Source organism: Pseudomonas sp. B21-012 (genome assembly GCF_024749305.1).
Taxonomy (GTDB): Bacteria; Pseudomonadota; Gammaproteobacteria; order Pseudomonadales; family Pseudomonadaceae; genus Aquipseudomonas.
Genome location: NZ_CP087197.1, coordinates 817,059 through 1,041,769, shown reverse-complemented (window position 1 = coordinate 1,041,769; position 224,711 = coordinate 817,059). Strand labels below are relative to the sequence as shown.

The 224,711-nt window shown below is 61.8% G+C and carries 225 protein-coding genes, 3 tRNA genes, 7 pseudogenes and 1 riboswitch (2 of these 236 cut by a window edge); of the genes and pseudogenes, 91 read left to right on the top strand and 144 right to left on the bottom strand.

Features of this window, described 5'->3' with window-relative positions; genetic code table 11:
• The 4 genes from LOY37_RS04735 to LOY37_RS04720 all read left to right on the top strand — a co-directional run.
• Positions 1-266, top strand: partial view of an FAD-binding oxidoreductase gene (locus tag LOY37_RS04735; RefSeq protein ID WP_258716386.1) — the end only. Its footprint begins 1,141 nt before the window's first position; the window shows 266 of its 1,407 coding nt (coding positions 1,142-1,407); its start codon lies beyond the left edge, outside the window; its stop codon occupies positions 264-266.
• A 32-nt stretch (positions 267-298) separates the two neighbouring features.
• Positions 299-640 carry a cupin domain-containing protein gene (locus tag LOY37_RS04730; RefSeq protein WP_045196265.1) on the top strand — a complete coding sequence of 114 codons (342 nt, stop codon included), beginning with the start codon at positions 299-301 and terminating at the stop codon, positions 638-640.
• Positions 641-695: 55 nt separating this feature from the next.
• Positions 696-1,775 carry a polyamine ABC transporter substrate-binding protein gene (locus LOY37_RS04725; RefSeq protein ID WP_258716385.1) on the top strand — a complete coding sequence of 360 codons (1,080 nt, stop codon included), beginning with the start codon at positions 696-698 and terminating at the stop codon, positions 1,773-1,775.
• Positions 1,776-1,870: 95 nt separating this feature from the next.
• Positions 1,871-5,308: a M35 family metallopeptidase gene (locus tag LOY37_RS04720; RefSeq protein WP_258716384.1), complete on the top strand. Its 3,438-nt coding sequence runs from the start codon at positions 1,871-1,873 to the stop codon at positions 5,306-5,308.
• Between the two features lie 42 nt (positions 5,309-5,350).
• On the opposite strand, the gene LOY37_RS04715 is transcribed toward LOY37_RS04720, so the two are convergent.
• From LOY37_RS04715 to LOY37_RS04705, 3 genes are all read right to left on the bottom strand, one after another.
• Complete coding sequence (locus tag LOY37_RS04715; protein ID WP_093388118.1) at positions 5,351-6,934, bottom strand: peptide chain release factor 3; 1,584 nt, start codon at positions 6,932-6,934, stop codon at positions 5,351-5,353.
• Between the two features lie 105 nt (positions 6,935-7,039).
• Entirely contained in the window at positions 7,040-7,369 is a 330-nt protein-coding gene (locus tag LOY37_RS04710; protein WP_258716383.1) for a helix-turn-helix domain-containing protein, read from the bottom strand.
• Entirely contained in the window at positions 7,362-7,514 is a 153-nt protein-coding gene (locus LOY37_RS04705) for a type II toxin-antitoxin system RelE/ParE family toxin (RefSeq protein ID WP_258717173.1), read from the bottom strand. The genes LOY37_RS04710 and LOY37_RS04705 overlap by 8 nt, the downstream gene beginning before the upstream one ends.
• A gap of 448 nt (positions 7,515-7,962) precedes the next feature.
• Here LOY37_RS04705 and LOY37_RS04700 point away from each other — a divergent pair, with 448 nt between their 5' ends.
• Genes LOY37_RS04700 through LOY37_RS04685 form a run of 4 tightly spaced genes read left to right on the top strand, consistent with a single transcriptional unit; the run spans position 7,963 to position 11,399 of the window.
• The gene (locus tag LOY37_RS04700) at positions 7,963-8,676 is read left to right on the top strand and encodes an ABC transporter permease (RefSeq protein ID WP_045196256.1); all 714 of its coding nucleotides are present in this window, start codon (positions 7,963-7,965) and stop codon (positions 8,674-8,676) included.
• Positions 8,677-8,690: 14 nt separating this feature from the next.
• Positions 8,691-9,599, top strand: a complete 909-nt coding sequence (locus LOY37_RS04695) for a glycine betaine ABC transporter substrate-binding protein (RefSeq protein WP_258716382.1) — start codon at positions 8,691-8,693, stop codon at positions 9,597-9,599.
• Position 9,600: 1 nt separating this feature from the next.
• A complete protein-coding gene (locus LOY37_RS04690) occupies positions 9,601-10,248 on the top strand; it encodes an ABC transporter permease (RefSeq protein ID WP_045196252.1) in 648 nt (215 codons plus the stop codon).
• Complete coding sequence (locus tag LOY37_RS04685; RefSeq protein ID WP_195885715.1) at positions 10,245-11,399, top strand: betaine/proline/choline family ABC transporter ATP-binding protein; 1,155 nt, start codon at positions 10,245-10,247, stop codon at positions 11,397-11,399. Before LOY37_RS04690 ends, LOY37_RS04685 begins: the two co-directional genes overlap by 4 nt.
• Before the next feature lie 97 nt (positions 11,400-11,496).
• Here the strand turns inward: LOY37_RS04685 and LOY37_RS04680 are convergent, their stop codons facing one another.
• The 3 genes from LOY37_RS04680 to LOY37_RS04670 all read right to left on the bottom strand — a co-directional run bounded on the left by LOY37_RS04680 (position 11,497) and on the right by LOY37_RS04670 (position 15,524).
• Positions 11,497-13,935, bottom strand: coding sequence for a TonB-dependent receptor (locus tag LOY37_RS04680; RefSeq protein ID WP_045196248.1), 2,439 nt, complete (start codon positions 13,933-13,935; stop codon positions 11,497-11,499).
• A gap of 108 nt (positions 13,936-14,043) precedes the next feature.
• On the bottom strand, positions 14,044-15,018 hold the full coding sequence (locus tag LOY37_RS04675; protein ID WP_258716381.1) for a FecR family protein: 975 nt from the start codon (positions 15,016-15,018) through the stop codon (positions 14,044-14,046).
• 17 nt (positions 15,019-15,035) lie between these two features.
• Positions 15,036-15,524, bottom strand: coding sequence for an RNA polymerase sigma factor (locus LOY37_RS04670; RefSeq protein ID WP_045196243.1), 489 nt, complete (start codon positions 15,522-15,524; stop codon positions 15,036-15,038).
• Between the two features lie 648 nt (positions 15,525-16,172).
• On the opposite strand from LOY37_RS04670, the gene LOY37_RS04665 reads away from it, so the two are divergent.
• Positions 16,173-17,336, top strand: coding sequence for a type III PLP-dependent enzyme (locus LOY37_RS04665; RefSeq protein WP_036993923.1), 1,164 nt, complete (start codon positions 16,173-16,175; stop codon positions 17,334-17,336).
• A gap of 83 nt (positions 17,337-17,419) precedes the next feature.
• Here the strand turns inward: LOY37_RS04665 and LOY37_RS04660 are convergent, their stop codons facing one another.
• The 3 genes from LOY37_RS04660 to LOY37_RS04650 are packed head-to-tail and all read right to left on the bottom strand — an operon-like array spanning position 17,420 to position 19,453.
• Positions 17,420-17,980: a hypothetical protein gene (locus LOY37_RS04660; protein WP_258716380.1), complete on the bottom strand. Its 561-nt coding sequence runs from the start codon at positions 17,978-17,980 to the stop codon at positions 17,420-17,422.
• Between the two features lie 30 nt (positions 17,981-18,010).
• Positions 18,011-18,769 (bottom strand): tetratricopeptide repeat protein, encoded by a 759-nt coding sequence (locus LOY37_RS04655; protein ID WP_195885711.1) that lies wholly within the window; start codon positions 18,767-18,769, stop codon positions 18,011-18,013.
• A gap of 3 nt (positions 18,770-18,772) precedes the next feature.
• On the bottom strand, positions 18,773-19,453 hold the full coding sequence (locus tag LOY37_RS04650; protein WP_258716379.1) for a Fe2+-dependent dioxygenase: 681 nt from the start codon (positions 19,451-19,453) through the stop codon (positions 18,773-18,775).
• 216 nt (positions 19,454-19,669) lie between these two features.
• Between LOY37_RS04650 and LOY37_RS04645 the strand changes: the two genes are divergently transcribed.
• Together LOY37_RS04645 and LOY37_RS04640 are read left to right on the top strand one after the other, a co-directional pair.
• Positions 19,670-21,961, top strand: coding sequence for a TonB-dependent siderophore receptor (locus LOY37_RS04645; RefSeq protein WP_045196234.1), 2,292 nt, complete (start codon positions 19,670-19,672; stop codon positions 21,959-21,961).
• Between the two features lie 104 nt (positions 21,962-22,065).
• Positions 22,066-24,621, top strand: coding sequence for a sulfite reductase flavoprotein subunit alpha (locus LOY37_RS04640; protein ID WP_258716378.1), 2,556 nt, complete (start codon positions 22,066-22,068; stop codon positions 24,619-24,621).
• A gap of 75 nt (positions 24,622-24,696) precedes the next feature.
• Here LOY37_RS04640 and LOY37_RS04635 read toward each other — a convergent pair whose 3' ends face one another.
• From LOY37_RS04635 to trmJ, 21 genes are all read right to left on the bottom strand, one after another.
• Positions 24,697-25,488: an amidohydrolase gene (locus tag LOY37_RS04635; RefSeq protein WP_213602364.1), complete on the bottom strand. Its 792-nt coding sequence runs from the start codon at positions 25,486-25,488 to the stop codon at positions 24,697-24,699.
• Positions 25,476-26,624: a pyridoxal phosphate-dependent aminotransferase gene (locus LOY37_RS04630; RefSeq protein WP_258716377.1), complete on the bottom strand. Its 1,149-nt coding sequence runs from the start codon at positions 26,622-26,624 to the stop codon at positions 25,476-25,478. Before LOY37_RS04630 ends, LOY37_RS04635 begins: the two co-directional genes overlap by 13 nt.
• 154 nt (positions 26,625-26,778) lie before the next feature.
• The gene (gene der / locus LOY37_RS04625; protein ID WP_045196227.1) at positions 26,779-28,242 is read right to left on the bottom strand and encodes a ribosome biogenesis GTPase Der; all 1,464 of its coding nucleotides are present in this window, start codon (positions 28,240-28,242) and stop codon (positions 26,779-26,781) included.
• A gap of 116 nt (positions 28,243-28,358) precedes the next feature.
• The gene (gene bamB / locus LOY37_RS04620; protein ID WP_045196225.1) at positions 28,359-29,510 is read right to left on the bottom strand and encodes an outer membrane protein assembly factor BamB; all 1,152 of its coding nucleotides are present in this window, start codon (positions 29,508-29,510) and stop codon (positions 28,359-28,361) included.
• Positions 29,503-30,144 (bottom strand): tetratricopeptide repeat protein, encoded by a 642-nt coding sequence (locus LOY37_RS04615; RefSeq protein WP_258716376.1) that lies wholly within the window; start codon positions 30,142-30,144, stop codon positions 29,503-29,505. The genes bamB and LOY37_RS04615 overlap by 8 nt, the downstream gene beginning before the upstream one ends.
• A gap of 39 nt (positions 30,145-30,183) precedes the next feature.
• A complete protein-coding gene (gene hisS, locus LOY37_RS04610; RefSeq protein ID WP_258596523.1) occupies positions 30,184-31,473 on the bottom strand; it encodes a histidine--tRNA ligase in 1,290 nt (429 codons plus the stop codon).
• Positions 31,474-31,501: 28 nt separating this feature from the next.
• Positions 31,502-32,611, bottom strand: a complete 1,110-nt coding sequence (gene ispG, locus LOY37_RS04605; RefSeq protein ID WP_038997015.1) for a flavodoxin-dependent (E)-4-hydroxy-3-methylbut-2-enyl-diphosphate synthase — start codon at positions 32,609-32,611, stop codon at positions 31,502-31,504.
• A gap of 3 nt (positions 32,612-32,614) precedes the next feature.
• On the bottom strand, positions 32,615-33,634 hold the full coding sequence (locus LOY37_RS04600; RefSeq protein WP_045196219.1) for a RodZ family helix-turn-helix domain-containing protein: 1,020 nt from the start codon (positions 33,632-33,634) through the stop codon (positions 32,615-32,617).
• Positions 33,634-34,392 carry a type IV pilus biogenesis/stability protein PilW gene (gene pilW / locus LOY37_RS04595; RefSeq protein WP_045196217.1) on the bottom strand — a complete coding sequence of 253 codons (759 nt, stop codon included), beginning with the start codon at positions 34,390-34,392 and terminating at the stop codon, positions 33,634-33,636. The genes LOY37_RS04600 and pilW overlap by 1 nt, the downstream gene beginning before the upstream one ends.
• 13 nt (positions 34,393-34,405) lie before the next feature.
• The gene (gene rlmN / locus LOY37_RS04590) at positions 34,406-35,551 is read right to left on the bottom strand and encodes a 23S rRNA (adenine(2503)-C(2))-methyltransferase RlmN (RefSeq protein ID WP_045196215.1); all 1,146 of its coding nucleotides are present in this window, start codon (positions 35,549-35,551) and stop codon (positions 34,406-34,408) included.
• Between the two features lie 28 nt (positions 35,552-35,579).
• Positions 35,580-36,005, bottom strand: a complete 426-nt coding sequence (ndk, locus tag LOY37_RS04585) for a nucleoside-diphosphate kinase (protein ID WP_007964426.1) — start codon at positions 36,003-36,005, stop codon at positions 35,580-35,582.
• Between the two features lie 91 nt (positions 36,006-36,096).
• The gene (iscX, locus tag LOY37_RS04580) at positions 36,097-36,297 is read right to left on the bottom strand and encodes a Fe-S cluster assembly protein IscX (RefSeq protein WP_045196212.1); all 201 of its coding nucleotides are present in this window, start codon (positions 36,295-36,297) and stop codon (positions 36,097-36,099) included.
• 13 nt (positions 36,298-36,310) lie between these two features.
• On the bottom strand, positions 36,311-36,652 hold the full coding sequence (fdx, locus tag LOY37_RS04575; RefSeq protein ID WP_045196210.1) for an ISC system 2Fe-2S type ferredoxin: 342 nt from the start codon (positions 36,650-36,652) through the stop codon (positions 36,311-36,313).
• Between the two features lie 3 nt (positions 36,653-36,655).
• Positions 36,656-38,518: a Fe-S protein assembly chaperone HscA gene (hscA, locus tag LOY37_RS04570; protein ID WP_195885705.1), complete on the bottom strand. Its 1,863-nt coding sequence runs from the start codon at positions 38,516-38,518 to the stop codon at positions 36,656-36,658.
• Positions 38,519-38,560: 42 nt separating this feature from the next.
• The gene (gene hscB, locus LOY37_RS04565) at positions 38,561-39,082 is read right to left on the bottom strand and encodes a co-chaperone HscB (protein ID WP_045196206.1); all 522 of its coding nucleotides are present in this window, start codon (positions 39,080-39,082) and stop codon (positions 38,561-38,563) included.
• Between the two features lie 8 nt (positions 39,083-39,090).
• Positions 39,091-39,414 carry an iron-sulfur cluster assembly protein IscA gene (gene iscA / locus LOY37_RS04560; protein ID WP_045196204.1) on the bottom strand — a complete coding sequence of 108 codons (324 nt, stop codon included), beginning with the start codon at positions 39,412-39,414 and terminating at the stop codon, positions 39,091-39,093.
• A gap of 28 nt (positions 39,415-39,442) precedes the next feature.
• Positions 39,443-39,829 (bottom strand): Fe-S cluster assembly scaffold IscU, encoded by a 387-nt coding sequence (gene iscU, locus LOY37_RS04555; RefSeq protein ID WP_002552476.1) that lies wholly within the window; start codon positions 39,827-39,829, stop codon positions 39,443-39,445.
• Between the two features lie 46 nt (positions 39,830-39,875).
• The gene (locus tag LOY37_RS04550) at positions 39,876-41,090 is read right to left on the bottom strand and encodes an IscS subfamily cysteine desulfurase (RefSeq protein ID WP_045196198.1); all 1,215 of its coding nucleotides are present in this window, start codon (positions 41,088-41,090) and stop codon (positions 39,876-39,878) included.
• A 42-nt stretch (positions 41,091-41,132) separates the two neighbouring features.
• The gene (gene iscR / locus LOY37_RS04545) at positions 41,133-41,624 is read right to left on the bottom strand and encodes a Fe-S cluster assembly transcriptional regulator IscR (RefSeq protein WP_036993915.1); all 492 of its coding nucleotides are present in this window, start codon (positions 41,622-41,624) and stop codon (positions 41,133-41,135) included.
• Positions 41,625-41,777: 153 nt separating this feature from the next.
• Positions 41,778-42,560 carry a serine O-acetyltransferase gene (cysE, locus tag LOY37_RS04540; RefSeq protein ID WP_115088644.1) on the bottom strand — a complete coding sequence of 261 codons (783 nt, stop codon included), beginning with the start codon at positions 42,558-42,560 and terminating at the stop codon, positions 41,778-41,780.
• Entirely contained in the window at positions 42,561-43,319 is a 759-nt protein-coding gene (trmJ, locus tag LOY37_RS04535) for a tRNA (cytosine(32)/uridine(32)-2'-O)-methyltransferase TrmJ (RefSeq protein ID WP_093388088.1), read from the bottom strand.
• Between the two features lie 145 nt (positions 43,320-43,464).
• Between trmJ and suhB the strand changes: the two genes are divergently transcribed.
• Positions 43,465-44,283 carry an inositol-phosphate phosphatase gene (suhB, locus tag LOY37_RS04530; RefSeq protein ID WP_010223469.1) on the top strand — a complete coding sequence of 273 codons (819 nt, stop codon included), beginning with the start codon at positions 43,465-43,467 and terminating at the stop codon, positions 44,281-44,283.
• A gap of 126 nt (positions 44,284-44,409) precedes the next feature.
• On the opposite strand, the gene LOY37_RS04525 is transcribed toward suhB, so the two are convergent.
• From LOY37_RS04525 to queA, 6 genes are all read right to left on the bottom strand, one after another.
• Positions 44,410-44,958 carry a glycine zipper 2TM domain-containing protein gene (locus tag LOY37_RS04525; protein WP_045196190.1) on the bottom strand — a complete coding sequence of 183 codons (549 nt, stop codon included), beginning with the start codon at positions 44,956-44,958 and terminating at the stop codon, positions 44,410-44,412.
• A gap of 120 nt (positions 44,959-45,078) precedes the next feature.
• Positions 45,079-45,990, bottom strand: coding sequence for a protein translocase subunit SecF (secF, locus tag LOY37_RS04520; protein ID WP_258716375.1), 912 nt, complete (start codon positions 45,988-45,990; stop codon positions 45,079-45,081).
• Positions 45,991-45,999: 9 nt separating this feature from the next.
• Positions 46,000-47,865 (bottom strand): protein translocase subunit SecD, encoded by a 1,866-nt coding sequence (gene secD / locus LOY37_RS04515; protein ID WP_045196186.1) that lies wholly within the window; start codon positions 47,863-47,865, stop codon positions 46,000-46,002.
• A 63-nt stretch (positions 47,866-47,928) separates the two neighbouring features.
• Positions 47,929-48,264 carry a preprotein translocase subunit YajC gene (gene yajC / locus LOY37_RS04510; protein ID WP_010223473.1) on the bottom strand — a complete coding sequence of 112 codons (336 nt, stop codon included), beginning with the start codon at positions 48,262-48,264 and terminating at the stop codon, positions 47,929-47,931.
• Positions 48,265-48,311: 47 nt separating this feature from the next.
• The gene (gene tgt, locus LOY37_RS04505) at positions 48,312-49,427 is read right to left on the bottom strand and encodes a tRNA guanosine(34) transglycosylase Tgt (protein ID WP_162195925.1); all 1,116 of its coding nucleotides are present in this window, start codon (positions 49,425-49,427) and stop codon (positions 48,312-48,314) included.
• A 14-nt stretch (positions 49,428-49,441) separates the two neighbouring features.
• Positions 49,442-50,491 (bottom strand): tRNA preQ1(34) S-adenosylmethionine ribosyltransferase-isomerase QueA, encoded by a 1,050-nt coding sequence (gene queA / locus LOY37_RS04500; protein ID WP_045196183.1) that lies wholly within the window; start codon positions 50,489-50,491, stop codon positions 49,442-49,444.
• A 108-nt stretch (positions 50,492-50,599) separates the two neighbouring features.
• Between queA and LOY37_RS04495 the strand changes: the two genes are divergently transcribed.
• The 10 genes and pseudogenes from LOY37_RS04495 (at position 50,600) to LOY37_RS04450 (ending at position 59,308) form a co-directional block, all read left to right on the top strand.
• Positions 50,600-50,684 (top strand) — tRNA-Leu (locus tag LOY37_RS04495).
• A 164-nt stretch (positions 50,685-50,848) separates the two neighbouring features.
• Positions 50,849-52,090, top strand: coding sequence for a tyrosine-type recombinase/integrase (locus LOY37_RS04490; protein ID WP_258596503.1), 1,242 nt, complete (start codon positions 50,849-50,851; stop codon positions 52,088-52,090).
• A gap of 244 nt (positions 52,091-52,334) precedes the next feature.
• A complete protein-coding gene (locus LOY37_RS04485) occupies positions 52,335-53,255 on the top strand; it encodes a hypothetical protein (protein WP_258716374.1) in 921 nt (306 codons plus the stop codon).
• 78 nt (positions 53,256-53,333) lie between these two features.
• Entirely contained in the window at positions 53,334-53,600 is a 267-nt protein-coding gene (locus LOY37_RS04480; protein ID WP_258716373.1) for an AlpA family transcriptional regulator, read from the top strand.
• Complete coding sequence (locus LOY37_RS04475; RefSeq protein ID WP_258716372.1) at positions 53,597-53,902, top strand: hypothetical protein; 306 nt, start codon at positions 53,597-53,599, stop codon at positions 53,900-53,902. The genes LOY37_RS04480 and LOY37_RS04475 overlap by 4 nt, the downstream gene beginning before the upstream one ends.
• A gap of 531 nt (positions 53,903-54,433) precedes the next feature.
• Positions 54,434-54,718: a hypothetical protein gene (locus tag LOY37_RS04470; RefSeq protein ID WP_053153623.1), complete on the top strand. Its 285-nt coding sequence runs from the start codon at positions 54,434-54,436 to the stop codon at positions 54,716-54,718.
• On the top strand, positions 54,715-54,999 hold the full coding sequence (locus LOY37_RS04465) for a DUF3077 domain-containing protein (protein WP_258716371.1): 285 nt from the start codon (positions 54,715-54,717) through the stop codon (positions 54,997-54,999). The genes LOY37_RS04470 and LOY37_RS04465 overlap by 4 nt, the downstream gene beginning before the upstream one ends.
• Positions 54,996-57,905 carry a DUF927 domain-containing protein gene (locus LOY37_RS04460; protein ID WP_258716370.1) on the top strand — a complete coding sequence of 970 codons (2,910 nt, stop codon included), beginning with the start codon at positions 54,996-54,998 and terminating at the stop codon, positions 57,903-57,905. The genes LOY37_RS04465 and LOY37_RS04460 overlap by 4 nt, the downstream gene beginning before the upstream one ends.
• 114 nt (positions 57,906-58,019) lie before the next feature.
• Positions 58,020-58,773, top strand: a pseudogene (gene tnpC, locus LOY37_RS04455) (IS66 family transposase); the annotation flags it as partial.
• Positions 58,774-58,828: 55 nt separating this feature from the next.
• Entirely contained in the window at positions 58,829-59,308 is a 480-nt protein-coding gene (locus LOY37_RS04450) for a GNAT family N-acetyltransferase (protein ID WP_221102310.1), read from the top strand.
• Between the two features lie 121 nt (positions 59,309-59,429).
• Here LOY37_RS04450 and LOY37_RS04445 read toward each other — a convergent pair whose 3' ends face one another.
• The 9 genes from LOY37_RS04445 to sodC all read right to left on the bottom strand — a co-directional run bounded on the left by LOY37_RS04445 (position 59,430) and on the right by sodC (position 65,985).
• Positions 59,430-59,675 (bottom strand): RHS repeat domain-containing protein, encoded by a 246-nt coding sequence (locus LOY37_RS04445; protein WP_258596499.1) that lies wholly within the window; start codon positions 59,673-59,675, stop codon positions 59,430-59,432.
• Positions 59,676-60,086: 411 nt separating this feature from the next.
• Positions 60,087-60,446, bottom strand: coding sequence for a hypothetical protein (locus LOY37_RS04440; RefSeq protein ID WP_095190026.1), 360 nt, complete (start codon positions 60,444-60,446; stop codon positions 60,087-60,089).
• A complete protein-coding gene (locus tag LOY37_RS04435) occupies positions 60,443-60,664 on the bottom strand; it encodes a hypothetical protein (protein ID WP_258609456.1) in 222 nt (73 codons plus the stop codon). The genes LOY37_RS04440 and LOY37_RS04435 overlap by 4 nt, the downstream gene beginning before the upstream one ends.
• A 102-nt stretch (positions 60,665-60,766) precedes the next feature.
• Positions 60,767-61,393 (bottom strand): hypothetical protein, encoded by a 627-nt coding sequence (locus tag LOY37_RS04430; RefSeq protein WP_258596496.1) that lies wholly within the window; start codon positions 61,391-61,393, stop codon positions 60,767-60,769.
• A 185-nt stretch (positions 61,394-61,578) separates the two neighbouring features.
• Positions 61,579-61,986, bottom strand: a complete 408-nt coding sequence (locus LOY37_RS04425) for a hypothetical protein (protein ID WP_258596494.1) — start codon at positions 61,984-61,986, stop codon at positions 61,579-61,581.
• Positions 61,987-62,182: 196 nt separating this feature from the next.
• Positions 62,183-62,416 carry a hypothetical protein gene (locus LOY37_RS04420; protein ID WP_258596492.1) on the bottom strand — a complete coding sequence of 78 codons (234 nt, stop codon included), beginning with the start codon at positions 62,414-62,416 and terminating at the stop codon, positions 62,183-62,185.
• Positions 62,417-63,256: 840 nt separating this feature from the next.
• Positions 63,257-63,931 (bottom strand): site-specific integrase, encoded by a 675-nt coding sequence (locus LOY37_RS04415; protein ID WP_258596490.1) that lies wholly within the window; start codon positions 63,929-63,931, stop codon positions 63,257-63,259.
• 1,163 nt (positions 63,932-65,094) lie between these two features.
• The gene (locus LOY37_RS04410) at positions 65,095-65,400 is read right to left on the bottom strand and encodes a HigA family addiction module antitoxin (RefSeq protein ID WP_045196588.1); all 306 of its coding nucleotides are present in this window, start codon (positions 65,398-65,400) and stop codon (positions 65,095-65,097) included.
• Positions 65,401-65,472: 72 nt separating this feature from the next.
• Positions 65,473-65,985: a superoxide dismutase family protein gene (gene sodC / locus LOY37_RS04405; RefSeq protein ID WP_093388085.1), complete on the bottom strand. Its 513-nt coding sequence runs from the start codon at positions 65,983-65,985 to the stop codon at positions 65,473-65,475.
• 137 nt (positions 65,986-66,122) lie between these two features.
• Between sodC and LOY37_RS04400 the strand changes: the two genes are divergently transcribed.
• Positions 66,123-66,599 (top strand): GNAT family N-acetyltransferase, encoded by a 477-nt coding sequence (locus LOY37_RS04400; RefSeq protein ID WP_258716369.1) that lies wholly within the window; start codon positions 66,123-66,125, stop codon positions 66,597-66,599.
• 135 nt (positions 66,600-66,734) lie between these two features.
• Here LOY37_RS04400 and LOY37_RS04395 read toward each other — a convergent pair whose 3' ends face one another.
• Together LOY37_RS04395 and LOY37_RS04390 are read right to left on the bottom strand one after the other, a co-directional pair.
• Positions 66,735-67,034: an addiction module antidote protein gene (locus tag LOY37_RS04395; RefSeq protein WP_045196178.1), complete on the bottom strand. Its 300-nt coding sequence runs from the start codon at positions 67,032-67,034 to the stop codon at positions 66,735-66,737.
• Position 67,035: 1 nt separating this feature from the next.
• Complete coding sequence (locus LOY37_RS04390; protein WP_045196177.1) at positions 67,036-67,329, bottom strand: type II toxin-antitoxin system RelE/ParE family toxin; 294 nt, start codon at positions 67,327-67,329, stop codon at positions 67,036-67,038.
• A gap of 304 nt (positions 67,330-67,633) precedes the next feature.
• Here LOY37_RS04390 and LOY37_RS04385 point away from each other — a divergent pair, with 304 nt between their 5' ends.
• Positions 67,634-68,299, top strand: a complete 666-nt coding sequence (locus tag LOY37_RS04385) for a hypothetical protein (RefSeq protein WP_093388073.1) — start codon at positions 67,634-67,636, stop codon at positions 68,297-68,299.
• Between the two features lie 14 nt (positions 68,300-68,313).
• Here the strand turns inward: LOY37_RS04385 and phnE are convergent, their stop codons facing one another.
• The 4 genes from phnE to LOY37_RS04365 are packed head-to-tail and all read right to left on the bottom strand — an operon-like array spanning position 68,314 to position 71,544.
• Entirely contained in the window at positions 68,314-69,081 is a 768-nt protein-coding gene (gene phnE, locus LOY37_RS04380) for a phosphonate ABC transporter, permease protein PhnE (RefSeq protein WP_045196173.1), read from the bottom strand.
• Positions 69,078-69,905, bottom strand: coding sequence for an ABC transporter permease (locus LOY37_RS04375; RefSeq protein ID WP_213602383.1), 828 nt, complete (start codon positions 69,903-69,905; stop codon positions 69,078-69,080). Before LOY37_RS04375 ends, phnE begins: the two co-directional genes overlap by 4 nt.
• Positions 69,899-70,693: a phosphonate ABC transporter ATP-binding protein gene (locus LOY37_RS04370; RefSeq protein WP_093388064.1), complete on the bottom strand. Its 795-nt coding sequence runs from the start codon at positions 70,691-70,693 to the stop codon at positions 69,899-69,901. The genes LOY37_RS04375 and LOY37_RS04370 overlap by 7 nt, the downstream gene beginning before the upstream one ends.
• A complete protein-coding gene (locus tag LOY37_RS04365; protein WP_258716368.1) occupies positions 70,690-71,544 on the bottom strand; it encodes a putative selenate ABC transporter substrate-binding protein in 855 nt (284 codons plus the stop codon). The genes LOY37_RS04370 and LOY37_RS04365 overlap by 4 nt, the downstream gene beginning before the upstream one ends.
• A 121-nt stretch (positions 71,545-71,665) precedes the next feature.
• On the opposite strand from LOY37_RS04365, the gene selD reads away from it, so the two are divergent.
• Both selD and mnmH read left to right on the top strand, forming a co-directional pair.
• The gene (gene selD / locus LOY37_RS04360) at positions 71,666-72,700 is read left to right on the top strand and encodes a selenide, water dikinase SelD (RefSeq protein ID WP_045196165.1); all 1,035 of its coding nucleotides are present in this window, start codon (positions 71,666-71,668) and stop codon (positions 72,698-72,700) included.
• Positions 72,700-73,803, top strand: a complete 1,104-nt coding sequence (gene mnmH / locus LOY37_RS04355) for a tRNA 2-selenouridine(34) synthase MnmH (protein WP_258716367.1) — start codon at positions 72,700-72,702, stop codon at positions 73,801-73,803. Before selD ends, mnmH begins: the two co-directional genes overlap by 1 nt.
• A 2-nt stretch (positions 73,804-73,805) precedes the next feature.
• Here the strand turns inward: mnmH and LOY37_RS04350 are convergent, their stop codons facing one another.
• Positions 73,806-74,189 carry a lysozyme inhibitor LprI family protein gene (locus LOY37_RS04350; RefSeq protein ID WP_093388055.1) on the bottom strand — a complete coding sequence of 128 codons (384 nt, stop codon included), beginning with the start codon at positions 74,187-74,189 and terminating at the stop codon, positions 73,806-73,808.
• Positions 74,186-75,157, bottom strand: coding sequence for a LysR family transcriptional regulator (locus LOY37_RS04345; protein WP_258596480.1), 972 nt, complete (start codon positions 75,155-75,157; stop codon positions 74,186-74,188). Before LOY37_RS04345 ends, LOY37_RS04350 begins: the two co-directional genes overlap by 4 nt.
• An 88-nt stretch (positions 75,158-75,245) precedes the next feature.
• Here LOY37_RS04345 and LOY37_RS04340 point away from each other — a divergent pair, with 88 nt between their 5' ends.
• A complete protein-coding gene (locus LOY37_RS04340; protein WP_045196159.1) occupies positions 75,246-75,728 on the top strand; it encodes a DMT family transporter in 483 nt (160 codons plus the stop codon).
• Here the strand turns inward: LOY37_RS04340 and LOY37_RS04335 are convergent.
• From LOY37_RS04335 to LOY37_RS04250, 18 genes are all read right to left on the bottom strand, one after another.
• The gene (locus LOY37_RS04335; RefSeq protein WP_258716366.1) at positions 75,725-76,279 is read right to left on the bottom strand and encodes a hypothetical protein; all 555 of its coding nucleotides are present in this window, start codon (positions 76,277-76,279) and stop codon (positions 75,725-75,727) included. The genes LOY37_RS04340 and LOY37_RS04335 overlap by 4 nt on opposite strands.
• The gene (locus LOY37_RS04330) at positions 76,279-76,806 is read right to left on the bottom strand and encodes a hypothetical protein (RefSeq protein ID WP_052676506.1); all 528 of its coding nucleotides are present in this window, start codon (positions 76,804-76,806) and stop codon (positions 76,279-76,281) included. The genes LOY37_RS04335 and LOY37_RS04330 overlap by 1 nt, the downstream gene beginning before the upstream one ends.
• 73 nt (positions 76,807-76,879) lie before the next feature.
• Entirely contained in the window at positions 76,880-79,399 is a 2,520-nt protein-coding gene (locus tag LOY37_RS04325) for a TonB-dependent receptor (RefSeq protein ID WP_258664310.1), read from the bottom strand.
• Between the two features lie 80 nt (positions 79,400-79,479).
• Positions 79,480-80,454 (bottom strand): FecR domain-containing protein, encoded by a 975-nt coding sequence (locus LOY37_RS04320; RefSeq protein ID WP_258716365.1) that lies wholly within the window; start codon positions 80,452-80,454, stop codon positions 79,480-79,482.
• A 6-nt stretch (positions 80,455-80,460) separates the two neighbouring features.
• The gene (locus tag LOY37_RS04315) at positions 80,461-80,979 is read right to left on the bottom strand and encodes a sigma-70 family RNA polymerase sigma factor (RefSeq protein WP_045196152.1); all 519 of its coding nucleotides are present in this window, start codon (positions 80,977-80,979) and stop codon (positions 80,461-80,463) included.
• Positions 80,980-81,067: 88 nt separating this feature from the next.
• The gene (locus LOY37_RS04310; RefSeq protein ID WP_045196150.1) at positions 81,068-81,637 is read right to left on the bottom strand and encodes a GNAT family N-acetyltransferase; all 570 of its coding nucleotides are present in this window, start codon (positions 81,635-81,637) and stop codon (positions 81,068-81,070) included.
• Positions 81,638-81,691: 54 nt separating this feature from the next.
• A complete protein-coding gene (locus LOY37_RS04305) occupies positions 81,692-82,066 on the bottom strand; it encodes a YkgJ family cysteine cluster protein (RefSeq protein ID WP_045196148.1) in 375 nt (124 codons plus the stop codon).
• 180 nt (positions 82,067-82,246) lie between these two features.
• Complete coding sequence (gene alaC / locus LOY37_RS04300) at positions 82,247-83,467, bottom strand: alanine transaminase (RefSeq protein ID WP_115088667.1); 1,221 nt, start codon at positions 83,465-83,467, stop codon at positions 82,247-82,249.
• 112 nt (positions 83,468-83,579) lie between these two features.
• Positions 83,580-84,713, bottom strand: a complete 1,134-nt coding sequence (locus LOY37_RS04295; RefSeq protein ID WP_258716364.1) for a hypothetical protein — start codon at positions 84,711-84,713, stop codon at positions 83,580-83,582.
• Positions 84,714-84,827: 114 nt separating this feature from the next.
• Positions 84,828-86,588 carry an L-tyrosine/L-tryptophan isonitrile synthase family protein gene (locus LOY37_RS04290; protein WP_045196142.1) on the bottom strand — a complete coding sequence of 587 codons (1,761 nt, stop codon included), beginning with the start codon at positions 86,586-86,588 and terminating at the stop codon, positions 84,828-84,830.
• 27 nt (positions 86,589-86,615) lie between these two features.
• The gene (locus LOY37_RS04285) at positions 86,616-87,320 is read right to left on the bottom strand and encodes an HAD-IA family hydrolase (RefSeq protein WP_309475542.1); all 705 of its coding nucleotides are present in this window, start codon (positions 87,318-87,320) and stop codon (positions 86,616-86,618) included.
• Positions 87,320-88,315, bottom strand: coding sequence for an isocyanide synthase family protein (locus tag LOY37_RS04280; RefSeq protein ID WP_093388028.1), 996 nt, complete (start codon positions 88,313-88,315; stop codon positions 87,320-87,322). Before LOY37_RS04280 ends, LOY37_RS04285 begins: the two co-directional genes overlap by 1 nt.
• Before the next feature lie 194 nt (positions 88,316-88,509).
• Positions 88,510-89,397 (bottom strand): heme o synthase, encoded by an 888-nt coding sequence (cyoE, locus tag LOY37_RS04275; RefSeq protein WP_038997062.1) that lies wholly within the window; start codon positions 89,395-89,397, stop codon positions 88,510-88,512.
• 11 nt (positions 89,398-89,408) lie between these two features.
• The gene (gene cyoD, locus LOY37_RS04270) at positions 89,409-89,741 is read right to left on the bottom strand and encodes a cytochrome o ubiquinol oxidase subunit IV (RefSeq protein ID WP_038997063.1); all 333 of its coding nucleotides are present in this window, start codon (positions 89,739-89,741) and stop codon (positions 89,409-89,411) included.
• The gene (locus LOY37_RS04265; protein WP_026001353.1) at positions 89,742-90,371 is read right to left on the bottom strand and encodes a cytochrome o ubiquinol oxidase subunit III; all 630 of its coding nucleotides are present in this window, start codon (positions 90,369-90,371) and stop codon (positions 89,742-89,744) included. It lies immediately after the preceding gene.
• Between the two features lie 3 nt (positions 90,372-90,374).
• Entirely contained in the window at positions 90,375-92,393 is a 2,019-nt protein-coding gene (gene cyoB, locus LOY37_RS04260) for a cytochrome o ubiquinol oxidase subunit I (RefSeq protein ID WP_045196135.1), read from the bottom strand.
• Between the two features lie 3 nt (positions 92,394-92,396).
• Entirely contained in the window at positions 92,397-93,341 is a 945-nt protein-coding gene (cyoA, locus tag LOY37_RS04255; RefSeq protein ID WP_045196132.1) for a ubiquinol oxidase subunit II, read from the bottom strand.
• Positions 93,342-93,906: 565 nt separating this feature from the next.
• Complete coding sequence (locus tag LOY37_RS04250) at positions 93,907-94,413, bottom strand: disulfide bond formation protein B (RefSeq protein WP_045196130.1); 507 nt, start codon at positions 94,411-94,413, stop codon at positions 93,907-93,909.
• 226 nt (positions 94,414-94,639) lie between these two features.
• Between LOY37_RS04250 and LOY37_RS04245 the strand changes: the two genes are divergently transcribed.
• Positions 94,640-94,903 carry a YebG family protein gene (locus LOY37_RS04245; protein WP_045196128.1) on the top strand — a complete coding sequence of 88 codons (264 nt, stop codon included), beginning with the start codon at positions 94,640-94,642 and terminating at the stop codon, positions 94,901-94,903.
• Positions 94,904-94,910: 7 nt separating this feature from the next.
• Here the strand turns inward: LOY37_RS04245 and LOY37_RS04240 are convergent, their stop codons facing one another.
• Positions 94,911-95,930 carry a Glu/Leu/Phe/Val dehydrogenase dimerization domain-containing protein gene (locus LOY37_RS04240; RefSeq protein ID WP_045196126.1) on the bottom strand — a complete coding sequence of 340 codons (1,020 nt, stop codon included), beginning with the start codon at positions 95,928-95,930 and terminating at the stop codon, positions 94,911-94,913.
• Between the two features lie 125 nt (positions 95,931-96,055).
• Between LOY37_RS04240 and LOY37_RS04235 the strand changes: the two genes are divergently transcribed.
• On the top strand, positions 96,056-96,862 hold the full coding sequence (locus LOY37_RS04235) for a SirB1 family protein (RefSeq protein WP_213602399.1): 807 nt from the start codon (positions 96,056-96,058) through the stop codon (positions 96,860-96,862).
• Positions 96,863-96,890: 28 nt separating this feature from the next.
• On the opposite strand, the gene maiA is transcribed toward LOY37_RS04235, so the two are convergent.
• The 3 genes from maiA to hmgA are packed head-to-tail and all read right to left on the bottom strand — an operon-like array spanning position 96,891 to position 100,127.
• Positions 96,891-97,517: a maleylacetoacetate isomerase gene (gene maiA / locus LOY37_RS04230; protein WP_093388023.1), complete on the bottom strand. Its 627-nt coding sequence runs from the start codon at positions 97,515-97,517 to the stop codon at positions 96,891-96,893.
• Between the two features lie 12 nt (positions 97,518-97,529).
• Positions 97,530-98,822, bottom strand: coding sequence for a fumarylacetoacetase (gene fahA / locus LOY37_RS04225; protein ID WP_093388021.1), 1,293 nt, complete (start codon positions 98,820-98,822; stop codon positions 97,530-97,532).
• A gap of 3 nt (positions 98,823-98,825) precedes the next feature.
• The gene (gene hmgA / locus LOY37_RS04220) at positions 98,826-100,127 is read right to left on the bottom strand and encodes a homogentisate 1,2-dioxygenase (RefSeq protein WP_258716363.1); all 1,302 of its coding nucleotides are present in this window, start codon (positions 100,125-100,127) and stop codon (positions 98,826-98,828) included.
• Positions 100,128-100,300: 173 nt separating this feature from the next.
• Between hmgA and LOY37_RS04215 the strand changes: the two genes are divergently transcribed.
• Entirely contained in the window at positions 100,301-101,080 is a 780-nt protein-coding gene (locus tag LOY37_RS04215) for an IclR family transcriptional regulator (protein WP_258716362.1), read from the top strand.
• A gap of 10 nt (positions 101,081-101,090) precedes the next feature.
• On the opposite strand, the gene LOY37_RS04210 is transcribed toward LOY37_RS04215, so the two are convergent.
• The 6 genes from LOY37_RS04210 to LOY37_RS04185 form a co-directional block, all read right to left on the bottom strand.
• Positions 101,091-104,147 (bottom strand): hypothetical protein, encoded by a 3,057-nt coding sequence (locus LOY37_RS04210; RefSeq protein ID WP_258716361.1) that lies wholly within the window; start codon positions 104,145-104,147, stop codon positions 101,091-101,093.
• 503 nt (positions 104,148-104,650) lie between these two features.
• Complete coding sequence (locus tag LOY37_RS04205) at positions 104,651-105,004, bottom strand: hypothetical protein (protein WP_045196112.1); 354 nt, start codon at positions 105,002-105,004, stop codon at positions 104,651-104,653.
• A 75-nt stretch (positions 105,005-105,079) separates the two neighbouring features.
• On the bottom strand, positions 105,080-105,988 hold the full coding sequence (locus LOY37_RS04200; RefSeq protein WP_408980687.1) for an SDR family oxidoreductase: 909 nt from the start codon (positions 105,986-105,988) through the stop codon (positions 105,080-105,082).
• 129 nt (positions 105,989-106,117) lie between these two features.
• Positions 106,118-107,023: an alpha/beta fold hydrolase gene (locus tag LOY37_RS04195; RefSeq protein ID WP_258716360.1), complete on the bottom strand. Its 906-nt coding sequence runs from the start codon at positions 107,021-107,023 to the stop codon at positions 106,118-106,120.
• A gap of 186 nt (positions 107,024-107,209) precedes the next feature.
• Complete coding sequence (locus tag LOY37_RS04190) at positions 107,210-107,896, bottom strand: LrgB family protein (RefSeq protein WP_258716359.1); 687 nt, start codon at positions 107,894-107,896, stop codon at positions 107,210-107,212.
• A complete protein-coding gene (locus LOY37_RS04185; RefSeq protein ID WP_093388007.1) occupies positions 107,886-108,272 on the bottom strand; it encodes a CidA/LrgA family protein in 387 nt (128 codons plus the stop codon). The genes LOY37_RS04190 and LOY37_RS04185 overlap by 11 nt, the downstream gene beginning before the upstream one ends.
• A gap of 96 nt (positions 108,273-108,368) precedes the next feature.
• Here LOY37_RS04185 and LOY37_RS04180 point away from each other — a divergent pair, with 96 nt between their 5' ends.
• Positions 108,369-109,256 (top strand): LysR family transcriptional regulator, encoded by an 888-nt coding sequence (locus LOY37_RS04180; protein WP_123564426.1) that lies wholly within the window; start codon positions 108,369-108,371, stop codon positions 109,254-109,256.
• Here the strand turns inward: LOY37_RS04180 and LOY37_RS04175 are convergent, their stop codons facing one another.
• On the bottom strand, positions 109,257-109,712 hold the full coding sequence (locus LOY37_RS04175; RefSeq protein ID WP_258716358.1) for a flavodoxin: 456 nt from the start codon (positions 109,710-109,712) through the stop codon (positions 109,257-109,259).
• Positions 109,713-109,854: 142 nt separating this feature from the next.
• Between LOY37_RS04175 and LOY37_RS04170 the strand changes: the two genes are divergently transcribed.
• Together LOY37_RS04170 and LOY37_RS04165 are read left to right on the top strand one after the other, a co-directional pair.
• Positions 109,855-110,316 (top strand): PAS domain S-box protein, encoded by a 462-nt coding sequence (locus tag LOY37_RS04170; protein WP_258716357.1) that lies wholly within the window; start codon positions 109,855-109,857, stop codon positions 110,314-110,316.
• Between the two features lie 68 nt (positions 110,317-110,384).
• Positions 110,385-111,002, top strand: a complete 618-nt coding sequence (locus LOY37_RS04165) for a hypothetical protein (protein WP_093387998.1) — start codon at positions 110,385-110,387, stop codon at positions 111,000-111,002.
• Here the strand turns inward: LOY37_RS04165 and LOY37_RS04160 are convergent.
• Entirely contained in the window at positions 110,987-111,937 is a 951-nt protein-coding gene (locus LOY37_RS04160; protein WP_258716356.1) for a MerR family transcriptional regulator, read from the bottom strand. The genes LOY37_RS04165 and LOY37_RS04160 overlap by 16 nt on opposite strands.
• Before the next feature lie 238 nt (positions 111,938-112,175).
• Here LOY37_RS04160 and LOY37_RS04155 point away from each other — a divergent pair, with 238 nt between their 5' ends.
• Genes LOY37_RS04155 through LOY37_RS04140 form a run of 4 tightly spaced genes read left to right on the top strand, consistent with a single transcriptional unit; the run spans position 112,176 to position 114,154 of the window.
• Positions 112,176-112,745 (top strand): antibiotic biosynthesis monooxygenase, encoded by a 570-nt coding sequence (locus tag LOY37_RS04155; RefSeq protein WP_045196096.1) that lies wholly within the window; start codon positions 112,176-112,178, stop codon positions 112,743-112,745.
• Between the two features lie 55 nt (positions 112,746-112,800).
• Complete coding sequence (gene folM, locus LOY37_RS04150) at positions 112,801-113,499, top strand: dihydromonapterin reductase (protein ID WP_258716355.1); 699 nt, start codon at positions 112,801-112,803, stop codon at positions 113,497-113,499.
• A 24-nt stretch (positions 113,500-113,523) separates the two neighbouring features.
• The gene (locus LOY37_RS04145; protein ID WP_045196092.1) at positions 113,524-113,820 is read left to right on the top strand and encodes a DUF1244 domain-containing protein; all 297 of its coding nucleotides are present in this window, start codon (positions 113,524-113,526) and stop codon (positions 113,818-113,820) included.
• Complete coding sequence (locus tag LOY37_RS04140) at positions 113,813-114,154, top strand: HopJ type III effector protein (RefSeq protein WP_258716354.1); 342 nt, start codon at positions 113,813-113,815, stop codon at positions 114,152-114,154. The genes LOY37_RS04145 and LOY37_RS04140 overlap by 8 nt, the downstream gene beginning before the upstream one ends.
• Here the strand turns inward: LOY37_RS04140 and LOY37_RS04135 are convergent.
• From LOY37_RS04135 to LOY37_RS04105, 8 genes and pseudogenes are all read right to left on the bottom strand, one after another.
• A complete protein-coding gene (locus LOY37_RS04135; RefSeq protein ID WP_258716353.1) occupies positions 114,138-115,082 on the bottom strand; it encodes an alpha/beta fold hydrolase in 945 nt (314 codons plus the stop codon). The two genes, LOY37_RS04140 and LOY37_RS04135, sit on opposite strands and share 17 nt — an antisense overlap.
• Before the next feature lie 9 nt (positions 115,083-115,091).
• Complete coding sequence (locus LOY37_RS04130) at positions 115,092-115,778, bottom strand: GNAT family N-acetyltransferase (protein WP_045196087.1); 687 nt, start codon at positions 115,776-115,778, stop codon at positions 115,092-115,094.
• 181 nt (positions 115,779-115,959) lie between these two features.
• Positions 115,960-117,174: an enoyl-ACP reductase FabV gene (fabV, locus tag LOY37_RS04125; RefSeq protein WP_123564434.1), complete on the bottom strand. Its 1,215-nt coding sequence runs from the start codon at positions 117,172-117,174 to the stop codon at positions 115,960-115,962.
• Between the two features lie 171 nt (positions 117,175-117,345).
• Complete coding sequence (locus LOY37_RS27515) at positions 117,346-118,050, bottom strand: methyl-accepting chemotaxis protein (RefSeq protein ID WP_408980721.1); 705 nt, start codon at positions 118,048-118,050, stop codon at positions 117,346-117,348.
• A gap of 150 nt (positions 118,051-118,200) precedes the next feature.
• Positions 118,201-118,407, bottom strand: a pseudogene (locus LOY37_RS27510) (HAMP domain-containing protein); the annotation flags it as partial.
• Between the two features lie 1,122 nt (positions 118,408-119,529).
• Positions 119,530-120,363, bottom strand: coding sequence for a regulatory signaling modulator protein AmpE (gene ampE / locus LOY37_RS04115; protein WP_045196081.1), 834 nt, complete (start codon positions 120,361-120,363; stop codon positions 119,530-119,532).
• Positions 120,360-120,926, bottom strand: coding sequence for a 1,6-anhydro-N-acetylmuramyl-L-alanine amidase AmpD (ampD, locus tag LOY37_RS04110; RefSeq protein WP_258716351.1), 567 nt, complete (start codon positions 120,924-120,926; stop codon positions 120,360-120,362). Before ampD ends, ampE begins: the two co-directional genes overlap by 4 nt.
• A gap of 79 nt (positions 120,927-121,005) precedes the next feature.
• The gene (locus LOY37_RS04105; RefSeq protein WP_258716350.1) at positions 121,006-123,204 is read right to left on the bottom strand and encodes a DUF1631 domain-containing protein; all 2,199 of its coding nucleotides are present in this window, start codon (positions 123,202-123,204) and stop codon (positions 121,006-121,008) included.
• A gap of 253 nt (positions 123,205-123,457) precedes the next feature.
• On the opposite strand from LOY37_RS04105, the gene nadC reads away from it, so the two are divergent.
• On the top strand, positions 123,458-124,306 hold the full coding sequence (gene nadC / locus LOY37_RS04100; RefSeq protein WP_258716349.1) for a carboxylating nicotinate-nucleotide diphosphorylase: 849 nt from the start codon (positions 123,458-123,460) through the stop codon (positions 124,304-124,306).
• A gap of 62 nt (positions 124,307-124,368) precedes the next feature.
• Here nadC and trxB read toward each other — a convergent pair whose 3' ends face one another.
• Both trxB and LOY37_RS04090 read right to left on the bottom strand, forming a co-directional pair.
• The gene (trxB, locus tag LOY37_RS04095; RefSeq protein ID WP_045196073.1) at positions 124,369-125,331 is read right to left on the bottom strand and encodes a thioredoxin-disulfide reductase; all 963 of its coding nucleotides are present in this window, start codon (positions 125,329-125,331) and stop codon (positions 124,369-124,371) included.
• A gap of 135 nt (positions 125,332-125,466) precedes the next feature.
• Complete coding sequence (locus LOY37_RS04090; protein WP_038993853.1) at positions 125,467-126,066, bottom strand: peroxiredoxin; 600 nt, start codon at positions 126,064-126,066, stop codon at positions 125,467-125,469.
• 271 nt (positions 126,067-126,337) lie between these two features.
• Between LOY37_RS04090 and cysZ the strand changes: the two genes are divergently transcribed.
• From cysZ to LOY37_RS04075, 3 genes are all read left to right on the top strand, one after another.
• Positions 126,338-127,105 carry a sulfate transporter CysZ gene (gene cysZ / locus LOY37_RS04085; protein WP_258716348.1) on the top strand — a complete coding sequence of 256 codons (768 nt, stop codon included), beginning with the start codon at positions 126,338-126,340 and terminating at the stop codon, positions 127,103-127,105.
• A 51-nt stretch (positions 127,106-127,156) separates the two neighbouring features.
• Positions 127,157-127,897 (top strand): DUF6538 domain-containing protein, encoded by a 741-nt coding sequence (locus LOY37_RS04080; RefSeq protein WP_258716347.1) that lies wholly within the window; start codon positions 127,157-127,159, stop codon positions 127,895-127,897.
• Between the two features lie 59 nt (positions 127,898-127,956).
• Positions 127,957-129,119, top strand: a protein-coding gene (locus tag LOY37_RS04075; RefSeq protein ID WP_258716346.1) for an IS3 family transposase whose coding sequence is annotated in 2 segments (ribosomal slippage) — positions 127,957-128,209 and positions 128,209-129,119 — 1,164 coding nt in all. Because the reading frame shifts where the segments join, the coding sequence is not laid out codon by codon here.
• Between the two features lie 50 nt (positions 129,120-129,169).
• Here LOY37_RS04075 and LOY37_RS04070 read toward each other — a convergent pair.
• On the bottom strand, positions 129,170-129,904 hold the full coding sequence (locus LOY37_RS04070; protein WP_258716345.1) for a hypothetical protein: 735 nt from the start codon (positions 129,902-129,904) through the stop codon (positions 129,170-129,172).
• Between the two features lie 516 nt (positions 129,905-130,420).
• On the opposite strand from LOY37_RS04070, the gene LOY37_RS04060 reads away from it, so the two are divergent.
• Positions 130,421-131,224, top strand: coding sequence for a hypothetical protein (locus LOY37_RS04060; RefSeq protein WP_258716343.1), 804 nt, complete (start codon positions 130,421-130,423; stop codon positions 131,222-131,224).
• Between the two features lie 193 nt (positions 131,225-131,417).
• On the opposite strand, the gene LOY37_RS04055 is transcribed toward LOY37_RS04060, so the two are convergent.
• Positions 131,418-131,894 carry a hypothetical protein gene (locus LOY37_RS04055; RefSeq protein ID WP_258716342.1) on the bottom strand — a complete coding sequence of 159 codons (477 nt, stop codon included), beginning with the start codon at positions 131,892-131,894 and terminating at the stop codon, positions 131,418-131,420.
• A 605-nt stretch (positions 131,895-132,499) separates the two neighbouring features.
• Here LOY37_RS04055 and LOY37_RS04050 point away from each other — a divergent pair.
• Positions 132,500-132,697, top strand: a pseudogene (locus LOY37_RS04050) (EI24 domain-containing protein); the annotation flags it as partial.
• Between the two features lie 39 nt (positions 132,698-132,736).
• Here the strand turns inward: LOY37_RS04050 and LOY37_RS27505 are convergent.
• Positions 132,737-133,096 (bottom strand): annotated as a pseudogene (locus LOY37_RS27505) (methyl-accepting chemotaxis protein); the annotation flags it as partial.
• Between the two features lie 231 nt (positions 133,097-133,327).
• Positions 133,328-133,963: pseudogene (locus tag LOY37_RS27500) on the bottom strand (PAS domain-containing protein); the annotation flags it as partial.
• 267 nt (positions 133,964-134,230) lie between these two features.
• Here LOY37_RS27500 and LOY37_RS04040 point away from each other — a divergent pair.
• On the top strand, positions 134,231-135,448 hold the full coding sequence (locus tag LOY37_RS04040) for a glycosyltransferase family 1 protein (protein ID WP_258716341.1): 1,218 nt from the start codon (positions 134,231-134,233) through the stop codon (positions 135,446-135,448).
• On the opposite strand, the gene LOY37_RS04035 is transcribed toward LOY37_RS04040, so the two are convergent.
• From LOY37_RS04035 to LOY37_RS04025, 3 genes are all read right to left on the bottom strand, one after another.
• Positions 135,417-136,520 (bottom strand): NADH:flavin oxidoreductase, encoded by a 1,104-nt coding sequence (locus tag LOY37_RS04035; protein ID WP_258716340.1) that lies wholly within the window; start codon positions 136,518-136,520, stop codon positions 135,417-135,419. The two genes, LOY37_RS04040 and LOY37_RS04035, sit on opposite strands and share 32 nt — an antisense overlap.
• 117 nt (positions 136,521-136,637) lie before the next feature.
• Positions 136,638-137,120 carry a glutathione peroxidase gene (locus LOY37_RS04030; RefSeq protein ID WP_045196062.1) on the bottom strand — a complete coding sequence of 161 codons (483 nt, stop codon included), beginning with the start codon at positions 137,118-137,120 and terminating at the stop codon, positions 136,638-136,640.
• A gap of 155 nt (positions 137,121-137,275) precedes the next feature.
• Entirely contained in the window at positions 137,276-137,761 is a 486-nt protein-coding gene (locus LOY37_RS04025; RefSeq protein WP_045196060.1) for a peptidylprolyl isomerase, read from the bottom strand.
• Between LOY37_RS04025 and LOY37_RS04020 the strand changes: the two genes are divergently transcribed.
• From LOY37_RS04020 to LOY37_RS04005, 4 genes are all read left to right on the top strand, one after another.
• Positions 137,730-138,068 (top strand): DUF3565 domain-containing protein, encoded by a 339-nt coding sequence (locus tag LOY37_RS04020; protein ID WP_082075423.1) that lies wholly within the window; start codon positions 137,730-137,732, stop codon positions 138,066-138,068. The genes LOY37_RS04025 and LOY37_RS04020 overlap by 32 nt on opposite strands.
• 31 nt (positions 138,069-138,099) lie before the next feature.
• Positions 138,100-140,196, top strand: a complete 2,097-nt coding sequence (gene pta / locus LOY37_RS04015; protein WP_045196057.1) for a phosphate acetyltransferase — start codon at positions 138,100-138,102, stop codon at positions 140,194-140,196.
• Between the two features lie 2 nt (positions 140,197-140,198).
• On the top strand, positions 140,199-141,101 hold the full coding sequence (locus LOY37_RS04010; protein ID WP_045196055.1) for an acyltransferase: 903 nt from the start codon (positions 140,199-140,201) through the stop codon (positions 141,099-141,101).
• Between the two features lie 68 nt (positions 141,102-141,169).
• The gene (locus LOY37_RS04005) at positions 141,170-141,754 is read left to right on the top strand and encodes a hypothetical protein (RefSeq protein ID WP_258717171.1); all 585 of its coding nucleotides are present in this window, start codon (positions 141,170-141,172) and stop codon (positions 141,752-141,754) included.
• Between the two features lie 56 nt (positions 141,755-141,810).
• On the opposite strand, the gene LOY37_RS04000 is transcribed toward LOY37_RS04005, so the two are convergent.
• Both LOY37_RS04000 and LOY37_RS03995 read right to left on the bottom strand, forming a co-directional pair.
• Positions 141,811-142,506 carry an OmpA family protein gene (locus LOY37_RS04000; protein WP_045196051.1) on the bottom strand — a complete coding sequence of 232 codons (696 nt, stop codon included), beginning with the start codon at positions 142,504-142,506 and terminating at the stop codon, positions 141,811-141,813.
• A gap of 95 nt (positions 142,507-142,601) precedes the next feature.
• Positions 142,602-143,246, bottom strand: a complete 645-nt coding sequence (locus LOY37_RS03995; protein ID WP_093387972.1) for an MBL fold metallo-hydrolase — start codon at positions 143,244-143,246, stop codon at positions 142,602-142,604.
• A 233-nt stretch (positions 143,247-143,479) separates the two neighbouring features.
• Here LOY37_RS03995 and dctP point away from each other — a divergent pair, with 233 nt between their 5' ends.
• The 3 genes from dctP (at position 143,480) to dctM (ending at position 146,447) form a co-directional block, all read left to right on the top strand.
• Positions 143,480-144,475, top strand: coding sequence for a C4-dicarboxylate TRAP substrate-binding protein DctP (dctP, locus tag LOY37_RS03990; RefSeq protein WP_258716339.1), 996 nt, complete (start codon positions 143,480-143,482; stop codon positions 144,473-144,475).
• A gap of 62 nt (positions 144,476-144,537) precedes the next feature.
• A complete protein-coding gene (locus tag LOY37_RS03985) occupies positions 144,538-145,170 on the top strand; it encodes a TRAP transporter small permease (protein WP_093387966.1) in 633 nt (210 codons plus the stop codon).
• Positions 145,167-146,447 carry a C4-dicarboxylate TRAP transporter large permease protein DctM gene (gene dctM / locus LOY37_RS03980; RefSeq protein ID WP_258716338.1) on the top strand — a complete coding sequence of 427 codons (1,281 nt, stop codon included), beginning with the start codon at positions 145,167-145,169 and terminating at the stop codon, positions 146,445-146,447. Before LOY37_RS03985 ends, dctM begins: the two co-directional genes overlap by 4 nt.
• A gap of 68 nt (positions 146,448-146,515) precedes the next feature.
• Here the strand turns inward: dctM and LOY37_RS03975 are convergent, their stop codons facing one another.
• The 7 genes from LOY37_RS03975 to LOY37_RS03945 all read right to left on the bottom strand — a co-directional run bounded on the left by LOY37_RS03975 (position 146,516) and on the right by LOY37_RS03945 (position 158,039).
• A complete protein-coding gene (locus LOY37_RS03975) occupies positions 146,516-147,208 on the bottom strand; it encodes a sensor histidine kinase KdpD (RefSeq protein ID WP_045196047.1) in 693 nt (230 codons plus the stop codon).
• Positions 147,205-148,812, bottom strand: a complete 1,608-nt coding sequence (locus LOY37_RS03970) for a tetratricopeptide repeat-containing response regulator (protein WP_093387961.1) — start codon at positions 148,810-148,812, stop codon at positions 147,205-147,207. Before LOY37_RS03970 ends, LOY37_RS03975 begins: the two co-directional genes overlap by 4 nt.
• A 234-nt stretch (positions 148,813-149,046) precedes the next feature.
• The gene (locus LOY37_RS03965) at positions 149,047-151,767 is read right to left on the bottom strand and encodes a LuxR C-terminal-related transcriptional regulator (RefSeq protein ID WP_213602428.1); all 2,721 of its coding nucleotides are present in this window, start codon (positions 151,765-151,767) and stop codon (positions 149,047-149,049) included.
• A gap of 205 nt (positions 151,768-151,972) precedes the next feature.
• Complete coding sequence (locus tag LOY37_RS03960) at positions 151,973-153,337, bottom strand: DUF1329 domain-containing protein (protein WP_258717170.1); 1,365 nt, start codon at positions 153,335-153,337, stop codon at positions 151,973-151,975.
• A 27-nt stretch (positions 153,338-153,364) separates the two neighbouring features.
• Positions 153,365-155,263 (bottom strand): DUF1302 domain-containing protein, encoded by a 1,899-nt coding sequence (locus tag LOY37_RS03955; RefSeq protein ID WP_258716337.1) that lies wholly within the window; start codon positions 155,261-155,263, stop codon positions 153,365-153,367.
• A gap of 334 nt (positions 155,264-155,597) precedes the next feature.
• Positions 155,598-157,280, bottom strand: coding sequence for a fatty acid--CoA ligase (locus LOY37_RS03950; protein WP_258716336.1), 1,683 nt, complete (start codon positions 157,278-157,280; stop codon positions 155,598-155,600).
• Between the two features lie 129 nt (positions 157,281-157,409).
• Positions 157,410-158,039, bottom strand: a complete 630-nt coding sequence (locus tag LOY37_RS03945; protein WP_045196037.1) for a LysE family translocator — start codon at positions 158,037-158,039, stop codon at positions 157,410-157,412.
• Between the two features lie 147 nt (positions 158,040-158,186).
• On the opposite strand from LOY37_RS03945, the gene LOY37_RS03940 reads away from it, so the two are divergent.
• The 5 genes from LOY37_RS03940 to LOY37_RS03920 all read left to right on the top strand — a co-directional run bounded on the left by LOY37_RS03940 (position 158,187) and on the right by LOY37_RS03920 (position 162,014).
• Positions 158,187-158,765: an NAD(P)H-dependent oxidoreductase gene (locus LOY37_RS03940; RefSeq protein WP_258716335.1), complete on the top strand. Its 579-nt coding sequence runs from the start codon at positions 158,187-158,189 to the stop codon at positions 158,763-158,765.
• A gap of 12 nt (positions 158,766-158,777) precedes the next feature.
• Positions 158,778-159,146, top strand: coding sequence for a MerR family transcriptional regulator (locus tag LOY37_RS03935; RefSeq protein ID WP_045196033.1), 369 nt, complete (start codon positions 158,778-158,780; stop codon positions 159,144-159,146).
• Positions 159,147-159,166: 20 nt separating this feature from the next.
• A complete protein-coding gene (locus LOY37_RS03930; RefSeq protein WP_045196031.1) occupies positions 159,167-160,129 on the top strand; it encodes a 2-hydroxyacid dehydrogenase in 963 nt (320 codons plus the stop codon).
• 51 nt (positions 160,130-160,180) lie between these two features.
• Positions 160,181-161,179, top strand: a complete 999-nt coding sequence (locus LOY37_RS03925; RefSeq protein ID WP_258716334.1) for a class I SAM-dependent methyltransferase — start codon at positions 160,181-160,183, stop codon at positions 161,177-161,179.
• 39 nt (positions 161,180-161,218) lie between these two features.
• A riboswitch (yybP-ykoY riboswitch) is annotated at positions 161,219-161,338 on the top strand.
• 88 nt (positions 161,339-161,426) lie between these two features.
• A complete protein-coding gene (locus LOY37_RS03920; protein WP_045196027.1) occupies positions 161,427-162,014 on the top strand; it encodes a TMEM165/GDT1 family protein in 588 nt (195 codons plus the stop codon).
• A gap of 63 nt (positions 162,015-162,077) precedes the next feature.
• Here the strand turns inward: LOY37_RS03920 and LOY37_RS03915 are convergent, their stop codons facing one another.
• Complete coding sequence (locus LOY37_RS03915) at positions 162,078-162,893, bottom strand: M48 family metallopeptidase (RefSeq protein WP_045196578.1); 816 nt, start codon at positions 162,891-162,893, stop codon at positions 162,078-162,080.
• Positions 162,894-163,048: 155 nt separating this feature from the next.
• Between LOY37_RS03915 and LOY37_RS27495 the strand changes: the two are divergent.
• Positions 163,049-164,335, top strand: a pseudogene (locus LOY37_RS27495) (HAMP domain-containing protein); the annotation flags it as partial.
• A gap of 12 nt (positions 164,336-164,347) precedes the next feature.
• Positions 164,348-165,190, top strand: a complete 843-nt coding sequence (locus LOY37_RS27490; protein ID WP_371128693.1) for a methyl-accepting chemotaxis protein — start codon at positions 164,348-164,350, stop codon at positions 165,188-165,190.
• A 58-nt stretch (positions 165,191-165,248) separates the two neighbouring features.
• Here the strand turns inward: LOY37_RS27490 and LOY37_RS03905 are convergent, their stop codons facing one another.
• From LOY37_RS03905 to LOY37_RS03895, 3 genes are read right to left on the bottom strand one after another with little or no spacing between them, the layout of a single operon-like run.
• Positions 165,249-165,872 carry an SOS response-associated peptidase gene (locus LOY37_RS03905; protein ID WP_045196024.1) on the bottom strand — a complete coding sequence of 208 codons (624 nt, stop codon included), beginning with the start codon at positions 165,870-165,872 and terminating at the stop codon, positions 165,249-165,251.
• Between the two features lie 12 nt (positions 165,873-165,884).
• A complete protein-coding gene (locus LOY37_RS03900; RefSeq protein WP_038997143.1) occupies positions 165,885-166,145 on the bottom strand; it encodes a putative signal transducing protein in 261 nt (86 codons plus the stop codon).
• Positions 166,145-166,327, bottom strand: coding sequence for a CPXCG motif-containing cysteine-rich protein (locus LOY37_RS03895; protein ID WP_045196022.1), 183 nt, complete (start codon positions 166,325-166,327; stop codon positions 166,145-166,147). The genes LOY37_RS03900 and LOY37_RS03895 overlap by 1 nt, the downstream gene beginning before the upstream one ends.
• A gap of 124 nt (positions 166,328-166,451) precedes the next feature.
• Here LOY37_RS03895 and LOY37_RS03890 point away from each other — a divergent pair, with 124 nt between their 5' ends.
• Positions 166,452-167,615 (top strand): 1-acyl-sn-glycerol-3-phosphate acyltransferase, encoded by a 1,164-nt coding sequence (locus LOY37_RS03890; protein ID WP_045196020.1) that lies wholly within the window; start codon positions 166,452-166,454, stop codon positions 167,613-167,615.
• A gap of 48 nt (positions 167,616-167,663) precedes the next feature.
• On the opposite strand, the gene LOY37_RS03885 is transcribed toward LOY37_RS03890, so the two are convergent.
• Complete coding sequence (locus LOY37_RS03885; RefSeq protein ID WP_045196018.1) at positions 167,664-167,924, bottom strand: hypothetical protein; 261 nt, start codon at positions 167,922-167,924, stop codon at positions 167,664-167,666.
• A 169-nt stretch (positions 167,925-168,093) separates the two neighbouring features.
• On the opposite strand from LOY37_RS03885, the gene LOY37_RS03880 reads away from it, so the two are divergent.
• Positions 168,094-168,300 carry a hypothetical protein gene (locus LOY37_RS03880; protein WP_045196016.1) on the top strand — a complete coding sequence of 69 codons (207 nt, stop codon included), beginning with the start codon at positions 168,094-168,096 and terminating at the stop codon, positions 168,298-168,300.
• 63 nt (positions 168,301-168,363) lie between these two features.
• On the opposite strand, the gene LOY37_RS03875 is transcribed toward LOY37_RS03880, so the two are convergent.
• Positions 168,364-168,948 carry a YajG family lipoprotein gene (locus LOY37_RS03875; protein ID WP_038997150.1) on the bottom strand — a complete coding sequence of 195 codons (585 nt, stop codon included), beginning with the start codon at positions 168,946-168,948 and terminating at the stop codon, positions 168,364-168,366.
• A gap of 174 nt (positions 168,949-169,122) precedes the next feature.
• Between LOY37_RS03875 and LOY37_RS03870 the strand changes: the two genes are divergently transcribed.
• Both LOY37_RS03870 and mqo read left to right on the top strand, forming a co-directional pair.
• Positions 169,123-169,356, top strand: coding sequence for a hypothetical protein (locus tag LOY37_RS03870; RefSeq protein ID WP_045196014.1), 234 nt, complete (start codon positions 169,123-169,125; stop codon positions 169,354-169,356).
• Positions 169,357-169,961: 605 nt separating this feature from the next.
• Entirely contained in the window at positions 169,962-171,467 is a 1,506-nt protein-coding gene (gene mqo, locus LOY37_RS03865; RefSeq protein WP_045196012.1) for a malate dehydrogenase (quinone), read from the top strand.
• Positions 171,468-171,519: 52 nt separating this feature from the next.
• On the opposite strand, the gene LOY37_RS03860 is transcribed toward mqo, so the two are convergent.
• The 3 genes from LOY37_RS03860 to LOY37_RS03850 form a co-directional block, all read right to left on the bottom strand.
• On the bottom strand, positions 171,520-171,810 hold the full coding sequence (locus LOY37_RS03860) for a PA4642 family protein (RefSeq protein ID WP_045196010.1): 291 nt from the start codon (positions 171,808-171,810) through the stop codon (positions 171,520-171,522).
• A gap of 70 nt (positions 171,811-171,880) precedes the next feature.
• Complete coding sequence (locus LOY37_RS03855) at positions 171,881-172,348, bottom strand: hypothetical protein (protein ID WP_045196008.1); 468 nt, start codon at positions 172,346-172,348, stop codon at positions 171,881-171,883.
• A gap of 86 nt (positions 172,349-172,434) precedes the next feature.
• Entirely contained in the window at positions 172,435-172,992 is a 558-nt protein-coding gene (locus LOY37_RS03850) for a hypoxanthine-guanine phosphoribosyltransferase (protein ID WP_010225758.1), read from the bottom strand.
• Positions 172,993-173,156: 164 nt separating this feature from the next.
• Between LOY37_RS03850 and upp the strand changes: the two genes are divergently transcribed.
• Both upp and LOY37_RS03840 read left to right on the top strand, forming a co-directional pair.
• Positions 173,157-173,795, top strand: coding sequence for a uracil phosphoribosyltransferase (gene upp / locus LOY37_RS03845; protein ID WP_045196006.1), 639 nt, complete (start codon positions 173,157-173,159; stop codon positions 173,793-173,795).
• A gap of 2 nt (positions 173,796-173,797) precedes the next feature.
• A complete protein-coding gene (locus LOY37_RS03840; RefSeq protein WP_093387948.1) occupies positions 173,798-175,072 on the top strand; it encodes a uracil-xanthine permease family protein in 1,275 nt (424 codons plus the stop codon).
• Between the two features lie 62 nt (positions 175,073-175,134).
• Here LOY37_RS03840 and hemH read toward each other — a convergent pair whose 3' ends face one another.
• Together hemH and LOY37_RS03830 are read right to left on the bottom strand one after the other, a co-directional pair.
• Positions 175,135-176,148: a ferrochelatase gene (gene hemH / locus LOY37_RS03835; RefSeq protein WP_045196002.1), complete on the bottom strand. Its 1,014-nt coding sequence runs from the start codon at positions 176,146-176,148 to the stop codon at positions 175,135-175,137.
• Positions 176,149-176,161: 13 nt separating this feature from the next.
• Positions 176,162-177,067 (bottom strand): TIGR01777 family oxidoreductase, encoded by a 906-nt coding sequence (locus LOY37_RS03830; protein WP_093387946.1) that lies wholly within the window; start codon positions 177,065-177,067, stop codon positions 176,162-176,164.
• A gap of 186 nt (positions 177,068-177,253) precedes the next feature.
• On the opposite strand from LOY37_RS03830, the gene LOY37_RS03825 reads away from it, so the two are divergent.
• From LOY37_RS03825 to LOY37_RS03805, 5 genes are all read left to right on the top strand, one after another.
• Positions 177,254-178,240, top strand: a complete 987-nt coding sequence (locus LOY37_RS03825) for an NAD(P)/FAD-dependent oxidoreductase (RefSeq protein ID WP_045195999.1) — start codon at positions 177,254-177,256, stop codon at positions 178,238-178,240.
• 155 nt (positions 178,241-178,395) lie between these two features.
• Positions 178,396-179,364, top strand: a complete 969-nt coding sequence (locus LOY37_RS03820) for a DUF523 and DUF1722 domain-containing protein (RefSeq protein WP_045195997.1) — start codon at positions 178,396-178,398, stop codon at positions 179,362-179,364.
• Positions 179,354-180,259 carry a MerR family transcriptional regulator gene (locus LOY37_RS03815; RefSeq protein WP_258716332.1) on the top strand — a complete coding sequence of 302 codons (906 nt, stop codon included), beginning with the start codon at positions 179,354-179,356 and terminating at the stop codon, positions 180,257-180,259. The genes LOY37_RS03820 and LOY37_RS03815 overlap by 11 nt, the downstream gene beginning before the upstream one ends.
• A gap of 9 nt (positions 180,260-180,268) precedes the next feature.
• Positions 180,269-181,711, top strand: coding sequence for a deoxyribodipyrimidine photo-lyase (gene phrB / locus LOY37_RS03810; RefSeq protein ID WP_258716331.1), 1,443 nt, complete (start codon positions 180,269-180,271; stop codon positions 181,709-181,711).
• Complete coding sequence (locus LOY37_RS03805) at positions 181,708-182,430, top strand: SDR family oxidoreductase (RefSeq protein WP_045195990.1); 723 nt, start codon at positions 181,708-181,710, stop codon at positions 182,428-182,430. Before phrB ends, LOY37_RS03805 begins: the two co-directional genes overlap by 4 nt.
• A 24-nt stretch (positions 182,431-182,454) precedes the next feature.
• Here LOY37_RS03805 and LOY37_RS03800 read toward each other — a convergent pair whose 3' ends face one another.
• The 6 genes from LOY37_RS03800 to hemA all read right to left on the bottom strand — a co-directional run bounded on the left by LOY37_RS03800 (position 182,455) and on the right by hemA (position 187,818).
• Positions 182,455-182,973, bottom strand: a complete 519-nt coding sequence (locus LOY37_RS03800; RefSeq protein ID WP_258716330.1) for an acyloxyacyl hydrolase — start codon at positions 182,971-182,973, stop codon at positions 182,455-182,457.
• A 115-nt stretch (positions 182,974-183,088) separates the two neighbouring features.
• Positions 183,089-183,889 carry a glutamate racemase gene (gene murI / locus LOY37_RS03795; RefSeq protein WP_258716329.1) on the bottom strand — a complete coding sequence of 267 codons (801 nt, stop codon included), beginning with the start codon at positions 183,887-183,889 and terminating at the stop codon, positions 183,089-183,091.
• Positions 183,882-184,637 (bottom strand): molybdopterin-synthase adenylyltransferase MoeB, encoded by a 756-nt coding sequence (locus LOY37_RS03790; protein WP_195885663.1) that lies wholly within the window; start codon positions 184,635-184,637, stop codon positions 183,882-183,884. The genes murI and LOY37_RS03790 overlap by 8 nt, the downstream gene beginning before the upstream one ends.
• On the bottom strand, positions 184,631-185,461 hold the full coding sequence (gene prmC / locus LOY37_RS03785; RefSeq protein WP_045195982.1) for a peptide chain release factor N(5)-glutamine methyltransferase: 831 nt from the start codon (positions 185,459-185,461) through the stop codon (positions 184,631-184,633). Before prmC ends, LOY37_RS03790 begins: the two co-directional genes overlap by 7 nt.
• On the bottom strand, positions 185,462-186,544 hold the full coding sequence (gene prfA / locus LOY37_RS03780; protein WP_258716328.1) for a peptide chain release factor 1: 1,083 nt from the start codon (positions 186,542-186,544) through the stop codon (positions 185,462-185,464).
• Positions 186,541-187,818 carry a glutamyl-tRNA reductase gene (hemA, locus tag LOY37_RS03775; RefSeq protein ID WP_045195978.1) on the bottom strand — a complete coding sequence of 426 codons (1,278 nt, stop codon included), beginning with the start codon at positions 187,816-187,818 and terminating at the stop codon, positions 186,541-186,543. The genes prfA and hemA overlap by 4 nt, the downstream gene beginning before the upstream one ends.
• 176 nt (positions 187,819-187,994) lie before the next feature.
• Between hemA and LOY37_RS03770 the strand changes: the two genes are divergently transcribed.
• From LOY37_RS03770 to ppk2, 9 genes are all read left to right on the top strand, one after another.
• Positions 187,995-189,719, top strand: coding sequence for a tetratricopeptide repeat protein (locus tag LOY37_RS03770; protein ID WP_045195976.1), 1,725 nt, complete (start codon positions 187,995-187,997; stop codon positions 189,717-189,719).
• Between the two features lie 4 nt (positions 189,720-189,723).
• Positions 189,724-190,341, top strand: coding sequence for a lipoprotein insertase outer membrane protein LolB (gene lolB / locus LOY37_RS03765; protein ID WP_045195974.1), 618 nt, complete (start codon positions 189,724-189,726; stop codon positions 190,339-190,341).
• A 3-nt stretch (positions 190,342-190,344) separates the two neighbouring features.
• Complete coding sequence (gene ispE / locus LOY37_RS03760; protein WP_045195972.1) at positions 190,345-191,196, top strand: 4-(cytidine 5'-diphospho)-2-C-methyl-D-erythritol kinase; 852 nt, start codon at positions 190,345-190,347, stop codon at positions 191,194-191,196.
• 34 nt (positions 191,197-191,230) lie between these two features.
• Positions 191,231-191,305 (top strand) — tRNA-Gln (locus LOY37_RS03755).
• Between the two features lie 48 nt (positions 191,306-191,353).
• Positions 191,354-192,295 carry a ribose-phosphate pyrophosphokinase gene (locus LOY37_RS03750; RefSeq protein ID WP_010225730.1) on the top strand — a complete coding sequence of 314 codons (942 nt, stop codon included), beginning with the start codon at positions 191,354-191,356 and terminating at the stop codon, positions 192,293-192,295.
• Positions 192,296-192,432: 137 nt separating this feature from the next.
• Positions 192,433-193,032, top strand: coding sequence for a 50S ribosomal protein L25/general stress protein Ctc (locus tag LOY37_RS03745; RefSeq protein ID WP_045195970.1), 600 nt, complete (start codon positions 192,433-192,435; stop codon positions 193,030-193,032).
• Between the two features lie 77 nt (positions 193,033-193,109).
• Positions 193,110-193,694 carry an aminoacyl-tRNA hydrolase gene (pth, locus tag LOY37_RS03740; RefSeq protein WP_038997179.1) on the top strand — a complete coding sequence of 195 codons (585 nt, stop codon included), beginning with the start codon at positions 193,110-193,112 and terminating at the stop codon, positions 193,692-193,694.
• 21 nt (positions 193,695-193,715) lie between these two features.
• Positions 193,716-194,816: a redox-regulated ATPase YchF gene (gene ychF, locus LOY37_RS03735; RefSeq protein ID WP_045195968.1), complete on the top strand. Its 1,101-nt coding sequence runs from the start codon at positions 193,716-193,718 to the stop codon at positions 194,814-194,816.
• Between the two features lie 146 nt (positions 194,817-194,962).
• Positions 194,963-195,772 carry a polyphosphate kinase 2 gene (gene ppk2 / locus LOY37_RS03730; protein ID WP_123564477.1) on the top strand — a complete coding sequence of 270 codons (810 nt, stop codon included), beginning with the start codon at positions 194,963-194,965 and terminating at the stop codon, positions 195,770-195,772.
• A 13-nt stretch (positions 195,773-195,785) separates the two neighbouring features.
• Here ppk2 and LOY37_RS03725 read toward each other — a convergent pair whose 3' ends face one another.
• The 3 genes from LOY37_RS03725 to LOY37_RS03715 all read right to left on the bottom strand — a co-directional run bounded on the left by LOY37_RS03725 (position 195,786) and on the right by LOY37_RS03715 (position 199,489).
• Complete coding sequence (locus LOY37_RS03725; protein ID WP_093387925.1) at positions 195,786-196,955, bottom strand: MFS transporter; 1,170 nt, start codon at positions 196,953-196,955, stop codon at positions 195,786-195,788.
• A gap of 345 nt (positions 196,956-197,300) precedes the next feature.
• Entirely contained in the window at positions 197,301-198,518 is a 1,218-nt protein-coding gene (locus LOY37_RS03720; RefSeq protein ID WP_258596387.1) for an MFS transporter, read from the bottom strand.
• A 98-nt stretch (positions 198,519-198,616) separates the two neighbouring features.
• On the bottom strand, positions 198,617-199,489 hold the full coding sequence (locus tag LOY37_RS03715) for a hypothetical protein (protein ID WP_258716327.1): 873 nt from the start codon (positions 199,487-199,489) through the stop codon (positions 198,617-198,619).
• Between the two features lie 203 nt (positions 199,490-199,692).
• Here LOY37_RS03715 and LOY37_RS03710 point away from each other — a divergent pair, with 203 nt between their 5' ends.
• The 4 genes from LOY37_RS03710 to LOY37_RS03695 all read left to right on the top strand — a co-directional run bounded on the left by LOY37_RS03710 (position 199,693) and on the right by LOY37_RS03695 (position 203,840).
• A complete protein-coding gene (locus tag LOY37_RS03710) occupies positions 199,693-200,214 on the top strand; it encodes an RNA polymerase sigma factor (RefSeq protein WP_045195961.1) in 522 nt (173 codons plus the stop codon).
• Positions 200,211-201,152, top strand: a complete 942-nt coding sequence (locus LOY37_RS03705) for a FecR family protein (RefSeq protein ID WP_258716326.1) — start codon at positions 200,211-200,213, stop codon at positions 201,150-201,152. Before LOY37_RS03710 ends, LOY37_RS03705 begins: the two co-directional genes overlap by 4 nt.
• Before the next feature lie 103 nt (positions 201,153-201,255).
• Complete coding sequence (locus LOY37_RS03700; protein WP_258716325.1) at positions 201,256-203,670, top strand: TonB-dependent siderophore receptor; 2,415 nt, start codon at positions 201,256-201,258, stop codon at positions 203,668-203,670.
• 93 nt (positions 203,671-203,763) lie between these two features.
• Positions 203,764-203,840: transfer RNA gene (locus LOY37_RS03695), tRNA-Met, on the top strand.
• Positions 203,841-203,906: 66 nt separating this feature from the next.
• On the opposite strand, the gene LOY37_RS03690 is transcribed toward LOY37_RS03695, so the two are convergent.
• Positions 203,907-204,521, bottom strand: coding sequence for a LysE family translocator (locus LOY37_RS03690; protein ID WP_258716324.1), 615 nt, complete (start codon positions 204,519-204,521; stop codon positions 203,907-203,909).
• A 123-nt stretch (positions 204,522-204,644) separates the two neighbouring features.
• Between LOY37_RS03690 and LOY37_RS03685 the strand changes: the two genes are divergently transcribed.
• Positions 204,645-205,523: a LysR substrate-binding domain-containing protein gene (locus tag LOY37_RS03685; RefSeq protein ID WP_258716323.1), complete on the top strand. Its 879-nt coding sequence runs from the start codon at positions 204,645-204,647 to the stop codon at positions 205,521-205,523.
• Here the strand turns inward: LOY37_RS03685 and LOY37_RS03680 are convergent.
• A complete protein-coding gene (locus LOY37_RS03680) occupies positions 205,511-206,128 on the bottom strand; it encodes a D-Ala-D-Ala carboxypeptidase family metallohydrolase (RefSeq protein WP_045195956.1) in 618 nt (205 codons plus the stop codon). The two genes, LOY37_RS03685 and LOY37_RS03680, sit on opposite strands and share 13 nt — an antisense overlap.
• Before the next feature lie 88 nt (positions 206,129-206,216).
• On the opposite strand from LOY37_RS03680, the gene LOY37_RS03675 reads away from it, so the two are divergent.
• Positions 206,217-207,356, top strand: a complete 1,140-nt coding sequence (locus LOY37_RS03675; RefSeq protein ID WP_258716322.1) for a hypothetical protein — start codon at positions 206,217-206,219, stop codon at positions 207,354-207,356.
• A gap of 42 nt (positions 207,357-207,398) precedes the next feature.
• Here LOY37_RS03675 and can read toward each other — a convergent pair whose 3' ends face one another.
• Positions 207,399-208,037 (bottom strand): carbonate dehydratase, encoded by a 639-nt coding sequence (can, locus tag LOY37_RS03670; protein WP_258716321.1) that lies wholly within the window; start codon positions 208,035-208,037, stop codon positions 207,399-207,401.
• 120 nt (positions 208,038-208,157) lie between these two features.
• On the opposite strand from can, the pseudogene LOY37_RS03665 reads away from it, so the two are divergent.
• A pseudogene (locus tag LOY37_RS03665) lies at positions 208,158-208,481 on the top strand (serine kinase/phosphatase).
• Positions 208,482-208,485: 4 nt separating this feature from the next.
• Here LOY37_RS03665 and rimI read toward each other — a convergent pair.
• Both rimI and LOY37_RS03655 read right to left on the bottom strand, forming a co-directional pair.
• Positions 208,486-208,938: a ribosomal protein S18-alanine N-acetyltransferase gene (gene rimI / locus LOY37_RS03660; RefSeq protein WP_258716320.1), complete on the bottom strand. Its 453-nt coding sequence runs from the start codon at positions 208,936-208,938 to the stop codon at positions 208,486-208,488.
• Positions 208,931-209,725, bottom strand: coding sequence for a hypothetical protein (locus LOY37_RS03655; RefSeq protein WP_045195949.1), 795 nt, complete (start codon positions 209,723-209,725; stop codon positions 208,931-208,933). Before LOY37_RS03655 ends, rimI begins: the two co-directional genes overlap by 8 nt.
• A gap of 180 nt (positions 209,726-209,905) precedes the next feature.
• On the opposite strand from LOY37_RS03655, the gene mksB reads away from it, so the two are divergent.
• From mksB to mksF, 3 genes are read left to right on the top strand one after another with little or no spacing between them, the layout of a single operon-like run.
• Positions 209,906-211,183 (top strand): Mks condensin complex protein MksB, encoded by a 1,278-nt coding sequence (mksB, locus tag LOY37_RS03650; protein WP_045195947.1) that lies wholly within the window; start codon positions 209,906-209,908, stop codon positions 211,181-211,183.
• On the top strand, positions 211,173-211,874 hold the full coding sequence (mksE, locus tag LOY37_RS03645; protein WP_010225708.1) for an Mks condensin complex protein MksE: 702 nt from the start codon (positions 211,173-211,175) through the stop codon (positions 211,872-211,874). Before mksB ends, mksE begins: the two co-directional genes overlap by 11 nt.
• Entirely contained in the window at positions 211,871-214,705 is a 2,835-nt protein-coding gene (gene mksF / locus LOY37_RS03640; RefSeq protein WP_258609322.1) for an Mks condensin complex protein MksF, read from the top strand. Before mksE ends, mksF begins: the two co-directional genes overlap by 4 nt.
• A gap of 105 nt (positions 214,706-214,810) precedes the next feature.
• On the opposite strand, the gene LOY37_RS03635 is transcribed toward mksF, so the two are convergent.
• The 5 genes from LOY37_RS03635 to rplU all read right to left on the bottom strand — a co-directional run bounded on the left by LOY37_RS03635 (position 214,811) and on the right by rplU (position 218,491).
• Complete coding sequence (locus tag LOY37_RS03635) at positions 214,811-215,257, bottom strand: CreA family protein (RefSeq protein WP_258717169.1); 447 nt, start codon at positions 215,255-215,257, stop codon at positions 214,811-214,813.
• Positions 215,258-215,279: 22 nt separating this feature from the next.
• Positions 215,280-216,398 (bottom strand): glutamate 5-kinase, encoded by a 1,119-nt coding sequence (gene proB, locus LOY37_RS03630; RefSeq protein WP_045195944.1) that lies wholly within the window; start codon positions 216,396-216,398, stop codon positions 215,280-215,282.
• A gap of 75 nt (positions 216,399-216,473) precedes the next feature.
• Positions 216,474-217,697: an Obg family GTPase CgtA gene (gene cgtA / locus LOY37_RS03625; RefSeq protein ID WP_093387895.1), complete on the bottom strand. Its 1,224-nt coding sequence runs from the start codon at positions 217,695-217,697 to the stop codon at positions 216,474-216,476.
• 192 nt (positions 217,698-217,889) lie between these two features.
• Positions 217,890-218,147 (bottom strand): 50S ribosomal protein L27, encoded by a 258-nt coding sequence (rpmA, locus tag LOY37_RS03620; RefSeq protein ID WP_010225698.1) that lies wholly within the window; start codon positions 218,145-218,147, stop codon positions 217,890-217,892.
• Positions 218,148-218,179: 32 nt separating this feature from the next.
• A complete protein-coding gene (gene rplU / locus LOY37_RS03615; protein ID WP_010225695.1) occupies positions 218,180-218,491 on the bottom strand; it encodes a 50S ribosomal protein L21 in 312 nt (103 codons plus the stop codon).
• Positions 218,492-218,743: 252 nt separating this feature from the next.
• Here rplU and LOY37_RS03610 point away from each other — a divergent pair, with 252 nt between their 5' ends.
• The 3 genes from LOY37_RS03610 to LOY37_RS03600 all read left to right on the top strand — a co-directional run bounded on the left by LOY37_RS03610 (position 218,744) and on the right by LOY37_RS03600 (position 220,530).
• A complete protein-coding gene (locus tag LOY37_RS03610; protein WP_038997216.1) occupies positions 218,744-219,712 on the top strand; it encodes a polyprenyl synthetase family protein in 969 nt (322 codons plus the stop codon).
• A 102-nt stretch (positions 219,713-219,814) separates the two neighbouring features.
• Positions 219,815-220,156: a zinc ribbon domain-containing protein YjdM gene (locus tag LOY37_RS03605; RefSeq protein WP_045195941.1), complete on the top strand. Its 342-nt coding sequence runs from the start codon at positions 219,815-219,817 to the stop codon at positions 220,154-220,156.
• Between the two features lie 125 nt (positions 220,157-220,281).
• On the top strand, positions 220,282-220,530 hold the full coding sequence (locus tag LOY37_RS03600) for a hypothetical protein (protein ID WP_038997219.1): 249 nt from the start codon (positions 220,282-220,284) through the stop codon (positions 220,528-220,530).
• Positions 220,531-220,597: 67 nt separating this feature from the next.
• Here the strand turns inward: LOY37_RS03600 and LOY37_RS03595 are convergent, their stop codons facing one another.
• The 5 genes from LOY37_RS03595 to LOY37_RS03575 all read right to left on the bottom strand — a co-directional run.
• A complete protein-coding gene (locus tag LOY37_RS03595; RefSeq protein WP_045195939.1) occupies positions 220,598-221,215 on the bottom strand; it encodes an FKBP-type peptidyl-prolyl cis-trans isomerase in 618 nt (205 codons plus the stop codon).
• An 86-nt stretch (positions 221,216-221,301) separates the two neighbouring features.
• Positions 221,302-221,607, bottom strand: a complete 306-nt coding sequence (locus LOY37_RS03590) for a DUF6482 family protein (protein ID WP_258716319.1) — start codon at positions 221,605-221,607, stop codon at positions 221,302-221,304.
• A 133-nt stretch (positions 221,608-221,740) separates the two neighbouring features.
• Complete coding sequence (locus LOY37_RS03585) at positions 221,741-222,229, bottom strand: TIGR00645 family protein (protein WP_038997223.1); 489 nt, start codon at positions 222,227-222,229, stop codon at positions 221,741-221,743.
• Positions 222,230-222,329: 100 nt separating this feature from the next.
• A complete protein-coding gene (locus LOY37_RS03580; protein WP_010226382.1) occupies positions 222,330-222,671 on the bottom strand; it encodes a hypothetical protein in 342 nt (113 codons plus the stop codon).
• Positions 222,672-222,843: 172 nt separating this feature from the next.
• Positions 222,844-224,711, bottom strand: partial view of a Lon protease family protein gene (locus tag LOY37_RS03575; protein WP_258716318.1) — the 3' portion only. It continues 571 nt past the right edge of the window; the window shows 1,868 of its 2,439 coding nt (coding positions 572-2,439); the start codon falls outside the window, past its right edge — the gene reads right to left on this strand; the stop codon is at positions 222,844-222,846.

The window sequence follows — 224,711 nt, the reverse complement described above, 5'->3', positions numbered from 1 at the left end:
GCGCCAGCAACCTCGGCGGGCGGACCCTGGCCGAGCTGATCCTCGAGCGGCGCAGCCCGCTCACCGAGCAGCCCTGGGCCAGCCACGACCGCGCCCTGCACAGCCTGCCCGGCTGGGAGCCGGAACCCTGCCGCTGGCTGGGCTACAACGCGATCATCAAGAGTTTCGTCCATGAAGACCAGACCCTCGCCAACCCGGCCAGCGCCCCCTGGCGCCGACGCCTGGCCAGCGGCGTGGCGGACTTCATGGAAGGTTTCATGCGCTGACTTTTTGAACCCCCTGCACAGGATCCACCGCTATGAGCATTACCCAGTTCAAGAACACCGACAGTGTCACCCTGGCCGAATCCAACCCGGTGGCGGTGCCACTCGGCGAGCCGGTCTCGATCGCCTCGGTCACCAGCGTCGAGCGCAGCGACGGCGTCGAAACCGGCATCTGGGAATGCACCCCGGGTCGCTGGCGCCGGCAGATCGTCCAGCAGGAGTTCTGCCACTTCATCAAGGGCCGCTGCACCTTCACCCCGGATGGCGGCGAGCCGCTGACTATCGAAGCCGGCGACGCGATCATGCTGCCGGCCAACAGCACCGGCACCTGGGACATCCAGGAGACCGTGCGCAAAACCTATGTGCTGATTTTCTGATCATTTGATCGCCTGCCTCCTTCGATAAAAAACAGACCAAGCAAGGAATCCAGACATGCGCCCATTGCTCTTCGCACCTGTGTTGCTGGCCGCCTCCGTCGCCCAGGCGGCCGACTCGGTAAAGATCTACAACTGGTCCAGCTACATCGCCCCCGACACCCTGAAGAACTTCCAGCAGGCCAGCGGCATCGTGCCGACCTACGACGTGTTCGACAGCAACGAAACCCTCGACGGCAAGCTGATGACCGGCAACTCCGGGTACGACGTGGTGTTCCCCTCCAACCACTTCATGGCCCGGCAGATCCAGGGCAAGGCGCTCAAGCAACTGGACAAGACCCAGCTGCCCAACTGGAAGAACCTCAACCCGGTGCTGCTCAAGGCCCTGGAGGTCAACGACCCGGGCAACCAGTACGGCTTCCCTTACCTGTGGGGCAGCACCGGGATCGGCTACAACATCGACAAGGTCAAGGCGGTGCTCGGCGACAATGCCCCGCTGGACTCCTGGGACCTGATCTTCAAGCCCGAGTACATCAGCAAGCTGAAAAGCTGCGGCGTGGCGGTGCTCGACAACGGCCCGGAGCTGTTGCCGATCGCCCTCAACTACCTGGGCCTGCCACACCACAGCCAGAAGCCCGAGGATTACGACAAGGCCAAGCAACTGCTGATGAAGGTGCGCCCGTACATCAGCTACTTCCACTCCTCCAAGTACACCGGCGACCTGGCCAATGGCGATATCTGCGTGGTGGTGGGCTTCTCCGGCGACGTGCTGCAAGCCAGGAACCGCGCCGAAGAAGCCAACAACGGCGTGAAGGTCGGCTACTCGATTCCCAAGGAAGGCGCACCGATGTGGTTCGACATGGTCGCCATGCCGGCTGATGCCCCGAACGAAAAAGCCGGTTACGCCTACATGAACTACCTGTTGCAGCCCGAGGTGATGGCCAGCATCAGCAACCATGTGCAGTACGCCAACGGCAACCTCAAGGCCGATACCCTGGTCGACCCGGCGCTCAAGGCCAATACCATGATTTACCCGAGCGACGAGATGCTCGGCAAGCTCTACGCACTGGAGGCGATGCCTGCGAAAATCGACCGTATCCGCACGCGGATCTGGACCAGCATCAAGGCCGGCAATTGATATAAGTAACGCCCCGGCCCTGCTTACCCCCGGCAATCTCCAGTGATTGCCGCGGGGATCGGCCCCCGGCTGCCTTGTACCGCCGGGACACTTTCATGCCGTTGGCCAACCTGCCCTACTTTCATCCTGATGCCCTGCGCGCAGGTTTTTTACGTCACATCGAGCACCTCGACGCCAGGCAACCGCTGAGCGCCGCGCAACGACAATCCCTGCAACGACTGGGCGACGACCCGGCGCTGCGCGTCGACCGCCTGGATGCGGTCACTGGCGATGGCCAGGCCATAGCCCTGGACACCACCTTTCTGCTGAGCCGCGCCGACTGGCCCGAAGTGTTCATCTACAACCCCGACATCGGCCTGCAACGCTTTGCCGATCGGCGCCAGGCCAAGCAGACGCTGCTGGGCCTGCAGGATCATTCTGCGCTGATGGCTACAGTGCTGCGTTACGCACCACCGGCGCAACAGCAGTTACTGCAGCGCCAACCTGCTGTGGATTTTCAGGTCAATCTGCTGGCTGCGCCGCTGTTCGACAGCCTGATGTTGACGATCAATGATCGCCTTGCCGACCAGGCCGCCCCCCTGCACACCCAGCAAGCAGCGCCCTCGACCGCCACATTGCAGCAACTTGCCCGCACCCTCGGCAACGCCAGCCTGGCTGCGCAATCGATGCAAACCCAGATCGGACAATTGGCCCAGGAGTACCAGGCCATGCTCGCCCAGCGCCCGAGCCTCAGTTCAGTCACCCGGGCACTGCTCAAGCACGAACTGTCCAGCTTTCTGCACAAAGCCCCTCCCCTGCACGCCATCAGCGTGCAGCCGGAAGGCCGCAGTACCCCGGTCCTGTCGCTGCTCGAACTGATCTGGCACCCCGCCGATAACAGCCAATGGCGTGCCAGCGCCACCACCGCGGCTGAACTGCCGACCCCCTTGCCGTTGCTCCCGCCGGCCTTGCTCGACCATAGCGCCAGACGCTTGCGCCAGCACCTTCGCGGGCAACTGCAAGCAGTATTGAAGCGCGACGGGCAACTGAGCCAAGACTACCAGGAGCAACTGCTGGCCCTGCTCAGCACGCTGGCCGAACGCCTGGGCGTTGCCTTTGCGCCTGCTGCGCTGCCCTCTCGGCGGTCGCGGATTCTGGCCCTGTACGACCGGGCCATCGCTGCGCGCCTGCCGGGCAACGTGGTCAAGGCCTTCAACCGCTATATCAGCGAAACCGATGCCATTGGCGCAGCCCTGCGCGACCTGCAGGATCGCGCCAGGGCAGAGGCTGTTGCAGCCCATGCACCCGAGTGGCTGCGCCAGGCCTCGGTAGAAGATCAACATGCCTACTTGCGCGTGTTGGCCAGCAACCTGCTGGGCGCAAACGATGATTACCTGTTCGATATCCCCGAAATCGACACCTATGCCCGCGAACAACTGCAGCAGCGCCTGGACCAGGATTTCGGCCCCGGCCACTACCGGCCTGAAGATATCCAGGTCACCACCAACCGCTGGATCACTGCGCCGCCACTGCCCGGGGAAATCCCCTTGTCACTGCCGGCCAGCTACGTGCGCCATCGCCAGTCCCTGGTTGACTATGCGCTCGATCATTACCGCGACTGGGACAACGCAATCACCCTGGTGACCGACCAGAAGGGTGAGCTGCTGCCACCCACCTTGCGCAGCCAGTACGTTCGCAAGGTGGCCAAGGCGCTGGATATTGGCGGCCACTACCAGCGCCTGCTACAGCAGAAATTCGCCGAACACGACCCCGACTATGCCCGGCGCCTGGCTACCTTCTGCCGGCAACTGCCCGGGCAAATGCTCGAAGCGGCCTGGCGTGCCCGCCTCAAGGGCGAGCTCGATGGCGCAGCGCTACAGATGGTTACCCAGGTACTGGAACTGCCAGAAGACCGCACACAGCACATGACACCACTGCTGTTGGTGGCCGATAGCGGGCTTGAACCGGACCCGGTGCCTGGCCTGTACCTGATCGGCAATCAGCAGGCGGGCCCGCTGGTGCTGTACAGCCCTTACGACAGCCGCCAGGCCTATCGGCAATTTGCCGATAGCCGTGACCTGCTGAAAAAGATCAGGACCACGCCAGCGTTGCAGGCCTTGCTGCTCGGGCGTATGCCAGCGCAGATGCGCAAACGCTATGGGCGCGGCGGCTTTGAAGAGCCACACCTGCCATTTAGTGTGGAATCGGATTTCGACCTGCCGTTTTCCCGCCCCGGCCCCATCACCCTGGCCTGGCGTCCGATCGCGGGCAACCTGTTCAAGCAACTGTTCGTGGATAACGCCCAGATGCTCCAGGACATGGCCCACGCCCAGCTGGTGACCCTCGAAGAGGCGCGCTGGCAAACCTTGAAGAACCTGCTCGGCCAGCTGTGGTTGCAAGCCAGCCTGTTTCTGCCGGGCAGGCTGGGCACGCTGCTGGGTATTTTCCAGACCGAAACCAGTGTGCTGCAAACCCTGGAAAAAGCCGACCGCAGCAACTGGAGCCAGTCACTGGCCGAACTCTGCGCGGCGCTGGTGCAGGGCCTGCTGGTCGGCAAAAGCGCCGTCGGGGTCGAATCGCTGGAGAAGTTCTGGAAAAATCAGGAGAGCAGCCCGGCCCCCGAACGCCCGCAACCGGTCGAAGCCGGCGGTGTGCTGAGCGACCTCAGCGGCCGCCATACCCGTCGGGTCGTCTCCCGGGAACAGATCGCGATACTCGCAGTTGGCATGCCACAGATCCAGCGCGTAAACCCTTATCGCGGCAACCTGATCCGCGAAGCGCACGATACTGCAGTAACCTACCTGGTGAACTGCCACTTCAACATCAGCCGCACCACAGCCCGCCAGCTACCCCTGCAAACGGCCAGGGTCCTCAGGGACTTCTTCAACGTCGCGGATGTATCCGACACACTTCTGCTGCAAGTCAGCAGGCCGATAGAAAAACTGCTGACGCTGCTGTTGTCGCGTAATTACTCACCCGCCCATTCGACTCGCTATGTCATGGGCAGCAGAGTCGGTGCGCCTATCGATGCCAGCGCCTTCGTCAACCCGGCCGACCGCAGCCGGCAGATCTTTCTGCTCGACGCCTTCTTCGACAACCCGACCATCAACCAGTTGCCGCTACAAGGCCGATACGCCCAACCGGCAGCCGCCAACCTCACCCGCGCCTTTACCTTGCTGCATGAACTGTCTCACCTGGCCTGCCAGACCCGCGACATCACCTACACCCTGGGTGTTGCCCCGTACGCCGACTGGCTGATCCCAGGCCCCGAGCGCGACTGGCTGGAACGCGCCCACGAAAGCGGCTTCAGCGCCATGACGCCGATGAACAAGTTGTTCAAATTGTACGATGAAGACACTGGCAGGCTGCGCGACTTGCGTCGCAGCGATCGCAAAGGCAAGAAACTGATCCTGAAGATCACTGGCGCGCCGGATCTGCAGCAAGCTCGTCAGGTGTTCCTGAGTCACAGCGAAAAACGCGCGCAGATCATGCTGTTCAATGCCGACAGCCTGGCATTGCTGATCTACCGGTTGGGCGCAGAAATGCACCCTTGAAAGGAGGCGACCCCGCCACCCAGAAGCGGCGGGGTCGGGCAATCAATGATGCTCGCGGGTTGCGCGGAACTTCACATCCGGCCAGCGCTCTTCCATCAGCGCCAGGTTGACCCGGGTCGGGGCCAGGTAGGTCAGGTGACCACCGCCGTCGATGGCCAGGTTCTCCACGGCCTTGTTCTTGAATTCCTCAAGCTTCTTCTTGTCCTCGCAGCTGATCCAGCGCGCCGACCAGACGGTGATCGGCTCGTAGGCACACTCGACCTTGTACTCTTCCTTCAGGCGGCTGGCGACCACATCGAACTGCAGCACACCGACGGCGCCGAGGATGATGTCGTTGCTGCGCTCGGGGAAGAACACCTGGGTCGCGCCTTCTTCGGCCAGCTGCTGCAGGCCCTGGCGCAGTTGCTTGGACTTGAGCGGGTCTTTCAGGCGCACGCGGCGGAACAGCTCCGGGGCGAAGTGCGGAATACCGGTGAAGCCCAGGGCCTCGCCTTCGGTGAAGGTGTCACCGATCTGGATCGTGCCGTGGTTGTGCAAGCCAATGATGTCGCCGGCCCAGGCCTCTTCCAGTTGCTCACGCTCGGAGGAGAAGAAGGTCAGCGCATCGCCGATACGCAGGTCCTTGCCGGTGCGCACATGGCGCATCTTCATGCCTTTTTCGTAACGGCCGGAGCAGATACGCATGAAGGCGATACGGTCGCGGTGCTTGGGGTCCATGTTCGCCTGGATCTTGAACACGAAACCGCTGAACTTCTCTTCGGTCGGCTCGACAGCGCGCTCGTTGGCCTCGCGCGGCAGCGGGCGTGGCGCCCAGTCGACGACGGCATCGAGCACATGGTCGACACCGAAGTTGCCCAGCGCGGTACCGAAGAACACCGGGGTCAGCTCGCCGCGCATGAACTCGTCCTGGTCGAATTCGTGGCAGGCGCCCTGTACCAGCTCCAGCTGCTCGAGGAAGCGCTCGTATTCGTCGCCCAGGTGGGTACGGGCTTCATCGGAGTCGAGCTTCTCGATGATCTTCACCTCGGTGCGCTCGTGGCCATGGCCCGGGGTGTAGACAATGATGTAGTCGCCGGCCAGGTGATACACGCCCTTGAAGTCGCGGTAGCAACCGATCGGCCAGGTGATCGGCGCTGCCTTGATCTTCAATACCGCTTCGATTTCGTCGAGCAGTTCGATCGGGTCGCGGATGTCACGGTCGAGTTTGTTGATGAAGCTGACGATCGGCGTGTCGCGCAGCCGGCAGACGTCCATCAGGGCGATGGTCCGCGGCTCGACGCCCTTACCGCCGTCGAGCACCATCAGCGCCGAGTCGACGGCGGTCAGGGTGCGGTAGGTATCTTCCGAGAAGTCTTCGTGGCCCGGGGTGTCGAGCAGGTTGATCATGTGCTCGCGATAGGGGAACTGCATCACCGAGGTGGTGATGGAGATACCACGCTGCTTCTCCATTTCCATCCAGTCGGAGGTGGCATGGCGGTCGGACTTTCGCGATTTCACCGTACCGGCAACGGCAATCGCCTTGCCCATCAGCAACAGCTTCTCGGTGATGGTGGTCTTACCCGCATCGGGGTGGGAAATAATGGCGAAGGTGCGGCGTTTCGCGACTTCGGCGGCCTGGTTGGTCATGGGAAATCGCCTGGCAGGTGATTCAAAAAGGGCCAGTATCATACCCGAAGTCGAACGGGGACCAAAGCCTGAGGCCTCCGCCTGTCGCGCGAAACGACGAGTACGCTATTTATGTCCAGCCATACTGTCAGTGAAGCCTTCAAGGGTCACAGGCCCGCGATCAGGCATGTGCGCTACCAGTTCGAGTGTTCCGCCCATTGCCTCGACATAGTTGCGCAGGGTCGAAATCAGCATATCGCTGCGCTTTTCAATCTTGGAAACATTCGCCTGACGAATCTCCAGACGCCCGGCCATGCCTTCCTGGGTCAACTCCAGCTGTTTTCGCAACGCCTGCAGGGTCATTTCCTCGCGAATCAACTCACGTCCACGTTGTTCGACGCGCGCCCTTCGTTCGAGGGAAAGACTGTTGATGACTTCATCAAGTGTTCTAGACATGTTCTTCACCTCCTGACAGATACCTGTCGAAGCGCTCATCGGCGCGCCGAATCAAATTTCGATAAAACCGTTGCTGGCTGACTCCGGCCTTGTCACCCGCAACCAGGATAACGGCGCGACGCTTGGGATCGAAAGCAAAAGCCACCCGCCGAAACTCGGCACAAAAGCTGATTGACCATGACAACAAAATACCTCCAGGGGAATATTCCCTCAAGCGACTATCATGAATTTTCTGCTGCAATGCTGAGCTTTATGACGGACGGCCGGATAGCAGGGGTTTCAATAACACCAGGAAGGAAATGCCCGGTTTTTTCGTGCGAAGCGCCTCGCGTCTCAGGGATTAACGCTGGCCAAATGCCGCTTCAGATGGGAACCTTTACGGCTGTGGAGGCGTCCACTGCCCTGATACGCAATCGGTCATGACCGTTCGTCAGGGTTGGTTTCACCGGCACTACGAGCCTGACGAGGCTTCGCTTATGGCGTGTTCCGCTCCGTTTCCGGACAACGCGCTGCTTATCGCGATCACACTGCCTGCCGCCTGGAATGGTGGCCGCCACGGGAGTGTGTTCGCCGACAACAAAAGGAGTCCGCCTGTGGCTAAAAGCTATGGCAAGGGGCTGATGGGATGTGCCTTCGTGCTCGTCATCCTGGCCCTGCTGATCCACTGGATCGGCATCGATACGATCGCGCACTACCGCGCCGATCTGTGGTTCTACCTGCAAGCGCACCTGATGCTGGTGTTGCTGTCGATGGTGGCGGCGTTAGCCGTGGGCATACCCGCCGGGATTGCCTTGAGTCGACCGCACCGGGTCGACCGCGCCGAACGCTTCATGCAGTTTTTCAACATTGGCAACACCATCCCCCCTCTGGCCGTTCTGGCCATTGCCCTGAGTTTCCTGGGCATTGGCGCCGGTCCCGCGATCTTCGCGCTGTTCCTCGCTTCCCTCCTGCCAATCGTGCGCAACACTTACGAAGGCCTGAAAAACGTACCCGCCTCGCTCAAGGAAGCCGCCACCGGCATCGGCATGACCCCGGGCCAGACCCTCTGGCGTGTCGAGTTGCCCAACGCCGTGCCGATCATCGTCGGCGGTGTGCGGGTGGCCCTGGCGATCAACGTCGGTACCGCACCGCTGTCGTTCCTGATCGGCGCCAACAGCCTGGGCAGCCTGATTTTTCCCGGCATTGCCCTGAACAATCAGCCGCAACTGCTGCTTGGCGCTGCCTGCACCGCCCTGCTCGCCCTGCTGCTCGACGCCCTGGTGGCGCAGTCCAGCCGCCGTTGGCTTGAACGCGGCCTGGCCCACTAAGCGAAGGAACTGTCATGAAAAGAATCGCCTTGTTGTTGGGCGCGGCCCTGCTGTTCGCAGGATTTGCCCAGGCCGCGAACAAACCTGTGATCCGCCTCGGTGCGCGGGTCTTCACCGAGCAAACGGTACTGGCTGAAATCACCGCCCAGTACCTCAACCAGCATGGTTTTGACGTGCGCATCACCGGCGGCCTGGGCAGTAACTTGGCCCGCAGCGCCCACGAAACCGGGCAACTGGACATGGTCTGGGAATACACCGGTGTCTCGCTGGTGTCCTACAACCATATCGAAGAACGCATGCCCAGCGCAGCGGCCACCTACGCCAGGGTCAAGGAACTGGATGCACAAAAAGACCTGATCTGGCTGACGCCGTCGAAGTTCAGCAACACCTACGCCCTGGCGCTGCCGCGCAAGGTTGCCGACCAGTACCCGCAGGTCAACAGCATCAGTGAGCTGAACCAGGTGCTGCGCGACGAGAAGGACCGCACCCACGTGGTGGCCCTGGACACCGAGTTTGCCAACCGTCCCGACGGCCTGGTGGGCCTGACCGAAACCTACGACCTGCAACTGACCCGCCGCGACATCCGCCAGATGGACGCCGGCCTGGTCTACACCGCGCTGCGCAACGGCCAGGTGTTCAGTGGCCTGGTGTACACCACCGACGGGCGCCTGAGCGCCTTCGACCTCAAGCTGCTGGAAGACGACAAGCACTACTTCCCCGACTACACCGCAGCCCCGGTAGTGCGCAAGGCCGTGCTCGACGCCAACCCGCAACTGGCCAGCCTGCTCAAACCGCTGGCCGAGCAGCTCGACGACGAGACCATGCGCCAGCTCAACGCCAAGGTCGATGTCGAACACCAGAGCCCGGGCAAAGTCGCCGCCGAGTACCTGCGCCAGCATCCACCTGCACAGGAGCAGCCATAACATGCTCGATACCTTTACCCACCTCGACTGGGCCCAGGTACTGCACCTGACCTGGCAGCACATCACCCTGGTCGGCATCGCCGTCAGCCTGGCGATTGTCTTCGGCGTACCGCTGGGCATCCTCATGACCCGCTTCCCGGCCCTCGCCGGCCCTTTGCAGGCCAGCGCCACGGTGCTGCTGACCATCCCCTCGATCGCCCTGTTCGGCCTGTTGCTGCCGTTCTATTCCAAGTTCGGCCAGGGCCTGGGGCCGCTGCCGGCAATCACTGCGGTGTTCCTCTATTCGCTGTTGCCGATCCTGCGCAACACCTACCTGGCCCTGACCAATGTCGAACCGGGTATTCGTGAAGCCGCCCGCGGCATCGGCATGACCTTCGGCCAGCGCCTGCGCATGGTCGAGCTGCCCATCGCCGTACCGGTAATCCTTGCCGGCGTGCGCACCGCCGTGGTCATGAACATCGGCGTCATGACCATCGCCGCGACCATCGGCGCCGGCGGCCTGGGCGTGCTCATCCTCACCTCCATCAGCCGCAGCGACATGTCGATGCTGCTGGTCGGCGCCGTGCTGGTGAGCCTCCTGGCCATCTTCGCCGACCTGCTGCTGCAAGCCCTGCAACGCTCCCTGACTCCAAAAGGACTGCGCCCATGATCGAACTTCAGAACCTCAGCAAGACCTTCCACGCCAACGGCAAAGACGTCAAAGCCGTCGACTCGGTCAGCCTGACCGTCAACGAAGGCGAGATCTGCGTGTTCCTCGGCCCCTCCGGTTGCGGCAAGAGCACCACGCTGAAAATGATCAACCGCTTGATTGCGCCGACCTCGGGCAAGGTGCTGATCAACGGCGAAGACACCACCGGCCTTGATGAAGTGACCCTGCGCCGGCGCATCGGCTACGTGATCCAGCAGATCGGTCTGTTCCCCAACATGACCATCGAGGAGAACATCACCGTGGTCCCGCGCCTGCTCGGCTGGGACAAGCAAAAATGCCACGAGCGCGCCCGCGAGTTGATGAGCATGATCAAGCTCGAGCCCAAGCAATACCTGCAACGCTACCCGCGTGAGTTGTCCGGCGGCCAGCAACAGCGTATCGGCGTGATCCGCGCCCTGGCCGCCGAAGCGCCCTTGCTGCTGATGGACGAGCCGTTCGGTGCGGTCGACCCGATCAACCGCGAGATGATCCAGAACGAGTTCTTCGAGATGCAGCGGGCGCTGAACAAGACCGTGATCATGGTCAGCCACGATATCGACGAGGCGATCAAACTGGGTGACAAAATTGCGATTTTCCGTGCCGGCAAGCTGATCCAGATCGACCACCCGGACACCCTGCTGGCGCACCCTGCCGACGACTTCGTCAGCAACTTCGTTGGCCAGGACAGCACCCTCAAGCGCCTGTTGCTGGTGCGTGCCGAAGACGCCGCCGACAACGCGCCGTCGGTCAGCCCGGAAACGCCAGTGGCCGACGCCCTGGAGCTGATGGACGAACATGATCGCCGCTACGTGGTGGTCACCGATGGGCAGAACAAGGCCATGGGTTACGTGCGTCGTCGCGACCTGCATCGCCAGCAAGGCAGCTGCGTTGATTTTCTGCGCACCTTCAACGCCACCGCCTCGCACGATGAGCACCTGCGCATCCTGCTGTCGCGGATGTACGAGTTCAATCGCTCATGGTTGCCGGTGCTGGACGCCGAGCAGGTGTTCCTCGGCGAAGTGACCCAGGAATCGATCGCCGCTTACCTGAGCTCGGGGCGGTCGCGGGGGGGCAAGACCAGCATTGTGTCGCCGGCCGAAGCGGTCGCGTAACGCTGAAAAGCATCGCGGGGCAAGTCGGGTCGCCGCACCGCCGCTCCTACATGTGGGAGCGGCGGTGCGGCGACCCGACTTGCCCCGCGATCAGGCCTCAGAAACCTACACTGGCCTGCACATAGAAGGTGCGCGGCTCACCCAGGTAGATCCCCGAGTTGTTGTCGCTGGAGCGGGTGTAGTACTGCTTGTCGAAGATGTTCTTCACCCCGGCCGCGAGCTTGAGGTTCGACAGCTCCTTGCCGAAATCATAACCACCGCGCGCCGCCCAGGTCACGTAACCAGGAATGTCGCCGTACTGGCCATCGGCACTCGGTTCGGTGATGTAGTTGCCGTTGAAGCTGCCGTCGGCATTCATGCCGGTGCCCGGTGCGCGTTGTTTCGATTGAGCGTAGGCATCGAGGTTCCAGGTCCAGCGATTGATCTCATAGCGCAGCCCGGCATTGACGATTTGTCGCGAATAAAACGGCAAGTCACGGCCCTTGAAGCCGGGGATCTCGCCTTCATAGGTGGCCCGGGTGTAGGTGAACCCGGCATTGGCACTCAGGCCCTGCAGACGCGGGTCGAGCCCCGACAGGTCGTAGTGCATGGAGGCTTCGATACCCTGGTGCTTGGTGGCGCCAAGGTTGGTCCAGCCGATGTCGTTGCTGATGTACTGCAACTCGTCATCGAAGTCGATGTAGAACGCGGTCAGCTCACCACCCCAGGTACCGTTGTTGTAGCGGGTGCCGACTTCATAGGTCTTGGCTTTCTCGGCCTGCAGGCCGTTGGCGGTCTGGTCGCCACTGCCACCCTGGCCGAGCTGGAAGTACTGCAGGCTGCCGAACGAGGTCTCGTAGTTGGCGAACAGCTTCCATTCATCCGACAGGTGATACATCACGCTCAGCGCCGGTAGCGGCTCGTTGCTGGTCACGCTGCGGTTCTTTTCCTGCACCGGCACGCCGTTGGTACCACGCACCGGGCGCTCATGCCAGTCGGTGTTGATGTGCTCGAAACGGATCCCCGGGGTGATGGTCCAGTTGCCGACATCGATCTTGTCATCGATGTAGTAGGCGCTGGCTTCAGTGCCACCGGTGCGGTCCTGGAAGACATGGCCGTCGGAGCCCGGGGTCACGGTCGGGACATTGTTGATCAGCGCCAGGCGGGTCGACTGTTCGTGCATCGCTTCTTTCAGGTAGCGGTAACCAACGCTGACTTCCTGAGTGGTCGGGCCTGCGAAGAAGATCCGCGACAGCCGCGGCTCGATGGCGAAGGTGTGGTAGCTGCGCGGGTACGACGACAGGGTCTTCTGGTCACGGGCAGCGATGCTGCTGCCGCGGAAGCTGTCGGTGTAGTAGGTCTGCACTTCGAACTGGGTGACGTCGTCGATCTGGCGCAGGTACTTGAACGACACGTCCTTGCGCCGGCCGCTGAAGGTGTCGTAGTCGCGGTCGGACTGGTACGGATCATCGTCGAACTGGGCCTGGGTCAGGCCACCGGGCATGTCGGCCTTGGCGTCGTAGTAATGAAAGTTGAGCCAGAATTCGTCACTGTCGGTCACCGCCCAATGGGTCTTGAGCAACACGTCATCGATATCGTTGTCGTTGTTGCTGCTGCGATAACCGTTGCCGTTGACCCCGGAGTACAGCAGCGCCGCCCCCAGGCCATTGTCGGCAGTGCCGCCGAGGAAGGCCGATTCGATGTGCTTCCAGCCGCCATGGCGGGAGGTTTCCATCGTCGTCGACAGCTCGCCGGTGGCTTTCTCGGGAATGGCCCGGGTGACGAAGTTGATCACCCCGCCGACGTTCTGCGGGCCGTAGCGCACGGACCCAGCACCGCGCACCACGTCGATGCTGTCGAGGTTGCCGGACGAGATCGGCGCCATCGACAGTTGTGGCTGGCCGTAAGGCGCAAAGGCTGCCGGGATGCCATCGATCAATACCGTGGAGCGTGGCGACAGCCGTGAGGTCAGGCCGCGTACACCAACGTTCAGGGCGATGTCGCTGCCGCCGGTACCGTTGGAGTCCTGCACCTGCACACCCGGCACGCCGCGCAGCACATCGCGTACGTTCAAGGCGCCCTGCTCGATCATCGCCTCGCGGCGCACCACGGTACGCGCACCGGGATGGTTGTGGACCACAGTTTCTTCGGCGCTGCCCAGCCAGTCACCGACGACTTTGACGTCGGTGGGTGCCAGCTCGAGGCTGCCGGTGGTCAGGGTGCCGGCGCTTTGCGCCGGGTGCAGGACCACGGTGCCCTGGGAAATTTCATAAGTCAGGCCGCTGCCCTCAAGCAACGCCCGCAGCGCCTCTTCCGGTTGCAGGTTGCCGGAGACCGCTGGTGCCTGCTTGCCGGCCACCAGCTCGGGGCTGAAGAACAGTTGCAGCGACGTCTGCTGGCCCAGTTGGCTCAAAGCCGAAGCCAGCGGTTGGGCCTGGATCTGGATGCTGGCTGGTGCCGGGGCGGCATAAGTGCTGGCGATACCGCCACTGACAGCCAGTGCCAGGGCCAGGGGCAACCAGCGGGAAGAACGCGGGGAAACGTTGTTGTTGTTCACGTCGTCGAGAGGTCCTGAGGGTCCATATAAATGTCAATGCCATGCAAATGGAAATGCTTGGCAGTTGCAGTTGGCCAGGAAGACGAACAACTGGAAAAAAACCTGAATTTATTTTGCGATTATTTCGCGGGAGCCGTCGGCATGGGCCTTGATCGCCACCGGCAGGATGCTCGGCAGCGCCCGCAGCAAGGCGTCGGTGTCGTCGGCGTTGAAGGTACTGCTCAGGCGCAGCGCGGCAATTTTGCCAGGGGCGACACGCAGGGGCTGCTCGCGGTAGCGCGAGACTTCCTTGACCACCTCGCTGAGCGGCGCGTCGTTGAACACCAGCTTGCCCTTGCGCCAGGCGGTCACAGCTGCGGTATCTACCGCATAGGGTGCCGCCACCTGACCGCGAGCATCGATATGCGCCCCCAGGCCTGCGCCCAGCAAAGCCTTGGAAGCATCGCGACCTTCAACCCGCACCGAGCCGTTTTCGACCGCCACACGGGTTTGCTCCGGGTCCTGGCGCACATCGAAACGAGTGCCGGTCACGGTTACCGTGCCGTTGTCGGTGCTGACCACAAAGGGCCGCGCGCTGTCGTGGGCGACGCTGAACATCACCTCGCCCTGGCGCAACTGGATATGCCGCTGACCGGCGCTAAATTGCACGACCAGTTGCGTACGACCGTTGACCTCCAGCTGTGAGCCGTCCGGCAGGTCGAGTTGGCGCCGCTCGCCCAGGGCGGTTTGCAGCTGGCCCTGGTAATTAAGTTGATGCTGCTGCCAGCCAAACCAGCCCAACCCCAGCGCCAGGGTCGCGCCGCCGGCCGCCAGCGCCTGGCGAACAAAGCGTCGACGCGGCAACTGGCTGAGCGGATCGGCCTGGCACAGCGCTTCGAGACGCGCACGCGGTACCTGCCCGGCTGCGCCCCAGAGCGTGCCCAGCAGATCGAATTCAGCTTGATGCTGCGAGTGCTCGGCCAGCCAGCGCTGCAACTCGCCCTGTTGCGCCGGCGCCAGCGCGCCATCGCGGCTGCGGGCAAACCACTGGGCTGCCTGCTCGCGCACGGTCTCGTTGCCGCACGGGCACGCCTGCTGATTCATGAAAACATTCGCCTGACTCATCTCGTCGACACATCCAGGTGCTCACGCAGATGCCGGAGCGTGCGGATCATATACTTTTCGACCATGTTCTTGGTCAAGCCCATGCGCTCGGCGATCTCGGCCTGGGTCAGGCCTTCGAGCTTCTGCCAGATGAACACCCGCCGGCAGTTGAGCGGCAGTTCGGCCAAGGCCCGTTCGACGCTGTCGGCCAGCTCCACAGCATTCATGTAGGCCTCGGGATCGCCGCTGGCGTCGATGCCCGGCTCGAACGCGTCCTGCTCCAGGGCCTGGCGGCGGTCTTCACGGCGGTAACCGTCCACGGCAATGTTGCGTGCGGTCTGGTGCAAATAGGCGCGCGGTTGTTCGACCCCCGCCTGGTCATTTTCCAGTACCCGCACAAACGCATCATGCGCCAGGTCCTCGGCCTGCTGACGACTGCGCAATTTGCGCGTCCAGGTGCCGATCAGCTCATGGTAGTGGTCGAGAAAGCCTTTGTGTCGCGACACGATGCACAGCTCTTCGCAGGCGATGAGGAATGGCGCGAATAGTAATGTTTCTTATTAAGGCCGGCAATCGAAGATCACCACTGCCGACGAAGCGTCCAAGCGGAAAAAAAATCACGAAAATGTGTGTAGATAATCGGCTGCCAGAGCGGAAAAAAATATGAACGGCCAGCCTTCGATTCATGGTTACGCCGTCACCTCATTGCCCGCCAAAGTTACCGCCTTTTCCCGTACTTTCGCCACCAACTTTGACTATTGCATCCATTTGCGTGTTCTACGATAGATCCCGGCGTATACCGGTATTTTTAACGCTTTTGTCATCAAATTGAACATCTACTGTTTACCTGGGTCGGTTAGAAAGTGGCTGGCCAACCCGGGGCGACGGACGTGTGCAAAAACGCGACATTTTTTGTTGATCTCGAGCCCCTCAGGTCCTAAAGTTCGCGCCGAACGTCCATGCTGGAAACGATCCATCCGGCTCAAGTACTGACGACGAGACAGCAAGGTCACCCGTAGCTCGCTTCATCACGCACGGTTGACCTTTTTGCTTTCGGCGACATGCCTTGGGAAGTAGGCGAACCAAAGTGGGGATACGGAGGACGTTCAGTTGCAGCCACTTATTTTTTCAGTTTGCCCATGGAGTCCCTAAGCATGTCGATTCAGGTCGAAGACTACTTCGCGCGCGATACCTTCCAGAAAATGAAGGCCTTCGCCGACAAGCAAGAAACCCCGTTCGTGCTCATCGACACGCAGATGATCAGCCAGGCCTACGACGACCTGCGCGCCGGTTTCGAATTCGCCAAGGTCTACTACGCGGTCAAGGCCAACCCGGCCGTTGAGATCATCGACCTGCTCAAGGAAAAAGGCTCGAGCTTCGACATCGCCTCGATCTACGAGCTGGACAAAGTGATGGGCCGCGGTGTCAGCGCCGATCGCATCAGCTACGGCAACACCATCAAGAAGTCCAAGGACATCCGCTACTTCTACGAGAAGGGCGTGCGCCTGTACGCCACCGACTCCGAAGCCGACCTGCGCAACATCGCCAAGGCCGCCCCGGGCTCGAAAGTCTACGTACGCATCCTCACCGAAGGCTCGACCACCGCCGACTGGCCACTGTCGCGCAAGTTCGGCTGCCAGACCGACATGGCCATGGACCTGTTGATCCTCGCCCGCGACCTGGGCCTGGTGCCTTACGGCGTGTCGTTCCATGTGGGCTCGCAACAGCGCGACATCAGCGTTTGGGATGCAGCCATCGCCAAAGTGAAGGTGATCTTCGAGCGCCTGAAAGAAGAAGACGGCATCGAGCTCAAGCTGATCAACATGGGTGGCGGCTTCCCGGCCAACTACATCACCCGCACCAACAGCCTGGAAACCTACGCCGAGGAAATCATCCGCTTCCTCAAGGAAGACTTCGGTGACGACCTGCCAGAAATCATCCTCGAGCCAGGCCGTTCGCTGATCGCCAACGCCGGCATCCTGGTCAGTGAAGTAGTGCTGGTGGCGCGTAAATCGCGTACCGCCGTCGAGCGCTGGGTGTACACCGATGTCGGCAAATTCTCCGGTCTGATCGAAACCATGGACGAATCGATCAAGTTCCCGATCTGGACCGAGAAGAAAGGCGAGATGGAAGAAGTAGTGATCGCCGGCCCCACCTGCGACAGCGCCGACATCATGTACGAGCACTACAAATACGGCCTGCCGCTGAACCTGGCCATCGGTGACCGCCTGTACTGGCTGTCGACCGGCGCCTACACCACCAGCTACAGCGCGGTGGAGTTCAACGGCTTCCCGCCGCTGAAAGCCTACTACCTGTAACACAAAAAACCGGGGGCATCATTGCCCCCGGGCCCCCCTGGTCATCATCTGCGTGATCGGGGTTATCAATGCGTGAGCACGGTCTATAGGACTTCCTTAATCCTGACCGCGAAGCTCAATGGCGCACCTTCATATGCATTCAAATACCTGTCGCCATCCCGATTCCTGTCGTAGCTCTTTATCTCGTGACCCTCATAGTCACGCAGGATGAAGTGGCGTTCTTGCTGACCGTACCACTCTGCGTGCGGCTGAACTTTCCAGAAGAAGGTAATTTCGTTTTTACCGTACAAGCCGAGATAGCCCCCACTACTTCTGCCCAGCTTCTTCCCCAGGTAACCATCGACCCTGGATGCGCAGGTAATGTCGTAATGAATCCGGTCACCTTGATCTTCAACGAACTGAAAACGAAAATCGATCGGCCGTACCCGCAGCCCATGCCCCACTATCTGTAGCCAGCCACTTTCTGCAAAATCAAACTCGGTACGTTGTGCACTGATGCCAACCTGTCCTGAACGGCCGGCTTTGGTTGAATACAGGGTAGCGATAAACGATTTATCAACAAGATCCACCATTCTCAAGTCCTTTAAAATATCGGGCAGGCACATTGAGCTTGGGCGTTCCGTCGTGAGCAGGGCAGGCTGCATTGATTCCCTGGAAAGTCGTCGAAGGCTTTGCTAAGGGTGAAGTTGCATGAACGTCAGCCGTTGCTCATAGGCTCGCAGGACAGGCAGCAAGCGCTCATCCTGAACCTGCCGCAGGGTGCAGACGCTACTGCGCAGGAAATTCAGATTGCCGCCTCGCAGCGCGGTGTCGAACCAGGCTAATGCTGCATCAAGCTGATTGCTCTCGACCAACACCGTGGCATAGCTGAATTGCCCGCGAAAATCACCTGCCTCGGCAGAGCGGCGATACCATTCTTGCGCCTGGCCAACGTCCCGCTCACAGGCCAGCCCCTGCTCCAGATAACGCCCATAAAGGTTCATCGACTTGGCATGGCCCAGGTGTGCGGCCTGTCGATAGCAGAGCAATGCCAAGGGATGGTTCTGAGCCACCCCACGGCCAGTAGCCAGCAAGTTGGCGTAGTTGTACAGGCCCCAGTCCAGCCCCATTTCAGCAGCCTGGCAATAGGCCGTGGCCGCAGCCGACACATCAGCCCCTCCTCCCCAGCCATGCTCCTGGCAGCGCCCGAGCATGTTGTGCGCCATAGCGCTGCCACGGCTGGCGGCAATTGCGAACCAGCGCCGGGCCAGAACCGGGTCTTGCTCGATGCCGCGACCGTCAAGAAGGATCTGCCCCAGCAGCACCTGCGCCTCGACAATGTCCTGCCCGGCTGCAGCCAGCAGTGCCTGGGCCGCCTTGGCCGGGCTGTGTTCGAGCATCTGGGCGAACTGTTCGCTGTCCAGTTCCTGGCGATTACGCAAGGCGAAGGTCATGGCTCAGACCTCGACCCAGCGGCGCAACAGGTTGTGGTAGGTACCGGTCAACTGAATCAGTGCTGGGTGATCCGGCACATCGGCGCCCAGCTGCTGGATAGCCTGGTCCATTTCGTACAACAGCGCGCGCTGGCTGTCTTCGCGCACCAGGCTCTGGGTCCAGAAGAACGCCGCGTAACGCGCGCCGCGGGTCACCGGGTTGACCTTGTGCAGGCTGGTGCCTGGATACAGCACCAGATCCCCTGCCGCCAGCTTCACCTGCTGTACGCCAAAAGTATCCTGAATCACCAGTTCACCACCGTCGTAGTCCTCGGGATTGCTCAAAAACAGTGTCGAGGACAGATCGGTGCGCACCCGCTCGTGGCTTCCACGGGGCTGGCGCAGGGCGTTGTCGATATGAAAGCCAAAATTGCCGCCTTCGCGATAGCAGTTGATCAGCGGCGGGAACACCTTGTGCGGCAAAGCCGCCGACATGAATTTCGGGTGCTGCCACAGGCGTTCGATCAGCGCCGTACCGATTTCCTTGGCCAGTGGATGGCCTTCGGGCAGCTGCAGGTTGTGCTTGGCCTTGGCCGACTGGTAGCCCGCGGTGATCTTGCCATCGGCCCATTCAGTCTGCTCCAGCGCCTGGCGAATACGCTGGACCTCCTCGGTGGAAAACAGGCCGGAAATATGTAGCAGCATGGCGCGGGCACCTGAAGGTGAAAGACGTCAATGGTATTGATTCCCATTGACTCTCTACAAGCCCTTTCGGCAGGTGGGACGTTTCAGCACGGAAAAACCGCCAGTCACAAATTGTAAAGATTGTAAATTCCGCACAAATAGCAATTCTTCTCAATTGTTACTCATATTTGTTTACATTATATTTCGCGGCCTAAAAACCTGGGGAAGGGGACCACCATGCCGCGTCACTACGTGCCAACCGCTGTCAGTTCACCACGCTTGCTCACCTGCGCCATTGGTGTAGCGCTCACCGCGACCTCCGCCGGGCACCTGGCATTTGCCGCCGATGCCGAGCCTGCCAAGGACGGTGCCATCGCCCTGGATGCCACCAGCGTCACCGGCCAGGCCGAAACCGCCAGCACTGACTACAAAGTCGAACGCGCGTCTTCGCAGAAGTACACCGCGCCGTTGGTAGATATTCCGCGCACAGTGACGGTGGTCCCCCAGCAAGTGATCAAGGACACCAACGCCCTTAACCTGCAGGACGCCCTGCGTACCGTGCCGGGCATCACCATGGGTGCCGGCGAAGGTGGCAACCCGTCCGGCGACCGTCCGTTCATTCGCGGTTTCGACTCGCAGAGCTCGATGTACCTGGATGGCGTTCGCGACACCGGCTCGCAAACCCGGGAAATCTTCGCCATCGAATCGGTCGAAGTGGCCAAGGGCCCCAACTCGGCCATCGGTGGCCGCGGCGCAGCAGGCGGTACCATCAACCTGGTGAGCAAGCGCGCGCACTTGGGCAACTCCACCGATGGTGCCTTCACCTGGGGATCGGACCAGACCAAACGCTACACCTTCGATGGCAACTATCAGTTCCTCGACACCGCCGCGTTCCGCCTTAACCTGATGAGCCACGAAAGCAACGTCGCCGGCCGCGACGAGGTCAACTACGACCGTTGGGGCGTGGCACCGTCGCTGGTCTTCGGCCTGGGTACCGACACCCGCCTGAGCCTGGACTACTACCACATGGAGAGCGATGACCTGCCTGACTCGGGCATCCCCTACAGCCTGAAATCCGGCAGCTCCGCCAACCGCACTTCGGCCAACCCGGACAAACCGACCGATGGCGGTGACAGCGACAACTTCTACGGCCTGGTCGGCCGCGACTTCTACAAGAGCCGCGCCGACATCACCACCATCGCCCTCGAGCACGACCTGAGCGATGCGCTGACGATCAAGAACACCCTGCGCCATGGCAACACCCTGCAGGACTACATCTTTAGCCAGCCGGACGACAGCAAGGGCAACATCCTCAACGGTGAAGTCTGGCGCCGTCCGAACAACCGCGTGGCCAACACCCGCACCACCACCAACCAGACCGACCTGTTCGGCGAGGTCTACATCGGCGGCTTCAAGAACAACTTCTCGACCGGTATCGAACTGAGCCGCGAAGCCTCGGTCAAGACCGGCTACAACGTCACCGGCTTTGCCTCGGGCAACTGCAGCAGCGCCACCGGACAGATCTCCGGAGTCTGCACCTCGTTCACCGATCCGAACCCGAACGAAGCCTGGGATGGCACCGTTAGCCGCACTCTGGCTGGCGCCGACACCACCAGCAACACCCGCGCCATCTACCTGACCGACACCCTGGAACTGGACCCGGCCTGGTTGCTGACCATGGGCCTGCGTTACGACCACTTCGATACCAAGGCCAAAACCAAAATCGCCAGCGGCGCAACCAGCTTCAAGACCGAAGACACCAGCGAGTTCGTCACCGGCCAGCTGGGCCTGACCTGGAAGCCGGCCGAGAATGGTAGCGTGTACATTTCCTACGCGACTTCGGCGACCCCCGCAGGTGCATCGCTCGGTGAAGGCAGCGACGGCAATCCATTGCTGACCGCCACCACCACCAGTGACCTGAAGCCGGAAGAAACCACCAACTACGAAATCGGCACCAAGTGGAACCTGCTGGACGAACGCCTGGCCCTCACCGCAGCAATCTTCCGTACGGAAAAAGAGAACGCTCGTGTTCTGGTCAGCACCAACACTTACGAGAACGTCGGCAAGAGCCGGGTTGACGGTCTGGAACTGACCGCCACCGGCAAGCTGACCAACGACTGGCAGGTCTTCGCCGGCTACACCTACATGGATGCCAAGCTGATCGATGGGGGCAAGCAGAACGTCGGCGGCGTGTTTGTCGACAGCCCGAACAACGACAACCAGATGCCCAACACGCCGAATAACAGCCTGACCTTGTGGACTACCTACAACGTCACGCCGAAACTGACCGTCGGCGGCGGTGCCTTCTACGTCGATGACGTGTTCGGCAACGTCAACAACACCGTGATGGTCGATTCCTACTGGCGTTACGACGCTATGGCCAGCTACAAGCTGACCAAGAACGTCGACCTGCAGTTGAACGTACAAAACCTCACCAACGAGGTGTACTACGACAAAGCCTACGCTGCCCACTACGCCAACCAGGCCGCCGGGCGCACTGCCCTGCTGACCACCAGCTTCCACTTCTGAGTGAGCTGACTGGCAAGCCCCGTTCATTTAGGTGAACGGGGCTTTTGTGTATCAAGGCATAATGTGCGTCGCATTCGCATTTGCGACACGACAAGGTGATTGATGTGGTGAAGAAATCCCTGTTTCAACTGCACTGGTTCTTCGGTATTACCGCAGGCCTGGTGCTGGCACTGATGGGCATTACCGGTGCCATCTGGTCGTTCCAGGATGAGCTGCTGGAGCTGTTCAACCCTGATGTGCTCACCGTCGAAGTACGCCAGGAAGGCGTGCTGCCAATGCCCGAGCTGGTGCGCAGGATCGAGGCCGAACAGGGTGACAAGGTCGCCATGCTCTGGGTCCAGGCCGACAACGACAAGGCGGCGCGGGTCTTCTTCACCCCTCCCTCGGGCGAACGCCGGGGCTTGATGCGCTATGCCGACCCTTACACCGGCAAGCTGCAGGGCGACGTCGCCGGCCAGGGCTTTTTCGACCTGATGCTGCAACTGCACCGTTTTCTGGCCATGGGCGACACCGGCCGGCAAATCACCGGCGCCTGTACCTTGATGCTGATTTTCTTCTGCCTGTCCGGCCTGTATCTGCGCTGGCCGCGCAAGGCGCTGAACTGGCGGACCTGGCTGACCCTGGACTGGGCCAAGAAAGGCCGCGCCTTCAACTGGGACCTGCACGCCGTGGCCGGTACCTGGTGCCTGCTGTTCTACCTGCTGTTTGCCCTCACCGGCCTGTTCTGGAGCTACGAGTGGTACCGCGAAGGCCTGAACAAGCTGCTCGCCGACAGCCCGGCCGCTGGCCAGCAACACAAGCGCGGCGAAGGCCGCGGCGGACGTCCTGGTGGTGGCGCAGGTAAAGACGCCAAGCCGCTGGTGGTCGACTACGACGCCGTCTGGGCCAGCCTGCAAGCTGCCGCCGGCCCCGGTATGAGCAGCTACAACCTGCGCCTGCCGCCAGCTGGCGGGCAACCGGCGATGATCTTTTATCTGCTTGAAGGCGCCGAACACGAGCGCGCCCTCAACACCCTCAACCTGGACCCGGCCACAGGCCAGGTGAAGAGCAACGAGCGCTATGCCGACAAGTCGTTCAAGGCGCAACTGCTGGCCAGCGTCTACGCCCTGCACGTGGGCAGCTACTTTGGCCTGACCGGGCGCATTGTGGTGACCATCGCCAGTCTGACCATGCCGCTGTTCTTCATCACCGGCTGGCTGTTGTATCTCGATCGCCGCCGTAAAAAGCGCCAGGTGCGTGCCGCGCGAGGCAACTTCGCGCCGTCGAACGGGCAGGACGAAGGCTGGCTGGTGGGCTTTGCCAGCCAGAGCGGCTTTGCCGAGCAACTGGCCTGGCAAAGTGCCGGGCAACTGCAGGCTGCAGGTCTGCCGGTGCAAGTGCGGCCACTGGCCGAACTCACCGAGCAGGACCTGAACCATGCGCAAAAGGCCCTGTTTGTCGTCAGTACCTTCGGCGACGGCGAAGCCCCCGACAGCGCTCGTGCTTTCGAGCGCAAGGTGCTTGGACAGCCTTGGGCGCTGGGCAACCTCAACTATGCCCTGCTGGCCCTGGGCGACCGCCAGTACCCGCACTTCTGCGGCTTTGCCCGGCGCTTGCAGGCCTGGCTCGGCGAACGCGGCGCCACCAGCGCCTTCGCCCCGGTTGAAGTCGACAGCGCTGACCCTGCGGCCCTGCAACACTGGCAACAACAGCTCGCACAACTGACTGGCAGCACGCCACCAGCGGCCTGGCAGGCACCCGAATTTGCCAACTGGACCTTGATCAGTCGCGAACTGATGAACCCGGGCAGTCAGGGTTCGGCGGTGTATCTGCTCGGCCTCAGGCCTGAGCAACCTGCGCAGTGGGAAGCTGGAGACCTGGTGGAGATCCTGCCGCGTAACAGCGCCCACAGTCTTGAGCAGTTTCTCAAGGGCCTGGGCCTTGATGGCGAAACACCCGTGCAGGTCGATGGCCTGCAAGAGAGCCTGTTGCAAGCCCTGGCCAGCCGGCAGTTGCCCAAGAGCCGTGAGCACCTGGTCGGCCTGCATGCGCAAGCATTGGCCGATGCATTGATCCCGCTGGCAGCACGGGAATACTCGATTGCCTCGATCGCCAGTGACGGCGTGCTGGAGCTGATCGTGCGCCAGGAACGCCACCCTGACGGCAGCCTCGGCCTGGGTTCAGGCTGGCTGACCGAGCATCTGTCTGTGGATAACAGGGTCAGCCTGCGCCTGCGCCGCAACAGTGGTTTCCACCTGCCGGCGCCGGCCACGCCGATGATCCTGATCGGCAACGGAACCGGGCTAGCCGGGCTGCGCAGCCTGCTCAAGGGCCGCATTGTGGCCGGCGAGCGGAGCAACTGGCTGCTGTTCGGTGAACGCAACCAGGCCTATGACTTCCTCTGTGGGGATGAACTGCAAGGCTGGCAGCGCAGCGGCGATCTGGCCCGGCTGGAGCTGGCCTTTTCCCGCGATCAGAGCCACAAGGTCTACGTGCAGGACCGCTTGCGCGAGCAGGCGACAGAACTGCGACGCTGGCTCGACCAGGGTGCATCGATCTATATCTGCGGCAGTTTGCAGGGCATGGCCAGTGGCGTTGATGAGGTACTTAACGAAGTGCTCGGGGCTGTCGAGGTTGAGCGGTTGATCGAGCTGGGGCGGTATCGGCGGGATGTGTACTAAGCCTTGAGGGCCTCATCGCGGGTCAAGCCCGCTCCTACAGGTTTGGTGTGGGAGCGGCTTGACCTGCGATGAGGGTCAATGCAGCTCGAAGGTATCAGCATCCAGGTTGGCCGGGAACCGCGTGCGATAGGCCGCAAGGTCCGCCGCACTGAGCACCACGGTAAACACCCCGTCCGCCTCGCCTGCACTGAGCAGGCTCTCGCCCTGAAAATCCAGCACCTGGCTGTCGCCGGTATAGGCAAAGCCCTTGCCGTCGGTGCCCACGCGGTTCACCGCGGCGACATAACACAGGTTCTCGATGCCCCGCGCCGGCAACAGGCGGTTCCAGTGCTGGCGACGGGCGGCCGGCCAGTTGGCGGTGTACAGCAGCAGGTCAGTGTCCTGGGCATCGCGGCTCCACACCGGGAAGCGCAGGTCGTAGCAGATCAGCGGCCGTACCCGCCAGCCCTTGAGCTCGAACTGCACCTGGCGTTCGCCCGGGGTGTAGTGCTTGTGCTCGCCGGCCATGCGAAACAGGTGGCGCTTGTCGTAGTACAGGATCTCGCCATCGGGCCGCGCCCACAACAAACGGTTGCGGTGGCTACCGTCGGCAGCCTGGATGATCACGCTGCCGGTAACCACTGCATCAAGCTTTTTGGCCTGGCTCTTGAGCCACTTGTAGGTCGGGCCGTTCTCGGGCTCGGCGAGGCTTTCGGAGTCCATGGAAAAACCAGTGGTGAACATCTCCGGGAGGATGATCAGGTCGGCGCCACGAGCCTGTTCCAGCAGGCCTTCGAAATGCTCGTAGTTGGCCAGGCGGTCGTGCCAGGCCAGGCTGGTCTGCACCAACGCAATGTTCAGGTTGGGCAGGCTACTCAGATCGCGCATAGTTTTTCCGCTGCCTGACGCAGCGTCTCCTCGCGTTTGGCAAAGCACAGGCGCACCAGGCGCTGCGCGGGGATGGGTTGCTGATAGAACACCGACACCGGAATGGTCGCCACGCCATGCTCGCGGGTCAGCCACAGCGACATCTCGACGTCGTTCAAATCCGGGCGAATGTGCGAATAATCCACCAACTGGAAGTACGTGCCCGGGGTGGGCTTGAACTGAAAACGCGAAGAGCCCAGCAACTGGCAGAACAGGTCGCGCTTGGCCTGGTAAAAGGCCGGCAGCTCTTCGACGTGCTCGGGGTGCGCGGCCATGAAATCGGCCAGCGCCCATTGCAACGGGGTCACGCCACAAAAGTTGACGTACTGGTGGACCTTGCGCAGCTCGGCGCTGAGCGCCGCCGGCGCCACTACATAGCCGGTCTTCCAGCCAGTGACGTGGTAGGTCTTGCCGAACGAACTGACCACGAACGCCCGCTGATACAGCGCCTCGTGGGCCAATACGCTGGCGTGCTGTACACCGTCGAACACCAGGTGCTCGTAGACTTCGTCGCTGATCAGGTAGATATCGCGGTCGGCGATCAACAGCGCCAGCTTGTTCAGATCATCGCGACTGATCAAGGCGCCGCTAGGATTGTGCGGCGAGTTGAGGATGATCATCCGCGTACGCGGGCTGAAGGCGTCGGTGAGCTTCTGCCAGTCGATGGCAAACTCGCCGTCGCTCAGTTGCACATGCACGCAACGCCCGCCGGCCAGCTCTACCGAGGGCTCATAGCTGTCGTAACTGGGATCGAAGACGATGACCTCGTCGCCTGCGCGGATCACTGCATGGATGGCGCAGAAGATCGCTTCGGTGGCGCCCGGGGTGATGGTCACTTCATGCTCGGCATCGACGCTGACGCCATAGCTGCGGGCGATCTTGTTCGCCACCTGCTGGCGCAAGGCCGGCAAGCCGGTCATGGGGCTGTACTGGTTGTGCCCGGCACTGACATGCCGGCCGACCGCATCGAGCAATGCTTGCGGGCCGTTGAAATCGGGGAAACCCTGGGACAGGTTCAAGGCGCCGGTTTGCGCGGCGAGCTGGGACATGGTGGTAAAGATGGTCGTGCCGACGTTCGGCAACTTGCTACTGATCATGGAGCCCTCTTTCCTGCAGCACTATCCGGCTCGAGGCGGCGCGGTCTGGGACCGAGCATAGCGGATTGATCAGTCAGGAAAAAGGTTGTTACGGTCGCAGGCCAATCGCCGGTCAAACCCGCTCCCGTAGGAGCGGGCTTGCCCCGCGATGCTTCTAGCGCTTGTCTTTACGCTTCTTCTCGGCTTTCTTGTGGTGCGACATCAAGCGACGCTTCTTGTTGACCTGGCGGTCGGTCAGCGTGTTCTTGTTGCCTTCGTACGGGTTGTCACTGCCCTTGTACTCGATGCGGATCGGCGTACCGACCAGCTTGAGCACGCGGCGGTAGGTGTTTTCCAGGTAGCGCGAGTAGGACTTGGGCACCTTCTCGACCTGATTGCCGTGGATCACGATGATCGGCGGGTTGGCGCCACCGAGGTGGGCATAGCGCAGCTTGATCCGGCGGCTGTTGACCATCGGCGGCTGGTGCTCGCTGACCGCATCTTCGAGGATCTGGGTCAGGCGGCTGGTCGGCCAGCGGGTCACCGCCGACTTGAACGAGTTCTGCACCGACTGGTACAGGTTACCCACGCCAGTGCCGTGCAGCGCCGAGATGAAGTGGATGTCGGCGAAGTCGACGAAGAACAGCCGGCGTTCCAGCTCGGTCTTCACGTAGTCGCGCTCGCTCGGCTGCATGCCGTCCCACTTGTTCAGGGCGATAACGATGGCGCGACCGGCTTCCAGGGCAAAGCCCAGCAGGTTCAGGTCATGGTCGACCACGCCTTCGCGGGCGTCCATGACGAAGATCACCACGTTGGCGTCCTTGATCGCCTGCAGGGTCTTGACCACGGAGAACTTCTCGACTTCTTCGTGGATCTTGCCGCGCTTGCGCACCCCGGCGGTGTCGATCAGGGTGTATTTCTCTTCGTTACGCTCGAAGGGAATGTAGATACTGTCGCGGGTAGTGCCGGGCTGGTCATAGACGATGACCCGTTCTTCACCGAGCATGCGGTTGACCAGGGTCGACTTGCCGACGTTAGGCCGGCCGATGATGGCGATCTTGATCCCGTCTTTTTCGCTCGGGCCAGGGATACGCACCGCTTCCTCGCCTTCAGCGACGTCGGTGTCGATCTCTTCCTCGTCCTTGTCCCGCGGGAAGTCGCTCAGCACCGCTTCCAGCAGGTTGTTGACGCCACGGCCCTGGGCGCCGGCAACACCAATGGCGTTACCCATGCCCAGTGGCGAAAATTCGGCGATGGCGGCCAGCGGATCGATGTTGTCGATCTTGTTGGCAACCAGGAACGAGCGTTTGTTGCGCTTGCGCAGGTGCTCGGAAATCATCTGGTCGGCGGCGGTCAGACCGGCGCGGGCATCGACCAGGAACAGGACCACATCGGCTTCTTCAATGGCCAGCAGCGACTGCTCGGCCATTTTCTCGTCCATGCCTTCCTCGTCACCGGAAATACCACCGGTGTCGACCAGGATGTACGAACGGCCTTGCCAGCGCGCTTCACCGTACTGGCGGTCTCGGGTCAGCCCGGACAGGTCGCCGACAATAGCGTCGCGGGTCCTGGTCAGGCGGTTGAACATGGTGGATTTACCGACGTTCGGTCGGCCCACCAGGGCGATTACGGGAACCATTCGGCTCTCCACTTCATAAATTCGAAAAATACAAAGGCCGCTGCACTGCAGCGGCCGGAGTTCGAGCGGCACCCGAAGTGCCGCAGCCCGAGGCCGGCATGGCCTCAAGCATAGCCTCAGCGGATGGTCAGCGCCTCGAGCTTGCCGCTGTTGCCGTACACATAGATGGTGTCACCCACCACCAGCGGACGGGCGCGCAGGCCATCGCTGTCGATACGCTCACGACCGACGAAACGACCATCGACCTGGCTGAGCAGGTGCAGGTAGCCTTCCAGGTCACCCACCGCTACGTAGCTGGAGAACACTTCCGGCGCCGACAGCTGGCGGCGTGCCAGCGAATCGTTGCTCCACAGGGCGCTGGACGAGCGCTCGTCGATGCCTTCCACGGTGCCCGAAGCCAGGCTCACGTAGACGTTACCGAAGCCCTGGGCCACACCGGTGTAGCTGGAAGCATCACGCTGCCACAGCAACCGGCCGCTCTCCAGGTCCAGGCCGGCAACGCGGCCCTGGTAGCTGGAAACGTACAGGGTACCGCCGGACAGCAGCAGGCCGCCGTCGATATCCACAACCCGGTCAAGCTCCGAGCGACCTTGCGGGATGGCCACACGCTGCTCCCAGACCGGCGCACCGTTCTGGGTGTCGAGGGCAACCACTTTACCGGTCGAAAGGCCAGCAACGGCCAGACGGTTGGTCACGATTGGAGCGCCAGTACCGCGCAGGGTCAGTACCGCCGGAGTGCTTTCGTAGATCCAGCGACGGTCGCCGGTGCTGGCGTCCAGGCCAATGACACGGTCGTCCTGGGTCTGTACTACCACCACGTCACCGTTGGTGGCTGGTGGCGCCAGCACTTCACTGGTAACGCGCGAGCGCCAGCGCTCCTCACCGGTGCTGGCATCCAGGGCAATCACTTCGCCCTTGAGGGTGCCGAGCATGACCATGCCGTAACCGACGCCAACGGCACCGGACACTGGCAGTTCGAGGTCCTTCTTCCAGGCCACGTCGCCGTTGCTGCGATCCAGCGCCATCACCACGCCGGTAACATCGGCGGCGTAGATGCGGTCGTTTTCGATCGCCGGCACCAGCATGTTGAAGGTTTCGCCCTGACCGTCACCGATCGAACGGCTCCACTGCTTCTTCAGGACCACTTCTTCGGTGAACTTGGTGAGTTCGGCCGGTGGCAATTCCTTTTTGCTGTTGCTGCTGCAACCCACGGCCAGAAGGGCCAGGGTCAGCACTGCTGCATGTTTCCAACCGATCACGTCACGCATCCCCTTTGGCCAGGTCGTCGAGCTTGAGTTGCAGGCCACCGATCGCGGCGTCATCAGACAGCGCAGCCTTGGCTTTTTCGTAAGCGGTATGGGCATCGCCAGAGCGACCCAGTTGCACCAGCAGATCGCCCTTGAGCTCTTCACGGCTGGCCAGGAATGCCTTGTCGGCATCGCCTTCAAGCAGCTTCAGCGCTTCGTCGACTTTTTTCTGCGCGGCCAGCACACGGGCCAGGCGCTGACGGGCGATTTCGCCCAGGGTCGCGTCGGCCGGCTTGTCCATCACCAGCTTGAGCTCGGCCGCGGCGTCATCGAGCTTGCCGCTCTCGACGGCTACCTTGGCGACGAACAGGCTGGCGTACTGGGCATAGGCCGAGCCGCCGAATTCGTTCTTGAGTTTGCCGGACAGCTCGGCAACCTTGGCCGCGTCGGGCTCGCCGCTTGGCGTCAGGGTAGTCTCCAGCAGGGCCTGGTAAAGGTTCGAGGCGCCTTGCGACTGGTTGGTCTGGTATTTCTGCCAGGCTTGCCAGCCGAACACCACGACCAGCGCCAGCAGGCCACCGGTTACCAGCGGCTTGCCATTGCGGTCCCACCAGTCCTTCATCGCGACCAGTTGTTCATCATCGGTACTCGACACCCCAATACTCCTTTTCACCAAATCGGCTGTTGACTCGCCTCACGCCTGCGCGAGCGAGGCTTCCAGGTGCTCTGCCAGAGCATCCCAGGCAATGTTTTGTTGTTCGCCCTGACCGCGCAGGGGTTTGAAACCTACCACTTGTTGCGCCAGCTCGTCGTCCCCCAGGATCAAGGCGAACAGCGCGTTGCTCTTGTCGGCCTTCTTGAACTGGCTCTTGAAGCTGCCAGCACCGGCGTTGACCTGCAGGCGCAGGTTCGGCAGACGGTCACGCAGGCGCTCGCTCAGGGCCAGGCCGGCAAGCTCGGCCTGCTCGCCGAAGGCGCACAGGTAGACGTCGACCTGACGGTTGATCGACTCGGGTACCTGCTCGAGGGTTTCCAGCAGCAGGATCAGGCGCTCGATACCCATGGCGAAACCAACGCCCGGGGTCGGTTTGCCGCCCATCTGCTCGACCAGGCCGTCGTAGCGACCGCCGGCACATACGGTGCCCTGGGAGCCGAGCTTGTCGGTCACCCATTCGAAAACGGTCTTGCTGTAGTAGTCCAGGCCGCGCACCAGTTTGGTGTTGATCACGAACGGAATGCCGGCGGCATCCAGGCGTGCCTTGAGGCCCTCGAAGTGCACGCGGGACTCTTCGTCCAGGTAGTCTTCGAGCTTCGGCGCACCGACCAGCACCGCCTGGGTATTGGCGTCCTTGCTGTCGAGGATGCGCAGCGGGTTGCTTTTCAGGCGGCGCTGACTGTCTTCGTCCAGGTGCTCCAGGCGCGCCGAGAGGAACTCGACCAGCGCGTCACGGTAGCGGGCCCGGGCTTCGCTGGTACCCAGGCTGTTGAGTTCGAGCTTGACCGCGTCGCGAATGCCCAACTGGCCCCAGAGGCGCCAGGTGAGCATGATCAGCTCGGCGTCGATATCCGGGCCGTCGAGGTTGAAGACTTCAACGCCAATCTGGTTGAACTGGCGATAACGGCCTTTCTGCGGGCGCTCGTGACGGAACATCTGGCCGATGTACCAGAGTTTCTGCACCTGGCCGCTGCCGGTGATGCCGTGCTCGAGCACGGCGCGCACGCAGGCGGCGGTGCCTTCCGGGCGCAAGGTCAGGGAGTCGCCGTTACGATCGTCGAAGGTGTACATCTCTTTTTCGACGATGTCGGTGACTTCGCCGATCGAGCGCTTGAACAGCTCGGTGAACTCGACGATCGGCGTGCGGATCTGGCGATAGCCATAGGTATCCAGCAGGCCGGCCACGGTGTTCTCGAAATAACGCCACAGCGGCGTCTGCTCGGGCAGGATGTCGTTCATGCCACGAATGGCTTGCAGCGATTTGCTCACGGAAAATCCCTTAACAATTCTGTGTCAGTCAGCCACGGGCGATCAGCGCCGCGTCGGCCTCGGCTTTTTCAGCCGCTTTCTGGCGGATGAGCTTTTCCAGCTCATCGACCAGGTTGTCATTGGTCAGCTTCTGCGCAGGCTTGCCGTCGATGTAGATCAGGTTCGGCGTGCCACCGGTGAGCCCCACGTGGGCTTCCTTGGCCTCGCCCGGGCCGTTGACCACGCAACCGATCACGGCGACGTCCAGCGGTACCAGCAGGTCTTCCAGGCGCCCTTCCAGCTCGTTCATGGTCTTGACCACATCGAAGTTCTGCCGCGAGCAGCTCGGGCAGGCGATGAAGTTGATGCCACGCGAACGCAGGTGCAGGGACTTGAGGATGTCGTAGCCGACCTTGACCTCTTCGACCGGGTCGGCGGCCAGCGAAATGCGAATAGTATCGCCAATCCCGTCGGCAAGCAGCATACCGAGGCCCACCGCGGATTTCACCGTGCCCGAGCGCAGGCCGCCGGCTTCGGTGATGCCCAGGTGCAGCGGCTGGATGATCTGCTTGGCCAGCAGGCGGTAGGCTTCGACGGCCATGAACACGTCAGAGGCTTTAACGCTGACCTTGAAGTCCTGGAAATCCAGGCGGTCGAGGTGCTCGACATGACGCATGGCGGACTCGACCAGCGCCGCCGGGGTCGGCTCGCCGTACTTTTTCTGCAGGTCTTTTTCCAGGGAACCGGCGTTGACGCCGATACGGATCGGAATACCGCGATCGCGGGCGGCATCGACCACCGCCCGAACGCGGTCTTCACGACCGATGTTGCCCGGGTTGATGCGCAGGCAGTCAACGCCCAGCTCGGCCACGCGCAAGGCGATGCGGTAGTCGAAATGGATGTCGGCAACCAGCGGTACGCTGACCTGTTGCTTGATCTTGCCGAAGGCCTCGGCAGCGTCCATGTCCGGTACCGAGACGCGCACGATGTCGACGCCGGCATCGATCAGGCGGTTGATCTGCGCCACGGTCGCGGCCACGTCATTGGTGTCGGTGTTGGTCATGCTCTGGACCGCGATGGGAGCATCGCCGCCAACAGGCACATTACCTACCCAGATTTTCCGGGATTCGCGACGTTTGATCGGAGATTCGCCGTGCATGACTTATTGTCCCAACTTCAGGCGAGCGGTCTCGCCACTGGTGAACGGCGCAACGTCGACAGGCTGGCCGTTGTAGCTGACCTGCACGCCGCGGGCAAAGCCCAGGCGTACCGAAAACGGCGGCTTGCCGGTCAGGTCCAGGCTGTCGCCCTTGCGCTTGATGGCGCTGAACAGCAGCTTGCCGTTGCCGTCGGTGACCGAGGTCCAGCAATCGGCGTTGAATTGCATGTGCAGCTGGCCGCTACCGGCCGGGGCTGGAGCGGCGACAGCAGGTGCTGCTGGCGCTGCGCCAACCACTGCACTGTTGACCACGGGCGCCACCGGGGCTGGCGCTGGAGCCGGTACAACCGGCGCCACCGGCGTGGTCGCGGTGCTGGCGGCAGGCGCAGCAGGCGTGGCAGCAGGGCTGGCCGGTGCTTGTTCGGCAGGTGCGGCGCCAGCCGGTTCTGTCGGGGCCTGCTCAAGGCTCAAGGCAGTGCTTTGCGGTTGCTGGCCAGCGCTCACAGCCTGGTCTTCAGGCTCGTCCAGCGGGTGAATCTGGGTGGTGCCGTCGGCGCTCTCGACTTCGACGTGCTCCAGGGCCATGTTGGCCAGGTCCTTGCCTCGCAGGCTGGTCTGGTCCTGCCACCAGAAGAAGCCACCACCGATCACCACCACCAGCAGCACCAGGCTGACGATACGCAGGATGTTGTGGGACAGACGCACCGGCTCTTCGATGCGGCCAAGGGCGTGAACGTCGCTGCCCTGGGCGTGGGTGCCGGTGCACTGGTCGAAAGCCTGCACCAGGGCAGCCTGGTCCATGTCCAGCAGCTTGGCATAGGCGCGTATGTAGCCACGGGCAAAGGTATGCCCCGGCAGCTTGTCGAAGGCGCCGGCTTCTAGATTGTTCAGGGAACTCACGGTGAGGTTGAGCTTGCGGGCCACTTCGGCCTGGGACCAGTCCCTGCTCTCGCGGGCCTGACGCAGGATTTCACCGGGATTTTCGCGAGTCGCTGCTGCTGCTTCGGGATGCGCCGCTTTCATCATTGCTCCGACAGGTATTGCTGATATTCCGGCGTACCGGGATAAAGTCGTTGTAATTGCAGGCCCAGTTCGCTGGCCTTGTTCCGTTCTTCGAAGACGCTGGCCAGGCGGCTGCCCAGCAGCAGGCTGCGGGCACTGTGGTCGCTCAGCTGGCTGAAACGATCGTAGTAGTCACGGGCCGGCACATAATGCCTGTCTTCGTAAGACAACTCAGCCATTTCCAGCAACGCGCGCGGCTGCTGCTGGTTGAGTCGCAAAGCTTTTACCAGGTATTCCTGCGCTTCGGCGCGCTGCCCCAGCCTGAGCGCGGTCAGGCCAAGGTTCTCGAACACCCGGGAGCGTTCAGGATACAGGGTATCGGCCGCCGCTTGGGCAAACATCTGCTGCGCCTGGGCGTATTGCCCACGAGCATAAAGGAAACTGCCGTAATTGTTGCGAATTCGGGTGTCGTCCGGGCGCCGGGCCAGGGCCTTGCGAAAGTGCGCCTCGGCCAGTTCCGGCTCGTCTTCGGCCTGAAACACCAAAGCCAGGGCCGCATGGGCTGCGGCATCCTGGCTATCGAGGTCGAGGGCTTTTTTCAGCGGCGCCTTGGCCTGCTCGGTCAAACCTTGTTGCAAATAACCCAGGCCCAACTGCACATAGGCCTGGCGTGCCTGCTCGCGACCTTCACGACTGCCCAGCGCGTCCGAACTCCCGCCGGACACGCAACCTGCAAGCAGGGCGAGCGCCAGGATCGACAGCGCGAAGCGCAGGGTCATGGAGGTCCTCTCTTCAGTTGCGCGCAGCGCTTTCTTGCACGTCACCGTCGGCATTCAACTGACGTACGGCGATATAGCGCTCGCTGCGGCGGGTGCGGTCCATCACCTGGCCGACCAGCTGGCCGCACGCCGCGTCGATGTCTTCACCACGGGTGGTGCGCACGGTAACGTTGTAGCCGGCGTGATGCAGGTGGTCCTGGAAACGACGGATGGCGTTGTTGCTCGGCCGCTCGTAACCGGAATGCGGGAACGGGTTGAACGGAATCAGGTTGATCTTGCACGGCACGTTCTTGAGCAACTCGGCCATTTCCACGGCGTGTTCGAGCTTGTCGTTGACGTCCTTGAGCAGGGTGTACTCAATGGTCAGCACGCGCTTTTCGCCCAGCTGCGACATGTAGTTCATGCAGGCTTCGAGCAGGACCTTGAGCGGGTACTTCTTGTTGAGCGGTACCAGCTCGTTGCGCAGGGCATCGTTCGGCGCGTGCAGCGAGAGGGCCAGGGAGACGTCGATGTGCTTGGCCAGCTCTTCGATCATCGGTACCACGCCGGAAGTGGACAGGGTCACCCGGCGCTTGGAAATGCCGTAGCCGAGGTCGTCCATCATCAGGTGCATGGCGGCGACCACGTTGTCGAAGTTCAGCAGTGGCTCACCCATGCCCATCATCACCACGTTGGTGATGGCACGGTCGATGGTGGCCGGCACGCTGCCGAACGACTTGTTGGCAATCCACACCTGGCCGATCACTTCGGCGGCGGTGAGGTTGCTGTTGAATCCTTGCTTGCCGGTGGAGCAGAAACTGCAGTCCAGGGCGCAACCGGCCTGGGACGAGACACACAGGGTGCCACGCTTGCCCTGGGGGATGTACACGGTCTCGACGCAGCTGCCGGACGCCACGCGCACCACCCATTTACGGGTGCCGTCGCTGGAGATGTCCTCGCTGACCACTTCCGGACCGCGAATCTCGGCAACAGCCTTGAGCTTTTCGCGCAAGGCCTTGCCGACATTCGTCATGGCGTCGAAATCATCGACGCCAAAGTGGTGAATCCATTTCATTACCTGACCGGCACGGAAACGCTTCTCCCCGATAGAGTCGAAGAATTTTTCCATTTCCGGCTGGGTAAGCCCCAACAGGTTAGTTTTGCCAGTCGATGTCGTCATGGATTCACCCTCACCCGTAAGCTTTCGCTTAGCGAGTGGTTACCTCGGTAGCTGCGAAGAAGTACGAGATTTCGCGAGCAGCGGCGGCTTCGGAGTCCGAACCGTGAACGGCGTTGGCGTCGATGGACTCGGCGAAGTCAGCACGGATGGTGCCGGCAGCAGCTTCTTTAGGGTTGGTAGCGCCCATCAGCTCACGGTTCAGAGCGATGGCGTTTTCGCCTTCCAGAACCTGGACAACAACAGGACCGGAGATCATGAAGGCAACCAGGTCGCCGAAGAAGCCGCGCTCTTTGTGCTCAGCGTAGAAGCCTTCGGCTTCGGCTTTGGACAGTTGCTTGAGTTTCGAGGCAACGACGCGCAGGCCGGCTTTTTCGAAACGGGTGGTGATCTCGCCGATCACGTTTTTAGCAACGGCGTCAGGCTTGATGATCGAGAAAGTACGTTGAACAGCCATGGTGAAACTCCAGAAACGTTGAGTGAAGCGAAAAATTAAACCCGCGAATTATACGCGGGTTCCGGGGGATTGCCTAACCTGCCGAGCGCGCTCAGTCGGCTTCTTCGATCCAGGCCGCCTGGATGGCTTCGAGAACCTTCTCGCCGCCACGGGTCGGATCGTCACTGAATTCCGGCAATGCCAGCACCCAACGGTGCAGATCGACGAAGTTCACATAACGAGGATCGACTTCCGGCTTGCTTTCGGCAAGCTGGATTGCAATTTCAAGTACATCAACCCATTTCAGGCTCATGTCGGCTCCAGGATCAATGCGGCGCTTCGGCAGCGTGGTTGAGCGAGTATTTCGGAATCTCGACAGTTACATCCTCGGTACCGACCACAGCCTGACAGGTCAGGCGCGACGTAGGCTCAAGGCCCCATGCGCGATCCAGGAAGTCCTCTTCCAGCTCGTCAGCCTCATTGAGCGAATTGAAACCTTCGCGAATGACGCAGTGGCACGTGGTACAGGCGCAGACGCCACCACAAGCGCTTTCGATCTCAATGTGGTTGTCATGGGCCACCTCGAGAATGGATTTCCCGGTCTCGGCCTCCACGACCATGCCATCCGGGCAGAATCTCTCGTGGGGCAGAAAAATCACCTGCGGCATCAGTTATTCCTCGATCTCATTCAGGTTGCGCCCGGCCAAAGCGGCTTTTACCGTCGAATCAAGGCGACGGGCGGCAAAGGCATCGGTCACCTGCGACAGACGCTTGGTCTGTTGCTCGATGGCCGCGCCATCGGTGCCGTTGATCAAATCACGCAAGTCTTGCATCTGTTGCTCGATTGCCAGGCGCTCTTCGGCGTCCAGCAGGCGTTCGCCATCGGCGTCCAGGGCGCCCTGTACCGCTTCGAGCAGGCGCTCGGCGTCGACCTGGTGCTCGCGCAGCTGGCGCGCCACCTTGTCGAAACCGGCATGCTCGAAGGAGTCCTTGAGCATACGGGCGATTTCGCCGTCGGTCAGGCCGTAGGACGGCTTGACCTGGATGCTCGATTCGACACCCGAGCCCAGCTCGCGCGCCGAAACGCTGAGCAGGCCGTCGGCATCGACCTGGAAGGTCACGCGGATCTTCGCCGCACCGGCAACCATCGCCGGGATACCACGCAGTTCGAAGCGCGCCAGGGAGCGGCAGTCACTGATCAGTTCGCGCTCGCCCTGCAGCACATGAATCATCATGGCCGACTGGCCATCTTTGTAGGTGGTGAACTCCTGGGCGCGGGCAACCGGGATGGTGGTGTTGCGCGGAATCACCTTCTCCATCAGCCCACCCATGGTTTCCAGACCCAGGGACAACGGAATCACGTCCAGCAGCAGCAATTCGCCACCATCGCGGCGGTTGCCAGCCAGGGTATCGGCCTGGATGGCGGCGCCGATGGCGACTACCTGGTCCGGGTCGATTTCGGTCAGCGGGGTACGCCCAAACAACGTGCCGACGGCCTCGCGCACACGCGGCACGCGGGTCGAACCACCGACCATGACCACTGCAGCAACTTCTTCGAGCTCGACGCCGCTGTCACGCACGGCGCGGCGGCAGGCCTTTAGGCTGCGGGCAACCATGGGCTCGATCAGGGCATCGAAGGCACTGCGGGTCAGCTCGGCCTGCCAGTTGCCATAGGCGACCGTGACCACATCAGCATTGGTCAGGGCCTCTTTGGCTGCGCAGGCGGTCTGCAGCAGCTGGCGCTGGGCACCCGGATCGAGATCCGAGGACAGGCCGGCCTGCTCGACAATCCAACTGGCGATGGCATGGTCGAAGTCGTCGCCGCCCAGGGCGCTGTCGCCACCGGTGGCCAGCACTTCAAAGACACCGCCGGTCAGGCGCAGGATCGAGATATCGAAAGTACCGCCACCCAGGTCATAGATGGCCACCAGGCCTTCGGCATTCTGGTCCAGGCCATAGGCCACGGCCGCCGCGGTCGGCTCGTTGAGCAGGCGCAACACGTTCAGGCCGGCCAGACGCGCGGCGTCCTTGGTGGCCTGGCGCTGGGCGTCGTCGAAATACGCCGGCACAGTGATTACCGCGCCAACCAGTTCGCCGCCGAGGGTCTCTTCGGCGCGCTGGCGCAGCACCTTGAGGATGTCGGCCGAGACTTCCACCGGGCTTTTCGGGCCCTGGACGGTGTCGATGAACGGCATGTGCGACTCGCCACCGACAAAGCGGTACGGCAGTTGCTCACCCAGTTGCTTGACGTCTGCCAGGCCACGGCCCATCAGGCGCTTGACCGACAGCACGGTGTTGAGCGGGTCGCTGGAGGCGGCGTCGCGGGCGCTCTGGCCGACATCGATGTGGTCAGCGTGATAGCGCACTGCGGACGGCAGGATCACCCGGCCTTGGGCATCGGGCAGGGGCTCGCTGCGGCCGCTGCGCAGGGCAGCAACCAGGGAATTGGTGGTACCAAGGTCAATACCCACCGCCAGGCGACGCTGGTGCGGCTGGGGGCTCTGACCGGGTTCGGCGATCTGCAGTAGGGCCATGCTTATCTGAATACCAGGGGCGCCGCCAGAAGCAGCGCCGGGTTAATCGTCGAGGCGCTCTTCCAGCTGGCGCACTTCGTAGGCGAGCTTGTCGAGAAACTGCATGCGGCGCATCAGGCGCTCGGCCTGTTCACGCTGCGCAGGATCATCCCAGCAGGCGGCGAAGTCCTCGTTGAGTGCTTCCTGGGCGGCTTTCAAGCGACGCTTGAAGACGGCCACGCCATCGAGGTCGGCACTGTCCTGGAGGTCTTCGAGCTCTTCACGCAGCTGCATCTGCTGCAGCAGGAACTCGGGATCATGGACGGTGACTTCCTGCGGCACTTCATGGCCGCCGATCGCCAACAGGTAGCGGGCACGCCGGGGCGCGCTCTTGAGAGTCTGGTAGGCCTCGTTCAGCGCAGCCGAACGCTCCAGCGCAATGCGCTGTTCACGTTCGGAGGCATCGGCGAAGCGATCCGGATGGACCTCGCGGGCCAGCTCGCGATAGCGAACAGCCAGCTTGTCGAGGTCCAAACGGAAGCCAGGTTGCAGGTCAAACAGGGCGAAATGACAAGGAGTACCCACGCGCAGCCTCAGACGTTGAAGCTTTCGCCGCAGCCACACTCACCGCGCACGTTGGGGTTGTTGAACTTGAAGCCTTCGTTCAACCCTTCCTTGACGAAATCCAGCTCGGTACCGTCGAGGTACGTCAGGCTTTTCGGATCGATGATGACCTTTTCGCCATGGCTTTCGAAGACCTGGTCATCGGAGGTTACTTCATCGACGAACTCCAGCACATAGGCCAGGCCCGAGCAGCCAGTGGTGCGCACGCCAAGGCGAATACCTTCACCCTTGCCGCGTCCGTCGAGGGAGCGCCGCACATGTTTGGCGGCGGCTTCTGTCATGCTGATAGCCATCGAGACTCCTTACCTGCAACAGGCGACCTTAGAGCAAACCTTTCTTCTGCTTGTAATCGCGCACGGCCGCCTTGATGGCGTCCTCGGCGAGTACCGAGCAGTGGATTTTAACCGGCGGCAGCGCCAGTTCTTCGGCCAGCTGGGTGTTCTTGATGGTTTCCGCTTCGTCCAGGGTCTTGCCCTTCATCCACTCGGTAGCGAGGGAGCTGGAAGCGATGGCCGAACCGCAGCCGTAGGTCTTGAACTTGGCGTCTTCGATAACGCCCTGCTCGTTGACCTTGATCTGCAGGCGCATGACGTCGCCGCACGCCGGAGCGCCGACCATGCCGGTGCCGACATCCGGGTCCTCGGCATTCATCTTGCCGACGTTACGCGGGTTTTCGTAGTGGTCGATGACCTTTTCACTGTATGCCATGGTGCAATTCCTTCCTCATCAGAGAGCCGCTCTTGCCGGCGACTACTTAGTGCGCAGCCCACTCGATCTTGGAGATGTCGACGCCGTCTTTGTACATATCCCACAGCGGCGACAATTCGCGCAGCTTGGTTACGGCCTCGCAAACCTTCTGCGCGGCGTAGTCGATTTCTTCTTCGGTGGTGAAGCGACCGAAGGTAAAGCGGATCGAGCTGTGTGCCAGTTCGTCGTTGCGGCCCAGGGCACGCAGCACGTAGGACGGCTCGAGCGAAGCCGAAGTACAGGCCGAGCCGGACGAAACGGCCAGGTCCTTGAGCGCCATGATCAGCGACTCGCCTTCGACGTAGTTGAAGCTCAGGTTCAGGTTGTGCGGAATGCGCGCGGTCATGCTGCCGTTGATGTACAGCTCTTCGAGGCCTTCAACCTGCTTGTAGAAGCGGTCGCTCAGGGCCTTGATGCGCAGGTTCTCGCTGGCCATCAGCTCTTTGGCGATGGCGAAGGCTTCGCCCATGCCGACGATCTGGTGGGTGGCCAGGGTGCCCGAACGCATGCCGCGCTCGTGACCGCCGCCGTGCATGGTGGCTTCCAGGCGCACGCGAGGCTTGCGGCTGACGTACAGCGCGCCAATGCCTTTAGGGCCATAGGTCTTGTGCGCCGAGAACGACATCAGGTCGACCTTGAGCTTTTGCAGGTCGATCTCGACCTTGCCGGTGGACTGCGCGGCATCGACGTGGAACATGACGCCGCGGGCGCGGGTCAGCTCGCCAATGGCGGCGATGTCGTTGATGGTGCCGATTTCGTTGTTCACGTGCATGATCGACACCAGAATGGTGTCTTCACGCAGGGCAGCTTCAACCATGGCCGGAGTGATCAGGCCATCGGCGCCTGGCTCGATGTAGGTCACTTCAAAGCCTTCACGCTCCAGCTGACGAGTGCTGTCCAGGACAGCCTTGTGCTCGATCTTGGAGGTGATCAGGTGCTTGCCCTTGGTGCTGTAGAAGTGCGCGACGCCCTTGATTGCCAGGTTGTCGGACTCGGTGGCACCGCTGGTCCAGACAATTTCACGCGGGTCGGCATTGACCAGGTCGGCGACCTGGCGACGGGCGTTCTCGACCGCTTCTTCGGCTTTCCAGCCAAAGACGTGGGAGCGCGACGCCGGGTTACCGAAGTTCCCGTCGACCAGCAGGCAGTCGCTCATCTTCTGGGCAACGCGTGGATCGACCGGGGTGGTCGCGGAGTAATCGAGGTAGATCGGCAACTTCATTGAATATCTCCTATCAGGCGGTCGCGCCGCGCGTCGAAACGGTCATTCGACGGCGGACGTCTCAATCTTGTCCAGCTGCGGTGCCCGGCCTGCGATACGACGCAGGTCCTGGCGCTGGGCGACTTCTTGTACCTCACGGCGAGTGACAAGGTCAGCCAGGCTGATGCCGCTGAGGAATTCGTGAATCTGCTGGCTGAGGTCGCACCACAGGTGGTGGGTCAGGCAGGTGTCGCCGGCGTGGCAATCACCCAGCCCCTGGCAGCGCGTGGCATCGACCGATTCGTTGACCGCGTCGATGACCTGGGCGACCTGAATGCTCTCCATGCTTCGCGACAGCTGGTAGCCGCCGCCAGGGCCGCGCACACTGGAAACCAGGCTGCTGCGGCGCAGCTTTGCAAACAGCTGCTCCAGATAAGAGAGGGAAATGCCTTGGCGCTCGGAAATGTCGGCCAGAGACACCGGCCCATTCTGCGCGTGCAACGCCAGGTCGAGCATGGCGGTCACGGCGTATCGGCCTTTTGTAGTCAGTCGCATGGCTAGTAGGTACCACGGGGTTACGGGATGGGAGCGAGTATGCTATTCCCGAGCATTTAAGTCAACTATAAGACCTAGTGCTTTAGTCGGGTTTACCGCAAGAGGGCGGCGGAATGATAGCAAACTAAGGGGCGCTTGCGCACGCCCCTTCTGTCAATGCGTCGACGCGTCGCTGCGGGCCTCATCCTTGATCTCGGCGAAGTCCTCTTCACGCAGTGCCGGCAGCTCCTTGGCGCAGTAGTCGCTGCCAAGATTCTTAAGCGCGCCGCACATGTCTTCCAGGCGCCCGTCGACCGCCTGCAGGTGGTCAAGCAACTGACCAATGGCGCGGGCCACCGGGTCGGGCATGTCTTCGCTGACGCCATAGGCATCGAAGCCGATCTTCTCGGCCATGGCCTTGCGCCGGGCCTCGACCTCGGCATCGGTCTTGACGATGATCCGCCCGGGGATACCCACCGCAGTCGCGCCGGCCGGTACCGCCTTGGTGACCACCGCGTTGGAACCGATCTTGGCTCCGGCGCCGACGGTGAACGGCCCCAGCACCTTGGCCCCGGCACCAACGACCACGCCGTCTTCCAGGGTCGGGTGACGCTTGCCCTTGTTCCAGGTGGTGCCACCCAGGGTCACGCCCTGGTACAGAGTGACGTCGTCGCCGATCTCGGCGGTTTCGCCGATGACGATGCCCATGCCGTGGTCAATGAAGAAGCGCCGTCCCACCTTGGCACCAGGGTGAATCTCGATTCCGGTCAGCCAGCGGCCGAAGTTCGACACCAGCCGCGCCAACCACTTCCAGTCCCGCCGCCACAAGGCGTGCGCCGCACGATGCAGCCAGATCGCATGCATGCCGGGGTAGCAGGTCAGCACTTCAAAGGCATTGCGCGCCGCCGGGTCGCGGTGGAAAACGCTCTGGATATCTTCACGCAGACGCTCGAACATCTATTGATCCTTGCGCTTATGCGGCTCGCCACGGGCCGCTTTCTGGGTTTCGGTGAGAATGCCGCGCAAAATACTCATTTCCGAACGATCCACCGAGCTGCGCCCGTACAGGCGACGCAGGCGCGGCATCAGGTGCCTGGGCTTGAGCGGGTCGAGAAAGCCGATATCGACCAGGGTCTTTTCCAGGTGCTGGTAGAACAGCTCCATTTCATCCATGGTCGCCAGCTCGCTGCTGTCGACTACTTCCACCGGCGACGCCTGCCCTTCCTGCGCCAGCCAGGCCATGCGCACCTCATAGGCCAGCACCTGCACTGCGGCGCCGAGGTTCAGCGAGCTGAAGTCCGGGTTCGAGGGGATGTGCACATGGAAATGGCAACGCTGCAGCTCTTCGTTGGTCAGGCCGGCGTGCTCACGGCCGAACACCAGGGCAATCTCTTCGCCCTGAACGGCATGCTCGATGACCTTGCTGGCGCACTCGCGCGGGTCGACCAGCGGCCAGGGGATGCGGCGCTCGCGGGCACTGGTGCCGAACACCAGGTTGCAGCCGACCAGCGCCTCTTCAAGGGTGGCGACCACTTGTGCGCCGCCCAGCACATCATCGGCACCCGACGCACGGGCATCCGCCTCGGGCGAGGGAAAATGCTGCGGATCGACCAGCACCAAGCGCGACAAGCCCATGTTTTTCATGGCACGCGCAGCGCCGCCGATATTGCCGGGGTGGCTGGTATTGACCAGAACAACACGAATATTTTGCAGCAAGGCGAGCGCTCACAGACGTTGCGAAGGGGGAGCAAATCTTACAGAAGCGACCGACTTTACGCTACGAAAGCAAATGTCACCCTTCTTCGCGCAAAGTTTTCTGCTAGAATGTTCGGCTTTCTTTAACGACCCAGGTGAAACGTCCATGCAGCCCATGCTGAATATCGCGCTGCGCGCCGCCCGCAGCGCCAGTGAATTGATTTTCCGCTCCATCGAGCGCCTGGATAGCATCAAGGTTGATGAAAAAGACGCCAAGGATTACGTCTCCGAAGTCGATCGCGCCGCAGAGCAGAAAATCATCGATGCCCTGCGCAAGGCCTACCCGAACCACTCCATCTACGGCGAAGAGACCGGCCTGCATGCCGGTAGCGGCGAAGAAGGCAAGGACTACCTGTGGATCATCGACCCACTGGATGGCACCACCAACTTCCTGCGTGGCGTTCCGCACTTTGCTGTCAGCATTGCCTGCAAATACCGTGGCCGCCTTGAGCACGCCGTGGTGCTGGACCCTGTCCGCCAGGAAGAATTCACCGCCAGCCGTGGCCGTGGCGCCCAGCTGAACGGCCGCCGCCTGCGCGTCAGCCCTCGCACAAGCCTGGAAGGTGCCCTGCTGGGTACCGGCTTCCCGTTCCGCGACAACCAGATGGCTGACCTGGACAACTACCTGGGCATGTTCCGCGCCCTGGTTGGCCAGACCGCCGGCATCCGCCGCGCCGGTGCTGCCAGCCTGGATCTGGCCTACGTTGCCGCCGGTCGTTTCGATGCCTTCTGGGAATCGGGCCTGTCGGAATGGGACATGGCTGCAGGCGCCCTGCTGATCCAGGAAGCGGGCGGCCTGGTGAGCGACTTCACCGGTGGCCACGACTTCCTCGAGAAGGGTCACATCGTTGCTGGCAACACCAAGTGCTTCAAGGCCGTTCTGACTGCCATCCAGCCGCACCTGCCTGCTTCGATCAAACGCTGAGTTTCTTCGGGCAGAAAAAAAGCACCCTTCGGGGTGCTTTTTTTTGGCCTGTAGGAGCGGGCTTGCCCCGCGATAGCGATCTAACCGTTACACCGCATCGCGGGGCAAGCCCGCTCCTACAGTAGATTACTGGCCAGCCTGGGCCTGGCTCAGTACCAGCTTGCCTTCTTTATCCAGCGGAATTTGCGAACCTGGGTCACGGTCCATGCGCACTTGACCGACCTTGTCGCCGATCGAGTACTTCACGTCATAGCCGACCACCTTCTCGCTCAGGTCGTTGACCGTGTTGCAGCGGGTTTGCGTGGTGGTGTAGGTATCACGCTCCTGCATGCCTTCCTGCACCTTGTTGCCGGCATAGCCGCCACCGACCGCACCGGCCACGGTAGCGATCTTCTTGCCGGTACCGCCACCGATCTGGTTACCCAGCAGGCCACCTGCCAGCGCACCGACCACGGTACCGGCAATCTGGTGTTGATCCTTGACCGGCGCCTGACGCGTCACAGTGACGTCCTTGCACACTTCACGGGGTGTCTTGACCGTCTGCTTGACCGGCTGCACCGCCAAAACTTCGGCATATTCCGGCCCGCCCTTAACCAGGCTGTAGGTGGCAACAGCACCTCCGGCTGTTACACCGACAGCACCCAGAACCGCACCCACCAGCATCGATTTGTTCACCTGAACCTCCTGATCATACCTGCGGAACATTGCCCGCCTTCTCCCTGCCTTGGAGCATAAAAAAAGGCGCGAGTTCAACACTCGCGCCCTTTTGTACGACCAACAGTGCGGGAAATTCCCTTATGGACGGTCGTCCACACCTTCGGCTTTCACCGTCGGGATCAGGTCTTCACTGTTCAGGTTTAGCCAGATCAGCACCACGTTGGCGATGTAGATCGACGAGTAGGTACCGGCCATGACACCGATGAACAGCGCCAGGGAGAAGCCCCACAGGTTGTCGCCACCGAAGAACAGCAGCGCGGCAATCGCCAGCAAGGTCGACACCGAGGTCGCCACGGTCCGCAGCAGGGTCTGGGTGGTCGAGATGTTGATGTTCTCGATCAGCGAAGCCTTGCGCAGAACCCGGAAGTTCTCACGTACCCGGTCGAAGACGACGATGGTGTCGTTGAGCGAGTAGCCGATGATCGCCAGCACCGCCGCCAGTACCGTCAGGTCGAAGGTGATCTGGAAGAACGAGAGGATACCCATGGTCACGACCACGTCGTGGATCAGCGACAGGATCGCACCCAGGGCGAATTTCCACTGAAAGCGGAAGGCCAGGTAGATCATGATGCCGCCCAGGGCCAGCAGCATGCCCAGGCCGCCCTGGTCGCGCAGTTCTTCACCGACCTGCGGGCCGACGAACTCGACACGCTTGACCACCGCCGGGTTGTCGGTATTGACCTTCTGCAGCGCCTCGGACACGCGATTACCCAGTTGCGGATCATCGCCCGGCATACGCACCAGCAGGTCGGTGGTAGCACCAAAGCTTTGCACCACGGCGTCCTGGAAGCCAGCCTTGACCAGTTCCTCACGGACCTCGCCGAGGTTGGCCGGACGCTCGTAGGTCAGCTCAATGAGCGTACCGCCGGTGAAGTCCAGGCCGAAGTTGAGGCCTTTGTAGAACCAGCTGAACAACGCCAGCACGGTCAGAAGCAGGGTGATGCCGAACGCAACGTTGCGCACACCCATGAAGTTAATGGTACGTAACATGGCAGCCCCTTATACCCACAGCTTCTTGATATCACGCCCGCCGCAGGTCAGGTTGACCATTGCGCGGGTGACCATGACGGCCGTGAACATCGAGGTGAAAATCCCGAGGGACATGGTAACCGCGAAGCCCTTGACCGGGCCGGTACCCATGGCGAAGAGGATGCCGCCGACCAGCAAGGTGGTCAGGTTGGCGTCGACAATCGCCGTGTAGGCACGGTTGAAACCTTCGTGGATGGCGCGTTGCACCGACATGCCATTGGCCAGCTCTTCGCGGATCCGCGAGAAGATCAGCACGTTGGCGTCAACCGCCATACCCATGGTCAGGACGATACCGGCGATACCCGGCAGGGTCAGCGTTGCCCCCAGCAGCGACATCAGCGCCAGCAGCATGACCATGTTACCGGCCAGGGCGATGGTCGCGATCAGGCCGAAGAAGCGGTAGATGGCCATGATGAACAGCGAGACAAACAGCATGCCCCACAGGGATGCGTCGATACCCTTGGTGATGTTGTCGGCACCCAGGCTCGGGCCAATGGTGCGCTCTTCAGCAAAGTACATCGGCGCCGCCAGGCCACCAGCACGCAGCAGCAGGGCCAGTTCCGACGACTCGCCCTGACCGTTCAGGCCGGTGATGCGGAACTGGCTGCCCAGTGGCGACTGGATGGTCGCCAGGCTGATGATCTTCTTCTCTTCGGTGAAAGTCTGCACGGCAACGTCTTTCTCGACGCCGTCAACCATCTGCTTGACGTAGCGCGTGGTTGGACGCTGCTCGATGAAGATCACCGCCATGCTGCGGCCGACGTTGCTACGGGTAGCACGACTCATCAGCTCGCCACCATGACCATCCAGACGGATGTTCACCTGCGGACGGCCCTGCTCGTCGAAGCTGGCCTGGGCGTCGGTCACCTGGTCACCGGTGATGATCAGGCCACGCTCGACCGCAGCCGAACGACCGCCTTCACGGAACTCGAAGGTCTCAGTGGTGGCTTTCGAGGCACCAGGCTCGGCGCCCAGGCGGAATTCGAGGTTGGCGGTCTTGCCGAGAATACGCTTGGCTTCGGCGGTGTCCTGCACGCCTGGCAGCTCGACCACGATGCGGTTGGCACCCTGGCGCTGAACCAGTGGCTCGGCTACACCCAGCTCGTTGACGCGGTTACGTACCGTGGTCAGGTTCTGCTTGATCGAGTATTCACGGATTTCCGCGACCTTGGCCGGGGTAATCGCCAGGCGCAGCACCGACAGACCGTTGCGCTCGGTGGTGGTCAGCTCGAAATCGTTGAAATTCTTGCGGATCAGGCTGCGGGCCTGTTCGCGGGATTCGTCATCGGAGAAGCCCAGCTGGATGCCGCCATCTTGTTGCGGCAGGCTGCGATAGCGCACGCGCTCTTTGCGCAGCAGGCTCTTGACTTCGCCTTCGTAGACTTTCAGGCGCGCCGACATGGCCTTGTCCATGTCCACTTCAAGCAGGAAGTGCACACCACCGGAAAGGTCCAGGCCCAGCTTCATCGGGCTTGCGCCCAGGTTGCGCAGCCATTGCGGGGTAGTCGGGGCCAGGTTGAGCGCTACTACATAGTCGTCGCCCAGTGCCTTGCGCACTACATCCTTGGCTGGCAGTTGGTCTTCCTGTTTGCTCAGGCGCACCAGCCCAACCTTGCCCTTCTCGCCCAGGCTCGCGGCCTTGACCTGGATACCGGACTCGTTGAGCGCCTTGCTCACGCGGTCCAGATCGGCCTGAGTGACCTGCAGTGCAGTACTGGCACCGCTGACCTGAACGGCCGGATCATCAGGGTAGAGGTTGGGAGCGGAATAAATAAAACCGATCGCCAGTACCACCAGGATCAGTGCGTATTTCCACAGAGGGTATTTGTTCAGCATCACGCCGCCCGTTCAAGACGCGGGGCGCCTTGCGCGCCCCGTCGATTGGTAAAAAACTGAAACTTAGATCGCTTTGAGCGTGCCTTTAGGCAGGGTCGCGGCTACGGCGCCCTTCTGGAACTTCAGCTCGACGTTGTCGGACACTTCCAGAACCACGAAGTCGTCGGCAACTTTGACGATCTTGCCGGCGATACCGCCGTTGGTGACAACTTCGTCACCTTTTTGCAGGTTGCTCAGCAGGTTTTTCTGCTCTTTGGCACGTTTGGCCTGCGGGCGCCAGATCATCAGGTAGAAGATGACCAGGAAACCGACCAGGAAAATCCACTCGAAGCCAGTACCGGCTGGGCCGGCGGCTGGGGCAGCTGCGTCCGCGTATGCGGCAGGGATCAGAAAGCTCATTTAGCACTCCAGTTGCAAATCAGTACTTGTTAGGGATCGACAGAACATCAGTCCAAGGGCGGCACAGGCAGCCCGCGCTTGGCGTAAAAGGCATCGACAAAGGCGGCCAATGTACCTTGTTGAATAGCCTCGCGTAAACCAGCCATCAAGCGCTGGTAATGACGCAAGTTATGGATCGTATTCAACATACTGCCCAACATTTCGCCGCATTTATCCAGATGATGCAGATACGCGCGGGAGAAGTTCTGGCAGGTATAGCAATCGCAGGTCGCGTCCAGGGGCGAATCATCGTGGCGATGGAACGCGTTACGGATTTTCAGCACGCCGGTATCGACAAACAGATGGCCGTTGCGCGCGTTGCGCGTGGGCATCACGCAATCGAACATGTCGACGCCGCGGCGCACACCCTCAACGAGATCTTCCGGCTTGCCTACCCCCATAAGGTAACGAGGTTTGTCAGCCGGCATCCGCCCTGGCAGGTAGTCCAGGACCTTGATCATTTCGTGCTTGGGCTCGCCCACCGACAGGCCGCCGATGGCCAGGCCGTCGAAGCCGATCTTTTCCAGGCCTTCGAGCGAGCGCATGCGCAGATTCTCGTGCATGCCACCCTGAACGATGCCGAACAGCGCCGCAGTGCTGTCGCCGTGGGCGTTCTTCGAGCGCTGTGCCCAGCGCAGGGACAACTCCATGGACACCCGGGCGACGTCTTCATCGGCCGGGTACGGGGTGCATTCGTCGAAGATCATCACCACGTCCGAGCCCAGGTCACGCTGGACCTGCATCGACTCTTCCGGGCCCATGAACACCTTGGAGCCGTCGACCGGCGAGGCGAAGGTCACGCCCTCTTCGCGGATCTTGCGCATGGCGCCCAGGCTGAACACCTGGAAACCGCCGGAGTCGGTGAGGATCGGGCCCTGCCACTTCATGAAGTCGTGCAGGTCGCCGTGGGCCTTGATCACCTCGGTGCCCGGGCGCAGCCACAGGTGGAAGGTGTTGCCGAGGATCATGTGCGCGCCGATCGCCTCGATGTCGCGCGGCAGCATGCCCTTGACCGTGCCATAGGTGCCCACCGGCATGAACGCCGGGGTCTCGACCACGCCACGCGGGAAAGTCAGGCGGCCGCGACGGGCCTTGCCGTCAGTGGCGAGCAATTCGAAGGACATACGACAGGTGCGACTCATGCTTGATCCTCGGGGCCGCGTGGCGCCGGATTGCGGGTGATGAACATGGCATCACCGTAACTGAAGAAGCGGTACCCGTGTTCGACCGCCGCCGCGTAGGCAGCCATGGTCTCGGGGTAACCGGCGAAGGCCGAAACCAGCATCAGCAGCGTGGATTCAGGCAAATGGAAGTTGGTCACCAGGGCATCGACCACATGGAACGGCCGGCCCGGGAAGATGAAGATATCGGTATCGCCACTGAAGGCCTTGAGCTCGCCATCACGGGCGGCGCTTTCCAGCGAACGCACGCTGGTGGTGCCCACGGCAACCACGCGCCCGCCACGGGCCCGGCAGGCAGCCACGGCGTCAACCACATCCTGGCTGACCTCCAGCCACTCTTTATGCATGTGGTGATCTTCGATGCGCTCGACCCGCACCGGCTGGAAGGTACCAGCACCTACATGCAGAGTGACAAAGGCGGTTTCCACACCCTTGGCGGCGATTTTGGCCAGCAGTTCTTCGTCGAAGTGCAGGCCGGCGGTTGGCGCGGCCACGGCGCCAGCGCGCTCGGCGTACACCGTCTGGTAGCGCTCGCGGTCGGCGCCTTCATCCGGACGGTCGATATACGGCGGCAGCGGCATGTGGCCAACGCGATCAAGCAGCGGCAGCACCTCCTCGGCAAAACGCAGCTCGAACAGCGCATCGTGACGGGCGAACATCTCGGCCTCGCCACCGCCATCGATGAGAATCTGCGTGCCAGGCTTGGGCGCCTTGCTCGAACGCACGTGGGCCAGTACCCGGTGGCTGTCGAGCACGCGCTCGACGAGGATTTCCAGCTTGCCGCCGCTGGCCTTCTGGCCGAACAGACGCGCCGGAATCACCCGGGTATTGTTGAACACCATCAGATCGCCCGGGCGCAGATGCTCGAGCAGGTCGGTGAACTGGCGATGCGCCAGTGCCCCGCTCGGCCCGTCCAGGGTCAACAGCCGGCTGCTATGGCGCTGCGCCAGCGGATGGCGAGCGATCAGGGAATCAGGGAGCTCAAAGGAGAAATCGGCGACGCGCATGATGGTGTTCGGTTCGACAGGGCCGGAAAGTTTAGCCGAAACCGTGAAAATTGACCATGAAAGCTGATTGACCAACGGTAGGCGCCTCTCTATACTTCGCCGCCACAAGCCCTGATGGCGGAATTGGTAGACGCGGCGGATTCAAAATCCGTTTTCGAAAGGAGTGGGAGTTCGAGTCTCCCTCGGGGCACCAAACAGCAGTATCTGAGAGTCTCTAACAGCCTCTCAGACCCAAAGAAACCGGCCACTTGGCCGGTTTTTTTGTGCCTATCTATCTACCCCTGTCTCCCCCTATCCGTTGTATCCCTGTATCCCTGCTTGTATCCTGAGAAAAATACCGAACTTTGGGATACAAGGATGAAGCGCGCAGACATCAAGCGCCGCCCTCTCGCTGACACGACACTTGCGGGATTGGAGCCGGAATCAAAGGAGTACCGCGAGCTGGACGGCAGCGGCCTCTACTTCAGGGTTAAACCTGATGGCGGTAAGTCCTGGCAGCTTCGCTATAAACGTCCGACGGGCAACTGGGCCTGGATGGGACTTGGAGGCTATCCGGAGGTAAGTGGTGCGTTGGCACGAGACAAAGCTGCCGAACTGCGCAAGGTAGTGAGTAGCGGCGCCGATCCTCTCGAACAGAAGCGATCCGCCAAAGCAGCCATTGATGCAGCCAAGACACGCACCTTCAGAGCTGCTGCTGATGCCTGGCTCAAGGCAAAAGAAGAGAAGGGTCTTGCCCCTTCCACCCTCAATAAAATCCGTACCTATCTCGACAAAGACATTCTCCCTGCCTTGGGAGACAAACCTCTCGATGAGATCACTCGCACCGATTGCGCCGAACTCCAAGCCTCTATCGAAGCCCGAGACGCACACAACGTAGCGGAAAAATGCCGCACCTGGATCAATCAGATTTTCGGGAGAGCCATCGGTTTAGGCCTTACGGAAAACGACCCGGGAAGCCGTCTTAGGGATATCGCAGCACAGGCCCCTAAGACTCAACAACACCCGCATTTACTAGAACCAGAGTTAGGTTACTTTCTTACTGCACTGAAGAACACCCCAAGTAGGCTGACGGCCCGAACCGCTGCTTGGCTTTGCATCTGGACTGCCTCACGACCAGGCATGGTTCGCCTAGCCGAATGGAAAGAGTTCGACCTCGACAAAGCAACTTGGACGACACCAGCCGCAAAGATGAAGATGCGCAGAGACTTTGTGTGCCCACTACCACATCAAGCAGTTTCAGCCTTAAAAGAACTTCATTGCCTGACTGGCCGTAGTCGTTGGCTGTTTCCCGGAGTCGGCGCCAAAAACCCAACCATCAGTGAAAATACGATAAACAAAGTCTTCGCCACCATTGGATACAAAGGCCGGCTTGTAGGCCACGGTACTCGACATACTGCAAGCACATTACTTCGAGAGCATGGCTGGCCCAAAGAACATGTTGAAGCCCAACTAGCCCATAAAGAGGAAGGAATTTCAGGGGTGTACAACAAGGCTCAATATCTTGAGCACCGCATAACAATGATGCAGTGGTACGCCGACTACCTAGACGCCCTAGAGCGAGGGAACGTTGTCCAGGGTCAGTTCGACAAAGCCCAATGAAGGTGACTACCCTACCCCCACTCAAAAACCGTGTTACGCGTGTTACTCGTGTAACGACAACACTCAACCACTTGAAATCATTGGTATTTTTTTACGTCACACGTTCTACCCTATGTCCGTACACCTCGTGTAACGCGGCCTCGGCGTGTAACGGCCATTGGACCACCCCCTCCCTGCTGGCCCGGTCCCCAGATTGCGCACCACGCTGGATTGATGCTCCGCTATCGGGGCGTGGGGCAGCCTAATGGACGACTTGAACATTGAAGCTTTGGGACTCGAAATAGCGGGTGTGGACGTGCACTCCCTAATGCGAGATCTAGACGAGATTGAACTCGCTGTCAGTGAGTTAACGCTTTACGGTCAGTTCTATGAGCACTTCAAAGAAGGCTTTGGGCTCATCCAGCATGCCGTGCACTTTTGGCTTGAGGACGGCGCATACAACCAATGCGCGGAGTCGACCATACAGACCATGTTTCGCCAGCGAGACGTCATTGAGGAGCACTTCAGCTTTTCTGAAGCAACCTCATTGCCATTCATCATTAGGCAATTCGTTGGTACAGATCACCCCGCCAGCGATTCACAGCTCACCGCAACCTATGCGCTTGTCCAGGCAGTGCAAGCAGTTGAAGTCCTCGCAAACTGGCTGTTCGACCTGGAACTAGGCGCCTATGACATTGAAGTCGACCTGGTCGAATCGTTGCGGCAAGCGGACCCAAAAGAATACACAAAGCTGGTGGAGAAGGTTCGAGACAGAAGTAGCGGCTTAGAAATTAGAAGCCGGGAAGACTTCGCACTTTTCAAAGCAGAGGCCGAAAAGGTGTTAATGCTGGCGTCTCTGTACAGGCAAATCGACGACTTCGAGGCTTCAAGCCCTGACTCCGACTTACACAGCTTTATGCGCCAAGTCCTTGCCAGCGCGTCTACAACTCAAGCATCGCAACGCGGGAAGATCGCGGGCAAAGGCAACAGCCATCCTGAGTCAGAAATACAGCAGGCGGCCCAAAAAAGACGTGATCGAATATGCAGCGCGGCCGACCGTCATATTTCAGGAAACCCAAAAATATCGGGAACTGACTTGATTAGAGAGATCGTTAAAAAAGACAAAATAGCGTCGATCCCGACCGTCAGAAAATATCTCGAACTGGATGGCTACCTACCCCGATAGCCAGTAAAAAAAGCAAACCATGTTTGCTTTTTTTTTGCTCCCTAATCTGTGCCTGTCTCTCTCTTTACAGGCACGACTATGACTCCCTCCGCGACGTCCACAACCAACCACCGACCTCATAGCGACCCTTCGACAACCCTGATCAGAATTTCTGAAGTCATGGCCATCGTCGGCCTTGCCCGCCCCACGATTTACAAGCTTATGCAGTGCCCCAAAACGGGTTTTCCACGTCCCGTCAAACTCAGCAACAGCAACGCCCGTGGCGCTCCTGTGGCCTGGGTTCTTTCTGAAGTACAGGCGTGGGCACGCAGCCGCATCGAGGCCCGTGATCAGGTGGCCGCATGAATCTCAAGACTGCTCAAAACGCCAAGATGTATCCCTTCTCCAAACTGCGCCAGATCGGCTTCTCGCAACGCCTCATGCAGCGCCTCGAGCGCTACCGCAGCCAGCAGGAAAAACAGGGCCGTGTAGTCAGCGTATTGAGCTGGGACGACGGCACCTGGTGCGCCCTCTCACTTCACTGCGAAGAGTTCGCGATGGTGATCGTCGATGAAGGCCAGCAGATCGACGCCTACGAAGACGCTCGCTCCTGCATCGATGGCGACTTCCTTCCTCTGCTGTCCCTGCGCTGGGAAATCCATGCCTGAAACGAAAACGCCCCCGGGGGCAATCCGGAGGCGTTGAGGTCAATCTACATGCACAAACAATTTATGCCGCACCTGAAAAATCCGCAAGCCATCGGCGCAGTTGCACTTTCAAAAAACGGGCGTTACTCTCTGGCTGTCGCTGCAAATTCAGCGACCGGGTTTGGCGACCCGATCAACAATAGGCGCACAGGCGCCCCCATTACGATTGCAGGCGCTTTTTTTTGTGCCCGCATTCCTGTTTTATGGCGGCTGTGCGTGGGAGACCTTCGGGTCTGCCGGGTTCCTATTGTCCCGGTTCGCCAACCTGCGCACAGCTGCCACCCTAATTCGTTTGGCGACGAAGCGTGGCAGCTCCTCAACAATAGGAGTTCCACCCATGCACGCCCTCAATCCGTCCAAAATTCGCGCCGCTGCCCACAGGGCTATGGCTCTCGCCGCTTTACACGCCAACTCCAGCCTCGCTACACGCCTCTCTCGTTACAACGCCCACATGACCAAGGCTCGCGCCCTGGAAACCGCAGGGGGTGTCCAATGAACAACACCCTGAGTTGCGCCCTGCCCGAAGATCTTCTTTGCGTCAGCCTGAACGCCGAAGCCGGTGTTCCCATTGATGCCATTACTTGCGCTATTACGCGCGCCGATTCCGTGCTGACGCTGCTCGAGGATCATTTCGAAAACGAATCTTCGCGCCTCGCTAACCACGTCATTGCCGCCATTCTTTGGGACGTTCGCGGCACCCTCGGCCTGATCAAGACACTCGCCCTGCACGCTGACGTGACGTCCGTTCCGCTGGATCAGAAAGGCGGTGCCCAATGACCCCTTCCATTGCACTCAATACAGTCGGTGGCGCCACCTTTGCCAAGTGCAGCGTTCAGAACAAGCCACTGTTCCGTATCAATCCCGGCATATCGTGCGAGGAGGCGCTCGAAAAAGCTTCTCTACTTATGGATTGTGTAAACAAGCTCACGCTCCTGAGCGGCATGGATAACGACAACGACGCGATGGTCTGGGCTTCGCATTACTTGAGCGAGATGGCGAAGGCGATCATTGATGACGTAACCAGCGGGCTGCAATTGGCTCAAGGCGGTGGCGTATGAAGGCCCCAACTTCCAACGCACGTCGCCCAACATTCGCCCAAGTCAAAGCTATTGCGTTGCAGAACATCGACCGCGTACTGGCTCACTGGCTGCCCCACGGCAAGCGCGTGGACGGCGGTAAGGAATACACTGCCCCAAATCCCACCCGCACCGACAAACGCGCAGGCTCACTCAAGGTCAGCTTGAGCAAAGGCACCTGGTCGGACTTCGCCACCGGCGACAAGGGCGGCGACCTGATTGACCTAGTGCGTTACATCGACGGCGGCACGGACGTAGAAGCCTGCAACAAGCTGGCGGAACTGCTCAACGTGTCTGCCGGAACAGCCCAGGCTAAACCCGCACCGGCCAAACCCAAGGCACTGGAATGGACCGCGATTCAGCCGATCCCGGCCGAGGCTATGGGCAAGTGCCCGGCCAAACATCGGCAGCACGGCGCGCCATCCAAGGTGTGGATCTATCGCGACGCTCAAGGCCAGCCGCTCATGGCGCTGTATCGCTTCGACCTGGGCCCGGATGAAGACGGTAAGCCAAGGAAGGTCTTTGCACCGCTGACCTGGTGCAAACGGTCCGATGGCCAAACCACTCAATGGCGCTGGCAAGGTTTGCCTGAGCCGCGCCCTCTGTTGCGCCTGGATGAGCTGGCCCAACGCGCCGATGCCCCGGTGGTGCTGTGCGAAGGCGAAAAGGCCGCAGACGCCGCGGCTGAACTGATGCCTGAGTATGTGGCCACCTGCTGGCCGAACGGTTCGAACTCTTGGCACAAGGCCGACCTGTCGCCGCTTAAAGGTCGCTCGGTGCTGTTGTGGCCCGACAACGATGCCAGCGGTAAAGCCTGCATGGACGCCATCGAGCCGAAGCTGCTTGAACTCGGTGCGGAGTCAGTACAGCGAGTGGCGCTTGAGGCGTTCAAACGCAAGCCCAGCACCAAGGATGGTAAGCCCTCGTTTGCAAAAGGCGGCAAGTGGGTAGACGGCGACGACGCAGCCGACGCACTGACCAAGGGCTGGACCGCTGGCCACGTTGCCGAGCTGGTGAGCAGCGGTGAATTGTTTGAACTGCCTGGGGAGAAGTCGGCAGCGGAATCGACCGAAGCCAAGCCGGAATCGAAGACGAAAGCAGCGGCCAAGCGTCCGGCGAAATCGAAAAATGACCTGATGCCTGGTGGCTTTCGCCTGACGCCCGAAGGGGTGTTTTATTCCGGTGATGATGGGGAGGCACGCCCGGTGTGCTCGCCCCTGGAAATCATCGCCCGCACCCGTGACGAGAAGGGCCATAACTGGGGCTTGCTGGTCGAGTTCGACGATCCAGACGGCGCCAAAAAACGCTGGAACATTCCAGCGCGCACCATGACCGGTGACTTCGGCAAAGACGTATTGGGGCCACTGGTAGACATGGGCCTGCGCCTCGCAGGGAGCCGTTCGGGACGTAACGCACGCAACGACTTGCAGAGCTACCTCGGCGGCTTTGACAGTGCACAGCGGGCCCGTTTGGTGACGCGCCTGGGCTGGCACGGCAACGCCTTCCTTTTGCCTGAGCAACAGATTGGATCGCACGAAGAACACCTGCACTTCTACGAGGCCGGTGCCCAGCTCCCGCCGATCAGCGAGGCGGGCTCCCTGGAGCAATGGCAGCAGCAGATCGGCGCCCTGTGCGTTGGCAATCACCGCTTATCGTTTGTCGTTAGCGTGGCCTTTGCGGGCCCTCTGCTGAACTTGCTGGGCCATGAGTCGGGCGGCTTCCACTTCTACGGCGACAGTTCTGGCGGCAAAACCACCCACTTGCAGGTCGCCGCCTCGGTCTATGGCGGGCCGCGCCTGGTGCGTTCGTGGCGCTCTACGGACAACGCCCTGGAGTCCATCGCCGCCGCGCACTCAGACGGGCTTCTGGTGCTGGATGAAATCGGCATGTGCGATGCCCGCATCATTGGCGAGACGGTCTACATGCTCGGCAACGGCACTGGTAAAGCCCGGGCCAATGATCGGGGCCAAGCAGGCCGACAGGTTCAGGAGTGGCGCTTGCTGTTTCTCTCGACCGGCGAGAAGACGTTGGCGCAGCACATGGCCGAGGCGAACAAGGAGCTGAAAGCCGGCATGGAGGTGCGAATGCTCGCGGTGCCAGCGGACGCCAGCAAGGGCCTCGGCATGTTCGATGTGCTGAACGGTTTTGAGGATGCCGCCGCCCTCTCCGATGCGCTCAAAGCCCGTGTAGCGAAGTTCTACGGCACGCCCCTCACCGCCTTCCTGAAGGCCCTGAGTGAGCCCGGCGAGATGCTGAGGTGGTCGGTGATCGTTCGCCGCACCCTGGAGCAATTCATCATCCAAAACCTACCCGCCACGGCCAGCGGTCAAGCTCAACGTGCGGCCCTGCGCTTCGGCCTCGCCGCTGCGGCGGGCGAGTTGGCGACGGCCTTTGGTGTCACCGGCTGGCCGGATGGCACTGCCACGACTGCCGCCCGGGTTTGCTTGCATGGGTGGCTGGCTGAGCGGGGTGGCGCGGGCAACCTGGAAGGCGAAGCCATCATGGCCCGACTGCGCCAGGTGATCGAGCGCTTCGGAGAAAGCCGGTTCACGCGGTGGGAATCCACTGCCGCCAAGATCGATGAACACGGACCACGGACCATCGACCGGCTGGGCTTTCGCAAGACCATGGAACACGGCATGGGCGACACCCTGCACACAACCATCACCTACTACGTGTTGCCGGAGGCATGGCGTTCGGAGGTGTTTCGGGGGTTGAACCTCACAGCCGTCAATCGAGAACTGATCCAGCGGGGCGTGCTGCAGCCCGCCAAGGACGGAAAGGCTTCTTGCTCAGTACGCCTGCCCGGCATGGGGGTTCAGCGCTGCTATGTGGTCTTGAGCGAACCAGGGAATGAGGTGGCATTGGCAGAAACGGAAGCAGCCTAAAGGCAGCTCATGACGACGAGATTTAGCCGGGCGCTTGCGGTGATTCGAATCGATGCGATCTGGCTCGCCACCGAACCGATGGACATGCGCGCCGGCACCGAAACGGCGTTAGCCCGGGTCATTGCGGTGTTCGGTGCGGCGAAGCCGCACTGCGCTTATCTGTTCGCCAATCGCCGCGCCAATCGGATGAAAGTTCTGGTGCATGACGGCGTGGGTAGGCGAGCATGCGCGCAACTTCCTTGGGCGGTGGAGCGGCAAGCTGGTATGCGATGATTTCGCTGGCTACAAAGCCGGTTTCGAGAAAGGCATCACCGAAATTGGCTGCATGGCCCACGCCCGTCGCAAGTTTTTCGATCTGCACGTGGCGAACAAAAGCCAGCTGGCTGAACAAGCGCTGTACTCGATTGGCGGCTTGTACGAAGTTGAACGCCAGGCTCGGGACATGAGCGCTGAGGATCGTTGGCGAATACGCCAGGAAAAGGCAGCCCCGATCATCAAAACGCTGCATGATTGGATGTTGGCCCAGCGTGATCTGGTGCCCAACGGATCGGCAACAGCCAAAGCCCTGGATTACAGCCTTAAACGCTGGGTAGCGCTAACGCGCTACCTGGACGATGGTGCTGTACCCATCGACAATAACCAAGTGGAGAACCAGATCAGACCATGGGCACTTGGGCGCTCAAACTGGTTGTTTGCCGGATCGCTTCGCAGTGGCAAACGGGCGGCTGCTATCATGAGTCTGATCCAGTCGGCGCGCATGAATGGGCATGATCCGTATGCCTATCTCAAGGATGTACTGACGCGGCTGCCAACGCAAAAGGCAAGTCAGATCGAACAACTGCTGCCGCATCATTGGATAGGTGGCTGATCTGCGCGAGGCCTATTTCCCGTACCCTCACGGACAAACGATACTAAGGACAGATATGCGAATTCGAGCAACAAGCGAGAACGACTGGATGCTACTCAAGCGCGTCAGGCTTGCCGCGCTTCTGGATACGCCGACAGCCTTTGGCGTCAGTTACAAGACTGCTGCTGACTATGACTGCGACCAGTGGAAACAAAGAGCCTCATCTACGGGAACCGAGTTCTGGCTGGCGTTCGAAGAAGGCAGGCCCGTCGGGATGGTCGGTGCCGCAGTCAGTGAGTCAGAGCGCTTCAATTTGATTGGGATGTGGATTGAGCCCGCAGCTCGGGGGGCTGGCATCGCAAAAGAACTGGTGGATATCGTAAAGGCTCGATCCACTGAGAGAGGTTTTGACGGCGTTTTTCTGGATGTCTCTCCTGAAAACGTTAGAGCCTCAAGCTTCTATTTGAAACAGGGGTTTGTCTTCCTGGATGAATGGGAGCCATTGGAAAGTCATCCGCATATTACTGTTCAGACTATGGTGTGGACGAAGCAGTGACCTCACCCTAAAAGGGTTGCAGCTAGGCCATCGCAATGTGACTTCCCAGGACGCTTACGCTGCAGCAACTCCAGGGTGCGCAAGGTCAGCACCGAGACGAACAGCACGGTCAACCACGTCATCAGGAAGGTTTCCAGGCCCAAGGGAGCGATTTCAACGTCATGCATGGGGATTTACCTATGCGCCGGCCCAGGGCGTCGTAGTGGTAACGAGCCTCGCTGCTCAAGGTTGTACCCTGCCAGGTTTGCGCGCGGATCAGACGGTTTTCGCTGTCGTAGTGAAAGCGTTGCATGCCTCCGGCCGCACTGCTTTTCTCGCTGAGGTTGCCCCAGGTGTCGTAGCTGAAGCGCAAGTCCTTGAAGGCCACGAGGCGATTGCCGACGCAAAAAGCCAGTGAGATCGACCAGCTACTGCCGCATCATTGAATGCCGGGCTGACCTGTGCAAGACGTATTCCCCGTACGCTTACACTCCGGCAGCACGCGACCCGAGTCGCAATGGGTCGACAGGCAGTAACCACTATGGTCGGCAGCAATGTGCTGGGCTATGTCCAAAGTGCTGCGCCGTTGAAAGCGAGCACACACCGGACTCCAACTCCTTCGGATAACGCCGTAAAGGTCAGCCAGCCACTAATGACTGAGTGCACATGCACGATGCCATCTTTGTGCGACCACTACGATATACCAAATGAAATTATCGGCCTTTCATGTGTGCCACCAATATTATTGAATCCCAAACTGAAGTTGGGGGTCAGCATACTGGTGATATATTTTATCCTCCTAACTTGGGAAGCGCCCTTGCGTGTAAGTCCTCCAAAGATTTTCAATAAAACCAATGTCAACTCCATTCTGGAATGCCTGCGCAATCAGGCCCAGATCGTCCGATACATATGCTGCGAGATCAGAGTTTTTAGTTATTTGATAAACCTTCTTGAACGCAGCCTCTCTTATTTCCTTAATTGATACATCTTCAGGCGGGCACGACGAAATTATTTTTTCATAGCTAGTGCTCCATGCAGTATCAAACTCTATGGAATCCCTTGAGTCTAATTCAGCATCCCAATCGGTGTTTTTCCGAAAGACAAGCTCAAGAAAAACACCATCATTTATCTTAGATAAAATCTCACTTGTAGTTGTCATCTTAATCCTGCCTCCTTTAACCAGTTCTCTATTAGGTCTACAGCTTTAACTGGTGTGACGTTTTCACCCAAAACATGAGTACCATTCGGAGAGCGCACATCGACTTTTATGTCATTCAGATCTTTGTAAGCATTCCGATACGCAGCAAAAAGCTCATCATCTGTGCCCTTGAAAGCACCTTGTCGAGGACCAATAATGGGCCGCTCCGCGTCGTGCATTCGCCAGTGATCATGTTCCGCATTAGCCCCTCGAGGGAATAAGGTAGGTCTAGTTTTATCTGATCTGCTAACCTCGAAAGGTCTACCCACAGTTTTCCTCGATCAATCGTCGTACCGCGCGTCAGCCTCACGGGCAAGGGCCATTTGGTGGTCATGGCATGGCCTGCAGATCTCGTACTTGCGGCAACACCCTTCCTCGGGGTCGCGATAGTTGACCCGCTTTTCAACCTGCTGCTTACAGAACTGGCAGATCCCAGGATTATTCACACGAGTATAAAAATGCTCGCTGTGGCCCTCTTCGTCGAACTGAGGGAGTGGGTAACGATCACCTGAGTCGTCGGTGATGTACTCCCCGGTTTCATCCGTCACGATGCGGTGAAATTGCTCACGCGGATGCCCTTTCGGAGTACACCACAGGACACCAGGTCGTTCAGCGAATGGATCAATGTTCGGCGCCTTGTCTACCAGCTCGTCAATGCTGATGGTGTTGGCCTTGGCCCAACGAAAGACAGGCACCCACTCACTGGTTTCGTAGCGGTACGTCCAGAGAGCATCCGGCCAATATGGCAAGCTGAGCAGCGCTTGCTCACTGCAATGCGAAGTCTGGATGTAATGCTCCATGCCGTTCTCGATGAATCCGAGGCTGGCCGAGTCACGCAGATCCAACAGCTCAATAATCTGGCGAGTGGTGTAGTCGCGCTCACTGCGGGGCTCGATACGCTTGTTCATGCCTGCCGTTCTCCATGTTCCTGGGCGCGAGCACCGCGCCACTCTTTACGCCTCGACCCAGCGCGTGGCTGGGCTTGTGGTTTTCCGTTGTTCGTGGAGCTGGTGGTGGACGGGGTGACTTGTCGCCCTGGATGGCAGCAGCCAGCAAGCCCATGGGAGCGGTAGCCGATTGTCCTTTGAACGAATCAGCGGTCCCTACCAACGTCTCCTCGCTGTCTGTCAGGATCAACTACAGGGGCTAGTTCTTTGGCTTTAGCGACGAGAAGCTTGATGTCCTCCTCGGTGTTACCTTCAACCTCTATATCCCCAACCTTCAAACGCAGCTTGCGTCCATTTTTTCTGCCTACCCATGCAACAACCGCAGCTGTAAGAAAAGGCACGATGGCTTGAGTCATCGGAATTATGAATTCACCCGTGAGGCCGCCTGTAGCCCCTACGCTGTCAAATACAGCAAGGCGAGGACTTATAGCAGTCCCCGAAGCGTTTACTGCATCCCTAAACTCACGCAGTTCGCCTTGGTAATCCGCTCCGAAGCTGGCCGCATCATCTTGGGAACGCACTAAACTAATGGAAACTTTCAGAGCTTCATTCATACCCGACTCCTTTCTTATCGTGCCAAGGGAGCGAAAGCGACCCTCTACTACTGACCTTGCCCCACGTTTGACGGCGGGGCTTGGGGGTTCCTGGGCGACCTTTCCCATCGAAACGCCTTCAAAGCCGTTCCAGAAGGCCAGCGCAAGACCGCTTGCGCTGTGGGGATCTGTTCCCCATCCGTTACTTTAACAACTGTCAAACATGCGGGTGTTCACGACCACAGGCATCAATAAGCTGCTGCTTAAAATCTCTGTACTCTTCAAGGCTGATGATTTCCGCATCGGCCAATGTGGAGATGATCCCGAAGGCCACACCGTAGTAGTACCCATCATAAGGCACTCCATCTAACTGGCGCTCAAAACACCCATTTATCAGGCTGTTGATGCGTGGTAACTGCATATTACGAATTGCATTTTTCATCTCATTCATTTTGAAGATTTTTCCTACCCAACTAAGCCGTTCTCATGAACATGGCAGTAACCGCCTAGCAGAGCTACCCATCTGCTGGGTGAATCGATAGCATTCCCCCCTGTAATAATATTTCGGCAGGGATTGCCTTCTACTGTGGCATCTGCACAGTAGACGCAATAAGAAGAACGATGCCAACTGAGGTACTGACTTTTTGTCACACCGTAATATTTAGCGGTGTACTCCACCGGATCACGGGAGTAAGCAACAACGTCTTCGGCGGGCAGCGGGATGGATTTACTTCCATATGGACCTGCATGAGTCGCCTGAAAAGTCACTCCTTTCTCAGCCAGGTCCCCAATAAATAACTCGTTACTCAAAGTAATTTCCTCGTCAATTAACTACTTCAAGAAGGAACGCGTATGAGACTCTCGGCCAGTACGACGCTCAAAATCCTTCCGTTTGGCCACGGCCAACAGGTAGCACTGTGTGCATGCCGCATCAGGCGCTGCAGCCTTGATCGCAGCAGTGGAGCGTAGTACGTAGCATCCACATACGCATTTACAAACCCATCGAGCTTTTCTGTCGGCAGAAATCCCGATTACAACCAGCCGTCCCAGCCGAATGGATGTGAAGTCTTTGAACGAGGGATTCAATAACTGAGCCTTAGTCGGCGCCGTTATCGGTAACGGTAGATCGGAGTCCTGGTCAGTCTCATTCGCCCTGAACTCAAACGACTCACCGCCTGAAATCACCCGAGCGGCAGTAGCATCAACTGGTATTTCGTTCCCTAATTTCAACTCTGATTCCTCGCGTTTTGCTATCCATGGCATTCAAACGTAAAAAGAGTCGTCGATATCACTATGCCAGCGCAAGTTCAAATGCACGCCGAACTGCCTGCATATCCACCGTTAGGTAAGGCTTGCTGTGATCCAAGCATGCATGCCCTAGCATGGTCTGCACTATCTCGACATCGCCGGTGGCGGCCAAGATTTTTGCAGCAAGCGAGCGCCTGCCACTATGCGAGGAGCCCTGTTTGATACCCGCTTGTCGGTATAACCTGCTGATAGTTTGCTGCAATGAATCACAGGCTTGGTACACCTCCGGCCCGCTGTCCAGCTGGCGATGTTTGAATGCCAGTTCAAAGGCTTGCCCTTTGTGTGTCATGACCAGCTTTGAGCCTGGCCGGAATCCTCGATACTCATCTATGCCTGAAAGCCCCCAGCGGCGCCGAGCGCGCACGCCAAACCACGCATCAAGCGCGGCAAGGCATCGAGCATGAGTCAGATACACGTTTCGCGGCCGACAGCCTTTGGTGATGTCTGCGCGCAAGTAGACCTCGGGCTTGATAGCACCGCTGGCATACAGCACGTCGCCAATCTCCAGCAAAGCCAACTCGGTGACACGAATGCCGGTGGTATGCGTGAGCCACAACAACATCACATCACGCTCCGGCATGCGGCCAGTGACAGAGGCTACGCGGATCAGGTGTTTGAATTGTCCAGGACGAAGGGATGCAGCACGGTGAGGATTCATAGGGGTGGGCTCTCTGTCAGGATTAGACGGGAATCAGGATCAATCCAAAGAGAGTTGGCAGCAGGCCTCCAGCAAAGCCTACCACCAGTGATTTCGCAATGTTCACGGAAAATTCGGGCTAAAGACGTTACACAGTTCGCTATCGTTACACCGCACACTCTGCGCGATACAAAACGGTGTGACCTTGTTTTTTCACAACAAAATCAATAACTTGCTTATAAACGTCACACCTGAAACACCAGTTACACGTCTTTTAAGATGTCCACCCCGCCCCCCATCGGCAATGAGCACCATCAGCGAAGAGATTCCAGCAGGAGCCGGGGGACCCTGAGCAAATGAGACACATACGGGGTCGGAAACCCGCGGGACTTTGTTAGCAGCAGGGTGCCCAGCTTAGTGAACAGGTGAATCGGGTGAACACACCCGTCTGGGTGGTGAACCCAATCAATTATTCTCCTGGCTACTGACCCATCTCCTCGGGGACCGTCAACCTCGTCAACTGTCAACCATCGTCAACCGACCAGCCTCTAGCAAGACGGCGAGGGTTTCCGACCCCGTGCCCTTCAGATAGTCCCAGGGGCCCCGGCGGCATTTTGGCGACTGATTGCTTTCTGCCATCCTCCAGCTAACCTCCATCCCTGCTGGTTATCGCGCACCTCAGCCAGCACAACAGACATGGTTAAAAATGTGAGTCATTACCGATCCGACACACGGAAGCGAGGACTAGCAAATGCAATCATTTATCGTGAACAGAAACGTTCAACCCAACGGCGACTACGAAGTGCACAACACGACGACTGGATGCACATTCATGCCGCTGCTGGAGAATCAGGTATCACTCGGAAATCACCTATCCTGTACCGGTGCTGTTAGCGCCGCACGAGGGGCAAATCCCACACTACGAATTAACGGTTGCTACTATTGCTGCAACCCTTGCCACACCAGCTAGGTTCTCCAAGGAAAGCACAGCGGGGTTTACAGGTCGTTTATGCCCAGATCTAGGATTGTGCAGTCATAGGCCCAAGCAAGCTGTATCCCCGCGTGTATCCCTAACTATATAATCCGGCTGTAGGCTGCGGATTATATGGAAGACTCCAGTCTCCCTCGGGCACCAAACGCAAAAAGAAACCGACCCCAGGGTCGGTTTTTTTGTGCCCGGCAATTCAAGCACAAGCCACCAAGCGCCGCACTTGCCGGTGGATCTCATCGCCGTGATTCAACTCGGCCGTGCGCAGGTCAAACGCCGTCTGCAGGTTGAGCCAGAACTCCGGCGTAGTGTCCAGGCAAGTGGCGAGGCGCAAGGCCATGTCTGCCGAAACGCCGCGACGCCGAGAAAGAACCGCATTTATCGCAGAGGCAGACACGCCCAACGCGCGAGCCAAAGCGGCGACACTAACACCCAACTCACTCTGAAAATCTTCGCGCAGGACTTCCCCTGGGTGTACCGGACGCATGGCGTTTTTGCAGATCATGATGCACCCCAGTGAAAGTCCGTTATTGCAACACGTGCAGGCCTAGCGCATTGCGCAGTGGATAGCCCTTTATTGCACCACCCCACACGCAATCCGCGCCCCACCACCACCCAACGCCTGCGGGTGATCGCTGTGGTTATCGCCGCCGCCATGCACCATCAGCGCATGGCCCTTGAACTCGTCGGCCTTCAGGCGTGGGGCCAGGACCGGGTAGCGGGCGGTGCCGTCGGCGCTGACATACAGGGCCGGCAAGTCGCCCTTGTGCCCGGCATCGTCGTACGGGCCCAGGTGTTTTTTACTCTGCTGCGGGTCCCAATGCCCGCCCGCAGAACCTGCCGGCGTGGTCTTGCCGTCGGCGGTGGCCGGTGCGCAGGAGGGGTTTTCGTGCAGGTGAAAGCCGTGTACGCCCGGCGGCAAGTCGCGCAGGTCAGGCGTGAGCAAAGTGCCGTACTTATTCTGCTCAAGGGTAATGGTACCGACCGGTTTGGCGCTGCCGTCGGCGCCCACCAGGGCCATTTCCACGGTCTGGGCCTGAGCCAGGCCCGCTGTTGCCAGGGCGGCGGTGAACAGAAGTGCTTTCATGATGTTGCTCCTTGTGGGTCGATGCAGCCGAAGGGCACCTTATCAAGGTGGACCCTGGCGCAGCGTGGGGATTCCATTACCAGCTTTGTCGAAGTGTGTAGGATCACTGTTCCCTCATTTGCTGATCGAGTCGCGCCATGCAATTGACCCACCGCCCCGTCCAGCCTCAGGACATCGCTGCCATCTGCTGCTTCCCCCAAGGCCCGGACGAGCTGTTCTACATGTTCCCCAAAGCTGCGTACCCGCTGACACCCGCGCAATTGAGCGAGGCCATCGCCCAGCGCAGCGGCTCCACTGTGGTCGAGGGTGACGGTACGCTGCTGGCCTTTGCCAACTTCTACAAGGCCGAGCACGGCGGCGTGTGCGCCCTCGGCAATGTGGTGGTGGCCCCCGCCGCGCGCGGTCATGGCGTGGCGCGTTTTCTGGTGCAGAGCATGATCGAGCTGGCTCGCAGCCAGTTCGAAGCGCGCGAGGTGCAGGTGTCGTGTTTCAACAGCAATGCCGCCGGGCTGCTGCTTTATCCACAGCTGGGCTTTGAGCCTTTTGCCATCGAGGAGCGCCAGGGCCCTGGCAATACGCGGGTGGCGCTGGTGCAGATGAAGCAGGCGCTGTAGCCGATCGAGCACCAGATTCAGATGGATGCGATTTGTGAAACCATTGAAAGAAATCTGGAGTCGATGCAGCGAGATGCGCAGCGTGGGGAGCTGGTTGGCGAATCTGCCCACTAACCCGAGTGGAGTACGAGCGGCTCAGAGCCTCGAGGAAGTGTGAGGATGAGCCAGAAGATCAATCCCTAACGCTCGAATGACCTTCAGTACAGTATCAAAACGAGGCTTCGCACCCGGGGTTAATGCCTTGTACAGACTCTCGCGCCCCAACCCACTTGCGCTTGCAATCTGACTCATGCCGCGCGCCTTGGCGATATGGCCAAGGGCACGTATCAGTTCGTCATGATCTCCATCCGCCAGAACTTGGGAAAGGTACTCGCTGATAGCTTCATCACTATCGAGCAAGGCTGCCATATCAAAGGTGGTGAGTGACAAGCTCATATCAGATTTCCTTGGCCAACTTCCTGGCTAGTTGGATATCAGCAGATTGAGATGACTTGTCACCCCCTGCCAACAAAACAATGACCATCCCGTCCCGAACCGTGAAGTACACCCGATAACCCGCACCCACATCGATGCGCATCTCGGAAACCTGGCCACCGACGGACTTCACATCCCCCAGGTTTCCTGCCGTTGCACGCTCTATTCGCCGTGCGATGGCCAACCTTGCACGGAGGTCGCGCACAGAAACTAACCACGAGGTAAATCTGGGTGTCTGCAAAACACTATATTTCAAGGCTCACACCAATGTATCCCTTTGGATACAAACAAGCAATCAGCAATCCACACCTCTCATCACCTGGCCAGAAGTTTGGTCCGGGTATGCAGATGCCTGAAGATCGCACAATGACACTAAGAGAGAGGTGGCTGGGTACGGCTGCTTCGCTGTTTCGCGTAGCCCATTTCTCAAGCGCAACCCTCGTCTGTGCCCGGGGCCACTGATTACGAGCGCTCCCTAAGAACGCACCAACCAAAACCCAGTGATGATTTCCCCGGCGCGGCCGTTATCCTCCAGGTAAGCCCCTGCCCATGAGGTAACGATGTTTCAACAATGGAGCGAAATGCTGCAGCTCTACAAACGCAGCCGCCCGAACTATTGGCACGCCATCCGCAACAATCCGCTGGCCCCGCACCTGTTGCCGACCTGGCTGGTGGTGCTGGCAACCGTCCTGGTGGTCAGCGCCTCGTTCAGCGTGCAACAGCACCCCCTAGGCCCGGTCACGGTGATGCTCAGCACCAGCCTGTGCATGTGGGCGATGTTGCTGGCCCGTGAGTACTTTGTCGCCGAGCAGTTCAAAAGCCTGTATCAACGCCACGCCATCGCCAGCCAGCCGCTGCTGCAGCGCGACAGCTACCTGCGCTACGCGCATTTCCTGCAGATGCTTGAGCAGAACGCTGTCAGTGCAGCCCAGGCTGGCGAGATCGCGGCGTTTGCAAAGATCTCCGAAAACCCGCCCAAGTCGTTGAACCTGACCCAGAACGCGATGTTCGTGGCGATCATCACCTTCCTCGCCACCATCGCCGCCGAGAAAGCCAAGCTCACCGAGTTGTGGGCGTTCGGCAAAGGCAACCTGGTCATCCTGTTGACCTTCGCCGTGTTGCTGGTGCTGTGGTTCGGCCTGATGGTGGTGCGTGATCACCTGCACTACAAGGAGCGGATCATCCGCTACCTGGAATGGGCCAGCCATGATCTGCCCAAGCCCTGATCATCCTGCGGCTTTCAAGCCCGCACAAAGCGCTGCCGGAGCACATCGCTCAAGGCATCGACCAGCAGCACCAGCACCAGCATGGCGATGATCACCGTGCTGGCCCGGGCTTCCTGGAACAGGCTCAGGGTGGTGTAGAGCATCTGCCCCAGGCCGCCGGCACCGACAAAACCCAGCACGCTGGCCATGCGGATGTTGTTTTCCCAGCGGTACAGGCTGTAGGCAAGCATCTGCGGCCAGAGGTTAGGCAAGGTGCCGAAGCAGAATGCAGTGACCTGGCTGCCGCCTTGCAGACGAATGGCCGCAGCCGGCTCTGGCGGGGCGTTTTCCAGTGCCTCGGCGAACAGCCGGCCGAGAACACCTGAGGTGTGCAAAGCCAGGGCCAGGGTCCCGGCATTGGGCCCAAGGCCCGCGGCCAGGACAGTCAAGGCCGCCCACACCAGCTCTGGTATCGCGCGCAGGGCGTTAAGCAGCAGGCGCGCAACGCCTTGCAGCGGCCAGCCGAACCGCCCGGCGGCAGGCAAGGCCAGCATCAGCCCGAGCACCACCGCTAGCAAAGTACCCAGGCCCGACATGGCCAGGGTTTCCAATGCGCCCTTGGCGACCGCCCGCAGGTGCTCGGGGCTCAGCTCGGGGCTGAGGAAGCGCAGCGCATAAGCGCCCATCTGCCCTAACCCGCCGTTGCCAAACAGCGCCTGCAGATCAAGGCTCAAGTAAGCGAACGAAGCTGCCACCGCCGCCACCAGTGCCAGCACCAGCGCGGTATTGATCAGCACTCTCATGCCAACCTCCCGCGCAGCAGGCGGCTGAGCTGGTCGGCCAGCCATACCAGCAACAGAAATGTCAGCAGCATGCTCGCCACCTCGGCGCCGGCGAACATGCGCATGGAGAGGTCGATCTGCTGGCCGAGCCCCCCTGCACCGACAAAACCCATCACCACCGAGGCACGGATCGCACACTCCCAGCGGTACACCGTATAAGACACCAGCTCCGCCGCCGCAGTCGGCAGGATGCCGTAGCAGAACGCGCTCAAGCGGCTGCTGCCGGTCTGCAACAAGGCATGCGCCGGGCGCTGGTCGACCGATTCGAAAATCTCGGCATAGACCTTGCCAAGCATGCCGCTGTAGGTGATGGCGATGGCCAGCACCCCGGCGGTCGGGCCCAGGCCCACGGCACGCACGAACAGCAGCGCCCAAACGATCTCCGGCACGCTGCGCAAAAAGATCAACAGGCCGCGCACCGGCAGACGCAGGGTGCGCGACCAGAAGCCCAGGCGACCGCCACGGGAAGCGGCGCGCAACGACAGCGCCCGGCTGGCCAGCAGGCTGGCCGGGATCGCCAGCAGCAAGGCCAGGGTCATGCCGGCGGTGGCTACGGCCAGGGTTTGCAAGGTGGCCTCAAGCAGCAGCCGAAGAAAGTCCGCTTCATGGGCTGGCGGCCAGAAGGCGCTGACAAAATTACCCATCTCCCGGCGGTTATCGGCCTGCAGAAGCACCCCAGGGTTGAGCTCGCTGAGGCGGATACCCGGCCACAGCAAGGCTATCGCCAGCAGCGCCAGCAACAGCCTGGGCAACGCCGCCGGGTCACGGCGATCGGCCTTCAGCATCGGGGAATCTGCAGGTTCAAGGCCGGCAGCGGTAACGCCGGCGGCAGCAGTTGCTCGTTGGCATACAAGGCATCGAGCATGGCGCTGGACACCTCGCTCGCCGGGCGGTCAAAGACGATGCGCCCCTCGCGAATACCGATAACCCGCGCAAAATGCGCCAGCGCCAGCTCTACCGCATGCAGGCTGGCGATCAGGGTCACGCGGCGTTCGCTGGCATGCTGGTTGAGGGTTTTCAGGCTGTGTTCGGCGAGCACCGGGTCCATCGCCGAGACCGGTTCGTCAGCCAGCAAAATCTGCGGTTGCTGGTACAACGCGCGGGCAATGCCGACCCGCTGCAACTGGCCACCGGACAATTGCCCGCATTGGACAAAAATCTTCTCGGCCATGCCAAGGGTCGTCAGCACCTCGCGCACACCGGCGACATCCGTCGGGTGCAGCAGGTTGAGCAGCCCGCGCAAGGTGCTCCACTGTCCCAGGCGCCCGGCCAGTACTGCAGTTACCACCCGCTGGCGTGGTGGCAACGGCGGCGTCTGGTGGATCAGGGCGATGCGCGCGCGCAGGCGCTGAAGCGCAGCGGCCGACAAGCGCCAGGGTGTCACGCCGAGCAGCTCTACGTTGCCGGTACTGGGCGCGATGGCCGTGCCCAGCAGTTGCAGCAAGCTCGACTTGCCCGCCCCCGACGGGCCGATGATCGCCACCCGCTCGCCGGCGCCAACCTGCAGGTCGATGCCGTGCAGCGCCTGGACCTGGCCGTGGCGCAGGCTGGCGCCGCGCAAACGGATGGTCATTTCAGCAAGTCGGCGGCGCGCGCGGCCTCTTCGATGCCCTTGTAGTTATCCGGGCTGGTTTCGATGAAGCGGCTCGCAGCCTGCAGGTCGAGGATGACTTTGTCGCCAGGTTTGGCCGGATCAAGGTCGAGGAAGGCTTGCTTGATCCTGGCTTTGAGTGCCGGCTCGAGGTTGCCGCGCACGGTCCAGTTGTAGTCGTAGTAGCTTGGGGTGGTGGCGAACACCTTGACCTTATTGGTATCGACCTTGCCTGCGGCCACCAGTTTGTCCCAGACGCTGGCGTTGAGCACGCCGGCGTCGACCTTGCCGGCCTGGACCCAGGCGGCAGTGGCGTCGTGGGCACCGGAATAAGCGACGCGGCTGAAGTAACTCTCCGGCTTGATGTTGTCATTCTTGAGCATGAAGTAGCGCGGCATCAGGCTGCCCGAGGTGGACGAAACAGAACCGAAGGCAAAGGTCTTGCCCTTGAGGTCGGCAAGGCTCTTCACATCAGGATTGGCAGTGATGAATTTGCTGGTGAACTTGGCATCCTGTTCGCGCTGCACCAAAGGCGTGGCGGTCGGGTCCTTGAGATGTACCTGGACGAACGTAAAGCCGCCGAGCCAGGCCAGATCCAGGCGATCGGTGGCCAGCGCCTCGACCACCGCCGGGTAGTCGGCCACCGGCACAAACTGGACCTTCATCCCCAGCTTCTGCTCCAGGTACTCGCCCAATGGCTTGAACTTGCGCAGCAGTTCGGTCGGCGCTTCGTCAGGGATGGCACTGACTCGCAGTGTGTCGGCCGCCATGGCCAGGTAGGACGAGCACGACAATACCAGGCCGGCAAACAGCGCCAGGGGACGTTTGAGCATGGGGATTCTCCGGTTCAATAGCGGGGAAAGGGCCACACGGGCCACCCCGGAAATTATAAGAGGCATCGGCGTAAAGACCAGCTTTGCTACACTCGGGCCTTCACGAATTTTCGAGGTGCGTATGAGCGAGCCGATTCGCCTGACCCAGTACAGCCATGGCGCCGGCTGTGGCTGCAAGATCTCTCCGAAGATGCTCGAGGTGATCCTCGCCGAAAGCGGCACCCAGGCCCTGGACCCCAAGCTCTGGGTCGGCAACGCCTCGCGCGACGACGCAGCCGTCTACGCCCTCGATGACGAACGCGGTGTGGTTTCGACCACTGACTTTTTCATGCCCATCGTCGATGACCCCTATGACTTCGGCCGCATCGCCGCCACCAACGCCATCAGCGACATCTACGCCATGGGCGGTGACCCGCTGATGGCCATCGCCATTCTTGGCTGGCCGGTCAATGTGCTGGCCCCGGAAGTGGCCCGTGAAGTGATCCGTGGCGGCCGCGCCGTCTGCGCCGAGGCCGGTATTCCACTCGCCGGGGGCCACTCCATCGATGCCCCCGAGCCGATCTTCGGCCTGGCCGTGACCGGCGTGGTGCAAAAGCGCCACATGAAGCGCAACGATACCGCCACCGTCGGTTGTCGCCTGTACCTGACCAAGCCGCTGGGCATCGGTATCCTCACCACCGCCGAGAAAAAAGCCAAGCTGCGCGACCAGGACAAGGGCCTGGCCCGCGACTGGATGTGCACCTTGAACACCCCGGGCAGCCGCTTCGGCAAGCTGGCCGGGGTCAAGGCCATGACCGACGTCACCGGCTTCGGCCTGCTCGGCCACCTGGTGGAACTGGCCGACGGCAGCGGCCTCAGCGCCCGCCTGAACTACAGCGCGGTGCCCCGCCTGCCGAGCGTTGAGCACTACCTGAGTGAGGGCTGCGTTCCGGGCGGCACCCTGCGCAACTTCGACAGCTATGGCGAAAAAATCGCCGCGCTGAGCGACGAGCAAAAGCACTTACTGTGCGACCCGCAAACCAGCGGCGGCCTGCTGGTGGCGGTGGCGCCAGAGGGTGAAGCGGAGTTTCTCGCCGTGGCCGGCGAACTGGGCCTGAACCTGGCGCCAATCGGCGAGCTGGTCGAGCGACAGAGCCATGCAGTTGAGGTGCTTTGATGCGCGACAACTGCACCGACTACCGCCAGCTGTTTCTTAACGATGTAGCCATGATGGACATGCGCGCCCCGGTCGAATTCAGCAAGGGCGCCTTCCCCCACGTGATCAACCTGCCGCTGATGAACGACCTTGAACGGCAGAAGGTCGGCACCTGCTACAAGCAGCAGGGCCAGCAGGCCGCCATCGACCTCGGCCATCAACTGGTCAGCGGCCCGCTCAAGGACCAACGCATTGCCGCCTGGGCGGCCTTCGCCCGGGCCAACCCCGAGGGTTACCTCTACTGCTTTCGCGGCGGCCTGCGCTCGCAGATCGCCCAGCAGTGGCTCAAGTCTGAAGCCGGCATCCACTACCCCAAGGTGGTCGGCGGCTACAAGGCGATGCGCAACTTCCTGCTGCATACCACCCAGCAAGCGGTAACCGACTGTGACTTCGTGCTGATCGGCGGCCTCACCGGCACCGGCAAGACCGAGGTGCTGCAAACGCTGGACAATGCGCTTGACCTGGAAGGCCACGCCAATCACCGCGGCTCAAGCTTCGGCAAACGCGCTACCGGCCAGCCGGCGCAGATCGACTTCGAGAACCAGCTGGCCATCGACGTACTGAAAAAACGCGCACGCGGCGTCGAGCAATTTGTACTCGAAGATGAGGGCCGCATCGTCGGCAGTTGCACCCTGCCGCTGGAGCTTTACCAGGGCATGCAGCACTACCCGCTGGTGTGGCTGGAAGACAGCTTTGACAACCGGGTCGAGCGGATTCTGCGCGATTACGTGATCGACCTGAGCGCCGAGTTCGTTGCCTTGCACGGGGATGAAAACGGCCTGCCGCAGTTTGCCGAACGCCTGACCCAAAGCATGGCCAACATCCTCAAGCGCCTCGGCGGCGAGCGTTATCAGCGGTTGTCGGCGTTACTCGAGCAAGCGCTGCAAGAGCAGCTTCACACGGGTGAGGTGGACCTGCACCGAGCCTGGATCAGCGGCCTGCTCAACGAGTACTACGACCCGATGTACGCCTACCAGCGCCAGAGCAAGGCCGAGCGTATCGAGTTTGCCGGCGACCAGCGCGAAGTGCGCGAGTACCTGCGTGCTCGCGCCAGCCGGCGCTGACCTCAAGGCTGCAGCAAGGCCTGCAGTTCATCGGCGCGGTCGCGGGTACTGCCGAGGATGCAACCGGCACCATTGAGCTGATCCATGGTGCCGCCGGTGAGGCTGTAATACAGGTTGCAGTTGGCGTCGCGGTACTTGATCCAGGCCCGCTGGGCTTCACGCAGCTGGGTTTGCTGCGGCCCTTCGAGGCCGGCCATGGCCTTTTTGTAGGCACTGTTGAGGCGGCTGTCCTGGCGTTTGATCTCGGCGCCGTTGCAGTTGTTCATGGCCAGGGTGGATTCGGCGGTTTTCATGCAGGCGCTGTAGGCCTGTGAGTATTCATCCTGGGCCTGGGCTATTGAAGAACAACAGACCAACAGGCCGACAAGCAAAAATGGATGTTTCATTCTGCGGACTCCTTCTTGGGTGGGAGCGGCGGTGCGACGCCTCGACTTGCCCCGCGATCAGGCCGGCCATATTGACACACCTGCATCACCTTCTCGCGCAACCAGCGATGCCCCGCCTCCCCTTCGCGGCGCTGATGCCAGGCCTGCTGGAAGGCAAAGGGTTTGATTGCCAATGGTGGCGCAAACCTGCGCAGGCGTGAATCCAGCGCACCGCTGTCCAGGCTGCGGCGGGCCACGGTCAGGATCAGGTCGGTGCCGGCAATCACTTCCTGGGCCGCGGTCCAATGGGGCAAGGCCAGCGCCACCCGGCGCCGGGCACCGATGCCCTGGAGCGCCAGGTCAATCTCGTTGTCGATACCCGGACGCACTGCCACCAGCACATGCGGCCGTGCCAGCCACGCATCCAGGCTCAGGCCGCCCCGCACAGGCAAACTGCTGCGATCGGCGATGCAGGTGAAGGACTCTTCAAACAGCGTCTGCGCCCGCAGCTCCTCGGCCATTTGCGGAAACACCGCCAGAGCCAGGTCGGCCTCGCCGTCGAACAGCTGGCCGAGCATGGCCTCACGGCTGCCCTGGGAGACAATCAGATCGATCCCCGGCGCCTCTTCGCGCAACATGCGCATCAAGCCGGGCAACACTACCCGCGCGCCGTAATCAGACATCGCCAGACGAAAACTGCGCTGCGCCCGACGCGGGTCGAAACCGGGGCTGCCGAGCAAGCCGTCGAGCTGCTCCAGCGCCTGCTGCAAAGGCTCGATCAGGGCCTGGGCGCGCGCCGTGGCGTGCAGACGACCACCGCGACGCACCAGCAACGGATCACCGAACAGCTCACGCAGTTGCGCCAGGGCATGGCTGACCGCCGGCTGGCTACGATGCAGGCGCAAGGCCGCGCGCGAGACATGCTGCTCGGCCAGCAGCGCGTGCAGGGTCAACAGCAGGTTGAGGTCGATCCGGCGCAGATCATCCATCAGGCGAATAACTCCTGTGCAGCATTCGAATTTCCATTATTGGGATAGATAGCAAAGACTTTGGCAAGCCACTTTTGAGAGCCATGCCATGAACCTGCCCGCTATTACCGCCACCTTGCTGCCCCTGACCATCGCCCTGCTGGCCGGCGCCGCCGTGCCCTTCCAGGCCGGCAGCAACGCAGCGCTCGGCCGCCTGCTCGGGCACCCGTTGTGGGCGTCGCTGGTGTCGCTGGCGGTGAGTGTGCTGATGGTGATCCCGGCATTGCTGGTGTTGCGGGCGCCGCTGCCACAACTCAATGCCTTGGCCCAAGCGCCCTGGTGGGCCTGGTTGGGCGGCGTTGCCGGGGTTGCCTACATCACCGCCGCACTGGTGCTGACGCCAAGGCTGGGCGCCGCCGGCTTCATCGTTTGCGTAATTGCCGGGCAGGTGCTGTCGTCGTTGATCATCGACCAATGGGGCCTGATGGGTTTGCCCGAACGCCCGGTCAACGGCCTGCGCCTGGCCGGGGTCGGGCTGATCGTGGTCGGCATGCTGGTAGTGCAGTGGGGAACCTCGGCGTCCGCCCGCTAGATGGCGTCCTTGTCGATCTCGATCGGTGGCAGCGGCGGTTCGAACACTTTCTTTATCTGAAAGTGCAGGCTGGGGGTCTGGATGGCGTAGACGATGACAATGTTCAATACGATTGCCAGGCCGCCATCCAGCCAATTCCAACCGGGTAGCTGCGCGCCCTTGAGCCCCTGCCGACACCACCAGGCCTGCATGACGCAGAAGAAGCTGATCGACAGCAACCAGAGGTAATAACCCGGGCCAAAACCGGTAACGTCGAGAAAGCTGTAGCTGTGATTGTCGGGCAGGCGCTCCACCATCAAGGCACTGAGGCCCAGGTACAGGGCGCCGAGGCCAAGCACCAGGGCCAGCCAGCGCCAGCGCCGGTGCACAAGGATCGCCAGCCCCAGCAACGGGTTGGCAAACCAGCCGTAGATCTGCATGACGATGCCCCAAGGCCCGAGCAACAGCACCTGCAGGGCATGCAAAGAGCCATCGGCCGACAGGTGAATGGCCTTGCAACTCAAGCTCAGCAGGTACAGCGCCAGGGTGATCGCAACGTAAAAGCGGGCCATCAATTGCCTCCACATTCAATGCACGAGGTTGGCTCGGGGGCCGAGCGAAACGGCACTTTACTCCAGGGCGTGAAGGCCAGCGGCACGGTCAACACGATGCCGGCGACCAGCCCCCAGGCCGGCCAGCCCAGCAGCGGCACCTTGCTGCTGTCCGCAGGTTCGTGGCGGTAACGCCACTGGCCGAGAATGAACACCAGCATCGCCAGCAGCCACACGTAGTAACCGATCAGCAGCCCCGGTCCGTTGGCCGAATCAGGCACCGGGGTCAAGCCGAGCCAGCCCAGCGGCACCATCAGGCCACTGAGCGCCAACGCCGCGCAGCCCAGGTACAGGGCTACCTGCGGCTTGGTCCGGTGCATCACCAGGGCGGCGAAATACAGTGGGTTGGCAAACCAGAAGGACCCGTTCAACACCCCCAGGGCCAGGGCGTGCATGCCGCGCATTACATCGTGCTCACGGGCGCAGGCCTGGAGGAACAGGCTGGTGAGGTAGCAGGCCAGGCTTAAGGTCAGATAATTGAACGGCACCAGGCAATCCTTGCTGGTAAAAGAGCGCGCGACAATAGCGCAGACCGGTGGCCTGCGCAAAGTCGCCCGGCGCTTAGTAGGTGCCGCGCAGGGTCAGCATGAAGTTGCGGGGGTCGCCGTAGTAGTTGCCATAGGTGGAGGTTCCCACGGTCTGGTAGTACTTCTTGTCGAACAGGTTGTTGCCGTTGAGGGTCAGGTCCCAGTGCTCGTCGACCTTGTACTCGACCAGTGCACTCCAGGTCGCATACCCCCCTTGGGTGAAGTCGAACGGCACATCACGCTCGGCGATCGAACCATCGCCATTGAAACGGTTGGTGGTGCCGGATACGTAAGTCGCGCTCTGCGCCTGCACGCCGCCACCAACCTTGAAGTCCTGCAACACACCCGGCAGCCGGTAAGTGGTGTAGAGCTTGAACAGGTGCTTGGGCATCACCGTGCTCAGCGAGGTATTGGCACTGCGGTTGCGATTGAGGTTGAAGGTATAGCCACCGATCAGCATCCAGTCCGGGAGCAGTTCCCCCGACGCCTCGATATCGATGCCCTTGCTGACCACTTCACCGTTGTCCAGGTAGCAGCAGCTGCCGGCAAACAGATTGCTCGCCGAGGTGAAGCGCGGGTCACGCACCGCTTCGTTTTCACGGGTGGTGTAGTACAAGGCAATGTTGGTGTTCAACGCGCCGTCGAACAGCTCGCCCTTGAGGCCGGTCTCGTAGGTCTTGCCGGTCATCGGCTGCAACGGGCTGCCCGGTTGCGGGCCGGCCAGCTTGTTGGCCTGCGGCTTGTAGATCTGCGAGTAGCTGGCGTAGGCCGACCACTGGTCATCAAGGTCATAGACCACACCACCAAACGGCGTGAGCTTGGTGCCGATGCGCTGGTCGACTTGCGAAGCCACGTTCCATTGCTCGCCGGTGCGGGTCTGGTACATCTGCTCGAAGTGGTAACGCTGGGCGCGGGCACCGAGGATCAGGTGCAGCGGTTCGGCCAGTTGCAGGCGCAGGCTGGAGTAAAGGCCGTACTGACGCTGGGCGTTGGGGTTGTAGTCGCGGCTGTAGTCGGTGTGGTTGGCAGGCTCCGGCCAGGGCGTGGCGTCGGGGTCGAAGACATTCACCGGCCCGCCAAAGCCGGGATGTGGCGCGGTGCCCAGCCAGCGGCTGTCGATGCGCTGGTAGTCAGCCCCCAGTATCAGCTGGTGATCCAGGCCAAAGGCCTGGAAATTGCCGGCCAGGTTGACGTCGTACAGGTGCTGTTCGTTTTCCTGGCGGCTCTGGGTACCGTACCAGGTCACGCCGCTGCCGCTGATCGGGTCAACCGCATTGAGGGTCGACGCGGTCTTGAACCAGGACACATCCCAGATGTTGGTGTACGACAGGTTGAGTTTCCAGTCGTCGTTGAAGCGATGGTCGACCTTGGCGAAATACTCGCGCGCCGTGGTGTCGGTGAATGCCCAGGACTGGGTCAGGCCGGTGTGCCGTGGCAGGCCCAGATCGGCACCATTGCTGTAGCGCGGCACAGCGGCGTTGGTGCCGTTCTCATGGGACTTGTTGTAGCGCACGCCGAAGGTGAGCATGGTGTCATCGCTCACGTCGGCTTCCATCACGCCGTACACCAGCGGCTTTTCCGTGCTGCGCTTGTCGATGAAGTACTGGCGGTCGGTGTTGGCCACCACCAGGCGCCCACGCAAGCGGCCGTCCCAGCCCATGGGCCCGGTGATGTCGAGTTCCTGGCGATAGTTGTCCCAGCTGCCGGCCGACAGGCTCAGTTTGAGCTGGTTCTCGGACATCGGCCGCTTGCGCACCATGTTGATGATCCCGCCCGGGTCGCCCGAGCCGCCGAACAAGGCCCCGCTACCACGCAGCACCTCGACGTGGTCGAACTCGGCCAGGTCGAAGATGTTCGACGAATAGAACGAGCCCATGGCCGTGCCCAGCGCCTGCGGGGCGGCGCCATCGATCTGCAGGTTCTGGATGGAAAAGCCGCGCGAGATGAAATCCTGGATGCGGAAAGTCGTGCTCTGGGTAATCACTCCCGGTGTCGCCTTCATCGCTTCGTTGATGTCGGTGAGCTGCTGGTCTTCGATCAGCTGACGGGTGATCACCGCCACCGACTGCGGCGTTTCGCGCAGGCTGGTCGGTGACTTGGAGCCTACGCTGATCAGCCCCGGGGCATAGGAGCCGGTATTTTCCGTACTTTCGCCCATGCCCTGGCCGGCCACCGTGGTGACCCCCAGTTCCAGCACCTGGGCTGCCGGTGCAGCGGCTTGCGGTAGCAACACATAACCGTTGTCACCCTGGGCAATACGGTAGCCGCTGCCCTCGAGCAAGCGGGCAAAACCGTCTTCAAGGGCGAAGCTGCCCTGCAGGCCGGCGGTGTTACGCCCCGCCAAATCAGCCGGATCGAAGGCCAGGGCGACGCCGGCTTGCTGGGCGAAGCGGTTGAGCGCTGTGCTCAGCGCACCGGCAGGCACGTCGAAGCGCTGTTGTTGACCCTGGGCCATTGCTGGCACAGCGACTGCAGTCAGCAGCAGGCCGCTGCAGGCCAGCTGTACACAGAGCGCCAGAGGGCTCAAAACGGGGCGGCCAGTAAATCGGCGCATGGTGAAAAGGCTCCTTGTTTAATCATGTTGGCTTCTAGAAGGACGGGCCAAGATGAGAATGAGGAACCAGTCGCGAACAATTACTTATCAGCACTGCGGCGCTCGATACGCGTCCACCAGGCCGTATGCGAATGAATCGATATCGGCAGCACTTCAGCCAGCAGCTGCAGGGCCCGCTCGCTGTCGTCCAGCGGCAGCACTGCCGACACCCGCAGATCAGCCAGCGCCTTGCGGTCGAAGCTCAGATGGCCGCGGCGCTGGCGGGCCAGGGCATCGAGGACATCCACCAGCGGCGATTGCTCAACCACCAGTTGATGACGCTGCCAGGCCTGGTCAACGCTGGCCGGATCAATACTGGCCAGCAGCCCCAGATCATCCCGGCGAACCCAGGCCCGCCCGCCTTTGGCCACCGCCAGCGACTTGTCCTGCTCGGCACTGCGCACCATCACCCGGGATTCGAGCATGGTCAGTTCGCTGCCGGCATCGCCACGGGCAACCACGAAGCGCGTGCCCAGGGCCTGGAACGTACCGTCGGCGGTGGCCACCACGAAAGGCCAGCTGCTGTCGTGCGCGACATCCACCAGCACCTTGCCGCGCAACAGTTCGATACGCCGCTCGTGGGCGCTGAAGCGCAAGTCCAGGGCCGAGTTGCCTTCGAGGATGACCCGCGTGCCGTCGCTCAGCGTGTGGCTCTGCCATTGCGCCGGCGCGGTGTGCAGGTCGGCCAGCAGGTTTTGCGGATGCCAGCCGGACAGGCTCAGGGGCACGCCCAGTGCTGCCAGCAAAGCCAGGCCCAGCAGCACCCGGCGTGGGTACTGCGCGCGCCGCTGGGCATTTGCAGGCGTGCGCAGTGCGGCGCGCACCGGCTGGCGTTGCGGGCGCAGGCTGTGCATCTGTTCGAGGATCGCCTGCATGCGAGTGAAGGTGGCTTCATGGCGAGCGTCCTGCCGACGCCAGGCATCCAGCGCCTGGCGCTCTGCCTCACTCAGCTCACCCTCGCCCAGGCGCAAAATCCATTCGGCGGCGTGCTGCTCGATTGACGCTTGGGCCGTCATCGGCAATCAAACATTAACGGCCTGGTGGCAATGCACCAGGGCCTGCATCAGGTACTTGCGCACCATGCGTGGCGAAACCTGCAGGCGCTCGGCGATCTGCACCTGGCTCAGCTCGTCCAGGTAATAGTCGACAAAGGCCTGGCGGGCCTTTTCATGCAAGCCCTCGAGCATGAAGGTAATCTGCTCCAGCGCCTCCAGGGTCAGGAGGATCTGCTCGGGCGACTGATGGCCCTCCATGACCTCGACAGTCAGGGCCAGTTCGCGCAGGTAGGCGTCTTCGATCTGCTGGCGACGTGCCCGATCGATGATCAGGCGTCGCGCCGTGGTACTGAGGAAGGCACGCGGCTCGCGAATACCCAGGAGCGTGTCGCGCGAGCCGAGAATGCGTACAAAGGTGTCTTGTGCCAGGTCCGCCGCATGCTGTGAACAGCGCAACTTGCGCCGCAGCCAGTTGAACAACCAGCCATGGTGCTCGCAATACAGCGTGTGGATCGCGCGTTGCAGCGGCGGCTCGGCGACGGACATGGCGCACTCGCAAGTGTGTAAGTGAGAATTGTTCCGAATAATATCCAGATGCCCGACCGCAACGCAACCGCCAGGTAGCAGCCAGGATTCAACCGTCCAGCGGCGCCTGATCGAGCAGCAGCCCGTACAGCCCCGAGTCCGAAAGCTCTCCGGCCACGCACCAGCGCTGGCGCAACAGCCCTTCAAGGACGAAGCCCTGGCGCTCCAGGGTACGCGCCGACCCCTGGTTGCGCGGGTCAATCTCGGCCTCCAGCCGGCGCAGGTGCAGGCCATGGGCCAGGTAATCGATGAAACAGGTCAGCGCCTCGTCCATGTAGCCACGGCCCTGCGCGCAACTGGCCAGGCAATAGCCGATTTCGCCACGGCGCGAGGTGGGCTCCAGGTTGAACAGCTGGGTCATGCCGATCAGTTCGCTATTGTCGCGCCGATAGATTCCCAGCTTGAGCATCTGCCCGGCGGCGTATGCGTCGCGGTCTTCGGCCAGCGCTGCCTGGGCCTCTGCCAGCACTTGCCAGGGGCCGTGGTTCCAGTAACGCATGACCTGCGGATCGGCCATGATGGCAAACCACGCCGCAGCATCTTCGGCCACCATCGGGCGCAGTTGCAGGCGCGGGCTTTCGAGGCACAGGTCAGCGGGAAAACTGTACATGCGGGTCACGCGGGACCTCCTGTCCGATTCATCAACCCGGCAGTGTAACCTTCAAGTCGCGCCTCAGGCGACTTCGGCGCCCTCGTCCGGCCAGATTGGCTCGTTGGCCTCCAGCGGTGGCAGGCCATAGGCGGCACGGGCGGCATCGCAGCTGGGGTTGGCTTCGCCATTGACCCAGGCCGCATCGAACTCGCGACAAGGGGTTGAGCGCTGTTCATACAGGCTGCAGCTGACCCCTTTGCCGATCTCGCCCTCAAGCCCGATGCAGCGACAGGGCTTGCTGTCGGTGCCGATCATCGCAACGCGGCTGGGGCTGATCTGGACCACCAGATCGTCGGGCACGACACCACCCGCCGACGTGCACTCACCCCAGAAGAAAGACACACGGAAATACCCGCAGCAGGCGCCGCAGTTCAAACAAGGATTATGTTCGGACATGATGAGAAGGGGGGGAGGTTGATTATCGTTATAGGGAGAAACCCGCCGCCATTCTATGCTTTGCCAGGTGTTTGAGAAGGGGGTAATGCAGAAATAAATCGCCGCTGACGGACGGTTGTTTCGCGGGAAAAACCTGCTCCAGCTGTAGGAACAGGTTTACCCCGCGCTCGGGCCCAGCGCTTACTTCTGGGCCGGCTTGCTGCCCACGCCATCAGCCCGGAACATCTGGCGGATACCGCGCACCGCCTGACGGATACGGTCCTGGTTCTCGATCAGGGCAAAGCGCACATGATCATCGCCATAGTCACCAAAGCCGATGCCCGGCGACACACAGACCTTGGCCTCGGCCAGCAGCTTCTTGGCGAACTCCAGCGAGCCCAGGTGTGCATACTCTTCGGGAATCTTCGCCCATACGTACATCGACGCCTTGGGGTTCTCGACCATCCAGCCCAGCTCGTGCAGACCCTTGACCAGCACGTTGCGGCGCTGGCGATACTGCTCGGCGATATCGCGCACGCACTGCTGGTCGCCTTCAAGGGCAGCAATGGCCGCGACCTGCAGCGGGGTGAAGGTGCCGTAGTCGTGGTAGCTCTTGATACGGGCCAGGGCGCTGACCAGCTCGGGGTTGCCGACCATGAAGCCGATTCGCCAGCCGGCCATGTTGTAGCTCTTGGACAGGGTGAAGAACTCCACGGCAATGTCCTTGGCCCCCGGCACCTGCATGATCGACGGCGCCTTCCAGCCGTCGTAGACGATGTCGGCGTAAGCCAGGTCGTGGATCACCAGCACGTCGTACTGCTTGGCCAGGGCCACCACCCGCTCGAAGAAGTCCAGCTCGACGCACTGCGCGGTCGGGTTGGACGGGAAGCCGAGGATCATCATCTTCGGTTTCGGAATGGATTCGCGGATCGCCCGCTCCAGCTCATTAAAGAAGTCCACGCCCGGAATCAACGGCACCGAACGCACCTGGGCACCGGCTATCACCGCGCCATAGATGTGAATCGGGTAGCTGGGGTTGGGTACCAGCACGGTGTCGCCATGGTCGAGGGTGGCGAGCATCAGGTGCGCCAGGCCCTCTTTGGAGCCGATGGTGACGATGGCTTCGCTTTCCGGGTCGATCTCGACCTCGTAGCGGTCCTTGTACCAGCGCGAAATCGCCCGGCGCAGACGCGGGATGCCGCGGGACGTCGAATAGCCGTGGGTGTCTTCGCGCTGGGCGACCTGCACCAGTTTCTCAACGATGTGCGGCGGCGTGGCCCCGTCGGGGTTGCCCATGCTCAGGTCGATGATGTCTTCGCCACGACGGCGTGCAGCCATCTTGAGCTCGGCGGTGATGTTGAAGACGTAGGGGGGGAGACGATCAATGCGCGCAAAGCGGCGCGGCGAACCTTGGTCAGCCATGGCTTCCTCGAAGACGTAAGCGCCCGGAACCGTCCGAGCGACGTTGGCCACTGCGGTGGCCGAAGCAGAAGATAGGGCCTCGACCGCCGCGCTGTCCAGCACAAAACAGGCGTTAACGGATTTCTTTGTAGGACGATGCCTGCCAGCGCACAGGTGCAGCCAAGCCTTCGACCGGCATCAGGCCGCTGCCTTTGACCGCGCTGAACCCCGCAGTCTGGCTGCCCAGAGAAACGGCACGCTCGCCCTTCTCCGACTCGGTCACCAGGGTGTACGAATGCTTACGCATTGCCTGATATTTGCTCTCATCTTGGACCAGCACCTGATGATAAGCCTGCAGTTCACGTTCACCCAGGTTAAGCATTTTTTGCAGTTTCACTCCCCAACGAGTCAGGCAGACTTCAGCAAAATGGCGAACGATCAAGCCGGGTTCGGCCAGCACTTTGCTTCCGGCGGCACCGTCGGCAGCGGCATTGCCCACCAGCGTAGCGTGACGCCCGGGCATCGGATAGACGTGGCAGCGGGTACCGGCATGGGTTTTGGGAATCACGCAGGCAAAGCCCTTGGAACGCTCGTCGCGGGAGAAGAAACCTACGTACTGTTTGACGTTTTCGCCCAGTTGCACGCGATGGCGGTCGAAGTTACCCATGCCCGGCACCGGATCGATGGCGAATATATTCACTGGAAGCTTTTTCAGCTCACTGTCGCCAAGCATGGCATTGGCCAGCATGTGGCAGCTGACGGCGCCCCTGCTCCACCCCACCAGATTGACCTGGGTGGGAATGACGCCTTCCTTGCGAAACTGCTTGATGATCTGCTCCTGGAGCAACTGCGGGGTAATCTTGCGATTGCCGTAGTTGTAGGTGCGCCAGAACCAGGACGCCGTAGCGGTCGAGTTGGGGATAGGGATGCCAGCAGCCTTCAGGCGCTGATACTCCTCCTCGCTCAGTTCCGTGCGCTGCCAGTTGCTCTGCCCCTTGATGATCTGCAGTGCGTGCTGGACGTTCTCCTCCCAGCCTTTGCCGAACAAGGTCTGGTTCCAGTTGTAATAACCACCGGGTTCGACGAACAGTTCATCGGCTTGCAGGTTGCCACTGCCCGGGCCATCGACGGCGATCCAGTGGGCATACTCCTTGCCCTGGTCGTTTGAAGCGAGGGTCGAAACCAGCTCGCCATTCCAGAAGTTGGGGTTGTTGTCGTCGAATCGGTGCGACCCGGTGCCGCAAAAATACACGGTCAAAACACTCATGCCATGATCCTGTCAGGTTGAAGATCACGACACGCTACCGCCGGCACAGCACCCGCGGCAGGCGGAAAGCCTCCCGGGCAGCGGGCACCGAGCCGCTGCCAGGGAGTGTTCGGCTCAGTACACCTGAACCCGCCACAGCTCACGGGAGGCCGAGGCCGGCGACATAGGCAAGCGGCCATGCAGGGTCTGGTAGTTGTCGATCAGCACCAGATCACCTTCGACCCAGTCATGGGCGATCAGGCATTCATCGTCGTAGACCAGGGCATTGAGCTGCTCAAGCAGGGCCTGCTGGGCCTGCGCCTCGAAGCCTTGCACCTCCTGGCTCAAGGTCTGCAGACTGGAGTCGGTGCCTTCCTGATAGCGCAGAATGCGTTCGCCGGTGCGCGGGTGCAGGTCGACCAGGCTGTAGTGACGCGGCGAACCACCAAAGTAAGTCATACGCGTGTAATAGGTGATATCAACCGCCTGCCACAACCGCGCCACCTGGTTGCCAACCTTGCGCAAGGCATTGCGGCTGTCGACGATGGTGGTCTGCCCTTCCCCCGGTTGCGGCGCAGTCTTGCAATAGAGCATGAACTTGCTTGCGCAGAACTTCGGATCGCGCTGAACCTGAGCATCGCTGTCCGGCAGCATGTTCAGGTCCCAATGCAATGGAGTCTTTTCCAGCGAGTGCACCACGCCTTCGGGTTTGTCCGCCGGCTTGACCACATGCACCTTGCCGAACGCCCACTGGTAGATGGTGCCAAAGCGCTCGCAGTCGCGGGCAAAGCTGTCGCGGTCTTCGAAGCGGCAGCCACGCAGGCAGACAAAGCCGAAGGTCTCCACCAGCGCTTCGAGCAGCTGCGTCGAAAAACGTTCGAAACCCAGCCCCAACGGGTCACGTACCACCAAGCCGAACAACGGGCGCTTCTGCAGTTCGAACTCGAAGCCCTGCAGCGCTTCGCCGGTGCTCTCGTGGTACAGCCACGGGCGCCCCTGGTACTGCACCAGCACATGCTTGTCGATGTCCACCTCGGCACGGCCGCGCAGAGTCTGGCTGCCATCCAGGTGGCGCACCGGCACCGCATGCCAGGGGCTGGACACCCGGGTCAGACCGTCGGCCAGGGCCACGGTGAATTTTGGCCCGGCATTGTCGTACTGATGTACCGACAGGCGGATGTCGTCGGGGAAGAAGCGATTGACCGCGGCATTCAGCGCCTGGCCGCGGAACATCATCTGATAGGCCTTGTAGCCGATCTGCTGCAGGTGCTCGTCTTCGCTCTGCCCAGCTTCGCGGCATAGGCGCAAGTCGTTGTAGAGGTGGCTGCAGAGCTTGTCGTGGGCGTGGCTGAGGGTTTCATCATGGCGGCTCTGCTCGATCAGTGCCTCGACGTTCTTCCACGGCAAACGTGCCTGTTTGACCAGGGTCGCGCGTACGGCATCGGCACTGCTGGCCTGGGGGAACAGGTCTTCCATGCTCACCCAGTTGATCGTGTGGGTGGTGCACAACTCGCGCAGGGCCTGGTTGTAGGCTTTGCGCAGGTCATCAGGTACACCAACGATGTCGTTGAAGGTGGTGCCATCGCTGAGGATCGACACCACGCAGCCCGGCGCGTGCAGCGCGGCAATGTCCTGGCCGAGTTGGTCGAGGCGCTCGATGGCCATGGCTTCGCCGTAATCCGGCATCGTGCCGAAGGTCTGGTCGCGGGCGTTCGGCGACTTGCACGGGAAGCCCGGCAGCACCAGACGCACCGGCGCCTGCTGATCGTAGAAGCGGGCCAGGCTGACGGCCAGATTGGCCCTGCCCGCCGCGTCAAAGCGATCGTCATTGTCCTTGAGCAGATAACCCGCCAGCACGTCGCTGACCGCCTTGATCCAGGTGTCCTTGTGTTGCATGACCTTTCTTCCTTGAGAGGTGGTGTTTCAACGTTGGCTGGCGAGAGTGCCAGCCATGCAAGAAGTGAGTGCCTGTTGCAGGGCCCGCAACAGCTCTGCCGGCTGCTCGCAGTAAAGATCCGCCGCCTGTGCCTGCAGGGCATAGACCGGGCCATAGCCCCAGGTCACGGCGGCGCAGTGCATGCCGGCCGCCCGCGCGGTCATCAGATCGATGACGGTATCGCCGACAAACAGGCAACGCGCGGGCTCGACGGCCAGGTAGCGGGCCGCCTCCAGAGCCGCGTCAGGCTGCGGCTTGAGCGGGTGGCCGCGGCGCTGGCCAAGGACAAGCTCGAAGGTACCCGACGGGAACAGCTGCGCAGCCACCTGCAGCGCCATGTCATGGGCCTTGTTGGTGACGATGGCCATCGGCAGTTGCAGCCGGCGACAGCCTTCAAGCAGCTCCGGCACGCCATCGAACGGTCGCGAGAACTGCACCAGGTGCTGCTGGTAGCAGGCGATGTAGTGCTCATGCAGAGCCTTGTCGTCGACAATCCCCAGGCGCGCGGCAACCCGCTCGAGCATCGCCCCGGTACCGCCGCCTACGTAGGCACTGATGGTCTCCAGTGACAGCGGCGGGTAGCCCTGCTCTTGCAGCACGTGGTTCAGGCACCAGACGATATCGGGCAAGGTGTCGACCAGGGTGCCGTCGAGGTCGAAGATCACCGCATCAGCCGCCAGCGCTACCGGCATCATTGCGCACTGGCGTAGTGGCAAGGACGGCCCTGGCGGAACACCAGGCGGCTGTAGCGCTCATCGATGTTGCTGCGCTTGTCGAGCATCACCACCCCGCTACGCTTGATCGCCACCGAGTGCCAGGGCGTACGCCAGAGGTCGCTGGTAGGCACCAGGCGAATGCCGATTTTCGCCGATACCGCCAACTGCGGGTGGATCGACAGGCGCAGGCACTGTGGATAACGCGCCTGCAGCAAGGCACTCCAGGCTTCACTGCGCTGGATCACCCGTTGCGAGGCCGGCTTGGCGATCTTCTTCACCGCGTTCAGGCTCATGCCGGCGAACTCGCCAAGGCCTGAGTAATCCTCGGACAGAAAGCGGTGGATGCCGCAGTACATCAGCATCATGTGTGGCTCGTCCTGAAAGCGCTGGCCCAGCGCAATCAGCGACTGGCCGTACTCGATCATCAGCTCTTCGCGCATGGAGTCCAGGCAACCCAGTTGCGGATAGGCATCCTTGAGATCGAACAGGGCGAAGCTGTTCGGGTAGTGCTGCTCGGCGTAGCGCTGGATCTCGTCGGTGTAGGCTTTGACGTGCTCATCCGGCACGCGCACCAGGTCGGAGAACACATAGCCGTCGGAGCAGATGTGAATCAACGCACCCGGTGCGTACAGGGCCTGGATTTCCGCGCACAGCTGCTGCAGCTCGTCGATGGCGTGGCGCTCGGCAAGGTCTGGCAGGTGGCTGAGGGTTTTCTGCCGGTTCGGCGATTTGCCCGGGAAGGCTGGCAGAACCATCTCGATGCGCTGGCCGGCTTCGATGGCGGTGAGGACTTTATCCAGATGCGGTTCGAGCACCTCGGCCGACAGCTCGTCATCCTGCCCGGGCGCCAGGCTGCGACGACGGAACAGGCAATCGAGCACCTGCAAGGCGGTGTCGAAATGAGCGGAAGTGTGGCGTTCGCGCAACAGCGCGAGGCACGCCCGTTGAGCAACGGCGTTTGGCTCGGTCATGAACAGTCCCTTGTGTGATGAATCACGGCCAGCATCCTCTGGCCCTGCGCAGATACTCCTTACCTGCGCGGCGATAAAATCCGGCAAACACGGGGTACTTGTCAACAGCAGTTTCGGTCGTTTGTAGAAACGCCGCACAAACAAAAACGCCCCAGGCTTCGCAGCCTGGGGCGTTTTCATTACACGCTGATGAATCAGTGCGCGTAAGTCAGCAGCAGCTCGGTCGGCACTTTGGTGTCCAGCGACATCATCACGCTCAGGGCAGTGATGGTGAAGATCGAGAACACGAACAGCTTGCGTGCCCACAGGCGGTCATCGACAGCCTTGTAGCCGGTCCAGGCCATGTACAGCCAGTACATGCCCATGGCCGCGGCTACGGCCATGTAGCTCATGCCGGCGTAGCCACCCAGGGTCAGCATCAGGGTCGCTACCAGGAACGCCACGATGTACCAGAGGATGTGCTTCTTGGCCACCAGGATCCCGCGCTTGACCGGCAGCACCGGAATCGATGCGGCCAGGTAGTCGTTGAAGCGGAAAATCGCAATGGCGTAGGAATGCGGCATTTGCCACAGGCTGAACATCACCAGCAGGGTCAGTGCAGCCAGGTCGAAGCTGTTGCTTACCGCGCAATAGCCGATCACCGGAGGCATGGCACCGGACAGGCTGCCCACCAGGGTGCCGTGCACCGATTTGCGCTTGAGGTACAGGCTGTAGAACCCGACGTAGATGACAAAGCCGATCAGGCCGAACAACGCTGCCAGAGCATTGGCCTGCACATACAGCAGGCCAAGGCCGGCCACCCCGAGCAGGGTGGCGTAGGCCAGCGCGACTTTCAGCGAGATCTGGCCCTGGACCATCGCCCGGTTCTTGGTGCGCTCCATCTTGATGTCGATGTCACGGTCGATGCAGTTGTTGAACACGCAACCAGACGCCACCACCAACGAAGTGCCAATCACCGTGGCCAGGAACAGCATGAAGTCGACATGCCCTTGCGCGGCAAGGAAGAAACCGCCTGCCACAGAAAGCACGTTACCGAAAATGATCCCCGGTTTGGTGATTTGGATAAAGTGCTTAACGGACATGTCGTCTTACCTCACTTCGCCATCATGCTGGTGTGGATGCTGAACATGATCCACAGCGACAGGCCGACCAACAGTGCAATGACCATCACGGTAAACATGAAGGTCGACACGTTGGAGCGCTGCTCGGCGGAACGGTCCATGTGCAGGAAGTACACCAGGTGAACCACGACCTGGATGACCGCCAGGGCCACCACGACCATGATCGTGATGTCCTTGGGCATGCTCGGGAACATCACCAGGCCGAACGGAATCGCTGTCAGGATGACCGACAGGATGAAACCGATCACATAGGACTTGACGCTACCGTGGTTGCCCTCGGCGTGGCTGTTATGTGCGTTAGCCATTTACAGAACCCCCAGCAGATACACGACGGTGAACACGCAGATCCAGACCACGTCCAGGAAGTGCCAGAACAGGCTCAGGCAGCTCATGCGGGTCTTGGCGGTGCCAGTGATACCGTGCTTGTTGATCTGGTACATCATCACCGCCATCCAGATCAGACCTGCGGTTACGTGCAGACCGTGGGTACCGACCAGCGCGAAGAACGCCGACAGGAAGCCACTGCGCTGCGGGCCGAAGCCCTCGGCGATCAGGTGATGGAACTCATAGACTTCCATCGCGATGAAGCCGGCACCGAACAGGAAGGTGACAGCCAGCCAGCCCAGCACGCCGCCCTTGTTGCCTTTGAACATCTGCAACATGGCGAAGCCGAAGGTGATACTCGAGAACAGCAGCAGTGCGGTTTCGACCGCGACAAAGTCCAGCTGGAAAATGTCGTGACCCGACGGGCCGCCGGCAAAACTGCCGGACAGCACCGCGTAGGTGGCGAAGAGCGACGCAAACAGGATGCAGTCGGTCATCAGGTACAGCCAGAAACCGAATACGGTCATCTGGCCCGAGTCGTGGTGGTGGTCGTCATGCCCATGGTCGTGACCATGAGCATGAGTATCAGCGTTAATTACATGACTGGACATTGATTAAACCCGTTCAAACGATTCGACACGTGCGCCAACCGGGGTACCGGTAGCCAGGCCCAGGGACTTCATGCGCTCACCTTCGATGCGCGCCACTTCCTCGGCTGGAACCATGTAACCCTGGTCGTCACGAGCAGCGTGGGCGACGAAGACCGCGATGGTACCGATCAGGCTTGCGCCGACCAGCCACCAGATGTGCCAGATGAAGGCGAAACCGAACACGGTCAGCAAGGCACCCATGAACACACCGGTAGAGGTGTTGTTCGGCATGTGGATCGCTTCGTACTTGGCTGGAACCTTGTAGGCAACACCGGCTTCCTTGGCTTCGTGCCAGGCATCCAGGCCGACTTTCTCAGGCATGGTGGCGAAGTTGTAGAACGGTGGTGGCGACGAAGTCGACCATTCCAGGGTACGGCCGCCCCATGGGTCGCCGGTCACGTCCATGTTGTCCTTGCGGTCGCGGATCGACACGTACAGCTGGATCAGCTGGCAAGCGATACCGAACAGGATCAGCACGGCGCCGACAACGGCTACGTACAGGTAGGGTTCCCACAGTGGGTTGTCGGAGTGGTTCAGACGACGGGTCATACCCATGAAGCCCAGTGCGTACAGCGGCATGAAGGCCACGTAGAAACCGGAGATCCAGAACCAGAAGGCAGCTTTGCCCCACTTCTCGTTCAGGGTGAAACCGAAGGCTTTCGGGAACCAGAAGGCGAAGCCGGCGATGTAGCCGAATACCGCACCACCGATGATCACGTTGTGGAAGTGAGCGATTACGAACAGGCTGTTGTGCAGAACGAAGTCAGCACCTGGAACAGCCAGCAGTACGCCGGTCATACCACCGATCGAGAAGGTCACCATGAAGCCCAGGGTCCACATGATCGGCGCGGTGAAGCGCAGACGGCCCTGGTAGATCGTGAACAGCCAGTTGAACAGCTTCACCCCGGTTGGAATCGAGATCAGCATGGTCGCCAGACCGAAGAAGGTGTTGACGCTGGCGCCCGAACCCATGGTGAAGAAGTGGTGCAGCCATACCGCAAAGCCCAGTACCGCGATCGCGCCCGAAGCGTAGATCATCGACTTGTGGCCGAACAGGCGTTTGCCGGCGAAGGTCGAGGTGACTTCCGAGAACACACCGAAGGCCGGCAGGATCAGGATGTAAACCTCAGGGTGACCCCAGGCCCAGAACAGGTTGACGTACATCATCGGGTTCCCACCAAGCTCGTTGGTGAAAATGTGGAAGTCCAGATAACGGTCAACGGTCAGCAGAGCCAGTGCAGCGGTCAGGATCGGGAACGAAGCGACGATCAGCACGTTGGCCCAGGTGCAGGTCCAGGTGAAGATCGGCATGTCCATCAGCTTCATGCCAGGCGCGCGCATTTTCAGCACGGTGGCGAGGAAGTTGACACCCGTTAGCGTCGTACCCAGGCCCGATAGCTGTAGCGCCCAGATGTAGTAGTCGACACCCACGCCAGGACTGTACTGGATACCCGCCAACGGTGGATATGCGACCCAGCCGGTCTTGGCGAACTCACCAACACCCAGCGAGACGTTGACCAGCACGACGCCGGACACCAGCAGCCAGAAGCTCAGGGAGTTGAGGAACGGGAAGGCAACGTCACGCGCACCGATCTGCAGAGGCAGGGCCAGGTTCATCAGGCCGGTGAAGAATGGCATTGCCATGAAGATGATCATGATCACACCGTGAGCGGTGAAGATCTGGTCATAGTGTTCGGGCGGCAGGTAGCCCTCGGATCCGCCGGTGGCCATGGCCAGCTGCGTGCGCATCATGATGGCGTCGGCAAAGCCGCGCAGCAGCATGATCATCGCGACGATGATGTACATCACCCCGATCTTCTTGTGGTCGACCGAAGTCAGCCACTCGGACCACAGGTAGGTCCACTTCTTGAAATAGGTGATAGCACCAACGAGCGCGAGACCGCCGAGCGCGATCATGGCAAGCGTCACCATGACTATCGGCTCGTGATACGGAATCGCATCCAGACTTAGTTTACCGAACATCTCTTACTCCTCTGCCCCAGCAGCTGAATGCATACTCACGTCCATCCCTTCGGTACCGGCCGCTTCTTTGCTCTGCTCTTGTTCGTGGACCGGCCGGCCGCGGTTCATGCCTTCGTACTTGTCGACGATGGACTGGAACTGCTCAGGCGAGGCCACGCTGTACAGCGCGACTGGATTGTTTTCGCTTGTTTTGGCCAATGCTGCGTATTCAGCGGCATCCAGCTTTTTAGGCGATTGCTTGACTTCGTTCACCCATGCTTCGAAATCAGCCTGGGAGGTGGCGGTTGCCTTGAACTTCATACCGGTGAAACCAGCACCGCTGTAGTTGGCGGAGATACCGTCGAACTCACCGTTCTCGTTGGCGATCAGGTGCAGTTTGGTGGTCATGCCAGCCATTGCGTAGATCTGCCCGCCCAGGCCCGGGATGAAGAAGGAGTTCATCACCGAGTCCGAGGTCACGCGGAAGTTGACCGGGGTGTTGGCCGGGAAGACGATCTTGTTGACCGTGGCAATGCCTTGTTCCGGGTAGATGAACAGCCATTTCCAGTCCAGGGCGACCACGTCGATCTGCACCGGCTTCACGTCGGAAACCAGCGGACGATACGGGTCCAGCTCATGGGTGGTCTTGTAGGTCACGTAACCCAGGGCAATGATGATCAGCACCGGGATGGTCCAGACCGCCACTTCGATCTTGGTCGAGTGCGACCAGTCCGGGGTGTAGGTGGCTGCCTTGTTGGAAGCGCGGTACTTCCAGGCAAACGCCAGGGTCATGAAAATGACAGGAATCACCACCAGCAACATCAAGCCGGTAGCGATCAGGATAAGGTTCTTTTGCTCAATGCCGACCTGGCCCTTCGGGTCGAGCAGGGTCCAGTTGCACCCACTGAGTAAAAGCATGCCTAAAAAGGGCAGAATGCCAAACAGTCTGGGGTAACGCTTTTTACTCATCTCACGACCTCTAGAGCAGCTTGCTTCAATGCAATTTGTGTTTTGGTCGCCAACACTTCGTCCTGCCAAGCGTCAGCATTTATGGGATCGAATACGGTCATACCTTGAGGCCAGCTGCGGCGGCTCGGCATAAACCGGGTATTGCGGTGTTTATTATTTTGACTTCAGTAGGCAACAGGCCTGTGTTCAGACCAATTCCATTTGGTGCGGGAAATCACGGAGGGGGGTCAGCCCGGCATCGCCGCAGGCGATGCTCGTCAGAGTCAGCGAAAAGAGCCCTGGAGCTCCTTTAATCCTGCGACTCGCAAGCGGTGCCGAACGGAAATTGGGGGCGATTGTAGATAGGTAACCTATCGTTGACTATGACTTATTGAGCAACAGTCCTTTACCAATTGTGTAACAATCGCGCCCGAAAAATCAGTTTCGCGACAGTTTGTCGCACCCCTTTCAATACCCCTGGAACGCCCGTTCTACAAGGGTTAGAACTTGATCAGGATCAAGTTTGGTGCGACAAACTTTGCAAATCTGATTGCACAACAGGCTTGCGTCAATACATGACTTTTGTCTAAGCCTGACGGCGGTTGCGGTAGATACCCAGGGGTACCAGAACGGCGGTCAGTATAAAGGCTACCAGTGCCCATTGCGCCAGGGACAGGCCCATGACCGGCGGGTACGGCGTGGAGCAGAAGCCATCGACCTGGAACACCAGCGGCAGCACCGAAGCCAGCGGCAGGCCGTCGACGATCGGTTGCAAGGTGTCGATGCCGCAACTGACCGCCGGATTGGCGAGGATGTACACGTGGTTGCCGGCAGCGGCGATGCCACCGATGGCGCTGAGCACCACCAGGCCTTCGAGCAGGGTCAGGCTGCGCTTGCCGGGCATGGCTGCGCCAATGAAGGCAAACACGGCGATCAGCAGCAACGCATAGCGCTGCAGGATGCACAGCGGGCATGGCGCCTCGCCGAGCACGATCTGCATGTACAGCGCACCGCCGATCAGCGCCAGGCAGATCACCCCCAGCAGTACCAGAAAGCGCCGTTCCCGATTCAGGCGCGATGTTTGCTCGTTCATTGCTGTTCCTTCGTAGACTGGATGGCTCGACTGCCGATGCGCAATTCTACACGCTGAAGCAGACCATAGAGAGCGGCAAAAGTGCCGTCCCAGGCCCTGGTGAAGAATGGGCAACAGCAGAATACTGATTTGCCACTATCTTAGTCCTGTGGATTACCCTATCATTAACACTGTACAAATAAACAGTATCGAATACATCGATTACCAAAGGCATGTGAGGTGATGAATGGCCGTCGAAGTGGTATACCGCAGCAGCCGCGACCTGGAGCGCTTGTTCATGGATAAAGCCGAAGCAGACCGTCACGACAAGATGCTGGAGCTGGCCGAGCTGCTGGCCGAGGTCCTGAAAAAAGCCGTGCCGTCGCTGAGCGAACAGCAGGTCGAGGATGCCGGTATCTATATGGCGAAAAACCGTGACGTGTTCGCCAAGGCCTTCAAGAGCCAGCCCGACGCCCTGTCCGAGCTGCTCGCCGAGGGCGCCGCCGAGTAGGCGCCGTTCAGTTGTAGATCATCTGCTCGGCGAGCATCTGCGCCACTCGCGCCGGCGAGCGTTTTTCCGCCTGGGCGTGGGCGAACACTTCGGTCAGGCGCGAGGGAATGCGCGCCAGGTGCGCGGTAATGGTGCCCAGGTCCTCGCCACGGTGCTTGAGCGCCACATAGATCAACCCGCCGGCGTTGATCACGTAATCGGGCGCATACAAAATGCCGCGGCTTTCCAGCTGGTCGGCCACCTGCAGGGTGGTCAGCTGATTGTTCGCCGCCCCCGCCACCGCCGCACAGCGCAACTGCATCACGCTCTGACCGGTCAGTATCGGCCCTACCCCGCACGGGGCAAAAATGTCGCAGGGCGTGCTGATCAACATTTCATTGGCCACCGGCCGGGCATTGAACTGCTCGATCGCCAGCTGCACCCGCCCTGGGTCATGGTCACTGACCAATAGCTCGGCGCCCGCGGCATGCAGCTGCTCGGCCAGGGCGTAGCCGACATTGCCCAAGCCCTGCACGGCGATGCGCAAGCCTTCGAGGTTGTCACTGCCCAGGCGCGCCATCGAGGTGGCGCGAATGCCGGCGAACACGCCCATGGCCGCATGCGGTGACGGATCACCGGCAGCGGTGGTGCTGGTGACGTGTTGGGTGGTCTGGGCGATGCAGTCCATGTCCAGGGTCGAGGTGCCGCTGTCCACGGCCGTGATGAAGCGCCCCTGCAGGGTTTCGACGAAGCGCCCGAACGCCTCGAACAAGGCCGCGCGGTTTTCCACATGGGGGTTGCGAATGATCACCGCCTTGCCGCCACCCAACGGCAACCCGGCCAGGGCGGCCTTGTAGCTCATGCCCTGGGCCAGGCGAATGGCGTCGACCATGGCGCTGTCGTCGTCCGGGTAAGCCAGGTAGCGACAGCCTCCCATGGCCGGGCCCAGGTGTTCGCTATGAATGGCGACCACTGCTTTGAGGCCGGTCGGCGGATCGATGCACAGGTGCAGCGACTGCGTGCGAGTGCTTTGCATGAGAGCGAACATCGGCAGGCTCCTCGATGAGGTGCTGATCCCAGTATAGGTCGCGCTTTGGCGCCCGATGACAACACTCGGACCACTGGACGAAAGGCCGCGCCAGCGCTACAACAGAAGCTTGAGCGGAGGTTGTGATGAACCCACGTAGTGCCTGCCTGGCTTGCCTTGAACGTGACCCGGTCGCCTTGCTGGAGGCGGCGCTGTGGATCGCTGCCGAGCACGATGACAGCGTGGTGCCTGCGCGCGTCATGGCCGAGGTTCAGGCCTTGCAGCAGGAAGTCAGCGCCGGGCTGCCGATGCTGCCGCTCAGCGAACTGGCCCAGCCGTTGTTACGCCGCCTCAACGCCCTGGGCTTCCAGCAGGACGAATACCACCCGCTGCGGCCCCAGGCGGCGCTACTCGACAAAGTCATGCAACGCCGCCGCGGCCAGCCCCTGGCCTTGGCCCTGCTGAGCCTGGAACTGGCTCGCGGCCTGTCGATCCCTCTTGAGGGGGTGAACTTCCCCGGGCACTTTCTCTTGCGCGTGCCCGGTGCCGACCACCTGCTCGACCCCTGTGGCGGCCGACGCCTGTACCCGGCCGATTGCCGCGAGCTGCTTGGCCGTCAGTTCGGCCCGCAACTGGCCTTGAGCGCCGACCACCTGCTGACCGCCAGCCCGCTGCAGATGCTCCAGCGCCTGTCACGCAACCTGCGCCAGCTGCACGCCAGCCACGACGATCATCTCGAAGCCCTGAAGGACGCTGAACGGGTGTTGCAGCTAGGCCCTGGCACTGCCGCCGACTACATGGCCCGCGCCACCCTGTATCAGCACCTGGAGTGCCCCCAGGCCGAACGCTTCGACCTGGAGCACGCCTTGCTGCTCAGCGACGATCCAATCCAGCGCTTGCGCCTGACGGAACGCCTGAGCCATCTGCCGCCGGCGTCGCAATCGGTGCACTGACATTCTGCTCCGGGCTGAGCAGCATGATTTATGGTGCGTCGGGCTGCCTCGACGGATGAGCCTGGGCAAACGCCGAATGCGCCTCGGCCAGGGCCGCGACCCGGCGAATGCGCGGGAAGCCACTGAGGTCGATGTTGAAGCGCTCGGCGGCGTACAACTGCGGAACAAGGTAGACATCGGCCAGCCCCGGCTCGTCGCCAAAGCAGAAGCCTTGATCACCGATCAACTGCTCGACCGCGGCAAGGCCCTGGCTGATCCAGTGGCCGATCCACTGGTTGACCTGGGCGTCGTCATGACCCAGGCCGCGCAGCTGATTGAGCACGCTGACGTTGTGCAGGGGGTGGATGTCGCAGCCGATCAGCGCCGCCACGCCACGCACCTGGGCCCGGCGCAGCGGGTCCTGGGGCAACAGCGCGGGTTGTGGATAAACTTCTTCCAGGTACTCGATGATCGCCGGCGACTGCACCAGCAACTCACCGGAGTCGATTTTCAGCGCCGGCACTCGCCCTTGCGGGTTGAGGGCCAGGAACTGTGCTTCGCGCTGTTCGCCCTTGAGCAGGTTGACCGGCACCTGCTGGACCTCCAGCTGCTTGAGCGCCAGGGCAATGCGCACCCGGTAGGATGAGGTCGAGCGGTAGTAACCAAAGAGTTCCATGGCCCTGCCCTCTCAGTGCGCCGGCAGGATCTTGCCGCGGCACTCGCCGAAGCCGATCGAGGCCACGCCGTCGCGTTTGCAACGGGCACGCAGGATGATTTCGTCGCCGTCCTCAAGGAACTTGCGCACCTCGCCCGAGGCCAGTTCGACCGGTTCCTTGCCGCCCTGGGTGATTTCCAGCAGGCTGCCGAACTGGCCAGGCTGGGCGCCAGACAGGGTGCCGGAGCCGAACAGGTCGCCCGGCTGCAACTGGCAACCGTTGACGCTGTGGTGGGCAACCATCTGCGCCACAGTCCAGTACATGCTCAGGGTGTTGCTCAGGGTCAGGCGATGGGCTGGCAGGTTCTGCTCGCGCATGCGCTCGGTCAGCAGCAGCACTTCCAGCTCGATATCAAAAGCGCCATTGGCCTGGTCGCGTTTGTCCAGCAGGTACGACAGCGGCTGCGGATCACCTTCCGGGCGCGCCGGCTGGGCGCAGCGGAACGGCTCCAGGGCTTCGGCAGTGACTACCCACGGCGAAACGGTGGAAATGAAGCTCTTGGACAGGAACGGCCCCAGCGGCTGGTATTCCCAGGCCTGGATGTCACGCGCCGACCAGTCGTTGAGCAGGCAGAAACCGGCGATGTGCTCGGCGGCTTCGGCCACCGGAATCGAATCGCCCATGTCGTTGCCCTGGCCGATCCAGATACCCAGTTCCAGCTCGTAGTCCAGCCGCGCGCACGGGCCGAAGCTTGGTTCGCTCTGGCCAGCGGGCAGGGTCTGGCCTTTTGGCCGGCGCACGTCGGTGCCCGAGGGGCGAATGGTCGAGGCGCGGCCGTGGTAACCGATCGGCACATATTTATAGTTGGGCAGCAGCGGGTTGTCGGGGCGGAACAGCTTGCCGACGTTCTTGGCGTGCTCGATGCCGACATAGAAGTCGGTGTAGTCGCCGATGCGCGCCGGCAGGTGCAGCTGGCATTCGCTGGCCGCATGCAGCAGCGGCTTGAGCGCGGCCTGGTGCTCGCTGTGCTCGCCGAGCAGTTGCAGCAGGCGCTCGCGCAGGGCTACCCGGGCGCCCCGGCCAAGGGCGAAGAAAGCGTTCAGCGCACCACCACGGGTGGCCTCGACTGCGGCGCGGGCCTGGCCGTCGAACAGGCCGGCGGCCAGCACTGCTTCGAGGTCGAGGATGGCATCACCGATGGCCACGCCACAGCGCGGCGCCTGGTCCTTGCGGCTGAAGATGCCCAGCGGCAGGTTCTGCAGCGGGAAGTCGCCGTGGCCGTTGGCGTGTTCTACCCAACTGCGGGCAAGGGCGGACTGATTCATGGGTTATCTCCGATTCGGGGTAAAGGTGCTCGGCAACGAGGCCCAGCAACTATCGTAGTCGGCCTGCAATTGCGGGCATTCGAGCGCATGACGGCTCGGGCGCAGCACCTGGCTGGTCTCGAACATGAAGGCCATGGTGTTGTCGATCTTGTTCGGTGCCAGCTCTACGGCGATAGCCTTGCTGCAGGTCTCGGCATCCGGGCCGTGGGCGCTCATGCAGCTGTGCAGCGAGGCGCCGCCGGGCAGGAAGCCTTCGGCCTTGGCGTCGTACTCGCCCTTGATCAGGCCCATGAACTCGTTCATCAGGTTGCGATGGAACCACGGTGGACGGAAGGTGTTCTCGGCCACCATCCAGCGCGGCGGGAAGATCACGAAGTCGAGGTTGGCCATGCCCGGTACGCTGGTCGGCGAGGTCAGCACGGTGAAGATCGAAGGGTCCGGGTGGTCGAAGCTGACCGTGCCGATGGTGTTGAAGCGGCGCAGGTCATATTTGTACGGCACGTTGTTGCCGTGCCAGGCGACTACGTCCAGGGGCGAATGATTGAGCTGGCAGCCCCACAGTTCGCCGAGGAACTTCTGCACCAGCTGCACCGGGGCGTCGGTTTCTTCGTAATGGGCCACCGGCGCGAGGAAATCGCGCGGGTTGGCCAGGCCATTGCTGCCAATCGGCCCCAGGTCCGGGATGCGCAGCGGCGCACCGTGGTTCTCGGCCAGATAACCACGGGCCTGGGCGTCGAGCAGTTCGACGCGAAACTTCAGGCCACGGGGCAACACGGCGATCTCCAGCGGCTCGACTTCCAGCACGCCCAGCTCGGTGACGATGCGCAGGCGACCTTGCTCAGGCACCAGCAGCAGTTCGCCATCAGCGTTGAAGAACACCCGCTCCATGGAGCGATTGGCGCAGTAGGTATAGATGCTGATGCCGGCCGGTTTCTCGCCTGCCGAGTTGGCCGCCATGGCCACCCAGCCGTCGATGAAGTCGGTTGCCTCGCTCGGCATCGGTTGCGGGCTCCAGCGCAGGCGGTTGGGCGTCACCGGGCCCAGCGGGCCTCCGGCCAGTTGACGCTGCAGGCGCTCGAAGCGCGGGTGCAGGGCCGAAGGGCGAATGCGGTACAGCCAGGTGCGGCGCTGTTCGTTGCGGGCCATGGTGAAGGCAGTGCCGGAAAACAGTTCGGCATACAGGCCATACGGGGCTTTTTGCGGCGAGTTCTGCCCGACCGGCAGCGCGCCAGGCAAGGCTTCGCTGGCGAATTCGTTGCCGAAACCGCTCTGGTAGCCAAGGACGGGGGTGTTATCGAGGTTCATCGAGCCTCCGGGCCCAGTGCAGGCCGGTCAATGGCAGTTGGCTGCGGGCCTTGAAGGAATGGCAGCGATTCTGCGTTATTTTTATCGTAATTACATTACGCATAACGTAATTTGATTGGTGAAGACCGTCAAGCTATAAAGACGCCCATCAAACTCCCCGGATCGACTCCCCCATGGCCAAAGCCAGCTCCCCCGCCGACAGCTCCGGCAAACAGAAGGTCCGCTCGGCCGAGGTCGGCACCGACATCCTCAAGGCTCTGGCCCAATTATCGCCGTCCACCTCGCTGTCGCGCCTGGCCGAGCACGTCGACATGCCGGCGAGCAAGGTCCACCGCTACCTGCAGGCCTTGATCGCCAGCGGCTTTGCCGAGCAAAACCCGGCCACCAACCATTACGGCCTCGGTCGCGAAGCCCTGCGCGTGGGCCTGGCCGCGCTTGGCGGGATGGATGTATTGAAAGAGGCGGCGCTGCCGCTGTCGCAACTGCGCGACGAGCTCAACGAAAGCTGCTTCATCGCCGTGTGGGGCAACCAGGGCGCCACCGTGGTCAACATCGAGCCGGCGGTGCGCGCGGTTACCGTGGTCACCCAGATCGGTTCGGTGCTGCCCTTGCTGACGTCCTCCACTGGCCTGGTGTTCGGCGCTTACCTGCCAGAACGTGAAACCATCGAGCTGCACGAGCAAGAGCTTGCCGCATCAGGTCACAGTGCCGACGAATACCAGGCATTGTTTGCGACCATCCGCCAACGCGGCCTGCATCATGTGCATGGCCTGCTGATGCCCGGAGTCGATGCGCTTTCCGCTCCTGTGTTCAACGCCGTGGGCAAGATTGCCGCAGTGCTGACCGTGGTCGGCCCGACCTCGATTTTCCACGCGGATGAACAGGGCCCCGCTGCGCAACAACTGCTGGCCACCGCCAGGACCATCAGTTGGCGCATGGGGTATGAGGCCTGAGCCCATCTCGTCAGGCAGGAACCGTTCGCTCCAGGTGTTTGAGGAACAAGGTGAGTTCATCGTCCAACGCCTCACCGACGCTGGAGACTGTTTCCGAACCCGCCTTGCCAAAGTCGGCGACCAGCTTTTTCAGCAGCTCGGTGGTCGGCGAGCCGGGACCCTTGGACAGCTTCGATAACGCTCTGGCGAAGCGCCCTGCCACGCCGGAAATCGACACGACCCCCACAGCCGTGACAACAAACCACTTCAAGGCTGAAGCCCGATCGCCATCCTCGTAGGCCAGCGCACCTTGCACGAACGAGCGCAGGGTCAGCACCACGTTCAGCGCCAGGGTGGCCGGTGGAAAGGGAATCGAAAGAATCGCCGCAACGCCGATGGCGACCTCGAAGAGGATGCCCCAGATTCGTTCGGCCACACTGGAGGTGTCGGCGTCCACATCGGCAATGATCCGCTCGACCATCACGTCGAATTCATGGGCAAGATCGGTCACGCGCTTATAGTCGCTGATCGCCTCGAGGACCATTGCCTGACCATCAGCTGCTCGTTCAACACTGTCGATCAGGCTGCCGATGGCCGGCTGATCATCGATGCTCACGCGCAGGTAGAAATAGTCCTGCAGCGCTTCCCATTGAAGCGCCAACGCTTGTGGCGTACGGAAGATCAGGTCATCCGGCGCATCGGGGGTGTAGACAAGATCTTCGACAACACTTTGCGATACGTTCCTGAACAGGTACACACCCTCGACCCTTCGGCCCCTCAGGGCCAGCTGGAACAGACCGTTCTTGCCAGAGGTCCGCTCACCGCCAACGACCGCAGGCTCCAGATCAACCAGCTTGTCGACAGCAATGCCCAGCCACCCGCTCTGCTCGGACGTCAGGCGCCCCGCCATGCTTTCACTCAGCCAGGCGCGGCGGACCTGCAAACGCAGCAGCTCGCGGTGAAGCAGGCGACGGCGCTTGTACTGTGGCTCAACGGGGTCGAGCAGGCGCCGGCGAATCATCTGGATGTAGCGCTCACCCAGCCTGGCAGATCGAATGTAGCCATCGACAGAGGGACGATCGAGTCGCGACAGGTCCTGGCCGATGGTGGAGGTGATTCTGGCAAAGTCGGCGAAGTTGAAACTGCTGTCGTAACCTTCAATGACCGTGCGGGTGAGCGTCTTTATGTCACCGTCCTCAAGCTCCACCAGTACGGTATCAGGGTCTATATCAGACGCAGGTAGAAGCTTCTTGATCCAGTCCTGCACCTGGCGATGGGCGTATTTGGCAAAGGGCTCGATGGTGTTGAGCTGTTGGTAGGCGTCCTGGATCGCACCCAGTTGAGCATCAACATGGCTCAGTTGCTGGCGTTGAACTCGGGATGCATCGATGAACCACTGAGGCGTGGCCAATTGCTGTTGGTCAAGTAACGCCGAGACCTTCCTGAAAGCAACTTGCGACAACACCCTCGGCCAGCTCGCATCGGGCCAGCGCTCCAGTGCCACTGTTTGTCGGGACCAGGTGCCCGGCAATTTTTGCGTCTGCTTGAGAAACCGACTGAAGCTCATCCTGGCGTTGACCGGCACTTGGCCAAGCAGATAGGTTTGCCCCTGGTCGGTCAGGGCCCACCGGGCAATTTCCAGGCTGAGCTGCCCCACATTGCTGAACACCCGCAGATCCGCCTCCGGCGCGCCAGGGGCATAGAGCAGGAAACGATGATCGTCCTGCGAGCCAAAACTCAGGTAGAGCATATCCTTGAACGCCAACTGCAAGGGCTCAAGGATCACCGCACCCGCGTCGATCCCAAGCGCAGCCAGGGCGCCGGTATGGTTGCGAGCAGCTTCCAGAGTGTCGCAAGCCTCCCGGTCGAACCCTTGGTAGCACGCGGCCAGGGCGCTCAAGGCCAACCGTGCATTGACCACGTCGCTCATCAGTTGAGGGCCAGAGCCGTCGAGGTAGGAAGATTGCAGCGCTTGCCGGTAACTCAATCGAACGCCAAGTTCATCGATCATGCGCTGAAGGAAATCCGGCGTCAGCTGCGCGGCCAGCTTTGCATCGATGATTTGCGCTTGAAACTCGCTGCCGGGGTAACCACCGGACAACACCCACTGCACCAGCGACATCTCGCGCTCACCCTGTATCGTTTCACCCTCGACGTCCAGTGCATGCCTGACTCGAACGCGCAGTTGCCCGGCATCTGTCTCGACACCCAAGGCCTGCAACAGGTAAGCGGCGATCTGCGCAGCGGCATAGTCCTCAACGCTGGCCCTACCTTGCAGGTGTTCATCGACCCGTTGCTGGCACAAAGCAACAGCTCGTTCGCGCAACTCGAAGGCGGTACGTTGCTCACCCTCAAGAACACGTAACCATTCAGGCAATTGAGCGTGGCGGTGCTGCCTGAGCCTGATTGCAAGGCGTGGTTGCAGCAGATCGTGGGCAGGAACCCCGCGCAGGGCTTGGCGGACATCGTCTACCTGTTGTCGAAACGGACTATCGCTCAGCGATACCAGGCTCAATAGCGGCGTGTGGCCTTGCGCAAGTAGCTGTTTTATTCCGTGCGGCAACGGCTGCACCAAGGGATCCTTGGCAGCCGGTGCGCACAGGCGCAGCATCATTCTGTCGATGAATCGCCGCGCATCCCCCTGCTCTTGCAACCCCTCCTGCAGGCTGTAAAACCAGAGCTTGCTGGATGATGACGGGTCGAACGACTCGCTGATGACAAACGCCAACGGCAACATCGCCGTCTCTCCCTGGATATCGAGGGTCAGAATGCGAACGTGCTCATCGGGATCGAAAATCTGCTCCTCCAGCGCTGCCATTTCCGGCTGCTGCCAGGGATGGCGCAAAGCAAAGTAGCGCAGATCGAAAAAAAACAATTTCGACAGGTGCACAAACAGGCTCAGCGGCTTAGTACTCGGCTTGCGTGCCCTCTCCCAGAAACTGATCAGCGCCGCATCCTGCAGCGTTGCCACCGACTCAAGCTGGCGCTGGATTTCAAAAGTGCTACTGGTCATTTCCAGCAGCAGTGTCTCCAGAGTACTGTCGTCGTAGCTCAACGCGGGTGTGTCAAGCGAACGGGTCGATTCCATATGCTGATGTCCGTTGGTGGTTGATAGTCATAACGCGACTAATTGACTTGCCCACCTTCAGGGAAATTTCAGCGAAACCCGTCCCGGTTGCTATCTCTGGAAAGTGCCCAGGCTCCCGTTTTTTCAAACCCAATGAATTGCCCTACAGCTAACTAAAGCAACAGCCCATTTCCATATAAGAATAAAAGGACAGTGTGCACAGTTGCTTACACTCGCTTACTGACTTTCGTGAAACAGCGGGTTACTGTCTTGGGGGCTGACTGTTACCTGAGTTGTAACAGTGAATGTCAGAAATACCTATTTTTCCGATTCTGACAGGCGCCTATTCTGGTTACACCAAGACGGTGCAGACGCCAAATGAAAGCGTCAGCACATTCCATCAACCGGCGTGCACACCCCGCCTGATGGCGTCTTCTCCAGGTTCACCGACGTTGATTTTGAAGCTCCTTGATCTGCGTCTTACTTGGCCGCTGCACTGCAGCGGCCTTTTTTATGCCTGCAACTCAGTCGTCGTCGGCGTCATCAAAGTGGAATCGGTGCAACAATCGGTGAGCGATGGGCGCCAGGATCAGGCCGATGCTGGCGACGAACACCAGGCCGACATACAGGCCGTAACCTGCGAAAAACAGCTTGCCGCCAATAGACTCGGGGAGGATCACCGGCCCTACCCCGCCCAGCAGCAAGGTGGCGTTGAACACGGCATCGTGCCAGGGCACTTGCGGCTCGAAGTACAGATGGCCAACCACGCCAAACAGGATCGAGCCGATCAGCAACAGGCAAGCTGCGATCCCGTGCCACATCAGGCGATAGCCAAACTGTCGGGTAGAGATGACAGCGTCCGTTCTGGATTCGTACATCCTCTGTGCTCCTGCAACCAAGGTGGCCGTCCAGCATAGGCAACTTCAGCCGGCGACCACAACCTTGGGCCAGGTTCAGCCCTGTGGATACTTCTGCAGGTTTGCCATCATCTGTTGCAGGGCTTCGAGGCTGTCCTTGGGATGTACAGCGTTGTCAAAGCTGCCGATCTGCTGCCAGTTGGCAGCGATGTCTTCAGGCGAAAAGCCCTCGCGCGGGTCGAAGCCAACACCCAGGCTACGCTCCCAGCGCACCTTGCCGACCCAGCCGCCGCCAACTTCATACAAGCCGCCGCTGTCCTGGCAGGCGTCACTGCCCAGGTACACCACCAGCGGGCTGACCAGCTCCGGCTTGAGTTGTTCGAACACCTGTGGCGGAATCAGCCCTTCGGTCATGCGCGTGCCACCCGTGGGGGCGATGGCGTTGACCAGGACGCCGTGCTTGCGCCCTTCGATGGCCAGGGTGCGGGTCAGGCCATACAGGCCGAGCTTGGCCGCGCCATAGTTGGCCTGGCCGAAGTTGCCATAGATGCCCGAGGTCGAGGCGGTGAAGATCACCCGCCCCCAGTTCTGCTCGCGCAAGTACGGCCAGGCGGCGCGGGTGACTTTGTAGGCCCCTTCGAGGTGTACCTGGTAGACCTGCTCCCAGTCGCTGTCGTCCATTTTGTGGAAGGTCTTGTCGCGCAGGATGCCGGCATTGTTGATGACGATATCGACGCGGCCGAAGCTGTCCAGGGCCTGTTCGACAATGCGCTGGCCATCGGTGACCGAGTCATGGTTGGCCACGGCCATGCCGCCCGCTTCACAAATCTGCGCCACCACCCGGTCGGCAGCCGAGGCGCTGGCGCCTTCACCGTGGGTCGAGCCGCCCAGGTCGTTGACCACCACTCGCGCGCCATGGCGGGCAAACAGCAGGGCATGGGCGCGACCCAGGCCACCGCCAGCGCCGGTGACAATCACCACTTTATCGTCCAAGCGAATCGTCATGCTCAGTTCTCCAGCAGAACAAGGGAGGGATGCCCGAGTGTCGACCAGCCGCGGCTGGCACACAATCAAGCGGGCAGGCGCTGAATGGCAGGCGATAAGGCCAGGCGATGATTGCGCACGCCGGGCCGCTCAGGACCAGGCGACTTTCTGCGGCACACTCACCAAGGGTTGTTCACGAAACGCCAGGTAATGGCGCAGCACCTGTACCGGTGCTTCGGTATGGGGGTAATGACCGATGCCCTGGAGCATCACCGTATCGGCATTGGGCACCAGCTCCTGGTAACGCTCGAGCATATGCGCTCCGGACACCGGATCGACCGCGCCGTTGATCAGCCGCAGCGGCACCCCTTCGGCCTGCATCGCGCCAACCCAGCGCTCGCGGTGGGCGACCCGCTCGGGCAGGTAGGCAATGAGCTTGTGCAGGATGCGCGTGCCACGGTTGGAAGCAATCAGGCTCCAGTAATCGTCCAGCGCACTCTCGCTGGGATGGGTGCAGGGGCCGTAGATCTGGGTAACGTGGCGCACCAGGTCATCGCGGCCGAACGAGCGCCCGACCAGCCAGCCCAGGCGGCTGAGCAGCAGTTTCTGGATCATCAGCGGCCGATGACGCTCGGGGAACAGACCGCCATTGAGGAACACGCAACTGGCGATCTGCACCCGGCCCTCATGGTGGCGGGCGAGCAACTCCTGGGCGACGCTGCCGCCATAGTCATGGCCGAGCACATGCACCGGCTGCTCGACCTGCAGGTGCGCCAGCAGCGCCTGTTGCAGGTCGGCCTGTTCCAGCAGGCTGTAGTCATGATGCAGCGGTTTGGCCGAATCGCCAAAGCCGAGCATGTCACAGGCAATCACCCGGAAACGCTGGGCCAACGGCGCCCACAGGTAGTGCCAGTCCCAACTGGCGGTGGGAAAGCCATGAATGAGCAGTAGCGGTTCGCCCTGCCCTGCGCTCCAGTAACGAATGGTCTGGCCACGGAACGCGAAATTCAGGCCCCGGGTCCGCCAGACGCACAATGGAATCTCGGCCAAAGGCATCACAGTGGTCCCGGTAAGTGACAGGTAGTCGTGTTGGGCAAGGCATCGGCTGCGATCATTGCAATCACCTCGGCACATACGTGTGCTCTATTGATCGTCAGTCTAGTCAGGCAGGCCCTGGCCGAGAGTTGCGTTGGCAGCCAGCTTATTGACCTTGGGAGTCAGGGCGCAAAATAGCGAGGTGAATCACAGCAGCAAGGTCAGCAACGGCGCGGCAAACAGATTGAGCAGGCCGGTGAGAACCATCACCAGGCCGGCCACCGAACCCTCTTCACCGCCCACTTCATGTGCGCGGCTGACGCCCGCTCCATGGGCGCCGACGCCGAACAGCGCGCCACGGGCCAACGGCGTGCGCAGCGGCAGGTACTTGAGCAGCACGCCACCAAACATCGCCCCGAGCACTCCGGTGAACATCACGAACACCGCGGTCAGCTCCGGCACGCCGCCCAGGTCTTTGGCCAGCGGCATGGCAAAGGGCGTGGTGATCGAGCGCGGCACCAGCGACAGGCTCACCGAGCTGTCCAGTGCCAACAGCTGCGCCAGGCCCCAGGAACTGCCAATCGAGGCCGCACTGCCGACCAGCATGCCGAGGGTCAGGGCCGGCCAGTGGCGGGCGAGCAAGGCGCGCTGTTCCCAGATCGGTACGGCAAAGGCCACCGTGACCGGGCCCAGCACCGACATCAGCCAGTGAGTGTTGCGCGCGTACTCGGCATAGGCGGTGTGCAGCGGCACGGCGATCGCCAGCAGCACGGCCGGCACCAGGATCAACGGTGACAGCAGGTAACGCCCGGTGCGCCGGTACAACCAGCGGCTGCCAAGATAGGCCAGCAGGGTCAGGGCCAGCCAGAACAGCGGCATCGGCTCAAGCGTCATGGCGCAACCTCCAGCGGCAGATCCACTCCACCGTCACCGCCGTCACCACCATCACCAACAGGGTACTCACGCCGATCACCAGCAAAATCCGCCAGCCCTCATCGCGCAGCAGGCTGCCGTAATCAAGCAGGCTCATCAGCGCCGGAATAAAGAACAGCAGCATCTCGGCCATCAACAACCCGGCACCGAGCTGCAACATGGCCGGCTTGAGCACACCCAAAGCAAACAGCAGCAGCAACAGCGCAAGGCCCATGACCCCGCCGGGAATCGGCCAGGCCAACCAGGCGGCCAGCAGGCCACCGACCTTATAAAGAGCAAGCAACACCGCAAGCTCGGCGAGCAGGCGGACAAATCGGTTTAACGCAGGGGGTTTCATCGCGGGGGTCCTCTCAGGCCTGTATTTTAAAAGCCTGCTCCCCACGCCAAAAGCGAATTGTTAGACTGCCAGCTATTCCAGATTGGAATTCAGGCTATGGAATTCAAACAGCTACGCAGTTTTCTTGAAGTGGTGCACCGTGGCGGCTTTACCCAGGCCGGGCAAACCCTGCACATCAGCCAGTCGGCGGTGAGCAAGCAGGTTGCGCAACTGGAGCAGGACCTGGGCGTGCCGCTGCTGGAGCGCCAGGGCTCGCAGTTGCACCTGACCGCTGCCGGCAAGATCGTGCTTGAACGCGGCGAGGCCATGCTGCGCCTGCGCCAGGAGCTATTGAGCGAGCTCGATGACCTGAGCCAGCTGGCCCGCGGCGAACTGCGCCTGGGCTTGCCGCTGCTGGGCAGTGATGCGCTGTTCGCACGGTTGTTCGCCGAGTACCGGCGACGCTACCCGAACATCAGCATTCAACTGTTCGAAGGCGGCAGTCGCAGTGTCGAGCAGGCCGTACTGAGCGGTGAACTGGAACTGGGCGGTAGCCTGACCCCCAGCGACCCGGCCTTTGCCTACCAGCCGTTTTGCAATGAGCCCCTCGATGCCCTGCTGCCCACCGAGCACCCTTTAGCCGCTGCCGGCCAGGTCAGCCTGGCGCAACTGGCCGACACGCCGTTCCTGCTTTATCAGCGCAGCTTCGTGCTCAATGACCGATTGCTCGGCGCTTGCCAGCAGTTGGGCTTCACCCCCAGGGAGGGTGGCCGTAGCGGCCAGGCCGACTTTCTCGCCGCGCTGGTGGCGGCAGGCCAGGGGGTGGTGCTGTTGCCCAGTGTGGTGGCCCGCGGCCTGGAACGACCGGGGGTAGTGCGCCTGGCCCTGAGCGCGCCGACCGACCTGCGCTGGGACATCGCCTTCATCTGGCGCCAGGGCGCCTACCTGTCGCGCGCCGCCCAGGCCTGGCTGCAGCTGCTGCGCGAGCAGCCACAGCCGCAATGATCAGCCGCGCAGCTTGTTGGCCAGCTCGGCAAGCCACGGCTCGGCGTCGGTTTCCGGGGTAACGGTTTCGCTGGCATCCAGGCGCAGCATCGGCTGAACCTCTACCAGGCCCATCTCGGCGAACAGCTCGCGCAGTTGCTCGCCGCCACCGCAGAAGGTATCGCCATAGCTGGAATCGCCCAGGCCGATCACCGCGCCCTTGAGGCCGCGCCACTCGGCCGGCAGCGCATCGCGAATGGTACTGAACAGCGGCATGAGGTTGTCCGGCAGCTCGCCCATGCCGGTGGTCGAGGTCACGGCCAGAAATGCCTGCGGGGCAAAGCCCTGGATGTCCTGCAGGGTAGCCCGGTGGGCATGCCAAGCCTCGAAACCCGCTTGTTTGAGCAACTTCTCGGCATGCCGAGCGACTTCTTCGGCGGTGCCATAGACCGAACCGGAAAGGATCACGACGTTCATAGAGGTTTCCGAAACTGAGTAAAAACGTAGGATACTAGCATCAGGCACTGGCAAAAGGCCTTAATCTGCCGCTGTACAGCGACGGCCAATCCACTAGAATCAGCCAGCATGCCCGATCTACAGCCCTTGCGGACCTAACAAGATGATCAATGCCACACTGCTGCAGCGCATGATTGACGCCTCTAACGACGGGATCGTGGTGGCCGAACAGGAAGGCGACGACGACACCATCCTGATCTACGTCAACCCGGCCTTCGAGCGCCTGACCGGCTATGGCGCCAACGACATCCTCTATCGCGACTGCCGCTTCCTGCAGAACGACGATCGCGACCAGGGCGCCCGGGCATTGATCCGCCAGGCGATCAAGGATGGCCTGCCAAGCCGGGAAATCCTGCGCAACTACCGCAAGGACGGCAGCGCGTTCTGGAATGAACTGTCGATTACCCCGGTGCTCAATGAGGCTGACAAGCGCAAGTATTTCATCGGCATCCAGAAGGATGTCAGCCGCCAGGTCGAAGCCGAACAGCGGGTAGTCGAGCTTGAGCGCCAACTGGCCGACGCCCGCGCGCGCATCGCGGCGCTGGAAGCCGACCAACGGTCTTAACAAACACGCCGTTTGGTTGTCCATGACGGTGAAGAAACGCATTCACGATTGTAACTTCGAGTTCGACCATGCAAGCAGATGCCCTTCTGACCCAGGATGAGCTGGACTTCATCCGCTCCATGCAGCACGCGGCCCAGCCCATCCCGGCTGAACCGGCGTCGCGCCTGATGGTCAATGGCGGCAGCGCAATCAAAAACCTGCTGACCCGACTGATCGCCGACGAGCAGGTAACCCTGCAGGCCCAGTTCAACAACCAGCAGATGACCTTTCCGCTGCAGTTGGTTGAAGACGAGTTCCATGCCCTGCACCTGCAACTGGGTGCACCGAACATCTATGAAGAAGGCGCCGTGGTTCGCCCCTGGCGCCTGACCCTGGAGCAACCGGTGGCCCTGGAAGACGAGCTGGGCCTGAGTACCGGCTTGTGGGTGCGGGAAATCTCGTTCAAGGGTGTGTTGCTGGAAGTCCGCGAGCTACCCGAACCACCAAAACACTTCGACCTCTGGTTCAGCCCCGACGGCGATGCCCCGATTGCCTTGCACGGCACCCTGCAGCGGCGCACCGGCGAACGCCTGGCCGCCTATAACCTGGGCCAGAGCTTGCCGGCTGAAATCGAGCGGCTACGCGAATACATTCTCCAGGCACACCGCCGCGCCCATCCGGAGCTGCACCCTCAAGAATCCAGGTGACCGGCCAGGTACTGCTGCAGCCGCCGGCGCATCAAGCGTCCTTCGCTGCCCAGACACGCGACTTGCGAGCCGATCAGGCTGTCCTGAGCCAGGTCCGCCGCCTCTCCCGCCAGCAACAACGGACACTCCAGTGCCAGCGCCAGGCGCGCCAGGCGCTTGGGTAAATCACTGGCCGGCGGATGATTGGAAAACAGCACCAGGGCATGCGGGGTCATGCGCTCGCAGACCAGGCCAAGCTCTTCCAGCGGCTGACCGAGGCCGAGCACGCTGATGGCGATTTCGCTGGTGCCGAGCAACAGCGCCGCCACCAGCAACTCAAGTTCGCGGCACTGGCCGGGGATCGCCGCCAGCAGCACGCGCACCTCCTGCTGCTCACGCGCCAGCTGCAAACGTTGCAACACCCGCCCGCGCAGGAAGCTGTCGAGAAACAACCATTCACTGGCCTGGCCGAAAGCTTCGTGGGTACTGCGCAGCTCCTGCCAGACCGGCATAACGATGTCCTGGAACACCACCAGCTGTGGATAACTGCTGAACACCTGGCCGTACACCCGCTCCAGGCGGCGCTCGTCGAATGCCCTCACGGCCTGGCGCAGCTGGGTTTGCCATTGGTTGAAATCGGCCTGGGATTCGTCGCTTCGCGGTGGCTGGCTTTCGCTCTTCAGATTCTGGCTTTTGGCCAAAATGCGCCCGACCTTGCTGACGGCAACCCCGCGCTCGATCCAGCCGAGGATGCTACGTACCTCGTCGATGTCCGCTTGCGAGTACAAACGGTGCCCACTCTCGGTGCGCGTGGGCTGAATCAGCCCATAACGGCGCTCCCAGGCACGCAGGGTGACCGGATTGATACCGGTCAGGCGGGATACTTCGCGGATCGGGAACAGTTCTTCGTGGTCAAACTCACGGGAATTCAATGAAGGCTGGTCTGGTTCGATCATTGCCGGGAAACCGCGGGTTTATGGGCCAATTGCCATTCTACTCCGCCAATCACCAGCACCACCATTGGCATTTCTAACAGGGGGGTTAGTGCCAGCACTGACGAGTCAGCTTATTTAAGGAATAATCCGCGCCCGATTCTTGCATCGATTCTTGCACAGAAGCGAATACCGTCCAGCACCCCGGGCGGCGTTCAAGGGGCAGGCCTACCCGCCACGCCCAGTTGCCAGGAGATATACCATGTCTACCCCACCCGTAACCCTGATGGTTACCCGCCGCGTCGCCGATGGTCGCTACCAGGACCTGATGGCCTGGCTGCACGAAGGCGAACAGCTGGCCACCGACTTTCCCGGCTACCTGGGCTCGGGCGTGCTCGCGCCGCCGCCGCAAGGCGACGAATTCCAGATTATCTTCCGCTTTGCCAACGAGCAGACCATGCATGCCTGGGAGCATTCGGCCTCGCGCAAGGCCTGGCTGGCCCGTGGCAATGGCCTGTTCGCCGAGCCGTCGGAACAGCGGGTCAGCGGCCTGGAAGGCTGGTTCGGCAATAACCCGGTGCAGCGCCCGCCGCGCTGGAAGCAGGCGGTGGCGATCTGGCTGGCGTTCTTTCCGGTGTCACTGCTGTTCAACCTGATCTTCGGCCACTGGCTGGGCGCGCTGGAGCTGGTGCCGCGCATCCTTCTCAGTACCCTGGGGCTGACGCCGTTGATGGTGTATTTCTTTATTCCATTGTCGACCCGCCTGCTGGCCAACTGGCTGAACGCCAGCCCCGCCCGCCCGGGGCCGCAGGGCGCGCGCAATCCCGCTTAGTTCGGGTATGCTGGGGGTTATCCAAGCGAACCAGTAAAAGTTGACCGCCCCCACCATGAACAGCCCAATTCTTGTCACCGGAGCCAGCCAGCGAGTCGGGCTGGCGCTGGCCCTGAACCTGGCGCAGGCCGGCCATACCGTGGTCAGCGCCAGCCGCAGCAAAAGCCCCGAGGCCGCGCACCCGAACATCATCCAGTTCCAGGCCGACCTGTGCCAGGAAGCCGACCGCCTGGCCCTGATCGGGCACCTGCAAAGCAATTACGACGGCTTGCGGGCGATCGTGCACAACGCCTCGTTGTGGCTCGACGATGACCTGGCCAACCTCAACACCATGTTCAAGCTGCACGTCGAGGCGCCCTACCACCTGAACCTGGCCCTCGGCGCGCAACTGGCCAAAGTCGACAAAGCCGACATCATCCATATCTGCGACGAGACCTCCTCGCGCGGCAGCGGCAGCCATATCGGCTATGCCGCCACCAAGGCCGCGCTGCAGAACATGGTGCTGTCGTTCGCGGCCAAGTACGCGCCGAGCATTCGCGTCAACGCGATCCTCCCGGGCTTGCTGATCCTCAAGGAAAACAGCGACGAGGCCTACCGCCAGCAGACCCTGAAAAAGGCCCTGCTGGAATTCGAGCCCGGCGCCCAGCCGCTGATCGATGCCGTGCGTTTTCTGCTCGACAGCCAGTACAGCACCGGCAGCAACCTGGTCATCAACGGTGGCCGCCACCTGAAAAACCGCATCGCGGTAGACTGAACTACCGCTGTCACGAGAACGTCCATGAACGATCAACAGAAACTCGAACTTGAAGCCGCCGCCTTCCGCCGCCTGGTTGCCCACCTGGACAGCCGCAAGGACGTGCAGAACATCGACCTGATGAACCTCGCCGGCTTCTGCCGCAACTGCCTGTCCAAATGGTACAAGGCCGCCGCCGACGAAAAGCAGATCGAGCTGAGCATGGATGAGGCCCGCGAGGTGGTCTACGGCATGCCTTACGCCGAATGGAAATCCCTTTACCAGCAAGAAGCCAGCGCCGAACAACAAGCGGCGTTCGCCAAAGGAAAACCCAATGACTGACCTGAGTACCCTGCGCGCCAGCCTGAAATCCGGTGAGCATGTCTTCGCCGACACCCTGGCCTTCATCGCCGCCAACTACAGCTACCAGCCGCAAGCCTTCACCAACGGCGGCGTCGACAACGCAGCCGGGCAGAACGAAGGTTCGTGCAAGACTCTGGGCCTGGCCCTGCTTGAAGGCCTGAGCGATGACGAAGCCCTGCTGGCGTTCGGCGAGCACTACCGCTCGGTGCTGGCCACCCCGCAAGGCAGCGACCACAGCAACATTCGCGCGCTGATCGAGCATGGCCTGGCGGGCGTCAAGTTCGCCGCCCAGCCGCTCAAGCGCCTGGGCTGATCAAGCGCCCTGGCGTGCCTTCGGCCAGTTGCCCGTGCTGCAACCAGTGCAGGGCAATTGGCCACAGCCGGTCCTGGAAGCGGCTGTGGAAAAAGGCGAAATGACCGATCCGGGCCTCATCGATATCCCCCGGGGCGATGCGCAGATGGCTGCGCTCACTGGCCTCGAAGTACGCCAATAAGCGCTCGATCGCCGCCACCGTGCCAAACGGGTCGTCACTCAGGCTGATGGCCAGGGTTTGTGCCCTGACCCGGGCGAAGGGCAATTCACCCAGCGCCCGGCCACTGGGGCGCTGTTCATACGCGCCAGTGCGTGTGCTCCAGTCCTCTACCACTCCCGCCGGGGTGTCCTCCAGCCAGCCCAGGCGCTTGCCGGGAAAGTAACCGAACACGCGGGTCAGCAACGGCATCAGCACGTGCCATTTGCCGAACAGTTGCCAGCGGCTGTCGGCGGCATAGTCGCGCCAGTAAGCAAACTGCGCGCCCACTGTGACCAGCCGGCGCAATTGCCCCGCCGAAGGCGCCAGCCCCGCCGCGCAACCGCCAAAACTGTGGCCGACCACATCGATGGGCTGGCCGCGGAACTCGCGCTGGGCACGTTGCAGGATGGCTTCGAAATCCAGCACGCCCCAGTCGCTCCAGGACGCCTGGAAATGGCGCATGGACGCCGGACGCGACTCACCGATGCCACGATAGTCATAGGTGATGACATCCAGGCCATGGCCGAACAGGTACTGGGCAAAACGGGCGTAGTAGCTGCAGCGCACTGACGTGGCGGCATTGATGATCACCAGCGGGCGCGTGGCGTCCGGCACCTGCTGGCGCCAACAGAAACCGCCGAGGGCATAGCCATCGGCGGTGATCTCACGAAAGGCCTCGCCGCGGTTGCTGGCAACGGGCAAAGCCGGGAATGCTTCGAGACTGCTCATCGACCTCTGTCATGCCGAAGCCGCTACCCGCGGTGCAGGGACCTTGCGCAAACCGCTCAGTCGCGAGCCATCGTAGCGGGTTTCACGGAACAGGCGCCAGCGTCCGAACAGGCCATACACGTGCATCACCCGCCCCTGCTCGTGATAGCCCATGCGCAGATGCAGCTTGAGCGCCGGAATGTTGTGGGTTTCGCAGACGTCCACCACCTTGTGGCAGCCCTTTTCCCGCATGGCTTCCCACAAATTGACCTGGGCATCCACCGACAGTCGGGTGCCAAAGAAGGCACGGGTCATCTCTCCGCCGAACTCAAAGAACTCGCCGGGCTTCACCGGGAAGGTACAGCCGTAGTAATGACGGTCGTGATAGTCGCGCATGCTGGCAAAAATAAACGCCACGGCGTCGCCCTGCTCGTCCAGGTACATGTGCCCGGTGTGACCTTCGGCGGCCAGTTCGCGCATGGTCTGCACGCGGTCGCCAAAATAGCGGGCGAAGGCATCGGCGTTGTCCGTGGTGATTTGCACCAGGCGCACCGCAGGATGCTCACGCAGATTGTGCGGCGGTACCGGGCTGATCAAGTCGCGCTCCATCCACAGCAACTCCCAATGGAAGAAGATGTAGCGCTCACACAGGGTTTTGAGGACCTTTTGCAGACCCTTTTGCCTGATCCGCTCTTTTAGTTTTTGCAGTCCACTCATGGTGCCTCCTGTCGAAACCTTGACGGTTTAAAGGGCATTTGAATGAGTGGTATAGATCAGTGCCGAGGAGGGGGTAGCAAAAGGCCACTGACATACTTGTTTCAAATTGTGTTTCGAGTTTGAAACTGTTGCCGCACCCGAGGAAAAACAGGTGCGACAACAAAGAGTTAGCAACGCCTAATTACAGCTCGACGCAGTCGAACCGTACGTCGGTAGCCACATCGGCGTCGTAGTCAACATCCTGACGCTCAAAACCGAACAGGTTGAGGAACTGCTTCTTGTAACCGGCGTAGTCGGTCATTTCGAACAGGTTCTCGGTGGTCACCTGCGGCCACAGGGCCTTGCAGGCATCCTGTACGTCGTCACGCAGTTCCCAGTCGTCCAGGCGCAGGCGGCCTTTCTCGTCCAGCTGCGGCGCAGCACCGTCCGCACGGTACATACGGTCACGGAACATGCGATCCAGTTGATCCTGGGTTCCTTCGTGAACGCCCTTTTCCTGCATGATCTTGAAGACCATCGACAGGTACAGCGGCATTACCGGAATGGCCGAGCTGGCCTGGGTAACCACCGACTTGAGCACCGCCACGTTGGCGCTGCCACCGACCTTTTTGCTCAGGCGCAGGGCAGTTTCGTCCAGGTCCTGCTTGGCCTTGCCCAGGGCACCATGCCAGTAGATCGGCCAGGTGATCTCGGTGCCGATGTAGCTGAAGGCCACGGTGCGCGCTTGCGGCGCCAGAACACCGGCGGCGTTCAGGGCGTCGATCCACAGCTCCCAGTCCTGGCCGCCCATGACGGTGACGGTGTCGGCAATTTCCTGTTCGGTAGCCGGCTCGATGGACGCCTCGATGATGGTGTCCTTGTTGGTGTCGATGGCGGTCGACTTGTACGGCTGGCCGATTGGCTTGAGCGCCGAGCGAACCAGCTCGCCTGCGCGCTCACCGGCCGAGGCAGGCAGTTTGCGCACTGGCGAGGCCAGCGAGTAGATCACCAGGTCGACCTGGCCGCCCATTTCGTTCTTGATCAGCTCGATGACCTTGGCCCGCGCTTCGTCAGAGAAGGCATCGCCATTGATCGACTTGCTGTACAGGCCTTCGGCCTTGGCGAACTTGTCGAAGGCGGCAGCGTTGTACCAGCCCGCGGTGCCGGCCTTGGTTTCAGTGCCCGGTTTTTCGAAGAACACGCCCAGGGTGTCGGCCTTGAAACCGAACGCTGCGGTGATGCGCGCTGCCAGGCCGTAGCCGCTGGATGCACCGATCACCAGTACTTTTTTCGGACCATCCTCGCGCACGCCCAGCTTGCGGGTGGCTTCGATCTGATCACGTACGTTCAGCTCGCAACCGGTCGGGTGCGTAGTGGTGCAGATAAAACCGCGGACTTTGGGATGGATGATGGCCAATGTCTGTACCTCGTCAGTGAATTTGCTGAGGGAGCCGAATCGCGTGGACTCGAGGTTCCGTTTGCTGTGAGGGTGAGACTACACCCGCAGCGTTGCCGACACATCCGGCTCCCTGGAATCCTGCAGGGCGCTACTTTGTCACAGCGCGGAAAACTTCAGCAACCGCTGATCTCAGACCCGGAACGCACCGATCAGACGCTTGAGTTCCAGCACCTGGGTCGACAGCTGGCGGCTGGCATCCTCGGTCTGGTGCGCGCCCTGGGTGGTGTTTTCCGCCGCCCGGTTGATCTCGACGATGTTCTGGTCGATGTCATGGGCCACCGCCGTCTGCTGCTCCACTGCGGCGGCGATCTGCTGGTTCTGGTCGACGATACTGCCGATGGCGCCAAGGATGTTCTCCAGCGCCTGCTGCACCTGTTGCGACTCGCCGACGGTGCCCGAGGCCATCTGATGGCTGCTGTCCATGGCCTTGACAGCAGCCCCTACCCCGCCTTGCAGGCGCGAGATCATCTGCTCGATCTCCTCGGTGGAGTGCTGGGTGCGCTTGGCCAGGGTCCGCACTTCATCGGCGACCACGGCAAAGCCACGGCCCTGCTCGCCCGCCCGGGCCGCTTCGATAGCAGCGTTGAGGGCCAGCAGGTTGGTCTGCTCGGCGATGCTCTTGATCACCTCCAGCACCCGGCTGATGGCCTTGCTGTCGCTGGCCAGCTGGTTGATCACCGCCACCGACTGGTCGATTTCGCCGGCCAGGCGGGCGATATTGCCCTGCTGAGTTTGCACCAGGCCGCGGCCGCTGACAGTTTCGCGGTTGACGCCGTGGGCGCTGTTGACTGCCGCCGCGGCGCTGCGCGCTACCTCCTGGGCGGTGGCCGACATCTGGTTCATGGCCGTGGCCACCTGTTCGATCTGCCCACGCTGGCCGCTGACCGCCTGGTTGCTGCGCGCCGACACCGCGTGCACCTGCTCGGCCTGGCGCTCGACCTCGGCGACGGTTTGGCCGACCTGTTCGATCAGGTCATGAATGCGCCGCACGGTGCCGTTGAATACCTGGCCCAACTCACCCAGTTCATCGCGGCTGCTGGCCTGGAAGTTCACCGTCATGTCACCGGCAGCGACTTTGTCCATCACCGCGCCGAGGCTTTTGAGGGTGTTGCGGGTCGAGGCGTAGAAGCCGCTGTAGAGGTAGACAATCAGCAGGAACACCGCGGCCAGCGCGCAGACCTGCAGGATCATGTGCGAGCGGTGTTCCGCCAGGCGTTGCTCGAGCTGGTGGCCGAGGAACTCGCCAACGGCGCTGTTGAGCGTGTAGGTCTGGGCCATCAAACCGCTGAACTGCTTGTAGAACCCCGGCCAGGGCGCGTCGAGGGTGTCGGCGACCACGACCTGCTCCTCGATCAGTTCACTGGCCTGCTTGAGCGACGCCTGGCTGCTGCTGGCCAGGCTGCCCAGCCGCGCTTGCGCGCCGGGTTCGGTAGCCAGCGCTTCATCCAGGCGGATGGCGTAGTCGGCGCCGAGTTTTTCCAGCTTCTGCAGCAGGTCATCGAAGCGTGCGCTGGACGCCGAATTGACAAAGCCCTGGCCCAGCGAATACGAGCCGATCGCCCGTCCCTCGCCGAGGGTCTGGGTCACCTGCGCAGTGACCGTGGTCATCAGTTCACTGAGCTGGCGAATCGCCGAGTCACTGTCCTGGCTGAGCCCGGCCTGGCTGGCAACCACTTTGCTGAGCACCTGGGCCTGGCCCAGCAGCTTGTCGAAAAACGCCACCTTGCTGGACAGCGAAGACTCGCCCTGGGCCGCCTTGAGGGTCTCGAGCATCTCGCTGCGCTTGTCATCAAAAGCCTTGACCTGTGCTTCATCGCCGCTCATTGCCGCCAAGGCGGACAGGCGCCGCTGCACCTGTTGCTCGACGCCGGCTATCTGCGTCTCGAGATCCGCAGCCTTGCCCGATTGGCCGAGCACGGCATTGATCTGCACCAGGTTGCCGAGGGCTTCCACCTCGCCGCGCAGGGCCAGGCTGCTGGCCAGCAACTCCAGGCTCTGCAGCTCGGTGCGGGTGGCGTGGAACTGCGCATAGGAATCGCGGACCAGGTAGTAGTTGGTCACCAGCATGGGCAGGAAAAACAGGATACTGATCAGGCTGAACTTCATCCCGAAGCTCAGTCGGTTCATCAACGCGATGGCCGGATACAACAGGCTGTTCACAGGTGGCGCCCTCCGATTCTTATTGTTCTGCGCACAGTGGCACAAGGCCACTGAGTGTATTCAGCAGCACCTGTATAGCGCATATCGGATCGGGGGTTTGTAACTTAAGGTTAACCGGCTGCGGAGCGACCAACGGCCGCTCCGACACGACTCTTAGCCAAGCACGGTCCACAGGGCGAAACAGGCGTACCAGAGCACTGCCGAGCGCAGCAGCAACTCCCACAGGTTATCCAGCCCGAGCAGACCATCGGGGCCTGCCGACGTGCTGGCCGGCAAATCACCGGCTACACGGCCAACTGTGCTGATCAAGCCGGCAGCACTGATGTGCCAGTTGAGCAGTTCGTGCAGCATCACCCGGCTGACCGCGACGAAGTTGCCAACCAGGGCAAAACTCACGCCCAGCACGCGCACCGGCGCCCAGTCAAAGGCGTGGCGCAGTTGCAAGGCATGCTCGCGCAACGCAGGGGTGCGCCCATGTTCGGCGGTCAGCGCCAATAGCCGATAGGCCAGGGCAGCCGCCGGGCCGAGCAGGAAGTACCAGAAAATCACCGCGAAAAAGCTCTGGTAGGCCTGCCACAACAGGTTGCCCTGCACCCGCTCCAGCAGTGCCTGGGCATCGTCGGCGGTAAGGCCCAGGTCGCGCTCGGCGACATGCACCGCCGCTTGCTCGTCACCACGGCGCCAGGCATCGCGAAACGGTCCTTGCGCGGCCTTGATGTCGCCACGACCGAGGCTGTAGATCAGCACCAGCAAGTGCACCGGCAAGGCCAGCAAACCGTAGGCCACCGGCTCCAGCACGTGCAGCAGCAAGGCCAGCAGGCCCACCGGCAGCAACACCAGGATGCCCAACACCCACCAGGGGTGGCGTCTGCCGTCACGCTCCAGGCGCGCAAGCTCGGTGACGAAAAAACCGTCGCGTTGCAGGCGCTGGCGCAGGGCCGAGAACTTCTCGAACCACAGCACCAGCAACAGCACCAGAAAACTCATGGGTGTTCCTCCTTGTCCTTGAGGCCGGCGCGGTAGCGCGGCCAGTCAAATGCATCACCAGGGTCGGTCTTGCGTCCCGGGGCAATGTCGCTGTGGCCCTGAATCCGTTCAGTGCCAATGGCTGGCCAGGCAGCCTGGATCTGCCGGGTCAATGTTTGTAGCGCCTGATACTGGGCATCGGTGAAAGGCTGTTCATCAGTGCCTTCAAGCTCGATACCGATGGAAAAGTCGTTGCATGCCTCACGCCCGTCGAAACAGGACACCCCGGCATGCCAGGCGCGGTCCAGACAAGAGACAAACTGAGTGACCTTGCCGTCACGTTCGATGAGAAAGTGCGCCGACACGCGCAGGTGCTGGATACCTTCGAAATACGGGTGTTCGCTGGCATCCAGGCGGTTCTGGAAAAATTCCTGGACCTTGCCGGTACCGAACTGCGCTGGCGGCAAGCTGATGTTGTGGATAACCAGCAGGGAGATGACTTCGCCCTCGGCGCGGGCATTGCAGTTGGGCGAGGGACAGTGGCAAACGCCGGCGAACCAGCCAGTAGCGCGGTCCAGTTGCATAGAAAATCCTGAGACACGGGGGCACTGGCTCAGTATGCCCCGTGGTGACGCGGGATGCATCGTTAAAACGCGCAGGAAACTAGCGTGCCTGCGCCTGGCGTAACTGGCTGAGCACAGAGTCCAGGGCCCGGTCGAACAGCAGGGTGTCGTCCAGCTGGCGCACATGCCCGCGGCGCAAGGCCACGGCCAGGGCCATGCGCGACCATTCGCGGACCTTGAGGCCGGTGCGGTTGACGAAGATGAAACGGTCGGTGCTGTCGATCTGGGCAATCAGCTTGCAGCGCTGCACCTCGTCTTCATCGAGCAGCTCGACCCAGGCACCGATGCGCAGGCGCTCGACCTGCAGCAATGCCGGGTCGTCATCGGCCAGGCGTACCTGGGCTGCTTGCGGCTCGCCGGCCTCAGGCGCGCGCAGGACGATTTCATCAAGCACCAGCACCCGCTCGCTGACGTCGTTGGGCACCACCCGCCCACCGACCACCGGCGTATCGAACATCTGCACATGGAGAATTTCAAGCTGGGCAAAGAACTCGCTGGTGGCAAACGGATCGAACGCGGCGCTGGCCAGGCCATCGCGCAAGGCCTTGAGCAGGCCCGGCACCAGCTCCAGCAGGCGCAGGCGCGCTGCGTCTTCAGTGTGCGGTTGCACGCTCCAGATCAGCTCATCCATGGTCTCCAGGGCTTCGAGCCACTGGCTGGAGGTGTCGCCATGCTTGAGGCAGGCCAGCAACAGCACCTGGCTCCAGGCCTCTTCAAGCAAGCGCACCACCACCCGCGGCAGCGAGCGGCCAAGCAGGCGCCGGTTGAGCTCCTGCTGCACCCGCTGACGGGCCAGGGCAGTACGTGCGCGGCCTTCTTCGGCGTCGCGGGTGCGTTGTTCGAGCAGCTCATTGCGACGTCGCTCATCACTGCTGAAGGCGAGAAATTCGGCGAGTAGTTCGGAAAATATCGCCGGATCGTCGACAAAGTCGCTGAGCAGGCGCTGGATGATTTTTTCTACCCGCAGGTACAGGCTGTCGCGCTGGCAATCATCGCTGGCGCCCCAGCCCATGGCCGCCGTGGCGATTTCGTTGAGCAGGCGCCGGGCCGGATGGCTGCTGCGGCTGAAAAAACTCTTGTCGAGGACCGCGACCTTGAGCATCGGGATTTGCATGCGGCCGATCAGGGCGCGCAGTGAACGCGGCAGGTTGCGATCGGCGAGGATGAACTCGAAGAGCATGGCGATCAGGTTGATGACATCTTCGTCGACCACCTCGATCTTGCGGTAGGTGCCGCTCTTTACGCTGACCCGGGTCAGCAACTGTTCAAGCTGCTGGTGCAGGTCGAAGTCATCGGTCTGCGCTGTCGGCGGCACGTAATGCTGCAGGTGCGAAAGCAGGCGCAACAGGTCACGGGTGCTGATCGCCTGGACCTGCTCACAGGCCTCCAGGCGCGGGGCAACTCGCCCGCGCACCGGCGACAGCAGCGCCTGCAACGAGGCAAATACCGCCTGGCCGTTGGCATCCAGCGGATCACTGGGCGATTGCTGGTCGGTTGTGCTGGCCGCAGCCTCGCGCTCAGCCGGCGGGCGGTCCTGGGCGCGGCGTCGCGGCACGGCCTTGAGTTCGGGCAACACGCCGGTGGCAATCAGCAACTGGTTGGCCTCGCCGTACAACTGGTCGGCATCGTGCAGCACATAGCGCTCAAACAATTTGAGGATGATCAGCTTGACCTTGATGCCCACGCCCAGGCTGCGCCCGGCGCGCAAAAAATAATCGCACAGCATCGCCGGGCCCAGCGGGTTGCGCGGATCGTCCAGGGCCTGGCCGACCAGGGCGCTGAAGCGCAAGGTCAACTGGTTGAGGGCGATTCCGTCGCGGGCCAGCACCCGCGCGACCATGGCATCCAGGGCCACGGTACGTTCCAGCTCGTCATTGGCCACCAGCGCCAGGCGGTCGTAGCCATGGCTGTGCAGGGCCGGCAGGGCATCGGGCTGGCCGATCTGCACGAACGCTTCATAGAAATGGTCGAGGTAACCGCGCTCGATGTTCTTGCGCTTGAGGCGCAGGTCGCGCATGGCTTCGAAAAGGATGTTCTGTTCAACGTTGCTCGCGGCCTTGTCGGCCATCTCGAACAGGGTGTCGTCGGCGTTGTCGAACAACGCCTGCAGGCCCTGGCGCAGTTGCAGCGCGGCCTTGTCACGTACCTGCAGAAGCACCACCGGCAGACGAGCGAGGGGCGCTGTGTGCGCCTGATCGGTGATGGCCTTGATCGGCACCACCTTCCCGTCGTTGTGCATCCTGGTCTCCTTGCAGGTTCGATTTTGAGCTTTTTAGCGGTCGTCAAAGCTATGACGCCAAATACAAGGCGCATTATCGAGTAAAAACCTCCTGCTCGCCAGTGCGCACATGCCGCTGCTGATAGACCGGTGCATGGACAAAAAGCTCAGTTGGCCTGACCAAAGGTCAAGCTTTGGCCGCCACTACAGTGTTTGCTGCAAGCGCGGGCTGCCCTGCCCTATAATCGCCAGCACTTAGCTTGTGGAGCCCGCCATGCCGAATTTACGCCTCGCCGACCTGACCGCCGAAATCGAAGCCAACGTGCGCCGTGCGTTGCTTGAAGACATCGGCAGTGGCGACATCACCGCCCAGTTGATCCCGGCCGAGCGCCTGGCCAAGGCCACCATCATTACCCGCGATGACTGCGTGATTGCCGGCACGGCCTGGGTCGACGCGGTGTTCCGCCAGCTCGACCCACGGGTTGCGGTGCACTGGCAGGTCAAGGATGGCGAGCGCGCCAGCGCCAACCAGGTACTGTTCCACCTTGAAGGCCCGGCCCGATCCTTGCTCAGTGGCGAGCGCTCGGCGCTGAACTTCCTGCAGATGCTTTCGGGCGTTGCCAGCCACGCGCAGTTCCTCGCCGACAAGGTCGCCGACACCCAGGTCAAACTGCTCGACACCCGCAAGACCCTGCCCGGCCTGCGCCTGGCGCAAAAGTACGCGGTCACCTGCGGCGGCTGCCATAACCACCGCATCGGCCTCTACGACGCCTTCCTGATCAAGGAAAACCACATCGCCGCCAGCGGTGGCATCGCCCAGGCGATCAGCGCCGCGCACCGCATTGCCCCGGGCAAGCCGGTAGAAATCGAGGTCGAAAGCCTGGATGAGCTCAAAGAAGCGCTGGAAGCGGGCGCCGACATCATCATGCTCGATGAACTGAGCCTGGACGACATGCGCGAAGCGGTGCGCCTGAATGCCGGCAAGGCCAAGCTGGAAGCCAGCGGCGGGGTGACGGAAAGCACCTTGCGGGTAATCGCCGAAACAGGTGTCGACTACATCTCCATCGGGGCGATGACCAAGGATGTAAAAGCGGTGGACCTGTCCATGCGCCTGAGCCTCTGAGGCAGAATGCAGAGACAAAAAAACCGGCCATCAGGCCGGTTTTTTGTTCACCATCAAACCTGTCAGAGCGCTGCGTTCTGCAGCCCATCCAGGTAACGCTCGACATCCAGCGCGGCCATGCAACCGGCACCGGCCGAGGTGATGGCCTGGCGGTACACGTGGTCAGCCACGTCACCGGCAGCGAACACACCTTCAACGTTGGTCGCGGTGGCGTTGCCGTCACGGCCGCCGTTGACTACCAGGTAGCCGTCTTTCAAGGTCAATTGGCCTTCGAACAGCGAGGTGTTCGGGGTGTGACCAATGGCGATGAACACGCCGTCGACCTTGATTTCGTCGAAGCTGCCGTCGTTGTTCTTCAGGCGCGCACCGGTGACGCCCATGTCGTCGCCCAGCACTTCGTCCAGGGTGGCATTGAGTTTCAGCTCGATCTTGCCTTCGGCCACGCGGGCGTTGAGCTTGTCGATGAGGATCTTCTCGGCACGGAAGGTCTCGCGGCGGTGAACCAGGGTGACCTTGCTGGCGATGTTGGCCAGGTACAGGGCTTCCTCGACGGCGGTGTTGCCACCACCGACCACGGCGACCGGCTTGTTGCGGTAGAAGAAACCGTCGCAGGTCGCGCAGGCGGAAACGCCTTTGCCCATGAACGCTTCTTCCGATGGCAGGCCCAGGTAGCGAGCGCTGGCGCCGGTGGCGATGATCAGCGCGTCACAGGTGTAGGTGGCGCTGTCGCCCTTGAGGGTGTACGGCTTGCTGGCCAGGTCAACGGCGTTGATGTGGTCGAACACCACTTCGGTTTCGAAACGCTCGGCGTGTTCCTGCATGCGTTGCATCAGCGCCGGGCCGGTCAGGCCGTGGGCGTCGCCCGGCCAGTTGTCGACTTCGGTGGTGGTGGTCAGCTGGCCACCAGCTTGCATGCCGGTGATCAGCAGCGGCTTGAGGTTGGCGCGCGCGGCATAGACGGCGGCGCTGTAACCGGCAGGGCCGGAACCGAGGATGATCACTCGCGAATGGCGTACTTCAGACATGTCAGACTCCTTTCGAGCTGGCACTTGCTGGCCAGCATCGTTTTGCCGGGATCGCCGGCTGGAATAAAAAAGAACCTGCGAAGCACTTGGGGAAGGCTTTGGGTCGCAGGTCCTGAAAAGCGTTAAGCCACAGCCTTACAGGCTGGCAGCGTTCTCGGCCAGGTAGTCGGCAACGCCCTTGGCGTCGGCCTTCATGCCTTTCTGGCCCTTGCGCCAGCCGGCCGGGCAGACCTCACCGTGCTGTTCGGTGAACTGCAGGGCTTCGACCAGGCGGATCATCTCGTCGACTTCACGGCCCAGCGGCAGGTTGTTGACCACCTGGTGCTGGACAACGCCTTGCTGGTCGATCAGGAACGAGGCACGCAGGGCCACGCCGTCATCGTGCTCGATACCGTAGGCACGGGTGATCTCGTGCTTGACGTCGGCGACCATGGTGAACTCGACCGCGCCGATACCGCCCTTCTCCACCGGCGTGCTGCGCCAGGCGTGGTGGGTGAACTGCGAGTCGATGGAAACACCGACCACTTCCACACCCAGCTCGCGGAACTTGTCCATGCGGTTGTTGTGAGCAATGATTTCCGACGGGCAGACAAAGGTGAAGTCCAGCGGCCAGAAGAACAGCACGACGTACTTGCCGCGCAGGGAAGAAAGCTTGAAGCTGTCGACGATCGAACCGTCGCCCAACACTGCCGCCGCATCGAAATCAGGGGCTTGCTTGTTGACCAGAATGCTCATGGAAACTCCTTGAAAGTCAGAATTCGAAGGCGTTGAAAAGATGTGCGCACTTTAGCGAGGTGGCAGAGATTAAGGAAATATCCTTAGACAATCCACCTTATAGGCCGGCTCTATTCATCAGCAAAGGCGCGCGCGGTTTATCTATGAGCCCTGGCCGAAGATGCTGCCGAGGTTTTGTTACAGCCCGTTTCTCGCTCTGCGCCGCGCTTTCGCCCGTCGCGCAAACTCGGTAAGGTCAGCGCGTTTGCCTTTACCCGGAGCCTTTCCTTATATGCAAGCCCCTGTCCTCTCTGGCCCACAGTACCTGCGTGAAGGGCTGAAACTGGTCCTGAGCCCGAGCCTGCGCCTGTTCGTGTTGCTGCCGCTGGCAGTCAACCTGCTGCTGTTCGTCGGCCTGATCTACCTGGCCGGCCACCAGTTCAGCCTCTGGGTCGACTCGCTGATGCCCAGCCTGCCGAGCTGGCTGAGCTTTCTCAACTACGTGCTGTGGCCGCTGTTCGTGGTGCTGGTGGGGCTGATGGTGTTCTTCACCTTCACCATGCTGGCCAACATCATTGCCGCACCGTTCAATGGTTTCCTGGCGGAAAAGGTCGAAGTGGTGGTGCGCGGCACCGATGACTTTCCGGCCTTCAGCTGGGCCGAACTCACCGCCATGGTGCCCCGTACCCTGGGCCGCGAGGCGCGCAAACTCGGCTACTTCCTGCCACGGGCGATCGGCCTGTTCATCCTCTCGCTGATCCCGGTGGTGAACATCATCGCCGCGCCGCTGTGGCTGCTGTTCGGGATCTGGATGATGGCCATCCAGTACATCGACTACCCGGCCGACAACCACAAGATGAGCTGGCAGGACATGCTCGCCTGGCTGCGCGAAAAGCGCTGGCAGAGCCTGGGCTTTGGCGGCTCGGTGTACCTGGTGTTGCTGGTGCCGTTCCTCAACATCCTGATGATGCCGGCGGCAGTGGCTGGCGCCACGCTGTTCTGGGTCCGCGAGCGCGGCGAATCCGTCGTCGCAAAGCAGTCCACCCAGACCGTACGTTAACTACGTAAGCAGTGCCCTTTCCCAGCCAACTGATACACAAGGCTGGTACATATGGCACTGATAGCTCAACCATTCAGGCACCCCGACTCGGGCATTTATTACCTCCGACGTAGGGTGCCGGATGACCTCAGGCACATCATCGGCAAGACCGAGATTCGTCGCTCTCTGAATACCCGCCACCACCAGCAAGCGAAGGCAGCGTTTGCCATTGCATATGTAGAGTCGGAACAACTGTTCAATGATGCCCGCCAGGGTCACTACATTGAGCACCATAAACTGAGTGCGCCAGCGAAGCCCCTACCTACCCATTCCCTGCCATCACGCATAGAAGGCTCGGTGAAGCTGTCAGAAGCACTCGCTCGCTACGTCCAGTCCATCTCTATGTCGGGCCGGTCGGAGTACGTTTCTCGTCGCCATGCTGTCGACTACAGCCGTGCTGTTAACCGGTTCATTACGGACATGGGCGACCAACCTATTGCGGCGATCCAGCCTTCGGATATCCATACTTTCGCAGCCAACCTGATCCAGCCCTCTGATGATAAGGTTAAGCCGCTGGCAACCTCATCCACCCGCCTGCTATTGGCAAGGCTGTCATCAGTGATGGCGTTCTCTGTGGACTCCGGCCTGATTGAAATAAATCCTGTAACCGCATCACGCATTCACAAACGTTTGGGATCAGGCAAAGCGAAGCGCCGCTTGGACGATAACCGGGGATACAGTTGGAGCGAACTGGTCACTCTGTTCAGTCATTCTGAGTTTCAACAGCTTCGGACAGCCAAAGGTCGACTGTAGTGGTCTAATGATTCCGGACACCCATTTAGGCGAAAATGCTCGCCATAGAGAGGTGTCTGATGACCAAGCAACGTCGTACCTTTACCCCAGAATTCAAGCGCGAAGCTGCCAGCCTGGTGCTCGACCAGGGCTACAGCCATATCGATGCCGCCCGTTCACTTGGGCTGGTGGAGTCGGCCCTGCGTCGATGGGTTAACCAGCTTCAGGAAGAGCGAAATGGTGTAACTCCGACCAGTAAAGCGCTGACGCCCGAACAGCAAAAAATCCAAGAGCTGGAAGCTCGAATCAATCGGCTGGAACGGGAAAAATCGATCTTAAAAAAGGCCACCGCGCTCTTGATGGCCGAGGAACACGAGCGTTCGCGTTAATTGATCAACTCCGCGCTGAAGAGCCTGTTGATCTGTTGTGCTCGGTATTTGAAGTCACCCGATCTTGCTATTACGCGCACTGCCGCAAGCGCCGATCTCCGGACGTTGAGCGATTGGTTTTACGCAGCCGAGTGAACGAGCTGTTCACTCAAAGCCGCAGCGCGGCGGGCAGCCGAAGCATCATGCTCATGATGCGCGCGGACGGCATAGAGATTGGGCGATTCAAGGTGCGCAAGCTGATGAACGAAATGAAATTGATCAGCAAGCAACCTGGCTCACATGCCTATAAAAAGGCGACGGTGGAGCGGCCGGATATCCCGAACGTGTTGGATCGAGAGTTCACCGTGTCGGCGCCGAATGAGGTCTGGTGCGGTGACATCACGTGTGTCTGGGCTCAAGGTCGCTGGCACTATTTGGCGGCTGTGATCGATCTGTACGCCCGTCGCGTGGTGGGCTGGGCGTTTTCATCGAAGCCTGACGCTGACCTGGTGATCAAGGCTTTGGATATGGCCTATGAGCAGCGTGGTCGGCCTCAGAACGTTCTGTTTCACAGCGACCAAGGAAGCCAGTACGGCAGCCGAGGCTTCCGTCAGCGACTGTGGCGCTATCGCTTCAAACAGAGCATGAGTCGACGTGGAAACTGCCACGACAATGCACCGATGGAACGGTTGTTTCGCAGCCTGAAAACGGAATGGATACCGACCGTGGGCTACATGAGCGCTTCGTTAGCACAGCAGGATATCGGCCGTTTTTTGATGCAGCGCTACAACTGGCAACGGCCACATCAATTTAACAGCGGGCTGGCGCCCGCTGTGGCCGAGGAAAAAGTTAACGCAGTGTCCGGGATTAGTTGACCACTACACTCCCACCAGAGGAATGAGTCAACGGACGCATAGCCGAGGACTTACCCGTGCTGCGTCCCAGCAACCTCTACTCGGACTTCATCGAATCTTATAGGTTTTTCGTCTAACGATGAGTGCAAAGCAAAGTTAATTGCGAATGCCAGTAGAGAGCTGGCTGCTAATAGATAGGGGAATGCGAGGTCAAGAGTTTCACGATGTTTGAACCAAGCTTGGGCTCGATATTTAAATTCCGCCAGGAGTAGCTTGAAGAAATCCCGCCTGCGCCAGCGGTCGCTGTATTCATTTAAATCAAAGTACTCTGTGTAATATATTTCCCCATGATTCTCATCGTACCCGCCAGTCTTAAAGCCGATGCTTCTTTTAAGAATCCCATTTCTTCTGTATATGGGGTTATCTGTGTCGTATTTGTCACCAACGTAAATATCGGCTCTACGCCCAGCCAGTCCAGAAGTTGTTGGCGGCCCATCGTAATCAATATGGTAGACGGTGTAGTCATTTAAAAGTCTCCCAGACCATATCGAGAATAAGTGATTATTATACTTTTCTGAGTAGGAGTAGTACCTGAGCATGCAAGCAATTACTGCCGCAACAAGTAGATATTTCAGCCCTTCATGGTTAGCAAATTCAATTTTAAATATGAAGGTGTTTGCCTCCTTGATCTGGGCTCCACTTGCGACCAGCGCCAGTAGCAATAGGGAGATAAACACCAGGGCTCTACGCTTTGACTGGTATCCTTTATCGTCATCCATTGCTTTTCTGTATTCATCTGCGTTCATAGAATGAATCTATTCTTCCTTGTTGATTTTTGAGTTAAGTTTAACTTAACTCAGGGACTGTGGCGCCAGTCTACACGTTTCATGGCTGGTGCTGGTGCTGCCTTCTGGCTAGTTGCTGCGACGGGTTCAGCGCCGTGCCAGCTAGAGGTATCCTGCTGTAAGCTCCCAGGGCCGTGCATCAATGCCAGTAAAGAGAGTCATTGAAATAGACGACAAGGCCGCTGACGCCCTAGAGTTGCTGATGATGAATCAGACAGCCATGAGAACCGCTTTTGAGGAACTGAACACCTGGATTCGCCAGCGTGGATCGGTGAACGTCGCCGACAATTCGATGGTTGCTTTGCAAACCCTCGACACGAACGCTGGCGCCATATCATCAGCTATAGAACGCCTTCGCAGCTAGCCCGAGGGCAAAAGGTGGATACTAGGCTATATGCTTTCATGCGGCTTAATTTACCCCGACAGGGGTAGATCAATGCAACCTATTTCATAATCGCTGAGCCAAGGATCGTTGAGATGTCAAGGAACAAACGCGACCAGGAAAACAAGACTCCAAGGGATCATTGGATAGTTGGACATTCGTCAGAACTCGTGTCGGAGCTTACTGTAACTTACGACCCTATCACCGGCACTCCGAGCATTAAGGAGCTTGATCCAGCTTCACTTCGGAGCCAAGTATCTCACCCGCGCGATAATGGCAAGGACAAAATAATCTCGTCGATTCCTGTTGACGGATTCGATTACCTGAATGGAGACTTCCTAGCTAGAATGCAACGCCAGTTTGACTACGTCATAGCAGTTGACACAAATACCAGCAAGGAGCGCATTGACGGGCTCAAGGTAAGCGCGTGCCTTATCTGCTGCATAGCTGAGCCACTCGTAAAAATTAAAGATCAGATAAAATATGAACACTTGGCGGCGTATCTCATTCTCGACACGGGGAACGAAGGTAACGCCGAGCGAATTGGCTGGCACCTAGTAACAACTGTGCATTTGAATACGCCATATCTGAAAGGTAAGCGAATTGGCATCGTGACTGACAGCGAACTGGGTGAGCATATTGATATCAACGCAAGAACCAAGCCTTATTATCAAGAACATTTCTTGCCTGCGAACATGTCACTTGTGTACGCCAGGGACAAGGGCGACAACTTCACAAATAAGATGATTCAGATGAACGATACCAATGGCAGGCATTTCATGAAGTTCGTGAAAGAGAAAGGCTTGTCAGCATTGCCGCTCGGCGAAGGGTTACAGATGGGCACTGCGAGATGTTATTACGTCGGGTCTGCAAAGAAAAACAATCGAGTACACACCTGACCGCCACCCACGCAACGCCGGTCATTCTTGGGGTGAGCGATCCCAGCATCGGCACGACTTCGGGCAGGTCCGGGTAGACCAATGGCTACGTACAATCACTACGTACAATCCAGAAACGAAAAAGCCCCGCAGACCTTAATCTGCGGGGCTTCACGTATAGCGGCGGAGAGATAGGGATTCTCAGCCGGTCAGCTCAGCCGTTCCAATGCTGGGCTACAGGTTGTACGTTGACTGCCGCGCTTTGAGGCTTTATGGGGAACTCTGCTGTGCATCCAGTGCAACGGAACTTGCCTCGGGCAGTCCGGTTGTCTTGGAGCGGGTGGATTTCCCTCTTGTTGAAGCAGCTTGGGCATGCGTAATGGGGCGTTTCGTCACTCGAAATGTACACAACAGCACCGCCAGCTGTTTGCGTAAGTTTGTATACGGCTGCTCGTTGCTGCCACGAGTCCGCAGCATCAAGCTTCTTCTTCAGGTCGTCTCGCTCTAGCTGGAGCCTGTGTAGGTCTTCCCGCAGATTGAACATCCCATCTTGCACGTCCCCCAGTTTTTCAAGGACTTCACCGATCTTCGTTTTAGCATCAGCATCCACCTTCCCATCAAACGCAGCCTTGGCGAGTTGTTTGGTTAGGTTGATCGCCTGTACCACGCCGTTGAGTGCTGCAATGTCCATGCTACTGCCCTGTAGTGAATTGGAGCCCTAACATTAGAGTAACCTGGCGGACGCGACTAGTGCCAAGACAGCAAGGGCTGGAGCCTGGCTCGGAGAATTACAGTCGACAAGTATGCCCAGCATGAAGCACCACTTAGGTGTACCTAAACGCTGTCACACTTTGAGATTTTTAGCGAGAAAAGTCTTTTATAATTAAGGAGTTACAGAGTGGATGCAACACCACCAGCCACCTCTGATATCTACCATCCAACTCAATAGCAGTTACCCCGCCTTCCACTGCCTTCGTCAGCCCCTCAACTCACATAAACCATCTGAAGCCAGCATTGAATAAGTCTTTGAGTAGCTCTGCGATTGTCCCAACCGGCACCCCAAAACCATATGTGTCAAACGTGATCGTGCCAGAGGCATGTCGCATGACGACCTGGGCGTGAGTGGTCGGAACTCCTTTGGCTTGCATCCGGTGAGCCAGTAAGTGACGTCGACAGTTAAACACTGCCCTACGTGCGATCTTTTCAAGACATCCACTTAGCTGATACATTTCCCGTTCACTCCCTTGGGAAAGGGCTGTGGTTTACGTGGCCTTCAGACGATGTATAACGCTTTTTCATTACATCGACTACCCGGCCGACAACCACAAGATGAGCTGGCAGGACATGCTCGCCTGGCTGCGCGAAAAGCGCTGGCAGAGCCTGGGTTTTGGTGGCTCGGTGTACCTGGTGCTGCTGGTGCCGTTCCTCAACATCCTGATGATGCCGGCCGCCGTAGCCGGCGCCACCTTGTTCTGGGTGCGCGAGCGTACCTGAAGCAGCGGCGCGTAGCCGCCCGGCTACGCGGCACGTCCATCAGCTCGACAGCTGGTTGGAGAACTGCCCGACCGCATTGACCACCTTCTGCGCACCGTCCTGAATCTCGACGATCACCGTGCCGGTCTGCCCGGCCAGTGACAGGCCCTGCTCGGCCTGGCGCTTGCTGCTGTCGATGATGTCCACCGCCGCCTTGGCCAGTTGTTCGTTCTGTTGCACCACCCGGGCGATTTCCTCGGTGGCGGTGCTGGTGCGCGAGGCCAGTTGCCGGACCTCGTCGGCGACCACGGCAAAGCCTCGGCCCTGCTCGCCGGCACGCGCCGCCTCGATGGCGGCGTTGAGGGCCAGCAGGTTGGTCTGGCCGGCAATGTCGCTGATGGTCTTGATGATCGAGCCGATCACCTGCGACTGTTTGTCCAGCGCTTCGATGCCTTCGGCCGCTTCCTGCATGTAGGTTTCCAGGCCGCGCATGACGTCAACGGTCTGGGTCACCACTTCGGTGGCCTTGCGCGCACAGGCGTCGGTTTCCAGCGAGGTGGTGTAGGCAATGTCGGCGGCCTGGGCCACGGCCGTTTCCTGGTTGACCTGATCGGTGATCACGGTGGCGAACTTGACCACTTTGTAGAGCACGTCGTGGGCATCGATGATCGGGTTGTAAGACGCCTCCAGCCACACCACGCGGCCATGGGCATCAATGCGCTTGAAGCGTTCGGCGACGAATTCACCACGGCGCAGCTTGTCCCAGAACGCGTGATAGCCCACCGAGTTGTACTCTTCCGGCTCGCAGAACAGACGGTGATGCTTGCCCACCACCTGGTCGAGCTTGTAGCCCATGGTCTGCAGGAAGCGCTCGTTGGCGGCCAGCACCTCACCGTTGAGGTTGAACTCAATCACCGCCGTGGAGCGCATCAGCGCCTTGATCAGGCTCTCGTGCTCGCGGGAGGTTTCGATGGTGCGGGTCAGGTCGCTGGAGTGCAGGGTGAAATACTTGATGCGCCCTTCGCTGTTTTTCACCGGCTGCAGGATCGAGCGCAGCCAGGCCTCTTCGCCATTGCCCCGCAGCAGGCGGAAAGCACCATTGAGATGCTCGCTACGGGCAATGGCGTGCTTCATGCGCTGGTAAAAGTCGAGTTGCTTGACGTGCGCCGGGACGATTTCCTCGATGTTGCGGCCAATCAGTTGATGGCTGCTGTAGAGCATCTCTTTTTCGAAATTGCTGTTGACCGATTCGATGCGCCCCTGCGGATCGAGCTGCAGCACCAGCATCTCACTGTCGAGGCTGCACTTTACTTGCTCCACTGATTGCAGTTCTTCGCGCAGCCGGAGGATTTCTTGCTTGAGTTTGCTGTTGAACATGACGCTCTCCCGGAGCGAAATCAGTCATTCGAATGCTTCTGCATCGGCTGGCGGACCTGCAATCTTGAGTCACTTGCTGGGAAATATTTGCGCACCTGAAATCGCCAGTAATCAGGCGTCATCGATCTGTCATTTTGCGGTCATAGAGCGGCAATCGGCACGGTCGAAACTGGCTTCATGAGCACACCGCCCCTGCATGTCACCCTGATCAGCGAAACCTTCCCACCCGAGATCAACGGCGTGGCCAACACCCTTGGCCGCCTCAGCGATGGCTTGCGATCGCGTGGCCATCGGGTCGAGTTGGTGCGCCCGCGGCAAGCGGCCGAACTGCCCTCGGCCAGCGACGACAACCTGCTGCTGTGCCGCGGCTGGCCGTTGCCGGGCTACCCGGGCTTGCAATGGGGCCAGGTGTCGATGCACAAGCTGCTGCGTCGCTGGCGCCGGCAACGCCCGGACGTACTGTACATCGCCACCGAAGGCCCGCTGGGCCTGAGCGCCCTGCGCGCGGCGCGGCGCCTGGGGATCGCCGTGGTCAGCGGTTTTCACACCAATTTCCAGCAGTACTCCAGCGAATACGGCCTGGGCCTGCTGGCGCGCCTGCTGACCCACTACCTGCGCTGGTTCCATCGACGCACCCACAGCACCCTGGTGCCCAGCCTAAGCCAGCGCCTGGAGCTGGAACGGCGCGGCTTCGACAACCTCAGCCTGATGGCCCGGGGAGTCGATAGCCAGTTGTTCAACCCGGCGCGGCGCAGCCAGGCGCTGCGTGAGCAATGGGGGGTGGGCGCCGATGATATTGCCCTGTTGCATGTCGGACGCCTGGCCGCCGAGAAGAACCTAGGTTTGCTGCAACCTTGCCTGGACGCCCTGCAACAGCAGTATCCGCAACGGCGCATCAAATTGATCGTGGTCGGTGACGGGCCGCAACGCGCCATGCTGGAACAACGTCTGCCCGGCGCAGTGTTCTGCGGTGCCCAGCGTGGCGAAAGCCTGGCTGAACACTATGCATCAGGGGATATTTTTGTGTTTCCCAGCCTGACCGAAACCTTCGGCAACGTCGTGCTAGAAGCCTTGGCCTCAGGCCTGGGTGTGGTTGCCTACGATCAAGCCGCGGCAGCCCAGCACATTCGCCACGGGCATAGCGGTGCGCTGGCCATGCCGGGGGATGCAGCAGCCTTTATCGATGCCGCCTGCTGGTTGCTGGAAGAGCCGGAAACTCTGCGCCGGGTGCGCCTCAATGCCCGCCAGCATGCCAGCCGTCAGGGCTGGCCGGCGATTGTCGAGCAGTTCGAGGCGCACCTGCTGGCAGCCTGTCGCCAGGACCAGGGCAGCGTTGCGCGCCCAGGCCCGGCGACACTTGCGATCAAACCAGGGTCGTCAACGCCTCACGGCTGAACGGCAGGATGTCTTGCTCGCGGCCATCGCGCACCTTGGCGGCCCACTCCGGGTCGACCAGCAGCGCCCGGCCCACCGCCACCAGGTCGAACTCGTCGTTGTGCAGGCGCTTGAGCAGGTTCTCTAGGCTGGCCGGTTGCGCCACCTTGTCGGTCGCCACCATGAACTGCAGGAACTCGCCATCCAGGCCAACGCTGCCGACGGTGATGGTCGGCTTGCCGGTGAGCTGGCGGGTCCAGCCGGCCAGGTTGAGGTCCGAGCCTTCGAACTCCGGCTCCCAGAAGCGCCGGGTCGAGCAGTGGAAGATATCCACACCGGCGTCTACCAATGGCTGCAGGAAGGCGCCGAGGGCCTCGGCGCTCTGTACCAGGCGGGCGCTGTAGTCCTGCTGCTTCCACTGCGAAAAGCGGAAAATGATCGGGAATTCCGGGCCCACCGCCGCCCGCACCGCCTGGATCAGTTCGATGGCGAAACGCGAACGGCCGGCCAGGTCGCCGCCGTACTCATCCGTGCGCTGGTTGCTGGCCTCCCAGAAGAACTGGTCAATCAGGTAGCCGTGGGCACCGTGGATCTCGACGCCATCCATGCCGATGGCCTGGGCATCGCGAGCGGCCTGGGCGAACGCCTCGATCACTTCGCGGATATCGGCCTTGCTCATGCCGTGCACCACGACCTGGCCATCCTTGAGCTTCTCGCTCGGGCCATAACCCGGCACGCTGGCATCCGGCTCGGTGCCCAGGCGGCGCACGCTGCCCACGTGCCAGAGCTGCGGCACGATGCGCCCGCCTTCGGCGTGCACGGCATCGACGACATTCTTCCAGCCAGCCAGGGCGTCGTCGCCGTAAAAGCGCGGCACATTCGGGTAGCCGTTGGCAGCCTGGTGACCGACGGTGGTGCCTTCGGTGATGATCAGCCCAACGCCGGCAGCGGCGCGGCGGCGGTAGTACTCGACCACTTGTGCGTGGGGTACGCCGCCAGGGCAGAAGGTGCGGGTCATCGGGGCCATGACCACGCGGCTTGGCAGCTCGAGGGCGCCCAGTTGGAAGGGTGTGAACAGTGCGGTGGCGGACATGCGGCGCTCCTGGGAAGAGGGAATGCGCCTGAGGATAGGGTGAGCCGTTCGGGTGGCCCAGTACTATTGATCTGGGTGATTAAACAGCATCGCGGGGCTAGCCCCGCGATCAACCGATCAGGCCAAGGCCTTCTCGATCGCCTGCACCACCGCCGGATCATCCGGCGCGGTACGCGGCGAGAAGCGCGCCAGTACCCGGCCGTCCTTGCCAACCAGAAACTTCTCGAAGTTCCAGGTGATATCGCCAGGGAACTCGGCGCCTTCACCGGCCAGCAAGCGGTACAACTGATGGCGGTCATGGCCATTGACCTCCAGCTTGCTGCCCAACGGGAAGGTCACGCCGTAGTTCAGGCTGCAGAACTTCTGGATTTCTTCTTCAGTGCCCGGCTCCTGCCCGGCAAACTGGTTGCACGGCAGGCCCAGTACGCTGAAGCCTTTGCCCTTGTACTGCTGATAGAGGTTTTCCAGCGCCGCGTACTGAGGGGTCAGGCCACACTTGGAGGCGACATTGACCACCAGCACCACCTGGCCCTTGAACGGCGCCAGAGGCAACTCCTGGCCATCCAGTGCCTGCAACTTCAGGTCGTGAAATGCACTCATGACGTACTCCCCTTTCCAGATCCCGGTTGTCGCTGCGGGCTGCAATCAGTAAAACCAGCCCATTAAAAAGGCGCCCTGCCAAGCCGTCTTCCCCTGCTGGAGTGCGACGGACTTGCCCGGGCGCCTTCGCGACTCTCTGAGCTTAGCGCAGAAAATCAGTGGTGATGGCCACCTTCGCCATGGATGTGGCGATGAGCGATTTCTTCTTCGCTGGCATCACGAACATCGACGACCTTGACCTTGAAGTTCAGGCGCTGGCCAGCCAGTGGGTGGTTGCCATCAACGGTGACGTCATCGCCGTCCAGGTCGCGAATGGTGACGATCTGCATCTGGCCATCCGGCGCCGAAGCGTGGAACTGCATGCCCACTTCCAGCTCGTCGACACCTTCGAACATGCTGCGGTTCAGGGTGCTGACCAGCTCGGCCAGGTATTCGCCGTAGGCGTCTTCCGGCTCGACGGCAACGTCCAGCTCGTCACCGGTGGTTTTGCCTTCCAGGGCTTTTTCCAGGCCCGGGATGATGTTGCCTGCGCCATGCAGGTAGACCAGCGGAGCGCCGCCGGCGGAGCTGTCGATGACCTCACCAGCGTCGTTGGTGAGGGTATAGTCGATGGAGACAGCCTTGTTGGCGGCGATCAGCATGGGGCGAGACCTTTTGCATAAGAATGTAGAACGAACAAGTGTAACCAAGGCATCGCCTGAAAGCGAACGCAACCCGGACAAACGGGTTGCCGGATACTTCAGCCAGGTGCTGGGTTTCCATCAGGACGAGGACGGCCACTGGGTGGTCGAGCTGTCGTGCGGACACACCCAGCACCTGCGCCACCAGCCGCCCTGGCAATCACGCAGCTGGGTGCTCGACCCCGAGCAACGCCAGCAACGCATCGGCCAGGCATTTGCCTGTGGCTGGTGCGCTCAGGGGGCCGATAGCGCTACCCTTGGCAATTGATTCTTTGCACAGCTCATTTTGAGAAGCTCGCATGCAGACATTTTTTATCGCGCCGACCGACTTTGGTGTCGGCCTGACTTCGATCAGCCTGGGCCTGGTGCGCACCCTGGAGCGCGCCGGCCTCAAGGTCGGCTTCTTCAAGCCGATCGCCCAGCCGCACCCGGGCGATACCGGCCCGGAGCGCTCCACCGAACTGGTTGCCCGCACCCATGGCCTGAAGCCGCCCCAGCCGCTGAGCCTGGCCCATGTCGAGCGCATGCTCGGCGATGGCCAGCTGGATGAACTGCTCGAGGAGATCATCACCCTGTACCAGCAGGCCTGCGTCGGCAAGGACGTGGTGGTGGTCGAAGGCATGGTCCCGACCCGCCACGCCAGCTACGCCGCGCGGGTCAACCTGCACCTGGCCAAGAGCCTGGATGCCGAGGTGATCCTGGTCTCGGCGCCGGAAAACGAAGTGCTCACCGAGCTGTCCGGGCGCGTCGAGCTGCAGGCCCAGTTGTTCGGCGGCCCGCGCGACCCGAAAGTGCTTGGGGTGATCCTCAACAAGGTGCGCACCGACGAAGACATGAACGCCTTCGCCGCGCGCCTGACCGAGCATTCGCCGCTGCTGCGTGGCGGCGACTTCCGCCTGCTCGGCTGCATCCCGTTCCAGGCCGGCCTCAACGACCCGCGCACCCGCGACGTCGCCGAGCTGCTCGGTGCCCAGGTGCTCAACGCCGGCGACTACGAAACCCGGCGCATGAACAAGATCATCATCTGTGCCCGAACCGTGGCCAACACCGTGCCGCTGCTCAAGCCCGGCACCCTGGTGGTGACCCCGGGCGATCGCGACGACATCATCCTCGCCGTGAGCCTGGCGGCGATCAACGGCGTGCCGCTGGCCGGCCTGCTGCTGACCAGCGACAGCAAGCCCGACCCGCGCATCCTCGAACTGTGCCAGGGCGCGCTGCTGGCCGGCTTGCCGATCCTCTCGGTGAGCACCGGCTCCTACGACACCGCCAACCAGCTCAACGGCCTGAACAAGGAAATCCCGGTGGATGACCGTGAGCGCGCCGAGCTGATCACCGATTTCGTCGCCAGCTACCTGGACGCCGACTGGCTGCACCAGCGCTGCGGCACCCCGCGCGAACTGCGCCTGTCGCCAGCGGTGTTTCGCTACCAGTTGATCCAGCGCGCCCAGCAGGCCAACAAACGTATCGTTCTGCCCGAAGGCGCAGAACCGATGACCGTGCAGGCCGCCGCCATCTGCCAGGCTCGCGGCATCGCCCGCTGCGTGTTGCTGGCCAAGCCCGACGACGTCCAGGCCGTGGCCCGCGCCCAGGGCATCACCTTGCCCGAGGGCCTGGAGATTCTTGACCCGGACCTGATCCGCGAGCGCTACGTCGAGCCAATGGTCAGCCTGCGCAAGAGCAAAAGCCTCAATGCACCGATGGCCGAGCAACAACTGGAAGACCCGGTGGTGATCGGCACCATGATGCTCGCCCTGGACGAGGTCGACGGCCTGGTCTCGGGCCTGGTGCACTCCACCGCCAACACCATCCGCCCGGCCCTGCAACTGATCAAGACCGCCCCCGGCTGCAGCCTGGTGTCATCGGTGTTCTTCATGCTCTTTCCCGAGCAGGTGCTGGTGTACGGCGACTGCGTGATGAACCCGCACCCGACGGCCAATGAACTGGCGGAAATCGCCCTGCAGAGCGCCGACTCCGCCGCAGCCTTCGGCATTGCCCCGCGGGTGGCGATGATCAGCTACTCCAGCGGTGATTCGGCCACTGGCGAAGAGGTCGAGAAGGTCCGCGAAGCCACCCTGCTGGCCCAGGAAACCCAGCGTGGCCTGCTGATCGATGGCCCGTTGCAATACGATGCCGCCGCCAACCTGGAGATCGCCCGGCAACTGGCGCCCAACAGCCAGGTGGCTGGCCGCGCCACGGTATTCGTGTTCCCCGACCTGAACACCGGCAACACCACCCACAAGGCCGTCCAGCGCAGCGCCGATTGCGTCAGCCTGGGGCCGATGCTGCAAGGCCTGCGCAAGCCGGTCAACGACCTGCCGCGCGGCGCCCAGGTCGACGACATCGTCTACACCATCGCCCTGACCGCCATTCAGGCCAACCGCTCACTGGATAGTTGAACATGCTCGGATTGCTACCCGCGCCACTGCGCGGGGTTATCGCCTCGCTGCTGCTGGGGCTCAACACCATCGTCTGCTGCACCCCGCTGTTCATCGTCAGCCTGTTCAAGCTGTTGCTGCCGTTCGCCGCGGCGCAGCGCCTCACCGATGAACTGATGCGCCACATTCACGAGGCCTGGATCAGCAACAACAATGCCTGGATCAACCTGCTGGGCAAGGCCCGCTGGCAGGTCGAGGGCCTGGCCGGGCTGGATTACCAGCACAGCTACCTGGTCACCAGTAACCACCAGAGCTGGGTCGATATCCTGGTGCTGCAATACGTGCTCAATCGGCGTATCCGCCCGCTGAAGTTCTTCCTCAAGCAGGTGCTGATCTGGGTGCCGGTGATTGGCCTGGCCTGGTGGGCGCTGGGCTTCCCGTTCATGAAGCGCTATTCCAAGGCGTACCTGGCCAAGCACCCGGAAAAGGCCGGCAAAGACCTGGAAACCACTCGCCGCACCTGCGCCAAATTCCGCGGCAAGCCGACGGCGATCTTCAACTTCGCCGAAGGCACGCGCTTCACCGCAGCCAAGCATCGCCAGCAGCAGTCACCGTTCAAGCACCTGCTCAAGCCCAAGGCCGGCGGCATTGCCTTTGTGCTTGATGCCATGGGCGAGCAATTGCAGTCGATCGTCAATGTCACCATTCATTATCCGAACGGTGCGCCAGGGTTCTGGGACTTGTTGTGCGGGCGGGTCAGGCACATTGTCGTGCACTTCGAGGAGCTGGCGATTCCGGCCGAGTTCCTGGGCAGGAACTACGACCAGGATGAAACCTACCGCCTGGCTTTCCAGCAATGGATCAACCAGCTGTGGAGCGACAAGGACGCCTTGCTGGAGCGGCTGCGACAAAACGCCGACGGGTAATTTGCCAGACAGCATCTATGCTCACTTCCTACGATGATTTCACTAGCAATCACAAGGAACGTAAGCCTATGAAACCGCTGCGCCGCTTCGCCCATGCTGTTGCTGTCGTTTCGCTTCTGTCTGCAGCCAGTTTCACGGTGCAGGCAGAAGACATCCTGATCGACGCTGTCGCTACCCAAGATATGGTGGATACCAAAGTCCTTGCCATCGACCATGACAAGCGCATCGTTACAGTGGCTGGCCCTAATAACTCCGAGGTGCCGATTCAGCTGAGCGAACAGGCCAAGGACCTGCATAACCTCAAGGTCGGCGACCTGGTCAACATCACCGTCAACCGCTCGGTTGCTACCGTGCTGGAAACTGACCTTAGCAAGGCCCCGGGCATCAGCAAGGACGCCGGCGTCATCCGTGCCACCAAGGACAACCCCAACCCGGGTGGTGAGGCATTCCGGCAGATCAAGGTCACCTCGAAGATCACCAAGATCGACCTGAAAACCCACGAAGTCACGCTGATGCCGCCTGAAGGCCCGCAAAGGGTCGTGAAAGTCGAAGACCCTGAACTTCAGGAGCGCATGAAGAATCTCGAGGTCGGCCAGTCGGTGGTCATCGTTTTTACTGATGTGCTGAAAGTCACCACCAAAAGCCCAAGCTGAGAAATTCGCAGGCACAAAAAAGGGGAGCCAGGCTCCCCTTCTTCACATCTTGCGACTTACTGGTACTGCTGCCCGGGAATCGGCTTGAGGTTGACCTCTACCCGACGGTTCTGCGCGCGGCCGTTGGCGTCGGCGTTGCTGGCGATCGGCTGGTCCGGGCCCAGGCCGCGGGCGCTGACGCGGCTGCCATCGACGCCCTGGGAAGTCAGGTAGGTAACCACCGATTGTGCACGACGCTGGGACAGGTCCATGTTGTGCTGGCGGCTGCCGGTGCTGTCGGTGTAGCCGACCACTTCAATGGTGTTCTGGTTGAACTGCTTGAAGGAGTTTGCCAGGTTGTTCAGCGGCGAGTAGAAGCTCGGCGCGATGTTGGCCGAGTCGGTGGCGAAGGTGATGTTGCCCGGCATGATCAGTTTGATCTGGTCGCCCTGGCGCTGCACCTCGACACCGGTGTTGGCCATGCTTGCACGCAGCTCGGCTTCCTGTTTGTCGGCATAGTAGCCATAACCTGCTGCCGCAGCACCGACGGCGGCAGCGCCGATCAGCGCACCCTTGCCGCGGTTGTTATGGTCGATGGCGGCGCCCGCGATGGCACCGGCCAGCGCGCCCAGCCCGCCGTACTTGGCGGTTTTGCTCATCCCTGTGGAACCCTGCTGCGCCTGACCCTGGCTGTCATACGGGTTGGGGCTGGCGCACCCGGACATCAGCGCGGCAGCGGTAGCGACGATAATCAAACGACGCATGGTGAACATGGACAAGCTCCTACTGTAATTCGAAAGTGCAGCGGATCTGATTCGGATCTATGCCAGCCTTGGATTGCAGCAAAGCAGAAAAATTCCCTGGAATCTCAGGCGCGCACAAACGGGTTCTGGCGCATCTCATCCCCCAGGCGGGTGTCCGGGCCATGGCCGGTGACCACCGTAGCCTCTTCATCCAGGCTGTACAGGCGCTGCTTGATGGAACGAACGATAGTCGCCTGGTCGCCACCCCACAAATCGGTGCGACCAATCCCACGACGAAAAAGCGTATCGCCTGCAATCAACAGCTTGGCCTCGGCGAACCAGAAGCTCATCGAGCCCGGTGTGTGCCCCGGCGTGTGCAAGGCCACGCCACAGCCGCAGGCCAGCTCTTCGTCGTCGGCCAGCCAGCGGTCCGGCGGCGGAACCGGGGTGTAGGGCACGCCGAACATCTGACACTGCATTTCCAGGTTGTCCCAGAGGAACTGGTCGTCCTTGTGCAGGTGCAAGGTGGCGCCGGTCATCTCTTTCAACTGCCCGGAGGCGAGGAAGTGATCCAGGTGCGCGTGGGTATGGATGATGCTCACCACCTTAAGGCCATGGGCATCAAGGCGGGCGAGGATCTGCTCGGGGTTGCCGCCCGGGTCGACGACGATGGCCTTTTTGCTGATCGGGTCGCCGATGATCGTGCAATTGCACTGCAGCGGGCCGACGGGGAATGTTTCGCGGATTAGCTGGGGTTGAGCAACGTGCATGGGGTTACCGGAAAATAGTGGGGGCACTGAAGCGATGCCACTTCTTAACCTCATTTCTGCCTGTTGGCCAGCCCCGGCCATCGACCTGGCAGACGCACAGGTGCCTTGCAGTTCACCAGACATTGATCTTGCACAAAGCAATCTCTGAATAGCCACCTAGACTTGCCGGGGTCAACCTGCCTGCGCGCGTCAGCGCAAAGTGCAGCATTACAACAAAAAAAGGAAGAATCAGGATGTTCACTCCCTCACTCAAGGCACTGGTTTGTGCGCTGACCCTTTCGGCCGCTGGCTGGGCCCAGGCCGCTGACCCGATTACCATCAAGTTTTCCCATGTTGTTGCCGACTCAACGCCCAAGGGCCAGGGCGCAATCATGTTCAAGAAGCTGGTGGAAGAGCGCCTGCCAGGCAAGGTCAAGGTCGATGTCTACCCCAACTCGTCGCTGTTCGGTGATGGCAAGGAAATGGAGGCACTGCTGCTGGGCGATGTACAGATCATTGCGCCGTCGCTGGCCAAATTCGAGCAGTACACCAAGAAGGTTCAACTGTTTGACCTGCCCTTCCTGTTCAACGACATCCACGCCGTGGACCGCTTTCAGATGAGCCCCGCCGGCCAGGGCCTGCTCAAGTCCATGGAGGACAAGAACATCACCGGCCTGGCTTATTGGCACAACGGTATGAAGCAATTGTCGGCCAACAAGGCCTTGCACGTTCCCGCAGATGCCCGCGGTCTGAAATTCCGCGTGCAGGCTTCGGCAGTGCTGGAAGAGCAGTTCAAGGCGGTGCGTGCCAACCCGCGCAAAATGAGTTTTGCCGAGGTCTACCAGGGCTTGCAGACCGGTGTGGTCAATGGTGCGGAAAACCCCTACTCGAACATCTACAGCCAGAAAATGCACGAAGTGCAAAAGTACATCACCGAGTCCAATCATGGCGTGCTCGACTACATGCTGATCACCAACACCAAGTTCTGGAACGGCCTGCCAGCCGATGTGAAGCCAGAGCTTGAGAAAATCATCAGCGAAGTCACCCAGCACGTGAACAAAGAAGCCGAGGCGCTCAACCAGGGCGACAAGGAACGCATCATTGCGGCCAAGACCACCGAGATCATTACGCTCACGCCTGAGCAACGCGAGCAATGGCGAACGGCGATGAAGCCGGTGTGGAGAAAATTCGAAGGTGAAATCGGTGCCGAGCTGATCCAGGCAGCCGAGGCGGCCAACCAGGCGCAGTAAGCCCGCAGACAGTTGCCGCCGCCACGGCGGCAGCTGTGTCCGCTACACATCGGAGAATACGCATGAATGCCTTACGGCGTATCTGGGAGCATTTCGAGGAGGGCTTTATCGTCTTCCTCCTGGCCGCCATGACCTTGGTGACCTTCGTCTACGTCATCCTCAACAACCTCTACACCCTGTTCTACAGCCTTGCCGAGCGCTGGCCCGGTGCGGCCGACCTGTTCAACGGCATAGGCGACCATGTGATGGACGCCGCCCAGTCGATGACCTGGAGCAATGCCCTGACCAAGGCGCTGTTCGGCTGGCTGATTTTTTTCGGCCTGTCCTATGGCGTTCGCGTGGCCGGGCACATTGGTGTCGACGCCTTGGTAAAACTGGCCAGCAAGCCGGTTCAACGGCTACTCGGCATGCTTGCCTGTCTGTGCTGCCTCGGTTATGCCGGCTTGCTGAGCATCGCCAGTTTCGAGTGGATTCAAACCCTGTTCAATGCCGGTATTGGCGCCGAGGACCTGGGTCACTTCGGCATCATGCAGTGGCAAGTTGGCCTGATCGTACCGGTGGGCTTTGCCCTGGTGTTCATCCGTTTCACCGAAATCCTGGTACGAATACTCCAGCACCGCCAGACCGGTTTGGGGTTGGCCGACGAAGCGGCGGATGCGCTGAAACTGGCCGAGCATGAGGACGACAAGCGATGACCATCCTCTTTCTCTTCGTCACCCTCTTCGCCCTGATGTTCATCGGCGTCCCCATTGCCATTTCCCTGGGGCTCTCCGGCTCGCTGACTATCATGCTGTTCAGCCAGGACTCGGTTCGCTCGCTGGCGATCAAGTTGTTCGAGACCTCGGAACACTACACCTTGCTGGCAATTCCGTTCTTTCTCCTGGCCGGGGCGTTCATGACCACCGGTGGCGTGGCTCGGCGCCTGATTGACTTTGCCAATACCTGTGTCGGACACATTCGCGGAGGTCTGGCGATTGCCGCCGTATTGGCCTGCGTACTGTTCGCCGCACTGTCAGGTTCTAGCCCGGCAACCGTGGCTGCGGTCGGCTCGATTGCGATTGCCGGGATGGTTCGGTCCGGTTATCCACAAGCCTTCGGCGCCGGCATCATCTGCAACGCCGGCACCCTGGGTATCCTCATCCCACCGTCGATCGTGATGGTGGTGTATGCCGCCGCCACCGAAACCTCGGTAGGCAAACTGTTCATGGCCGGCGTAGTACCAGGCTTGATGCTGGGCTTGATCCTGATGATGGCCATCTACATCGTGGCGGTGAAAAAGAACCTGCCAGCCCTACCCCGTGCCACTTTCAGGGAATGGCTCAGTGCCGCCCGCAAGGCCGTCTGGGGTCTGTTGCTGATGGTGATCATCCTCGGCGGCATCTACAGCGGTATGTTCACCCCGACTGAGGCGGCGGCGGTCGCTGCGGTGTACTCGGCCTTCATCGCCTTGTTCGTGTACCGTGACATGTCGTTCAAGGAAGCGCCCAAGGTGCTGCTGGAGTCGGCAAAACTGAGCATCATGCTGATGTTCATCATTGCCAACGCGATGCTCTTCGCCCACGTCCTGACCACCGAACAGCTACCGCAACAAATCACCACCTGGGTAATCGAAGCCGGGCTGACGCCGGTGACGTTCTTGCTGGTGGTGAACATCGTGCTGCTGGTGGCCGGTGCCTTCATGGAGCCATCGGCGATCATCCTGATCCTGGCCCCGATCCTGTTCCCGATCGCTATGAAACTGGGCATCGACCCGATTCACCTGGGCATCATCATGGTGGTCAATCTGGAGATCGGCTTGATCACCCCGCCGGTCGGCCTGAACCTGTTCGTCACCTCGGCGGTAACCGGAATGCCGCTGACGGCAACCGTGCGCGCGGCAATGCCTTGGCTGACGTTATTGGTCGGCTTCCTGATTCTGGTCACCTATGTGCCCTGGATCTCGCTGGTGCTTCCTGATCTGCTTGGTATGTGAGCATCAGGGCTGTGACCGCCAAATGGCGGTCGCAGCTCATTGCCTCAGGTTTGCCCAGGCACTGTTGATCAAGGCAGGTAAAGCCTGAACAGTCCGCCGCCCAGGACCCCGCCGTTGGCAATCTCGATCCGCCCTTTGACCCCGTTGCGCTCATGCAGGCCGGCAATCCGTGCGGCAAAGTACAAACCCAGGCCGGTACTGCCGCTCTGGCCATCGATACCCTGCACATATTCCTGCTGGCGCTCGAGCATGCGCGCCGGGAAGCCCGGGCCGTCATCGTTGATGCTCAGCACCAGTTGCTCGCCCTCGTCATTGACGCTGATCAGCAAGGTGTGGCCAGCGTAGCGAATGGCGTTGTTGAGGATGTTGGCGACCACCGAACCGACCAGTTCACGGTCGAAAAAGCCCAGCGGGCTGGCCGTTTCGATGCGCCAGCTGGCGAGGATGTCGCGATGCTGCAGCAGGTTCTGCTGGGCCGCCAGCTGGGCTTCGATGAAGTCGTCGAGCTCGTGGTAGTCGGGGCACATGGGCAATTGGTTGACGCCCAGTTTGTACAGCCCCAGCAACTGCACCAGCATGCCGTTGAGGTGGCTGAACTCATGCTCCATCACCCCTTGCTCGCTGCCGCTGCGCAGCGCCTCGGGCAGGCGCGCCAGCCACTGGCTGTGGGCCTGGGTCAAGGCGGCGAGGGAGTTTTTCATGTCGTGCACGGTGGAGGCGATCACCGTCGAGAAATCCAGCCCCTGGTTGTCCTGGTTCATGCGCCGAAAGCCCGGATGTGCAGTTTGCGGTAGCGATCATAACGGTTATCGCTTTTCGGGATGCCGGTGACGCTGCCCAGGCACGCGCGGCATTCGTCCATGATCGCCGGCGGCGGTGTCTCGCCACCGATGCGCAACAGCGCCTGGGCGGTGTTGAGGGCGATACTGATGTTCTTCGGCTGCAGCGTCAGTGCCCGGCGGAACTGCGCCAGGGCTTCGCTGAGCTGGCCGGCCTGGTAGCTGCGCACGCCCTGGCGGTTGAGGTCGACCGCTTCGGTCACCGCGCCGAGCACGCTCGGGTCATCGGTCAGTTGCGCCACGCTCTGCATGACCTTAGGGTCGTCACCGTAGGTTTCCACGCAGCCCTTGAGAATCGCGGTACCGGCAGATTCCTGGCCGAGTTTCTGCAATTGCGTAGCCACCACCAGCGCCGCCTCGACCGAGAAGAACTGGTCCATCTTCTCCAGCCGGGCCATGGCCTGCTCGGTCAGCTTGGCGGCGGTTTCGGCGTCGCCGGCCTGCTGCAGGCTGGCGGCTTTCATCAGCCGCGCACGCACCTGCAGGCCCTGGTCTTCGACGTTCTCCTTGGCCACTTCGCTGAGCACCGTGTTGATCTCGACCCGGGTGCGCGCATCCAGGCCGTTGCCGGCGTTCTTGTTCATCAATGCCTGGACCAGCCCGAGGTTGCTTTCCGGGTCTTTGTAGCGCGAGCTCTGGCCCTGGTTGACCGCATGCCGGTAGGCCTTGGACGAAGTGTCGTAGTCATCGTTACTCAGGGCCAGCTTGCCCAGCATCATCTGCCGGCGCACAGCCAGGGGCGAGAGGCGCACGGCCTCTTCCAGCACACCCTGGGCACGCTTGCTTTCGCCCTGGGCCACCAGCACTTCGGCCAGGCCGTCGTACAGGCCGGGCATCATCGGGAAGGCCTTGAGCGCCTGCTCGTACACACCCTGGGCCTGGGCCAGCTGGTTGCGCTTGTACAGCAGGCCGCCAAGGGCGGCATAGGCCCAGGGCGTGGCCCGGCTGGCGATGATGGTGGTGAGAAATTTCTCCAGCTCATCGAAGCGGTTCAGGTCGCGCAGAGCATCGGCGCGGTAGCGCAGGCACAGCGGGGCGAAGCGCGGGTCCTTCTTGCACAGCTCGGCGCAGGCCGCCAGCACCTCGGCCGGGCGGCCGCGGTCCAGGGCCTGGAGGATCGGCTTGAGCAGGGTCTTGCGCTGCACCAGTTTTTCCAGGCGCTGGGCCAGGCCGATGCGGTTGAACGGCTTGGTCAGGTAAGCGTCGGGCTCATGCTCCAGGGCACTGAGGACAATCGCCTGGCTGCTTTCGGCGGTGACCATGAGGAACACGCACTCATGGCTGATCAGCTTGTCGAGGATCAGGTCTTCGAGCACCTGCTGGCCATTCTTCTTGCCATCACCCAGGTGGAAATCCTGAAGAATGAAGTCATAGCGTTTTTGCGCACACATGCGCAGCGCCTGTTCGCCGCTGTCGGCGGTATCGACATCACGCACGCCAAGCTCGCGCAGCATCGAGCGGGCCGAACTGCGAAAATCAGAGAAGTCATCGACGATCAGAAAGCTTTTTTGGCTGTAGACCTGCATCCACGAAACCTGTCATGGCAAATAAAAAATAGACGCAGAGACACCTTCACGGACAGGCTCGGCTTCGCGGGTAGATTCGCTGCGGCGCTTAATCGGGCCGCACTCGCAGAGTATCGGCCACACAGGGCGATAGCTTGAGGCGTACAGAGCGCATATTTGCTGGACGCAAGTACCAGCAACGGAACAAATAATGGCATTGCGCCATCATCGAGGATGTTCACCGCCGAGTCAAAGCTAGTGCAGCATGCCTAATGCCTTGGCCCGGGCCACCGCCTGGGTGCGTCGCTCGACGCCGAGCTTGCTGTTGATATGGCTGGCGTGGGTTTTCACCGTGTGCAGGGAGATGAACAGGCGCTCGCTGATTTCCTGGTTCGAGCAGCCCTGGGCGATCAGTTCGAGCACAGCCATTTCCCGGGCGCTCAAGGCCTCGCCGCTACCGCCCGCTTCGGTCGATTCAAGCGCGGGCAACAGCGCCAGCAAGCTGCTTTGCGCAGGCCCCTGGGGTTGCAGCAGCAACTGCTCGCGCAGCCATTGCGGGTGATCCTGCAACAGCCGCTGGAACGGCTGCAGGACGCCGCCGCGCGCGGAATCGAGCGCCAGCGCCAGCAGGCCGCGCGCCTGGGCTTCGTTGTTGTTGGCCAGCAGCAGCAACGTCCACTGGCACAGCGCAGTAACGCAAAGCATCTGCCCGCCACTGGCCTGGCCGCGTTCCACCAATGCCTGCAAGCGCCTTGCGGCCTGTTCCAGGCGGCCCTGGGTGCGTTCGAGCAAGGCCTGCTGCAATTCGATATGCAGCGGCAGCAACGGGTGGAACTCCGGGGCGGCCGCCGCCTGCTCGCCCCCGTAGGTCTGGCCCAGGCGCAGCAGCCAGGACTCGGCCAGGTCCGTGCGCCCCTGGGCCAGCCATAGCTCGCATTTGACCAGGGTGATCATCGCCAGATAGAAAATCGGCGGCACGTCCCAGATGTGCATCAGCCGTTCGGCTTCAGCAAGCTCGGCAAAGGCTTCGGCAAAGCGCCCTTCACGGCCATCGAGCGAAGCGATCACGCAGTGGCCGATCAGTACGCTGATATCGCGACAGGCGCGCGCCTCGATCAACCCGGCCCGCAGGCGACTGCGGCCGGCCTCCGGTTGCAGCCGGGCCGCCAGCAGGTAGCCTTCGTACAGGGTCAGGCGTGCCCGCGCCGCGTACAACCGTTGCGCCGACAAACCCTGCAGGCGCTGCAGGCCCTGGCGCACTTCATCGAGGGCGCGCAACACCTCGCCACGGGCGTGCAGCACCCGTGCCCGGTCGTAATGGGCCAGGGCTTCGAACAACGGGTTGCCGACCCGCTGGGCCAGCTCCAGTGCTTCGCGATTCCAGCCACGGGCACGCCAGAAATCGGCATCGGCGATGGCCAGGTTGGACAACGTCGAGAGGCACACCAGGCGCTGCCCGTAACGCTTGAACGGCAAGCTGTGCAGCGCTTCGGAGCAATATTCGAGGGTACGCTGGCGGTCGCCGCGACCACGGGCGATCACCCCGCTGAGCGCCAGCCACTGAGCGAGCATGGATTTCTGTGCGGTGGCCGAAGGCGCCGGCAAGAAGCGGCTCAGGTGGCTGGCCAGCTCTTCAGCGGCATCCAGCTGCCCGGCCAGGCCCAGGGCCCAGCTGTACAGCACGATCAGCCGCGGTGTGCTGATCAGCAGGCTGTCGGGCAGGTCCATCTTCCAGCGCAGCAGCATGCCGACGTTCTGCTCGGCCAGCAGTTGCTCTTCGGAGAGGTTCTGCACCAGGTTGGCGGCCACGTCCAGGTGGCCGGCGCGCAAGGCCTGCTCAACGGCTTCATCGAGCAGGCCCTGGCCATGGAACCAGCGACAGGCGCGCAAATGCAGGCTCGACAGCGGCAGGCTGGCCTGACGGGTACGCAGCAGGTCGGAGAACAAATGGTGATAGCGAAACCACCGCCCATGTTCGTCCAGCGGCACCAGGAACACCTGGTGGGCCTGCAGGTAACGGAGAATCTCGGCGCTGTCGTGGCTTTCGCGCAGGGCATCGCAAAGCTCGGCGCAAAAGCGCTCCTGGCAGGCGGTGTCGTAGAGAAAGCCCTGCACTTCGGCGGGCAGCATCTCGATGACTTCCTCGAGCAGGTAGTCGCGAATCAGCCCCTCGCCACCGTGCAGGGCCTGAGGCAAGGCGCTGTCGGCACCGGCCTCGTTGGCCGCCAGCAGCCAGAAACGCAAGCCGGCGACCCAGCCATCGCTGCGCTGGATCAGGTTGTCCAGCGCCTGGCCGCGCAACACCGTCGGTTGCTGGCCCAGCACGGCGAGGGACTCATCGGTGGTCAGGCGCAAGTCCTGCTCGTTGAGTTCAAGCAACTGGCGCGACAGACGCAGGCGCGCCAGGTGCCAGTCCGGCCGCTGGCGGCTGGTGACCAGCAACACCAGGCCGGGCGGCAGGTGATTGAGGAAAAACTGCAGGCAGCGGTCAAGCACCGGCCCCTGGGCCAGGTGGTAGTCGTCGAGCACCAGTAGCAAGGGGTTGTGTGGCTGCAGGTGACGGGCCAGTTCATCGAGCAGGCCGTCGAGCCACTCTTCGAAGGCAAACGGCTGGTGCCGCTGGCGCATCTTCAGCAAGCCCAGGGCCTGGCCGCCGAGGGCCGGGCAGTATTGCTGCAAGCCTTCGAGCAGGCGCTCGAGGAAGCGCCCGGGGTCGTTGTCGCGCCGGCTCAAACCCAGCCAGAGGCTGCTCCAGTGGTTGGGCAGGCCCTGGCAGAACTCCACCGCCAACGAACTTTTACCGAAACCTGCCGGTGCATTGACCAGCAGCAAGCGCCCGCCGAGCCCCGCCTGCAAACGCTGACACAAGCGCGCCCGCGGCACATGGCCTTCGGGCAGCGGCGGGCGAAAGAAACGGCCCTCCAGGACGCTCATGGCCTGGCTGGCGAACCCTTGCGTACGGGACAGATCAGTCATGGCCGGCTCGTTTTTAGTTAGGGAATCGTCGGCAGTACGGATCAGCGCAGACTAGCGGGTTAAACAGCACATTTGAAGACAATTGCCGCGCTTTGCGGAAAAAAGACTACAACAAAAAACGACAAGGCTCAGCCGACACGGATGCGCAAACAGAAACGCCCCGGCAAGCCGGGGCGTTCTGGGAGATCACACGGAGGTTTGAAACTTAGCGCACACCTTCCTGGCGAAGCGCTGCAGGCTGGAAGTCAGCCTTGGAGGCAGTGAACCCGAAGTCGTAGGCTCGCTTTTCCTCGTTCTTCATGCCCAGGGCCAGGTAGCGACCGGACTGCAGGTCGTAGATGGCTTCCAGGGTGTACCACGGCACCTGGACGTTGTAGTAGTCCTGGGAGTGGGCTTCGGACACGCGCCACAGCTGGTTGCGACCGTCGTACTGGTCGATCACCGCCGCTTGCCAGGTGTCTTCGTCGATGTAGAAGTCACGCTTGGCGTAGATGTGGCGCTGGCCCGGTTTCAGGGTTGCGACCACATGCCATACCCGGCGCAGTTCGTATCGGGCGAGGTCCTGGTTGATGTGCCCGGCCTTGATGATGTCGGCGTACTTGAGCTTGGGATCGTCAAGCTTGTAGCTGTTGGAGGCAATGAACAGCTCTTTCTTGCCTTCCAGCTTCCAGTCGTAACGGTCCGGCGCGCCGTTGTACATGTCCAGGTTGTCGGAGGTGCGCAGGCCGTCGGCGGCGGTACCCGGGCCGTCGTAGGACACTTGTGGCGCTGCCCGTACCCGGCGCTGGCCGGCGTTGTAGACCCACGCCTTGCGCGGCTCCTTGACCTGGTCGAGGGTCTCGTGCACCAGCAGTACGGTACCGGCCAGGCGCGCTGGCGCCGTCACCTTCTGCTTGAAGTAGAACAGCACGTTGCCCGGGTTGGCCGGATCGTAATCTTTCATCCGGTCGCGGAAGACGAACTGGTCCTGGAAGTACACCAGGCTGAACGAGCCGTTCTGCTGCGGCGTGGCCTGGGTCACCAGGCGGGTCACGCTGCCGCCACGGTAGCGGGTGATGTGGTTCCAGATCACTTCGACGCCGCTTTTCGGAATCGGGAACGGCACGGCGGTGTCGAAGTTTTCCAGACCGTTGCCGCCGCCGACCAGGTTGGTGCTGGTGGCGTTCTTCTTGATCGCCGCGAACACCGCGTCCGGTACGGTAGCGCCCCGGTGGGTCGGGTACACCGGCATCTTGAAGGTGTCCGGATAGCGCTTGAACATGGCGACCTGGCCAGGGGACAGTTTGTCCTTGTACTGGTCGACGTTCTGCGCGGTGATGGTGAACTTAGGTTGCTCGCTGCCGTACGGGTCGGAAAGGAAGCCCTTGGCATCGACATTACCGGCGCCTTTGGCCAGCGGCTTCCAGGCCGTGATCGAGCCGTCGGCGTTACCGGCCTTTTCAGCACCCATCGGCGTCAGGCTGGCGCCCAGCTTGGCCGCCTCGTCGGCGGAAACCGCCGCCATGACACTGGTCGCCAACAGGGACAGGCCCAGTACACCGGCTTGCAGCAGAGTCTTGGTTGTTTTCATCTTCATGGTCGTCCTGAATCCGAATTCTTAGAAGTTCACGCCGAAGCTGAGGGCGATGAAATCGCGGTCATCCACGGTGGTGTACTTGCCGTCGAAGAAGTTGGTGTACGACAGGCTGGTGGTGTAGGTGTTCTGGTACTCGGCATCCAGGCCCAGGCTGATCGCCTTGCGCCCTTCCTCGAAGTTGCTGCCAGGGCCTGGCGAGTAGCCCGACACGTCATGGGACCAGGCCACGCTCGGCTTGAGGTTGACCCCGGCGAATACATCCGGGTAGTCCCAGATGGCGCGCGCGCGGTAGCCCCACGAGGTGCTGGTGGTGTAACCGTCGTTCTCGCAATTGCGGCTGCGGTTGGCGCCCGAAGCGCCAGGGCCTGCGCCGTTGATGGTGCCGGTGTTGATGATCGCCGAGCAGGTATCGAGATTGCCTGCCCCCGGGGTTGCCGGCAGCGGGCCTGGGCCGTAGACCGGGTCGCGGCCGTAACGCACATCGTGGGCGCTTTCCAGGCCGCCGACATGGGTCACGCCGACTTCACCCACCACGGTCAGGCGGCTGGCGCCCATGACCTGGTCGAAGAAGTGCGTCAGGGTGGTCTGGAACTGGGTGATTTCCTTGCGCCGGTAGCCGTTCAGGTCCTGGCCCGGTACACCGTTGAGCAGCGAGGCGTTGGCCAGGGTGCCGCCAATCGGACGCACGCCGGCATAGAGGATATCGGTGGTGTTGAGCTGCACCGGGGCGTTTGGCCGGTAGCTGATTTCACCGCTCCACGCCGTGCCGGTAGGCAGGGTGGTGGAGAAGCTCAGGCCGTACAGGCGGATGTCTTCCGGGTACTCGACGAAGTAGCTGGAGTTGCCGGCGACGATCAGCGGTGCCAACGGACGCAAGGCTGCAGGCAGCCCGGCCAGGCCGGCATAGACCCGCGGATCGGCACCGTGGGCGCTGAAGATCGGCGCACGGCTGTGGTAGTTCATGAAGTAGGCGCCGAACTCGGTGCCCAGCGGGTCGTACATGTAACGGAAGGCCACGCCGAACTGGCCGCTGTCTCGCGCATCGCGGTCAGGGCCACGGGCGACCCGCACACCTTCGCCATTGACGTCCACACCCTGGCTTGCGAGGAAGCCGCGGGCGGCCGCTGGCAACGCGTTGGCACTGTTGAGTACGCGCAGGTTATCGGTACAGCCGTCGGCAATGATGTCCGGCTGGGAGAAGAAGGTGCCGCAGTTGTCGACGACGGTCTGGTCCCATTCGAGCTGGTAGAAGGCTTCGGCCGAGAGGTTGTCGGTCAGGCTCTGGGACACATAGAACATGTTGACCGGAATCAGGCCTTCCTTGATTTCGGCACCCGGACGGCGGAAGGCCGCCACGTCGATCGGGTTGATCGAGTTGATACCGTTACCGATGAAGGTACTTTCACCCCAGCTGACCACCTGCTTGCCCAGGCGCACCGAGCCCGGCTGATCGGCGATCGAGTAGTTGTGGTAGACGAAGGCGTCGAGGATCTGCCCGCCGGACGACTTGGCGCCCTCTTTGCGGTTGGTGTCGCTGATGTCCTTGAACTCGCGATGCTCATCCTTGAGTTCGAAGTCGTACCAGTACTTGCCACGGACGAATACCCCGGTATCGCCGTACTTGAGTTCCAGGTCGTGGATACCCTTGAAGATTTTCGAGAAGGTCTCACCGCGCTTGAAGTTCAGGTGGCCGTCATCGGAGGTCTGCGACAACCCCTTGCCGCCGTTGTTGACGCCGATCAGGTTCTTGTTCGGGCTGGCTGTCGACCAGCTCGCCCCCACCGACAGCGACGAGTCGAACGAGCCTTCGATTTCACCGATGTTGAAACTGACGCCGAATGCAGGACCGGCGAGCGTAGAAGCGAGGCTGACGGCCAGGGGCAGTTTCGCCCGGCGCCAGAACAGATTTGCTGATGTCATCGACGCTACTCCATGTACTTTATTTTTATGGCAGTGAGTCCTTTGCAGAAACGCATCGCTCGAGCGGTGTGAGCGCACCTTTTTGCTCGAGCGAGTGGCTAGGCACATGCATGTGCGATCCCCCGTTCCTGAAAATCCCCTGAACCGACTATAGCCAGCAGGTTGAACTGCTTGATCCCTCTAAAGTGTGATTTGCATCCCAACCCCTCCGGCGTGGTCTGCATGACCGGCCACTACGCTGGCTGGGGGAAGAATGGCTTAATTTCGTCATTTGACAAGGCGCCCATGCGTCTGGCGTGCGGGTCGCGCCGCTTCAGGCGCGACCCGCCAGGCATTACAGGGTCGAGAGGAAGGTGCTGTTACTGGCTTGCCACTGGCTGATGTCCAGGCGGATGCGCTTCTTGTCGAGCTTGCCGACACTGGTCTTGGGAATTTCAGTAACAAGGGCGATCTGGCTGGGGATCGCCCACTTGTTGATGTGCCCCAGCTCCACGAATGGCTTGAGGTGTTCCTTGAGGACCTTGGCGTCGATGCTCTGGCCTTCGTGGATCACCAGCAAGGCAAATGGCCGCTCGCCCCACTGCGGGTCGGCGACACCGACCACCGCCACCTCGCGGATCGCCGGGTGGCGGCTGATCAGGTCTTCGAGCTCCAGTGACGAGATCCACTCGCCGCCGGTCTTGATCACGTCCTTGATGCGGTCGCGGATATCGATCACGCCCATGCTGTCGAGGGTGGCGACGTCACCGGTGTGCAGCCAGCCGCCCTGCCAGAGTTCGGCGCCTTTCTCGGGCTCGCGAAAGTAGCCCATGGTCAGCCACGGCGCGCGCAGCACCAGTTCGCCCTGGGTCTCGCCATCGGCCGCCAGGAAGTTGCCGTTGCCATCGACAATCGCAGTTTCCACCAACGGCACCGGCACCCCGGCCTTGATCCGGTAGGTGATGCATTCGTCTTCGCTGCCAGCCAGCAGCTCGTCGTTGAGGTGAGCGCAGGACACCAGCGGGCAGGTCTCGGACATACCGTAAGCGGCGGTCAGCTGAATTCCGTGGGCCTTGGCCGCCTCGTACAGGGCGCGGTTCAGGGCACTGCCGCCAATGATGACTTTCCAGCCGCCGAAGTCCTGTTGCTGGGCACCCTTGGCATTGAGCAGCATCTGCAGGATGGTCGGTACGCAATGCGAGAAGGTCACCTTCTCGTTGCGCCACAGTTCGCAAAGCATCTCCGGCTCGTAGCGCCCGGGGTAGACCTGCTTGATGCCGAGCATGGTCGCCACGTAGGGAATGCCCCAGGCATGGACATGGAACATCGGCGTGATGGGCATGTACACATCATTGCTGCCGAGCAGGCGCACGCTGTCGATACTGCCGGTGACCGTCGCGGCCGCCAGAGTGTGCAGCACCAGTTGCCGGTGGGTGAAATACACCCCCTTGGGGTTACCGGTGGTACCGGTGGTGTAGAACGTGGTGGCAACCGAGTTCTCGTCGAAATCAGGGAAGTCATAGACCGGGCTGGCTTCCGCCAGCAATTGCTCGTACTCGCCGACCAGGTTCGGCAGGTCGGCGGTTTTCTGCTCGCCATCGGTCAGCAGCAGGGTTTTCTCCACCGTGGTCAGTTGCCCGGCGATGGCCTGGTAGAGGCCGACAAAGTCGCTGTTGACCAGCACGAAGCGGTCATCGGCGTGGTTCATGGTGTACAGGATCTGCTCCGGCGACAGGCGCACGTTGATGGTGTGCACCACCGCGCCAATCATCGGAATAGCGAACATGCATTCGAGGTAGCGATGGCTGTCCCAGTCCATCACCGCCACGGTGTCACCCGCCTTGACCCCCGCTTCGGTGAGCACATTGGCCAGCCGCGCGATGCGCTCGTTGAGGGTCAGGTAGCTGTAGCGCAGCTGATCGCGGTAGACGATCTCGCGGGTTTTCTCGTAACGGCTGCCGGACAGCAGCAGGCGCTTGATCAACAGCGGAAACTGGTAAGCGTCCTCGGCAGGAGGAATGACGCGAGTCTGCAACATAGGAGTCCCTTTTCTAGAGTGCACAGGCTGGGCAAGACATGCCTTACTCTAGAACGCCTCCACAGCGGCCAAATCAGCCAAAGGAATGATTTGACCGCTGCAGGGATTAGTGGCGTTTGAACATCATTGTCAGTGCATTTCGGTGAAAGCGATCTTCACCCCCAGGGCAATCAGCACCGCGCCCATGGTGCGATCGAACCAGTGACCCATGCGCGCAAAGCCGGCGCGCACCCGCTGCTGGCTGAACAGCATGGCCACCAGGCAGAACCACAGGCCGGTGGCCACGGCCAGGTACAACCCGTAACCGGCCTGGATCGCCAGCGGCGTGTGCGGGTTGATGACCACGGTGAACAGCGAGAGGAAGAACAGCGTCGCCTTGGGGTTCAGGCCATTGGTCATGAAGCCGGCGACAAAGGCCGCCCGCGGTGTGCGCTCGACCGTGGAGGCCTGCACGGCGTCGCTGCCAGGCGCGGCCGGGCGGGCGCGCAGGGCCTTGAAGCCGATGTACAGCAAGTAGGCGGCAGCCAGCCATTTCAGCGCATTGAACAGCATGATCGACTGCGACACGATCAGGCCGATACCCAGCAGCGAATAGCCCACATGCAGGAAAATCGCGGTGCCGACGCCGAAAGCGGTCCAGGTACCGGCGCGCCGGCCGTGGGTAACACTCTCGCGTACCACCACGGCAAAGTCCGGGCCGGGGCTGGCTACAGCCAGCAGGTGGATCAAGGCGACAGTCAGAAATTCGGCCCAGTACATGGGGGCTCCTTGCGGCAAAAGGTCAAACGGGGGCAACACACTACGCCCTCGCAGACCTTTGAAACAATCCCTGTGGGTGCTGGCGCCTTGACTCTCCCCCTTGGGGCAGGCGTTAGCCTCAGCGCTTTGCCCCTGGAACTGCCTTCGATGAGCAAACGAATCCTGGTGATACTCGGCCACCCTTCGCGTAACAGTTTCTGCGCAGCACTGAGCGACAGCTACATCAGCAGTGCCCGCGACAAAGGCCATGAAGTCTGCCTGCTGGAGCTCGGCGAGCTGGCCTTCGACCCGATCCTGCGCGAGGGTTATCAACAGGTACAAGCTTTGGAGCCCGACCTGCTGCACGCCCAGCAGCTGATCAGCTGGGCCGAGCACCTGGTGCTGGTCTTCCCGGTCTGGTGGGGCGGGATTCCGGCGCTGCTCAAGGGCTTTCTCGATCGCATCCTGCTGCCCGGCTTTGCCTTCAAGTACCGCAACAACTCGCCCTTCCCCGAACAGTTGCTCAAGGGCCTCAGCGCCGACCTGCTGGTGAGCATGGACACCCCGCCCTGGTACTACCGCTGGGTCTACCGCATGCCGGCGCTGCAGCAGATGCGCCGCACTACCCTGGGCTTCTGTGGAATCAGGACGCAAAAGACGTTAACGTTTGGCCCCATCATCAGCTCGAGCGCAGGCCAGCGCGATGCCTGGCTGCAGCAGGCGCGCAGGCTGGCTCACCGGCACTAACAAGGACGTTCGATGTACATCGGCAAAGCCGCGCAGCTGTCCGGGGCAACCATCAAAAGCATTCGCCATTATGAGCGCATCGGCCTGCTGCCGGCGCCCAGGCGCCAGGGCCGTTATCGCCTGTATGACCAACACAGCGTCGCCCTGCTGAGCCTGATCAAGTGCGCGCAAAAGCTCGGCTTCAGCCTCAAGGAGATGCAAGCGCTGGTGAGTGATGATCAGGCCGGCTTGCCGATCGAGCGGGTGCGCCAGGCGATTGCCGGCAAAAGCGCCCAGCTGCAGGCGCAGATCCAGGCACTGCAGCAGCAACAGCAAGGCCTGCTTGAACTGCAAAGCAGCCTTGAGCACAGCCATTACGATTGCTTCGCCTACAACGCTTGAGCCCTTACTGGAGCCACCCTATGTCCATCTCCCGTCGCGCCGTGTTTCTCGACCATAGCTCCCTGGACCTCGGTGACCTGGCGCTGGATCGCCTCAAGGCCTGTTTCGATGAGCTGCAGCTCTATCCGGCCAGCGCCCCCGGGCAGGTCGCCGAACGCCTGCAGGGCGCCAGCGTGGCGATCAGTAACAAGGTCATGATCGACGCCGCCACCCTCGCCGCCTGCCCCGAGCTGAAGCTGATTCTGGTGGCCGCCACCGGCACCAACAATGTCGACCTGCAGGCCGCCCGCGCCCAGGGCGTGGTGGTCAGCAACTGCCAGGGCTACGGCACGCCGTCGGTGGCCCAGCACACCCTGGCTTTGCTGTTGGCCCTGGCCACGCGCCTGAGCGACTATCAAAAGGCTGTCGCCAACGGCCAGTGGGGCCAGGCCAAACAGTTCTGCCTGCTGGACTTCCCCATCGTCGAGCTTGAGGGCAAGACCCTCGGCCTGCTCGGCCATGGCGAGCTGGGTGGCGCCGTAGCACGCCTGGCCGAAGCCTTCGGCATGCGCGTACTGCTTGGCCAGTTGCCCGGACGCCCGCCCCGCGAAGACCGAATTGCGCTGGATGAGCTGCTGCCGCAGGTCGACGCGCTGACCCTGCACTGCCCGCTCAACGAGCACACCCGCAACCTGATCGGCGCCCGTCAACTGGCCCTGCTCAAGCCCGGCGCCTTTGTGATCAACACCGCCCGCGGCGGCCTGATCGACGAGCAGGCCCTGGCCGATGCCCTGCGCGCCGGCCACCTGGGCGGCGCGGCTACCGACGTGCTGAGTGTCGAACCACCGGTCAACGGCAACCCGCTGCTGGCGGCCGATATCCCGCGGCTGATCGTCACCCCGCACAGCGCCTGGGGCGCGGTCGAGTCACGCCAGCGTATCGTCGAGCAATTGAGCGAGAACGCCGAGGCGTTTTTTGCCGGCAGCCCGCGCCGCCAGGTCTAAGCCCGGCCAGGCTCTGGTAAACTGCGCCACTTTTTTCAGGAGTCGCCGTCCATGGACCCGCGCAGTGAAGTGTTGCTTCGTCAGGCCGATCTTTTCCAGGGCTCGCTGTTGCTGGCCGGTTTGCCTGCCGACGACCTGCTCGGCAAGTTGCCTGCGGCCCATGGCTGGAGCTGGCACGCCGGCGACCAGGCGGCGCTCGGGGCACGCTTCGCCGGGCGCAGCCACTTCGATGTAAACGCACCGGCCCAGGCTTTCGACGCCGCCGTGCTGTTCTTGCCCAAATCCCGGGACCTGGCCAATTACCTGCTCAACGCCCTGGCCTCGCGCCTGGCCGGTCGCCAGCTGTACCTGGTCGGCGAGAAACGCGGCGGCATCGAAGGCGCGGCCAAACAACTGCACGCCTTCGGCAAGCCGCGCAAACTCGACAGCGCCCGCCATTGCCAGCTGTGGCAGGTCACCGTCGAGCACGCCCCTGAAGCCAGGCCGCTGGAAAGCCTGGCCGAGCATTTCCAGCTGGAGCTGGCCGATGGCCCGCTGCAGATCGTCAGCCTGCCGGGCGTATTCAGCCATGGGCGCCTGGATCGCGGCAGCGCCCTGCTGCTGGAAAACCTCGACCAGCTGCCAACCGGCCACGTGCTGGATTTTGGCTGTGGCGCGGGTGTTCTCGGGGCGGCGATCAAACGCCGTTATCCGCAAAACCGCATCACCCTGCTTGATGTCGACGCCTTTGCCGTGGCCAGCAGCCGCCTGACCCTGGCCGCCAATGGTCTGGAAGGCGAGGTGATCTGCGGCGACGGCATCGATGCCGCGCCGCGCGAGCTGGACGTGATCATCAGCAACCCGCCGTTCCACACAGGTGTTCACACCAATTACCAGGCCTCGGAAAACCTGCTGCGAAAATCAGCCGATCATCTGAAAAAAGGCGGCGAAATGCGATTGGTGGCAAATAGCTTCCTGCGCTATCAGCCGCTGATCGAAGCGGCCCTGGGCAACTGCCGGATCCGCGACGAGGGCCAAGGCTTTCGCATCTACCAGGCAACACGCGGTTAAAAAGAGCGCTTGCCGAAACGGATTTGCCTAGGCAGAATCCGCTCCGTCCTAGGGGAGTAGTCTCCCGCGAGCACCCAGCTCGCCCGGTACGCGTCAACATACTTGGTCCACAGACCATGGCGCGTGCGACCCACGGTCCGCACAGACGGACCCAGGGTTTGACAAGACCTATGACACGAACACCTTACCCGGGGCGGGAAGGCTGTACGTGTCATAGCCGTGTCGACCCGCCCCCGTAGGAATCCTGATGCTGGAATCATTGCTCGTCCCCACCGCGATCGTGGCCCTCGCCGAAATTGGCGACAAAACCCAATTGCTCGCGCTGATCCTTGCCGCGCGCTTTCGCAAGCCCTGGCCGATCATCGCCGGTATCATTGCCGCTACCCTGGCCAACCATGCCGCGGCCGGTGCCGTCGGCGCCTGGTTCAGCACCTTCTTCTCCGCCGCCACCCTGCACTGGATTCTCGCCGCAAGCTTTGCCGCCACGGCACTGTGGACGCTGATCCCGGACAAGATGGACGATGACGAAGCCAGCACCGCACGGCGCTTCGGCCCGTTCCTGACCACCCTGATCGCGTTCTTCATCGCGGAAATCGGCGACAAGACCCAGGTCGCCACGGTGATGCTGGCGGCGCAGTATCCGCACCTGATCATGGTCATTATCGGTACCACCCTGGGCATGCTGATTGCCAACGTGCCGGTGGTATTGGCGGGTAATTTTGCTGCAGAGAAACTGCCACTGACCCTGATCCGCCGCCTGGCGTCGGCTGCATTCTTCGTCCTGGCCGCGGTGGCGGTGTATTCGGCGATGCAGGTCAGTGGCTGGATCGGCTGAATACAATCGCAGGTCAAGCCCGCTCCTACAGTGGCCTGTGGGAGCGGGCATGACCTGCGATTTTTACTTGCGGGCCTGCTCGTACAACGGCATCACCTTCGGAATCGCCGCCTGCAACGAAGCCTGACGGCTGGCCGATGCCGGGTGAGTGCTCATGAACTCCGGCTGCGAGCCACCCGAGGCCTGGGCCATCTTGTCCCACAGGCTGATCGCCGCATTCGGGTTGTAGCCGGCGCGGGCGGCCAGCTCCAGGCCGATCAGGTCGGCTTCGTTCTCGTTGGCGCGGCTGTTGGGCAGGGTCATGCTGTACTGCACCACCGTGTCGGCGATCGCCATGCTGTCCTGGCCCAGGCCCAGCAGGGCACCGGCGCCTTGGCGAGCCATCTGCACGCCATAGGCCTTGGACATCGCCTCACGACCATGCTCACGCAGGGCGTGGGCGATTTCATGGCCCATGACCGCAGCGAGCTCGTCGTCGGTCAGCTTGAGTTTTTCGATCAAGCCGCTGTAGACGAAGATCTTGCCACCCGGGCCGCAGTTGGCGTTGAGCTCGTCGCTCTTGATCAGGTTGACTTCCCAGTTCCACTGCGCCGAGTCCGGGCGGAACTGCGGGGCCTGGGCAATCAGGCGGTCAGCGATCAATTGCACGCGCTTGGCGTTGTTGCTGGTCTTGTCGAGCACACCCTTGCTGGATGCCTCGCCCAGGGTTTGCTGGTAGGACTGGGCATACATCTGGTTGACCTCATCGGTCGACAGCATGCTGAACATGTATTGCTTACGCTCGACACCCACGGCGCCGCCGCTGGTGGTGTTCACCGCCTGGCAGCCAGCGAGCAGGACGCTGGCGCTCAATGCACCGATTACAAATGACTTACGCATGAAAACACTCCCTTCGAACATGCCGCGTATCCTAGGCCGACTCCGTTGAGCCCGCCATATCCCTGACGAAGAATTCTCCAGACGGTGCTCATGCTTTCGCCCGGCCGGGCCGATAACGCAAGGCAGACGCCTTTCCTTGCGCTTGGAGCCCCCTCATGAAGTTCCGGTCGATCCAGTTTTCCGTCGCCGCCCTGGCCGGCGCCATTGTCCTGAGCATTGTCGCCGCCCTGGTGCTGTACGCCGTGTATTCCGGCGAACGTACCCAGGAGCTGGTGCAAAGCCGCACCCAGCAGCAGTTCGAGGCGGTGATCGAGCAGCGCCTGACCGCCCTGGCGCGAACCCAGGTCAGCGAGATCCAGCGCGGCCTGGAAGCACCGCTACTGATTGCCAGGGGCCTGGCTACCAGCAACGCCATGCTCGGCATGCAGGACGCCAGCGGCAATCCGCTGCTGAAGATCGAGCGCCAGCAAATGATCGCCCTGCTCAAGCAGACAGCACTGACCAACCCACTGATCCTCGGCACCTACCTGGGCTGGGAAAGTAACGCCCTGGACCGCGACGACGCGCGCTTCGTCGGCACCTCGATCACCGGTATCGACAGCGCCAGCGGGCGCTTTCTGCCCTGGTGGTTCCGCAACGAAGACGGCAGCCTGGGCCTGGACAAACTGGCCGACGTCAACGACCAGACCGTCCTCGCCACCGGCGTGCGCGCCAGTGAGTACTACCTGTGCCCGCGGGAATCAAAGAAAGCCTGCGTGATCGACCCGGCACCTTACAAGGTAGGCGACAAAGTGGTGATGCTCGCCTCGTTCGTCGAGCCGATCATGATCGACGGCACGTTCCAGGGCATTGCCGGCGCCGACCTGTCGGTGAACTTCATCCAGGAACTGCTCAATACCGCCGACCGCCAGCTCTATGACGGTGCCGGCGAGCTGGCACTGGTGTCCGGCAACGGCCGCCTGGTGGCCTTTACCAAAGACCCGAGCAAGTTCGGCGAAAAAGCCAGCGACGTCCTCGACGCCAATGCCGCCGCCACCCTGGCGCAACTGAGCGGCGAGAACCTGCACTACGAAGTCGACCAGGGCGCAGGCCGCATCGAGCTGTACTTGCCGTTCAAGATCGCCAATACCGACGCGCGCTGGACCCTGCTGCTGGAACTGCCGATCAGCGCAGTGATGGCCGATGTGCAGAAGTTGCAAAGCGACCTCAGCGACCAGCGCCGCACCGACATCACCGGCATGACCGTGGTCGGCCTGGGTATCGCCGCCCTTGGCCTGCTGGTGATCTGGCTGCTGGCCCACGGCATTGCCCGGCCACTGCGGCAGATGGTGGCGATGCTCGATGACATCGCCCAGGGCGAAGGCGACCTGACCCGCCGCCTGAGCAGCGACCGCGCCGACGAACTGGGCTCGATCGCCAAGGGCTTCAACACCTTCCTGAGCAAGCTGCAGGCGATGATCAGCCAGGTGGTGGCCTCGGTGCAGAAGGTCAGCGACTCCTCCGAACACACCGCCGACATCGCCATTCGCACCAACCAGGGTGTACACAAACAAATGGCCGAGATCGACCTGGTGGCCACCGCCGTGCACGAAATGACCGCTACCGCCCAGGACGTCGCGCGCAACGCCACCCATGCCGCCCAGGCCGCCAGCAATGCCGACCAGGCCGCACACCAGGGCCTGGCGATCGTGCGCGATACTTCCAGTTCGATCAGCGCCCTGGCCGAGGAAATCGGTCGAGCAGTGGGTGTGGTGCAGAACCTGGCGCGCGACAGCGAAAACATCAACGCCATCCTCACCGCCATCCGCGCGATTGCCGAGCAGACCAACCTGCTGGCGCTTAACGCCGCCATCGAGGCCGCTCGCGCCGGTGAGCAGGGCCGTGGTTTTGCCGTGGTCGCTGATGAAGTGCGCAACCTGGCGCAGAAAACCCAGCAGGCCACCGAAGAAATCCAGCAGATGATCCAGCAACTGCAGCAAGGTACCCGCGATGTGGTGCGGGTCATGGAAGACAGCCAGGGCAAGACCGACGACAGCGTGCAGCAAGCCGCGCGCGCTGCCCAGGCGCTGGAAAGCATTACCCAGGCAGTGTCGGTGATCAACGACATGAACACGCAGATTGCCAGTGCTGCCGAAGAGCAGAGCGCGGTGGCCGAAGACATCAACCGTAACGTGATCAATATTGGCCAGGTGGCCAACGAGGTGGCTGGCGGGGCGGATGAGTCGAGTACCGCCAGCGCCGAGCTGACCAAGCTGGCCGAGCAACAGCGGCGCTTGATCAATCAGTTCAGGGTGTAAAGCCAGCCCCCACAGAGCAAAGGGTCAGCTGAGGGAGCGGGCTTGACCCGCGATGCTTTTAAGCCGGGGTCAGACACTCCGGCCCATTGAGCTTGGGATCATTGACCATATTGGCCAGCACCCGCTCACGCAGCGGCGCCTGGCCGCCCGCCAGCAGCTCGTACAAGCGCGCCGGCGGGGTTTCGGGATCGAGCCAGGCAGCCTGCCCGGCCTCATCGAGAATCAGCGGCCGGCGCTGGTTCAGCGCCGCCTGGGTTACCACCGCGGTACTCAGCCAGACCTGATCCTGCACCGGATACGCTTCCCAGATCGCTGCAAAAAACAACGACGAGCCCTCCCCCGGCGTCAGCCAGTACGGCCGCTTGCGCTGGGTGCCGCGCCATTCGTAAAAGCCGTTGGCCGGTAGCAGGCAGCGACGCAGGCGAAACGCCTCACGGAACATCGGCTGTTCGGCCAGGGTTTCGGCGCGGGCGTGGGCCGGGGTGCGCGACAAGTCGGTGAGCCAGGCCGGGGTCAGCCCCCAGCGTGCCCGCGCCAGCTCCAGCTGGCCACCCTCGAGGCGGCGCTGGATCAGCACCGAGGCGCCGGGGGAGATATTCCATTGCGCCTGCTGGTCACTGGGAAATCCCGGCAGGGCAGCAAAGGCGGGAGACCAGCGAAACAGCGCATAACGTCCACACATGAGGGCAAAAACCTAGCAAATCAGGGTTCCGGGGATGTTCTCCGGTTCGTCGCCGGCAAGTGGCTGGGCGCTATTGTACGCGGCGATCAGCTCGCGTGCGCAGGCAGCCTGCTCATCGGCCACCGCCAAACCGAGCAAACCGTGCATCGGCAGGTCGCCCATGGCGCCCATCAGGTCGCGGCCGACCAGGTGCACTGTGATGCCTTCGCTGGCGAGCATGCCGATGAGCATTTGTGCTTCGAGCAGGCTTTCAGGGTCGTAGATTCGCTGCATCAGTCATTCTCACCATAAACGTCCAGCATCCATTCCTCGCCATGCACCTGCAGCACGAAACGGATCGGCTTGCAGCACACCTGACAGTCTTCGATGTACTCCTGATCACCGCCCGACAGGTCCACTGTCGTCTCGACTTCTTCACCACAATAAGGACAATCGTAAAGCGCTGTCTCCAGCATCGCGGCCTCCCGAGTGACTTGTGCGTATAATTGCCGGTCTATTTACAGGCCCTGAGTGTGTCTGAGCCGTTTTTCAGACCCCGGCCCTACCTATTACCCTAGCCGTTTCCAACAAGAGAGCATGATGGGCGAATTCGATGCCATCCGACCGTACGACGACGCTGAAGTCCCTGCCGTTCTGGCACGGCTGCTCAGCGACCCGGCATTCCTCGATATCCTCACCCACTTCCGCTTCCCGCGCATGGCCGGGGCCTTCGGCTGGCTGCTCAAGCCGCTGATCGCCCGGCGCCTGCGCAAAGAGTTTGCCGGGGTCACCTGCGTTTCGACCCTGCAGGACAAAGTCGAGTACTACGTCGACCATACCATCGAGCGGGCAACCGACGGCGTGACCTACACCGGCGTCGAGCAGCTCAAGGCCGGTACCGCCTACCTGTTCCTGGCCAACCACCGCGACATCGTCATGGACCCGGCCTTCGTCAACTATGCCGTGTACCACGCCGGCCTGCCGACCCCGCGCATCGCCATCGGCGACAACCTGCTGCAAAAACCGTTCGTCAGCGACATGATGCGCCTGAACAAGAGCTTCATCGTGCACCGCTCGATCACTGGCCGGCGGGAAAAGCTCGCGGCTTACCAGCTGCTGTCGGCCTACATCAACCATTCGATCCGTAACGACGGCCAGTCGATCTGGATCGCCCAGGCCGAAGGCCGGGCCAAGGATGGTGATGACCGTACCGATTCGGCAATCCTGAAAATGTTCCACATGAGCCGCAAGGACGAGCCGTTCGGCGCCGTGATCCAGTCGCTGAACCTGAGCCCGGTGTCGATCAGCTACGAGTACGACCCCTGCGACCAGGCCAAGGCCCGCGAGCTGTACATTCGCGCCACCACCGGCACCTACAGCAAGGCGCCGGGTGAAGACGACATCAGCATCGCCCAGGGCATCACCGGCTACAAAGGCCGCGTGCACATCAACTTTGCCCCGCCGGTGACGGAGTTCGTCGAGGACACCAAGCAACTGGCAGCAGAAATTGACCGGCAGATTCTGGCCGGCTACCGGTTGTTCCCGGTGCATTACCTGGCCTATGCGCAGTGGGCCGATGCCGACCCGGCGCTGGAGGTGCCAGCAGCGGCCAAGGTGTTTGCGGCCGATGAACTGGCCCGCGCCCAGGCCGAATGGCAGCGCCGCCTGGACGCCTGCCCGGCCGAACAGCGGCCGTACCTGGTGCAGCAGTACGCGATGCCGGTACGCAATCAGTACCGGGTCAAGGCGGGGTTGGCGTTGTAAATTTATCGCGGGTCAAGCCCGCTCCCACAATTAACTTGGGAGCAGGCTTCACACCCAGGTGCTGAACCAGGACAACAGCAAGGCCAGCGCCAGGAAGGCAAAGCCAAGAATGTAGTAGAAGCGGTTGATGCGCAGGCTCATGCCATCGATCACCGCTTCATCACCAGCCAGGCCCGCCAGGGTTTGCGCCGCGCGGCGGCGGGCACTGTGCAGCAGCAGGCCGCCCGGGCAGGTCAGCAACAGGGCCAGCAGATTGATCAGTTTGGCCGGATGGGCGGCGAACAACCCCCAGATCACTTGCAACGACATCGCAAAACCTCAAAAGAAGTACATCGATACTTTCGACTCGGCGGGCATTCTACCCAAGCGCCGTGCCCTTGCCTGTGCTTTGCGACAAATGACGATTAATTCCCGGCGTCACACGCTCGTCATCAAGACACGCCACTCTATCGGCCGTCGCCACTTACCGGAGCTTGTCATGCTGCACGCCGAAAACCAGGACCGCCTCTACCTGATCGCCCAGAGCGATGAGCAGCAGGCGTTGATCGACGGCCTGGCGTTCAACGTCCAGGACCGCCAATGGCTGGTGTACTGCGCCCTGGGCGGGCATGCCCATGAAGACCTGCCCGAGGTCGACGGCCCTACCGGCATCAGCGTGCTGGACTTCTACGTCGAAGCCGCCTGAACCTGCAAAAACACAAAAGCCCGATGCCTGCCATGCAGACATCGGGCTTTTTGCTGGTGAGGCTTATTCGCCGAGGATCTGGCCGATGGCCTGGTCCTTGAACAGGCGGGTCAGCGCATCGCTGAGCACATCACCCACCAGCTTGGTGTTGGTTTCCTGGTTCGGCGCCATGCCGAAGCGCTGGTCCAGCGACGCGCCGTAGCGGCCGCTGTAGCGACGGTTGGCGTTGGCCACGTCAGCCTTGAAGGTTGCGCCGATGGTGGCTTCGGTCACGTACATGCCTTCTTTGGGCGACTGGTACTTGAGCTCGGCCAGGGTCACGGTCAGCTGCGGCGCGTTGTAGGCGTTCGGCGTCGGGGTAAAGCCCAGCAGGCGCACAGCTGCTTCGGCCTGGGCCTGCAGTTTTGGCAGGATGTCGTTGCCGGTCACGGTGATGGCGCTGGTTTCAGGGTACAGGCCACCACGGGTGCCGAGGGTTTGCGAAGCGCGGCCATCGACCACCTTGACCACCACTGGCTGGCCATGACCGACCGGCGCCAGCTGGGCGTTGAGTTTCGGTTGCGGGCTGAGTTGTTGCGGGCTGTGGGCACAACCGGCCAGGGTCAGACTGGTCACCGCGATCAAACCGAACAACAAACGTTGCAACATGCTCATCTCTCCAGAATAGGCAGCAAAGGCCGCCAGTATAACCAGCACGGGGCAGCCCAGCTATCGGCGTGCCATTAGTGAATAAGACAGGCATCCCCGGGCCCGGTTCGCTGTCACAATCGTTTCATCACTGCCCGGTTATCCTAGGCTCAGTTCTTCACAGGGATACCCGCCATGTCCTCGCTCCTGGCCCTGCTGTTCAAACGCAACCCGCAACGCTGCTTCGCCCGCCTCGACGCCCACGGCCTTTGCCAGGCCTTCAAGCAGTGCGCGCAGGCCCCGGCGACCAGTGGCTGGGTGGAAATCAGCGAAATTCGCCTGGCCTGGCTCAACCGTCCGCTGCCCGCCAGCGCCCGTGTTTCAAAGCGTGTCAGTGGAAACTGGCTGCAACGCAGCCTCGCCGCCTGAGTTTTGCCTCAATAAAAGTCGCTAATAAAGAGCTTTTCTGCCCGCGACATCGCTATAATCTCCCCCCGATTATAAGGACGTCTCCTGATCGGGCCTCGCAGTACCGCCAATGCCCAGCATTGCGCATCCCCCGCACCGCCCACAGAGAGCCTTCCACACAGGTCTTGCACCAGCCAGTGTGCCTGCGTCATCCGGCCATCTGCTCTGCCTGAACCTGCCGGGTCTGCCATCGCGCAGCCCATTTTGAGGTTCACGTCTCCAAAAGAGCGTGAAAAAACGGGTTTTCACAACTTCACGAGAGTGTGGCGAGCAATGAACAGTCTGGCATGTGCAAAAGCACCTAAAGTGTCCCGAACAGCCCTGAACAGCTGGCAACAGCGCTCATTTGCAATGGGTGCCTGAAACCGGTCCATAACGCACGACGGATACCTTGACCATAAGTCGAATTGCCGCACCGGCTGTAAAATGCGTTCATAGGCAACGCAAAGCCCGGTTGGTGGTGTCCGCTGAAGTTGCAAAAACTGCGAATAATCGGACATGGCGATCCTGGCAAGCCGGGGATCCTATGCTGTCAATTTGGTGCTGAAGATTTTGGAGACGCGTTAATGGCGCAGAACGAAGCAGTCGATGTAGTACTGGTAGGGGCAGGCATCATGAGTGCCACCCTGGCCGTACTGCTCAAGGAACTCGACCCGGCGATCAAGCTGGAAGTCGTCGAGTTGATGGATTCGGGTGCCGCGGAAAGTTCCAACCCGTGGAACAACGCCGGGACCGGCCATGCCGGGCTGTGTGAACTGAACTACACGCCACAGGCCGCCGACGGCAGCATCGATATCAAGAAAGCGGTGCATATCAATACCCAGTTCGAGGTGTCCCGGCAGTTCTGGGCCTACCTGAGCAAAAAGGGTGCGTTCAGCTCGCCGCGGGCGTTCATCAACCCCGTGCCGCACCTGAGCTACGTCGAGGGCGAGAAGGGCATCAGCTTCCTCAAGAAGCGTTTCGAGATGCTCAAGCAGCACCACGCCTTCAGCGAAATGGAGTACACCGAAGACAAGGCGGTGATGAACGAGTGGATGCCGCTGATGATGCCGGGTCGCCCTGCCGACCAGCAGATCGCCGCCACCCGCGTCATGAAAGGCACCGACGTCAACTTCGGCGCGCTGACCAACAAGCTGCTCAAGCACCTGGCCAACGCCCCCGAAGCACAGGTCAAGTACTGCAAGAAAGTCACCGGCCTGCGCCGTAACGGCAGCGGCTGGACCGTCAGCATCAAGGACGTCAACAGCGGCAGCAGCCGTGAAGTCGATGCCCGCTTCGTGTTCCTCGGCGCCGGTGGCGCGGCCCTGCCGCTGCTGCAACTGTCGGGTATCGAAGAGAGCAAGGGCTTTGGCGGCTTCCCGGTCAGCGGCCAGTGGCTGCGGTGCGACAACCCGGAAGTGGTCAAGCGCCACCAGGCCAAGGTCTACAGCCAGGCCGCAGTAGGTTCGCCACCGATGTCGGTGCCGCACCTGGATACCCGCGTGGTCGACGGCAAGACCTCACTGCTGTTCGGCCCGTACGCAGGCTTCACCACCAAGTTCCTCAAGCACGGCTCGTTCCTCGACCTGCCGCTGTCGGTACGCATGGGCAACATCGGCCCGATGCTGGCCGTGGCCCGCGACAACATGGACCTGACCAAGTACCTGGTCAGCGAAGTGATGCAGTCGATGGAGCAGCGCCTGGATTCACTGCGCCGCTTCTACCCCGAGGCCAAGGCCGAGGACTGGCGCCTGGAAGTGGCTGGCCAGCGCGTGCAGATCATCAAGAAAGACCCGAAAAAAGGCGGCATCCTGCAGTTCGGTACCGAACTGGTTGCAGCCAAGGACGGCTCCCTGGCCGCCCTGCTCGGTGCTTCCCCTGGTGCTTCGGTAACCGTGTCGATCATGCTGGATCTGATCGAGCGCTGCTTCCCCGAGCAGGCCAAGGGCGCCTGGGCGGCCAAGCTCAAGGAAATTTTCCCGGCCCGGGAAAAGGTCCTGGCCACCGACGCGGCCCTGTACCACAAGATCAGTGCGTACAACGACGAGGCCCTGGGCCTGGTCGAAAGCAGCCCGGCGCAGAGCTACGCATAATCTGCCGGCATAAAAAAACGCCCTTCGGGGCGTTTTTTTATGGGCGCTGGTATCAGCCGCGAGCCTTGTCGATGATCTCGGTGTACTCGGGCGCATTGCGCTGATCCGCGATGGCTTCGACGAAGGTCTTACCGTGCTCGTCCTTGCCGTCCAGGTCATAGCCAGCCTCGACGAAGAAGCCGACATAGCGCTCGAAGTCATCGACGCGCAGGCCGCGGTAGCCCTTGATCAGCTTGTGATGCGAAGGCGAAGTTACGCCATCGGCCGGCTCGTATTGCAGGAACGACTTAATGTAGTCGTCACTGATCTCATCACCAATCACTTGCTTCTTGTCTTTACGCATTGCCGACTCCAACTGAACCATCACGGACATTTTCACGGGCCGGCAGTTTACCCCCGGGCAACGCCGGCACTCAACGCGCGCGTACGCTTCCGGTATGCAGATCGGCCCAGATGTGGCCATTGGGGTAGCTGAGGAACTGCACATAGACGGTATCGTTGCGCAGCAGGTCGAGCATCACCCGGTACTGGGCCAGCGGGTAGTTGAGTGTGAGGGTTTTGCTTTTGTCGTCGAACACCGGCTTTTTCAGGCTTTTGCTTTCGGCATCGAAGCTGACCAGTACCTGGCTGATGGTCGCGCCCTTGCTCAGCGGCTTGCCCTTGAGGCGCAGAATCAACGGTGAGGTGACCGGAATCGGTTGCTGGTTGGACTGGCGCTGGTTGCCCACTACCACCGAATAGCTGGTGACCTGCAGCAACTGCTGCGAATCGGCAACTTCCTTGCGCAGCCCGAGGTCGTCGGGCGGCAGGAACTGGCTGTGCAGGGGCGCCGCGGCCAGCGGCATGCTCAGCAGGAACAGCAGGGGGAAAATCGCACGCATGTCAGGCTCCTTGGGGGCAGCCTGGCACTCTAGCATGGGGTAAGGCAAACGGGGCAAGCCGGGTCGACCGGCCCCGCCTGTGGACCTCAGAGACCCTTTACAGCGTAGATACCGTTAGCGTTGCGCCAATAGCCTTTGTAGTCCATGCCATAACCGAACACATAGCGGTCAACACAGCTCAAGCCGCAGAAGTCGGCCTTGAGGTCGGCGCTGGCCTTGCGGTCGTGGTCCTTGTCGATCAGCACGGCAGTGTGCACGGCGCGGGCACCGGCATGCTTGCAGAAATCGATGATTGCGCTGAGGGTATGACCTTCGTCAAGAATGTCGTCGATGATCAGCACGTCACGATCGATAAACGAGACTTCCGGCTTGGCCTTCCAGAACAGGTCGCCGCCGCTGGTCTGGTTGCGGTAGCGGGTGGCGTGCAGGTAGGACGATTCCAGCGGGAATTGCAGATGGGTCAGCAGTTTGCCGGCGAAGATCAGGCCGCCGTTCATCACACAGAACACTACCGGGTTGCTGTCGGCCAGCACCTCGGTGATTTGCGCGCCCACGCGGGCGATGGCGGCCTCGACTTCGGCTTCGGTGTGCAGGCAGTCAGCCTCGCGCATGACTTGACGGATGTGCTCGAGATCGGCGGACATGGCGCTCTCCAAGGGGCGGCAATTGAGAAAAGCGGGCAAAGGTACGCATCCCGTCGCATCAGATCAAGCATTTCTGGACTAACGTCCAGTAAGTCTGAGGACATGCATGGCTGAATAGATTAATCTAGCGCGGTTTTTTTGCCCGCCCCCCGGAGCTTTTCCCTATGCCTACCCGTGAGATCCGCCATCCGCTGATCCGCCACAAGCTCGGCCTGATGCGCCGCGCCGACATCAGCACCAAGAACTTTCGCGAGCTCGCCCAGGAAGTCGGCACGCTCCTGACCTACGAAGCAACCAAAGACCTGCCGCTGGAAAGCTACGAAATCGACGGCTGGTGCGGCAAGGTCCAGGTCGAGAAGATCGCCGGCAAGAAGATTACTGTAGTACCGATCCTGCGCGCCGGCATCGGCATGCTCGACGGCGTGCTCAGCCTGATCCCGGGCGCCAAGGTCAGCGCCGTGGGCGTGGCCCGCAACGAGGAGACCCTCGAGGCGCACACCTACCTGGAAAAACTCGCCCCGGAGATCAACGAGCGCCTGGCGCTGATTATCGACCCGATGCTGGCCACCGGCGCCTCGATGGTCGCCACCATCGACCTGCTGAAAAAGGCCGGCTGCAAGGACATCCGCGCGATGGTCCTGGTTGCCGCCCCCGAAGGCATCGCCGTGGTCGAGAAAGCCCACCCGGATGTGCAGATCTACACCGCCTCGATCGACCAGTGCCTGAACGAGCACGGCTACATCATCCCGGGCCTGGGCGATGCCGGTGACAAGATCTTCGGTACCAAGCAGAAGGACGCCTGAACATGCAGGATGAGTTCAACGACCCGCTCTGGCGCCAGGTCGTCTCCGGCGCGCAGATGCTCTTCGTCGCCTTCGGCGCGCTGGTATTGATGCCGCTGATTACCGGCCTCGATCCCAACGTCGCGCTGTTCACGGCGGGTTTGGGAACTCTGCTGTTTCAGATAGTGACCGGCCGTCAGGTGCCGGTGTTCCTGGCCTCGAGTTTCGCTTTCATCACTCCGATCATCCTCGCCAAGGGCCAGTTCGGCCTGGCCGAGACCATGGGCGGGGTCATGGCGGCGGGCTTCGTCTACACCTTCCTCGGCCTTGCGGTAAAAATCAAAGGCACCGGCTTTATCGACCGCCTGCTGCCACCGGTGGTGATCGGCCCGGTGATCATCTCGATCGGCCTGGCAATGGCGCCGATAGCCGCCAACATGGCCATGGGCAAGGCCGGTGACGGCGCCGAGCTGCTGCCGTACGGCACCGCGATGATGATCTCCATGCCGGCGCTGCTGACCACCCTGATCGTCGCGGTGTTCGGCAAGGGTATCTTCCGCCTGGTGCCGATCATTGCCGGGGTGCTGGTGGGCTTTGCCCTGTCGTTCTACTTTGGCGTGGTCGACACCGCCAAGATCGCCGCCGCGCCCTGGCTGGCGCTGCCGCACTTCACCGCGCCAGCGTTCAACTGGCAGGCGATCCTGTTCATCGTACCGGTGGCCCTGGCGCCGGCGATCGAGCACATCGGCGGGGTGATTGCGGTGGGCAGCGTGACCGGCCGCGACTACCTGAAAAAACCCGGCCTGCACCGCACCCTGCTCGGTGACGGCATCGCCACCACCACTGCCGGTCTGTTCGGCGGGCCGCCCAACACCACCTACGCCGAAGTGACTGGCGCGGTGATGCTGACCAAGAACTACAACCCGAAGATCATGACCTGGGCGGCGATCTTTGCCATCACCCTGGCCTTCATCGGCAAGTTCGGCGCGCTGCTGCAGAGCATTCCGGTGCCGGTAATGGGCGGCATCCTCTGCCTGCTGTTCGGCTCGATCGCGGCGGTGGGCATGAACACCATGATCCGCCACAAGATCGATCTCAGCGAAGCGCGCAACCTGGTGATCGTGTCGGTAACCCTGGTGTTCGGTATCGGCGGCGTGCTGATCGGTAGCGGCACCGGCCCCGATGACTGGGGCCTGAAGGGCATCGCCCTGTGCGCGGTGGTGGCTATTGCCTTGAACCTGCTGCTGCCGGGTAACGACAGCTGGAAGAACAAGGCGCTGGATGATCAGTTGCCTTGATCTGAAGGTCTAGCCCCCTCCCAAGCAGTCTGTGGGAGCGGGCTAGACCCGCGATGAGGCCCTCAAGCCTCTTCGCACATCCCCTTCAACGCCTGCACCCACTGCGGGTGATCATTCAGGCACGGCACCAGCACCAGCTCTTCGCCGCCGGCCTCGACAAACTGCTCGCGCCCACGGTCACCGATTTCCTCCAGGGTCTCGATGCAATCGGCGACAAACGCCGGGCACATTACCAGCAGCTTTTTCACCCCTGACTTGCCCAGCTCGTCCAGCCGCGTTTCGGTGTACGGCTCGATCCACTTCGCCCGCCCCAGCCTTGACTGGAACGACACCGACCACTTGCCGTCGGGGATGCCCATCTTCTGCGCGAACGCCTGGGCGGTGCGCAGGCACTGGCCGCGGTAGCAGACCGCAAGCACCTCGGGCGAAGCGGTGCGGCAGCAATCGGCGTCCTGGAAACAATGCTTGCCGGTGGGGTCGAGTTTTTTCAGGTGTCGCTCGGGCAGGCCATGGAAGCTGAGCAGCAGGTGATCGTAATCCTCCTGCAAGTATGGCTGCGCGCTGGCTACCAGGGCGTCGATGTATTCCGGCTTGTCGTAGAACGGCTGCAGAATCGCCATCTCGAGCGGCAGCTTGTGCTCGCCAATCACCTGTTTCGCCTGCTCGATGACCGTGGTCACGGTGCTGTCGGCAAACTGCGGGTACAGCGGCGCCAGGGTGACCTTCTTCACGCCCTGGCTGGCCAGGCGCGTCAGCACCGTCGGCAACGAAGGCTCGCCGTAGCGCATGGCGATTTCCACCGGGCCGTGGCTCCACTGCTCGCGCATTGCGGCCTGCAGGCGGCGGGTCAGCACCACCAGCGGCGAACCCTCGTCCCACCAGATCGAGGCATAGGCATGGGCCGATTGCTCCGGGCGCTTGATCAGGATCAGCGACACCAGCAGCCGCCGCACCGGCCACGGCAGGTCGATGACATAGGGGTCCATGAGAAACTGATTGAGGTACCGGCGCACGTCGGCGACAGAGGTGGAGGCCGGTGAACCCAGGTTGACCAGCAGCAAAGCGTGATCGGTCATGCAACGTCCTATTTCAGAGGCGCCTGGACAGTTCATCCAGGGCCGATTGCAAATCATTGAAGCGGAAGGTAAAACCGGCCGCCAGCAAACGTACCGGCCGCGCCCGTTGCCCGCCCAGTAGCAAGGTCGACAATTCGCCCAGCCCGGCCTTGAGCAGCAGCGCCGGCATCGGCATCAATGCCGGGCGGTGCAGGGCCCGGCCCAGACGCCTGGCGAACTCGCGGTTGCGCACCGGCTCCGGAGCGCAGGCATTATAAGGACCGCTGGCATCCTTGTGCTGCAAGAGAAAATCAATCAGGGCGATCTGGTCGTGTATATGGATCCACGGCATCCACTGCCGACCGTCGCCGATAGGCCCGCCCAGCCCGAGTTTGAACGGCAGGCGCAGGCGCGACAAAAAGCCGCCCTCGCTCGCCAGCACCAGCCCGGTACGCACCAGCACCACGCGAATCCCCAGCGGTTGCGCGGCCATGGCGGTTTCTTCCCAGGCGATGCACAGCTGGCTGGCGAAATCCTCCTTGACCGGCTGCGAAGCCTCGGTGAGTTCGCGCTCGCCACCATCGCCATACCAGCCTACCGCCGAACCCGAGATCAGTACCTCGGGGCGCTGCTGACGTTTCTCCAGCCAGGCCAGCAATTGCTCGGTCAAAGTGATACGACTGGCCCAGAGCAAGGCGCGACGGCTGGAGCTCCAGGGCCGGTCGGCAATCGGTGCGCCGGCCAGATTGATCACCGCGTCCACGCCGTCGTCATCGGCCAGCTCATCGAGCCGGGCTATGCCACGCACCCCGGAGCCACACAACTTGCCCACCTGTTCAGGGCGCCGACTCCATACCGTCAGCCGATGTCCCTGGGCCAGCCAGTGCTGACACAGGTGTTGGCCGATCAACCCGGTACCGCCGGTCAGCAATATATGCATGGCTGTGTCCTCGCATGGCGCGCCAGTGGTCTATTTTTAACAACAAGGCACTTTTTTGACCGATCGCTCTCGGATAAACATAGGCCAACCTGTGGTAACGAGCGGAATCATCTTATACAGGATTCGTGCATTGTACAGGTTTGCCGGGCAGCGTAGTCTGCAACCATTAGGTTCGAAGAGGCCATCATGACTGTACCTATTGCCATCATCGGGGCCGGTATCGCCGGCCTGTCCGCCGCCCAGGCGTTGCAAAAGGCCGGGCAGACCGTTCATTTGTTCGACAAGGGCCACGGCAGCGGCGGACGCATGGCCAGCAAACGCAGCGATGCCGGCGCCCTTGATCTCGGCGCCCAGTACTTCACGGCCCGCGACCGGCGCTTTGTCGACCAGTTGCAGCAATGGGTAGCGGCCGGTTGGGCGGCCGAATGGAAGCCGCAGCTGTATCACTATCAGGATGGCGTACTGAGCCCCTCCCCCGACGAGCAGACGCGCTGGGTTGGCGTGCCGCGCATGAGCGCCATCACCCGCGGCCTGCTCAAGGATGTCACGGTAAACTTCAGCTGCCGTATTGCCGAAGTCTATCGCGGCCAGAAGTACTGGCACCTGCAGGACACCGACGGCTGCAGCCACGGGCCGTTCAGCCGGGTGGTAGTCGCCGTGCCGGCGCCTCAGGCCACCCAGTTGCTCAGTGCTGCGCCCAAGCTGGCCGCCACTGCCGCCGGCGTGCAGATGGACCCGACCTGGGCCATCGCCCTGGCGTTCGACACCCCGCTCGACACCCCGATGCAAGGCTGCTTCGTACAAGGCAGCGCCCTCGACTGGCTGGCGCGCAACCGGAGCAAACCCGGGCGCGACGAACACATGGACACCTGGGTGTTGCATGCCACTTCCAGCTGGAGCAAGCAGCACATCGACCTGCCCAAGGAGGCGGTGATCGAGCAACTGTGGGGCGATTTCGCCGAGCTGGTCGGCTGCGTGGTGCCCGCCCCGAACTTCTCCCTCGCCCACCGCTGGCTGTATGCCCGCCCGGCCAGCAATCACGAATGGGGCGCCCTGGCCGACGCTGACCTGGGCCTGTATGCCTGTGGCGACTGGTGCCTGTCGGGCCGGGTCGAAGGCGCTTGGCTCAGCGGCCAGGAAGCGGCCCGTCGGCTGCTTGAGCATCTGGAGTAACAGCTGCCGGGGCTGCTCCTGTTCAGCCCCGCCTGACATTTTCGACGTCCTGCACAAAAGTTGTACAAGTGGTTTGACTTGCACAGGTTTGCCCCTATGATGGGATTTACCTGTACATAAAACTTTATTTGTACAATATTTTTCAGGATCTGTTCATGAACGCTCGTGACCTGCCGCGCAAGCCCCGCATTGCTGTCAGCGCCTGCCTGATCGGCCAGGAAGTGCGTTTCAACGGTGGCCACAAAGCCTCGCGCCTGTGCAACGAGGTCCTCAGCGAACACTTCGATTTGGTCCCGGTTTGCCCAGAAGTCGCCATCGGCCTGGGCGTGCCACGTGCACCCATCCGCCTGGTAGGTGATCCTGCCGACCCGCAGGCCGTGTGCAGCCGCGACCCCGGCCTGGATCTGTCCGGCCCGTTGCGCGCTTACGGGCAGCAGATGGCCAAGGATCTCGACGATATTTGCGGCTACATCTTCATGCACAAATCCCCCTCCTGCGGCCTGGAGCGAGTCAAGGTCTATCAGGCCAATGGCTATCCAGCGCCCGAGGGCGGCCGCGGGTTGTTCGCCGCCGCCTTCTGTGAGCAGCGTCCCGATTTACCGGTGGAAGAAGATGGCAGGCTCTGTGATCCGGTGCTGCGCGAGAACTTCATCACCCGGGTATATGCCTACGCCGACTGGCAGCAGCTGATCGCCGCTGGCGTCAGCCGCGGCGCCCTGATCGCGTTTCATTCCCGCTATAAGTACCAGCTGATGGCGCACAACCCGCAGCAGTACAAAGTCCTGGGCAAGCTGTTGGGCAGCATGGGCCGCGACGACGATCCCGAGTTGCTCGCCCCGCGTTACTTCAGCCAGTTGATCCAGGCCCTGAGCCGCTGCGCCAGCCGTGGCACCCACAGCAATGTACTGTTGCACCTGAGCGGTTACCTGCGCGATGCCTTGAGCCGCGCCGACAAGCAGGAAATCCAGCAACTGATCAGCCAGTACCATGCCGGCGTGGTGCCGCTGGTGGTGCCGCTGACCCTGCTCAAGCATCATTTGCGCAACCATCCCGACCCCTACCTGGCGCAGCAGGTGTACTTGCAACCGCACCCGGAAAACCTGAGCCTGCGCAATGCCATCTGAAGCCCTGTTGCCGATCCGCGAGGTGACGCGCCTGACCGGTATCAACCCGGTCACCCTGCGTGCGTGGGAGCGTCGTTACGGCTTGATCGTGCCGCAACGCACCGGCAAGGGGCATCGCCTCTACAGCCAGGAAGACGTCCAGCGTATCCAGCAGATCCTCACCTGGCTTGACCGGGGCGCGGCGGTCAGCCAGGTCAAAGCCTTGCTGCAAGCCAACCCGGGGGAGTCACCGGCGCCGGCCGGCAGCGACTGGCAGGGCCTACGCGAGCAACTCAAGGAAGCCATCGCCGCCCTCGCCGAGCGCCGGCTTGAGCAGCAGGTGAACCAGGCCATGGCCCTGTACCCGGCGGCAACCCTCTGTGAACAACTGTTGATGCCGCTGCTTGCCGACCTCGAACTGCGCTGGCAGGGCCAATTCGCCACTGGCCTTGAGCAGGTGTTCTTTTTCTCGTGGCTACGCAGCAAGCTGGGGGCGCGGGTCTATCACAACAACCATCAGCTCGGCGGCGCCCCCTTGCTGCTGGTAAACGGCTCTGACCTGGCCTTCGACCCACGGCTGTGGCTGACGGCCTGGCTGGCCAGCAATGCCGGTTACCCGGTGCAGGTCTTCGACTGGCCACCACCGGGCAACGAGCTGAGCCTGGCGGTCGCCCAGTTGCGGCCATGGGCATTGCTGCTGAGCATCGACAAGTCGCTGGACATCGCCCGCTTACAAAGAAACCTGGCCGACGTCGAAATTCCGAAACTCCTGTGCGGCCGCGCAGTCAGCATTCATAAGCATGCCCTGCAAGCCTGGACGGACGAGACGCTGTTTGTCCTCGATTCGCCCCAGGCGGCGCTTCAGTGCCTGCGCCAACTCAGGGGCGAACAGCCTGAATTTCACCTTCAAGGGTAACCAAACAGCATGCAACTGATCTGGCTGCGCAGCGACCTGCGCGTAATTGACAACACTGCACTGGCAGCAGCCTGCGAACGCGGCCCGACCCTGGCAGTATGGCTGCTCAACCCTGGGCAGTGGCAGGCCCATGACGATGCGCCGTGCAAGGTCGACTTCTGGTTGCGCAATCTGCAAAGCCTGCGTGCGGCACTGGCACGGTTGAACATCCCCCTGCTGATCCGCTACGCCGACACCTGGCAGCAGGCACCGCAGGTCTTGCTGCAGCTGTGCCAGGAGCATCAGGTGCAGGCGCTGCACTTCAACGAGGAATATGGCGTTAATGAAAGCGCCCGCGACCAGGCGGTGCAGGCTGCCCTGGGCGAGCACGGTATTGCCGCACACGGCTATCTTGACCAGTTACTGTTCCGCCCAGGCAGCATCCTGACCCGCAGCGCCAGCTACTTTCAGGTCTTCAGCCAGTTTCGCAAAGTGTGTTACGAACGCCTGCACCTGGGCGTGCCACCCTTGGTCAACCCAATCAGGGCGCAAGCGCCGACGGCTGTTGCCAGCGATCCGGTTCCCGTTGAGGTAGCCGGTTTCCCACACCCTGCGCAGGCCTTGCGCGAGCTCTGGCCTGCCGGTGAAGAAGAAGCACAGCAGCGCCTGCAACGCTTTATCGACGAATGCGCCGAGGACTACCAGAATCAGCGCGACCTCCCCGCCGTCGCCGGCACCAGCCAGCTGTCAGCCTACCTGGCCGCCGGGGTGATATCGCCGCGTCAGTGCCTGCATGCCGCGCTGAACCACAACTTCGGCGAGTTCGACAGTGGCAACCGCGGCCTGGTGACCTGGATCAACGAGCTGCTCTGGCGCGAGTTCTACAAACACATCCTGGTGGGCTATCCACGGGTCTCGATGCACCGTGCCTTCCGCCCGGAAACCGAGGTCCTGCCCTGGCGCCATGCACCGGAGGAACTCAAGGCCTGGCAGCAAGGACAGACCGGCATCCCGATCATCGATGCGGCCATGCGCCAATTGCTTGCCACCGGCTGGATGCACAACCGCCTGCGCATGATCGTTGCCATGTTCCTGACCAAGAACCTGCTGATCGACTGGCGCGAGGGCGAGCGCTTTTTCATGCGCCACCTGATTGATGGCGACCTGGCCGCCAACAACGGCGGCTGGCAATGGAGTGCTTCGACCGGCACCGACGCAGCGCCCTATTTCCGCATTTTCAACCCTGTGAGCCAGTCTCAGCGTTTCGATAGCGCAGGGCATTTCATTCGGCAATGGCTGCCTGAGCTTGCCGACCTGGATGAAAAAAAAATCCACAATCCAGTGCCAGGTGGCGATCTTTTTGCTACTAATCATTATCCACAGCCTATTGTGGACCTCGGTAGCAGTCGCCAACGTGCGTTGAATGCATTCAGGAATTTACCCACGCGGCAGGAAGAGAGGGCAGTCATGTGAGCGAACCCATCGCGCGCAAGGTGTGGGTCACCGGCGCAAGCAGCGGCCTGGGCCTGGCGCTGGTGCAACAACTGCTTGAGCAGGGCTGGAAAGTCGCTGCCAGCGGACGTCCTTCGCCCGAGCTCAAGGGCCTTTCGCAGCTCAACCCCGAGCAGTTGCTGCTGCTTGACGGCAATCTCGATGATGGCACGCAGGCCGCACACGCTGGCCAGCAACTCCAGGCCCACTGGGGCGCCCTCGATTGCCTGCTGGTGAATGCCGGCACCTGCGATTACCTGGACCCTGGCCTGCCGCCGACGGCCATTTTCGAAGCCATCGCCAGCAGCAACCTGAGCGCTTCGGTTCATTGCTTGAACGTGGCAGTGCCGCTGCTGGAAAAAGGCCAGGCGCCACAGGTGCTGGCTGTGCTCAGCCGCTATTCGGCGCTGCAACTCTACGAGCCCAGCCAGCCGGCAACCCCGGACAACAACCTGACACAAGTGTTTCGCGCTGAGCGTCAGAAGCTCGAGAGCAAAGGCATCGCCTTGACCGTGGTCGCACCACAGGCGTTGAAAACGCCACTGCTGGCGGTTCAGGTCCGACCTGAACAATGGACGCCGGAAACTGCTGCCGATGTGATCATCCAGCGTTTGCCAGAGCGCGCCCCCGAGCTGCTGCTCGAAGCCCTCAACCTCAACAGCCTCTGGCCACTGCCCGAACTACCTGCAAGCCCTGTGTAAAACACAGGGCTGTGCTCTTTCAGGTCAGAGCGGCATGCGGTAGTGCAACGCGTAACTTTCTACCCCATCGTTGGGCGTTTGCAGCCCGGCGTTGGAGTAGTGGATCGCCCGCACGCCGACTTCATGCCCGCCGGCAAAGCGCAAACCAAAGCCGATGCGATCTTCGAACTGGAACGAAGAGCCGAGTTTGTTGCTTTCAACTTCGGTACTGGAGAATGCGGCCACACCAATACCGGCTTCGATATAGGGTTTGACCGACTCACCGGCGAACTCGTAAACGAACACCGGCGCAAACGACAGGCTGTGGTTACTCGACTTCTCGTCGCCATCCCAATAGGTGTAGGCACCGTCCCAATAGCCGGTGATACGGCCTACGCTGGTTTGCCACCAACTGGCATCCCAGTTCGATTGCAGGCCGAGGCGATAGGTCATGGTCGAGTCGCCGGTCTGCCCGACCGAGAACGACACGTCCGCTGCTTGAGTTGTGAAAGATTGCCCCAGGGTAACGGCTGCAAGAGCAGCCAAGCAAAGCAGTTTCTTCATGAGAAACGTCCTTTTTCCTAATGCTGTTGTTGGTTTTTCTGTCTCACCAGACAATAAATAGAAATCGGCAGCGTTGCGTTAGTTCAGTCAATGTTGAGTGCTTTTCACACTTTTTTTACATTGGAAAGCTTCGCACACTGTCAGATTTATTCCACAACATTGGAAGGATCTTTCGCAAATGTTCAGGGCTGGCACTGGTCCAGAATTGCGCATCGCGCGCCGGTCCTGCAGCCAGCAATTCACCCTCGCCCAACAGGCGCTGCAATTGCCGGGCAACGGCGGCGCCAGTATCGATGATCGCCACCGAGGCGGGGATCATTTGCGCCAGCAGAGGCTTGAGGAAGGGGTAATGGGTGCAGCCCAGGATCAGGGTATCGCAGCCGGCGTCGAGCAAGGGCTTTACATACCCCTGGAGCATCTCACGCACCACCGGGCTGCTCAGGTCGCCAGCCTCGATGCACTCCACCAGGCCCGGGCAAGGCTGGGTGATCACGCGAATGTCGTTGGCAAAGCGATCGAGCAAGGCAACGAACTTGGCGCTTTGCAGGGTGCCGGTGGTGGCCAGCACGCCGACCACACCGCTGCGGGTCGCGGCAGCGGCGGGTTTGACCGCAGGCTCCATCCCAACGATCGGCCAGTTTGGATACTGTTCGCGTAAATCTGCCACCGCCGCCACGGTGGCGGTGTTGCAAGCCAGGACCATGGCCTTGGCGCCTTGCTCGCGGAAGAACTCGGCGACCATGCGACAGCGCTGGCGGATGAACGCCGGCGACTTCTCGCCATAGGGGATGTAGCCGCAGTCGCCGACGTACAGCAGCGACTCGTCGGGCAGCAGGCGCTGGATCTCGGCCAGTACCGACAGGCCGCCGACTCCCGAATCGAAAACGCCGACCGGCGCCGCCGCAGCGTCAGCCATGATGCTCGCCACACACGCTGCAGCCCGGGTCGCGCTTGACCCGCAGCTCACGGAAGCGGCTGCCAAGGGCGTCGATCAACAGCAAGCGCCCCACCAGCGGCTCGCCGAAACCGGCCAGCAGCTTCAGCGCCTCAAGTGCTTGCAGGCTGCCAACCAGCCCCACCAGCGGGCCCAACACGCCGGCTTCGCTGCAGGTCAGTTCGGCTTCGCTGCCGTGCCCGTACAGGCAGTGGTAGCAGGGGCTTAGCGGGTTGCGCGGGTCGAACACCGACAACTGCCCTTCCAGGCGAATCGCCGCGCCGCTGACCAGCGGTTTGCCGTGGGCGACGCAGGCAGCATTGACCGCTTCGCGGGTAGTGAAGTTGTCCGAGCAATCGAGCACCAGGTCCACGGCCTTGACCGCTTCAGCCAGGGAGTCCTCATCCAGCGCGCGGCGATGCGCTTTGAGGGTGATTTGCGGGTTGATCGCGGTGAGCCGGGCAAGCGCCGAATCAACCTTGCTCAGGCCTACCGACGCACTGTCGTGCAAGACCTGGCGCTGCAGGTTGGTGACATCCACCGTATCGAAGTCGGCCAGGTGCAATTCGCCAACCCCGGCGGCCGCCAGGTACAGCGCCACTGGCGAGCCGAGACCGCCGAGGCCGACGATCAGCGCCGTGCTGTTTTTCAGCCGCAGCTGACCGTCGATATCCACCTGCGCCAGGAGGATCTGCCGGCTGTAGCGCAACAGCTCCTGGTCGCTCAGCACGACAGCCGCCCCAGGGTGATGCGCTCGTGGCCGTTGAGGTCGAGGCGGCTTTCGATCTGCTCGAAATCATGCCTGGCCAGCAGCTCGCGCACGGCGGCGGCCTGGTCGTAACCGTGTTCGAGCAGCAGCCAGCCAGCCGGCGCCAGGTGCGCCGGCGCCTGGCTGACGATGCAGCGCAGGTCGTCCAGGCCGTCTTCGCCGGAGACCAGCGCGCTGCTGGGCTCAAAGCGCACGTCACCGGCCACCAGGTGCGGGTCGGCGGCGGCAATGTACGGCGGGTTGCTGATGATCAGGTCAAAGCGCTCGCCGGCCAGGGCATCGAACCAGTGGCTGCTGCGCACGTTGACGTTGTTCAGTTGCAGGCGCTGGCGGTTGCGCTCGGCCAGGGCCACGGCTTCGAGCACGCGGTCGACTGCGGTGACCTGCCACAACGGGCGCTCACTGGCCAGGGCCAGGGCAATTGCCCCGGTGCCGGTGCCCAGGTCGAGCAGCTTGACCGCACTACCCGGCAGCAACTGCAGGGCGGTTTCCACCAGCAGCTCGGTTTCCGGACGCGGGATCAAGGTATGCGGGGCCACTTCCAGGTCGAGGTTCCAGAACCCCTGCTGACCCAGAATGTAGGCCACCGGCTCACCGGCGCGGCGGCGCTGCAGGTAGTCGGCAAAGGTCAACGCCGCTTCGCTGCTGACAATCCGCTCCGGCCAGGTGTGCAGGTAGCTGCGCGACTTGCCGATGGCCGCCGCCAACAGCAGTTCGATATCCAGACGCGCGGTCGGCGAATCCGGCAGCTCCGCACCGCGGAGCAAGCTGGCAATAATCGTCATTTACTCACCCAGTGCCGCCAGTTGATCCGCCTGGTACTCGGCCAGCAACGGCTCGATTACCGCGTCGACCCCACCGGCCAGAACGTCATCCAGGGAATACAGGGTCAGGTTGATGCGGTGATCGGTCACCCGCCCCTGTGGATAGTTGTAGGTACGAATTCGTTCGGAACGGTCACCCGAGCCGACCAGCAGCTTGCGCTCGCTGGCCATGGCATTCTGCGCCGCGCTGGTCTGGATGTCGTTGAGCTTGGCCGACAGCCAGGACATCGCCCGGGCACGGTTCTTGTGCTGGGAACGTTCTTCCTGGCACTCGACGACAATGCCGGTGGGCAAGTGGGTGATGCGGATTGCCGAGTCAGTCTTGTTAATGTGCTGACCACCGGCACCGGAGGCACGGTAGGTGTCGACACGCAGGTCCGCTGGGTTGATCTCGATCGCCACCTGCTCGTCCGGCTCCGGCAGCACCGCCACGGTGCAGGCCGAGGTGTGAATGCGGCCCTGGGATTCGGTCTCGGGTACACGCTGGACGCGGTGGGCACCGGACTCGAACTTCAGCTTGCCGTAGACGCTGTCGCCTTCGACCCGGGCAATGATTTCCTTGTAGCCGCCGTGTTCGCCCTCGTTCTCCGAGAGAATTTCCAGGCGCCAGCCGCGCTTTTCGGCATAGCGCGAATACATGCGGAACAGGTCGCCGGAAAAGATCGCCGCCTCGTCACCACCGGTACCGGCGCGGATTTCCAGGAACACGTTGCGCCCGTCGTTGGGGTCCTTGGGCAGCAACATGCGCTGCAGCCGGTTTTCCAGCTGCGCCAGTTGCTCCTTGGCTTCGCGCACTTCTTCCACGGCCATTTCGCGCAGGTCCGGGTCGCTGTCCTTGAGCAGCGCCTGGGCGCCGGCCAGATCATCCTGGACCTTGCGCCACTGGGCGTAGGCGACGGCGACCGGCTCGACTTCAGCGTATTCACGGGAATAGGCGCGAAAGCGCGTCTGGTCGCAAATGACCTCGGCATCGCCCAGCAGGGCGGTCAGTTCCTCGAAACGGTCCTGGAGCGTGTCCAGTTTATTCAGCAGCGACGCTTTCATTGCGGGGTTTTATCCGTCGAACCCTCGGAGAGGGCAAAGAGTTCCTGGGCCATGGCCAGCGCATCGAGGCGGCCTTCGGCAGAGAGCTTTTTCAGTTGCACGCTGGGCGCATGCAACAGCTTGTTGGTCAGGCCACGGGCCAGTTGCACCAGCACCTCATCGGCACTGGCGCCATTGGCCAGCAGGCGCTGGGCCTTTTGCAGCTCTTCGTCGCGCAGGCGCTCGCTCTGCTGACGGTAAGCCTTGAGTACATCCACCGCGGCCAGCTCGCGCAGGCGCAGCATGAAATCTTCGGCGCCCACCGAGACCAGCTCTTCAGCGGCCTGGGCAGCACCCTGGCGGCTCTTGAGGTTCTCGGCGACCACTTCGTGCAGGTCATCGACGGTGTACAGGTAAACGTCATCGAGCTCGCCCACCTGTGGCTCGATATCGCGCGGCACGGCGATGTCGACCATGAAGATCGGCTTGTGCCGGCGCTGCTTCAGGGCGCTTTCCACCGCACCCTTGCCGAGGATCGGCAACTGGCTGGCGGTGGAGCTGATGACGATATCGCTGTTGACCAGCTCCTGGGGAATGTCGGCCAGCAGCACCGCATGGGCGCCGAACTGCTCGGCCAGGGTGCTGGCGCGCTCCAGGGTGCGGTTGGCGACGACGATGCGCCGCACACCCTGCTCGTGCAGATGGCGGGCGACCAGGGTGATGGTTTCACCGGCGCCGATCAGTAGCGCCTGGCTGCGGCCCAGGTCGCTGAAGATCTGCTTGGCCAGGCTCACGGCGGCAAAGGCCACCGACACCGGGTTTTCGCCGATGGCGGTATCGGTGCGCACCTGCTTGGCAGCGCTGAAGGTTGCCTGGAACAGCCGCCCGAGCAGCGGGCCGATGGTTCCGGCTTCGCGCGCCACGGCATAGGCCGACTTCATCTGGCCGAGGATCTGCGGCTCGCCCAGCACCAGCGAGTCGAGCCCGGAGGCCACCCGCATCATGTGCCGCACGGCATCGTGATCTTCATGGATGTAGGCGCTGGCGCGCAGTTCATCCAGGCTCAGTTGATGATATTCGGCCAGCCAGCGCAGGATGCTCTCCGCAGCCAGGTGGTCCTGCTCTATATAAAGCTCGCTGCGGTTGCAGGTCGAAAGGATCGCGGCTTCGCGGCTGGCGGTCAGTCGGCAGAGCTGCTGCAAGGCGTCCACCAGCTGCTCAGGGGTAAACGCCACGCGCTCGCGTACGTCTACCGAGGCAGTCTTATGGTTGATACCGAGGGCAAGAAAGGCCATGCAAGGTCGCTGATTGTGACGAGAAGCCGATAATTGTCCTACTTCGCAGAGCGCAGAACAACCACCGCTCGCTATTGTCTCTATAGTCTACCCCTACCGAGACCTTCGCTTATGGGTTTGCCCCGGCGCTTGTGTCATGATGATCCGACCGCTGGTAAGCCGCCCAAATCCCGATTATGAATAGATCCTACGCGTTGCTCCTTGCCCTTGCCTTGCTCCAGGGCTGCCAGACCCTGGCTCCGGATTCCCCGGATGCCAAGGCGCCTGCAGATGCCGCCCCGGTGCAACCGGCCAAGCCCACCGTCTACGGATCGTTCAGCCAGGACACCGTGTACAGCCTGCTGACCGCAGAACTTGCCGGCCAGCGCGATCGTTTCGATATCGCCTTGGACAATTACGTCAGCCAGGCAATCAAGACTCAGGACCCGGGTATTTCCGAACGCGCCTACCGCATCGCCGAATACCTGGGCGCCGACCAGGCCGCGCTCGACACCTCGCTGATCTGGGCGAAAAACGATCCCGGCAACCTCGACTCCCAGCGCGCCGCCGCCATCCAGCTGGCTCGCAGCGGTCGCTATGACGAGTCCATGGTCTACATGGAAAAGGTCCTTCAGGGCCAGGGCGACACCCACTTCGACTTCCTCGCCCTGTCGGCACTGGAAACCGACCCGGACACCCGCGCCGGCCTGCAAAACAGTTTCGATCGTCTGCTGGTGAAGTACCCTGACAACGGTCAGCTGGTGTTCGGCAAGGCCCTGCTGCTGCAACAGGATGGCAAGGCCCAGGCGGCCCTCGACCTGCTCGAAGAACACCCGCCCGAAGCCGGCGAGATTGCCCCGGTGCTGCTGCGCGCGCGCCTGCTGCAAGGCCTGGACCGCGGCAAAGAGGCCCTGCCGCTGCTGCAGAAAACCATTCGCCAGTACCCGGACGACAAACGCCTGCGCCTGACCTACGCGCGCATGCTGGTCGAGCAGGATCGCCTGGCCGATGCCAAGGCCGAGTTTGTCAGCCTGGTCCAGCAATACCCGGACGACGATGAACTGCGTTACTCGCTGGCCCTGGTCAGCCTGGAAACCAAGGACTGGGACGAAGGCGCCGGCTACCTCGAAGAGCTGATCGCCCGCGACAGCCATGTCGATGCCGCGCACCTGAACCTGGGGCGCATCCATGAAGAACGCAACGACCCCGAAAGCGCCCTCAACGAGTACGCCCTGGTCGGCCCCGGCAACGACTATCTGCCAGCGCAACTGCGCCAGGCCGACATCCTCATTGCCAACGGCCGCAGCGCCGAGGCCTCGCGGCGCCTGGCCGCAGCCCGCGAAGCCCAGCCCGACTACGCCATCCAGCTGTACCTGATCGAAGCCGAAGCCCTGGGCAACAACGACAAGGACGCCCAGGCCGAGCAGGTGCTGCAGCAAGCGATCAAGCAGTACCCGGACGACCTCAACCTGCTGTACACCCGGGCCATGCTTGCGGAAAAGCGCAACGACCTGGCGCAGATGGAAAAAGACCTGCGCAGCATCATCAGCCGCGAGCCGGAAAACGCCATGGCCCTCAACGCCCTGGGCTACACCCTGGCTGACCGCACCAGCCGCTATGCCGAAGCCAAGACCCTGATCGACAAGGCGCACCAGATCACCCCGGACGATCCGGCGGTGCTCGACAGCCTCGGCTGGGTCAACTACCGCATGGGCAACCTCGACGAAGCCGAGCGCCTGCTGCGCCAGGCCATCGAGCGTTTCCCCGATCACGAAGTCGCTGCCCACCTGGGTGAAGTGCTCTGGGCCAACGGCAAGCGCCGCGAAGCCCGCCAGGTCTGGGCCAAAGGTTTCGAAGCCCAGCCCGACAGCCCTATCCTGCGCAAGACCGTCCTGCGCCTGACCGGATCCGAGACTCTATAAGCCTATGTTTTTGCGCCACTGCATCACCTTCTGCCTGATTGCCCTGCTTGCCGGTTGTGCCGGCTTCGGCTCCCGTGAGGCCCTGCGGGGCGAAGGCAACCCCCAGCTGTGGCGCGAGCACAAGCAACAGCTGAGCACCCTCGATGGCTGGCAGATCAACGGCAAGGTCGGCATCCGCGCGCCGAAAGACTCCGGCAGCGGCACGCTGTTCTGGCTGCAGCGCCAGGACTACTACGACATCCGCCTGTCCGGCCCGCTCGGCCGCGGCGCTGCACGCCTGACCGGGCGCCCCGGCGGCGTCACCCTCGAGGTCGCCAACCAGGGCCGCTTCGAGGCGCAAAGCCCGGAAGCCCTGCTGGCCGAACAACTGGGCTGGGAGCTGCCGGTGTCGCACCTGGTCTGGTGGATTCGCGGCCTACCCGCCCCCGACAGCAAGAGCCAGCTGACCCTCGACGGCGACAGCCGCCTGGCCAGCCTCAAGCAGGACGGCTGGGACGTGCAATACCTGAGCTACGCCGAACAGAACGGCTACTGGCTGCCCGAGCGGATCAAGCTGCACGGGCAAAACCTCGACGTGACCCTGGTGGTCAAAGACTGGCAACCACGGCAACTGGGCCACTGATCAATGAACACTGCAACCCTGACCCTGCCGGCCCCGGCCAAGCTCAACCTGATGCTGCACATTCTTGGCCGCCGCGCCGATGGCTACCATGAGCTGGAAACCCTGTTCCAGTTTCTCGAGCATGCCGACGAGCTGTCTTTCGCCCTGCGCGAAGACGGTGAAGTGCGCCTGCACAGCGAGATCGACAACGTTCCCCATGAAAGCAACCTGATCGTCAAGGCCGCGCGCAAGCTCAAGGCCCTGACCGGCTGCGACAAGGGCGTGGATATCTGGCTGAAAAAAATCCTGCCCATGGGCGGCGGCATTGGCGGCGGCAGCTCCGACGCCGCCACTACCCTGCTCGGCCTCAACCATTTATGGCAACTGGGCTTGAGCGAAGACCAGCTGGCTGAACTGGGCCTGACCCTGGGCGCCGACGTGCCGGTTTTCGTCCGCGGCCATGCGGCGTTCGCCGAGGGCGTGGGCGAGAAGCTGACCCCGGTCGACCCCGAAGAGCCCTGGTATGTCGTGCTGGTCCCGCAAGTATTTGTTAGCACAGCAGAAATTTTTTCAGATCCGCTGTTGACACGTGATTCCTTGCCCCTTAAGATGCGCCCCGTTCCCAAGGGAAACAGTCGAAATGACTGCCAACCGGTGGTAGAGCAGCGTTACCCAGAGGTACGCAATTCATTGAATTTGTTAAACGAATTCACTGAGGCTCGGCTTACCGGAACTGGAAGTTGTGTGTTTGGGGCCTTCCCAAACAAAGCTGAAGCTGATAAAGTTTTGGCCCTTCTTGCAGAGACCCAAACAGGGTTTGTAGCTAAGGGAAGCAACGTTTCGATGTTGCATCGCACGCTGCAGAGCCTGCTCTAGGAATCGAGCACCAGGTGCTCGCAGCAACAGATACAGGGGCGTCGCCAAGCGGTAAGGCAGCAGGTTTTGATCCTGCCATGCGTTGGTTCGAATCCAGCCGCCCCTGCCATTTTCCTTATACTCATCCAGGTATACCCTCAGCCTTCAGGTACTGCGCGTGTCCAAGATGATGGTCTTTACGGGGAACGCTAACCCCGATCTGGCTCGGCGTGTCGTACGTCAGCTGCATATCCCACTGGGTGATGTTTCTGTCGGCAAATTCTCCGACGGCGAAATCAGCACTGAGATTAATGAAAATGTTCGTGGTAAGGACGTTTTCATCATTCAGCCGACTTGCGCGCCAACCAACGATAACCTGATGGAACTGGTAGTGATGGCCGATGCCTTCCGCCGCTCCTCAGCTTCCCGAATCACTGCCGTGATTCCTTACTTCGGATATGCCCGCCAGGATCGCCGTCCGCGTTCGGCGCGTGTTGCTATCAGCGCCAAAGTCGTCGCTGACATGCTCACCGTCGTCGGTATCGACCGTGTTCTCACTGTCGACCTGCACGCTGACCAGATCCAGGGTTTCTTCGATATTCCGGTAGATAACATCTACGGCTCCCCCGTTCTGGTGGATGACATCGAAGACCAGCGTTTCGAGAACCTCATGATCGTGTCCCCGGACATCGGCGGCGTCGTGCGTGCACGTGCTGTTGCCAAGTCCCTGGGTGTCGATCTGGGTATCATCGACAAACGCCGTGAAAAGGCCAATCACTCCGAAGTGATGCATATCATCGGCGACGTCGAAGGACGTACCTGTATTCTCGTCGACGACATGGTCGACACCGCCGGCACCCTGTGCCACGCGGCCAAGGCCCTGAAAGAACACGGCGCTGCCAAGGTTTACGCCTACTGCACGCACCCTGTCCTCTCGGGTCGGGCGATCGAGAATATCGAGAACTCCGTGCTGGACGCACTGGTGGTGACCAACACCATCCCGCTGTCCGCTGCAGCACAAGCCTGTGACCGTATCCGCCAACTGGATATTGCACCGGTTGTTGCCGAGGCGGTTCGCCGCATCAGCAATGAAGAATCGATCAGCGCGATGTTCCGCTGAGGGTTTTCCCTCGCGAACCTCTCGTTGACGAAAAGCGCCCCGCCCCAACACCTGTTGTTGGGGCGGGGCTTTTTTGCCCACCCCGTTTGGCGCTGGTCGCAAACGCCTGCGGGAGATGGCTATTTTGGAGATACAAAATGACTGATTTCACTCTGAACGCCCAAGCGCGTACCGACCTGGGGAAAGGTGCGAGCCGCCGCCTGCGTCGTCTCGCCGCCCAGATCCCTGCCGTTGTTTACGGTGGTGACAAAGAAGCTCAATCCCTGACCATCGTGGCCAAGGAAATCGCCAAACTGTTCGAAAACGAAGCTGCCTACAGCCACGTTATCGAGCTGAACATCGACGGCAAGAAAGAAAACGTCGTTGTCAAAGCGATGCAGCGTCACCCAGCCAAGCAGTTCATCCTGCACGCTGACTTCGTCCGCGTTGTTGCTGGCCAGAAACTGACCGCCAAAGTACCTGTGCACTTCGTCAACGAAGAAGCTCCGGTCAAGAAAGGCGGCGAGATCTCCCACGTTGTCAACGAGATCGAAGTTTCCTGCGAAGCCAAAGACCTGCCTGAGTTCATCGAAGTCGACCTGGCCAACGCCGAAGTCGGCGCGATCATCCACCTGTCGGACCTCAAAGCTCCGAAAGGCGTCGAGTTCGTCGCTCTGGCTCACGGTAACGACCTGGCTGTTGCCAACGTTCACGCTCCGCGTGTTGCGCCTGAAGCTGCAGAAGGCGCTGCCGAGTAATCTACTCAGCACGCCGGCGTTGACCGGGTTACAGTGCCCCGCACTGTAACCCACAACTCCAAGGAAGAGCCCCTGACGTGACCGCCATCCAACTGATCGTCGGCCTGGGAAACCCCGGCCCCGAATACGAACAGACCCGGCATAACGCAGGGGCTCTTTTCGTAGAACGCATTGCCAGCGCCCAGCGCGTCAACCTGACCGCTGACCGCAAGTATTTCGGCCTGACGGCTAAATTCAGCCATCAGGGCAACGACGTTCGTCTGCTGATCCCGACCACCTACATGAACCGCAGCGGCCAGGCCGTTGCTGCACTGGCGAACTTTTTCCGCATCCCGCCAGATGCCATCCTGGTGGCCCACGACGAACTCGACCTGCCTCCCGGCGTCGCCAAGCTCAAAAAGGGCGGCGGCCATGGCGGGCACAACGGGCTGCGCGACATCATCGCCCAGCTCGGCAACCAGAATGACTTTCACCGTCTGCGGCTTGGCATCGGCCACCCGGGTGACAGCAGCAGGGTCTCCGGTTTCGTCCTCGGCAAGGCGCCACGCGCCGAGCAGGAGAAGCTGGACGCCAGTATCGATTTTGCCCTCGGCGTGCTGCCGGACATCCTCGCCGGCGACTGGACGCGTGCGATGAGAGAGCTGCACAGCCAAAAGGCCTGACTCCACGAAGAGGGATTCACCATGGGTTTCAATTGCGGCATCGTCGGCCTGCCCAACGTCGGCAAGTCCACCCTGTTCAACGCCCTGACCAAATCCGGCATCGCCGCTGAGAACTTCCCGTTCTGCACCATCGAGCCGAACAGCGGCATCGTGCCGATGCCCGATGCACGCCTGGACGCGCTGGCGGCCATCGTCAAGCCGAACCGCGTGCTGCCGACCACCATGGAATTCGTCGACATCGCCGGCCTGGTTGCCGGTGCCTCGAAAGGTGAAGGCCTGGGCAACAAATTCCTCGCCAACATCCGCGAGACCGACGCCATCGCCCACGTGGTGCGCTGCTTCGAAGACGAGAACGTGATTCACGTCTCCAACAGCGTCAACCCCAAGCGCGACATCGAGATCATCGACCTGGAACTGATCTTCGCCGACCTCGACAGCTGCGAGAAGCAACTGCAGAAGGTTGCGCGCAACGCCAAGGGTGGTGACAAGGACGCCCTGGCGCAGAAAGCCATCCTCGAAAAACTGATCCCGCACTTCACCGAAGGCAAGCCTGCGCGCAGCCTGATGAAGAACATGGCAGACGACGAGAAGGCCCTGATCCGCGGCTTCCACCTGCTGACCAGCAAGCCTGTGATGTACATCGCCAACGTTGCCGAAGACGGTTTCGACAACAACCCGCACCTGGACGTGGTCAAGGCCATTGCCGAAGAAGAAGGTGCGATCGTGGTGCCGGTGTGCAACAAGATCGAAGCCGAGATCGCCGAGCTCGACGACGGTGAAGAGAAGGACATGTTCCTCGAAGCCCTGGGCCTCGAAGAGCCAGGCCTGAACCGCGTGATCCGCGCCGGTTACTCGCTGCTCAACCTGCAGACCTACTTCACTGCCGGCGTGCAGGAAGTCCGCGCCTGGACCGTGCGCGTCGGCGCCACCGCCCCGCAGGCGGCCGGCGTGATCCACACCGACTTCGAGAAAGGCTTCATCCGTGCCGAAGTGGTCGCCTACGACGACTTCATCCAGTACAAGGGTGAAAGCGGCGCGAAAGAAGCCGGTAAATGGCGTCTGGAAGGCAAGGACTACATCGTCAAGGACGGTGACGTGATGCACTTCCGCTTCAACGTCTGACCCGCTGCCAGCAGCCCGAAACCCCTTGAGGTCATGCCTCAAGGGGTTTTTCTTTGCCTGCGCCATGAGCAAACGCGGGCCAATACCTGGATCTATACTCAAAGCCGCATTCAAACGGCTCTTGTCCACAGATCAGGTATCGGCGCATGGCTAAGAAAAAGGAAAAGCAAGGCAGCAGCGAACGCCTCCCCCGCAAAGAATACGAGCAAGCCCTCAAGGCCCTGCACATCGAGCTGGTCAAGTTGCAGCAGTGGGTGGTGGCCAAGGGTTTGAAGGTCTGTATTGTCTTCGAAGGTCGCGATGGCGCCGGCAAGGGCGGCACCATCAAGGCCATCACCGAGCGCGTCAGCCCGCGGGTGTTTCGCGTGGTGGCGCTGCCAGCACCGACCGAACGGGAAAAAAGCCAGATGTACGCCCAGCGCTACATACAGCACATGCCCTCGGCCGGCGAAGTGGTGATCTTCGACCGCAGCTGGTACAACCGCGCCGGCGTCGAGCGGGTGATGGGCTTTTGTACCGAAGAGCAGTCCGGCAAGTTCCTGTCAGTGGTGCCATCGTTCGAGAAGATGCTGGTCGAGTCCGGCATCGTGCTGGTCAAGTACTGGCTGGAAGTCAGTCCTCAAGAGCAGGAGCGGCGCCTTAAGGAGCGCATTACCGACGGGCGCAAGATCTGGAAGCTGACGCCGATGGACCTCAAGTCCTTCACCCGCTGGGACGACTACACCCGCGCACGGGATGACATGTTCGCCGCCTCCGATACCTCCTGGGCCCCCTGGTATGTGGCGGTTTCCGAAGACAAGCGGCGGGTGCGCCTGAACATCATCAGCCACTTTCTCAAGCAGGTGCCCTACGAGGACATCACCCACAAACAGAAGATCGAGCTGCCCAAGCGCGGCAAGATCGGCCGCTACAAGAGCACCCGCTACACCTCGCGCATGGTGCCTGAGCGCTTCTGAAGCGCCCAGCGTGCTAGGCAGCGCCCTGCCCGGCACGCTGGGCGCGGAAGGCCCGGCGCCGGGCGCTGCGGGCGAATACCACGAACAGCGCGGCCATGGCCGTCAGCGCCATCGGCAGGCCATGGGGAGCGACGTCCATGGCCGCACCACTGAGGAGCGGCCCGAGCAGGCTACCGACACCCCAGAGCAGGCCGACGCTGGCGTTGGCAGTGACCAGGTCCTGGCCCTTGAACTGCTGGCCGATCAGCACCAGCGCCAGGGTGTAGACCCCGCCGGCCACCGCGCCGAGCACCACCAAGGCCGGCCACAGCAGCCATTGCATACCGATCAGCCATGGCAGCGCCAGGCCGATCAGCATCGCCACCACACCGCACACCAGGTGTACGGTGGTGCGCTCGCAGCGGTCGGCCAACCAGCCGATCGGCAACTGGAAGAGCATGTCGCCGGTAAGAATCACCGTCACCATCAACGCTGCGACGCCCACGGCGTAGGCATGGTTGGTGGCATACACCGGCAGCAGCGAAAGTATCACCGCATCGAAGAACGAGAAGAACAGCACGCCCATGCACAAGGCCGGCGCCACGCGGAAAAAGCCCGCCAGGGAAAAGCTCTTGCCGCCCTCCTCGCCATGCTCGACGTGGTCATTGGGCACCGTCAGCACGATGCACAGTAGCGCCAGGCCATAGCAACCTGTCACCACCGTGGTCACCCAGGTGCTCTGCGCGCCGAGCAGCGCCAGCATCGCCGGGCCGAGCATCTGGAAGCCGGTAAAGGCGGTGGCGTACAGGGCCATGATCTTGCCGCGGTTGTGTTCCGGGCTCAGCTCGTTGACCCACGACTCGCCGAGAATGATGGCAATGCCCATGCCGATCCCCAGCGCCAGGCGCAACAGGGCAAGCAGGTAGAGCGAGGAAAAGCCCCATTCGAGCAGGCCGATGCTCAAGGTGCACAGGCCGAAACACAGCAGGTAGATGGTGCGCCGGGTCAGGTGCCGGCAGCAGGCATCGACCATGAACGCCGAGAGCATCATCCCCGCCGCCGGAATGGCCGAGACGATGCCGATCTGCAAGGTACTGGCCCCTGCGTCGAGCAAACGCAGCGACACCAATGGCAAACTCGCCCCGAGGCTGAAACCGACTACCGAAACCGCAAACAACAAGCCCAGCAACAAACGCGTATTCATCACCACTCCGAACTCACCGGCGCAAAGCACGACATCGCACCTGCGCAGGCGCATACATGACCGTAATAAGATTTGCATACAGGCGCGCCAGCCACGGCAAAACGCCGGGCATGCAACTGCCAGGTCAGGAGGTGGGGCGGTGAGGCGAAAAGGTAAAGGCGAACAGCACACTGCGCCGACGCTTGAGGACGGTATCGCTCGGCCAGTCGCAGCAGCGGGTCAGGACGACCGGCTGGCGATGCGCGAATGTGTGGCTGAAGCGGCTCATACGTCGGTTACACCGTAAAGGATGGGCGGCACTCTAGGAGAACCCGTGCCACCCGTCAATAGCCCGTCCTTGAGCCTTCAGCGCTTGCCGGTGGACGGCAGCAGGATTGCCAGCAGGCCGAACAGCGGCAGGAACGAGCACAGGCTGTAGACGTACTCGATGCCCTTGAGGTCGGCCAGATAACCCAGCGCCGCCGCGCCGATGCCGCCAAAACCGAACATCAGGCCGAAGAAGATCCCGGCGATCATGCCGACGTTACCCGGCACCAGCTCCTGGGCGTAGACGACGATGGCCGAGAATGCCGAGGCGAGAATGAAGCCGATGATCACGCTGAGCACGCTGGTCCAGAACAGGTCGGCATAAGGCAGCATCAGGGTGAACGGCGCAACGCCGAGGATCGAGAACCAGATCACCGCCTTGCGCCCGATGCGGTCACCGATCGGGCCGCCAAAGAAGGTCCCGGCCGCTACCGCGCCGAGGAACAGGAACAGGTACAGCTGCGAGCTGGCCACCGACAGGTCGAACTTCTCGATCAGGTAGAAGGTGAAGTAGCTGGTGAGGCTGGACATGTAGAAGTACTTGGAAAACACCAGCAGCCCCAGCACCACCAGGGCGCCGATCACCCGCTGGCGGGAAAGGCCATGGGTGGCGCGCTGGCCCTGCTTGGCCTTGAACAGGTTGAGGTGTTCCTTGTACCAGCGGCTCAGGCCGTAGGTGACCAGCACGGCGCAGACCGCGAACAGGCCGAACCAGGCCACATTGCCCTGGCCGAAGGGGATGATGATCGCCGCCGCCAGTAACGGGCCGAAAGCGGAGCCGGCGTTGCCACCGACCTGGAAGGTCGACTGCGCCAGGCCGAAGCGCCCACCGGAGGCCAGCCGGGCGATACGCGAGGTTTCCGGGTGGAAGGTCGACGAACCGATGCCCACCAGCGCCGCCGCCAGCAGAATCATCGGGAAACTGCCGACATACGCAAGCATGACGATCCCCACCAGGGTGCACAGGGTGCCCAGCGGCAACAGGTTCGGCATCGGCTTGCGGTCGGTGTAAAAGCCGACCCACGGCTGCAGCAGCGACGCGGTGATCTGGAAGGTCAGGGTGATCAGCCCGATCTGGGTAAAGGTCAGGCCGTAGTTGGCCTTTAGCAGCGGATAGATCGACGGCAGCACGGCCTGGATCAGGTCGTTGATCAGGTGCGCCAGGGCACAGGCGGCGATGATACGCATCACCAGCGGGCTGCTCTGGGCAGTTGCGGTGCTGGCGGGTGACGTTGACGAGGCAGTGCTCACAGCCATGACAAAAGCTTCCATCCGGGGGGCGGGATCCAATTATCCAGAAATCGTTAGCAAGCGCACTATTCTTTTCGCCCAACGGTGTGGATTGCCTATCCCAGTTATCGAATCTGATCTTTCTGTTGGTAAGTAAAAGGTCGCGCTTGTTCCAGGTCAACCACCACAATCGGCACCAGCCGCCCCGTCTCTGCAAAAAAGCGTTGCTGTGCCTTACGGGCAAATATCGGGCTGCCCCCTTGGCTGTAGTAGAAGGCTTCGATGGGTAAATCGCGGGTCACTTCCCTGGGCCAGGCAGAGAGCACAACTTCATTCCACGTCTCGATATAGGGCCCCAGTTGGCCGTCCGGCAACGAGCCCAGCAAAACATGGGCTTGCAAGCTGGACAGGAAGTCACCTACGGTTGCCTTAAAAGTACAATTGCTGTTGGGTTGATGGTTTGCTGCAAGCAGCTTGAAGTGCAGCAACCAGTCATAGGCGTTGTTGATTCCCTGAAGCCCACACGGCCGACTACTACCTGGCGGGATCCCTTCCTCTTGAGTGGAAATACCGCAGCCGTCCGCCCGACTGACTGTTCCTCCATCGTAGGGAAACGAACAACGTACGGTCAGCTGGTAGCCTTCGGAAGGTTGCCCCGAGCCTTTGGTACTCTCGTTGACCAGGCTGAATTCATTGACAATGAATCCAGCAATGCTTGGATACAGGCGCGTGATTCCCAGGTCAGCGCGCACGTACGAAAAGGGCACGGTATCGCGACTGAGCTCCGACTCGCTGGGATTCCAGAGAAGGTCGAGGCTTTCAAATCCCCTGATCATCACGCCGCTGCAATGATAGGCCGCTAACCCTCCGGCGCACTCTGACGCTCGGTTCAGGTAGCGCTCGTTGAGACGATCGGCAACCGTCTCGACATTACGGGTTCCGACACACCCTGACAGCACCAGCAACAAAAGCAGTAACGCGTGTTTGTAGGCAAGCATGATTGGTCACTCCAGGGTCGGTTTGACTTCGGAAATTGCAATGCCACTAGAGGCTAACCAGCACGCACGGAATCTGTAACTGGCAAAAATGCCAGGTAGCTAGCAACTCGACAACACGTACTTGTTAATAATTCTCAATAACGTTAGCATCGGCTGCGTTTTTACAGACTCCACTGCCTGCCTATTCGAGGCCCGCATACGCCATGTCCGACGACCAGGACAACCGCAGCCTGTCGCTGCTCTATCAGCATCACCGCAGTGAACTGCTGGCCTTCCTGACCCGCCGCGTGCGCTGCCGGGAAACCGCCCGCGACCTGCTCCAGGATGCCTTTGTGCGGCTGATGCACAGCGAGCGGGGCGAGGTTGGCAACCTGCGGGCCTTTCTGTACCGCATCGCCAACAACCTGAGCATCGACCATGCTCGGCGCAACCAGGTACGTGGGGTCAATGACGAGCAGGCGCTGGAGCATCTGCTCAACGAAACCTCACCCGAGCGCAGTGCCGTGGCCGGAAATACCCTTGACCATCTTGAACGCCTGATCGACGGCCTGCCCTCGCCGACCCGCGAGGTATTTTTACTCGCCCGGGTCGAGCAATTGAGCTACAAGGACATCGGCGCGCGCCTGGGACTCGACCCGCGTGCGGTCGAGCGTCATTTGAACAAAGCCCTGAGCCATTGCGCCGCGGCTGCCCTGCATAACCGAAACAAGACTGACCAGCCATGAACCCATCGCCAAATTCTGCCCATCCGAACGAGCCTGGCGACCGCGAACAGCAAGCCCTGGACTGGTTCACCCGGCTGCGCGCCCACGATGTTCCGCGGGAGCAACGCCAGGCCTTTGAACGCTGGCGCCAGGACCCCGAGAATGCCCGCACCTTTGCCGAGGTCGAGCTGTTCTGGCAACAACTGGAGATGCCCGCGCGTCGCCTGCACAAGGTCAAACGGGGTACGGCCCCACGCTCCTGGGGGGGCTGGGCGGTGGCGGCGAGCATCCTGCTGATCAGCGGCCTGGTGATGTTGCAGTTGCCATTGCTGCAGCGCTTGAACAGCGATGTCGCCACCGCGGTTGGCGAACGCCGGCAGATCCAGCTGGCCGATGGCTCACGGCTGACCCTCGACAGCGCCAGCGCCGTCGATATCGACCTGCGCGGGCCGGTGCGCACGCTGCGCCTGGTGCAAGGGCAGATGTTCATTGAAGTGACCCACGATGGCCGGCCCTTCGTGGTCGATGTCGACGAGGCCCAGGTACAGGTGCTGGGTACGCGCTTCTCGGTCAGGCGCGGGCGCGATCACGATGAAGTGGTGCTGCTCAAAGGCAAGGTCGAGGTCAGCAGCGCCGGCGACAAACGCATGCTCGCCCCCGGTGAACGCGTGACGCTCAGCGCCAGCCGCCTGGACCAGGTCGAGAAGGTCGATGCCGAACGCCTGCTGGCCTGGCGCGAGGGGCAGTTGCGGGTGCGTGAGGTGCCCTTGCGCCGGGTGCTCGAACAGCTTGCCGAGTACCAGGGCAGCCGCCTGCTGTACATCGATGAACAGATCGGCCGGCGCCCGGTCAGCGGCAGCTTTAACCTCGACCAGGCCGCCACTGCCATCGATGCCCTGGCGCGCACTCAGAACCTCAACGTGAGCAACCTGGCCGGGCAATGGATCATCGTCCGCTAAGCCGGTGAAAATATATTTCCCAGGCATTCGGTAATTGTCTTTGCTGCTGCGTCACACCTCCACATAAGAAGCATTATCGTTTGTATTCTCTGGGGGAGGACACATGCAGTACCCACGCGATTTCCGATTCAGCCGTCAGCCACTGGCCCGCGCCATCCTTGCCGCCAGCCTGTTTTCCACAACCCTGGGCCTGCCGCTGCAGGCCGCCGAGTCTGCCCAGACCCAGGCCCAGGCGCAGGAGTTCAACATCCCCGCGCAAGCCTTGGCCGATGCCCTGGACCAGTTCAGCGCCCAAAGCGGGCTGCAGGTGATCTACGACGCCAACCAGCTGGCCGGGCGCTCGTCGCCGGGGGTCAAGGGCCGCATGAGCCCGACCCAGGCACTGCAGGCCCTGACTGCCGGCAGCAGCGCACGCCTGAGTCAACCCAACGCCAGCAGCTTTGTCATCGATTTGCCGATGGAACTGGGCAGCGCTCTGCAACTGGATGCCATGAGCATTTCCGGCAAGGCACCGGGCTCGACCACTGAAGGCACCGGGCTTTACACCACCTACTCGTCCAGCAGCTCGACGCGCTTGAACCTGACACCCCAGGAAACCCCGCAGTCGCTGACCGTCATGACTCGCCAGCGCCTGGATGACCAGCGCCTGACCAATCTCAGCGATGCCCTCGAAGCGACCCCCGGGGTGATCGTCGTGCGCGACGGCCTGGGCGCCGAGACCGACAGCTACTACTCGCGCGGCTTCGTCATCCAGAACTACGAGATCGACGGCGTGCCGACCGTCACGCGGATGGACAACTACACCCAGAGCATGGCGATGTACGACCGCATCGAGATCGTCCGCGGCGCCAGCGGCCTGATCAGCGGCATGGGCAACCCGTCGGCGACCATCAACCTGATCCGCAAGCGTCCGACTGTTGAAGGCCAGGCCAGCGTCACCGGCTCGGCCGGCACCTGGGACCGCTATGGCACCGGCTTCGATGTTTCCGGGCCGCTGACCGAAAGCGGCAATGTGCGCGGCCGCCTGGTTGCCGACTACAAGACTGAAGGCGCCTGGGTCGACCGTTACAAGCTGGAGAGCCAGCTGCTGTATGGCATCACCGAGTTCGACCTGAGCGAAGATACCCTGCTGACCATGGGCTTCAGCTACCAGCGCACCGACGTCGACTCGCCGCTGCGCACCGGCCTGCCAACCCGCTTCAGCACGGGTGAGCGCAGCAATCTCAAGCGCTCGATCAACATGGCTCCGGACTGGTCGTACAACGACCACGAACAGACCAGCTATTTCGCCTCGGTGGAGCAGCAACTGGGCAACGGCTGGAGCGGCAAGATCGAGTACAGCCATTCCGAAAACAAGTTCGACGAAGTGTTCGGTTTTCTCATGGGCGAGCTGCAGCCCGACGGCAGCGGCCTGAGCCAGTTGCCGGTGCGCTTTTCCGGCACCCCGCGCCAGGACAACCTGGACCTGTACCTGACCGGCCCGTTCAGCCTGTTCGGCCGCGAACACGAACTGATCGGCGGCGTAACCCTGTCCAAGTACAACGAAAACGTACCGAGCTGGGGCGGCTGGCGCTACGACTACAACGCAACGCCAGGTGCGTCGGTGGAGAACATCTTCGACTGGGACGGCAAGCAGCCCAAGCCGGACTGGACCATCAGCGGCAAATCGTCAATGGAAGAAACCCAGTACGCCGCCTACCTCACCTCGCGCCTGCACCTGACCGACGACCTCAACCTGATTCTCGGCAGCCGGGTCATCGACTGGAAGCGTGACACCGAGGACCGCCCGTACGGTGGTGAGAAGACCGAGGTCAACCGTAAAGAGACCGGTGTGTTCATCCCTTATGCCGGGGTGGTCTACGACCTTGATGAAACCTGGGCGCTGTACGCCAGCTACACCAAAATCTTCAACCCGCAAGCCTCCTGGGTCACCGACGAGAACAACAAGCCGCTCGACCCGATGCAGGGCGTTGGCTACGAGCTTGGCGTCAAGGGCAGCCATTTCGACGGCAAGCTGAACTCCAGCCTGGCGCTGTTCAAGCTCGAACAGGACAACCTGGCGATCTGGGTGCACGACAACGTCTACGACGCCAAGCAGGACACCACCTCCAAAGGCCTGGAAATGGAGCTCAATGGCGAGCTGGCCGAAGGCTGGCAGGCGTCGGCGGGCTACACCTACACCCTGACCACCGACAACCAGGATGAGCGCATTGCCACCGTGTATCCGCGCCACAGCCTCAAGACCTTCACCAGCTACCGCCTGCCGGGCATGCTCGACAAAGTCACCGTGGGTGGCGGGGTCAACTGGCAAAGCAAGGTCGGCACCGACCTGCACAGCTTCGACCAGGGCAGCTACGCACTGGTCAACCTGATGGCGCGCTACAACATCAGCGAAAACCTCAGCGCCACGGTCAACCTCAACAACGTCTTCGACCGCGAGTACTACTCGATGGCGTCGTCGTACGGCAACTACGGGGCGCCGCGTAACCTGATGACCACGTTCAAATACGACTTCTGAGCCGGTTTACGGCTAAGCGGTTGATCGCGCGTTAATTTTTTTGAAAAAGAGTGTTGACACAAATCCGTTTCAGGCGAATAATGCGCGCCACTTGGCTACATAGCTCAGTTGGTTAGAGCATAGCATTCATAATGCTGGGGTCCGGGGTTCAAGTCCCTGTGTAGCCACCAAGTACTAAAAAGGGCTTACCGCAAGGTAAGCCCTTTTTTCTTGCCTGCGATTTTTACCCTGCCCGCTTAGCGCACATTGGCGAACACTACCGCCAGCCCCAGGCCGATCAAGGCCACACCAATCACCCGGTCAACCAGACGCTGGCGCTCGAGCATGGCCCGGCGCAACACGGCGCTTGAGAAAAACACCGCTACCAGGCTGAACCACAACCCGTGGGCGAGCGACATGAACGCGCCATAGCCGAAGTTGATCGCCAGCGAACTGCCCGGCTGCACCACCTGGGTATAGGCACTGACCACAAAGAGCATAGTCTTGGGGTTCAGGGCGTTGGTCAGAAAGCCCGAACGAAATGCCGCCAGCACGCCGAGCTGACTGGCGCTGGTGCCATCCAGGGAAATCCGCGTGGTGTTGGTCAGCGACTTGTAGCCCAGATAAATCAGGTACCCCGCCCCCAGCACCTTCATCGCCAAAAACAGCGCCGGGCTCTGGCTGATGATCACCGCGATGCCCAGCACCGTGTACAGCACATGCACCTGCACCCCCAGGGCGATGCCCATTGCCGCCGCCAGGCCGGCGCGGCGGCCAAAGGCGTAGCTGCTGCGGGTCACCATGGCAAAGTCGGCGCCCGGGCTGATCACCGCCAGCACGGTAAACAGGGCAACGGCTATGAGTTCATTCACGTAAAGCTCCTCGATCTGCTAGGACAATGCACAGATAGCTCTGCACGCCGCCATTATCGAAAGCTTCGGGTAAGGCCAAAAGCGATTTATAGTGAGGCAAATCCGCTAGTTTTTCTCACAGATATGAAACTGCCTGCGCTGTCCGCCTTTCGCTATTTCGATGTTGCCGCGCAAACCCAGAGCTTTGTGCGCGCCGCCGAGCTGCTCAATGTCACCCACGGTGCGGTGAGCCGACAGGTGCGCCTGCTGGAAGAAACGCTGGGCGTGCAACTGTTCGAGCGGCGCAACCGGGCGATCTTTCTCACCGCCGCCGGCCGCGCCCTGCACGGCACCACGCTGTCGGTGTTCGAGCAGCTTGAAGGCGCGGTGTACCGCCTGCAGCAACAGGCGCGGGAGAACGTGCTGGTGCTGTCGTGCGAGCCAACCATCGCCATGCGCTGGCTGATCCCACGGCTGCCGGCCTTTCATGCCGCCCACCCGGACATTCACCTGCACCTGGTGGCGGCTGGCGGGCCGATCGATTTTGCCCGCAACGGCGTCGATCTGGCCCTGCGCCGCGATGACTTTCGCTGGGACGCCAATCTGTACGCACTGAAGATCTGCGACGAATGGGTTGGCCCGGTGTGCAGTGCCACCCATAACTTTCCCGAACACGGCCTGGCCGGCCAACGCCTGCTGCACAGCGCTTCGCGCCCCAACGCCTGGGCTACCTGGTTGCGTCACAGCGGGGAGTCGGCCAAGGGCAGTAGCCGCGCCGATTACGAGCACTTCTACCTGTGCATTCAGGCGGCGGCAGCCGGGCTGGGCGTGGCCATGGCCTCGCGCCTGATGGTCCAGGATGAAATCGACAGCGGCCAGTTGCAGGCGCCGCGCGGCTTTATCCAGGACCAGTCGGCCTACTACCTGCTCAGCCCCCAGACGCTGCTCGACGACGACAAAAGCCGCTGCTTCGCCGAGTGGGTGATCGGCCAGTCACAGGCCTGCCTCACTCACCTTGACTGAGCCTTGCTGGCGGTAGCCGGCGCGCAGAAGGAGGAGCCGGCACTGAAGTCGCCACCCCAGGTGCGGTAGCCCGCCGTGTCGATGTGAATGCGCCCCGACGGGTAACGCCCCAGGCCCATGTTCCAGTCCTTGCCATGGGCCTGCCAGAAGCTGCACAGCGGATTCGGGTCGGCCCAGGCCGGTAGCAGCAGGTCGACCGCAAAGGCGCGGGTATGGGCGCTGGCCACGGCGCCACCGGCGCAGCGGTTGAGCACCGGGTCGCGGTAGGCCGAAACCACTTCATAGCGTTTGAGCACGCCCTGCTCGCCCAGGGTCTTGAGCAACAGCAGGGTCGAGCGCACCGCCGGCCACTGCGCCGCGGGCGCAAGCGCAAACGGCTCGGCCTTGCACAAACGCCAGTCACTGGCCGAGCGCAGCAATTGGTGGATAGGCACCACGCCATACAGGCGCGCATCCACCAGCATTTCACGAAAGGGCCGGGTCTGATGATCGCCCGCCCACTGGGCAAACAGGTACAGGTCACGCTCGTCAGCCTGCGCCTGCCGGGCAGCGAGCGCTGTCAGTAAAAGTCCTGCACCGATACCAGCCTTGCACCACGTTTTCATCAGCCTGCTCCCCCTTCCCAACCCCCGGGAAATTCCTCCAGTATGGCAACCCTCCCGACTGCGGGGAGGAACTGACAAGGAGTTAAGCATGCACACGACTGCTCCACTGACCTTCGCCCTGGCCGCCATGACCCTAAGCGCCGCCGCCCTGGCTGATGCCCGCATCGACCTGGGCAGCCAGGAACGGGTGACCCGGCTGTTTGCCTACCCCAACAACTGCAACGTCATCTGCTTTCGCGACTGGACCCTTGAGCAAACCGTGGAGCACTACCTGACCCAGAGTGTGCAACGCGACGGTTACGCCGCGGCGACGGTAAAGGTCAAGCGCGACAACGACACACTGCATGCCGACATCCAGGGCGTACCGAGCGACTACAGCAAGCCCCTGCAAGCGCTGCTCGACACCGGCGAGCTGGCCTACCAGGGCGCCACCCGGCTCAACCGCGAAGGCAAGTGGGCCTACAACTGGAACCTGTTCCTGCCCCTGGGCATGGCCCTGGAAAAGCGCCGCAGCATCGAGCTGCTGCATTTTCCACCGGACTACTCGCTGACCCAGGCCCAGGACTACCTGCGTTCCAACACCACCGACCGCTGGGCCACGCTGCTGACCTTCAACGGCATTCCTGCCGAGCAGACCCCGGCCTACCAGACCATCGTCGACATCGCCCCGATCGCCGCGCCAGCCAGCGCCGGCAAAGACCTGGAGGGCGTGTATGGCTACTTCAAGGATTATCAGCTGCAAATGGTCAAAGAGATGACCCGAACCGGCAACGGCGCCGCCTTGCCGATGGTTGCCTTCGGCTCGCCGGTGCGCAGCTGGATCGAGCAGCAATACGGGCCCAGGCTCTATGTACTGGGCCTGGCCAGCATCAGCCCGACGCCTGGGCAAAAGGTGCCGGTGCTGGGCGCCAATCACCCGAGCGCAATCTGGTATGCGGCAGATAAAACCAACTATGGTGGCGACCAGGACAAGGCCGATCAGGCCGGTCTGAAGATGATGGGCCAGGATTTGAGCGCGGCCTGCTGGCAGGCGGGCATGGGCCGCAACCCGGCGGCGGATGCCAAGGCAACGCTGGGGGCCTGTACCCAGAAGTGGCAGGTGACGGCGAAGAAGCAGACCTGCGAGCTGTATTTTCGCAGCATTCGCAACATGACCCCGGAGCAGGCTGGGGCCAAGTGCAATACCGGGGCGGTGACGCGGACGTTGCGTGATTTGCAGAAGTCTTGAGGTTAAGCCTATCGCGGGACAACTCGGGTCGCCGCGATAGGCTCAGTCCTGCGGACGCAAGCGGTACTGCGGCGGCAACTGGTCGAGGCCGCTGATGGTCGCGTTCAGGCTCTTCCAGCGGCCATCCTTGATGCCATAAATGCAACCATGCACCGACAGGCTCTGGCCACGGTGCCAGGCATTCTGGACGATGGTGGTATGGCCGACATTGGCCACCTGCTGGATCACGTTCAGCTCGCACAGGCGGTCCACCCGCTCTTCCTCGGTCGCAAGCCTGGCCAGCTCCACGCGGTTCTCGTAGTACAGGTCGCGAATCGAACGCAGCCAGCCGTCGATCAGGCCCAATTGGCGATCCTGCATCGAGGCCCGTACCCCGCCGCAACCGTAGTGGCCGGTGACCAGGATATGCTTGACCTTGAGCACGTCCACCGCGTACTGGATCACCGACAGGCAGTTGAGGTCGGTGTGCAGCACCACGTTGGCGACATTGCGATGAACGAACAGATCGCCCGGCAACATGCCGACGATCTCGTTGGCCGGAACCCGGGCGTCCGAGCAGCCGATCCAGAGGAATTCCGGAGTCTGCTGACGCGCGAGCTTGGCGAAGAAATCCGGATCTTCCTGCTTGATCGCATCGGCCCAGCGCGCGTTGTTATCAATCAGTTCTTGTAGATCGTGCATGTTCAAGCCTCATGGTTGGTGCGCATCTTGTGACAGGCGCCGGCCCGTTCAGGTCACGCCTTTGAATCTTCGGCCAACCGTCAGGTCCACCGCATACGCCCACCCGCAGGAGGATCGACCATGAGCCAGGAACACCGCCCGCTGCACGCCCCGCAACCCGCCCCGATCGACACCGACGAAGACCGCATGGGCTCGGTTGAAGAACTGCACTTTGACAAGGATACCCCCAATGTCGATGCCGGTTTCGACCCAACCGACGACGACCTCGAGCCAGAAACCCTCATCCCCGAAGACGGCGCCCGCTCGCCCGGCTAAGCCGGTGCGGATCACCCGGCAGACTGGGATTTGAGCGTAGTCGACGAAGATGACATCGGCGGCGGCAACGGCCTGGATGAAGCGGAACTGGCCCGGCGCGATCCGCTGGACGGCAAGCGCGAACCCTGAGCCGTTACTCGAACAGGGTGCAGGCCATGACCAGGGCGTCTTCGCGACCGCCGGCAACCGGGTAGTAGTCACGCCGGCGACCGATTTCATTGAAGCCGTAGCGCTCGTACAGGCGGTAGGCCGACTGGTTGCTGGCGCGCACTTCGAGGAAGCACTCGCGACCGTTGCTCGCGTAGGCGCGCTTCATCAGCTCTTCCAGCAGGCGCAGGCCCAGGCCGCGGCCCTGGCTTTGCGGCTTGACGGTAATGTTGAGCAGGTGCGCCTCGTCGATGATCACGTTGATCACGCCGTGGCCGACCTGTTGCTCGCCTTCGAACATCAGCCAGATTTCATAGGACTTGAGCCCGTCGAGGAAAATCCCGCGGGTCCAGGGGTGGCTGAAGGCGGCGTATTCGATCTTCAGTACGGCATCCAGATCCGCCTCGGTCATCCGGCGAAAGCTGATTGTGTCACTCATTGCTTGGTTTCCAGCGCGCCATCAGCCGGCGCATGGCTTGCCAGACGTGCGCCTTGCGCTGCGGCTCGTCCATCAACAGTTCGAGCCCCGGCAAGGCCCAGGCAGCGCCCAGGCCTTCAACCGGCAACTCGCGGTAATAAGCTTCGGCGTCGGCCTCACCGGCAAAGCGCACGGCAGGCAGGCCAATCAGCCACAGACAGACGCACGGCGCCTCTTCAAGCCGGGCCTGGATAAAGCCCTGGACGAAATCGGTCGCGGCCTGCGGGCCCTGGTCAAGGTTGCCGCGCACCAGCAACGGCCAGCGCACCGGCTCGCCGATGATCTGCGGGCTGTCCGGCAGGCCGGCGGCGCGCAGCATGTCCTTGAGCAGCAGGTAGGACGGGTCGCGGCTCTGGAACGGCTCGCCGGTGGCAAGCTCGACCAGCAGCAGGCAGTTGCCGGCACGCAGCAGTTGCAGGGCAAAGCGTGGCGGTGGTACCGGCGCAGGCCTGGCAACCACGGGCTTTTCGGCTTCGTCCACCGCCTTGGCCGTCACTTTCGGCGTGCTGCCTGGGCGCGGGATCTCGATCTTCGGGCGCTCGCCAGAACGCACCAGCGGCGCACTCGGCGCAACGCTGGCAGGGGCAGGTGCCTGCTCCTGCGGCTCGAACGCCGGTTCCTCGAGTGCCGCCACCGGCAACAACAGCTGCGGGCGCGACGGCGCGGCGAACGGCAGTTCGGCACGCGGCAGCCAGTGCACCACTTGCATGGCGTTGAGATAAGCGCGGCGGCGGGACTCGATTAACAAGAAGGATCGGCCATCTGTGGATAAGTCAGGGCCGATATTCTAACGTTGTTCGCCGCTCGGCGCCGCTGTTGATCGGCAGAAAACCGCCCGACAGCAGCTTGAAGCGATCAAGGGGGTGAATCGACAGGCGTCTGATGCAGTACAATCGGCGCTTTTATTTGGCAACGAGTCGACCCGCCAATGATCGAACCCAAGCGCGTCCTGCGCGCCCTAGCCGAACACTGGGCCCTGCTCGAGCCGTTGTGCGAGCGCTTCGACGGGGGCACCCTGAGCCTGGCCGAACTGCGCCAGCAACTGGCCACCCAGCAGCTGGAGAGCACGCCCCAGGACATCACCAGCCTGCTCGACGTATGGATCCGCCTGGATATCCTGGTGCCGGTGGCAAAAAGCCCGAACCGTTTCGAGCTCAACGCCCAGATCCATGACTTTCTCGCTTACCTGCGCCGCGAGCACCGCCTGGGCCTGTGCCTGGAGATCGAAGCCTACCTGCGCCACCTCGAGCGCCTGGCCGGGCACATCCAGGACGCCTTCGAGATTCGCGACGGCAATGACCTGGCGCGCCAGCTGCGCCTGCTCGACATGCGCGTGCGTGACGTACTGAAGAAGCTCGACAACGACGAACAGGCGCTGGTCGCCGTGGCCGAACGCGCTAAGACCAGTGACCGGCAAATCCCCCTGCGCCAGCGTTACGCCGAAGTCCTGGCGACTTGGGACGAATATGTCGAGCCGATGATCCAGCTGGTCAACGCCGATGGCGCCTTCGAGCAAGGCGTGCGCAAGGTCGAGACCGTGCTGCTGCGCTTGCTCGGCGAGCAGGCCCGTCTGGGCCACCTGGTCGACGACGACATGCTCCTGCGCACCCACGCGCGCATCCTCGAGATGCAGACCAGCGCCCAGCTGACCCTGCGCCATGCCCGTGAACTGCTGCTGCCGCTGCGTGAAGAAGCGCGCCGGCACAACGCCGTGACCCGCGGCGCCGCCCTGGCCCTGTCGGTAATCCGCCGCAAAGGCCTGGACGCCGTGCCGCAGGCGGCCATGCCGCTGTTCACCCGCCCGCAGAGCACCTTCCTCGGCAGCGCCAGCCAGGTCGAAGCCTACGTCTATGCCCTGGCCCGCTTCGAGCCCAAGCCTGCGCAGTTTCCCAAGGCCCACAAGAGCCACAAGGGCGATGCCCCGCGTGCGCCGCGTACGGTCAAGGAAATGCTCGAGCGCTGCGAAGACGCCCTGCCGCTGCCGGACCTGATGGTCTGGCTGCTCGACCAGGAGCCCGAAGGCGCCACCGACGAGCTGCTGTACTGGTTCTCGCGCCTGTCGCGGGAAAAACGCTTTACCCGCGCGCGCCTCGAGCGCCGCGAATACACCACCCGCGAACACCTGGTCAGCCTGCGTTCCTTCGCTCTGACATCGAGCCGCGAACCATCGCCTGAGCCAACTGCGAGCCCTGCCCATGCATCTTGATCTTTCCGAACTGTCCCAGCTCGCACCGATCTTCCGCGAGCTGTTCAAGGGCTTCCACATCAGCCGCCGCGACCCGGAGCTGTACGCCCAACTGTCGAATTTCCAGGACCAGTACCGCGGCCTGTTCAAGGCCCTGGGCTTTGAACTGGTGTGCGACACCCGCGGTTTCTACTACTTCGTCCCGGACCTGGCCGCCGCCCAGGTCAACAAGACTGCCCAGCGCCTGTCGCTGTTCACCTTCATCCTGGTCGAGCACCTGGCTGACCAGGGCCGCGACCCGATGTCGGTGCTCGACGGCGGCAGCCTGGGCCGCGACGAGCTGCCTTCGCTGCTGGAAAAATACCGCGACCTGTTCATCCAGGCCGAAGTGCAGACCCCCGACGAGCTGGAAGAGAAGATCATGCGCCGCATGACCCAGCTCGGCTTTGCCCACGAAGAGAACGGCATCTACCGCTTCCTGCCGCCGATGCACCGTTTCCTCGATGTCTGCCTGTCGGTCCAGCAGGACCGCGACCTGGCTGCCAGCCTGCACAGCGCCCTGCCGTTGCCAACGCCGGTGCTGGTCGAGGAAGAGAGCCCGGAAGAACTCAACCGTACCGACGACCCGCTGGACCTCAGCCCGTTCGAAGAAAGCGAAGAAGACGCCCTGGCCCGAGCCATAGCGCAAGAGCAACAGGAGATTGACGCATGAGCCAGGAACGCTACGGCATTCGCCGCTTCGCACTGCTCAACACCGCCGGCTACAGCCTCGGCCTGTTCCCCCTGGAACACCCGCTGTCGGTCTACGGTGCCAACAACCTGGGCAAGAGTGCCTCGATCAACGCCTTGCAGTTCCCGATCCTGGCACGCATGTCGGACATGAGCTTCGGCAAGTACAGCCTCGAGCAGTCGCGCCGCTTCTACTTTGCCACCGACACCAGCTACATCCTCTGCGAAGTCAACCTGCCCCACGGCCCACACGTGATCGGCGTGGTCGGCCGCGGCCCGGGTGGCGGTTTCGGTCACCAGTTCTTCGCCTATGCCGGCGAACTGGACCTGGCCCACTACCAGAAGAACGACACCTGCCTGCGCCAGAAAGAGCTGTTCAGCAACCTTGAGCGCAACGGCCTCAAGGCCTACGAGCTCAAGCCTGACGAGCTGCGCCGCCTGCTGGTCGGCGGCCACACCTCGATCCCGCTGGACCTGACCCTGATCCCGCTGCGCTCCACCAGCGAGCAGAGCCTGAAGACCTTCCGCGCGCTGTTCATCAACCTGCTGCACATGCGCGAGATCACCGCGGCCAAGCTCAAGCAGCTGTTCCTCGACGCCTTCGAGCACAGCCTGCGTTCGGGCAGCGTCGACTACATCGCCGCCTGCGAAGAAGCCTTCCGCGACGTACGGCGCATGGAGCAGGACTACAACTCGCTGGTCGCCGCCGGCCCGCTGGTCGAGGCCCTGGCCAATGGCGTAGCCCAGCGCGACATCCTGCGCGGCAAGCTGCATCGCCTATCGCCACTGCTCGACTCGCTGCTCGGCACCTGGCAGGACTACGCCAGCGCGCGCAAAGAAGAGCTGGTGATCCAGGCCGAGCACTACAAGAACGAACAGGACAGCCTGCAGAACGACCAGCGTGGCGGCACCCAGGAACTGATGCGCCTGGAGCGCGAGATCACTGGCGTGCAGCGCTGGCTCGGCGAGTTGTCGGTGCTCAAGCATCGCTTCGCCCTGGTCGATGACGTCAAGGTCCTGGAACAGCAACTGCTGGCCGCCAAGGACGCCCACGACGAACTGGCCGGTGCCCTGGCGCAGTCGCGCCAGTTCAGCGCCGAAGACCTCGAAGAGCGTCTGCGCGAGCTGGAAAAACGCCTGAAGTCAGTCAAACAGCAGCTCGACCACGCCGACAACAACAGCTACGCGCGCCTGCGTGAAGAGTTCTCGCAGCAGGACGTCGAACGCCTGATGCGCCTGTTCAATGGTGCGCTGTTCAGCCTGCCGCTGGGCGAGCGCGGCATCGAGCTGGACGACAGCGATGTCTGGGTCAAATCCCTGGAAGCGGTACTCGACGGCTTCAAGGGCGAGCGCTTCGAGGCCCCGGGTCTGTCCATCGACCTCTCGCACATCGAGCCGCCTGCCCTGCAGGCCCTGGCCGACCGCGCTGCCCTGCGCGACCAGAAGGAGCGCCTGGAAAAAGAACTCAAGCAGCTCAAGACCCAGCAGGCGGTAGCCGCCGACCGCGCCGCGAGCAAGACCCAGACCGAAGCCCTGTACCAACAGGTACTGGATGCACAAAAGGCCCTGGAAGACTTCCGCCGCAGCGAGACCCTGTCCGCCGAGGAAGGCGACAAACTCGAGCAACTGGCGCAGATGGAAGCGGCCCAGGACGAGCTCAAGCGCTCCAGCGACGCCTTCACCGAACGCGTCCAGCAGCTGTCGGCCAAGCTGCAACTGGTCGGCCGGCAGATCGCCGACATGGAAGCCAAGCAGCGCACCCTCGACGACGCCCTGCGTCGCCGCCAGCTGCTACCCGCCGACCTGCCGTTCGGCACGCCGTTCATGGAACCGGTCGACGACAGCATGGACAACTTGCTGCCGCTGCTCAACGACTACCAGGACAGCTGGCAGGGCCTGCTGCGGGTCGATGGCCAGATCGAGGCGCTGTATGCCCAGGTACGCCTCAAGGGCGTGGCCAAGTTCGACAGCGAAGACGACATGGAGCGCCGCCTGCAACTGCTGATCAACGCCTACTCGCACCGCACCGAAGAAGCCCTGACCCTGGGCAAGGCGCGCCGCGCTGCGGTCACCGACATCGCCCGGACCCTGCGCAACATTCGCAGTGACTACGACAGCCTCGAGCACCAACTGGCGCTGTTCAACCGCGAGATCAACAAGCGCCAGGTCTCCAACCTGCAGAGCTTCCGTATCGTTTTGGCACCCAACAAGGAAGCGCTCAAGCACATCGACCAGATCATCCACAGCGCCGGCCAGTACGAGGAAGGCGAGACCCTGTCGGTGTTCGACCTCAGCGCCAGCGCCGAGCAGGACAACAAGAACGAAGAGGCCAAGGAATACCTGGCGCGCCTGGTCGCGGCCAACCACAACCAGCTGGGCCTCAAGGACCTGTTCGAACTGGCCTTCGAGATCACCAAGGTCGGTGGCCAGCCGGTGATCCACACCGACATCGACGGTGCGGCGTCCAACGGCACCACCATGACCATCAAGGCGCTGACCAACATGTACTTGTTGCTGCACCTGATGGACCGCGACCTGGCCGGCCGCGTACGCCTGCCGTACTACCTGGACGAAGCGGCCGACATCGACGAACGCAACCAGGCAGCGCTGCTGGAAACCAGCTTGCAGCTGGGCTTCGTACCGATTCTGGCGAGCGTCAAGCCGCAGGTTTCGGCGCATGTCGCCATCGACCTGGAAGGCGGCAGCGGGCCGAACGGCATCTATATCGACGAGGCAGACTGGAAGTACATCAGCCGCCGGGATGTGGAGAAGGCGGTAGTGCGCAAAGAAGAAGAGGAAGAAGCTTCAGCCTGAAACTAATCGCGGGGCAAGTCGGGTCGCCGCACCGCCGCTCCCACCGGTCCAGTGGGAGCGGCGGTGCGGCGACCCGACTTGCCCCGCGATGAACTCAACCCGGTGTTACTGCTGGGCCCACGGCAGGATCGGAATCGCCGTCACCGCATTCTGCGGGCTGCCTTCGATGACCCGGTCGGAGTACACCAGGTAGACCAGGGTATTGCGCTTCTTGTCGAGGAAACGCACCACTTGCATGGTCTTGAACACCAGCGAGGTGCGCTCCTTGAACACCTCGTCACCGTCCTTGAGCTGCTCCTTGAAGCGAATCGGCCCGACCTGACGGCAGGCGATCGACGCCTCGGCGCGGTCTTCAGCCAGGCCCAGGCCACCTTTCAGTCCGCCAGTCTTGGCCCGTGACAGATAGCAGGTCACGCCCTCGACCTTGGGGTCATCAAACGCCTCGACAACGATGCGGTCATTCGGCCCGACGATCTTGAACACCGTCGATACCTGGCCAATCTCCTCGGCCGATGCCATTACCGGCAACGCCAGCAGCGCCGCTGCAATCATCCCTTTGAACACAGGTAGTTCCTCAGACCAGAATCAGGTTGTCGCGGTGCACCAGCTCCGGCTCGGCGATGTAGCCCAGCAGGCCCTCGATCGCGTCAGACGGCTGGCCAATGATTTTCTGTGCTTCCAGGGCGCTGTAGTTGGCCAGGCCGCGGGCGACCTCTAGGCCATCCGGGCCGACGCAAACCACCATCTCGCCACGGCGGAAGCTGCCCTGCACGGTCTTCACACCGACCGGCAGCAGGCTCTTGTTGTCCTTGCGCAAAGCCTTCGCCGCGCCCTCGTCGAGCACCAGGGTGCCGCGAGTCTGCAGGTGCCCGGCCAGCCACTGCTTGCGCGCGGCGAGCATGCCGCGCTCAGGCGACAGCAAGGTGCCCAGGCGCTCGCCCGCCTTGAGGCGGTCGAGCACGCGCTCAAGGCGCCCACCGACGATGATCGTGTGGGCACCGGAACGCGCCGCCAGGCGCGCGGCACGCAGCTTGGTCTGCATGCCGCCACGGCCCAGGGCGCCGCCGGTGCCGCCGGCCACGGCGTCGAGGCTCGGATCGTCGGCACGGGCTTCGTAAATCAGCTGCGCATCAGGGTTGTTGCGCGGGTCGGCGTCGAACATGCCGTCGCGGTCGGTGAGGATCACCAGCAGGTCGGCTTCGACCAGGTTGGCCACCAGCGCCGCCAGGGTGTCGTTGTCGCCGAAGCGGATCTCGTCGGTGACCACGGTGTCGTTTTCGTTGATCACCGGCACCACGCCCAGCTCCACCAGGGTGCGCAGGGTGCTGCGGGCATTGAGGTAACGCTTGCGGTCCGACAGGTCGTCGTGGGTCAGGAGGATCTGCGCGGTATGCCGGCCATGCTCGGCAAAGCTCGACTCCCAGGCCTGCACCAGGCCCATCTGGCCGATCGAGGCCGCCGCCTGCAGCTCGTTCATCGCACTCGGTCGCTTGGCCCAGCCCAAACGGCTCATCCCCGCGGCAACCGCCCCGGACGACACCAGCACCAACTCGACACCTGCCTCATGCAACGCCACCATCTGCTCGACCCAGACACCCATGGCCGCGCGATCCAGGCCCTTGCCATCTGCTGTCAGCAGGGCACTGCCGATTTTCACGACCCAGCGCTGCGCACCCGTCACCTTGCTCCGCATCTTCTTCCAACCTATTCAGATCTTTAGATACCAAAACGCCGCTCCTGAGAGCGGCGTTTAGTGTACTGCAACGAATCAGTCGCGCACGTAAATGATTTCCGGGCCGTCTTCGTCGTCCTCGTCCCAATCATCGTCATCGTCGTCGCCGATGTCGTGCACGCTCTTGACCCCGCTGCGGCGCAGGGCGCGAGCGTCGTCCAGGGCCTGCAGCTGGGCACGGGCTTCGTCTTCGATGCGCTGGTCGAGCTCGGTCAGCTCTTCGGCGTAGGCCGGGTCGTTGGCCAGGCGGTCGGCGCGGTCTTCGAGGTAGCGCATGATGTCGCGGCTGAGCTGCTCGGTGCCCTGCTTGGAGATGGCCGAGATCACATAGACCGGGCCTTCCCACTGCAGGCGCTCGACCACTTCCTTGACCCGCTCGTCACGCTCGTCGTCCATCAGCATGTCGGTCTTGTTCAGCACCAGCCAGCGATCACGCTCGGCCAGCGACGGGCTGAAGCGGGTCAGCTCGTTGACGATGACTTCAGCGGCATCGGCGCTGCTGCTTTCATCCAGCGGCGCGAGGTCGACGAGGTGCAGCAGCAGGCGGGTACGCGCCAGGTGCTTGAGGAAGCGGATACCCAGGCCGGCACCGTCGGAGGCACCTTCGATCAGGCCGGGAATGTCGGCGATGACAAAGCTCTTCCAGCGGTCGACGCTGACCACGCCCAGGTTCGGCACCAGGGTGGTGAACGGGTAGTCGGCGACTTTCGGCTTGGCGGCCGATACCGAGCGGATGAAGGTACTCTTGCCGGCGTTCGGCAGGCCCAGCAGGCCGACGTCGGCCAGTACTTTCATTTCCAGTTTCAGGTCACGCTGCTCACCCGGTTTGCCCGGAGTGGTCTGGCGTGGCGCACGGTTGGTACTGGATTTGAAACGGGTGTTGCCCAGGCCGTGCCAGCCGCCCTGGACCACCATCAGCTTCTGGCCTGGCTTGACCAGGTCGCCGATGACTTCCTGGGTGGCCGAGTCGATCACCGTGGTGCCGACCGGCACGCGCAGGATCAGGTCGTCGCCCTTCTTGCCGGTGCAGTCGGTGCTGCCGCCGTTGGAGCCGCGCTGGGCTTCGAAGTGACGGGTGTAACGGTAGTCGACCAGGGTGTTGAGGTTATCGTCGGCAACCATGTATACCGAGCCGCCGTCGCCACCGTCACCGCCGTTGGGACCACCGTTCTCGATGAATTTTTCGCGGCGGAAGCTCATGCAACCGTTACCGCCGTCACCGGCTTTGACCCGGATCGATACTTCGTCAACAAACTTCATAAAAACCGCCTCTCGTCAGCTGGACGAGCTGAGTGACACAAAGACATAAGGCTCTTGCAAAAGTGAGCGCGGCGGCCCCGTCACGACAGTAACAACCCACGCCGGCAGCCCATACAAACAGCTTTGCAAGAGACTCACCCCACAAACGAAAAAGCCCCGTCGCGAGACAGGGCTTTTCCAGCGTTCGCGCGATTACTCGGCGACAACGCTCACGTAACGACGACCGAAGGCGCCTTTAACTTCGAACTTGATCTTACCCGCGATCTTGGCGAACAGGGTGTGATCTTTACCCATGCCAACGCCGTAGCCAGCGTGGAATTGGGTGCCGCGCTGACGCACGATGATGTTGCCAGGGATGATAGCCTGGCCGCCATACATCTTCACGCCAAGGCGTTTGGCTTCTGAGTCGCGACCGTTACGGGTACTACCACCAGCTTTTTTGTGTGCCATGGTTCAAATTCTCCAGAAATGGATTCAGGCGATTAAGCCGAAATACCGGTGATCTTGATTTCGGTGAACCACTGGCGGTGGCCCATACGCTTCATGTGGTGCTTACGGCGGCGGAACTTGATGATGCGCACTTTGTCGTGACGACCTTGGGAGATCACTTCAGCAACAACCTTGGCACCAGCAACGACTGGAGCGCCGATGTTCACGTCGTCGCCATTGGCAACCAACAGAACGCGGTCGAAAGTCACGGATTCGCCAGTGGCGATTTCCAGTTTTTCGATTTTCAGGTATTCACCTTCGGCGACTTTGTACTGCTTGCCACCGGTAACAATTACTGCGTACATGGGTATTTCTCCGATAATCCTGCTCACCCAGCTCTTTATAGGAAGAGTATTGGCTGGCATGGCTGCATAGGGCTGGAACGGCCCAGTGCAATTGCGTAAGGCAGGTGCTGCCCAGGAAGTTCAGGGTGCGCGATTGTACGCAAGCCCCGCTTTGCTTGCAAGTCCCACCCCCGGCCCGCGGGCAGTGCGCCTTGACACGCCGGGACCCGCGACCTAGCATGCCGCGCAACCTTTATGGAGCACCTGTGGCCGATGCAACCCCAAGCTTTCTACCGTGCGGTAGCGGACGACTTCAGCGCCGTTGACGAGATTATCAAGAAACAGCTGACTTCGCGTGTACCGCTGGTATCGAAAATCGGCGACTACATTACCTCGGCCGGCGGCAAGCGCCTGCGCCCGCTGCTGGTGCTGCTGTGCGGCAAGGCCCTGGGCCGCGAAGGCGACGACCTGCGCCTGCTGGCCGCCACCATCGAGTTCCTGCACACCGCCACCCTGCTGCATGACGACGTCGTCGACATGTCCGGCATGCGCCGTGGCCGCTCCACCGCCAACGCCCTGTGGGGCAACGCGCCGAGCGTGCTGGTCGGTGACTTCCTGTACTCGCGCTCGTTCGAGATGATGGTCGAGCTGGGCTCGATGCCGGTCATGCAGATCCTCTCCAAGGCCACCCGGGTCATTGCCGAAGGCGAAGTCCTGCAGTTGTCCAAAGTGCGCGACGCCAGCACCACCGAAGAAGTCTACATGGACGTCATCCGCGGCAAGACCGCGATGCTGTTCGAGGCCTCGACCCACAGCGCCGCAGCCCTGGCCCAGGCCACCGAGGAGCAGAGCGAAGCCCTGCGCACCTTCGGCGACCACCTGGGCGTGGCCTTCCAGCTGGTCGACGACCTGCTCGACTACAAGGGCGATGCGCAAACCCTGGGCAAGAACGTCGGTGACGACCTGGCCGAAGGCAAGCCGACCCTGCCGCTGATCTACACCATGCGCGAAGGCACCGCCGAACAGGCTGCGCTGGTCCGCCAGGCCATCCAGAAAGGCGGCATCGAAGACCTCGAGAGCATCCGCGCGGCCGTTGAAGCCTCGGGCTCGCTGGACTACACCGCCAAGCTGGCCCGCGACTACGTGGCCCGCGCCATCGCCTGCCTGGACGTGCTGCCGGCCAGCGAATACCGCGATGCACTGGTCGAACTCAGCGAATTCGCCGTCGCCCGCACGCACTGATTGCCCCTGCCCCGGCCCATCGCTCGATGGGCCCGATTAGCCTCTGACGGACAAAACCCTATACAATGTAGGTTTTGTACCTGTACGTCTTGAGGAACCTTAGTGAGCACTTTGCCACCCTGCCCCAAATGCAACTCCGAATACACCTACGAAGACGGCGCCCAGCTGATCTGCCCCGAGTGCGCCCACGAGTGGTCGGCTGCCGGTGAAGCCGAAGCGGCCAGCGACGAAGCGGTGAAGAAGGATGCGGTGGGCAACGTCCTGCAGGACGGCGACACCATCACCGTGATCAAGGACCTCAAGGTCAAGGGCACCTCGCTGGTGGTCAAGGTCGGCACCAAGGTCAAGAACATCCGCCTGTGCGATGGCGACCACGACATCGACTGCAAGATCGATGGCATCGGCCCGATGAAGCTGAAATCGGAATTCGTCCGCAAGGTCTGATTCTGCCGGGTTTCGGGGTCGCGCTGCGGCCTCGACAACCCACCGGCGGGAAAAAACCGCCAATAGGCACTTGCTATTTTGATAATAAGAATTATTCTCATTGAACGCTTTCAAGGAGAATAGCCATGACTTATCTGATAGACGCTTGGCTTGACCGCCCCCATCCTTACCTGCGCATCCTGCACCGGGAAACCGGCGAGGTATGTGCCGTGCTTGAAGAAGAAGCACTGGACGAACTGCGCGACCAGGGCGACCTGGATCTCAATGGTTTGAATTCAAGTGAGCCGAGTGTGCTCAAGGAGCTGGTGCGAAACCTGTTCCTGTTTTGCTATGCCCGGGCGTTGCGCCCTGGCGGTGGAACCGATTGGAACTGAACAGCATCGCGGGGCAGGCCCGCTCCTACCCGAATTGTGTAGGAGCGGGCTTGCCCCGCGATCGGTCTTACAGAACGTCCAGCAGCTCGACGTCGAACACCAGCACGCTGTGCGGCGGGATGCTGCCAACACCCTGAGCGCCGTAAGCCAGCTCGCTCGGCACGTACAGGCGCCATTTGCTACCGGCGTTCATCAGTTGCAGGGCTTCGGTCCAGCCGGCGATCACGCCGCTGACCGGGAACTCTGCTGGCTGGCCGCGCTCGTAGGAGCTGTCGAACACGGTGCCGTCGATCAGGGTGCCGTGGTAGTGGGTACGCACGCTGTCGTCGCGGCTTGGCTTGGCGCCTTCGCCAGCAGTCAGTACTTCGAACTGCAGGCCCGAAGCCAGGGTGGTGATGCCGTCACGCTTGGCGTTTTCAGCCAGGAAAGCCTTGCCTTCGCCAGCGGCAGCTTCGGCCTTGGCCGCAGCTTCGGCTTGCATGATTTCGCGGATAACCTTGAAGCTGGCCGACAGGTCGGCTTCGCTGACGCGGCTGTCCTGGCCGTTGAAGGCGTCGGTCAGGCCGGCCAGGATGGCGTCCAGGTTCACACCTGGTGGCGGGTTGTCACGCAGTTGGCCACCCAGCTGACGGCCGATGCCGTAGCTGACGCGAGTTTCGTCGGTAGACAGGTTGAGTTCGGACATTTGCTTGCTCCGCTGCAGGGCGCACGACAGCCGCGCCCTTTATGAAAAGGGCGAGCAGCCTAGCACACTGCGCTTGCGCAGATCAGCTACCAGGCCGAACGTCGTGGCATCGGGATTTTCAGGTCGCCGTCACCGGCGTCGTCACCACCGCACATCTCGTCGTCCATCGACCAGTGCACCAGGTGCAGCGGTACAGCGGGCAGGCCGTCAATCAATCGCTGCGCGTCGACCACTGAATGCACTTGCAGACGCCGTCCACGCTTATCTGCCAAGGGATATGCACGGCCTTTGACCCGGGCTTCGATAATGAAGTCCCCGCCCTCGATGGCGATCAGGTTTAGTTCATCGACATGACCGGCCCTGGCCTCGGTGTTCAGTTGTTGAAGGTTCATCGCGATACCTCGTTACTGGAACTTCGAGTGACCGTTCATTTTTTGTACAGTGGCAGACAAAGCACAAGGCAAAAACGCAACCGCCCGTCCGTTTTGCAACGGACGGGCGGTATTTGACTGGCACAACACCTGATCAGTGCTTGGTGACCTTGTCCAGGTAACCCATGGCAAAGGCCGAGACCACGAAGGTCATGTGAATGATCACGTACCACATCAGGTACTGAGTCTCGATGTTGCGCGCGTCCATGAACACCCGCAGCAGGTGGATCGAGGAAATCGCCACGATCGAGGCTGCGACTTTCATCTTCAGCGAAGACGAGTCCATCTTGCCCAGCCAGCTGAGTTTTTCCTTGTCTTCGTCGATATCCAGCTGCGAGACGAAGTTCTCGTAACCGGAAATCATCACCATCACCAGCAGGCCGCCGACCAGGGCCATGTCGATCAGCGACAGCAGCACCAGGATCAGGTCGGCTTCAGCCAGGGCGAAGACGTTGGGCAGGACGTGGAAGATCTCCTGGAAGAACTTCAGTGCCAGCGCCAACAGGCCCAACGACAGACCAAAATAGATGGGCGCGAGCAGCCAGCGCGAGGCATACATCGCATTTTCGATAATACGTTCCATTGAAAACTCGTCAGGTTGGCAAAAAAGCGAGCGCGAGTATAACAGCCACCCATGACAGAAAAAGCCCGTGGCACGCTGCCACAGGCGCGGCGCAGGCGTCTCAGGTTTCCGGATGGAACTGGAAGTCGCCGACGTGATGCACGCGCTCGCCGTTGATCCGGCGCAGTTGCGCTTGCAGGTGCACGCACCAGATCTGCGGGTCGTCAGCCAGCTGGTAACCGTGCAGGGTCAGGCTGTCGACAATGGCGTTGAGCACCGATTCGGCCACGAACGGCCCGTGAAACGGCCCCTGAGCCTTGATCGCGGAGGGCTGCTCGCCAGCCATGCCGGCGGCAAACAGCAGGGTCCACATGCCGTTGTCACCGGCCAATGGGCGGATGCTGCATTCAATGCGGGTCACCAGGCCCAGGCATTGACGGGTGAGGCTGAGGCTGCGCGGCATGGCGGAGGTCCTCGGTAAACCCTTGTTCAGCCTTCAGGTGAAGGCTGTCTCTTCCTGTACCTACGACTGTCCCTGAACTGAAGAATAGAAGAATTCCGCCCATGCGTGGAAAAACCGGCGCCGAATGGTCATGCTCCATTTAGCGCCGTTTTTTTGACTCGTACCACTCAGATCAGGACGGCTTGACCTGGGCCAGGGCCTGCTCGGCCTGCTCCTTTTCTGCCTCCTTGAGGTCCTCTTCGCTGATCATCTCGGCAATTACCCGCAAGCGCTCGACGACCCGGGCGTTGACACTGCCTTCCGGGAACTGGCCTTCTTCATCCGGCTCACCGGCAGGTTCACCGACCAAAAGGCTCAGGGCCTCGTCGGCCTGGCTTACGGCATAGACGTGGAACATGCCGGCGCGTACCGCCTGCAGCACCCGCTCGTCGAGCATCAGCGTGGCAACGTTGGCACGCGGGATGATCGCGCCCTGCTCGCCAGTCAGGCCACGGGCCTCACAAAGGCGGAAGAAGCCCTCGATCTTCTCGTTGACCCCACCGACCGCCTGCACTTCACCGAACTGGTTGATCGAGCCGGTGATGGCGAAGCACTGCTTGAGCGGGGTTTTCGACAAGGCCGAGATCAGCGTGCAGGCCTCGCCCAGCGAGGCGCTGTCGCCGTCGACATAACCGTAGGACTGCTCCAGGGCGATACTCGCGGAGATCGCCAGGGGGAATTCCTGGGCATAACGGCTGCCCAGGTAACCGGTGAGGATCATCACCCCCTTGGAGTGGATCGGCTGGCCGAGGTTGACCTCGCGCTCGATGTCGACGATACCGCTGCCGCCGGGGTAGACCGTGGCGGAGATCCGCGCCGGCACACCGAACGCTGAATCGCCGACTTCCAGTACGGTCAGGCCGTTGCACTTGCCCACCGCGGCGCCGTCGGTATCGATGAGGATGATGCCGGCCAGCATGTCGTCGAGAATCCGCGCCGACACACGGCCGGTGCGCGTGGCCTTGGCCTTGAGCGCACGTTCGATGTGCCCGGCGTCGGTCATTTCGTCATTGGCCAGGTGGCGGATAAAGTCTGCCTCGCTGACCAGCTGGAACAAATCACCAATACGCGCCGACAAACGCCCCTGGTGCTCGGCCAGGCGTGCGCTGTAGGTCGCCAGGCGCGCCACCGCGTCGGCGCTCAGCGGCGCCATGCCCTCCTCGCTGGTGCGGGTCTTGAGCAACTGGGCGAACTGCTCCAGGCTCTCGTCGACCATGGGGATGTCTTCGTCGAAGTCAACCAGCACCCGGAACATCTCCTGGAAGTCCGGATCGTGATCCTGCAGGGCGTAGTACAGCTGGCGCGCACCGATGATCACCACCTTGATGTTCAGCGGGATCATCTGCGGGTTGAGGGTCACGGTGGCCAGGCGACCGAACTCGCCCAACGGCGATTCCATCTTCAGCTTGCGCGACTGCAGGGCGCGCTTGAGCGCGTCCCAGACAAACGGCTCGCTGAGCATTTTCTCGGCTTCCAGAATCAGGAAGCCGCCGTTGGCCCGGTGCAGGGCACCCGGACGCAGTTGCCGGTAGGTGGTGTACAGCGCGCCCTGGTCGGTGCTGTACTCGATTCGGCCAAACAGGTTGTCGTAGGTCGGGTGCGGCTCGAACACCACCGGCGCACCGCCACTGACGTGATGGCCGACCACCAGGCTCGGTGCGTATTGCTCTTCGAGCAGCTTGCGCGCCTGGGCGTCGGTCTTGCTGTCATCAACCAGTTGCTCGACCACAGTGCGCAGCAGGTAGACCTGCATGGCCTGCAGGTAGGCACAGACGGCGGCGTTCTCGGCGTACTTTTCAGACAGCGGCGCCAGCAATGGCTGCAAGGCCAGGGTGATGGTTTCTTCGTTGAGTTGACGCAGCTGGTTGCTCGATTCGCGCTTCCATTGCGGCAGGCTCGCCAGTTCTTCGTTGAGGCGTTCTTCCAGCGCGGCGATATCGTCGTGGAAACGCTCGCGCTCGGCTTCCGGCAGCTGCGCAAATTCCGCTTCGTCCAGCGCCT

Coding starts and splice junctions, on each gene's coding strand:
- LOY37_RS04010 (WP_045196055.1), top strand. CDS start 140,199: ATGCTCGGATTGCTACCCGCGCCACTGCGCGGGGTTATCGCCTCGCTG.
- LOY37_RS04280 (WP_093388028.1), bottom strand. CDS start 88,315: ATGACCGAGCCAAACGCCGTTGCTCAACGGGCGTGCCTCGCGCTGTTG.
- prfA (WP_258716328.1), bottom strand. CDS start 186,544: ATGAAAGCGTCGCTGCTGAATAAACTGGACACGCTCCAGGACCGTTTC.
- LOY37_RS03855 (WP_045196008.1), bottom strand. CDS start 172,348: ATGCGTGCGATTTTCCCCCTGCTGTTCCTGCTGAGCATGCCGCTGGCC.
- LOY37_RS04420 (WP_258596492.1), bottom strand. CDS start 62,416: ATGAATGAGATGAAAAATGCAATTCGTAATATGCAGTTACCACGCATC.
- LOY37_RS04105 (WP_258716350.1), bottom strand. CDS start 123,204: ATGCACAACGACGGGAAGGTGGTGCCGATCAAGGCCATCACCGATCAG.
- LOY37_RS04660 (WP_258716380.1), bottom strand. CDS start 17,980: ATGCAGCCTGCCCTGCTCACGACGGAACGCCCAAGCTCAATGTGCCTG.
- LOY37_RS03985 (WP_093387966.1), top strand. CDS start 144,538: ATGAATGCCTTACGGCGTATCTGGGAGCATTTCGAGGAGGGCTTTATC.
- LOY37_RS03870 (WP_045196014.1), top strand. CDS start 169,123: ATGTCCTCGCTCCTGGCCCTGCTGTTCAAACGCAACCCGCAACGCTGC.
- LOY37_RS04130 (WP_045196087.1), bottom strand. CDS start 115,778: ATGAGTGGACTGCAAAAACTAAAAGAGCGGATCAGGCAAAAGGGTCTG.
- LOY37_RS03900 (WP_038997143.1), bottom strand. CDS start 166,145: ATGCAGCGAATCTACGACCCTGAAAGCCTGCTCGAAGCACAAATGCTC.
- LOY37_RS04490 (WP_258596503.1), top strand. CDS start 50,849: ATGAAGCGCGCAGACATCAAGCGCCGCCCTCTCGCTGACACGACACTT.
- LOY37_RS03905 (WP_045196024.1), bottom strand. CDS start 165,872: ATGTGTGGACGTTATGCGCTGTTTCGCTGGTCTCCCGCCTTTGCTGCC.
- ppk2 (WP_123564477.1), top strand. CDS start 194,963: ATGGCTAAGAAAAAGGAAAAGCAAGGCAGCAGCGAACGCCTCCCCCGC.
- LOY37_RS04320 (WP_258716365.1), bottom strand. CDS start 80,454: ATGACGGCCCAAGCGTCAATCGAGCAGCACGCCGCCGAATGGATTTTG.
- LOY37_RS04475 (WP_258716372.1), top strand. CDS start 53,597: ATGAATCTCAAGACTGCTCAAAACGCCAAGATGTATCCCTTCTCCAAA.
- LOY37_RS04335 (WP_258716366.1), bottom strand. CDS start 76,279: ATGGCCCGCTTTTACGTTGCGATCACCCTGGCGCTGTACCTGCTGAGC.
- LOY37_RS03915 (WP_045196578.1), bottom strand. CDS start 162,893: ATGCGTAAGTCATTTGTAATCGGTGCATTGAGCGCCAGCGTCCTGCTC.
- rplU (WP_010225695.1), bottom strand. CDS start 218,491: ATGTACGCAGTAATTGTTACCGGTGGCAAGCAGTACAAAGTCGCCGAA.
- LOY37_RS04365 (WP_258716368.1), bottom strand. CDS start 71,544: ATGCTCAAACGTCCCCTGGCGCTGTTTGCCGGCCTGGTATTGTCGTGC.
- secF (WP_258716375.1), bottom strand. CDS start 45,990: ATGTTACGTACCATTAACTTCATGGGTGTGCGCAACGTTGCGTTCGGC.
- LOY37_RS04470 (WP_053153623.1), top strand. CDS start 54,434: ATGAACAACACCCTGAGTTGCGCCCTGCCCGAAGATCTTCTTTGCGTC.
- LOY37_RS03965 (WP_213602428.1), bottom strand. CDS start 151,767: ATGACTGATCTGTCCCGTACGCAAGGGTTCGCCAGCCAGGCCATGAGC.
- LOY37_RS03860 (WP_045196010.1), bottom strand. CDS start 171,810: ATGCGTAAAGACAAGAAGCAAGTGATTGGTGATGAGATCAGTGACGAC.
- ampD (WP_258716351.1), bottom strand. CDS start 120,926: ATGCAACTGGACCGCGCTACTGGCTGGTTCGCCGGCGTTTGCCACTGT.
- LOY37_RS03945 (WP_045196037.1), bottom strand. CDS start 158,039: ATGTACTGGGCCGAATTTCTGACTGTCGCCTTGATCCACCTGCTGGCT.
- ndk (WP_007964426.1), bottom strand. CDS start 36,005: ATGGCTGTTCAACGTACTTTCTCGATCATCAAGCCTGACGCCGTTGCT.
- LOY37_RS04185 (WP_093388007.1), bottom strand. CDS start 108,272: ATGAAACCCCCTGCGTTAAACCGATTTGTCCGCCTGCTCGCCGAGCTT.
- upp (WP_045196006.1), top strand. CDS start 173,157: ATGCCTACCCGTGAGATCCGCCATCCGCTGATCCGCCACAAGCTCGGC.
- LOY37_RS03970 (WP_093387961.1), bottom strand. CDS start 148,812: ATGCAGGTCTACAGCCAAAAAAGCTTTCTGATCGTCGATGACTTCTCT.
- LOY37_RS04005 (WP_258717171.1), top strand. CDS start 141,170: ATGAAACCGCTGCGCCGCTTCGCCCATGCTGTTGCTGTCGTTTCGCTT.
- LOY37_RS04685 (WP_195885715.1), top strand. CDS start 10,245: ATGATCGAACTTCAGAACCTCAGCAAGACCTTCCACGCCAACGGCAAA.
- LOY37_RS04190 (WP_258716359.1), bottom strand. CDS start 107,896: ATGACGCTTGAGCCGATGCCGCTGTTCTGGCTGGCCCTGACCCTGCTG.
- LOY37_RS04415 (WP_258596490.1), bottom strand. CDS start 63,931: ATGAATCCTCACCGTGCTGCATCCCTTCGTCCTGGACAATTCAAACAC.
- secD (WP_045196186.1), bottom strand. CDS start 47,865: ATGCTGAACAAATACCCTCTGTGGAAATACGCACTGATCCTGGTGGTA.
- LOY37_RS03715 (WP_258716327.1), bottom strand. CDS start 199,489: ATGCTTGCCTACAAACACGCGTTACTGCTTTTGTTGCTGGTGCTGTCA.
- LOY37_RS04205 (WP_045196112.1), bottom strand. CDS start 105,004: ATGTACGAATCCAGAACGGACGCTGTCATCTCTACCCGACAGTTTGGC.
- LOY37_RS04710 (WP_258716383.1), bottom strand. CDS start 7,369: ATGTCTAGAACACTTGATGAAGTCATCAACAGTCTTTCCCTCGAACGA.
- mnmH (WP_258716367.1), top strand. CDS start 72,700: ATGCGCGACAACTGCACCGACTACCGCCAGCTGTTTCTTAACGATGTA.
- LOY37_RS03680 (WP_045195956.1), bottom strand. CDS start 206,128: ATGAAAACGTGGTGCAAGGCTGGTATCGGTGCAGGACTTTTACTGACA.
- LOY37_RS03885 (WP_045196018.1), bottom strand. CDS start 167,924: ATGTCGTTGCAAGTGATCTGGGGGTTGTTCGCCGCCCATCCGGCCAAA.
- selD (WP_045196165.1), top strand. CDS start 71,666: ATGAGCGAGCCGATTCGCCTGACCCAGTACAGCCATGGCGCCGGCTGT.
- LOY37_RS04430 (WP_258596496.1), bottom strand. CDS start 61,393: ATGAACAAGCGTATCGAGCCCCGCAGTGAGCGCGACTACACCACTCGC.
- cgtA (WP_093387895.1), bottom strand. CDS start 217,697: ATGAAGTTTGTTGACGAAGTATCGATCCGGGTCAAAGCCGGTGACGGC.
- LOY37_RS03880 (WP_045196016.1), top strand. CDS start 168,094: ATGCTGCACGCCGAAAACCAGGACCGCCTCTACCTGATCGCCCAGAGC.
- LOY37_RS04235 (WP_213602399.1), top strand. CDS start 96,056: ATGAACCCACGTAGTGCCTGCCTGGCTTGCCTTGAACGTGACCCGGTC.
- hscA (WP_195885705.1), bottom strand. CDS start 38,518: ATGGCCCTACTGCAGATCGCCGAACCCGGTCAGAGCCCCCAGCCGCAC.
- LOY37_RS04145 (WP_045196092.1), top strand. CDS start 113,524: ATGAACGATCAACAGAAACTCGAACTTGAAGCCGCCGCCTTCCGCCGC.
- mksF (WP_258609322.1), top strand. CDS start 211,871: ATGAGCCAGGAACGCTACGGCATTCGCCGCTTCGCACTGCTCAACACC.
- LOY37_RS04635 (WP_213602364.1), bottom strand. CDS start 25,488: ATGCGCGATCTGAGTAGCCTGCCCAACCTGAACATTGCGTTGGTGCAG.
- yajC (WP_010223473.1), bottom strand. CDS start 48,264: ATGAGCTTTCTGATCCCTGCCGCATACGCGGACGCAGCTGCCCCAGCC.
- LOY37_RS03875 (WP_038997150.1), bottom strand. CDS start 168,948: ATGTTGCAACGTTTGTTGTTCGGTTTGATCGCGGTGACCAGTCTGACC.
- LOY37_RS03600 (WP_038997219.1), top strand. CDS start 220,282: ATGACTTATCTGATAGACGCTTGGCTTGACCGCCCCCATCCTTACCTG.
- alaC (WP_115088667.1), bottom strand. CDS start 83,467: ATGGCTGACCAAGGTTCGCCGCGCCGCTTTGCGCGCATTGATCGTCTC.
- LOY37_RS04155 (WP_045196096.1), top strand. CDS start 112,176: ATGTCTACCCCACCCGTAACCCTGATGGTTACCCGCCGCGTCGCCGAT.
- LOY37_RS04020 (WP_082075423.1), top strand. CDS start 137,730: ATGGAGACAGCCTTGTTGGCGGCGATCAGCATGGGGCGAGACCTTTTG.
- LOY37_RS04210 (WP_258716361.1), bottom strand. CDS start 104,147: ATGGAATCGACCCGTTCGCTTGACACACCCGCGTTGAGCTACGACGAC.
- LOY37_RS03595 (WP_045195939.1), bottom strand. CDS start 221,215: ATGTCCGAACTCAACCTGTCTACCGACGAAACTCGCGTCAGCTACGGC.
- LOY37_RS03585 (WP_038997223.1), bottom strand. CDS start 222,229: ATGGAACGTATTATCGAAAATGCGATGTATGCCTCGCGCTGGCTGCTC.
- LOY37_RS04060 (WP_258716343.1), top strand. CDS start 130,421: ATGTCAAGGAACAAACGCGACCAGGAAAACAAGACTCCAAGGGATCAT.
- LOY37_RS04675 (WP_258716381.1), bottom strand. CDS start 15,018: ATGAATCAGCAGGCGTGCCCGTGCGGCAACGAGACCGTGCGCGAGCAG.
- LOY37_RS04250 (WP_045196130.1), bottom strand. CDS start 94,413: ATGAACGAGCAAACATCGCGCCTGAATCGGGAACGGCGCTTTCTGGTA.
- cyoE (WP_038997062.1), bottom strand. CDS start 89,397: ATGTCCGTTAAGCACTTTATCCAAATCACCAAACCGGGGATCATTTTC.
- iscX (WP_045196212.1), bottom strand. CDS start 36,297: ATGAGCCTGAAATGGGTTGATGTACTTGAAATTGCAATCCAGCTTGCC.
- LOY37_RS03840 (WP_093387948.1), top strand. CDS start 173,798: ATGCAGGATGAGTTCAACGACCCGCTCTGGCGCCAGGTCGTCTCCGGC.
- rlmN (WP_045196215.1), bottom strand. CDS start 35,551: ATGACGACATCGACTGGCAAAACTAACCTGTTGGGGCTTACCCAGCCG.
- LOY37_RS03820 (WP_045195997.1), top strand. CDS start 178,396: ATGAACGCTCGTGACCTGCCGCGCAAGCCCCGCATTGCTGTCAGCGCC.
- LOY37_RS04655 (WP_195885711.1), bottom strand. CDS start 18,769: ATGACCTTCGCCTTGCGTAATCGCCAGGAACTGGACAGCGAACAGTTC.
- LOY37_RS03710 (WP_045195961.1), top strand. CDS start 199,693: ATGTCCGACGACCAGGACAACCGCAGCCTGTCGCTGCTCTATCAGCAT.
- LOY37_RS04725 (WP_258716385.1), top strand. CDS start 696: ATGCGCCCATTGCTCTTCGCACCTGTGTTGCTGGCCGCCTCCGTCGCC.
- phnE (WP_045196173.1), bottom strand. CDS start 69,081: ATGAGAGTGCTGATCAATACCGCGCTGGTGCTGGCACTGGTGGCGGCG.
- rimI (WP_258716320.1), bottom strand. CDS start 208,938: ATGAGTGACACAATCAGCTTTCGCCGGATGACCGAGGCGGATCTGGAT.
- iscR (WP_036993915.1), bottom strand. CDS start 41,624: ATGCGACTGACTACAAAAGGCCGATACGCCGTGACCGCCATGCTCGAC.
- LOY37_RS04715 (WP_093388118.1), bottom strand. CDS start 6,934: ATGACCAACCAGGCCGCCGAAGTCGCGAAACGCCGCACCTTCGCCATT.
- LOY37_RS04465 (WP_258716371.1), top strand. CDS start 54,715: ATGACCCCTTCCATTGCACTCAATACAGTCGGTGGCGCCACCTTTGCC.
- LOY37_RS03930 (WP_045196031.1), top strand. CDS start 159,167: ATGTCCATCTCCCGTCGCGCCGTGTTTCTCGACCATAGCTCCCTGGAC.
- LOY37_RS03895 (WP_045196022.1), bottom strand. CDS start 166,327: ATGCTGGAGACAGCGCTTTACGATTGTCCTTATTGTGGTGAAGAAGTC.
- LOY37_RS03700 (WP_258716325.1), top strand. CDS start 201,256: ATGCAGTACCCACGCGATTTCCGATTCAGCCGTCAGCCACTGGCCCGC.
- proB (WP_045195944.1), bottom strand. CDS start 216,398: ATGCGGAGCAAGGTGACGGGTGCGCAGCGCTGGGTCGTGAAAATCGGC.
- LOY37_RS04035 (WP_258716340.1), bottom strand. CDS start 136,520: ATGTCCGCCACCGCACTGTTCACACCCTTCCAACTGGGCGCCCTCGAG.
- ispG (WP_038997015.1), bottom strand. CDS start 32,611: ATGCACGGCGAATCTCCGATCAAACGTCGCGAATCCCGGAAAATCTGG.
- LOY37_RS03745 (WP_045195970.1), top strand. CDS start 192,433: ATGACTGATTTCACTCTGAACGCCCAAGCGCGTACCGACCTGGGGAAA.
- sodC (WP_093388085.1), bottom strand. CDS start 65,985: ATGAAAGCACTTCTGTTCACCGCCGCCCTGGCAACAGCGGGCCTGGCT.
- can (WP_258716321.1), bottom strand. CDS start 208,037: ATGCACGATCTACAAGAACTGATTGATAACAACGCGCGCTGGGCCGAT.
- iscA (WP_045196204.1), bottom strand. CDS start 39,414: ATGGCTATCAGCATGACAGAAGCCGCCGCCAAACATGTGCGGCGCTCC.
- cyoB (WP_045196135.1), bottom strand. CDS start 92,393: ATGTTCGGTAAACTAAGTCTGGATGCGATTCCGTATCACGAGCCGATA.
- LOY37_RS04375 (WP_213602383.1), bottom strand. CDS start 69,905: ATGCTGAAGGCCGATCGCCGTGACCCGGCGGCGTTGCCCAGGCTGTTG.
- LOY37_RS04290 (WP_045196142.1), bottom strand. CDS start 86,588: ATGCAACACAAGGACACCTGGATCAAGGCGGTCAGCGACGTGCTGGCG.
- LOY37_RS27490 (WP_371128693.1), top strand. CDS start 164,348: ATGATCAGCCAGGTGGTGGCCTCGGTGCAGAAGGTCAGCGACTCCTCC.
- dctP (WP_258716339.1), top strand. CDS start 143,480: ATGTTCACTCCCTCACTCAAGGCACTGGTTTGTGCGCTGACCCTTTCG.
- LOY37_RS03800 (WP_258716330.1), bottom strand. CDS start 182,973: ATGAAGAAACTGCTTTGCTTGGCTGCTCTTGCAGCCGTTACCCTGGGG.
- cysZ (WP_258716348.1), top strand. CDS start 126,338: ATGCAAGCCCCTGTCCTCTCTGGCCCACAGTACCTGCGTGAAGGGCTG.
- hemA (WP_045195978.1), bottom strand. CDS start 187,818: ATGGCCTTTCTTGCCCTCGGTATCAACCATAAGACTGCCTCGGTAGAC.
- LOY37_RS04170 (WP_258716357.1), top strand. CDS start 109,855: ATGATCAATGCCACACTGCTGCAGCGCATGATTGACGCCTCTAACGAC.
- hemH (WP_045196002.1), bottom strand. CDS start 176,148: ATGACCGATCACGCTTTGCTGCTGGTCAACCTGGGTTCACCGGCCTCC.
- LOY37_RS04040 (WP_258716341.1), top strand. CDS start 134,231: ATGAGCACACCGCCCCTGCATGTCACCCTGATCAGCGAAACCTTCCCA.
- LOY37_RS04460 (WP_258716370.1), top strand. CDS start 54,996: ATGAAGGCCCCAACTTCCAACGCACGTCGCCCAACATTCGCCCAAGTC.
- LOY37_RS03720 (WP_258596387.1), bottom strand. CDS start 198,518: ATGGCTGTGAGCACTGCCTCGTCAACGTCACCCGCCAGCACCGCAACT.
- folM (WP_258716355.1), top strand. CDS start 112,801: ATGAACAGCCCAATTCTTGTCACCGGAGCCAGCCAGCGAGTCGGGCTG.
- LOY37_RS27515 (WP_408980721.1), bottom strand. CDS start 118,050: ATGTCGGCCACCGCCCAGGAGGTAGCGCGCAGCGCCGCGGCGGCAGTC.
- LOY37_RS04395 (WP_045196178.1), bottom strand. CDS start 67,034: ATGAGCTTGTCACTCACCACCTTTGATATGGCAGCCTTGCTCGATAGT.
- trxB (WP_045196073.1), bottom strand. CDS start 125,331: ATGTCTGAAGTACGCCATTCGCGAGTGATCATCCTCGGTTCCGGCCCT.
- LOY37_RS04385 (WP_093388073.1), top strand. CDS start 67,634: ATGTTTCAACAATGGAGCGAAATGCTGCAGCTCTACAAACGCAGCCGC.
- LOY37_RS04265 (WP_026001353.1), bottom strand. CDS start 90,371: ATGTCCAGTCATGTAATTAACGCTGATACTCATGCTCATGGTCACGAC.
- LOY37_RS04480 (WP_258716373.1), top strand. CDS start 53,334: ATGACTCCCTCCGCGACGTCCACAACCAACCACCGACCTCATAGCGAC.
- LOY37_RS03950 (WP_258716336.1), bottom strand. CDS start 157,280: ATGTTGCAGACTCGCGTCATTCCTCCTGCCGAGGACGCTTACCAGTTT.
- LOY37_RS03770 (WP_045195976.1), top strand. CDS start 187,995: ATGAATAGATCCTACGCGTTGCTCCTTGCCCTTGCCTTGCTCCAGGGC.
- queA (WP_045196183.1), bottom strand. CDS start 50,491: ATGCGCGTCGCCGATTTCTCCTTTGAGCTCCCTGATTCCCTGATCGCT.
- nadC (WP_258716349.1), top strand. CDS start 123,458: ATGCCGAATTTACGCCTCGCCGACCTGACCGCCGAAATCGAAGCCAAC.
- LOY37_RS04315 (WP_045196152.1), bottom strand. CDS start 80,979: ATGTCCGTCGCCGAGCCGCCGCTGCAACGCGCGATCCACACGCTGTAT.
- cysE (WP_115088644.1), bottom strand. CDS start 42,560: ATGTTCGAGCGTCTGCGTGAAGATATCCAGAGCGTTTTCCACCGCGAC.
- mksE (WP_010225708.1), top strand. CDS start 211,173: ATGCATCTTGATCTTTCCGAACTGTCCCAGCTCGCACCGATCTTCCGC.
- LOY37_RS04345 (WP_258596480.1), bottom strand. CDS start 75,157: ATGGATGATCTGCGCCGGATCGACCTCAACCTGCTGTTGACCCTGCAC.
- LOY37_RS04425 (WP_258596494.1), bottom strand. CDS start 61,986: ATGAATGAAGCTCTGAAAGTTTCCATTAGTTTAGTGCGTTCCCAAGAT.
- mksB (WP_045195947.1), top strand. CDS start 209,906: ATGATCGAACCCAAGCGCGTCCTGCGCGCCCTAGCCGAACACTGGGCC.
- LOY37_RS04285 (WP_309475542.1), bottom strand. CDS start 87,320: ATGCCGGTAGCGCTGGCGGCTGATGCGGTGATCTTCGACCTCGACGGC.
- iscU (WP_002552476.1), bottom strand. CDS start 39,829: ATGGCATACAGTGAAAAGGTCATCGACCACTACGAAAACCCGCGTAAC.
- dctM (WP_258716338.1), top strand. CDS start 145,167: ATGACCATCCTCTTTCTCTTCGTCACCCTCTTCGCCCTGATGTTCATC.
- LOY37_RS04440 (WP_095190026.1), bottom strand. CDS start 60,446: ATGACAACTACAAGTGAGATTTTATCTAAGATAAATGATGGTGTTTTT.
- LOY37_RS04325 (WP_258664310.1), bottom strand. CDS start 79,399: ATGCGCCGATTTACTGGCCGCCCCGTTTTGAGCCCTCTGGCGCTCTGT.
- LOY37_RS03705 (WP_258716326.1), top strand. CDS start 200,211: ATGAACCCATCGCCAAATTCTGCCCATCCGAACGAGCCTGGCGACCGC.
- rpmA (WP_010225698.1), bottom strand. CDS start 218,147: ATGGCACACAAAAAAGCTGGTGGTAGTACCCGTAACGGTCGCGACTCA.
- LOY37_RS04720 (WP_258716384.1), top strand. CDS start 1,871: ATGCCGTTGGCCAACCTGCCCTACTTTCATCCTGATGCCCTGCGCGCA.
- fahA (WP_093388021.1), bottom strand. CDS start 98,822: ATGAATCAGTCCGCCCTTGCCCGCAGTTGGGTAGAACACGCCAACGGC.
- ispE (WP_045195972.1), top strand. CDS start 190,345: ATGAACACTGCAACCCTGACCCTGCCGGCCCCGGCCAAGCTCAACCTG.
- LOY37_RS04295 (WP_258716364.1), bottom strand. CDS start 84,713: ATGAGTGTTTTGACCGTGTATTTTTGCGGCACCGGGTCGCACCGATTC.
- LOY37_RS03940 (WP_258716335.1), top strand. CDS start 158,187: ATGAGCAAACGAATCCTGGTGATACTCGGCCACCCTTCGCGTAACAGT.
- tgt (WP_162195925.1), bottom strand. CDS start 49,427: ATGTCCTTCGAATTGCTCGCCACTGACGGCAAGGCCCGTCGCGGCCGC.
- LOY37_RS04180 (WP_123564426.1), top strand. CDS start 108,369: ATGGAATTCAAACAGCTACGCAGTTTTCTTGAAGTGGTGCACCGTGGC.
- LOY37_RS03975 (WP_045196047.1), bottom strand. CDS start 147,208: ATGAACCAGGACAACCAGGGGCTGGATTTCTCGACGGTGATCGCCTCC.
- ychF (WP_045195968.1), top strand. CDS start 193,716: ATGGGTTTCAATTGCGGCATCGTCGGCCTGCCCAACGTCGGCAAGTCC.
- cyoA (WP_045196132.1), bottom strand. CDS start 93,341: ATGAGTAAAAAGCGTTACCCCAGACTGTTTGGCATTCTGCCCTTTTTA.
- pilW (WP_045196217.1), bottom strand. CDS start 34,392: ATGACCCTGCGCTTCGCGCTGTCGATCCTGGCGCTCGCCCTGCTTGCA.
- lolB (WP_045195974.1), top strand. CDS start 189,724: ATGTTTTTGCGCCACTGCATCACCTTCTGCCTGATTGCCCTGCTTGCC.
- LOY37_RS04175 (WP_258716358.1), bottom strand. CDS start 109,712: ATGAACGTCGTGATCCTTTCCGGTTCGGTCTATGGCACCGCCGAAGAA.
- LOY37_RS03960 (WP_258717170.1), bottom strand. CDS start 153,337: ATGAAAACAACCAAGACTCTGCTGCAAGCCGGTGTACTGGGCCTGTCC.
- LOY37_RS04140 (WP_258716354.1), top strand. CDS start 113,813: ATGACTGACCTGAGTACCCTGCGCGCCAGCCTGAAATCCGGTGAGCAT.
- LOY37_RS04000 (WP_045196051.1), bottom strand. CDS start 142,506: ATGTTCACCATGCGTCGTTTGATTATCGTCGCTACCGCTGCCGCGCTG.
- LOY37_RS04215 (WP_258716362.1), top strand. CDS start 100,301: ATGGCCAAAGCCAGCTCCCCCGCCGACAGCTCCGGCAAACAGAAGGTC.
- LOY37_RS04070 (WP_258716345.1), bottom strand. CDS start 129,904: ATGAACGCAGATGAATACAGAAAAGCAATGGATGACGATAAAGGATAC.
- mqo (WP_045196012.1), top strand. CDS start 169,962: ATGGCGCAGAACGAAGCAGTCGATGTAGTACTGGTAGGGGCAGGCATC.
- LOY37_RS04055 (WP_258716342.1), bottom strand. CDS start 131,894: ATGGACATTGCAGCACTCAACGGCGTGGTACAGGCGATCAACCTAACC.
- LOY37_RS04245 (WP_045196128.1), top strand. CDS start 94,640: ATGGCCGTCGAAGTGGTATACCGCAGCAGCCGCGACCTGGAGCGCTTG.
- maiA (WP_093388023.1), bottom strand. CDS start 97,517: ATGGAACTCTTTGGTTACTACCGCTCGACCTCATCCTACCGGGTGCGC.
- LOY37_RS04695 (WP_258716382.1), top strand. CDS start 8,691: ATGAAAAGAATCGCCTTGTTGTTGGGCGCGGCCCTGCTGTTCGCAGGA.
- LOY37_RS03850 (WP_010225758.1), bottom strand. CDS start 172,992: ATGTCCGCCGATCTCGAGCACATCCGTCAAGTCATGCGCGAGGCTGAC.
- LOY37_RS03635 (WP_258717169.1), bottom strand. CDS start 215,257: ATGATTGCAGCGGCGCTGCTGGCGTTGCCGGTAATGGCATCGGCCGAG.
- suhB (WP_010223469.1), top strand. CDS start 43,465: ATGCAGCCCATGCTGAATATCGCGCTGCGCGCCGCCCGCAGCGCCAGT.
- LOY37_RS04340 (WP_045196159.1), top strand. CDS start 75,246: ATGAACCTGCCCGCTATTACCGCCACCTTGCTGCCCCTGACCATCGCC.
- LOY37_RS04400 (WP_258716369.1), top strand. CDS start 66,123: ATGCAATTGACCCACCGCCCCGTCCAGCCTCAGGACATCGCTGCCATC.
- LOY37_RS04195 (WP_258716360.1), bottom strand. CDS start 107,023: ATGCCTTTGGCCGAGATTCCATTGTGCGTCTGGCGGACCCGGGGCCTG.
- prmC (WP_045195982.1), bottom strand. CDS start 185,461: ATGACGATTATTGCCAGCTTGCTCCGCGGTGCGGAGCTGCCGGATTCG.
- LOY37_RS04165 (WP_093387998.1), top strand. CDS start 110,385: ATGCAAGCAGATGCCCTTCTGACCCAGGATGAGCTGGACTTCATCCGC.
- LOY37_RS03890 (WP_045196020.1), top strand. CDS start 166,452: ATGGGCGAATTCGATGCCATCCGACCGTACGACGACGCTGAAGTCCCT.
- LOY37_RS04550 (WP_045196198.1), bottom strand. CDS start 41,090: ATGAAGTTGCCGATCTACCTCGATTACTCCGCGACCACCCCGGTCGAT.
- LOY37_RS04630 (WP_258716377.1), bottom strand. CDS start 26,624: ATGATCAGTAGCAAGTTGCCGAACGTCGGCACGACCATCTTTACCACC.
- LOY37_RS04435 (WP_258609456.1), bottom strand. CDS start 60,664: ATGCACGACGCGGAGCGGCCCATTATTGGTCCTCGACAAGGTGCTTTC.
- LOY37_RS03825 (WP_045195999.1), top strand. CDS start 177,254: ATGACTGTACCTATTGCCATCATCGGGGCCGGTATCGCCGGCCTGTCC.
- LOY37_RS04665 (WP_036993923.1), top strand. CDS start 16,173: ATGTCGATTCAGGTCGAAGACTACTTCGCGCGCGATACCTTCCAGAAA.
- LOY37_RS04370 (WP_093388064.1), bottom strand. CDS start 70,693: ATGACCATCCGTTTGCGCGGCGCCAGCCTGCGCCACGGCCAGGTCCAG.
- LOY37_RS04350 (WP_093388055.1), bottom strand. CDS start 74,189: ATGAAACATCCATTTTTGCTTGTCGGCCTGTTGGTCTGTTGTTCTTCA.
- LOY37_RS03590 (WP_258716319.1), bottom strand. CDS start 221,607: ATGAACCTTCAACAACTGAACACCGAGGCCAGGGCCGGTCATGTCGAT.
- pta (WP_045196057.1), top strand. CDS start 138,100: ATGCAGACATTTTTTATCGCGCCGACCGACTTTGGTGTCGGCCTGACT.
- LOY37_RS03955 (WP_258716337.1), bottom strand. CDS start 155,263: ATGACATCAGCAAATCTGTTCTGGCGCCGGGCGAAACTGCCCCTGGCC.
- LOY37_RS04200 (WP_408980687.1), bottom strand. CDS start 105,988: ATGACGATTCGCTTGGACGATAAAGTGGTGATTGTCACCGGCGCTGGC.
- LOY37_RS04485 (WP_258716374.1), top strand. CDS start 52,335: ATGGACGACTTGAACATTGAAGCTTTGGGACTCGAAATAGCGGGTGTG.
- LOY37_RS04160 (WP_258716356.1), bottom strand. CDS start 111,937: ATGATCGAACCAGACCAGCCTTCATTGAATTCCCGTGAGTTTGACCAC.
- LOY37_RS04690 (WP_045196252.1), top strand. CDS start 9,601: ATGCTCGATACCTTTACCCACCTCGACTGGGCCCAGGTACTGCACCTG.
- LOY37_RS04080 (WP_258716347.1), top strand. CDS start 127,157: ATGGCACTGATAGCTCAACCATTCAGGCACCCCGACTCGGGCATTTAT.
- LOY37_RS03815 (WP_258716332.1), top strand. CDS start 179,354: ATGCCATCTGAAGCCCTGTTGCCGATCCGCGAGGTGACGCGCCTGACC.
- LOY37_RS04600 (WP_045196219.1), bottom strand. CDS start 33,634: ATGAAAGCGGCGCATCCCGAAGCAGCAGCAGCGACTCGCGAAAATCCC.
- LOY37_RS03610 (WP_038997216.1), top strand. CDS start 218,744: ATGCAACCCCAAGCTTTCTACCGTGCGGTAGCGGACGACTTCAGCGCC.
- LOY37_RS03935 (WP_045196033.1), top strand. CDS start 158,778: ATGTACATCGGCAAAGCCGCGCAGCTGTCCGGGGCAACCATCAAAAGC.
- LOY37_RS04240 (WP_045196126.1), bottom strand. CDS start 95,930: ATGTTCGCTCTCATGCAAAGCACTCGCACGCAGTCGCTGCACCTGTGC.
- LOY37_RS04090 (WP_038993853.1), bottom strand. CDS start 126,066: ATGAGCATTCTGGTCAACAAGCAAGCCCCTGATTTCGATGCGGCGGCA.
- LOY37_RS03995 (WP_093387972.1), bottom strand. CDS start 143,246: ATGCACGTTGCTCAACCCCAGCTAATCCGCGAAACATTCCCCGTCGGC.
- der (WP_045196227.1), bottom strand. CDS start 28,242: ATGGTTCCCGTAATCGCCCTGGTGGGCCGACCGAACGTCGGTAAATCC.
- ampE (WP_045196081.1), bottom strand. CDS start 120,363: ATGAGTTTTCTGGTGCTGTTGCTGGTGCTGTGGTTCGAGAAGTTCTCG.
- LOY37_RS04650 (WP_258716379.1), bottom strand. CDS start 19,453: ATGCTGCTACATATTTCCGGCCTGTTTTCCACCGAGGAGGTCCAGCGT.
- LOY37_RS03920 (WP_045196027.1), top strand. CDS start 161,427: ATGCTGGAATCATTGCTCGTCCCCACCGCGATCGTGGCCCTCGCCGAA.
- murI (WP_258716329.1), bottom strand. CDS start 183,889: ATGGCTGACGCTGCGGCGGCGCCGGTCGGCGTTTTCGATTCGGGAGTC.
- LOY37_RS03830 (WP_093387946.1), bottom strand. CDS start 177,067: ATGCATATATTGCTGACCGGCGGTACCGGGTTGATCGGCCAACACCTG.
- LOY37_RS04025 (WP_045196060.1), bottom strand. CDS start 137,761: ATGCTGATCGCCGCCAACAAGGCTGTCTCCATCGACTATACCCTCACC.
- bamB (WP_045196225.1), bottom strand. CDS start 29,510: ATGCGTGACGTGATCGGTTGGAAACATGCAGCAGTGCTGACCCTGGCC.
- LOY37_RS04305 (WP_045196148.1), bottom strand. CDS start 82,066: ATGTCCGAACATAATCCTTGTTTGAACTGCGGCGCCTGCTGCGGGTAT.
- LOY37_RS03685 (WP_258716323.1), top strand. CDS start 204,645: ATGAAACTGCCTGCGCTGTCCGCCTTTCGCTATTTCGATGTTGCCGCG.
- LOY37_RS04730 (WP_045196265.1), top strand. CDS start 299: ATGAGCATTACCCAGTTCAAGAACACCGACAGTGTCACCCTGGCCGAA.
- hmgA (WP_258716363.1), bottom strand. CDS start 100,127: ATGAACCTCGATAACACCCCCGTCCTTGGCTACCAGAGCGGTTTCGGC.
- LOY37_RS03725 (WP_093387925.1), bottom strand. CDS start 196,955: ATGAATACGCGTTTGTTGCTGGGCTTGTTGTTTGCGGTTTCGGTAGTC.
- cyoD (WP_038997063.1), bottom strand. CDS start 89,741: ATGGCTAACGCACATAACAGCCACGCCGAGGGCAACCACGGTAGCGTC.
- LOY37_RS04030 (WP_045196062.1), bottom strand. CDS start 137,120: ATGAGTGCATTTCACGACCTGAAGTTGCAGGCACTGGATGGCCAGGAG.
- LOY37_RS03675 (WP_258716322.1), top strand. CDS start 206,217: ATGCACACGACTGCTCCACTGACCTTCGCCCTGGCCGCCATGACCCTA.
- LOY37_RS03925 (WP_258716334.1), top strand. CDS start 160,181: ATGGACCCGCGCAGTGAAGTGTTGCTTCGTCAGGCCGATCTTTTCCAG.
- LOY37_RS03580 (WP_010226382.1), bottom strand. CDS start 222,671: ATGCCGCGCAGCCTCAGCCTCACCCGTCAATGCCTGGGCCTGGTGACC.
- LOY37_RS04450 (WP_221102310.1), top strand. CDS start 58,829: ATGCGAATTCGAGCAACAAGCGAGAACGACTGGATGCTACTCAAGCGC.
- fdx (WP_045196210.1), bottom strand. CDS start 36,652: ATGCCGCAGGTGATTTTTCTGCCCCACGAGAGATTCTGCCCGGATGGC.
- LOY37_RS04645 (WP_045196234.1), top strand. CDS start 19,670: ATGCCGCGTCACTACGTGCCAACCGCTGTCAGTTCACCACGCTTGCTC.
- LOY37_RS04135 (WP_258716353.1), bottom strand. CDS start 115,082: ATGAGCAGTCTCGAAGCATTCCCGGCTTTGCCCGTTGCCAGCAACCGC.
- phrB (WP_258716331.1), top strand. CDS start 180,269: ATGCAACTGATCTGGCTGCGCAGCGACCTGCGCGTAATTGACAACACT.